Annotated in this window: 173 protein-coding genes and 7 tRNA genes (1 of these 180 cut by a window edge); 92 read left to right on the forward strand and 88 right to left on the reverse strand. The window is 72.7% G+C overall.

The features are described 5' to 3' along the window. Positions 1-1,069: 1,069 nt before the first annotated feature. The 4 genes from WMF43_RS02545 (at position 1,070) to WMF43_RS02560 (ending at position 6,715) form a co-directional block, all read left to right on the forward strand. Positions 1,070-2,593 carry an RNA polymerase sigma factor gene (locus WMF43_RS02545; protein ID WP_437677265.1) on the forward strand — a complete coding sequence of 508 codons (1,524 nt, stop codon included), beginning with the start codon at positions 1,070-1,072 and terminating at the stop codon, positions 2,591-2,593. 41 nt (positions 2,594-2,634) lie between these two features. Continuing rightward, complete coding sequence (locus tag WMF43_RS02550) at positions 2,635-3,768, forward strand: hypothetical protein (protein WP_437677267.1); 1,134 nt, start codon at positions 2,635-2,637, stop codon at positions 3,766-3,768. 211 nt (positions 3,769-3,979) lie between these two features. Continuing rightward, positions 3,980-5,074: a hypothetical protein gene (locus WMF43_RS02555; RefSeq protein WP_437677269.1), complete on the forward strand. Its 1,095-nt coding sequence runs from the start codon at positions 3,980-3,982 to the stop codon at positions 5,072-5,074. A 1,473-nt stretch (positions 5,075-6,547) separates the two neighbouring features. Continuing rightward, positions 6,548-6,715, forward strand: coding sequence for a hypothetical protein (locus WMF43_RS02560; protein ID WP_437677271.1), 168 nt, complete (start codon positions 6,548-6,550; stop codon positions 6,713-6,715). 76 nt (positions 6,716-6,791) lie between these two features. On the opposite strand, the gene WMF43_RS02565 is transcribed toward WMF43_RS02560, so the two are convergent. The 9 genes from WMF43_RS02565 to WMF43_RS02605 form a co-directional block, all read right to left on the reverse strand. Continuing rightward, entirely contained in the window at positions 6,792-8,171 is a 1,380-nt protein-coding gene (locus tag WMF43_RS02565; protein ID WP_437677273.1) for a hypothetical protein, read from the reverse strand. A 58-nt stretch (positions 8,172-8,229) separates the two neighbouring features. Further along, positions 8,230-9,621, reverse strand: coding sequence for a hypothetical protein (locus tag WMF43_RS02570; RefSeq protein WP_437677275.1), 1,392 nt, complete (start codon positions 9,619-9,621; stop codon positions 8,230-8,232). 51 nt (positions 9,622-9,672) lie between these two features. After that, a complete protein-coding gene (locus WMF43_RS02575; RefSeq protein WP_437677277.1) occupies positions 9,673-10,836 on the reverse strand; it encodes a DUF2169 domain-containing protein in 1,164 nt (387 codons plus the stop codon). Between the two features lie 5 nt (positions 10,837-10,841). Continuing rightward, complete coding sequence (locus WMF43_RS02580; protein WP_437677278.1) at positions 10,842-11,705, reverse strand: hypothetical protein; 864 nt, start codon at positions 11,703-11,705, stop codon at positions 10,842-10,844. Then, the gene (locus WMF43_RS02585; protein ID WP_437677279.1) at positions 11,702-12,691 is read right to left on the reverse strand and encodes a DUF2169 domain-containing protein; all 990 of its coding nucleotides are present in this window, start codon (positions 12,689-12,691) and stop codon (positions 11,702-11,704) included. The genes WMF43_RS02580 and WMF43_RS02585 overlap by 4 nt, the downstream gene beginning before the upstream one ends. A 16-nt stretch (positions 12,692-12,707) precedes the next feature. After that, complete coding sequence (locus WMF43_RS02590) at positions 12,708-13,229, reverse strand: hypothetical protein (RefSeq protein WP_437677281.1); 522 nt, start codon at positions 13,227-13,229, stop codon at positions 12,708-12,710. A gap of 142 nt (positions 13,230-13,371) precedes the next feature. Then, positions 13,372-14,934 (reverse strand): ATP-binding protein, encoded by a 1,563-nt coding sequence (locus WMF43_RS02595; protein ID WP_437677283.1) that lies wholly within the window; start codon positions 14,932-14,934, stop codon positions 13,372-13,374. A 130-nt stretch (positions 14,935-15,064) separates the two neighbouring features. Beyond that, complete coding sequence (locus WMF43_RS02600; protein WP_437677285.1) at positions 15,065-16,129, reverse strand: tetratricopeptide repeat protein; 1,065 nt, start codon at positions 16,127-16,129, stop codon at positions 15,065-15,067. 8 nt (positions 16,130-16,137) lie between these two features. After that, complete coding sequence (locus tag WMF43_RS02605) at positions 16,138-17,982, reverse strand: protein kinase domain-containing protein (RefSeq protein ID WP_437677287.1); 1,845 nt, start codon at positions 17,980-17,982, stop codon at positions 16,138-16,140. Between the two features lie 347 nt (positions 17,983-18,329). Between WMF43_RS02605 and WMF43_RS02610 the strand changes: the two genes are divergently transcribed. Further along, positions 18,330-21,755, forward strand: a complete 3,426-nt coding sequence (locus tag WMF43_RS02610) for a DUF2126 domain-containing protein (RefSeq protein WP_437677289.1) — start codon at positions 18,330-18,332, stop codon at positions 21,753-21,755. Between the two features lie 389 nt (positions 21,756-22,144). After that, positions 22,145-22,351, forward strand: a complete 207-nt coding sequence (locus WMF43_RS02615; protein WP_437677291.1) for a hypothetical protein — start codon at positions 22,145-22,147, stop codon at positions 22,349-22,351. Positions 22,352-22,499: 148 nt separating this feature from the next. On the opposite strand, the gene WMF43_RS02620 is transcribed toward WMF43_RS02615, so the two are convergent. After that, entirely contained in the window at positions 22,500-23,078 is a 579-nt protein-coding gene (locus tag WMF43_RS02620; RefSeq protein WP_437677293.1) for a protoglobin family protein, read from the reverse strand. A 314-nt stretch (positions 23,079-23,392) separates the two neighbouring features. Here WMF43_RS02620 and WMF43_RS02625 point away from each other — a divergent pair, with 314 nt between their 5' ends. Continuing rightward, on the forward strand, positions 23,393-24,283 hold the full coding sequence (locus WMF43_RS02625) for an SDR family oxidoreductase (protein WP_437677294.1): 891 nt from the start codon (positions 23,393-23,395) through the stop codon (positions 24,281-24,283). Between the two features lie 128 nt (positions 24,284-24,411). On the opposite strand, the gene WMF43_RS02630 is transcribed toward WMF43_RS02625, so the two are convergent. After that, a complete protein-coding gene (locus WMF43_RS02630) occupies positions 24,412-25,128 on the reverse strand; it encodes a hypothetical protein (protein WP_437677296.1) in 717 nt (238 codons plus the stop codon). A 98-nt stretch (positions 25,129-25,226) separates the two neighbouring features. On the opposite strand from WMF43_RS02630, the gene WMF43_RS02635 reads away from it, so the two are divergent. The 3 genes from WMF43_RS02635 (at position 25,227) to WMF43_RS02645 (ending at position 27,905) form a co-directional block, all read left to right on the forward strand. Further along, positions 25,227-25,868 carry an O-methyltransferase gene (locus WMF43_RS02635; RefSeq protein WP_437677298.1) on the forward strand — a complete coding sequence of 214 codons (642 nt, stop codon included), beginning with the start codon at positions 25,227-25,229 and terminating at the stop codon, positions 25,866-25,868. A 91-nt stretch (positions 25,869-25,959) separates the two neighbouring features. Further along, a complete protein-coding gene (locus tag WMF43_RS02640) occupies positions 25,960-26,880 on the forward strand; it encodes a type III pantothenate kinase (RefSeq protein WP_437677300.1) in 921 nt (306 codons plus the stop codon). Further along, entirely contained in the window at positions 26,877-27,905 is a 1,029-nt protein-coding gene (locus WMF43_RS02645; protein WP_437677302.1) for a FecCD family ABC transporter permease, read from the forward strand. The genes WMF43_RS02640 and WMF43_RS02645 overlap by 4 nt, the downstream gene beginning before the upstream one ends. A gap of 87 nt (positions 27,906-27,992) precedes the next feature. On the opposite strand, the gene WMF43_RS02650 is transcribed toward WMF43_RS02645, so the two are convergent. From WMF43_RS02650 to WMF43_RS02665, 4 genes are all read right to left on the reverse strand, one after another. Then, a complete protein-coding gene (locus tag WMF43_RS02650; RefSeq protein ID WP_437677304.1) occupies positions 27,993-28,391 on the reverse strand; it encodes a (deoxy)nucleoside triphosphate pyrophosphohydrolase in 399 nt (132 codons plus the stop codon). A 90-nt stretch (positions 28,392-28,481) separates the two neighbouring features. Then, positions 28,482-29,615 carry an FHA domain-containing protein gene (locus WMF43_RS02655; RefSeq protein ID WP_437677306.1) on the reverse strand — a complete coding sequence of 378 codons (1,134 nt, stop codon included), beginning with the start codon at positions 29,613-29,615 and terminating at the stop codon, positions 28,482-28,484. A 321-nt stretch (positions 29,616-29,936) separates the two neighbouring features. After that, positions 29,937-30,551 carry a Holliday junction branch migration protein RuvA gene (ruvA, locus tag WMF43_RS02660; protein WP_437677308.1) on the reverse strand — a complete coding sequence of 205 codons (615 nt, stop codon included), beginning with the start codon at positions 30,549-30,551 and terminating at the stop codon, positions 29,937-29,939. Further along, positions 30,548-31,048, reverse strand: coding sequence for a hypothetical protein (locus WMF43_RS02665; RefSeq protein ID WP_437677309.1), 501 nt, complete (start codon positions 31,046-31,048; stop codon positions 30,548-30,550). The genes ruvA and WMF43_RS02665 overlap by 4 nt, the downstream gene beginning before the upstream one ends. Before the next feature lie 222 nt (positions 31,049-31,270). On the opposite strand from WMF43_RS02665, the gene WMF43_RS02670 reads away from it, so the two are divergent. From WMF43_RS02670 to WMF43_RS02680, 3 genes are all read left to right on the forward strand, one after another. Continuing rightward, a complete protein-coding gene (locus tag WMF43_RS02670; RefSeq protein ID WP_437677311.1) occupies positions 31,271-31,675 on the forward strand; it encodes a hypothetical protein in 405 nt (134 codons plus the stop codon). After that, complete coding sequence (locus WMF43_RS02675; protein WP_437677313.1) at positions 31,672-33,006, forward strand: LysM peptidoglycan-binding domain-containing protein; 1,335 nt, start codon at positions 31,672-31,674, stop codon at positions 33,004-33,006. Before WMF43_RS02670 ends, WMF43_RS02675 begins: the two co-directional genes overlap by 4 nt. 333 nt (positions 33,007-33,339) lie before the next feature. After that, a complete protein-coding gene (locus WMF43_RS02680) occupies positions 33,340-35,094 on the forward strand; it encodes a tetratricopeptide repeat protein (protein WP_437677315.1) in 1,755 nt (584 codons plus the stop codon). A gap of 15 nt (positions 35,095-35,109) precedes the next feature. On the opposite strand, the gene WMF43_RS02685 is transcribed toward WMF43_RS02680, so the two are convergent. The 4 genes from WMF43_RS02685 to WMF43_RS02700 all read right to left on the reverse strand — a co-directional run bounded on the left by WMF43_RS02685 (position 35,110) and on the right by WMF43_RS02700 (position 42,157). Beyond that, entirely contained in the window at positions 35,110-35,580 is a 471-nt protein-coding gene (locus WMF43_RS02685) for a hypothetical protein (protein WP_437677316.1), read from the reverse strand. A gap of 176 nt (positions 35,581-35,756) precedes the next feature. Further along, a complete protein-coding gene (locus WMF43_RS02690) occupies positions 35,757-36,260 on the reverse strand; it encodes a hypothetical protein (RefSeq protein WP_437677318.1) in 504 nt (167 codons plus the stop codon). A gap of 234 nt (positions 36,261-36,494) precedes the next feature. Next, the gene (locus tag WMF43_RS02695; protein WP_437677319.1) at positions 36,495-41,189 is read right to left on the reverse strand and encodes a sigma 54-interacting transcriptional regulator; all 4,695 of its coding nucleotides are present in this window, start codon (positions 41,187-41,189) and stop codon (positions 36,495-36,497) included. Between the two features lie 35 nt (positions 41,190-41,224). Further along, on the reverse strand, positions 41,225-42,157 hold the full coding sequence (locus WMF43_RS02700) for a hypothetical protein (RefSeq protein ID WP_437677321.1): 933 nt from the start codon (positions 42,155-42,157) through the stop codon (positions 41,225-41,227). A gap of 341 nt (positions 42,158-42,498) precedes the next feature. Here WMF43_RS02700 and WMF43_RS02705 point away from each other — a divergent pair, with 341 nt between their 5' ends. The 3 genes from WMF43_RS02705 (at position 42,499) to WMF43_RS02715 (ending at position 45,554) form a co-directional block, all read left to right on the forward strand. Next, the gene (locus WMF43_RS02705; RefSeq protein WP_437677322.1) at positions 42,499-43,665 is read left to right on the forward strand and encodes an alpha/beta hydrolase; all 1,167 of its coding nucleotides are present in this window, start codon (positions 42,499-42,501) and stop codon (positions 43,663-43,665) included. Between the two features lie 100 nt (positions 43,666-43,765). Beyond that, a complete protein-coding gene (locus WMF43_RS02710) occupies positions 43,766-44,986 on the forward strand; it encodes a GNAT family N-acetyltransferase (protein WP_437677324.1) in 1,221 nt (406 codons plus the stop codon). A 7-nt stretch (positions 44,987-44,993) separates the two neighbouring features. Next, complete coding sequence (locus tag WMF43_RS02715) at positions 44,994-45,554, forward strand: J domain-containing protein (protein WP_437677326.1); 561 nt, start codon at positions 44,994-44,996, stop codon at positions 45,552-45,554. A gap of 54 nt (positions 45,555-45,608) precedes the next feature. Here WMF43_RS02715 and WMF43_RS02720 read toward each other — a convergent pair whose 3' ends face one another. The 6 genes from WMF43_RS02720 to WMF43_RS02745 all read right to left on the reverse strand — a co-directional run bounded on the left by WMF43_RS02720 (position 45,609) and on the right by WMF43_RS02745 (position 56,141). Further along, entirely contained in the window at positions 45,609-48,947 is a 3,339-nt protein-coding gene (locus WMF43_RS02720) for a protein kinase domain-containing protein (protein ID WP_437677328.1), read from the reverse strand. A 416-nt stretch (positions 48,948-49,363) separates the two neighbouring features. Then, the gene (locus WMF43_RS02725) at positions 49,364-50,080 is read right to left on the reverse strand and encodes a thioredoxin family protein (RefSeq protein ID WP_437677330.1); all 717 of its coding nucleotides are present in this window, start codon (positions 50,078-50,080) and stop codon (positions 49,364-49,366) included. Between the two features lie 37 nt (positions 50,081-50,117). Next, a complete protein-coding gene (locus WMF43_RS02730; RefSeq protein WP_437677332.1) occupies positions 50,118-51,017 on the reverse strand; it encodes a hypothetical protein in 900 nt (299 codons plus the stop codon). Between the two features lie 2 nt (positions 51,018-51,019). Beyond that, on the reverse strand, positions 51,020-52,102 hold the full coding sequence (locus WMF43_RS02735) for a phosphatase PAP2 family protein (RefSeq protein WP_437677334.1): 1,083 nt from the start codon (positions 52,100-52,102) through the stop codon (positions 51,020-51,022). Positions 52,103-52,195: 93 nt separating this feature from the next. Further along, positions 52,196-53,905, reverse strand: coding sequence for a DUF4139 domain-containing protein (locus tag WMF43_RS02740; protein WP_437677336.1), 1,710 nt, complete (start codon positions 53,903-53,905; stop codon positions 52,196-52,198). 19 nt (positions 53,906-53,924) lie between these two features. Continuing rightward, positions 53,925-56,141 carry a DUF4139 domain-containing protein gene (locus WMF43_RS02745; RefSeq protein WP_437677338.1) on the reverse strand — a complete coding sequence of 739 codons (2,217 nt, stop codon included), beginning with the start codon at positions 56,139-56,141 and terminating at the stop codon, positions 53,925-53,927. A 250-nt stretch (positions 56,142-56,391) separates the two neighbouring features. Between WMF43_RS02745 and acpS the strand changes: the two genes are divergently transcribed. Next, positions 56,392-57,027: a holo-ACP synthase gene (gene acpS, locus WMF43_RS02750; protein ID WP_437677340.1), complete on the forward strand. Its 636-nt coding sequence runs from the start codon at positions 56,392-56,394 to the stop codon at positions 57,025-57,027. Then, positions 57,024-58,832, forward strand: coding sequence for an NAD(P)H-hydrate dehydratase (locus WMF43_RS02755; protein WP_437677341.1), 1,809 nt, complete (start codon positions 57,024-57,026; stop codon positions 58,830-58,832). The genes acpS and WMF43_RS02755 overlap by 4 nt, the downstream gene beginning before the upstream one ends. A 69-nt stretch (positions 58,833-58,901) precedes the next feature. Here the strand turns inward: WMF43_RS02755 and WMF43_RS02760 are convergent, their stop codons facing one another. Further along, positions 58,902-59,549, reverse strand: a complete 648-nt coding sequence (locus WMF43_RS02760; protein WP_437677343.1) for an NADPH-dependent F420 reductase — start codon at positions 59,547-59,549, stop codon at positions 58,902-58,904. A gap of 576 nt (positions 59,550-60,125) precedes the next feature. Here WMF43_RS02760 and WMF43_RS02765 point away from each other — a divergent pair. From WMF43_RS02765 to WMF43_RS02805, 9 genes are all read left to right on the forward strand, one after another. After that, positions 60,126-60,611: an RNA polymerase sigma factor gene (locus WMF43_RS02765; RefSeq protein WP_437677345.1), complete on the forward strand. Its 486-nt coding sequence runs from the start codon at positions 60,126-60,128 to the stop codon at positions 60,609-60,611. 160 nt (positions 60,612-60,771) lie between these two features. Beyond that, positions 60,772-62,154, forward strand: coding sequence for an NAD(P)/FAD-dependent oxidoreductase (locus WMF43_RS02770; protein ID WP_437677347.1), 1,383 nt, complete (start codon positions 60,772-60,774; stop codon positions 62,152-62,154). Between the two features lie 59 nt (positions 62,155-62,213). Next, on the forward strand, positions 62,214-62,882 hold the full coding sequence (locus WMF43_RS02775; RefSeq protein ID WP_437677349.1) for a helix-turn-helix domain-containing protein: 669 nt from the start codon (positions 62,214-62,216) through the stop codon (positions 62,880-62,882). Positions 62,883-63,070: 188 nt separating this feature from the next. Continuing rightward, positions 63,071-63,394 (forward strand): DUF2325 domain-containing protein, encoded by a 324-nt coding sequence (locus tag WMF43_RS02780; protein WP_437677351.1) that lies wholly within the window; start codon positions 63,071-63,073, stop codon positions 63,392-63,394. A 19-nt stretch (positions 63,395-63,413) separates the two neighbouring features. Further along, the gene (locus WMF43_RS02785) at positions 63,414-64,463 is read left to right on the forward strand and encodes a sulfate ABC transporter substrate-binding protein (RefSeq protein ID WP_437677353.1); all 1,050 of its coding nucleotides are present in this window, start codon (positions 63,414-63,416) and stop codon (positions 64,461-64,463) included. 57 nt (positions 64,464-64,520) lie between these two features. Next, positions 64,521-65,396, forward strand: coding sequence for a sulfate ABC transporter permease subunit CysT (gene cysT, locus WMF43_RS02790; protein ID WP_437677354.1), 876 nt, complete (start codon positions 64,521-64,523; stop codon positions 65,394-65,396). After that, positions 65,396-66,268 (forward strand): sulfate ABC transporter permease subunit CysW, encoded by an 873-nt coding sequence (cysW, locus tag WMF43_RS02795; RefSeq protein ID WP_437677355.1) that lies wholly within the window; start codon positions 65,396-65,398, stop codon positions 66,266-66,268. The genes cysT and cysW overlap by 1 nt, the downstream gene beginning before the upstream one ends. 149 nt (positions 66,269-66,417) lie before the next feature. Further along, positions 66,418-67,143, forward strand: coding sequence for a hypothetical protein (locus WMF43_RS02800; RefSeq protein ID WP_437677357.1), 726 nt, complete (start codon positions 66,418-66,420; stop codon positions 67,141-67,143). 255 nt (positions 67,144-67,398) lie between these two features. Then, positions 67,399-67,470: transfer RNA gene (locus tag WMF43_RS02805), tRNA-Cys, on the forward strand. 189 nt (positions 67,471-67,659) lie between these two features. Here WMF43_RS02805 and WMF43_RS02810 read toward each other — a convergent pair. Then, the gene (locus WMF43_RS02810) at positions 67,660-68,421 is read right to left on the reverse strand and encodes a Uma2 family endonuclease (protein ID WP_437677359.1); all 762 of its coding nucleotides are present in this window, start codon (positions 68,419-68,421) and stop codon (positions 67,660-67,662) included. 416 nt (positions 68,422-68,837) lie between these two features. Between WMF43_RS02810 and WMF43_RS02815 the strand changes: the two genes are divergently transcribed. Further along, positions 68,838-71,477: a penicillin-binding protein 1A gene (locus tag WMF43_RS02815; protein WP_437677361.1), complete on the forward strand. Its 2,640-nt coding sequence runs from the start codon at positions 68,838-68,840 to the stop codon at positions 71,475-71,477. 21 nt (positions 71,478-71,498) lie between these two features. Here the strand turns inward: WMF43_RS02815 and WMF43_RS02820 are convergent, their stop codons facing one another. Further along, positions 71,499-73,010 carry a DUF4832 domain-containing protein gene (locus WMF43_RS02820; protein WP_437677363.1) on the reverse strand — a complete coding sequence of 504 codons (1,512 nt, stop codon included), beginning with the start codon at positions 73,008-73,010 and terminating at the stop codon, positions 71,499-71,501. 358 nt (positions 73,011-73,368) lie between these two features. On the opposite strand from WMF43_RS02820, the gene WMF43_RS02825 reads away from it, so the two are divergent. Together WMF43_RS02825 and WMF43_RS02830 are read left to right on the forward strand one after the other, a co-directional pair. After that, on the forward strand, positions 73,369-73,731 hold the full coding sequence (locus WMF43_RS02825; protein ID WP_437677365.1) for a c-type cytochrome: 363 nt from the start codon (positions 73,369-73,371) through the stop codon (positions 73,729-73,731). Next, on the forward strand, positions 73,728-74,192 hold the full coding sequence (locus WMF43_RS02830; protein WP_437677367.1) for a hypothetical protein: 465 nt from the start codon (positions 73,728-73,730) through the stop codon (positions 74,190-74,192). Before WMF43_RS02825 ends, WMF43_RS02830 begins: the two co-directional genes overlap by 4 nt. Before the next feature lie 20 nt (positions 74,193-74,212). Here WMF43_RS02830 and WMF43_RS02835 read toward each other — a convergent pair whose 3' ends face one another. The 6 genes from WMF43_RS02835 to WMF43_RS02860 form a co-directional block, all read right to left on the reverse strand. Next, on the reverse strand, positions 74,213-74,710 hold the full coding sequence (locus WMF43_RS02835; RefSeq protein ID WP_437677368.1) for an SRPBCC family protein: 498 nt from the start codon (positions 74,708-74,710) through the stop codon (positions 74,213-74,215). A 92-nt stretch (positions 74,711-74,802) separates the two neighbouring features. Next, a complete protein-coding gene (locus tag WMF43_RS02840; RefSeq protein ID WP_437677370.1) occupies positions 74,803-75,876 on the reverse strand; it encodes a metalloregulator ArsR/SmtB family transcription factor in 1,074 nt (357 codons plus the stop codon). Between the two features lie 128 nt (positions 75,877-76,004). Beyond that, a complete protein-coding gene (locus WMF43_RS02845; protein ID WP_437677372.1) occupies positions 76,005-79,628 on the reverse strand; it encodes an AAA family ATPase in 3,624 nt (1,207 codons plus the stop codon). Between the two features lie 178 nt (positions 79,629-79,806). After that, entirely contained in the window at positions 79,807-80,739 is a 933-nt protein-coding gene (locus tag WMF43_RS02850; protein WP_437677374.1) for a hypothetical protein, read from the reverse strand. 312 nt (positions 80,740-81,051) lie between these two features. Beyond that, positions 81,052-84,711, reverse strand: a complete 3,660-nt coding sequence (locus tag WMF43_RS02855) for an AAA family ATPase (protein WP_437677376.1) — start codon at positions 84,709-84,711, stop codon at positions 81,052-81,054. Positions 84,712-84,762: 51 nt separating this feature from the next. Further along, a complete protein-coding gene (locus WMF43_RS02860; protein ID WP_437677378.1) occupies positions 84,763-85,875 on the reverse strand; it encodes a cytochrome-c peroxidase in 1,113 nt (370 codons plus the stop codon). 465 nt (positions 85,876-86,340) lie between these two features. Between WMF43_RS02860 and WMF43_RS02865 the strand changes: the two genes are divergently transcribed. Together WMF43_RS02865 and rd are read left to right on the forward strand one after the other, a co-directional pair. Next, on the forward strand, positions 86,341-87,207 hold the full coding sequence (locus WMF43_RS02865; protein ID WP_437677380.1) for an SDR family NAD(P)-dependent oxidoreductase: 867 nt from the start codon (positions 86,341-86,343) through the stop codon (positions 87,205-87,207). 186 nt (positions 87,208-87,393) lie between these two features. After that, the gene (gene rd / locus WMF43_RS02870; protein WP_437677382.1) at positions 87,394-87,558 is read left to right on the forward strand and encodes a rubredoxin; all 165 of its coding nucleotides are present in this window, start codon (positions 87,394-87,396) and stop codon (positions 87,556-87,558) included. 445 nt (positions 87,559-88,003) lie between these two features. On the opposite strand, the gene WMF43_RS02875 is transcribed toward rd, so the two are convergent. Continuing rightward, a tRNA-Ala gene (locus WMF43_RS02875) sits at positions 88,004-88,076 on the reverse strand. 138 nt (positions 88,077-88,214) lie between these two features. Further along, positions 88,215-90,470, reverse strand: a complete 2,256-nt coding sequence (locus WMF43_RS02880) for a hypothetical protein (protein WP_437677384.1) — start codon at positions 90,468-90,470, stop codon at positions 88,215-88,217. A gap of 170 nt (positions 90,471-90,640) precedes the next feature. Here WMF43_RS02880 and WMF43_RS02885 point away from each other — a divergent pair, with 170 nt between their 5' ends. Continuing rightward, positions 90,641-90,892 carry a hypothetical protein gene (locus WMF43_RS02885; protein ID WP_437677386.1) on the forward strand — a complete coding sequence of 84 codons (252 nt, stop codon included), beginning with the start codon at positions 90,641-90,643 and terminating at the stop codon, positions 90,890-90,892. Here WMF43_RS02885 and WMF43_RS02890 read toward each other — a convergent pair. Then, a complete protein-coding gene (locus WMF43_RS02890) occupies positions 90,841-91,320 on the reverse strand; it encodes a hypothetical protein (RefSeq protein ID WP_437677388.1) in 480 nt (159 codons plus the stop codon). The genes WMF43_RS02885 and WMF43_RS02890 overlap by 52 nt on opposite strands. Positions 91,321-91,378: 58 nt before the next feature. Continuing rightward, entirely contained in the window at positions 91,379-92,206 is an 828-nt protein-coding gene (argB, locus tag WMF43_RS02895; RefSeq protein WP_437677390.1) for an acetylglutamate kinase, read from the reverse strand. 151 nt (positions 92,207-92,357) lie between these two features. On the opposite strand from argB, the gene WMF43_RS02900 reads away from it, so the two are divergent. Together WMF43_RS02900 and WMF43_RS02905 are read left to right on the forward strand one after the other, a co-directional pair. Further along, entirely contained in the window at positions 92,358-93,527 is a 1,170-nt protein-coding gene (locus tag WMF43_RS02900; protein ID WP_437677392.1) for a M20 family metallopeptidase, read from the forward strand. A 146-nt stretch (positions 93,528-93,673) separates the two neighbouring features. Then, positions 93,674-94,522 carry a Uma2 family endonuclease gene (locus tag WMF43_RS02905; RefSeq protein ID WP_437677394.1) on the forward strand — a complete coding sequence of 283 codons (849 nt, stop codon included), beginning with the start codon at positions 93,674-93,676 and terminating at the stop codon, positions 94,520-94,522. 58 nt (positions 94,523-94,580) lie between these two features. On the opposite strand, the gene WMF43_RS02910 is transcribed toward WMF43_RS02905, so the two are convergent. Continuing rightward, on the reverse strand, positions 94,581-95,825 hold the full coding sequence (locus WMF43_RS02910) for a class I SAM-dependent rRNA methyltransferase (protein WP_437677395.1): 1,245 nt from the start codon (positions 95,823-95,825) through the stop codon (positions 94,581-94,583). Positions 95,826-95,855: 30 nt separating this feature from the next. Between WMF43_RS02910 and WMF43_RS02915 the strand changes: the two genes are divergently transcribed. From WMF43_RS02915 to WMF43_RS02930, 4 genes are all read left to right on the forward strand, one after another. Beyond that, on the forward strand, positions 95,856-96,926 hold the full coding sequence (locus WMF43_RS02915) for a hypothetical protein (RefSeq protein WP_437677396.1): 1,071 nt from the start codon (positions 95,856-95,858) through the stop codon (positions 96,924-96,926). Positions 96,927-97,540: 614 nt separating this feature from the next. Further along, positions 97,541-98,734, forward strand: coding sequence for an FIST signal transduction protein (locus WMF43_RS02920; protein ID WP_437677397.1), 1,194 nt, complete (start codon positions 97,541-97,543; stop codon positions 98,732-98,734). A 26-nt stretch (positions 98,735-98,760) separates the two neighbouring features. Continuing rightward, the gene (locus tag WMF43_RS02925; protein WP_437677398.1) at positions 98,761-100,629 is read left to right on the forward strand and encodes a GAF domain-containing sensor histidine kinase; all 1,869 of its coding nucleotides are present in this window, start codon (positions 98,761-98,763) and stop codon (positions 100,627-100,629) included. Positions 100,630-100,750: 121 nt separating this feature from the next. Then, positions 100,751-102,700, forward strand: a complete 1,950-nt coding sequence (locus WMF43_RS02930; protein ID WP_437677399.1) for a 4-alpha-glucanotransferase — start codon at positions 100,751-100,753, stop codon at positions 102,698-102,700. 21 nt (positions 102,701-102,721) lie between these two features. On the opposite strand, the gene WMF43_RS02935 is transcribed toward WMF43_RS02930, so the two are convergent. Next, positions 102,722-104,218 carry a hypothetical protein gene (locus WMF43_RS02935; RefSeq protein WP_437677400.1) on the reverse strand — a complete coding sequence of 499 codons (1,497 nt, stop codon included), beginning with the start codon at positions 104,216-104,218 and terminating at the stop codon, positions 102,722-102,724. Positions 104,219-104,488: 270 nt separating this feature from the next. Here WMF43_RS02935 and WMF43_RS02940 point away from each other — a divergent pair, with 270 nt between their 5' ends. The 8 genes from WMF43_RS02940 (at position 104,489) to WMF43_RS02975 (ending at position 115,003) form a co-directional block, all read left to right on the forward strand. Beyond that, positions 104,489-106,219: a serine/threonine protein kinase gene (locus WMF43_RS02940; protein ID WP_437677401.1), complete on the forward strand. Its 1,731-nt coding sequence runs from the start codon at positions 104,489-104,491 to the stop codon at positions 106,217-106,219. After that, entirely contained in the window at positions 106,216-107,202 is a 987-nt protein-coding gene (locus WMF43_RS02945; protein ID WP_437677402.1) for a hypothetical protein, read from the forward strand. Before WMF43_RS02940 ends, WMF43_RS02945 begins: the two co-directional genes overlap by 4 nt. A gap of 397 nt (positions 107,203-107,599) precedes the next feature. Then, positions 107,600-108,568 carry a hypothetical protein gene (locus tag WMF43_RS02950; protein WP_437677403.1) on the forward strand — a complete coding sequence of 323 codons (969 nt, stop codon included), beginning with the start codon at positions 107,600-107,602 and terminating at the stop codon, positions 108,566-108,568. A gap of 40 nt (positions 108,569-108,608) precedes the next feature. Continuing rightward, the gene (locus tag WMF43_RS02955; RefSeq protein WP_437677404.1) at positions 108,609-109,385 is read left to right on the forward strand and encodes a thioesterase II family protein; all 777 of its coding nucleotides are present in this window, start codon (positions 108,609-108,611) and stop codon (positions 109,383-109,385) included. Between the two features lie 184 nt (positions 109,386-109,569). Then, positions 109,570-111,216: a fumarate hydratase gene (locus WMF43_RS02960; RefSeq protein ID WP_437677405.1), complete on the forward strand. Its 1,647-nt coding sequence runs from the start codon at positions 109,570-109,572 to the stop codon at positions 111,214-111,216. A gap of 216 nt (positions 111,217-111,432) precedes the next feature. After that, a complete protein-coding gene (locus WMF43_RS02965) occupies positions 111,433-111,750 on the forward strand; it encodes a hypothetical protein (RefSeq protein WP_437677406.1) in 318 nt (105 codons plus the stop codon). Continuing rightward, entirely contained in the window at positions 111,750-112,691 is a 942-nt protein-coding gene (locus WMF43_RS02970) for an alpha/beta fold hydrolase (protein WP_437677407.1), read from the forward strand. The genes WMF43_RS02965 and WMF43_RS02970 overlap by 1 nt, the downstream gene beginning before the upstream one ends. A 692-nt stretch (positions 112,692-113,383) precedes the next feature. Then, positions 113,384-115,003: a protein kinase domain-containing protein gene (locus tag WMF43_RS02975; RefSeq protein ID WP_437677408.1), complete on the forward strand. Its 1,620-nt coding sequence runs from the start codon at positions 113,384-113,386 to the stop codon at positions 115,001-115,003. 120 nt (positions 115,004-115,123) lie between these two features. On the opposite strand, the gene WMF43_RS02980 is transcribed toward WMF43_RS02975, so the two are convergent. The 4 genes from WMF43_RS02980 to treS form a co-directional block, all read right to left on the reverse strand. After that, entirely contained in the window at positions 115,124-115,753 is a 630-nt protein-coding gene (locus WMF43_RS02980; RefSeq protein ID WP_437677409.1) for a superoxide dismutase family protein, read from the reverse strand. Between the two features lie 213 nt (positions 115,754-115,966). Next, a complete protein-coding gene (locus WMF43_RS02985; RefSeq protein ID WP_437677410.1) occupies positions 115,967-116,542 on the reverse strand; it encodes a hypothetical protein in 576 nt (191 codons plus the stop codon). 165 nt (positions 116,543-116,707) lie between these two features. Next, complete coding sequence (locus tag WMF43_RS02990) at positions 116,708-117,613, reverse strand: hypothetical protein (protein ID WP_437677411.1); 906 nt, start codon at positions 117,611-117,613, stop codon at positions 116,708-116,710. A gap of 398 nt (positions 117,614-118,011) precedes the next feature. Further along, complete coding sequence (gene treS / locus WMF43_RS02995) at positions 118,012-121,398, reverse strand: maltose alpha-D-glucosyltransferase (protein WP_437677412.1); 3,387 nt, start codon at positions 121,396-121,398, stop codon at positions 118,012-118,014. Between the two features lie 428 nt (positions 121,399-121,826). Between treS and WMF43_RS03000 the strand changes: the two genes are divergently transcribed. Together WMF43_RS03000 and WMF43_RS03005 are read left to right on the forward strand one after the other, a co-directional pair. Next, the gene (locus WMF43_RS03000; protein WP_437677413.1) at positions 121,827-122,435 is read left to right on the forward strand and encodes a hypothetical protein; all 609 of its coding nucleotides are present in this window, start codon (positions 121,827-121,829) and stop codon (positions 122,433-122,435) included. Between the two features lie 169 nt (positions 122,436-122,604). Further along, positions 122,605-124,209 (forward strand): serine/threonine-protein kinase, encoded by a 1,605-nt coding sequence (locus tag WMF43_RS03005; protein ID WP_437677414.1) that lies wholly within the window; start codon positions 122,605-122,607, stop codon positions 124,207-124,209. 62 nt (positions 124,210-124,271) lie between these two features. On the opposite strand, the gene gspC is transcribed toward WMF43_RS03005, so the two are convergent. The 3 genes from gspC to WMF43_RS03020 all read right to left on the reverse strand — a co-directional run bounded on the left by gspC (position 124,272) and on the right by WMF43_RS03020 (position 127,871). Continuing rightward, positions 124,272-125,225: a type II secretion system protein GspC gene (gene gspC, locus WMF43_RS03010; RefSeq protein ID WP_437677415.1), complete on the reverse strand. Its 954-nt coding sequence runs from the start codon at positions 125,223-125,225 to the stop codon at positions 124,272-124,274. A 283-nt stretch (positions 125,226-125,508) separates the two neighbouring features. Next, on the reverse strand, positions 125,509-127,302 hold the full coding sequence (locus tag WMF43_RS03015) for a cytochrome b N-terminal domain-containing protein (protein ID WP_437677416.1): 1,794 nt from the start codon (positions 127,300-127,302) through the stop codon (positions 125,509-125,511). Then, positions 127,299-127,871, reverse strand: a complete 573-nt coding sequence (locus tag WMF43_RS03020; protein ID WP_437677417.1) for a ubiquinol-cytochrome c reductase iron-sulfur subunit — start codon at positions 127,869-127,871, stop codon at positions 127,299-127,301. The genes WMF43_RS03015 and WMF43_RS03020 overlap by 4 nt, the downstream gene beginning before the upstream one ends. A 425-nt stretch (positions 127,872-128,296) precedes the next feature. On the opposite strand from WMF43_RS03020, the gene WMF43_RS03025 reads away from it, so the two are divergent. Further along, the gene (locus WMF43_RS03025; protein ID WP_437677418.1) at positions 128,297-130,504 is read left to right on the forward strand and encodes an autotransporter assembly complex protein TamA; all 2,208 of its coding nucleotides are present in this window, start codon (positions 128,297-128,299) and stop codon (positions 130,502-130,504) included. Positions 130,505-130,607: 103 nt separating this feature from the next. Here the strand turns inward: WMF43_RS03025 and WMF43_RS03030 are convergent, their stop codons facing one another. From WMF43_RS03030 to WMF43_RS03050, 5 genes are all read right to left on the reverse strand, one after another. Further along, positions 130,608-130,913 carry a hypothetical protein gene (locus WMF43_RS03030; protein ID WP_437677419.1) on the reverse strand — a complete coding sequence of 102 codons (306 nt, stop codon included), beginning with the start codon at positions 130,911-130,913 and terminating at the stop codon, positions 130,608-130,610. A gap of 228 nt (positions 130,914-131,141) precedes the next feature. After that, positions 131,142-133,508, reverse strand: a complete 2,367-nt coding sequence (locus tag WMF43_RS03035) for a (Fe-S)-binding protein (protein WP_437683935.1) — start codon at positions 133,506-133,508, stop codon at positions 131,142-131,144. A 238-nt stretch (positions 133,509-133,746) separates the two neighbouring features. Next, a complete protein-coding gene (locus tag WMF43_RS03040; RefSeq protein WP_437677420.1) occupies positions 133,747-134,370 on the reverse strand; it encodes a MopE-related protein in 624 nt (207 codons plus the stop codon). Between the two features lie 13 nt (positions 134,371-134,383). Continuing rightward, positions 134,384-135,238, reverse strand: coding sequence for a TrmH family RNA methyltransferase (locus WMF43_RS03045; RefSeq protein WP_437677421.1), 855 nt, complete (start codon positions 135,236-135,238; stop codon positions 134,384-134,386). 50 nt (positions 135,239-135,288) lie between these two features. Beyond that, entirely contained in the window at positions 135,289-135,816 is a 528-nt protein-coding gene (locus WMF43_RS03050) for an ureidoglycolate lyase (RefSeq protein ID WP_437677422.1), read from the reverse strand. Between the two features lie 207 nt (positions 135,817-136,023). On the opposite strand from WMF43_RS03050, the gene WMF43_RS03055 reads away from it, so the two are divergent. From WMF43_RS03055 to WMF43_RS03070, 4 genes are all read left to right on the forward strand, one after another. Then, complete coding sequence (locus WMF43_RS03055) at positions 136,024-136,650, forward strand: LemA family protein (RefSeq protein ID WP_437677423.1); 627 nt, start codon at positions 136,024-136,026, stop codon at positions 136,648-136,650. Positions 136,651-136,664: 14 nt separating this feature from the next. Continuing rightward, the gene (locus WMF43_RS03060) at positions 136,665-137,474 is read left to right on the forward strand and encodes a TPM domain-containing protein (RefSeq protein ID WP_437677424.1); all 810 of its coding nucleotides are present in this window, start codon (positions 136,665-136,667) and stop codon (positions 137,472-137,474) included. 238 nt (positions 137,475-137,712) lie between these two features. Then, the gene (locus WMF43_RS03065) at positions 137,713-138,924 is read left to right on the forward strand and encodes a thiolase family protein (protein ID WP_437677425.1); all 1,212 of its coding nucleotides are present in this window, start codon (positions 137,713-137,715) and stop codon (positions 138,922-138,924) included. Between the two features lie 133 nt (positions 138,925-139,057). Then, a complete protein-coding gene (locus WMF43_RS03070) occupies positions 139,058-139,627 on the forward strand; it encodes a peptidylprolyl isomerase (protein ID WP_437677426.1) in 570 nt (189 codons plus the stop codon). 205 nt (positions 139,628-139,832) lie between these two features. Here WMF43_RS03070 and WMF43_RS03075 read toward each other — a convergent pair whose 3' ends face one another. From WMF43_RS03075 to WMF43_RS03085, 3 genes are all read right to left on the reverse strand, one after another. Next, positions 139,833-140,897 (reverse strand): hypothetical protein, encoded by a 1,065-nt coding sequence (locus WMF43_RS03075; protein ID WP_437677427.1) that lies wholly within the window; start codon positions 140,895-140,897, stop codon positions 139,833-139,835. A 154-nt stretch (positions 140,898-141,051) separates the two neighbouring features. Continuing rightward, complete coding sequence (locus tag WMF43_RS03080) at positions 141,052-142,317, reverse strand: CHAD domain-containing protein (RefSeq protein WP_437677428.1); 1,266 nt, start codon at positions 142,315-142,317, stop codon at positions 141,052-141,054. Next, complete coding sequence (locus WMF43_RS03085; protein ID WP_437677429.1) at positions 142,314-144,005, reverse strand: ribonuclease J; 1,692 nt, start codon at positions 144,003-144,005, stop codon at positions 142,314-142,316. Before WMF43_RS03085 ends, WMF43_RS03080 begins: the two co-directional genes overlap by 4 nt. Before the next feature lie 378 nt (positions 144,006-144,383). Between WMF43_RS03085 and sppA the strand changes: the two genes are divergently transcribed. The 4 genes from sppA to WMF43_RS03105 all read left to right on the forward strand — a co-directional run bounded on the left by sppA (position 144,384) and on the right by WMF43_RS03105 (position 152,053). Beyond that, a complete protein-coding gene (gene sppA, locus WMF43_RS03090) occupies positions 144,384-146,192 on the forward strand; it encodes a signal peptide peptidase SppA (RefSeq protein WP_437677430.1) in 1,809 nt (602 codons plus the stop codon). Between the two features lie 613 nt (positions 146,193-146,805). Beyond that, a complete protein-coding gene (locus WMF43_RS03095) occupies positions 146,806-150,225 on the forward strand; it encodes a vitamin B12-dependent ribonucleotide reductase (protein WP_437677431.1) in 3,420 nt (1,139 codons plus the stop codon). Positions 150,226-150,550: 325 nt separating this feature from the next. Then, positions 150,551-151,051 (forward strand): hypothetical protein, encoded by a 501-nt coding sequence (locus WMF43_RS03100; RefSeq protein ID WP_437677432.1) that lies wholly within the window; start codon positions 150,551-150,553, stop codon positions 151,049-151,051. 96 nt (positions 151,052-151,147) lie between these two features. Continuing rightward, positions 151,148-152,053: a hypothetical protein gene (locus WMF43_RS03105; RefSeq protein ID WP_437677433.1), complete on the forward strand. Its 906-nt coding sequence runs from the start codon at positions 151,148-151,150 to the stop codon at positions 152,051-152,053. Here WMF43_RS03105 and WMF43_RS03110 read toward each other — a convergent pair. The 8 genes from WMF43_RS03110 to WMF43_RS03145 all read right to left on the reverse strand — a co-directional run bounded on the left by WMF43_RS03110 (position 152,021) and on the right by WMF43_RS03145 (position 161,701). Beyond that, entirely contained in the window at positions 152,021-153,604 is a 1,584-nt protein-coding gene (locus WMF43_RS03110; RefSeq protein ID WP_437677434.1) for an AAA family ATPase, read from the reverse strand. The two genes, WMF43_RS03105 and WMF43_RS03110, sit on opposite strands and share 33 nt — an antisense overlap. 252 nt (positions 153,605-153,856) lie before the next feature. Beyond that, the gene (locus WMF43_RS03115; RefSeq protein ID WP_437677435.1) at positions 153,857-154,381 is read right to left on the reverse strand and encodes a hypothetical protein; all 525 of its coding nucleotides are present in this window, start codon (positions 154,379-154,381) and stop codon (positions 153,857-153,859) included. Positions 154,382-154,443: 62 nt separating this feature from the next. Continuing rightward, a complete protein-coding gene (thiL, locus tag WMF43_RS03120; protein WP_437677436.1) occupies positions 154,444-155,466 on the reverse strand; it encodes a thiamine-phosphate kinase in 1,023 nt (340 codons plus the stop codon). Continuing rightward, positions 155,463-156,956, reverse strand: a complete 1,494-nt coding sequence (locus tag WMF43_RS03125) for a sensor histidine kinase (protein WP_437677437.1) — start codon at positions 156,954-156,956, stop codon at positions 155,463-155,465. Before WMF43_RS03125 ends, thiL begins: the two co-directional genes overlap by 4 nt. Further along, positions 156,953-157,672 (reverse strand): GTP-binding protein, encoded by a 720-nt coding sequence (locus tag WMF43_RS03130; RefSeq protein ID WP_437677438.1) that lies wholly within the window; start codon positions 157,670-157,672, stop codon positions 156,953-156,955. Before WMF43_RS03130 ends, WMF43_RS03125 begins: the two co-directional genes overlap by 4 nt. Positions 157,673-157,796: 124 nt before the next feature. Further along, positions 157,797-159,614: a dynamin family protein gene (locus WMF43_RS03135; RefSeq protein ID WP_437677439.1), complete on the reverse strand. Its 1,818-nt coding sequence runs from the start codon at positions 159,612-159,614 to the stop codon at positions 157,797-157,799. Positions 159,615-159,662: 48 nt separating this feature from the next. After that, the gene (locus tag WMF43_RS03140; RefSeq protein WP_437677440.1) at positions 159,663-160,556 is read right to left on the reverse strand and encodes a M48 family metallopeptidase; all 894 of its coding nucleotides are present in this window, start codon (positions 160,554-160,556) and stop codon (positions 159,663-159,665) included. A 101-nt stretch (positions 160,557-160,657) separates the two neighbouring features. Then, positions 160,658-161,701 carry a homoserine kinase gene (locus WMF43_RS03145; RefSeq protein ID WP_437677441.1) on the reverse strand — a complete coding sequence of 348 codons (1,044 nt, stop codon included), beginning with the start codon at positions 161,699-161,701 and terminating at the stop codon, positions 160,658-160,660. Between the two features lie 277 nt (positions 161,702-161,978). Between WMF43_RS03145 and hflX the strand changes: the two genes are divergently transcribed. Further along, positions 161,979-163,844: a GTPase HflX gene (gene hflX, locus WMF43_RS03150; RefSeq protein WP_437677442.1), complete on the forward strand. Its 1,866-nt coding sequence runs from the start codon at positions 161,979-161,981 to the stop codon at positions 163,842-163,844. Between the two features lie 75 nt (positions 163,845-163,919). Here hflX and WMF43_RS03155 read toward each other — a convergent pair whose 3' ends face one another. The 8 genes from WMF43_RS03155 to WMF43_RS03190 all read right to left on the reverse strand — a co-directional run bounded on the left by WMF43_RS03155 (position 163,920) and on the right by WMF43_RS03190 (position 172,943). After that, positions 163,920-164,906, reverse strand: a complete 987-nt coding sequence (locus WMF43_RS03155; protein ID WP_437677443.1) for a hypothetical protein — start codon at positions 164,904-164,906, stop codon at positions 163,920-163,922. A gap of 10 nt (positions 164,907-164,916) precedes the next feature. Beyond that, positions 164,917-166,266 carry a PEGA domain-containing protein gene (locus WMF43_RS03160; RefSeq protein WP_437677444.1) on the reverse strand — a complete coding sequence of 450 codons (1,350 nt, stop codon included), beginning with the start codon at positions 166,264-166,266 and terminating at the stop codon, positions 164,917-164,919. 188 nt (positions 166,267-166,454) lie between these two features. Then, on the reverse strand, positions 166,455-167,063 hold the full coding sequence (locus tag WMF43_RS03165) for a precorrin-2 dehydrogenase/sirohydrochlorin ferrochelatase family protein (protein WP_437677445.1): 609 nt from the start codon (positions 167,061-167,063) through the stop codon (positions 166,455-166,457). Between the two features lie 97 nt (positions 167,064-167,160). Then, on the reverse strand, positions 167,161-168,063 hold the full coding sequence (locus WMF43_RS03170; protein WP_437677446.1) for a hypothetical protein: 903 nt from the start codon (positions 168,061-168,063) through the stop codon (positions 167,161-167,163). After that, positions 168,060-169,607: a BamA/TamA family outer membrane protein gene (locus WMF43_RS03175; protein WP_437677447.1), complete on the reverse strand. Its 1,548-nt coding sequence runs from the start codon at positions 169,605-169,607 to the stop codon at positions 168,060-168,062. Before WMF43_RS03175 ends, WMF43_RS03170 begins: the two co-directional genes overlap by 4 nt. 94 nt (positions 169,608-169,701) lie before the next feature. Next, complete coding sequence (locus tag WMF43_RS03180) at positions 169,702-170,598, reverse strand: hypothetical protein (RefSeq protein ID WP_437677448.1); 897 nt, start codon at positions 170,596-170,598, stop codon at positions 169,702-169,704. Positions 170,599-170,792: 194 nt separating this feature from the next. Beyond that, positions 170,793-171,482, reverse strand: a complete 690-nt coding sequence (gene hisIE / locus WMF43_RS03185) for a bifunctional phosphoribosyl-AMP cyclohydrolase/phosphoribosyl-ATP diphosphatase HisIE (RefSeq protein ID WP_437677449.1) — start codon at positions 171,480-171,482, stop codon at positions 170,793-170,795. 3 nt (positions 171,483-171,485) lie between these two features. After that, positions 171,486-172,943 carry a prolipoprotein diacylglyceryl transferase gene (locus tag WMF43_RS03190; protein WP_437677450.1) on the reverse strand — a complete coding sequence of 486 codons (1,458 nt, stop codon included), beginning with the start codon at positions 172,941-172,943 and terminating at the stop codon, positions 171,486-171,488. Between the two features lie 214 nt (positions 172,944-173,157). Between WMF43_RS03190 and WMF43_RS03195 the strand changes: the two genes are divergently transcribed. Next, complete coding sequence (locus WMF43_RS03195) at positions 173,158-173,910, forward strand: hypothetical protein (protein ID WP_437677451.1); 753 nt, start codon at positions 173,158-173,160, stop codon at positions 173,908-173,910. Positions 173,911-173,913: 3 nt separating this feature from the next. Continuing rightward, the gene (locus WMF43_RS03200) at positions 173,914-175,461 is read left to right on the forward strand and encodes an MXAN_5187 C-terminal domain-containing protein (protein WP_437677452.1); all 1,548 of its coding nucleotides are present in this window, start codon (positions 173,914-173,916) and stop codon (positions 175,459-175,461) included. A 693-nt stretch (positions 175,462-176,154) separates the two neighbouring features. On the opposite strand, the gene WMF43_RS03205 is transcribed toward WMF43_RS03200, so the two are convergent. After that, entirely contained in the window at positions 176,155-177,945 is a 1,791-nt protein-coding gene (locus WMF43_RS03205) for a protein kinase domain-containing protein (protein ID WP_437677453.1), read from the reverse strand. Positions 177,946-178,757: 812 nt separating this feature from the next. Here WMF43_RS03205 and WMF43_RS03210 point away from each other — a divergent pair. The 19 genes from WMF43_RS03210 to panB all read left to right on the forward strand — a co-directional run bounded on the left by WMF43_RS03210 (position 178,758) and on the right by panB (position 199,235). Beyond that, positions 178,758-178,830: transfer RNA gene (locus WMF43_RS03210), tRNA-Thr, on the forward strand. Between the two features lie 80 nt (positions 178,831-178,910). After that, positions 178,911-178,992 (forward strand) — tRNA-Tyr (locus tag WMF43_RS03215). A gap of 73 nt (positions 178,993-179,065) precedes the next feature. Beyond that, a tRNA-Gly gene (locus WMF43_RS03220) sits at positions 179,066-179,138 on the forward strand. A gap of 16 nt (positions 179,139-179,154) precedes the next feature. Then, positions 179,155-179,230: transfer RNA gene (locus tag WMF43_RS03225), tRNA-Thr, on the forward strand. 51 nt (positions 179,231-179,281) lie between these two features. Beyond that, positions 179,282-180,472: an elongation factor Tu gene (gene tuf / locus WMF43_RS03230; RefSeq protein ID WP_104977281.1), complete on the forward strand. Its 1,191-nt coding sequence runs from the start codon at positions 179,282-179,284 to the stop codon at positions 180,470-180,472. A 9-nt stretch (positions 180,473-180,481) separates the two neighbouring features. Then, positions 180,482-180,652, forward strand: coding sequence for a 50S ribosomal protein L33 (gene rpmG, locus WMF43_RS03235; RefSeq protein ID WP_437677454.1), 171 nt, complete (start codon positions 180,482-180,484; stop codon positions 180,650-180,652). A 28-nt stretch (positions 180,653-180,680) separates the two neighbouring features. Next, positions 180,681-180,753: transfer RNA gene (locus tag WMF43_RS03240), tRNA-Trp, on the forward strand. An 87-nt stretch (positions 180,754-180,840) separates the two neighbouring features. Then, positions 180,841-181,449, forward strand: a complete 609-nt coding sequence (gene secE, locus WMF43_RS03245; RefSeq protein WP_437677455.1) for a preprotein translocase subunit SecE — start codon at positions 180,841-180,843, stop codon at positions 181,447-181,449. 30 nt (positions 181,450-181,479) lie between these two features. Continuing rightward, positions 181,480-182,010: a transcription termination/antitermination protein NusG gene (gene nusG / locus WMF43_RS03250; RefSeq protein WP_437677456.1), complete on the forward strand. Its 531-nt coding sequence runs from the start codon at positions 181,480-181,482 to the stop codon at positions 182,008-182,010. Positions 182,011-182,126: 116 nt separating this feature from the next. Further along, entirely contained in the window at positions 182,127-182,570 is a 444-nt protein-coding gene (gene rplK / locus WMF43_RS03255) for a 50S ribosomal protein L11 (RefSeq protein WP_437677457.1), read from the forward strand. A gap of 148 nt (positions 182,571-182,718) precedes the next feature. Further along, positions 182,719-183,429, forward strand: a complete 711-nt coding sequence (gene rplA / locus WMF43_RS03260) for a 50S ribosomal protein L1 (RefSeq protein WP_437677458.1) — start codon at positions 182,719-182,721, stop codon at positions 183,427-183,429. Positions 183,430-183,432: 3 nt separating this feature from the next. Further along, positions 183,433-183,960, forward strand: a complete 528-nt coding sequence (gene rplJ, locus WMF43_RS03265; protein ID WP_437677459.1) for a 50S ribosomal protein L10 — start codon at positions 183,433-183,435, stop codon at positions 183,958-183,960. 99 nt (positions 183,961-184,059) lie between these two features. Continuing rightward, positions 184,060-184,449 (forward strand): 50S ribosomal protein L7/L12, encoded by a 390-nt coding sequence (rplL, locus tag WMF43_RS03270; RefSeq protein ID WP_437677460.1) that lies wholly within the window; start codon positions 184,060-184,062, stop codon positions 184,447-184,449. A 363-nt stretch (positions 184,450-184,812) separates the two neighbouring features. Beyond that, complete coding sequence (gene rpoB / locus WMF43_RS03275) at positions 184,813-188,949, forward strand: DNA-directed RNA polymerase subunit beta (RefSeq protein WP_437677461.1); 4,137 nt, start codon at positions 184,813-184,815, stop codon at positions 188,947-188,949. A gap of 141 nt (positions 188,950-189,090) precedes the next feature. Continuing rightward, the gene (rpoC, locus tag WMF43_RS03280; RefSeq protein ID WP_437677462.1) at positions 189,091-193,374 is read left to right on the forward strand and encodes a DNA-directed RNA polymerase subunit beta'; all 4,284 of its coding nucleotides are present in this window, start codon (positions 189,091-189,093) and stop codon (positions 193,372-193,374) included. A 276-nt stretch (positions 193,375-193,650) separates the two neighbouring features. Next, the gene (locus tag WMF43_RS03285) at positions 193,651-195,885 is read left to right on the forward strand and encodes an HD domain-containing phosphohydrolase (RefSeq protein WP_437677463.1); all 2,235 of its coding nucleotides are present in this window, start codon (positions 193,651-193,653) and stop codon (positions 195,883-195,885) included. A gap of 22 nt (positions 195,886-195,907) precedes the next feature. Beyond that, positions 195,908-196,531, forward strand: coding sequence for a GNAT family N-acetyltransferase (locus WMF43_RS03290; protein ID WP_437677464.1), 624 nt, complete (start codon positions 195,908-195,910; stop codon positions 196,529-196,531). 173 nt (positions 196,532-196,704) lie between these two features. Next, a complete protein-coding gene (locus WMF43_RS03295) occupies positions 196,705-198,111 on the forward strand; it encodes a DUF2330 domain-containing protein (protein WP_437677465.1) in 1,407 nt (468 codons plus the stop codon). 176 nt (positions 198,112-198,287) lie between these two features. Then, the gene (gene panB / locus WMF43_RS03300; RefSeq protein ID WP_437677466.1) at positions 198,288-199,235 is read left to right on the forward strand and encodes a 3-methyl-2-oxobutanoate hydroxymethyltransferase; all 948 of its coding nucleotides are present in this window, start codon (positions 198,288-198,290) and stop codon (positions 199,233-199,235) included. A 68-nt stretch (positions 199,236-199,303) separates the two neighbouring features. On the opposite strand, the gene WMF43_RS03305 is transcribed toward panB, so the two are convergent. The 5 genes from WMF43_RS03305 to WMF43_RS03325 all read right to left on the reverse strand — a co-directional run bounded on the left by WMF43_RS03305 (position 199,304) and on the right by WMF43_RS03325 (position 206,074). Beyond that, complete coding sequence (locus WMF43_RS03305; protein WP_437677467.1) at positions 199,304-201,373, reverse strand: VWA domain-containing protein; 2,070 nt, start codon at positions 201,371-201,373, stop codon at positions 199,304-199,306. Then, positions 201,370-202,317, reverse strand: coding sequence for a DUF58 domain-containing protein (locus tag WMF43_RS03310; protein WP_437677468.1), 948 nt, complete (start codon positions 202,315-202,317; stop codon positions 201,370-201,372). The genes WMF43_RS03305 and WMF43_RS03310 overlap by 4 nt, the downstream gene beginning before the upstream one ends. An 11-nt stretch (positions 202,318-202,328) precedes the next feature. Next, complete coding sequence (locus tag WMF43_RS03315) at positions 202,329-203,783, reverse strand: Ig-like domain-containing protein (RefSeq protein WP_437677469.1); 1,455 nt, start codon at positions 203,781-203,783, stop codon at positions 202,329-202,331. Positions 203,784-203,846: 63 nt separating this feature from the next. Further along, positions 203,847-205,121 (reverse strand): serine/threonine-protein kinase, encoded by a 1,275-nt coding sequence (locus WMF43_RS03320; RefSeq protein WP_437677470.1) that lies wholly within the window; start codon positions 205,119-205,121, stop codon positions 203,847-203,849. After that, entirely contained in the window at positions 205,118-206,074 is a 957-nt protein-coding gene (locus WMF43_RS03325) for a LysM peptidoglycan-binding domain-containing protein (protein ID WP_437677471.1), read from the reverse strand. Before WMF43_RS03325 ends, WMF43_RS03320 begins: the two co-directional genes overlap by 4 nt. Positions 206,075-206,283: 209 nt before the next feature. Between WMF43_RS03325 and WMF43_RS03330 the strand changes: the two genes are divergently transcribed. Next, on the forward strand, positions 206,284-207,315 hold the full coding sequence (locus WMF43_RS03330; RefSeq protein WP_437677472.1) for an OmpA family protein: 1,032 nt from the start codon (positions 206,284-206,286) through the stop codon (positions 207,313-207,315). A gap of 84 nt (positions 207,316-207,399) precedes the next feature. Here the strand turns inward: WMF43_RS03330 and WMF43_RS03335 are convergent, their stop codons facing one another. The 3 genes from WMF43_RS03335 to WMF43_RS03345 form a co-directional block, all read right to left on the reverse strand. Then, a complete protein-coding gene (locus WMF43_RS03335; protein WP_437677473.1) occupies positions 207,400-207,900 on the reverse strand; it encodes a hypothetical protein in 501 nt (166 codons plus the stop codon). A gap of 66 nt (positions 207,901-207,966) precedes the next feature. After that, positions 207,967-209,478, reverse strand: a complete 1,512-nt coding sequence (locus WMF43_RS03340; RefSeq protein WP_437677474.1) for a glycosyltransferase family 39 protein — start codon at positions 209,476-209,478, stop codon at positions 207,967-207,969. Then, entirely contained in the window at positions 209,471-211,129 is a 1,659-nt protein-coding gene (locus tag WMF43_RS03345; protein WP_104977303.1) for a helix-turn-helix domain-containing protein, read from the reverse strand. Before WMF43_RS03345 ends, WMF43_RS03340 begins: the two co-directional genes overlap by 8 nt. Positions 211,130-211,307: 178 nt before the next feature. Here WMF43_RS03345 and WMF43_RS03350 point away from each other — a divergent pair, with 178 nt between their 5' ends. Both WMF43_RS03350 and WMF43_RS03355 read left to right on the forward strand, forming a co-directional pair. After that, entirely contained in the window at positions 211,308-212,531 is a 1,224-nt protein-coding gene (locus tag WMF43_RS03350; RefSeq protein ID WP_437677475.1) for a DUF1015 domain-containing protein, read from the forward strand. A gap of 31 nt (positions 212,532-212,562) precedes the next feature. Then, on the forward strand, positions 212,563-213,000 hold the full coding sequence (locus WMF43_RS03355) for a rhodanese-like domain-containing protein (RefSeq protein ID WP_437677476.1): 438 nt from the start codon (positions 212,563-212,565) through the stop codon (positions 212,998-213,000). 45 nt (positions 213,001-213,045) lie between these two features. Here WMF43_RS03355 and WMF43_RS03360 read toward each other — a convergent pair whose 3' ends face one another. Next, complete coding sequence (locus WMF43_RS03360; protein WP_437677477.1) at positions 213,046-213,627, reverse strand: hypothetical protein; 582 nt, start codon at positions 213,625-213,627, stop codon at positions 213,046-213,048. 154 nt (positions 213,628-213,781) lie between these two features. Here WMF43_RS03360 and WMF43_RS03365 point away from each other — a divergent pair, with 154 nt between their 5' ends. From WMF43_RS03365 to WMF43_RS03375, 3 genes are all read left to right on the forward strand, one after another. Then, a complete protein-coding gene (locus tag WMF43_RS03365) occupies positions 213,782-214,501 on the forward strand; it encodes a glycosyltransferase family 2 protein (protein ID WP_437677478.1) in 720 nt (239 codons plus the stop codon). Positions 214,502-214,793: 292 nt separating this feature from the next. Next, on the forward strand, positions 214,794-216,938 hold the full coding sequence (locus WMF43_RS03370) for a HAMP domain-containing sensor histidine kinase (protein WP_437677479.1): 2,145 nt from the start codon (positions 214,794-214,796) through the stop codon (positions 216,936-216,938). Further along, on the forward strand, positions 216,928-217,296 hold the full coding sequence (locus tag WMF43_RS03375) for a response regulator (protein WP_437677480.1): 369 nt from the start codon (positions 216,928-216,930) through the stop codon (positions 217,294-217,296). Before WMF43_RS03370 ends, WMF43_RS03375 begins: the two co-directional genes overlap by 11 nt. On the opposite strand, the gene WMF43_RS03380 is transcribed toward WMF43_RS03375, so the two are convergent. Continuing rightward, positions 217,284-218,264, reverse strand: coding sequence for a squalene/phytoene synthase family protein (locus tag WMF43_RS03380; protein WP_437677481.1), 981 nt, complete (start codon positions 218,262-218,264; stop codon positions 217,284-217,286). The two genes, WMF43_RS03375 and WMF43_RS03380, sit on opposite strands and share 13 nt — an antisense overlap. 1,367 nt (positions 218,265-219,631) lie before the next feature. Between WMF43_RS03380 and WMF43_RS03385 the strand changes: the two genes are divergently transcribed. The 3 genes from WMF43_RS03385 (at position 219,632) to WMF43_RS03395 (ending at position 222,108) form a co-directional block, all read left to right on the forward strand. Next, positions 219,632-220,153, forward strand: coding sequence for a hypothetical protein (locus tag WMF43_RS03385; protein WP_437677482.1), 522 nt, complete (start codon positions 219,632-219,634; stop codon positions 220,151-220,153). A gap of 252 nt (positions 220,154-220,405) precedes the next feature. Beyond that, positions 220,406-221,551 carry a hypothetical protein gene (locus tag WMF43_RS03390; RefSeq protein WP_437677483.1) on the forward strand — a complete coding sequence of 382 codons (1,146 nt, stop codon included), beginning with the start codon at positions 220,406-220,408 and terminating at the stop codon, positions 221,549-221,551. Positions 221,552-221,634: 83 nt separating this feature from the next. Continuing rightward, positions 221,635-222,108, forward strand: coding sequence for a hypothetical protein (locus WMF43_RS03395; protein ID WP_437677484.1), 474 nt, complete (start codon positions 221,635-221,637; stop codon positions 222,106-222,108). A 35-nt stretch (positions 222,109-222,143) separates the two neighbouring features. On the opposite strand, the gene WMF43_RS03400 is transcribed toward WMF43_RS03395, so the two are convergent. The 3 genes from WMF43_RS03400 to WMF43_RS03410 are packed head-to-tail and all read right to left on the reverse strand — an operon-like array spanning position 222,144 to position 225,414. Continuing rightward, positions 222,144-223,724, reverse strand: a complete 1,581-nt coding sequence (locus WMF43_RS03400) for an AMP-binding protein (RefSeq protein WP_437677485.1) — start codon at positions 223,722-223,724, stop codon at positions 222,144-222,146. Positions 223,725-223,733: 9 nt separating this feature from the next. Then, on the reverse strand, positions 223,734-224,012 hold the full coding sequence (locus WMF43_RS03405) for an acyl carrier protein (RefSeq protein ID WP_437677486.1): 279 nt from the start codon (positions 224,010-224,012) through the stop codon (positions 223,734-223,736). A gap of 19 nt (positions 224,013-224,031) precedes the next feature. Further along, positions 224,032-225,414, reverse strand: coding sequence for a pyridoxal-phosphate dependent enzyme (locus WMF43_RS03410; protein ID WP_437677487.1), 1,383 nt, complete (start codon positions 225,412-225,414; stop codon positions 224,032-224,034). 184 nt (positions 225,415-225,598) lie between these two features. On the opposite strand from WMF43_RS03410, the gene WMF43_RS03415 reads away from it, so the two are divergent. Beyond that, positions 225,599-226,225, forward strand: coding sequence for a hypothetical protein (locus tag WMF43_RS03415; protein WP_437677488.1), 627 nt, complete (start codon positions 225,599-225,601; stop codon positions 226,223-226,225). A 120-nt stretch (positions 226,226-226,345) separates the two neighbouring features. Beyond that, positions 226,346-226,780, forward strand: a complete 435-nt coding sequence (locus WMF43_RS03420) for a VOC family protein (protein WP_437677489.1) — start codon at positions 226,346-226,348, stop codon at positions 226,778-226,780. Between the two features lie 54 nt (positions 226,781-226,834). Here the strand turns inward: WMF43_RS03420 and WMF43_RS03425 are convergent, their stop codons facing one another. The 3 genes from WMF43_RS03425 to WMF43_RS03435 form a co-directional block, all read right to left on the reverse strand. Further along, positions 226,835-227,461 (reverse strand): hypothetical protein, encoded by a 627-nt coding sequence (locus WMF43_RS03425; RefSeq protein ID WP_437677490.1) that lies wholly within the window; start codon positions 227,459-227,461, stop codon positions 226,835-226,837. After that, positions 227,458-228,930, reverse strand: a complete 1,473-nt coding sequence (locus WMF43_RS03430; protein WP_437677491.1) for an AAA family ATPase — start codon at positions 228,928-228,930, stop codon at positions 227,458-227,460. The genes WMF43_RS03425 and WMF43_RS03430 overlap by 4 nt, the downstream gene beginning before the upstream one ends. 83 nt (positions 228,931-229,013) lie before the next feature. Further along, a complete protein-coding gene (locus tag WMF43_RS03435; RefSeq protein WP_437677492.1) occupies positions 229,014-230,546 on the reverse strand; it encodes a phytoene desaturase family protein in 1,533 nt (510 codons plus the stop codon). Positions 230,547-230,645: 99 nt separating this feature from the next. Between WMF43_RS03435 and WMF43_RS03440 the strand changes: the two genes are divergently transcribed. Next, positions 230,646-230,686, forward strand: partial view of a sigma 54-interacting transcriptional regulator gene (locus WMF43_RS03440; RefSeq protein ID WP_437677493.1) — the 5' end (the start) only. 1,330 nt of this gene lie beyond the right edge of the window; only the first 41 of its 1,371 coding nucleotides appear in the window; the start codon lies at positions 230,646-230,648; the stop codon falls past the right edge of the window.

The raw sequence follows: 230,686 nt of genomic DNA on the forward strand, positions 1-230,686 counted from the left end.
TCCGCCGCTGAAAGGCGGCGGCCCCATTGAAGCGTGCGCGGGTCGCCCGTGGTCGTCATGTGCACGATCTCTCCGCCGCTGAAAGGCGGCGGCCCTATTGAAGCTCGAAGGAGATGGTCACGACGGCGCCGGACAGGTCCTCTCCGCCGCTGAAAGGCGGCGGCCCCATTGAAGCAGATCCGCGCGCAGCGCCATGCCCGCCGCCCTCCCAGCCTCTCCGCCGCTGAAGGGCGGCGGCCCCATTCAAGCGCGGTGCCGCCCGTGATATTGACGCCGGAGCTCGTGCCCTCTCCGCCGCTGAAAGGCGGCGGCCCCATTGAAGCTACGCCTGCCAGAGGACGAGGAACCGCGCGTGCACCTCGGCTCTCCGCCGCTGAAAGGCGGCGGCGCCGTTGAAGCCGGACGTACGCGCGGGCTGTCCGCACGTCCGCCCCCATCCTCTCCGCCGCTGAAGTGCGGCGGCCCCATTGAAGCCCGTCTCGCTGAAAGATGATGTCTTGCTGGCTCGCACCTTCTCCGCCGCTGAAGTGCGGCGGCCCCATTGAAGCGCCGCGCCGTGCTGGCCGATGAACACGTTGCACAAGCCGCTCTCCGCCGGTGAAACGCGGCGGTCCCAACGATGCGAGCGAACCTTGTAGGTGGACACCACGAGAGGCGGTCTATCCGCCGCTGAAATGCGGCGGCTCCGCCGACGCGCCCGGCTCCGCCTCGCCCTGCCGGCCCGACGCTAACTCTCTCCTCTTTGGAGGGCACCCGGACCGTCCGCGCGGCTTCGCGCAAGGCCCACTGGTCCCGCTTGCGCCCGTGCGGAAGCTTCCGCGGTGCTTGCCCACGGCGCCGAGCAGCGCCGCGGAGATCCCGCCCGTCTCAGCCCTTGCCCTGGCATGTGCACCTCGCGGCCGGGCGAGTAGCTCTCGCCCCGGTCGTGCTCCGCCCTGCCGAGCCGATCGCGCACTCCGCGCAACCGGCCGCCGGCTCCTCGAGCCTCCCCCCACGCCCCCCAGCCCCGCCCCGCCTCCCGCCCTACCGATTCCGTGACGACCTCAAGCCCCTCCCCGTAATTCTATACATGAGCCCTCTCTCTCCTCCCCCCGACCTCCTCCTGCGGAGCACCTGGACGTCCATGCACGCGACCGCCGTGCACGTCCTCCCCTGGATGCTCCGGTACCTCGGCGTCGACGAGAACGACCTCGACGACCTCTCCCAGGAGGTCCTGCTGGGCGCCTACACCAGCCTCCCCCGGTACGACCCCGCGTATCCGGGCAGGTCGCGCGGCGCCGCCTCGCTGCCGGCGCAGGACCTCGCGTTCGCCGTCCTCTCCGCCGCCGCGGCCGCCGAGCAGGCCGGCGACGCCTCGTCGCCCTCGCTCCCTGCCTCCACGCTGCGCAGCCCCCTGGATCCATCGCTCTCGCGCCGGCACGGCCTCGGCAAGGGCTGGCGCTCGGAGGCCAGCTGGCTCTTCGGGATCGCCTGGCGGCAGGTCCGGCGCCACCTGGAGCGCGCCTACCGGCGGCGCGAGGTGCCGGTGGGCCTCGCGGACGCGGCGTGCTTCGAGGGAGCCGACGCCTTGCCGAGCAGCGAGCAGCACATCGCCGCGAAGGAGCGGCTCGTCCTCGCGATCCGCGTCCTCTCCAAGATCGAGCCCGAGCGGCGCGCGATCCTGATCCTGGCCGACGCGTTTGGGATCCCGGTGCCCGAGATCGCGCGCACCCTCGGGCTGAACGAGAGCACCGCCGCGAGCCGGCTGCGCCTCGCGCGCGAAGACTACCGCGCCGCCGTCAAGCGGCTGCGCCCCGAGGAGCAGCGAGCGCTCCGGTCCGGCCTCGGTCTGCTCATGCTCCCGCTCTTCTCCCATGCGTCCTTGCACTCGGTCGTCGAGACGAGCGCGCCCGCATCGGCGCCCCACCCGGACGCGCCGATCGATCGCGATCCGCGGGACGCCGCAGGGTGGCCTGCGCGCCTCGCGCGCCTCGCGCACCGTGCACGCCCGCTCGCCCGCCTCGTCCGCCCGGCGCTCGCCTGGGGCGCGATCGGCGTCGTTGGGGCTGTCGTGGTCGCCGCGCTCGCCCGAGCGCCGGCGTCCTGGGCTCGCCGCCTCGGTCCGGCCGCGGCACCGCACCTCCTCTCGCTCTCGCGCCCCGTCCACCCAGGGACGCGACCGGCGGCCGCCCCCGGCGAGGCGCCGCGAGAGGCGCCGCAAGCCGATGCGACGTCGAGCCCCCGAGCCCCCGCCAGAGAGGCGGAGAACACCCGCAATCGGCGCCATCGGCGCGATCCCGCAACGAACGCCGCGCCCGCCCCGCAATCGCCGCTCCCCGGACCGAAACCTCCTCCCGCATCCTCCGCGCGGGAACAGGAGCCGCTCGCGGAGGAGCTCCAGCTGCTCGACGCGGCCCGGCAGGCGCTCCTGCAAGGCGACCGGGCCGCTGCGCTGGCGCGCATCGGCGCGCACGAGCAGCGCTTCCCGCAGGGTCGACTGAAGCTGATGCGCGAGCGGCTGCGCTCGAAAGCCGAGGCGCCGCCGCCCGTTGCGCCGGGCGGCAGTTCGCCCGCTGCGCCGGGCGGCAGCGCGGTGGGGCAGGAGCTCCCATGACCTCACGGACGCCGTGCGCGCGTCGCACGTCGCTAGGCTCGATGCGTCGGACGTCGCCGGGCTCGATAACAAACAGCAGGCGGGCACGCCGCGCCGCGCTCGCCTCGATGGCTGCGGCCGCCATCTCCGCGGCCGCGCCCGCGCCGGCCCGCGCCGACCCTGGAGCGCCGCGGACCCGCGTGCAGCTCGAGTTCGTCCGAGGACCAGGCGCCGAGCAATGTCCTGACGAGCAGTTCCTGCGCGCCGAGACCATGCGGCACCTGGGAGGCGCCGATCCCTACGACGAAGCGGCTCCGCTGACCGTGACAGCGTCCATCGAGCGCCAGCGCGGCGAGCTCGCCGCCACGATGTTCCTCCGCGACCGCGACGGCCGGGGGCTCTGGGCTGACGGCTTCAGCACCCGCAGCGACTGCACGATGCTCGTCTCGGCCATGGCCCTGTCGATCGCCGTGCTGCTCGACGACGCGGCCGAGCTTCCGGCGGGACCGCCCGCACCGAAGAAACCCACGGAGCCAGCGAAGCCAAGAGAGGCGCCCTGCGCGCCGGAGCGGCCGTGCTCGCCGCAGCCCATCCCCGCGCCGCGCCCGTCCCCGCGCGAGACGTCGCCCGGGCACGCACCCGCCCGGAGAGGTGTTCCGCCCGTGAGAATCGCTCCGCCGGAGCCAGCGGCGCGCTTCCGCTGGGTGGCCGGCCTCGGCGCCGCGGTCGGCTTCGGATTGACGCCTGGCGTTGCTGTCGGGCCGGCGCTGTCCGTCGGCGGCCGCTGGCCGGCGTGGTCGGCCACGCTGGAAGTCCGCGGGCTCTCTTCGCTCTCGGCAGAAATCGAGGAGGTGCCCATGGCGACGTCTCTTCTGACGACGAACGCTGCCCTCTGCTACCACCACCACACCCTTTTGGTCTGTGGACTCTCGGATCTGGGGCTGCTTCGTGCTGCGACCGATGTCCCTCTGGGAGCAGCCTCGCTGCGGAATCTCCGCGTGGGGCTCGGTGCACGGATCGGCGCCGCCTGGCCTGTCTCGGAGAGGCTCTCCGTCCGTGGCTACACCGACATCATCCAGAACCTGGCCGATGTCGCGATCGAGCGACGCCCCGATGCTCCCGGATCTGACCGCTCCCTCTGGAGCGCATCGTTTGCTGCTTTGGCGTTCGGGGTGGGTCTACACGCGAGCCTGTGAGTGACCGGCAACGAAAATGAACAGCACGGGGCAATGAGCGACCACGATGAGAAAATTCAAACGGAATGCGTAATGCGCTGGATGTCCATGCATCGACGGAACACCCGCTTGCGTCACGGATGGGCGATCCGTTAGGTTCGCCGCCATGCACCGCTCCTGTTGGGGTCTCTCAGGCATCCTGTTCATTCTTGGTTGCGACCAAGATCCCATCGTGATCACAGGCCCTTGTACGCCCGGAGAGATCGAGCACAACCTCTCCGGTTGCGGCGCGCTGCGCGACGCTGGGGCAGACGGCACCGGCGGCCAGGGCGGCACCGGCGGCGGTGGTACCGGCGCCACCGGCACCGGCGGCCAGGGCGGCACCGGTGGCGCGGGCGGCGCCGGCGGCGACACGCACAGCGCGCTCTGCTCCGGCCAGTGCGTCCCTCCCGCGCCGCTCGGCTGGTCCGGCCCGGCGCTGCTCTGGTTCGGCTCGCCCGAGGCGGTCCCCGACTGCCCCGCCGACGCCCCGACGGTCGGCTACGAGGGCTTCGCCGATCTCCAGCAGGTGCCCAAGGACTGCGGCACCTGCGCGTGCGACGCGCCTGCTGCCTCGTGCACGCTCCCCACCGGCTGGGCCGCGGCCTCGTCCACGTCGTGCACCGGCGACGAGCCGGGCACCGTGGCGACCTCGTTCGCCGCGCCCGACGGATGGGACGGCGCCTGCTCCGCGTCGAACCCGATCCCCGCCGGTCAGCTCTGCGACGGGGAGCCCTGCGTGCAGTCGCTGACGATCGCCGCGCCCTCGCTCACGACCGGCGCCTGCACGCCGCGCCTCGACGTGAAGCCGTCGCCCGTCGAAGAGCCCGATCCCTGGGCGACGCGCGCGAAGGCGTGCCTCGCCGGGGCGCACACGGCGTGCGGCGACGCGACGACGTGTGCGCCCGCGGCGCCGTCGGGGTTCCAGACCTGCGTCTACCACGAGGACGACGCCGACTGCCCGGAGGGCTACGCGTTCAAGCACGTCTTCTACAAGGGCACCGCCGACGCGCGCGAGTGCACCCCCTGCGGCTGCGGCGATCCGACCGGCGCCTCCTGCACGATCATGGCGTCCGTGTACCGCGACGGCGCCTGCGCGGATCTCCTCGCCTCTACCCTCGTGAGCTCGAGCGTCCCGTTCTGCGGCGTCACGCCTCCCGGCGTCGCGCTGGGCAGCAAGACCGCGGCCGTCGTGGCCGTGGAGCCGGGGGCGTGTGCGCCGTACGGGGGCGAGCCGACCGGCGAGCTCCAGCCGAGCACGCCGTCCACGTTCTGCTGCGTCGCCTGACCGCCGCGGAGGGAAACCTGCCGGCGGCCCCATTGAAGCTCGTTCGTCACGCGCACGAGCGACCCGCGGAACTCCAGCCTCTCCGCCGCTGAAAGGCGGCGGCCCCATTGAAGCGAGATGTAACCGACGTCCACGGAAGGGCGGGTCGGGTCTCTCCGCCGCTGAAAGGCGGCGGCCCCATTGAAGCTTGTAGATCGCCTCCACGGCGTTGCCGATGTGCTGGCTCTCCGCCGCTGAAAGGTGGCGGCCCCATTGCCGGCGACAAATAGATATTGCTCGAGATTACTGTGATCAATCGCGCAACCCAGGAACAGCTCAGCGGAAACCAAGTTTGTCCTGAAGCCGATCTGTCCTTTTTTCTCACACCGTGTCACCTTGATATTACTCCTCAAGAGTGGCCAAATCAAGATTATGAGTATTGCCAGCCGGTGCCGCCGGGGTGCCCGCTGTAACGGCGAGATGTGAAATGGCGATTCGTACATCTGTTATGGTCGCACTCGTTGCCGGCGTCGCCGGCGTCTTCGTCGGGCGCTCTATGCCGCGCGATACACCGAGTGCCCAAGCGCTTGAAAGCGCATCACCACCCCCGCCAGCGACGGAATCCTCGCCCACCGACGCGACGCCTATCCGCGGCAGCTGCAAGGCTGAACGTACCGAGCTTGCCTCGACAAAGGCGCAGTTGGCTATCTGCATGGCCTTCGTCGCGCCGGTCCATAGGACCGAACCATCCAGCGTTGCAGAGCCGTCTGAGCAAGATACTCCAGAACACGCGTCTGTCGACCCTCAACGCACGCCAAGCGCCGCAGAGATCCGGCGAAACCGCGAGCTTTTGGACAGCTACTCCGAGGCTGTGATCGTCCAGCACCCAGACGGCACGACTGGCGTTTATAAGCCAGGCGAATGGTCGACCGACGATGACGGAGTGATTGTCGCACGAAAGCTGCCAAGCGGGGAAATTGGGTGGTATGCCGGGCCAGATGCCGGGCCGCGCTCGGACCCTGCCGCGTTTCGGCCACTCGAACTTCCAAAAGCAGCGCCACCCATCATCGTGCGCGGATCAGACGGTACGCTCACGGTGAATGGGAAGCCTGGCGCACCTGCCCTGCAGCGCATGTTCCCCGGAAAGCCCAAACCGGCAGCGCAATAAGCTGAGATGACGGGCCGCACGGCCGCTCCGGAACCGTGGTGCCGGGACGTCGCCGAGGCGCGCTCCGGTTGGCGTGACCGGACGGTTCCGCAGCATCGATGCAAGCCCGAACCCTACGAGTTTAGCAGTCGCCCTCACAACCTTTGATGCGAAAGGCAAGAGATTCGAGGCGAGTGCAGCCAAGATCCCATCTTGATTATGGCCCTTGTACGCCCGGAGAGATCGAGCACAATCACGGACAGTCGGCTACGAGAGCTTCGCCGACCTCCGACAGGTGCCCAAGGACTTCGACACCTGCCTGCGCGGATCTCATCGCCTCGAGCCTCGTGAGCTCGAGCGTCCCGTTCTGCGTCGTCACGCCGCCCGGCGTCGCGCTGGGCAGCAAGACCGCGGCCGTCGTGGCCGTGGAGCCGGGGGCGTGTGCGCCGCACGGAGGCGAGCCGATCGGCGAGCTCCAGCCGAGCACGCCGTCCACGTTCTGCTGCGTTGCCTGACCGCGGCGGAGGGAGACCTGCCCCTCCTTGAACGCTCCTGCCTCACCGCTTCAGAGCCTCTGCCTCACACGGCTCATCACGCCGAGAGCTGCCCACCGGCCGGCGCCGCAGCCATTCCCGGGACGACCGGCCTTGCCCGGACGAACCTCGCGAGCTCTTCGAGCCGGAGCACGACCAGCGAGATCGCCTCCGCCTCCGCCTGCCCCGGGCTAAAATTCCAGCGCCTCAGCGTCCGGAGGCGCGCCTTAGCCATCAACCCGGCCGGCGTCACGGCGAGGTCGATGCCGGCGGCGTCGAACCACGCTGCGCGCGCGCGCCATTCGGGCGACTCCTGCCACTGCGCGAGGCAGCGCTCTTGGGCCGATGGATCCTCGTGCTCGGAGAGGCCGGGCAGCCACGCGGCGAGCAGGATCCAGACCTTTGGCGGGAGGCGTTTCGGTCGTGTGCCGCCCACGTCGGTCACGAGCAGCGCGCAGTAGCCGGACACAGGGAGCTCGCTCGCGCCGTAGTGCGGACCGCCCCGAAGGATATCGGCCGAGACGGGGCCGGCCCATACCGTGTCCAGCCATCGAATCACATCGGCCGGGCGCCCGGCGAAGAGCCGCTCGATGGAGGCGCGCACCTCCGCCCAGACTCGCCGGCGGGTGAGCAGGACCCGCAGCTCGACGCCCGCCGAAATGAGCACGAGCAGCGGAAAGAAGGCTCGAAACAGGAACTGCCCGATCATGTACGCGTCGAGCTGCTTGACCTGCATAAACGCAGCGACCCAGACGGCGAGCGGCACCGAGAGGATGAGGAACCCGACGAGCCAGGGCACGGCGCCCTTCCAGGCGATCGTAGGCCCCGACGCCCGTCCGGCCCACCCGCGGCGCTCGTCGCGGTAACGCGCGATCCGCGCCGCGACGACGAGGTAATCCGCCGCGTCGAGGGCTCGGGCCATCCCGCTGCGATCGGCGATCAGCGCGGTGCCGCAGCTCCGACACCGGTTGAGCGCCCGCTCCATCTGGAGGCTGTTGGGGCCTCCGCAGTTCGGACACGCCAGCGTCGCCGCCGGAACCGCGAGGGCCTCCGCGGCTTCACCACGTTTGCGACGGCCGATCACGAGCGCCGCCAGCGAGGCGACGCCGAGGACGGCCGCGATCGCGATCGGGGCCGTCGGATCGCCGGACGCGAGGCCGACCAGCGGGAGCGCCAGCGCCGCCGCCGCCAGCGCGGTCGCCCCCATGCAGCCGACCACGGCGAACGGCGCGACGGCGCTCCCGCGCGGCCGCACCTGCGCGCGCGCCGACTGCAACCGAGCGGCCATACCCTGCTGGTAGGCGCCGACCTCGTGGAGGAGCTCGGGCGGGACGGCGAGCTCCTGGCTGCATCGAGGGCAGCGGATCGTCGGCGCGAACGAGGTGACGGGGACCGCGCCCCCGCACCATCCGCAGCGCATCGCGCGGGCATCAGGCATCACGGGAGAAGATCTGCCATGGTTCGGTCGCTCCTCTGCCACCAGCTGACGCGGCTCATCACGCCGAGAGCTGCCCACCCACCGGCGCTGCAGCCGCTCCCGGGACAATCGGCCTTGCCCGGACGAACCTCGCGAGCTCTTCCAGCTGGAGTACGACCAGCGAGATCGCCTCCGCCTGATCGGGCTCCTGGCTCCAGCGCTCCAGCGTCTCGCTGCGCGCCGCCGCCGTCAGACCGGCCGCGGTCACGGCAAGGTCGAAGCCAGCGGCATCGAACCACGCGATGCGCGTCCGCCATTCGGTCGACTCCTGCCATTGCGCGAGGCAGCGCTCTTGGGCCGAGGGATCCTCGTGCTCGGAGAGGCCAGGCAGCCACGCGGCAAGCAGGATCCAGAGCTTTGGCGGGAGACGTTTCCGTCGCGTGCCGCCCACGTCGGTCACGAGCAGCGCGCTGAAGCCGGACACGGGGAGCTCACTCGCGCCATAAAAAGGTCCGCCGCGGAGGACCTCGACGCCGATGGGACCGGCCCATACCGTGTTCAGCCATCGCACCACATCCGCCGCGCGCCCGGCAAAGAGCCGCTCGACGGAGGCGCGCACCTCCGCCCAGACACGCCGGTGGGAGAAGTACTCGGCGAGCTCGCTGATCGCGGCGACGGCCGCGAGCAGCGGGATAACGGCTCGCACCAGCAACAGCAAGACCCATCCCGCATCGAACCGCACGCCCACCGCAAGCCCATACACCCAGGCGATGAGCGGGGCCGAGACGACAGTGAGCCCGAGGATCCACGACGCGACGGCCCACCAGGCGGTCGTGGGCCCCGTCGCGCGGCCGGACCATCCGCGGCGCTCGTCGCGGTAACGCGCGATCCGCGCTGCGACGACGAGGCGATCCGCCGCGTCGAGGGCTCGGGCCATCCCGCTGCGATCGGCGATCAGCGCAGCGCCGCAGCTCCGACAGCGGTTGAGCGCCTCCACCATCTGGAGCCGGTTGGGACCTCCACAGTTCGGGCAGGCGAGCGTGGCCGCGGGAACCGCAGGGGTCTCCTCGACCTCGCGACGTCTTCGGCCCTCGCGATGTCGTCGACCATAGAGCACGAGCGCGCCCATGGAAGCCGCGCCGAGGAGGGCCGCGAGCGCGAGCGGGCCCGTGGGATCGCCGGACGCCAAGCCGAGCAGCGGCAGCACGAGCGCCGCGCCTGCGATCGCGGTCGCCCCCATGCAGCCCATCACGGCGACCGGCTGGACGGCGCTCCCGCGCGGCCGCACCTGCGCGCGGGCCGACTGCAACCGAGCGTCCATGCCCTGCTGATAGGCGCCGATCTCGCGGAGCAGCTCGGGCGGGACGGCGAGCTCCTGGCTGCATCGAGGGCAGCGGATCGTCGGCGCGAGCGAGGTGACGGGCACCGCGCCCCCGCACCATCCGCAGCGCATCGCGCGGGCATCAGGCATCACGGAGGTCGGCTTATCCATCGTTCGACGGGACCAGGCCTTTCGTCCGAGTCACTCCCAATCGATACGGTACGGGCATTTCGCTCGCCACTCGGCAGGGAGGTGCTCCCTGCCAGCAGCGACGCTCGCGCGCCACAACAAGGTGACGCGCCTCTCGTCGCCCTCCACGAACACCCTGTCGAGCAGCGGGGCCACCTCCTGCTCCGCCGCGCCGAAGAGGCTCACGTGGACCCGCGGCCGGTGATCGGGGATGATCACCACGAGATCCTGCCCCTCGGGCGCGAACGACGTGACCGTGATCCTCTCGCCGCCTCGGAGTCGATTGCGGTACAGGAACGGGTGAGCCCCTTGCGCGAACCGATGGGCCCGGTCCGCGAGCGGATAACGCGCCTCATCGGCTCGGAGCAGGCCGAGCTTGACCTCCGCCTCCGGGACCCGGCCGTCGTGCGTCTCCGGGATCACCCCGAAGAACGCGATGCGTGGGAACCATTCGTGCGGGAACCAGTCGAACCCCGCCGGATAAGGTCGATCGCCCCAGCGGTCCATCGGCTGCGCCAGCCGCTCCAGATCCGTTGTCGGGAGCCGGTGCTGCAAGAGCTCGACGTTCGGCCACGCCAGCCCGATCAGCCCGTCCGGCTCCACCAGGAAGCCCTTGCCCGCGGGGTTTCGCGGATACGAGAACTCACCGAACTCCGCAAGCACCTCCGGCCCGAGCGCCTCGGCGAGCTCTGCGAGCTCCGGATCCGCATGGCGCTCCTCCGCCAGCTCGTCCGTCCCGCCATAAGCCTTGTCGTACCGAAGCGGCATCTCGGTGAAGGGGACGGGCTCGGAGAGCCTCGGCCCCGTCGTGCCTCGCTCCACCCGTCGATCGCCGGTCACCACGACCGTTTGCGCGATGTCGGTCTGGTGGCCGCGGCAGGTGAGCGCAACCTCGGTGGACCTCACGGCCCGGTCCGTGCGGACGGTGCCCTGGACCACGAGATCTGTGAAATCGCGGAACACGTAGCAGTCGGCGTCGCGCCGGAGCAGCGACGGTCGCGCCCTGCCGGAGGTCGGCAAATCCTCGAGGTGCTCGGGCTCTTCACGAAGGCGGAACTCGCCCTCCTGCAGCTCGGCGTCGCCACGCGGGCCGATCGTGTACGTGCGACCCACGAGGACGCTCAGGATCCGGCCCTGACCTCCCGGCCAGGCGCCTGTCACGATCGTTCGATCCATCGCCGTCACTTGCCGCCCTGAGGCACCGGCTCGGCCATGCTGTCCACCCAGGCGGCAAGCCCATCAGCGGCCTTGTTCATCCCCTTCCCGGCAGGGTCGGTGAGCCACTCGCCGAGGGCGCTTTGGTCGTTGAAGAACTTCTCCTTCGCAACGTCGCCCAGCTTCCCCCCGAACGTCTCGCCATAGATGATCTTGAGCGTGCTTTTGACGATCTCCTCGGCCAAGGCCCCCAGGACCTTGTCGCCGCCTGCTTTCCGGAAGAGGCGAAGCATCAGGCTCCCGAGGAGCTTCTTCGTCAGCTTCGAGCCCATCAGCGCCCCGAAGACCTTGTCCTCGATGTAGCTCTTCAGCGCCTCGAGCGCGAAGAGCAGCGCGCCGGCCGCGAGATCCCCCTTGGTGAACCCCACGTTGACGGTCCCCCAGTTGATGACGAGCGACGTCGGCATCGTGCACGGATCCGCGCATGCGCTGTTGATGCCGACGTAGCGCAGCACCGAGATTGCCACGGGGCCGTCCGTGCACTGGACCTTGCTTGCGGCGAACTGGCACTTGCTGGACGATCCGAGGACGAGCATCGTCCCGAGGACGTTGATGTGCCCCGGCGGCGGGGGCATCACGTTGATGTGCGGGAGGATGGTGTACTTCACCTCGTGACCGCGGCTCACGATCGGCATCCCGTCGGCGCGGATACGATCGCTGTTCCCCTTGCTCGAGCCGAGCCCGACCCACGGCGTCGCGAACAGCACCACGCCGACGTGCAGGCCCATGGTGACCGCCGGATCCGGGACGCCGGCCGGCGTCATGAAGATGCCGCTATGGAAATCCAGGTTGAAGCCGGGGTTCCATTTCTTGTGCGGGAAGCCGATCACGGGGACTGCCTGCCTTCCGGCCGCATCAGGAGCGCCGTCTTGCGCTGCTCGCCGCGGACCATCTCGTACTTGAACAGCTTGCGGTACGTGAAATCGACGAGCAGCGCATCGAGGTCGACGAGCACCTCCTCGAGGGTCAGCGCGAGGCGCGACTCGCTCTGCCCGAGCGCGACCGAGACCTCGAACGGGCAGGGAGGCACCGCCATGACGACACGGCCCCGCAGCGACATGCCCTCGATCGCGATCGTCTGCCCCGCGAGCAGGCGCCTCCCCGACAGCAGGGGGTGGGCCCGATCGTAGAGGCCCTCGCCCACGTGGATGCGCGGCTCCGCGGTGTCCGGATCCACCGAGACGACGCGGAGCAGCCGCAGCCCCCACGCGAGCGGATACGGCCCGAGACCCACGGGCGAGGGGCGATCGTTCCAGCGGCGGATCGGGGACGCCGGATCCTCGATGTTCGGCAACGGCCGGCCGACGGCCTCGTCTCTGGTGAGGTAAAACCCCTTGCCGGCCGGGTTGTTCGGCTCGGGGCAGTCGCCGTACTCGGTCCTCGCCACGCCGCCGAAGGCGTTCCTGTACGTGATCGGCATCTCCGTGAACGGAGCCGCCGCGCCGGGCGCGAGCTCGCCCCGATCGTCGCGCTGCCAGCTGCGCTCTCCGGTCACCAGGAGCTCCACGTGGTACGGCCCCGCGTCCACGCGGACCGTCATCTCCGCCACCGGCCTGGCCGAGACGGCTTTGCCAAGCACGATGACGTCCGTTCCCGTCCGGGGAAAGAAGAGGTCCGGCTCGAAGGTGCCATACGGCGTCTCGATGAGATCGCGGCGCAGATCGGTGAGCGCGAGCGCCGCCGGCGGCGCCACCAGCGCGCCCTCGTCGGTGAGGCGGCGCCGCACACGGGTGATCAGCGACGCGTACATCGTCGCGCCGCTCCCCGCGCTTCGGAGCAGGGCGGCGGGGCTCTGGGTGCGGTTCTCGAAGTCCACGGCCAGCGACCTCGCCTCAGCCGTCCCCTCGCGGCGGCAGGTACGGCGAGCCGACCTGCGGGCCCGGCGGGGCGTCCGGCGAGTTCAGCGCGATCCGCTCGCCGTCGATCCGGACGTCGTCGTTCGCCTTGACCACCACATCGCCGCGCTCCGCGCGCAGGCTCAGGTTGCCGCCACAGGCGATCTCGGCGTCGCCGCGGGCGGTGAGCGAGAGCCGGTCCGCCGACAGCCGCAGGTCTCCCCGGGCGGCGATGTTCAGGCTCACCCCCTCCACCTCGAGCGAAGGCCCCTCGGGCAAGAGGCGCATCGTCAACACGATACGTCCCGTGGGCGCCCGCACGTGGAGCAGGCTGACCTCGGGCGACTCGACGGCCTCGATGCCGTAGCCGCTCCGCAACATCACCTGGGTACGGGCGTCGCCGCCGGCCGCCGCACCGCCGCCCCCGGCGAGGTCGAGGTCCGCGCCGCGCGCGCTGGCTTCCCCCGCCGTCCGGTCCGCCGCCTCATTCAACACCTCGTCCGCCGTCTTGCGCGTCAACTGACCTCCCCGGCGCATGCTCGTCGAGGCGCCCCGGCGTGTCAACTTGGCGCACATTCCGGGCGCTTCTCCCCACCACCGCGCCGAGGTCGCTCAAAGCACCTCGCCGCGACACTCCTGCTCTCCTCTCTCCTCGGCGCGACTACCGAGCAGGCTCGGCCCGCCGCGGCAGCCTCGCCGTGAACGTCGTCCCTCGCTCCGCGTCGCTCTCGACCTCGATCGCCCCGCCGTGCGCCTTCGCGATCTGGTGCGCGATGAACAGCCCGAGGCCGAGGCCGCGCCCCGAGCTCGGCCGCTCCGCCGCGGGCGCCTGCCGGAACGGCTCGAACAACGTCGCGAGCAGCTCGGCCGCGATGGGCGGCCCGTGATTGTGCACCTCGATCACCATATCGTCCCCGCGCGGCCGGATGCACACCCGGACAGCGCTCCCCGCTTCGGCATAATCGATCGCGTTCTGCGCGAGGTTCGTGACCATCTGGGCGAGGCGCTCGGGGTCCCACAGCCCGGCGCCGCTCCCCTGCAGATCGAGCCGGATCGGGACCTCGGGGTGCATGGCCCTGAGCTCGTCGACGGCGCCCTTGCAGATGACATGGAGGCTCTCCGGCCTCGGCGCGATCGGGATGCTGCCGCCGGAGCGGCTCCGCGTCAGATCGATGAGGTCCTCGATGGTCCGCGCCATGCGGCGCGCGCTCGCCGCGATCCGCTCGGTGTGCCTCGCCTGGCGCGGCGTCAGGCCGCCGTGGTGGACCATCACGCTGGCGGCCAGCGTGATGGAGGTGAGCGGCGTGCGCAGGTAATGGCTGAGCGCGCCCAGGAATCGATCGCGAAAGGCGAGCTCCTCGAGCCGCGCGGCCTCCGCCCGCTTGCGATCGGAGACGTCGGTGGCCGTGCCGATCATCCGGACGCTGAGGCCATCGGCGTCGAAGAAGGTGCGGCCCTGCACGGAGACCCAGCGCTCCACCCCGTCGCGGAGGCCCACGAGGCGGTATTCGACGCTGTATTCTCCGCCGCTCGCCGGGTCCTGCGAGCGCCGTATCGCTTCTTCCACGCGCGCGCGATCCGCCTCGTGGATGGCCGAGAGGAACAGGTCGTATCGGACCTCCGACGCCGGATCCAGCCCGGCCACCTCGCGGCAGCGGTCGTCCCAGCGCAGCGCGCCGGTCACCATATCGTAATCCCACACCCCCACGCCGCCGGCCTGCGTGGCCAGCCGCAGGCGCGCCCCGCTGTCCTCGAGCGCGGCGCACGCCGCGCGCTCGATCTCGACGGCGCTCGTCCACATCCTCGCGTCCACGACCGCGTGGAGCGCCTGAGCCTCCCGCGCATCGAGGGAGATGCCTTGATCGCCGCACACCTCGAACAGCGCCGCCCGGAGGTGCCCGAGCTCCCGCAGCGCCGCCGCCCTGAGACATCGTCGCTGCGAGGCGCAGCGGTGCGCGTGGGCCCCGGGTCGGTTCACCTCCTCGGCCGCGGCGAGGTCCGCGCCGTCGCCGGCCTCGCGCTCAGCGCGCCGGCTCGCCGCGAGCGCGTCGACCATGCGGTCGAAGAGCTCCGGAACCTCGTTGACCAGCACGGGGCCCCCGCTCCGCTGCGCCTCCGCTCTCGGGTCCTCGAGCACGCGGCGCGTCCAGCGCTCGATTACGTCGTCCTTGCAGCGGCGTAGCCTGGAATCGAGGGAGCCCTCGCTCGGACCGGCGTCCAGCATCGAGATAAGCGAATGCGAGGCGGCGCGGATGTCACGTGCGGACAAGCCCTGATTGGCCCGTCGGTGGCCGTCTCATGAGATCTCGCGCCGCGACAGCCGGCCGGGTTCTGCCTCGCCCCGCCGCCGCCCGTCAGAACGTCCCCAGCACGCCCACGCCGCCGCCGCCGGGCCCGATCACCGGCACGACCTGGGCGCGCACGCCGCCCGGCGCGCTCCGCCGCGCCCCGGCGGCGCTCGCGCTCTCCGCGCGCGAGGGCCCCGACGTCAGCACCAGGACCACGCCCGCGCCGATCGCGGCGACGCCCACGCCGACGCCGATCGTCGAGAGGAGCGCCTTCGTCTCCGCGGCGTCGATCTCCTCGCGCCCTCGCGGCGTGCACTGCTTGTTCGGGCAGAGCGCCGGATCGTCCTCGGCGTCGCTCGCCTGCCCGGCGGCGAGGATCCCGAGCACGGCGCCGGCGCCGAGCGCCGCGACGCCGACGCCGCCGACCACGAAGCCCGCGGTGCGCAGCCCGCCGCCGCCGGCGCTGCCGCCGCCGGACGGCTGCGGGCCGGCCGGCTTGGCCGCCTCCACCGGCATCGGCACGAGCTTCGGCACGGCGATCGTCTTCAGGTCGGCGTTCTCGCCGACCTGCACGGTCGTCGACCAGACCGAGTAGCCCTGCGCGGTCGCCTCGATCTGGTGCGACCCCGGGTCGACCGGGATCGGCGTGCCGAGCGCCGCCGCGGGGATCTCCTGGCCGTCGTTGCGGATCGCCAGGCCGGGCGTGTTCTCCGCGTTGATCCGGATCTTCGAGAGCCTCGGCTCGAGGGCGCTGATGTGCTCCTGCGCGAACGCCTCGCGCGCCGCGTTGCCCTCCTTCTTCGAGAAGAAGAGCGCTTCCTTGAACTGCCCCCACGCCGTCGCCGTCTTGCCGAGCGCCTCGTTGCACAGCGCCAGGTTGAGCAGCGTGCCCGTGCCGGGCCGCAGGCGCTGGCTCTCCGCCAGCTTGGGGCACGCCTGCGCATAGTCCTTCGTCTCCATCAGGCGGCGCCCTTCCTCGAACAGCGCCTGGGCGAGCGTGGGATCGGACGCGGCGCCCTGCGCGACCGCGCGCGCCGGCGCGAGCAAGGCCGCGGAGGCGAGGGTGAGCGAGGCGAGGGCGAGGCGGGCGCGGCGGAGCGCGCGCGGCGGGTGCAATTTCGAGAGGGTCATGGCTGGGCTCAGTGCGGGTCGTTCAGGTCGATGCCTTGGGGCGGCCGCTGGGTGGGCGCGATCTGCGAAGGACGGGCGGGCGGCGTGGGACGGCCGGCGCCGCCTCGCGGCTGCACCGGCGCGGGCGCGCCCCTCGCCGGGGGCGCGGAGGAGGCCGCGGGGGCGGCGGAGGCCGCGGGCTCGGAGGAGGCCGCGGTCGCGGAGGAGGCAACGGGCGCAGGGATCGCCGCGGGCGCGGAGGGGTCCGCCGCACCCGCGGGCTGGATCTTCGCCTCCTCCTGGGCGAGCGACGACGGCATCTCGGGCGCCTCCGTCGCGGACGCAGCGCTCGCCGGCGCGTTCGCCGCGGCGGCCTGCGACGGATCGTCGCCGCGGTTCCGGAGGACGACCACGGTGGCGACGATCCCGAGCAGCAGCGCCGCGGAGAGCAGCGCGATCGCGAGCACCGCGACCGGGGAGCTCGGGAGGCGGCGCCCGTCCGAGGAGATCCCCATGTGGGTTGCGGAGGCGAAGGTCGCCGCGGCGCGGATGCTCATCGGCGCGTTGTACGGCCCGGGGACGATCTGCTGATTCGCCGGGGGCGCCGGCGGCGCGCCCGGCGCCCTGGTCCCAGCCGGCGCCCCGGGCGGCGCTTGGCCCAGCCAGCCGTCGGTCGGCGCGTGCTGCCCGGGCGCGCCGTTGCCCGTCGGCGACGCGTGCGGCGGCTGCGCGTGCGGCGGCTGCGCGTGTGGCGGCTGCACGTACGGGGGCGGCGTCGACGCCTGCCACGTCGCCGCGGCGCCGTCCTGCCCGGGCGCCGACGGCGACGGGGGCCTCGGCCACGAGGGCTCGCGCGGGGGCGGCGTCGAGGCCCTCGGATCCACGCCGGCGAACGAGGGGTGCGACGCGCGCTGGCCGCCGAACGTCGCGGCGACCGGCGGCAGGCCGCCCATGCGCGCGATCCGATCGATGGTCGGGTGCGTGCGCGAGGGCGCGAACGGGGCGAGCGCCACCACGAGCTCGGCCACCGAGGTGTACCGGCGCTCGCGGTCGCGCTCGTAGGCCCTCGCCAGCGCGCTCGCGAGCGCCTCGGGCGCGTCCGGGCGGAGGCTCCGGAGCGGCGTCGGCGTGCCCGTCAGCACCTCGGCGCAGAGCTGCGGCAGCGTCTCCGCGTAGAACGGCTGGCGGCCGGCGAGCAGCTCGAACAGCGAGATGCCGAGCGCATAGATGTCGGTGCGGTGGTCCACCGAGCGCGTCTGCCGCATCTGCTCCGGCGACATGTACAGGGCCGAGCCCAGCGCCGCGCTGGTGCTCGTCAGGTTCTCGATGCCGCCGCTCGCCGTCGCCATCTTGGAGATGCCGAAGTCGAGCACCTTCACGAGCGGCGAGCCGTCGGCGCGCCTCGTCAGGAACAGGTTCGCCGGCTTCAGGTCGCGGTGCACGATGCCGTGCCCGTGGGCCTCGGCGATCGCCTCGCAGCCCTGGACGACGTAATCCACGGCGTCCTCCACGGCGAGCGTGCCGTGGTGCTCGAGCAGGCGCGCGAGATCGCTCCCGGTCAGGAACTCCATGACCATGTAGGGGGCGCCGTTCCCGAGCGTGCCGAAGTCCGAGACGCGGGCGACGTGCTCGCTCTTGATCTTCACGGCGGCCTGCGCCTCACGCAGGAACCGGGCCGACCCCTCCGGGTGCCGGGTGAACTCGGGCAGCAGGAACTTCAGCGCGACCCGCTCGTCCAGCGCGACGTGCCGCGCCTCGACGACCACCCCCATGCCGCCCTGGCCGATGATCCGCTCGACGCGGTACTTGCCCGCGAGCACGGTTCCCGGCTCGACCGGGGCCAGCGAGGGGAGTCTCGTCGCAGGATCCGACACAGCGCGCGATAATCACCGCTCCGCCCTCGGACGGCAAGGGCACGGCAGGAAGCGCAGGGACGCGGCGCCGCGCCCGGCGCCGCGTCCGCCGAGAGGGCCGGCGGACCTCCTGCGGGGCCGTCGGCCACGCCTGCGGAGACGGCCGACGGCCGCCGCCCGCCGCCTCGGCGAGGCCCTCCCTGCGGCTCCGCCGCGGGACGGATGTGCAGGGAGGCGCTGGCACACGTCGGTTCCGCCGCCTCCCTCGGCCGCACCGCCGCCGCCGGACGATCGCGCGCTGCGTCGTAGAGGGCGAGACGCGCCGGGCCAGTTCTGGTTGGATAGGGCACCCCCCGGAGAGAAATACCGTGCGCCTGCTCATTCAGCACTGGACCCACTACAGCTACCCCCGTCCTGCTTCGCTGGGCCCGCACCTCATCAGGCTGCGGCCCGCGACGCACGCCAAGGCGAAGATCGAGTCGTACAGCCTGAAGATCGACCCGCCGCTCGCCGTGCGCTGGCAGCAGGATCCCTACGGAAACCACGTCGCGCGCGTGCTCCTGCAGCCGGGCGAGCACGTCCCGCACTTCGACATCCTCGTCGAGCTCGCGGTCGACGTGCGCCCCGTGAACCCGTTCGATTTCTACCTGGACGAACGCGCGGAGAAGGTCCCGTTCGAGTACCCGGCCGAGCTCAAGCAGGACCTGATCCCCTTCCTCGACAGCGCCGACCCGACGCTCTCCCGGGGGCCGCTGCTCGACGAGTTCCTGGCGGGGCTGCCCAAGGACGGCGACACCGTGTCGCTCATCGTCGCGCTCAACGCCGCGGTCAACCGACGCATCAAGTACGTGATCCGCGAGGAGGCCGGCATCTGGACGCCGGAGGAGACGCTCGCGCAGGGGCGCGGCAGCTGCCGCGACTCGGCGGTGCTGCTGATCGCGGCGCTCCGGTCGCGCGGGCTCGCCGCGCGCTTCGTCAGCGGCTACCTCGTGCAGCTCACCGACGAGGGGATGATCCCCGACCAGCCGCGCGGCGTGAGCCGCGACGTCGTCGACCTGCATGCGTGGGCCGAGGTCTACCTGCCGGGGGCCGGCTGGATCGGCCTCGACGCGACGAGCGGCCTGCTCTGCGGCGAGGGCCACATCCCGCTCGCCTGCACCGCGTCGCCCGCGCTCGCCGCGCCCGTCGAGGGCACGAGCGACGTGCGCGCGAGCGAGGTGTCCTTCGACATGAAGGTCGGGCGCCTCGGCCACGAGCCGCGGCCCACGACGCCCTACGAGGAGCCGGTGTGGCAGGAGCTGCTCGCCGTCGCCGACCGCGCCGATCAGCGGCTCGCGGCCGCGGGCCTCACCCTCACCATGGGCGGCGAGCCGACGTTCAACTCGCGCGAGTACCCGGACGCGCCGGAGTGGCGCGAGGGCGCGCTCGGCCCGACGAAGTGGGCGCAGGGGCTGCGGCTCGCGCACGAGCTCCGGCGCCGGATCACCCCCGGCGGCGTCCTGCTGCTCCGCGCCGGCAAGCACTACCCCGGCGAGAGCCTGCCCCGCTGGGCGCTCGAGATCATCGGCCGGCGCGACGGCGTCCCCCTCTGGACGGAGATGTCCGACGTGCGCCACGCGGACCCGGCGACCTCGCGGAGCAGCGCCTCGCGCGCGCGCGGCCACGCGCAGGCGCAGCGGTTCGCCGGCGCGCTCGCGGCCCGGCTCGGGCTCAGCGACTTCCTGCTGCCCGCCCACGAGGACCCCTGGCGCCACCTCCAGGACGAGGCCAGCCTGCCCGTCGACGTCGACCCGCTCGAGGCGAAGCTCGACGACCCGGAGGAGCGGCGGCGGCTCGCCAAGGTCCTCGACCGCGGCCTCGGCAGCGACGTCGGCTACGTCCTGCCCCTCACGCGGCAGTGGGGCGCGTGGGTCAGCGAGCGCTGGGCCTTCCGCCGCGGGCACCTCTTCCTGCTCCCCGGCGACAGCGCGCTCGGCCTGCGCCTGCCGCTCCGCTCGCTCATCGCCGCGGCCGCGCCGCCGCCCCTGGAGGAGCTCGTGACCCCGCCGGATCCACGGCGCGGCGATCTCGATCCCGAGGAGGACGAGAAGCAGCGCCGGATCGAGGCGGCCGGCGGTGACGGCGATGGCGGTGACGGAGGCGCCGCGGCGGGCGCCAAGGACGCGCAGCGGCAGGGCGCCGCCGGCGGCCGCGCCGCGCAGGCCCAGCGGGCCGCGCCGGCCGCGGGCCGGTCGGGCTATGGCGTGCGCACGGCGCTCTGCGTCGAGGCGCGCGACGGCATCGTCCACGTCTTCCTCCCGCCGCTGCTCGCGCCGGCCGACTTCTTCGAGCTCATCGCCGCGATCGACGCGACCCGCCTCGACACCGGGATCGACGTGCTGCTCGAGGGCTACCCGCCGCCGGCCGGCGCGGACCTGTTCCGCTTCTCGGTGACGCCGGACCCCGGCGTGCTCGAGGTGAACCTGCCCCCGACCGACGGCGTGCGCGCGTACGCGTCGCTGCTCGAGACGGTCTTCGACGCGTCGCTCCACAGCGGCCTGCACTGCGAGAAGTACCTGATCGACGGCCGCATGGCGGGCAGCGGGGGCGGCCACCACCTCACGTTCGGCGGCCCCACGCCGCTCGCGAGCCCCTTCCTGCGCCGGCCGGATCTCCTGGCGAGCCTGCTCACCTTCAACCAGCACCACCCCTCGCTCTCGTACATGTTCGCCGGCCTCTTCGTCGGCCCGACGTCGCAGGCGCCGCGCGTGGACGAGGCGCGCCACGAGAACCTCTACGAGCTGGAGATCGCGCTCTCGCGCGCGTTCGAGCGGCGCGAGAACGAGCCTGCGTGGCTCGCGGACCTCCTGTTCCGCCACCTGCTCGTGGACGTCACGGGCAACACGCACCGCGCCGAGGTGAGCATCGACAAGCTGTTCGACCCGCAGACCGCGCAGGGCCGCCAGGGCCTCGTCGAGCTGCGCGCCTTCGAGATGCCGCCGCACTTCCGGATGGCGGTCGCGCAGATGCTCCTCGTGCGCACGCTGCTCTCCGCGTTCGCCGAGCAGCCTTACTCGGGCCGGCTCGTGCGCTGGGGGCAGGTGCTGCACGACCGTTTCCTCCTGCCGTACTACCTGTGGCGCGACTTCGAGGACGTGCTCGATTACCTCAAGCAGCGCGGGCTCGCCCTGCCCGCGGACGCGTACCGCCCGTTCATCGAGCTGCGCTGTCCGGTGGTCGGCACGCTGCACGCCGGCGACGTGACGCTCGAGGTGCGCAACGCGATCGAGCCGTGGCACGTGCTCGGCGAGGAGCTCACCACCACGGGCACGTCGCGTTACGTGGACTCCTCGATGGAGCGCATCGAGGTGCGCGCGCGCGGGCTCGTCCCGGAGCGCCACCTCGTCCTCGTGAACGGCCACGTGCTGCCGCTCCGGCCGACGGGCACGGCGTCCGAGTTCGTGGGCGGGGTCCGCTTCCGCGCGTGGGCGCCGCCGCACAGCCTGCACGCGCACATCGGCATCCACCACCCGATCCACCTCGACGTCCTGGACACGTGGGGCAAACGCTCGATCGGCGCGTGCGCCTACCACGTGTGGCACCCCGAGGGCCGCGCCTTCGACGCGCCGCCGCTCACGCGCTTCGAGGCGGCGGCGCGGCGCGCGCAGCGGTTCACGATCGAGGGCCCGATGCAGTGGCCCGTCTCGGCGAAGCCGGCGCTCCCCCACGCCGACGCGCCGTACACGCTCGACCTGCGGCGCTACGCCATCGATCACCCGCCGCCCGAGCCGCGGGACGCCGGGGCCGAGGGCTGACCACCCCGGCGCGGCGGGCGCATGTAAGGCGCCCGCCGCCGGAGGGGGTTGTGGCGATTTGGTGCGCCGGTCCTGAAGAGATCGCCGCCCGCCGAGAACCACGAGAAACCCGGGCTGCCGGGGGACCAGGCCCAGCCATGGCCTGTCCCTCCTGTGGCAAGTTTGCCCTCCACCCAGGAGCGAAGTGTCCGTCTGCTCGGTTACAGGCGGGCGGGCGGCCGGAGATCGCTGAGCTTGCCGGCCCGGAATGCGGGCGCTCCGCGCCTCGCGCGGCAGCTGCAGAGTCGCGCGAGGCGGTGATTGGTACGTCTCCTGCTTAGGTGCATCGATGTCCCCTGCATCGCATGTGGACAGTACATCAAGAAGGAGGACAACCCATGATGCGCAAGATGCTGGCTATGCTTCTGGTCTCCACGATCCCCCTCGCGGCGGGCTGTTTCGTCGACGCGGACGACGACGACAGCGGCGAGGGCGGCGACGACTGCGTGACGGCCTGTACGACCGAGCGCGACGACTGCATCTCGGCGTGCGACGAAGACGGCGACTGCGTCCAGTCCTGCGAGGACGATCACGATTGCGCGTCGGTGTGCGCGTGAGCGCGCCCCGCGCGATCGTCCGATAGCGGGCTGGCCGTGCGTGTAGCGCACGTCGCGCCGCGCCTCCCCGGGTGTGCGGGGCCTGGCCAGCTGGCCGGCCCCCCGGGGAGCGTGGTCGCGGCGTGCGCTGCCGTCTTTCCGGCGAGCCTCACGCCGCCGGCAGATAATGCCTCGCGAGCAGGTCGTTCTGGAGCCAGAGCAGCTTGTTGAAGGCGCGCAGCGTGCGCACCTCGGTGTCCCGATCGAGGCCGAGGCTCAGGATCGTCTGCAGGAGGGCGTCCGACACGAACCCCATGAGCGCGTTGATCTGGACGAGAGGCACGACGACCTCGGGATTACCAGCCTTGGCGGTGTGGATCCGACCCACCATGTCGAGGTAGGAGACCATCTTCGCGTCATAAGCGTGGGTCACGAGCCGGACGAGATAGTCTCTCAGGTGCGCCTTGCGGAACCTGATCTGCTCGTGATCCAGCGTGAGCGACGAGAGATCCCGCGGGACGTTGCCCTCGTAGCCGTGCTGCTTCGGCACGAAGTGCCGCTTCGTCGCGTCGTAGAGGAACAGCTTCTCGTACACCGCGTCCACGAGCGCCTCGACCCGCGGGGCGAGGTGCAGCGCGGCCCCGTGGATCGCGGCGATATCCTCCTCCCCGAAGCCGACGAACTCGACGAGGTAGGCGAAACGATACTCGAGCTCCGATTCCAGACGTTTCTCGTCGATGTGTTTCATGGCGATCGATGCTCCTCCGCGCCTTCGACGGCGACATGCCGCGGACAACGCAGGGGGACGACACCGGAGCATCTGTCCGCTGTCAAGCCTTGACTTGGCTGACCCGCGGCCGGATCGCCCGCGCAACGGCGCAGCCGCGCCGCGCTGCGCCGCTGCGCGCAGCGCCGGGATACCCCGCTCTGCCTCAGGGGAGCTCCGATCCGAGTCCAGGCGCGCACCGATGGTCGGTCTGCCATGCCGCCGTTATTGCCAAGTACCGCCGGGAGCGCATCGGCCTCCCGCGACAGCACGACAGCAGAGGACAAGGAGGAGGCATGCAGAACACGGGAGCGACCCAGGATCCCAAGGACGCAGGCAAGAAGCCGCCCTTCCCGGGCCAGAGCCAGGATCGGCCCGGCATCGAGGCCGAGATGCGGCCCCGGCCCGATTACGGCGCGTCGTCGTACAAAGGCCTCGGTCGGCTGAAGGACCGCGTCGCGCTGATCACCGGCGGGGACAGCGGCATTGGCCGCGCCGTCGCGCTCGCGTTCGCGCGGGAGGGCGCCCACGTCGCGATCTCCTACCTGAGCGAGCACAAGGACGCCGAGGAGACGGCGCGGGCCGTCAAGGAGGCCGGGCGCGAGGTGATCACGCTCCCCGGCGACCTCGCCGACGAGAGCCATTGTCGCAAGGTCGTCGAGGAGGCAGCGCGGAAGTTCGGGAGGATCGACATCCTCGTGAACAACGCCGCCGAGCAGGGCAAGTCCGTCGAGCGCTTCGAGGAGATCGACGCCGCCCGCGTCGAGCGCACCTTCCGCGTCAACATCCTCGCCATGTTCCACCTCGTCCGGCACGCGTTGCCGCACATGCGCGAGGGCAGCTCCATCATCAACGTCGCTTCGATCCAGGCTTACCAGCCGAGCCCGAACATCCTCGATTACGCGTCGACCAAGGGCGCCATCGTCACCTTCAGCAAGGGCCTGGCGCAGGACCTGATCAAGCGCGGCATCCGGGTCAACACCGTGGCCCCCGGGCCCGTGTGGACGCCGCTCATCCAGCAATCGTTCGACGAAGAGAAGGTGTCCACCTTCGGCAAGGACTCCCCGATGCAGCGCCCCGCCCAGCCGGCCGAGCTCGCGCCGGCGTTCGTGTTCCTCGCCTCCAACGAGGCGAGCTACATCAACGGCGAGGTGCTCGGCGTGACCGGCGGCAAGCCGCTGGGGTGACGCGTTGCGTTAATCCGGCGCTCGCGTACGGGGCGTGCGGGGATCGACGCGCGGGCGTCGGGAGCCGGCGCGACGCGCGCGAGCGTCGGGAGCCGGTGCGACACGCGCGAGCGCCGGGGCAGGTCACGTCACGGGGCCTCACACTCCGCGCCGCACCGCGCGCTTCCACACGCGGCGACCGCCTGGTCGGCCTGCTCGCCGCCGCGGTAGTTGGCCGCGCACCGATCCAGGCACACCGCGTCGCTGGGGTTGCATGCCCCGACACACGCGCGCAGCCCGTGGCATGCCACGTCGGCGAAGCACGTGTTCATCTCGCCGGCGCAGCGCGCGAACAGGCAGGAATCGCAGGGCGACAGCGCCGCGCGGGACGGGCACTGGACCTTGCAGCGCTCGGCCGCGCAGCCCCCTTCGAGGAAGCTGTCGGAGACGCCCGGCGCGTGTGCGGTAAGGCACCCTTGCGCGCAGGCCGCGTCGTCCTCCTCGCACCCGAGCGAGCAGTTGGACAACGCGGCGCACTCGGGGTTCTGCTGGCAGGCGCAGAAGCTCTCCTGGCAGCGCAGGGAGAGGCAGGTGGAGCACGGATCGCCGAACGAAGGGCAAACGTGAGGGGCCTCTCCGCCTGAGCCGCCGCCCGAGGCCGAGGCGCTCGCCGCGCCGCCCGCGACGCCGGTCCCGGAGCCCCCGGCGCCGCCGGTCCCGGAGCCGCCCGCGCCGGTCCCGGAGCCGTCCGCGCCGCCGATCCCGGGGCCGCCTGCGCCGCCGGTCCCGGGGCCGGGTCCCTCGGAGCTGCACGCCGCGACGAGGAGCGCCGCCGCGGCGAGGTTCTTCCAGGAAGAAGAGGCCATACAGGACGCTAGCGCGAAGGCCGGCGGGAGCTCAAGGCGAGGCACGGAAGCTGCGTGCTACCGTGCGGCCAGCGACGCGACCCGCCGAGGAACCACGCATGGCCACCATCGTCAATCCAGACCTGGAGCGCTACGTCCACGACCACACCGCCCCTCCGCCCGCGCTCCTCGAAGAGCTGCGCGAGCACACCTATACGAACCACCCCAGCGCGAGCATGCAGGTGGGGCGCGTCGAGGGCGCCCTGCTCAGGACGCTGGTCGCGCTCATGCAGGCGCGCCGCGTGCTCGAGATCGGCACGTTCACCGGCTACTCGGCCCTCAGCATGGCCGCGGCGCTCCCGCCGGACGGCGAGCTCATCACGTGTGATCGCGACCCCGACGTGACCCGCGTCGCCCGGTCGTTCTTCGATCGCAGCGAGCACGGCAAGAAGATCCGGATCGCGCTCGGCGACGCGCTCGACACGATCCGCGCGCTGCCGGCGAGCCCGCCGTTCGACCTCGTGTTCATCGACGCCGACAAGCAGCGGTACGCGGCCTACTACGAGGAGGCGCTCCCGCGCCTGCGCCCGGGCGGGCTGCTCGTCGCCGACAACACCCTCTGGGGCGGCGAGGTCCTCGCCCCGGAGACCGAGGAGGGCCGCGCCATCGCCGCCTTCAACGACCTCGTCCACCGCGACCCGCGGGTCGAGCACGTCATGCTCGCGGTGCGCGACGGCGTGACGCTCGCGCGCAAGCGCTGACGGGCGGCGCCGGCCCGCGCCCGCGCGCCCGGCGCCGCGGGCATTTTCCGCGTGGCGACCGGCGCGCCGCAGAGGATAGATTCCCGCGGGCATGCTGCTCGCCATCGACGTCGGGAACACCAACATCAGCTTCGGGGTGCTGGAGGGCGAGGCGCTGCGGCACCACCTCCGCTGCGAGAGCGCCCGGGCGCGCACCGCGGACGAGTACGCCGTGCTCGTGCGGCAGATGCTCGACCTGCGCGGCGTCCCCCTCGCCCGCATCGACAGCGCGATCATCGCGAGCGTCGTGCCGCCGCTGACCGACACGATGGTGGGGCTCGTCGAGCGGGCGTTCGGGATCGAGCCGCTCGTCGTGGGGCCGGGCATCAAGACCGGCATGGCGATCCTCTACGAGAACCCGCGCGAGGTCGGCGCCGACCGGATCGTCAACGCGGTCGCCGCGCACGAGTGGGTGAAGCGGAAGGCGGAGCCCGCGCGGCCCCACGGCGGCGGCAGGGCCGAGGCGCCCGAGCGCGCCGTCGCGCCCGAGCGCTCCGTCGCGCCCGAGGCCGGCGGCGAGGCCGCCCCCGGCGTCATCGTCGTCGACTTCGGCACCGCCACCACGTTCGACTGCGTGACCCCGAGGGGCGAGTACCTCGGCGGCGTGATCGCGCCCGGCATCCAGATCAGCGCCGAGGCGCTCTTCTCCCGCGCCGCGCGCCTCTCCCGCGTGGAGATCGCGCTCCCGCCCCGGGTCGTCGGGCGCAACCCCGTCCACTCGATGCAGTCGGGCATCGTGTACGGCTACGCCGGGCTCGTCGACGGCCTCGTGGGGCGGCTCCGCCGCGAGCTCGGCTACCCGTGCCGGGTCGTCGCGACGGGCGGCCTCGCGCGGCTCATCGCCCCGCAGACCGAGACGATCGAGGCGGTCGACGACGACCTCACCCTCACCGGCCTGCGCCTGCTCTACGAGCGCAACACCGCGCCGGCCGCCTCCGCGCCGCCCGCGGCGCGCGCGGGTGATCTGGATTGACGGCCCCCGCGCCCGGCCCCGCGCTCCCCGCCGAACGCGCGCGCCCGCTCGCGCTCGCCGCGGCGCCCGCGGCGCTCGGGCTCGCGCTCCTCCTCGCCGTCCTGCTCGGCGCCGAGCCCGTCTCGGTCGAGCGCGCGATCGCGGGCCCGGGCCTCGACCGGACCCTCCTGCTCGACGTGCGGCTGCCGCGCGTGCTGCTCGCGGCCGTCTCCGGCGCCGGCCTCGCCGTGGTCGGCGCCGCCTTCCAGGCGCTGCTCCAGAACCCGCTCGCCGAGCCGTACGTGCTCGGCGTCTCCGGCGGCTCCGCGCTCGGCGCCGCCGTCGCGATCGCGCTCGGCGTCGGCTCGGCGACCGTGCTCGGCGCCACGCTCCTGCCGGCCGCGGCGCTCGCCGGCGGCCTGGTCGCGACGGTGCTCGTCTATGCCATCGCGCGCGGCGCGGCCGAGGGCACCTCGGGCGCCTCGATGCTGCTCGCCGGCGTCATCGTGAACTCCATCGCCTCCGGCCTGATCACCTTCCTGAAGACGGTCGTCTCCCCGTCGCGCTCGCAGCAGCTGCTCCGGTGGCTCATCGGGTTCGTCGAGCTGCCCACGACCTCGGCGCTGCTCGGCGTCGCCGCCTACGTGGCCGCGGGCTGCGCGGTGCTGCTCGCCGACGCCGCGCGCCTGAACCTGCTCGCGCTCGGCGACGAGTCGGCCGAGACGCTCGGCGTCGACGTGCGCGCCGTCGAGCGCCGCATCTTCTTCGCGTCCTCGTGCGTCGTCGGCGCGATCGTCAGCCGCACCGGGCTCATCGGCTTCGTCGGCCTCATCGTCCCGCACGCGGTCCGCCGGATCTGGGGCGCGGACCACCGGCGGCTCCTGCCGCTGTCGCTCGTCGCCGGCGCGGTGCTGCTCACCACCTGCGACCTCCTGGCGCGGCTCCTCTTCCGCTGGCTCGGCACGGAGCCGCCCGTCGGCGCGGTGACCGCCGTCCTCGGCGGCCCGCTGTTCCTCGTGCTGCTCCGCCGAACGCCGCGGATGTGATCGCTTGGTTCAACGTTAGGGGCTCCGGTTCGCCTGGCGGCGCCCTCCGCCCAAAATCGGTTCGACGCGTGGGGCTCAAGCCCCGCGTCAGACCATGCCGAGGAGCTTGTTCATCGTGGCTTCGTCCGCGGGCGTGAACGGGTACCGATCGAACTCGGCGCTCGTGACCCAGCGGAACGCGTTCACGGCCAGCGAGGCGAGCTCGCCGCTCTTGATGTGACACTCGTAGAGGTACAGGTCGACCGTGTACCGCTCGTACGGGTGGCTCACGAACGAGATCAGCTGGCCCACCTCGATCTCGACGCCGAGCCGGTGCCGGACCTCGCGCCTGAGCGCGGCGGCGTCGGTCTCGGACTCCTCGACGCGCCCGCCCGGGAACTCCCAGAGCATCGGCAGCACGGCGTTCGGGCGGCGCTGCGTGATGAGGTAGCGGCCGTCCTGTTCGATCACGGCGGCGACCACGCGGATGGTGCGGACACTTTCCATGGCGAGTGCCTCAGGGATCCCCAGCGTACGCCGGGGTGTCGAAATGTGCGAGCGGGACGGTCTCGTCCCGCCGCGATCGGTCGCGCTCCCTCACACGGTGATGCGGAACAGCTGTTGCCCCATGAGAAGGATGTCGCCGCTCCCGATCTCGGTCTCGCCGAGGACGCGGAGGAAGGTGCCGTTCGAGCTGCCGAGATCGGTGAGCAGCAGCCGGCCGCCCTGGTACGCGATCTGGCAGTGGAGCCCGGAGACGTAGCCGTCCTCGGGGAAGAGGATGTCGCCGCGCTCGCGCCCGAGGTGCAGGCCGGTGTCGGGGACCGGGAACGCGTTGCCCGTCGCGTCCCTGCCGATGATCAGCGCGAGCCGCGCGACGTAGCCCTTCGATGGGCTGCCGAGCCGCTCCACGCCGTCCGGCGTCGCGGGCGCGGGGGTGAGCGCCTCGACCCGGATGAGCTCCTGGCCGATGCGGAAGATGTCGCCGCTGTCGAGCGGCACCGGCGCGTCCCGGCGCAGCCTCCGGTAGACGCCGTTCAGCGAGCTCTCGTCCTTGACGAAGACCTTCCCGCCCTTGATCGAGAACGTCGCGTGGCGCGGGGAGAGGTAGCTGTCGCCCGCGAAGATCGACCCGGCCTCGCGGCCGATCGTCGTGGGGCTCCCCGGCAGCGTGTACGAGCCGGCCTCGGAGCCGTCGGCCCGCAGCGCCGTCAGCAAGACGCTCACGTTGCCCGCCGGGGCGGGCGCGATCGGCGCGGGCGCCTGCGAGGGCAGGTTCGCCGGCTTGACGAGCTTGAAGCCGCAGAGCGCGCAGAACTTGTTCGTCGGCGGGTTGGGCTCCTGGCACTGCGGGCAGACGACCGTCCCCGCGCCGGCCGCCGCCGCCGTCGTCGGCCCCGTCGGCGCCGCGGCCGCTCCCGCCGCGGCGGCCGCGGCCTTCTTGCTCGTGCCCGTGTCTTCCCCGCGGACCGGCACCGAGAACGCCGCCGGATCGACGAGCGCCGGAGGCGGCGGCGTCGCCACGGGAGGCCCCTTCGCGGCGCCGGTGCCGATGGCGGTCGGCTCGTCGCCGAAGCTCATGTTCGACCGCACGGCCGCCGGCACCCCGTGCGGCGGCGTGCCCGCCGCGAACTTCTTCGGCGAAACGTCGCGAGGCAGCTCGGCGCCGCAGCCGAGGCAGAACTTGTAATGGTCCTGATTGTCCTTGGAGCACTTCGGGCAGGTGATCACCAGGCCTCCTCACAACGAGAGACCGAACGGGGGTCTCAGGGCAAACGGCGGCGGGAGCATATTCGCCGGGGCCGCCTTCTGTCGACTGTCTGTCGACCGTTCGACGTCGCGGCACGTCGCGGCACGTCGCGGCACGTCGCGGCATGTCGCCGCACGCCGCGGCATCCCGCCACGTCCGCCGCGTCTGCTGCCGTGCGCCGCCGTCCGTCACCGTCGTCACCGTCGTCACCGTCGTCACCGTCGTCACCGTCGTCACCGTCGTCACCGTCGTCACCGTCCGATTGCGGGCTGCTCGCCGGAGCGGCGGGCGCCGCGGGCGGCTCACCTCGACAGCAGCGCGAGCGCGTCCCGCACGAGCTCGCCCAGCGGGGCGGTCTCGACGCGCGCCCCGAGGGCGGCGACGGCGCGCTCGGCCTCCGCGGGCCGGTAGCCCATGCGGGTGAGCGCGCTGTGCAGGAGGTCTTGCTTCGAGCCGGTGGGCGCGGGCGGCGGGGCGGCGGGGGAGAGCGGGGCCGAGGGGAGGGCGACGAGCTTGTCCTTCAGCTCGAGGACGAGCCGCTCGGCCGTCTTCTTGCCCACGCCGGGGATGGCGGTGAGGCGCGTGGTCTCCCGGCGCGCGATCACCGCGGCGAGCTCCCCGGCGGCCAGCGCGCTGAGGATGGCCACCGCGATCTTCGGGCCGATGTTGGAGATGCCGATGAGCACGCGGAAGGCCGCCCGGTCCTCGCGCGTCGCGAAGCCGTAGAGGAGGAGCGCGTCCTCGCGCACGTGCGTGTGGACGAACAGCGTGATCCCCTCCGCGTCGGCGGCGATGCCCCGCGCGCGGCCCAGGGTGCCGAGCGGGACGGTCACCTCGTACCCGACCCCGACGACGTCGAGCACGACCGTGCCCTCGTCGCCCTCCTCGACGACCCGGCCGGTGAGCCGGCCGATCAATTGAGCTCGGCCCCCTGCGCGATCCAGCGGCGGATCGTGTCCCGCTCCGCTGCGGGCAGGATGTCGCCGCCGAACGGCATCGGCGCCTCGCAGCGGTCGGGCGCGCACTCGAGGTCGGGGCAGGTCAGGGTGCGGTCGACCTTGTGCATGAGGAAGCTGTTCGCCGGATCGCCCGCCGCGATGCGCGGCATCCCCGACGGGGCCCTGGACGCGACGCCGACGTTCTGGCTGCCGATCGCGGCGATCTGCTCGTCCGTGGCCTCGGTCCCCACCCCCGGGCCGAGGTACGCGAAGCCGGCCGAGCCCGCCTCGGCGCCGTGGCAGGTCGCGCTGAACGCGCAGGCGCGCTGGAACACGGGGAGGACGTCGGCCCGGAAGCTCACCTCGGGGCTCGCGCCGTCGAAGCGGCTGTAGTCGAAGCACGCGGTCGCCTCGGGCTCCTCGCCGTCGTCGCCGCACCCGGCGCCGGTGAGCGCCGTCGCGATCAGGGAAATCAAAAGGAGTCTTCGCACGTGGAGCCCTCGCGGTCCGATGTCGGGCGGGACGCTAGCAGAACTGCGCGCGACCCGTCACGGCCGACGTCGCGCCGGGGAGCCGGCGTCCGCGCCGGGGGCTCGCGCTCAGCCTACCCGCCGCCGCGCCGGGGGCCGGCGCTCCGCCTCGCCCGGATCGCCGCGCGTTTGGCCGCCCGGCGCGGCGGCGGGTAGGCTGGGCGCCGCATGAGGATTCGCCCGGGCATCTGCTCGATGGGGTTGTCGTTCGCCGCGCTCGCCGCCGGGTGCGGCGGGGGCCGTGACGGGGTCGAGCGGCAGCTGTCCGAGCTGCGCGCGGAGCTCGTGCGGGTGCGCGCCGACAACGCGGTGCTCGCGGACCGGCTCGGCGCGCTGGAACGCGCGCGCGGCCACGCCCGCGGCGCGGCTCGCCCGCTGGCGACCGAGCCCGCCGCCGCGCCCTCGGAGGAGCCGGACCGGCCCGACCTCGAGGTGGTGCGGCTCGCCCCCGAGGGCGACGGCGCGCGGCCGCCGGTGCTCCGCGGGACCACGGGCGGCGTCGCGATCGATGAGGATCCGGGCGACCTGTCCCCCGGCCCGCCCCCCTCCACCGTCTCGAGGCGCAAGCGATGAAGATCCACGCGAAGGCAACGCTGCTCCCCCTCGTCATTCTGTTCGCCGCGGCGCCGCCCCCGGCGCTGGCCCAGGACGAGGGAGGCGAGGCGGGCGCCGCCCCGGGCCCGGGCGTCACCGTGGTGCAGGTCCCGCAGCCCGCGCCGACGGTCGAGACGCAGGTCGTGGTGCCGGGGTACCCGCAGCCGGGGTTCGATCCGAACGCGCACCTCCCCTCGAGCGCGCGGGGCACGACGGACGTGGCCCGCTCGGGGGACGGCTTCGATCTGAACCGCCGGGGCGAAGGCCCGGCGTCGGTGCGGGGCAGCGAGAGCGGGAGCTACGTGGTCGAGGGGCAGTTCGTGCCCGAGACGCACTCGGTGCGGCGCGGCGACACGCTCTGGGACATCTCGGGCAGGTACTACACGAACCCGTACGCGTGGCCGCAGGTCTGGGCGCTGAACCCGCAGCTCCAGAACCCGCACTGGATCTACCCGGGCGACACGATCCGGCTGCGCGACCCGAACGAGCCGACGACGCGCGGCAGCCTCGGGTTCGGCGCGAGCAAGGCGGGCGCGGGCGGCGCGCGGGTGCCGCCGAAGACGATCTTCCTGCGCGGCCTCGGCTGGGTCGACGACGTGGACAAGGACACGTGGGGAGAGCTCGTCGCGAGCCCGGAGGATCACATGCTCCTCGGGGAGGGCGACGACGTCTACCTGAAGCTCGAGGACGATCACGAGGTCGCGATCGGCCAGGAGCTCACGATCTTCCGCGAGATCAAGAAGGTGCGGAGCGGGGGCGTGAGCGGCGAGCTCGTGACCGTGCGCGGCACGGCGCGCGTGGACCGCTACAACCCGAAGACGCACATGGTGCGGGCGCAGATCGTCGAGTCCATCGACGTGGTCGAGCGCGGGGACCGGGTCGGCCCGGTGCTCCGCCGCTTCGACGTGGTGCCGCCGACGAGCACCGACCAGGACCTCGAGGCGCGCATCATCGCGTCCGTCTACCCCTACCAGCTGTTCGGCCAGTTCCAGGTGGTGTTCCTCAACAAGGGCGAGAAGGACGGCGTGAGGCCGGGGCAGCGCTTCTTCGCGGTCCGGCGCGGGGATCGCTGGGTGCAGCAGCTCGGGGGGGCCGGCCAGATGGCGACGGTCAGGCCGCGGGTGCAGGACGAGCGGCCGGCGCAGGTCGACAACCTGAAGTACGGCTTCGACGAGGAGCTGCTGCCCGACGAGACCTACGCCGAGCTGCGCGTGGTCCACGTGCGAGAGCGCACCGCCGCGGCGATCGTGACGCACTCCATGTACGAGGTGGAGCGCGACGCGACGCTCGTCTCCCGCAAGGGGTACTGACCCGAAGGCCGCGCGCGGGCAGCCCGAAGGCCGCGCGCGGGCAGGCGGGCAGGCGGGCAGGCAGCGCGCTGCGAGCCCCGGCGCCGCCCGGGGCGAGCCCCCAGCGCGCCGGCGCCCGCGGCGGATCGCGTGAGGGCGCGAACCGCGGCAGCGCGGGCGCACGCGCGGGGCGCGCGCTCGTGGCCGGGACGGCGCGCGGCGTGGCCGGCCCGGCCGAGACGGCCGAAATAGCCAAAACGGGCAAAACGGCCGAAACACACGCGGCGACTTCGCGGGCACGGGCGCAATGTTGCTACGAGGAGCGCGCCGCCACGGTATGATGGTAGCTCCGCCATGCGTCCTCGCGCAGACGCCCAGTTCGAGTCGAAGGGGGTGGATGGAGAGCCTCCTACCCAGCGTTCTTTCGAGGGCGTGGCGGAGTGCTACGCGCCGCCCAGCGCTCCGAAGAGCTCACCGCAGGGCGCGCCGAGGAGCTCGCCCCACGGCGCGCCGAGGAGCTCGCCCCACGGCGCGCCGAGCAGCGCGCCGAGGAGCAGCTCGCTGGGCGAGGCGCTCGGCGACGGCGCCGGGGTGCGGTCGTCTCGCTCGAGCGCCGTTCCGCCGACCCTCGAGGGCGTCCCGCCCGAGGCGCGCGGCCAGGCGCTGAGGGAGCGGGGCCACCTGCTGCTCCGACGGAACGACTACGCGAGCGCGGGGCGCGACTACGACGAGGCGCTCGCCGTGTACCGGGCCTCGGGCGACGTGATCGGCCAGGCGCAGGTGCTCATGGACCGCGGCGCGCTGCGCCTGCGGGAGGGCGCCGCGGTCCAGGCGGTGCGCGACTACGACGAGGCGTTCGCCCTCTTCCAGACCGCCGGCGACCGCGCGGGGGAGGGGGAGGCGCTGCGGGCGCGGGGCTTCGCGCGCGCGGAGGAGGGGGATCTCGGCGGCGCGGTCTGCGACTACGATCAGGCCATCCAGCTCTTCCAGCTGCTCGGCGATCGCGAGCCGCTGAAGGCCCGCGCCGCGCCGCGAAAGACCGCGGCCCCTGGCGAGAGCGACAAGGAGGGCGGGAGCGCGAGGGCGTCGGAGCCGCCGCGGGCGCGCGTCTACGGCGCCGCGCACGGGCGGGCGCTCAAGGCGCGCGGCGATCTCCGGGTCCGGCTGCGCAACCTGCCGGGCGCCGCGCGCGACTACAGCAGCGCGCTCGCGCTGTTCCAGGGCGCGGGTGATCGGGCGGGCCAGGCCAGCGTGCTCAAGGCGCGCGGCGACATGCGCCTCGGCCAGGACAACGTGTCGGGCGCCGCGCGCGATTACGACTGGGCGCTCACGCTCTACCAGGCGACCGACGACCACCTCGGGCAGGCCAGCGTGCTCAAGGCGCGCGGCGATCTGCGCTCCCGGCAGGAGGACCTCACGGGGGCCGAGCGCGACTACGATCAGGCGCTCGAGCTGTTCACCGGGATGCGCGACCTGCTCGGGCAAGCCGCCGTGCTCAAGGCGCGCGGCGACCTGCGCGCGCGCCAGGAGGATCTCGTGGACGCGGTGCGCGACTACGACCGGGCGCTCGCGCTGTTCCGGGCCGGCTTCGAGCGCCGCGGCCAGGCGGCCGTGCTCAAGGCGCGGGGTGATCTCCGGCGCAAGCAGTTCGAGCTGGTGGCGGAGCTCGTGGGCGTCGCCGCCGCCGACGCGGCCGATCTGGAGGAAGCGCTCGCGGACTACGACCAGGCGCTCACGCTCTTCAACGCGCTCGAGGACGGCGGGGGGCAGGCCGGCGTGCTCAAGGTGCGCGGCGATCTGGCGCGCATCCAGGGGGATCTCGGCGCCGCGCTCGAGCTCTACCTGGACGCGAAGCGCCTGCTGGAGGTCTCCGGCAACGCATCGGAGCTCTCCGCGGTCCTCGCCGAGATCGCCCGGACCCACGCGCTCGCGGGCCGCGCGGCCGAGGCCCGCGGGGCGGCGGAGCAAGCGCTCGCGCGCGCGGATCGCGCGACGAGCGCCGAGGTGCGCGAGCTGGCGGAGGCGGTCCTCGGCGGGCAGATCGCGGCGCGCCGAGACGAGTGCTCCACGCGGGATCCGAGATCGCCGCGCGGGTTCAGGCGCTCCTGACGAGGGCGAGCGGCGTCACCCTCTGCCGCGCGAGGGCTTGCCGCCGCCGTCGGTGCGCGGCGCGGGTTTGCCGCCGCCGCCGGCGCGGGGCGCAGGCTTGCCGCCGCCGCCGGCGCGCTGCGCGGGCTTGTTGCCGCCGCCGGCGCGGGGCGCGGGCTTGCCGCCGCCGGTGCGCGGCGAGGGCTTGCCGCCGCCGCCGGTGCGCGGCGCGGGTTTGCCGCCGCCGGCGCGTGGGGCCGGCTTGTCGCCACCCGCGCGCGGCGCGGGCTTCTCCGGCGGCGCTTCCGTCGTCCGGACCACGAGCAGCGCTCGCCCGCGGTCGAAGGTCGGCGTCACGCTCACGTAGCCGTTCTCGCGCGCGAAGCCCGCCATGTCGCCGCGGTGCTCATCCATGTACCGGCTGAACCGCGTCCAGAGATCGCGCGCTTCGTCGTCGGGGAGGGGCGCGCCGTCGATGGAGGCGGCGAGGTTCGATCGGTCGCTCACGGGATCCTTCACGCGTGGCGGGGTGGCGTGACCGGCAGGGCGCGCCCTTCCACGCGGCGGAAGCGTGCCTGGAGGCGCGCAGCCCGGCAAGACCGCAACGAGCGCGGCCGCGCGTCACGCCCTCTTGCGTGGACAGGGCGGCCCAGGGCCGCCGTCAGGGCGGCCGCGACTGTCCTTCATCGCTTGCTCCGTCCCGGCGACGCCGCGCCTGCCAGCGCCCTCGACGGATGCCCGAGCCACCCCAGCCGCGCCGCCGAGCGGGCTCGCTCCACGAGATCGGCGCCGGCCTGCAGCGCGCGCGTCGCGTCGCCCCCCAGCCAGAAGGACGTGCCCAGGGGTCGTCCGCTCGCGCGCCAGTAGACGGCGAACGTCGCCAGCGCCTCGGCGCGGACCGTCGCGCTCGACGCTTCACCGTCCAGCCGGCGGACTTGCTCCGCGACGCACACGAGCGCCACGGCGTGCTGGTACAGGAGAAGGGGCGAGGCCGGCGCGGCCTGGCGCACGGACCGCCGTCGGGGTCGAGCCCCGGCGCCCCGGCCCGCCGGGGTTGGGGTCGGGGTCGCCGGACCGTCGCCCGCGGCGAGGAGGTGGGCGAGCGCCTTCTGGTAGCTCTCCCCGGTCTCGTTCATGCGCGAGAGGACCCGCGCGCGCAGCTTCTTGTTCGCTCGTCGATTCGGCATTCGACCGCTCCCTGCGACCGCGCCGCGTCGTCCCGGCACGACGGGCGGTCGCTCTGGAGGATCGTGACGAACCGCCCGAAGGGCCTCGCCCTCTTCGCCCCTCGCACGGGCCCTGCCGGGAACGAGCCGTGAGGAGCAGGGCCCGGGAAGGGCCCTTCGCCAGAGAGGGTCGCGCGGAGGCGGGCCGGGGTCAAGGCGCCCTGGCTCGTCCAGGCCGGGCCAAGTAGCCGCGGATCACTGGATCCCGTACTCCTTCAGCCGCCGGTAGAACGTCCGGCGCGGCAGCCCCACGACCTGCGCGGCCTTCACCCGGTTCCAGTTACAGCTCGACAGCGCGACCAGGATCCGCTCCCGCTCGCTCGCCTTGTGCGCGTCGAGCGACGTCTCGATGCGCTGAGGCTCGCTCGGCGTCGGCGCCCGGCTGCTGCTCGCGGGAGCCCCGCCGCCGCTGCCCGACGCGGGCGCGCGCGACAGGGGCGCGACCTCGCCGCCCCGCAGCGAGCGCGGCGCCGCGTCGGGCAGCTCGAAGTCGTCGCTCTCCAGCTCGGGGCGATCCGAGAGCACCCACGCGTTCAGCAGGACGTTCTCGAGTTGTCGAACATTTCCAGGCCAGCTGTACGCCGAGAGCCGCTTCAGCGCGGCGCGCGAGACGCTGCGGCGATCGCGGCCGTAACGCGCGGCGAAGATCCCGAGGAAGTAGTCGATGAGCAGCGGGATGTCCTCGATCCGCTGGCGCAGCGACGGGATCCGCACCTCGACCACGTGCAGCCGGTAGTAGAGGTCCTCGCGGAACGTGCCGCGGGAGACCATGTCGGCGAGATCCCGGTGCGTCGCCGCGATCACGCGCGCGTCGACCGGCTCCTCCCGCGAGCCGCCGACCGGGCGCACGACCTTCTCCTGCAGCACCCGGAGCAGCCCCGCCTGCATCTTCTGCGGCATCTCGCCGATCTCATCGAGCAGGATGGTGCCCCCCGTCACCTCCCGGAAGAGCCCCTTGCGGTCCCGATCCGCGCCCGTGAACGCGCCGCGCACGTGCCCGAACAGCTCGCTCTCCAGGAGGTGCTCCGGGATCGCGCCGCAGTTGATGCCCACGAACGGCCGCTTCGCCCGCGGGCTCGCGTTGTGGATCGTCCGGGCAACGACCTCCTTGCCCGTCCCGCTCTCGCCCGTGATGAGGATCGGGATGTCCGTGTCCTTCACCCGGTCGATCAGCGCGTACACCCGCCGCATCGCCTCGCTCGTCCCGACCAGGCCCTCGTAGCCGAAATGGCCGCGGATCACCGCCCGCGCCGAGCGCAGGTCCCGCCGCGTCGCGGCGAGCTGCGCGGTGCGGTGGCCGAGCAGCTCCTCCAGCTTGGCCCGCGCGGCGCGCAGCTCCTCGTTGGTGCGCTCGAGCTCGCGCGCGCGACGCTCGTTCTCGCTCACGAGGCGCGCGGTCTCGATCGCGATCGCCAGCTGGTCGGCCAGCGCCGTCAGCGTGGGCAGCTCGGCCTCGAACTTCGCCGCCGCGCTCAGCCGGGTCTCCAGGTACAGCGCGCCGATGACCTGCCCGCTCCGCTGCCGGATCGGCACGCAGGCCACCGACTGCAGCATCAGCTGGTGGACCGAGACGTAATCGCTCATCCGCGCGTCGTCCCGCGCGCTCGCGGTCACCACCGGCTCGCCCGTGGAGATCACCCGCTCGGCGATCGAGCTCGAGAAGCGCGCGTGCGGGTCGTCCCCGGCCTGGTCGCGCGACGCGTGGATCGAGAGGTCGACGGCGGTCTCGCCCGGGGCGGCGGGCGGCTCGTCGCGCGGCGGCCGCTGCAGGATGATGAACCCGCGCTCGGCGCTGAGCAGCGCGATCGCGTGGTCGGTCACCTTCGCGAGCAGGCGCGCGAGATCGTGCTCGCCCGCGATCTCCCGGTTGATCTCGAGGACCCGCGCCAGCCGGTCCTCGCCGGGGGCCGGCGCGCTCTGGGTGAACGGCACGGTGCGGCCGCTCATCAGCTCGAGCATCGCCGCCGCCCGGATCTCCTTGCGGCGCGCGTCGTTCCAGAAGACCTCGCGCAGGTCGCGCGGCAGCTTCGAGGCGATCTCCTCGAGGGTGATCAGCGCCTCCTCGCGGTCGTGGCGCGCCCGGATGAGGTGGCCCCGCTCCGCCTCGAGCTGGGCCCGCGCCTCCAGCGCGCGCCAGATCCAGTCGCGCTGGCCCGCGGCGCGCGCCGCGTCGAGCGCCTCGTCGTACGCGGCCCGCGCCCGCCGCTCGTCGCGCGCGAGCGCCGCCACGCGCCCGCGCGCGAGCGCGAGCAGCGCCCGGTGCGCCCCGGTGCTGCCGAGCCGCGCCGCCGCCGCGTCGATCTCGTCGCCGAGCCCGCGCGCGTCCGCGCCGGGGCGCGCCACCGCGAAGAGCACGCGCTCGAGCCGCGCCTCGACCGCGTCGACCCGCCGGCCCATCGCCTCGTACGCCTCGGCGCACTCGAGGCAGAGCCGCTCGGCCTGCTCGAGGTCGCCGGAGCGCGCCGCGTGCTCCGCCTCGAGCGCGAGCAGCTGCGCCTGCTGCTGCGGCGCGAGGTCCGCGCGCTGGGCGGCGAGCGCGTCGATCGACACCCGCGCCCGCGCGAGCCGCCCGAGGTAGAGGTCGAGGTTCGACAGGTTGAGCAGCGCCTGCCGGATCGTCGCGACGCGGCCGGAGCGCCGGCCCATGTCGACCGCGGCCTCGAGGTGGCGGATCGCCGCGCCGAGGTCGCCCTGGAGCTTCGCGATCGCGGCGAGGTTCAGCCGGGTCGTCGCGAGCGTGCCCGCGTCGCCGGCCTGCTCCGCCGCCGTGAGCGCCTCCTCGTACGCCGCCTTCGCCTCGCCGAGCCGGTCGTCCCGCTGGAGCGCGAACGCGAGCGACACGAGCGCGACCGACAGGATCCGCGGCTCGCCCGTGAGCCGCGCGAGCCGGACCGCCTGCTCCAGCGTGCGCTTCGCCTCCTCGTGCCGCGAGGCGAAGCTCTGCGCGAGCCCCCGCATCGCCACGGCCTCGGCGAGGATCGCCTCGGGCGACGCGCCGAACTCGGCCCCGAGCCCGTGCGCCGAGTGCGGCCCCCGGGCGAGCTCCGCCTCGAGCCGGATCGGCCCCACCCGCTCCGCCGCCTCGCTCGCGCGGCGCTCCGCCTCGCCGTAGTCGCCGGAGCGGACCAGCGCCCGCGACATCTGCAGCGACCAGAACGCCGAGAGCGCCGAGTCGCCCGAGGCCTCGACCTCGTCCTGCACGCGGCGGAGCTCGGCGAGCGCGCGCGCGGCGTCGCCGCGGTTCATCGCGAGCCGCGCGCGCGCGATCACCACGACCGGCGCGCCGTCGCCCTCGTACCGGTCGAGCGCCTCCGCCGCCGCGTCGAAGTGGCCGCGATCGAGCAGCCGGTGGATCTCCGCGGGCGGCAGCGCCGCCCCCTCCGCGCCGGCGTCCGCGGCGCCGGGCGCCGCGCCCCCCGAGGCGGGCGGGCCGTCGAGCAGCCGATCGACGTCCTCGGTGGAGGCGACGGGCGCCCGCGCGATGCGCGCCACGATCTCCCGGATGCGCCCCGGCCACCGCCCCGCGCGCGCCACGACGTGCGCGGCCACCGCGTCGCTCAGCGACGGGATGGTGCGCTGCACGAGCTCGCGGGCGACCTGCTCGTCGAGCGGCTCCATCGCGAAGATCTCGAGCGCGCGCTGGGCCGACGCGCCCGCTCCGGCCGACGCGCCCGCTCCGGCCGACGCGCCCGCTCCGGCCAACGCGCCCGCTCCGGCCCGCGCCGGCTCTGCCCCGTGCACCAGCACCAGCTTGCCGCCGGCCTTGCGCACCTCGTCGAGCCGCTCGAGCTCCGCGGCGCCGAGCCGGTCGGCGTCGTCGACGAGCGCCGTCACGCGGCCGAGGTCGTGCCCCGACAGCTCGATCGCGAGCGCCTCGCGCGGGTCGGCCACGCTGCCCGCCTCGACCCACGCGACGGCGTACCCGGCGACCTCCAGCGACCACGCGATGCGCCGGAGCAGCGCGCTCCGCCCCGACCCGGGCGGCCCCGTGATCGAGAGCGCGCCGCCCTCGCCGAGGGCCATGATCTGCGCGTGCAGCCGCGCGGCCTCCGCGTCGAGCCCGACGATCGGCCACACCACCGCGCCCGGCTCCGCGCCGGGCCTCCCGCCCGCGTCGCCCGGCTGCGCGGCCTCCTCGGGCGGCGCGCACGGGAGCCGCGCGGCGCGCCGGAGCGCGTTCGCGAGCTCGTCCGCGCTCGGATAACGCGCGTTCGGATCCCGCTCCATCGCCCGGTCGACGACCGCCTGGAGCGCGGCGGCGGCCTCGGGCGCGAGCTCCCCCGCGCTGTCGCGGCTCGCCTCGGCGAGCGTCGCGCCGAGCGCGAACACCTCGGCGCGGACGGTGAGCGGATCGCCCTTGAAGAGCTCCGGCGCGGCGTAGCGCGGCGTGATCCCCACGGGCCGCGAGCCGTCGTCCCGGAACGGCGCCGACAGGCCGAGATCGACGAGCGTCGCGCGCCCGCCCTCGCCGACGACGATGTTCGCGGGCTTCACGTCCCCGTGCAGGACCAGCGCGCGGTGCAGCCGCGTGAGCTGATCGGCTGCGTCGGCGATGGCCGCGAGGTTCTTCGTGAGGTCGCCCCTGCGCGCGAGCAGATCCGCGAGGCTCATCCCCTCGACGAGCTCGCGCACCAGGAACGGCCGCCCCGACCCGGGCAGCCGGCCGAAGCGCAGCACCCGCGGCACGCCCAGCCCCTCGACGCCCGACAGCGCCGCCGCCTCGCGGACGAGCGCGAGCACCTCGGGCTCGTCCGCGTCCTCGCCGAGCGTCTTCAGCGCGACCGTCTTGCCGGTGATCCGGTCGCGCACCGCCCACACCTCGCCGCCGCCGCCCTTTCCGAGCGCCCCGATCGGCTCATAACGCGGAGGGAACAGCGGCCGCGGCGTCACGTCACCCCTCGATCCTCAGAGGCCATACCCCGACATCAGAGGCCATACCCCGCGGACAGCCCGAAGTAGAAGCCCGTGATCGAGAAGCCGGTGTCGAGCCGGGTCTGGAGCTGCTTGATCGGCTTGTACCGGAAGCTCACCTGCGGGAACGAGATCCACGGGAACACGTTCGGCTTCGAGCCCCCGTTGACCCAGCTCGGCTCGTCGTAGTCGCCGAAATGGTTGTTGGACGCGTCGCAGAAGCCGCCGCTCGGGCCGGAGCACTTGCTCCAGGCGCCCACGTCGTCGGGGCTCAGGTTCGACGGGTCGTTCGGGTAGGCCTGCGCGCGGTAGAGGTTGCCGAACACGACGCCGAGCCCGACGCCGGCGCCGAACTGCACCGAGAAGCGACCCTTCTCCTTGTCGAGCGGGATCTCGACGAAGAGGATATCGGCCGTGAGATAGAGCAGCTTGAGGTCGCTCGACACCATCTCCCAGGCGAAGTTGTCGTCCTGCTTCCCCTTGAAGAGGAACGGATCCATCGAGTAGTCGGCGTAGGAGATCGCGAGATCGATCTCGAGGCCGTCCCTGCGCGTGACGAACTCCGGGCCGGCCGTGAACACGTTCACCGTCGAGCCGCCGTCCGCGAAGAAGTTGATCATGAACTTCGGGACAATGACGTTCCGGAACCGGGCCCCGAGGAACCGGTACGTCTTGCCCTCCCTCTCGAGCGGCGCGTTGTCCGCCGCCTCCTCCGGCGCGGGCGCCACCTTCTCGTCCTTCTCGCCCGGCGTCTTGTCGCCCTGCGCCTGCTCGTCGCTCGCCTGCTTGTCGGCGGCGAGCGCGTCGTCCGGCTCCTTGTCGAACCCGTCCTCCGACTGCGCGCGGGCGCCGGTCGCGAAGCTCACCACCCCGAGCAGCGCCGCGAGCGCTGCGGCCCTGGCACGCACCCCGGACGCCAGCCGCCGACCCGTCTTGTTGTGGTCCATTGTAGGTCACCTAGCGATGCATAAGGTCAGGACCGGCTCCGGGCGCCCGCGGAGCGAGCGCGCCGAGGCCGGACTCCAGCTCTCCATGGGCGCGCCCGGGGTTCACCGGGTGCCAGTCGCAGGGCAGGGTACACGAGACGCAGCGCCGTGTGACGCCCGCGTACCGCCCACGGCGGAGCTTTTTCTGCGGCGGGCCGCGCACGTCGGCGGCGCGCCGAGCCGCCTCGGCTCGCCGCCAGGCGCGACGCGGCGCCGGCTCGGTTCGCCTGCTCTATTCGCCTGCTCTAGGCGAGCCCGGCCGAGGTTGCGCACAGCGCAATGATCCGCAATAGACGGAAAGGATGATCCTCCATCAGTGCCAGGTCGAGCAGACGGTCGACCGTGATGAGCGGGACAGGTTCATCAAGGAGCTCGTGGTGGTGCGGGTCCGGAGCTCGGCGCCCGAGGCCGCGCCGGCGAGCCGCAGGGGTGAGGGGGCGCGCTCGTCGTGGGTCGAGGACCCCGCGGTGGTGGACCGGGAGCCGGTGGTGCGCGACGTGCCGCTCGCGATGATCCGCAAGCGGAGCGCGCGGCTGCGGAGCACGGTGGCGAGCGTGCTCCTGATCCACGGGTACGGCCAGAACCGCTACATCTGGCACCTCCCGTCGCGCAGCTTCTCGAACTACCTGGCGCGGGCGGGCTTCGACGTGTTCAACCTGGACCTCCGGGGGCACGGGCGGTCGCGGCACCTCGGGGCGCGGCGGCCCGGCCACGTGACCGACTTCGTGCGCGAGGACCTGCCCGCGGCGATCGAGGAGGTCCGGCGCATCTCGGGCCCGCGGCCCGTGTACCTCATCGGCCACTCGCTCGGGGGACTCATCAGCTACGCGACGGCGCCGACGATGGGCGGCGCCGTGGGCGGGATCATCACGCTCGGGAGCCCGTACCTGTTCACGCACGGCTCGCGGCTCCTCTCGCTGCTCGGCCGCCTGATGCTGACCGTCGACCAGCGGGTCCCGCTCGGGCAGGGGGCGCTGGCGCTCTCGGCGTGGGGGGAGCCGTTCCGGTACGTGCGGGCGTTCGTCGAGAGCCCGATCTTCCCGCTGCCGATCCGGGGGTTCGTCCCGGGCTCGATGGAGACCCGGGTGCTCACGCAGCACATGTCGCTCGCGATGGACAGCGGCAGCATCACGGTGCTCCGGAACATGTTCCTCGACGCGGCGGCGGCGCGGAAGAGCGGCCACCACATGGGCAGCCTCTTCGGCTACGCAGAGCGCTTCGAGGCGATGGATCTGCCGCTGCTCGTCGTCGCCGGCACGCGCGACGACCTCGCGCCGCCCGCGTCGGTGAAGCCGGCGTACGAGTTCAGCAGATCGTCGGACAAGACCTACCGCGAGTTCCCGCGCGGCCACCTCGACATCGTCGTCGGCAGGGACGCGCCGCTCACGGTGTGGCCGCTCATCGAGGCCTGGCTGAAGACGCGCGTCAGGCGCGCGGCGGCGAAGGAGCGGGAGCGGCTGAGCGCGTGAGCCGGCGCGACCGCATAGCCGTCGCCGCGCCCCCTCCCGCGCAGGCTCCCGGCGGTGAGCCCGCCCGCGCGGAGCGGTCCTCTTTGCTATCGTGGCGCGCATGCAGATCGAGCTCCGGCAGCTGACCGCCGAGCACCAGGCCGAGTTAAGCCAGCCCATCCTCAACGCGTTCGGCGCCCCGCTGAACCCCGAGCGCCTGGAGGGCATGAAGCGCCTCCCGGAGTTCACGTGGCGCCTCGGCGCCTACGACGGCGACGTGCTCGCCGGGGCCGCCGGCGCGTTCTCGTTCACGATGACCACGCCCGGCGGGGCCGTCCCCGTCGCCGGGCTCACGATGGTCGCGGTGAACCCGACGCACCGCCGCCGCGGCATCCTCACGGCGCTCATCCGCCGGCACCTCGACGAAGCGCGGGCCCAAGGGCAGCCGATCTCCTCGCTCTGGGCCACGGAGGGCACCATCTACGGCCGCTTCGGGTACGGGCTCGCGTCCCAGGCGTGCTCGATGTCGATCGAGCGGGATCGCGCGGCGTTCCGCGGACCTCCGGGCGCCGAGGGCCGGGCGCGGCTGCTCGGAGAGGCCGAGGCGCTCGAGGCCTTCCCGCCGATCTGGGAGCGCGCCCGCCCGCTCACCCCCGGGATATTGTCGCGCTCGGCGGTGTGGTGGCAGGTCCGCCGGCTCGCCGACAACGACTTCATGCGCAAGGGGGGCGGCCCGCTGCAGCGCGTGGTGATCGAGGTCGGCGGGCGCGCCGAGGCGTATGCGCTCTACTGCCTGCACCACGCGTGGGATCCGTCCAACATCCCGGTCGGCTCGGTCCGCGTGATCGAGGCGATCGGCGCGACGCCGCTCGGGACGAGGCTCGTCTGGCGGTACCTCTTCGACATCGACCTGGCGCAGCGGATCGAGGCGAGCCTGCTGCCGATCGATCACCCGCTCTGCCTGCTCGTCGCCGAGCCGCGGCGCCTGCGCCTCACGGCGGCCGACGGGCTGTGGGTGCGCATCGTGGACGTCGAGGCCGCGCTCGCGGCGCGCGCCTATGGCAGCGGCGAGACGCTCACGCTCGAGATCACCGACCGCGATTGTCCCTGGAACGCCGGCCGGTTCCGGCTGCACGGGGGCGAGCGGCGCGCCGCGCGGACCATGGACGCGCCGGACCTCCGCCTCGACATCGCGGCGCTCGGCTCGGTGTACCTCGGCGGCGTCTCCTTCCAGCGCCTCGCCGACGTGGACCAGGTCGAGGCGCTCACCGAGGGCGCCGTGGAGCGCGCGGACAGCCTCTTCCGCGCCGCGCGCGCCCCGTGGTGCCCGGAGATCTTCTGAAGGCCCCATGACGCTCCCGCTCCGCGGCGTCTACGCGGTGACGCCGACGCGCCGCCGCCGCTTCCTGTGGGCCGCCTGGTGGACGGCCGAGCCCGCGCGCGAGCCGTTCCGCCCCCCGGACGCGAGCCAGGGCGGCGCGCGCACGGCGGAGGAGGCGCGGGCGCAGGCCGAGCGCGCCGCGGGGCGCCCGCTCGTCGAGATCGAGCCGGCCTGGGCGACGGCCTGGGCGCGCCTCCTCCGCGGCGAGCCGCCCTGGCCCAGGCCGCGCGCGCGGCGCGAGCCTGCGCCCGAGCCGCCGCCGCCCGAGCCGCCGCCCGCCGAGCGCGCCGGCGAGGGCCGCGCGCGCGGCGCCCCCGCGCGGCCCTCGTCCGCGCGCGGCGTGTCGCCGTTCGCGGTGCTCGGCCTGCCTGACGCCGCCGGCGCCGCCGAGGTCCGCCGGGCGTTCCGCCGGCTCGCGCTCGCCACCCACCCCGATCGGGGCGGCGACGCCGCCGAGTTCATGCGCGTCAAGTGGGCCCACGACGAGGCGATGTCCCGGCTAACGCGACCGCGGCGCCGGGATCGATAGGCTCGGGCCGCTCGCGACGCTCGTCAAACAGAGCCTGCCGCCGCGGAGCGCACGCTACAGGCGATCCCCGTCGGCCTCGAGCAGCGCGCGCGCCTCGTCGCGCAGCGGCGCGTAGTCGCGCGCGAGCAGCGGGTTGCCCTCGATCGCCAGCTCGATCCGGGTCCCGGCGAGGCGCGCCCGATCGAGGCGCAGCGCCGGGTCGCTCTCCGCCCTGGCCTCCACGAGGAGCAGCGCCCCCTGCTCGGCGATCGCCGCGGGCAGGCCCGGATCGATGCCGATCGCGCGGTCGATCATCGCGAGCCCCGCCGCGATCTCCGCGCGCGTGCCCTCGGGACCCTGCCCGGCCGAGGCCGCGCGCCGGCGATAGACCTCGGCCAGCGCGCCGAAGATCCGCGCGTCCCCGCCGTTCGACGCGATCGACTCGAGCGCGCGGAGCAGCGACCGCTCCGCCGCGTCGAGCGGCGCCGCCGGGCTCCTCCCGTGGGACGCCGCCCACCGCGCGGACAGGAGGTGGAGCCTCCCGAGCGCGAGGTGCGCCTCCGCGTTGCGCGGCTTCGCGGCCACGAGCGGCTCGAACGCGCCCCTCGCCGCCTCGATCGCGGAGGTCGGATCCTCGCCGCGATCGAGCGCCGCGTGCGCCGCCTCCGTGAGCGCGAGGCCCGCCCCCTGCTGCGCCTCGATGTCCTCCGGATCGAGGTGCGTGGCCGCGCCGTAGCTGTCGAGCGCCCGCGCCAGCGAGACCTCCGGGCTCGCCCCGGTGAGCCGCTCGTGCCGGGCCTCGATCAGGTACGCGAGGCCCAGGTTGCTGTACGACGGGAGGTTGTCCGGGAGCAGCCGGATCGACGCCTCGAGGCTGTCCTTGGCCAGCTCGAGCGACTCCTCGGGCGGCATCCCGTGGTCGAGCTCGTACTGGGCCCGCTGCGCGTAGAACCAGCCCTGGTTCACGCGCGGCGGGGCCTCGTCCGGGTCGATTTCGATCGCCCGCTCGAGGTGCGACGCGCTGAGCTCGAACAGCCGCAGGGGATCTGCGCCGTGGGACGCGCTGTACTCGGCCATCATCCCGTACGCGATGCCCGCGTCGTTCCACGCCCAGGAGGAGCTCGGGTCGAGCGCGATCGACCGCTGCATGTTCTCGACCGCGCGCTCGAGCGAGGGCCTCGTGTCGCGCCCCTCCGCGCCCTCGTAGGACGCGATCAGGAAGAAGCCCGCCCCGACCGCGCCGTACGCGGTCGCGTCCTTCGGGTCCCACCGGATCGCCTGCTCGCCGGCCGCGATCGCCTGGTGGAGGTCCGGCCTCGGGTCCGAGCCCCGCGACAGGTCCCGCTTCGCCCGGACCACGTAGGCCCGGGCCTTCTTCACGTGCGCGCCGCTCGCGCGCGGCTCGGCGCGGATCGCCCGGTCGCAGCTCTCGATGAGCCTCGCGAAGGTCCGGTCCAGCTCCTCGCCGAGGTGCGCCTCGATCCGCAGGATCTCGATGTAGGCGCCCGCGGTCGCCTCGTGCAGGTCGGGATCGCTCTCGGCCATCTGCGCCGCGACCTCGTACGACGCGATGGCGCTCTGGAACCCGGCGAGCGCCTCGGCGCGCTCGCCCCGGTCGCGCGCCGCCGCCCCCTTGGCGAACAGGATGTCGCCCTCGAGCTCCTTCGCCTCGTAGTCCCAGGGCGCGCGCGCGAACGCCCGCCGCGCGTCGTCGAGCGCCTCGTCGAACCGCTCCTCGTAGAGCGCGATGAGCGCCGCGGTGTAGGCCGACGGCTCCGCGACCTTGCGCGCGCTCTCCCGCAGGTACTGGATCGCCCGCTCCTTGTGCCGCTCCTGGAGCTCGGTCTGGCGCGCGGAGCGCTCCACCTTGCCGCTGCGGCGCCGCGCGCCGTCGAGCCGCTTGCGGTAGAGCATGCCGTGCGCGAGCCCCGCCGCGAACTTCGCCTCCTCGGCGGCGTACCCGCTGCCGAGCGCCGCCTCGAGCCGCGCGAGCGCCTCCTCGGGCTCGTGCAGCGCGAGGTGCCCGCGCCCGAGCGCGTAGTTGCCGGGGCCGGCCACGAGGTCGCCCGCGTCCCCGCGCATGGCCTGCATCTTCCGCTCGATCTCGGCCATGCGCGCGCGGATGACGTCCTTCTCCCGCGCCACCTCGTGGAGGGGGAGCGCGTACGCGTAGCGCATGAACAGCTCCATCTCCTTGACGTCCTGCCCGAAGCCCTGGGCCAGGGAGGCGACCTGGGCCGAGAGCTCGGCCTGGCGGGCGGCGGCGAGCCGCTCGCGGACGGCGACCGCGCCGACGAACGAGAGCACCACGAGCGCCGCGGCCCCCGCGGCGACCGCGAGCTTGTGCTTCTGCGCGAGCTTCAGGGCGAGGTACCCGAGGCTCGGCGGCCGCGCCTCGATGGGCTCGCCCTCGAGGTAACGCCCGAGGTCGAGCGCGAGCCGCTTCGCGGAGTCGTACCGCCGTTGCGGCGCCTTCTCGAGGCACTTCATCACGATGGTCTCGAGGTCGACCGGGATCTCCTTGTCGAGCTGGCGCAGCGGCGCGGGGAGCTCGTTCGCCACGCGCCAGACGAGGCTCGTCAGGCACGCATCGACGAACGGCGGGCGCCCGGCGAGCACCTCGTAGAGCGTCGAGCCCAGGCCGTAGACGTCGGTGCGGCGGTCGAGCTGCCGCGGGCCCCCGGACACCTGCTCGGGCGCCATGTAGGCCGGCGTCCCCTCCTCGGTGAGGCTCGGCCTGCCGTCGGCCGCGATCTCCCGCGCGAGGCCGAAGTCGACGAGGTAGGGGCGGAAGGCGCCGTCGGCCGTGCGCTCGACGAGGATGTTCGCCGGCTTGATGTCGCGGTGGATGAGCCCGAGCCGGTGGGCGGCGTGCAGGCCGTCCGCCACGTCGGCCATGACCTTCACCCGCTGCTCGAGCGTCATCTTCCGCGCGACGTGGTGGAGCGGCTGGCCGTCCACGTACTGCATGGCGATGAACGGCTGGCCCTGCGCCTCGCCGACCTCGTACACCTTGCAGACGTTCGGGTGCTCGACCCGGGCCTGGGCCTGGGCTTCCCAGATGAGGCGCTGGACGAGCTCCGGATCGTTGTCCCGGATCAGCTTGAGGGCGACGTACCGCTGGAGGCGCGGGTCCCTGGCCTTGTAGACCGCGCCCATTCCCCCCCTGCCGATGAGCGACAGGCACTCGTACCGGTCCCAGTCGCGGATGGGGAACCGGAGCGGCGCGGGCGAGGGCGGCGGATCGACGCAGACGAACACCGTGTCTTGGGACGCGCCCGAGTCGCCCGGGGGATCCGAGCCGCCCGGGGGAACGGAGCGAGGCCCGCTCCGCGCGGCGCTGGACGTGTGGTCCAGGTCCGCCGGCGGCGCGGCGGGCGCGCCCTCAGGGCCCGCTCTTCCCGTCCGGTCCATGATTCAGGCCCTTCTCAACATCGAAGGCGGCGCCCCTCGGGCGCAGGGGCCCTGACTCCCGCCCTGGGGCGCCTCGCGACCGCGCGGAGCTCGGCCGGCGGCCGGAGGAACGAGCGCGTCGCGGCGCGGCTTCGCATCAGCACCTGCCTGCCTTGGAAGCTCCCAGCGCGTGATCCCGAGTCGTCATCATCTCGAACTGCCTGGGCTGCTTGCCAGCCGGCAGCCTCGCCCGGGCTCCGGCCGTGTGCTCAGCGCATGAGCCACTGGCAATCTTAAAAGACTCGCGCACAACGGTAGACCGGCCGTTACGGCCGTGTCAACTCCCCCGACGCGCCGGCCGCGGGTATGGCGGCTGACATGGGCTGTTCTGCGGCGCGTGTGTCACGTTGGCCGCGTTGGCCGCGTTGGTCGCGCGCTCAGTACTTGACGGTGCAGCCGAACGCCTCGGTCTCGGGCGTCGAGACGGGCTTGCCGGCGGCGAGCTCGGCGAGCGCCGCGTCGACGTAGTTCGTGACCTTCTCGTCCGGCTCGGGCTCGCCGCCCTTGGTGCTGTCGATCGCGCCCGCGTAGACGAGCGTGCCCTTCGGATCGATGACGACCATGTGCGGCGTGCGCTGCGCGCCGTACGCGCGGCCGACGTCGCCCTTCTCGTCGAAGAGCAGCGGATAACTCATCCCGAACTCGGCCTTCGCCTTCGTGTTCTCTTCCTTGGTCGTGCCCTGCTTGCCCGGAGCGCCCGAGTTGATGGCGAGCCACACGACGCCGTTCGACGTCTGCTGCGCCGGCACATCCTTCAGGCCGCCCTTGCGGTGCGAGAGCTGCACGAAGGGGCAACCGGGGTTGAACCACTCGAGCACCACCGTCTTCCCCCGGTAATCGGAGAGCTTGACGACCTTGCCGTCGATGTCCGGCAGCGAGAAGTCCGGCGCGGGCTGCCCGATCTTCGCCTGAGCCGACGGCGCGGCCTTGGCGTCCGCCTTGGCGGCGTCCGCCTTCGCGGGCTGCTGCGCCGCGGCGCCGGGGGTGACCGCGGGCGCGGCCGGCGCGGCCGGCGCGCCGGCGTCGCCGGGCTGTGTGCACGCGGCGAGCGCCGCGGCGAGGAGGGTCAGGGAAATCAGCTTGTTGGTCATCATCAGGGCACGCTTACCACGCCCCGCGCCCGGCGCATGCTCACGGGAACTCCGGCCATCGGTCGCCGGTCGCCCACCGGTACCGCAGGCCGAGCTGGCCGAGATCCGCGCCCAGCAGGCCCAGCCGGTCCGGCGTCGCGGCCACCACCATGACCGTCCCCACCGCATCGAGGTGGTGTGTCAGCGAGATCGCCAGCATCGGGCCGATGCGCACGACGGCGCTGCCGCGGCCGGGGTTGCCGATCACCTCCGCGGCGGCGCCGAGCCGGAGCTCGCCGTACTCGTCCATCTCCCCCAGGAAGCCGATCCGGGCCCGGTAGAGGAACGGCGGCTCCATCACCGCGTGGAGCGCCTCCTCGTAGAGGTGGAAGCCCTGCGGCGTCCCCAGCACCGCGTAGCCGGTCGCGACGCCGAACAGGCTGCCTCCGAGCAGCGGAGTCGATCCCGAGATCTCGACCTCCCCGGCGACATAACGCGACTTGGGGCCCAGCATGAGCTCGGTGTCCCGGCGCGTGTACGACGCCTGCGGCTCGAGGAAGTACTGGCTCGTCGAGAACACGTAGCGCGCGCCGGCGCGGAGCTCCACGCTGGGCAGCGCCGCGCGCAGGCCCACGTACTCCGCGCCGCCGTCGGGCGTGATGCTCGCGTACCCCTCGACCCCGACCCACGACCAGTGCGGCCGGCCCACGCCGATCGCGAGGGTCGGCCGGTAATAGATGACGCCGAGCTCCAGGACCGCGGAGACGAACGGGCGCGCGCCCGCGCTCCGCGCCCAGTACGAGCGCTTCTCCAGGAGGTCGATCCCTGGCGTGCTCGGGGGCGGAGCGCTGATGGACGGCGGCAGGTCGGCCACGTCCTGGGCGCCGGCCCGGACGGCGGCCAGGGCGAGCGCGGTGAGCGCGGCGAGCGTGGCGGCGGCAGGAGGTGTGCGGCGCGCCATCGCTAGAACCTGCCCACGAGGTACCCGCCGAGCGGCGCGGGCACGAAGCGGATCGAGACGCCGTCCCCGCGCGGCGCGCCGGCGTCGACGGCGCGGGCGCCGCCGCGGTAGTGCAGGAGCCACGGGACGCCGAAGCCCGTGAGCGTGCCGAGCGCCGCGCCGGTGAGCGCGTCGGTCGCGAAGTGCTGGTCCGAGACGACCCGCAGCGTCGCGACGGCGGCCGCCGTCGCGAGCGACGCGCCGCACGCGAGCGCGTCGGCCGCGCCGCCGCCGTAGAGCGGCAGGCGCGCGTGGTGCGAGCACGTGAGGCCCGCCGCCGTGAACGCGGTCGAGCTGTGGCCGCTGTAGAAGCTCCGGTACCGCTTGCTCCCGCGGCAGTCCCTGTCCTGCAGCTCCTCCGGCCCGCCGCACTGGGCGCGGTAGGGGCGCTCGCGGCTCGCGAACCCCGCGACGACGCCGTTCACGGCCGCGTTGAGCGCGAGCGTCTCGATGTCGATCATCGCGAGCTGCCACGCGACGCTGCCGCGCCCGTGCCCCCACCAGGCCACGAGCAGGGCGTCCACGGCGAGGTGGTTCGTCGTCAGCACGAGCAGCAGGTCGCTCGCGTCCCGCGCGAACTCGCGGTTGCGATCGCTCCCGATCCGCATGACCTCGCGCGCCGAGCGGTCGAAGCCGCTGACGCCCGTCCACCGGCCCTCGACCGGCGGGATGGCGAGCGTGGCGAAGGCGGTCGCGGCCACGACGCCCGTGGCCACGTACTCGCCCACGCGGAAGCGCGGCCAGCGCGGATCCCACGCGACCTGGCGCGCGGGCGGCGGGCGCCGCGGGCCGGCCGCGGTCGGCGCGGCCGCGAGGGTCGGCGCCGCTGCCGCTGGCCGTAGCGCGCCGGCCTTCCCAGCGCCGCGCGCCGACCCCGCCTCGGCCGCCCCGCCGCGCGGCGCCGCGGGCTGCTCGGCGCCCGCCGCCGCTGCCCCGAGCAGTGTTGCCGCGGCGAGCGCGGCGGAGGCGAGGCGCCTCGCCTGGAGGCGCGTCGGCGGCGGGCGGCGCTCGCAGCGCGCCGCCCGGCGGTCGGCCGCGCTCTCCACGCCTGAATCTGATGAAAAATCCATAAGATAGAGGAGCGTCGCGCGCGCGGTCACCGGCGCTCCTCGCGCGTCGCGCCGCGGCGGCGGGCTCGCTCAGAACGGCAACACCACGCTCGCCGACGCGCGGATATCATAACTGAACGACATCGTCTTCACGGCCTTCGGCGGCAGCTCGACCTGGCCGCGGAGGAAGCCGTCCTTCTCGTCGAGCGTCCAGCCGGGGGCCTCGCCGAGCGCGATCTCCACCTCGGCCACCTCGCTCACGGGGATCCGCTCGGTGACGAGCACCCGCTTCGTGTCGCTGGACAGGTTGGAGAGGGAGAGCTTCACCTTCCGCCGGATCCTGCGGCTGCCCGTGATCGCCGAGGTGTCGTGCTCCTCGTCGACGTTGCGGCGCACGCGCACGGCGTCGTCCACGCCGAAGCCGAGCTCGAACGGCTCCCCGGCGCCCACGAAATCGAGCCGGGCGCGGCCGATCAGGCTGCCGCCGCGCGCCACCCGCACCGGGCCCGCGAGCAGCGGGTGCGGCCTGGATCCGGCGCCGCCGCCGTCGAGCGTCACGGTCGCGCGCACGTGCGCGGCGGGGTGCGCCTCGGGGTACAGCACGAGCGCGAGCTCGGCCGTGAGCGAGCGCCGCGCGATCTCGATGCGGAGCGGGCGGCCGTCGGAGGGGAGCGTCACCGGCTCGGTCGCCTCGAAGGTCAGCGGCTCGCCCCCGTCGTCCACGCCCGGCATCTCATCGACGGCCCGCGCCCCGCGTTCGAGCCCCGCCGCCGCGATCGCCTGGTCGCGCGCCTCGACCACCACGCGGCGGCGCTCGAGCTCCGTCTTGCGCCGCACCTGGAGGACGTCGTCCGCGAGGATCGGCGCCTCGGCGCTCCGCGACGGGCGCGCCGTCGAGAAGCGCGCGGTCACGTTCTCCCACACCTCGCCCGTCGCCTGCCACGCCGCCGCCCAGGTGGTGAGCTCGACCGCGCCGCGATCGCCCTGCGCGTCGGCCTGCGCGTCGGTCCCGCGCGCGCCGCCCGCCGCGAGCCGCGCCAGGTGCTCGGGGCGCCAGACCGCGCACGCGACGCGGTAGGTCAGCTCGATCTCGACCGGCTGCGGCGCGGGCGCGTGCACCTCCACCTCGATCACCGCCTCGAAGCGCGGCCGCTCGCGCGACCCCTCGCGCAGGCGCGCCGCGGCGCGCCGGGCGTCGTCCTCGGCGTGCGCCCGCGCCTCGCGCGCGTCGGCCGACGCGCCGAGCGCCTCGGCGAGCCCGGCGTCGAGCGCCTCGTATCCGGCGCGCCACGAGGCGAGCCGCTCGGGCTCGCCGGCGTCCTTCGGGACCGCGCCGAGCGCCTGCGCCCACTTCGCGAGCAGCTGGTCGAGGTGCGCCTCGCGGCGCGCCGCCCGATCCCGCGCGAGCTCGGCGGCGGCGGCCCGCTGGGACGCCTCGCGCTGCTCGCGCTCGAGCGCGTCGATCTCCTCGCGGCCGAGCGCCGCCTCCCGGTGCGCCCTCCACCGCACGCGCGCCGCCGTCACCCGGACCGCGCCCGCGCCGTCCGCCGCGCCGTCCGCCACGACGGCGCGCGCCTGGACGGTGCGCTCGTCGACGAACACCGACACGCCGCCGATCGCCACCCACTGCGCCCCGGCGCCGACCTCGACGCGCGCGACGCGCACCACCTCGGCGCGATCCTCGAACAGCGTCACGACGCGCGCCGCGCTCGGGTGGCCTGCCGGGGCGGCGCGCTCGCCGTCGCCCCCTTCGCTGGTGCTCCGCTCGGATCCGCTCGGACCGTCCGCATCCATGCCCATGGCGCGCTCGTTTCCCCTGTTATTCCCGGCGGTTACCGCCGACGATCTCGTTCTTGGAGGCGAACACCAGGCGGTAGGTGAAGGCGACGGAGGCCTTGCCGCCGGCCGCGATCGGGACGCGCCAGCGCAGCCCGCCGCGCACCGGCTCGCCGATGTCCTCCTGGGTGTACGGCTCGGCCCTCGGCTGCGATGCGAGCAGCTTGATCTCGACGTCCTTGTCGTCCGTGACCGGGACGCGGTCGATGACCTCGACCTCGACGTTCATGCCGAGCGACGAGGACAGGTCGACGGCGACCGCGTGCTCGACGGCGAGCGAGCCGCCGAGCAGGCCGGCGCTCGACTCGTCCACGCGCGCGTTCCTGGCGACCCGGATCCGCTCCTCGACGCCGAGCCCGACGCGCAGGACGCCGCCCCGGTCGACGTGCCCGATCGCCGACTGCGCGGCGAGCGCGCCGTCCACGAACACCTCGACCGGCCCCGCGAGCAGGGGGACGCCGAACGGGTTCTCGACGCGCCCCTCGCGGTAGACCTCCGCGGCCTCGCGCGGCACGGCCACGAAGCGCGGCCTCGACGGCGCGCTCGCGGCGATCAGCGCGACGCGGTGGAGGCGGCCGTTCGACGGCACGTCCGCGGCGCTCTCGCCCGCGTAGAGGTGGTCGAACTGCCCGCGCGATGCGCGCGGATCCACGGCGCGGGGAGGGCCCTCGAGCTCGTCGACGGCGGCCTGCGCGTGGTCGGCCGCGCGCCTCGCCTGCCCGGATCCCTCGCGGGCGAGGCGGCCGCGCTGCGGGCCCGATTTGGGCAGGTGCAGCGCGTCGAAGTCGAGCCACGCCTCGGTGGGCTCGAGCGGCGCCGGCGCCTCGGCGAGGCCGTCCTCGGCGTAGCCGAGCTCTTCCTCGGCCATGCCGCTCGCGGACTGGAGGCTCCGCGACAAGGCGGCTGGAGCGGCGGGTTTGGCCGCGAGCGGCGCGCCCCTCGGAGCCGCCATGGGCGCGGGCGCCGGCACGCTGCCTCCGCCGAACGACGGGAGCGGCAGCCCGATCGACTTGCGCGCCGGGGCGGGGGGCGGCATGGCGGCGACCATCGCCGATGCGCCCAGCGGCGGGGCCATGCCGGGCGCCTGCGGGGCCGGCGGCGGCGGGGCGACGGGCGGCGGCGCGCCCGTGTCCCTCAGGGCCGCCTCGGCGTGTGCGCTTCGCTCCGGGAGCCGATGCCTGTCGCTGGCGCCGCGGGCGGGCGCGAGCGCCGCCGTGCCCTGCGCGGCGGGCCCGGGCAGCGCGGCGACGAAGTGATCGAACCCGGTGAACATGGCGTCGAGCCCCTCCGGCGCGGGGCGGTAGCCGCGGCGCGCGGGCCGCTGCGCGCGGCTGAGGCGCAGCGAGGCGAGCTCCGGGAGCCGCGTGTCCTGCACGAGGTCGGCGGTGGAGAGCGCGAGGCGCACGTCCTTCCAGTCCTCGCCCGAGGCCTGCGCGACGAACGCGTCGAGCTGGAGGGCGACCTGGGTCGCGCCGCGCGAGAACCGCGCCGCGTAGGCGGGCCACCACCGCGCGGCGAGCACGGCGTACTCGATCCGGAGCGCCGGCTCGGGGGCCGCGTCGCCTCGCGCCGGCGCGAGCCGCACGACCACCTCGAGGCGCGGCGGCGCCTTCTCCTCGACCTCGGCGCTCGTGGCCTGGGCGGCGTCGAGCCGCGCGGCTTCCAGCTCCCTGCGCGCGCGCTCGAGCGCCGCGTCGAGCGCGGCGACGCGGGCGTCGAGCGCGGCGAGCTCGCCCGAGAGCAGCCCGCTCACCGCGAGCGCGTCCCGGATGCGGGTCGCCGGGTCGCCCGGCCGGAAGCGCCGCGCGAGCGCCGGATCGAGCGAGACGGCCCCGAGGTGGTCGCGCCACAGGCGGAGGTGGGTCTGCTCGGCGGAGAGCCGCTCGATGGCGAGCTCGCGCGCGCGGAGCTCGGCCGGGAGCGAGCTCTTCGAGGCGGGCGCCGGGGGTACGACGAGCCGCGCCCGCACGCCGAGCACGTCGCGCGCGGCGCCGGCCGCGTCCGGCGGGCCATCCGCGGCGGTCACGAGCGCGCGGAAGCTCCCCGGCTCGGCGAGCAGGGTGACGCCGGGCACGGAGAGCTCGACCGCCCCTCGGGGGAGCGGCGCCGCGAGCTCGACGCGGCGGGTGACGACCGCCCCGCGCGCGTAGACGACGACCCCTTCGATACGGCTAGCGCACTCGATCTTCTCCGCCGCCATCGTCCGTCCCCTCGAGCGCGAAACGCGCTGCGGAGCGCGAAGGTATCACGCCGGGCGCAGGGCGAGGGTAGAGTCGCCCCATGGCCTCCTCCCCGTGCCCTGGTCCCGTCGACCGCACCGCCGCGGGCGCTGCCGCCGCCGCGCGCGCTCCTACCGCCGCGGGCGCTCCTACCGCCGCGGGCGCTGGCCGCGAGGGCGCCCTCGGGCCGCCGTCCGCCGCCCGGCGCCGCGGATCGGCCGAGGTGGGCGCATGATCCTCGGCATCGGCATCGACGTCTGCGGCATCGTGCGCATGGAGGAGGCGCTCGCGCGCTGGGGGGACCGGTTCTGGGAGCGGGTGTTGTCCGAGCCCGAGCGCCGCTCGCTCGCGCACCGCGTGGACCGGGCGACGGCGCTGGCGGGCCGCTTCGCGGCGAAGGAGGCGGTCGTGAAGGCGCTCGCCGGGGCGCCGGGGGTGAGCTGGCATCACCTGGAGGTGCGCGGCGCCCCGCGCACGCCGCCGACGATGGCGCTCCACGGCCCGGCGCGCGCCCTGGCGGAGCGCATGGGCGTCAAGCGGGTGCACCTGTCGATCACCCATGACGCCGGCGTGGCGGCGGCCGTGGCGATCCTGGAAGGGGACGGCGAGAGCCGATCCCCGATGAAGGATGAAGAGGACGGCGAGAGCCGATCCCCGATGAAGGATGAAGAGGACGGCGAGAGCCGATCCCCGATGAAGGATGAAGAGGACGGCGAGAGCCGATCCCCGATGAAGGATGAAGAGGACGGCGAGAGCCGATCCCCGATGAAGGATGAAGGGGACGGCGAGAGCCGATCCCTGGTGATTGAAGAAGCGGGCGGCGAAGGCCGAACCACCCTGGACGACGAAGGGAAAGAGCGCTCGTGATTCCGGTCCTCTCGCGCGCGCAGATGCGCGCCTACGACAAGCACGCGATTCATCAGTGCCACGTGCCCGGCGTGGTCCTCATGGAGAACGCGGGCCGCGGCGCCGCCGACGTCATCTCGGCGATCATCGAGGCGCGCACCGCCGGGCAGCCCGGCGCGGCCGCGAGCCCCGGCCACGCCGCGCGGCCGGCGCTGCCCCCGCCTGCGCCTGGCCAGGCGCCCGCGCGCGCGCTCTGGCCCGCGACGTTGCCCTCGGGGGGAGGCCTCCGCTCCGGGAGCATCCCGTCGCCGCCGAACGGCCGCCGCAGCGCCGAGGACGCGCGGGCCGCGCGGGCCCGCTCGTTCCCGGTGCGGCACGTCCCGAGCCCGGGGCAGCCCGCGACCTACCCGCTGAACGCCCGCGTCGTCGTGGTCGCGGGCGCCGGCAACAACGGCGGCGACGGCTTCGTCGTCGCGCGCCACCTCCTCGCCCGCGGCGCCGAGGTCGAGGTGTTCCTGGCGGCCCCCTCCGAGAAGGTCACCGGCGACAGCCGCATCAACCACGACGCGTACATCGATCTCGGCGGCGCGCTCCGCGAGCTCCCGCCGGGCGCGCCGCTCGCCCCGCTCGAGGCCGCGCTCGCCGAGGCCGACCTCGTCGTCGACGCGCTCTTCGGCACGGGCCTCGACCGCCCGATCGAGGGCCACCTCGCCGACGTCATCGGCGTCCTCAACGCCTCGACCTGCCTCTGCATCGCGCTCGACGTGCCCTCGGGCCTCGACGCGGACAGCGGCGCGCCGCTCGGCGCCGCGGTGCAGGCGGACGAGACCGTCACGTTCGGCCACCTCAAGATCGGCCTGCTCACGCCCGAGGGGGCGCGGCTCGCGGGCAACGTCCACGTCGTCGACCTCGGCGTCCCGGACCGCCCGATCCTCGCCCACGTGGGCCACGTGGCCGAGGTCCTCCGGAAGGAGACGATCGGCTCGTTCCTGCGGCCGCGCGAGCCGAGCGTCTACAAGCACCAGGCGGGCAACGTGCTCGTGGTCGCCGGCTCCTCCGGCAAGCTCGGCGCCGCGCTGCTGACGGCGCGCGCCGCGATGCGCTCCGGCGCGGGCCTCGTGACCATCTGCACGTGGGCCGACGCCGCGCCCGCGATGGAGTCGCGCGTCGTGGAGCTGATGACGACCGCGATCGATCCGGCGCGCGTCGAGGCCTCGCTCGACGGCGCGCTCGCCGGCCGCCGGGCGGTCGCGATCGGCCCCGGCCTCGGCCTCGACGACAAGGCGCGCGCCGCGGTGGATCACGTCGTCCTCGGCTGGGACGGCCTGAAGGTCGTCGACGCGGACGCCCTCACGCATTTCGTCGGCCGCCCCGAGGCGCTCGCGACGGCGCGCGGGAGCCTCGTCCTGACGCCGCACTCCGGCGAGCTCGGCCGGCTCCTAGGCCGGAGCGCCCGGGCCGTCGAGGAGGACCGCTTCGGCGCCGTGCGCGAGGCCGTGGCGCTGACCCGGGCCATCGTGGTGCTGAAGGGCGCGCGCACCGTGATCGCGCTGCCGGACGGCCGCATGTTCATCTGCATGGCGGGCAACCCCGCGCTCGCCACCGCCGGCGCGGGCGACGTGCTCGCCGGGATGATCGCGGCCCTCCTCTGCTCGATGGATCCGCCCGCCGCCGCGAGCGCGGGCGTCCTGATCCACGCGCTCGCCGGGGACGTGTGGCGCGCCCACACCGGCAGCGACCGGGGGCTGCTCGCGAGCGAGCTCGCCGAGCTGGTCCCCGGCCTGATCGCCGCGCTGGCCGCGGGGACCGACCCGCTGGCGATTTAATCTGTAGATTCGAGAAGATACGCGGGTTCGGCCGGGCGCGGGGGCGCCCGGCTCGCGCCCTGTCCTGGCCTATTTCTTCAGGAGCTTGAACGCGTGTGTCCACTGGTTGTTCAAGAGCCCGGGGATGCACCAGAGGATGCAGAGCGGCTCGATCGCGCGCGCGGCCTCCACGCCCCCCATGTCCGCGGTCTCCCACCCGAAGGCGTCGAGGATGCCCTCCACTTGCTTCTTCGCGCCGGCGTCGTCGCCGCAGATGAACATCGTCGGGCGGACGCCGCCGAAGTCCGGATTGACCATCCACACGCTCCCGACCGACGAGAACGCCTTGACGAAGTGGGCGCCCGGCGCGCGCCGCGCGAGCCGCTCGAGCAGCGAGTCGTTCGGGCCCGTGAAGAACTTGAGCACCCCGTTGACCGGGGGCTCGTCCGCGATGGGGTTGGTCGCGTCGATGACCGTCTTGCCCGAGAGGGCCTGGGGGCCCGCGAGGTCGACCGCCTCCTCCGCCGCGGTCCCCTTCACGGCGAGCACGACGATCTCGCCGAACTTCGCCGCCTCCGCGAACGTCCCGACGCTCGCCTTCGGCCCGGCGCCGTCCTTCCAGCCCGCGAGCTTGGACGGGTCGCGGGTACCCCTCATCACGCTGTGCCCGTGCTTGAGGAACCCGCCCGCTAACGTCTCTCCGACAACGCCCGATCCGAGAACCGCGATGTTTGCCATGCGCGGAGCATCGCACGCCCGTTCTGCCGGGCTCCACCATGGAATCGCGAACCGCGGGACCCACGGCCCCGTGGGCTGCGCTCGTGCCATTCGGGCGAGCGGCTCACGAACGGCCGGACGGTCGACGTGGGCACCGGCAAGGCCTTCCAGGTACCGTCGCTGCGCGGTCTCGCCGCACGTGCCCCGCGCCGCTGAACGCCTGCGCCCGGGCGCCGTCCGCGCGGCGCGCCGCGGCCGAGAGGCCCGCGCGCCACTCTGACGACGCCCGGCGGCCTGCTGTCGATTTGACACGCGCCCGCGTGTCTCCGCCCGCGCCATGGCGCGTTTTTCCCGCCATGGACGCGGTCATCGCGGTGGCACCTGCCTTGCCAGCGCCCGTACGCAGGAGGTCCCGCCATGCTCGTCCCCGCCGCCCATGCCCCCGCCCGGTCATCGAATTCCGCGCTGCCCCCCGTCGATCGGCGCCGGCGTGGACCGTCGCTCGGCGCGGCCGGGACGGCGCCGGGCGGCGGCGCGAGCGCGGGCGCCGTGGCCGCCGTCGATGCGGTCAACGCACTTTGCCGGGGCCTTGTCGAAATGACACCGGAGCTCTTCGGCCGCGCGCTGCGGCTCTCCCGATCGCCCGCGACGGCGGAGGACCTCGTGCAGGACACCGTGGAGCGCGCGCTCCGGTTCGCGGCGAGCTACGAGCCCGGGACCAACCTGCGGGCGTGGGTGCACCAGATCCTCTTCAGCGTCTTCATCACCCGGTGCCGGCGCAGCCGCCGCGAGCGCAACGCCCTCGACGTGCTCGCGAGCGATCCGTGCGCGTGGACCGCGCCCGAGGGCTGCGCGGAGACACACGCGCTCTCGCCCGGCGTGTGGCGCGCGCTGGCGACGCTCCCGCCGAGCTTCCGCGACACCGTCGTGCTCGTGGACCTCGAGGAGATGTCTTACAAGGACGCCGCGGCGCGGCTCGGCGTCCCGGTCGGCACCGTGATGAGCCGCCTGCACCGCGGCAGGAAGCTGCTCGCCGAGGCGCTGCAGGGCGAATCCGTCGCCGGCGTGAAGGCCGCGGCGTGAACGCGTGAGCCACCGCCGCGCCGCTGACGGCGCGCGGCGATCGGACCCTCCTCGACACGCCCGCTCCGCCCTGCGCGAGCTCCGCCGCGCTTGTCGCGTGGATCGGTGGGCCCTACCATCTCGGCGCCACCGAGGACGTGTTCCTCGTCGAGGAGGCACCATGGCAACGACCGCGAAAGAGCCCCACGTCGTCATCGTCGGCGGAGGCTTCGGCGGCCTGAACGCGGCGAAGGCGTTCCGCAACGCGCCCGTCCGGGTCACGCTCATCGACAGGACGAACCACCACCTGTTCCAGCCGCTGCTCTACCAGGTTGCGACCGCCAGCCTCTCGCCCGCCGACATCGCGGTCCCGATCCGATCGGTCTTCTCGCGCCAGCGCAACGTGCGCGTCCTGCTCGGCGACGTGAAGCGCGTCGACCTCGCCGGAAAGCGCATCGACGTCGACGACGACACGATCGACTACGACTATTTGATCCTCGCCGTCGGGGCGACGAACAACTACTTCGGCCACGACGAGTGGGCCCGCTTCGCGCCGGCGCTCAAGAACCTCGACGAGGCGCTCACCATCCGCGAGCGCATGCTGCTCGCCTTCGAGGCCGCCGAGCGCGAGGACGACCCGGCCGCGCGCCGCAGGCTGCTCACGTTCGTCGTCATCGGCGGCGGCGCGACCGGCGTCGAGATGGCCGGCGCCTTCGCCGAGCTCGCGCGTTACATCCTCGAGCGCGACTTCCGCGCCCTCGACCCCGCGTCCTCGCGCGTGCTGCTCGTCGAGATCGGGCCGCGCATCCTCCAGGCCTTCCCCGAGAGCCTCTCGGCGAGCGCCGAGCAGCAGCTCGCCTCCCTCGGCGTGGAGGTCATCAAGGGGCGCCGCTTCCGGAGCATCGATGAGCAGGGCGTCGAGTTCGAGGACGGCGAGCGCCTCCCCGCCGCGACCGTGATCTGGGCGGCGGGGGTCCGCGGCACGCCGCTCGCGCGCACGCTCGGCGTCGAGCTCGACCGCATCGGCCGCGTGAAGGTCGCGCCCGACTGCTCCGTCCCCGGACACCCGAACGTCTTCGCGATCGGCGACATGGCCGCGCTCCGCGACCGCAACGGCGTCGACGTGCCCGGCCTCAGCCCCGCCGCCATCCAGGAGGGGCGCTTCGTCGCGCGCTGCATCCTCGGCGACCTGAAGGGCAAGCCGCGCGGGCAGTTCGCCTACCTCGACAAGGGCACGATGGCGACCATCGGCCGCTCGCGCGCCATCGCGAAGATCGGCCGCCTGAAGATGTCGGGCATGCTCGCGTGGCTCGCCTGGCTGGTCGTCCACGTGCTCTTCCTCATCGATTACAAGAACCGCCTGGCTGTAATGTTCTCGTGGATGTGGCAGTACATCACGTTCAAGCGCGGCGCCCGCCTGATCACCGGTCACACCGCGCCGAGCGCGCTTCCCCCGACCGCGGAGGCGGCCGCCTCGCTCCGGGCGCCTCGCCTGCCGGCCCGCAGCGCGGCGACCGACGCGCCCTCTGGGAGCCCCGAGCGCGCCCCGGCCTCGGTCGCCTGACGCGCGCCCTGGCCTCGCTCGCTTGACGCGCGCCCTCCACCATGGCGGATACGCCTCCAGTGAAGGCACGGAGAGCCCAGCAACCCGCGCGCGCGGCGGCCGCCGAGCCGCCGCCCCCCCCGGCGAGCGAGCCGGAAGCCGACGAGCCGGCGCTCGACGAGGCGTCGTCGGACCTGACGCCCGTCGTCGCCATGAACCTGAAGCGGTTCCGGGCCGAGCGTGGCCTGTCGCTCGAGCGCCTGGCGAAGGCGTCCGGGGTGAGCCGGGCGATGCTCGGGCAGATCGAGCTGGGCCAGAGCACGCCGACCATCAACGTCCTCTGGAAGATCGCGCGCGCCCTCGGCGTCCCGTTCTCGGCCTTGATGAGCCAGGCCGCCTCGCCGGTCACGACCGTGCTGCAGGCCGACCACGCGCGCATCCTGCGCTCGCGCAACGGCGACTTCTCGTCCCGCGCGCTCTTCCCGATGGACCGCCCGCGCAACGTGGAGTTCTACGAGCTCCGCCTCGCGCCCCGCGCCGTCGAGCACGCCGACGCGCACGCCCCCGGCACCTCGGAGAACCTGATCGTCACCGAGGGCTCCGTGGAGATCACCGTGGCCGGCGAGCGGCGCGTGCTCGAGACCGGCGACGCCATCCTGTTCGAGGCGGACAGCCCCCACAGCTACCGCAACCTGAGCGGCTCCGAGGCCGTCATGTACCTCGTCATGACCTACGGCTCCCGGGGCTAGCCCCGCGCCGCTCCGTTCCGTTTGCGTCCGCCTCCATCCGTTTCCGCCCGCGAACGCCGGCGTGTCCGTCCAGTATCTGAGACGTTTCCTCCGTTATAGTGACGAACCTCCTTGCTTCCTCCGCTTTAGCATGAGATATGTCCGTTATAGCGGCGTTCACCCGCGGGAAGCAGCAAGGAGACGGCGCGATGCGGATCACCTGGATTGGTGGGTTGGATCGCAACCAGGCCCAGCTAGAGCGGATGGCGATGCAGGCGGGCCATCATTTGGAATTCCACACCGGCAACACCGGGGGCCGCGGCGCGGCCGAGCTGCGGGCGGCCATCGAGCGGGCCGACCTGGTGATCGTGTTGACGGACGTGAACAGCCACGGCGGCGTGCTGCTCGCGAAGAAGCTCTGCCAGAAGCTCGGGCGCGCGGCCTTCATGGCCCGCCGCTGCGGCGCGGCGCGCTTCCAGCAGCTGCTCGACGCGCTCGCGCAGCGGGAAGCCCGGTTCCTGGCGACCGGATAAGGGAGTAAGGACGAGATCGATGCGACGCTTGATCACGATGGTCTGTTGTGTGCTCACGCTGGCCCTGGCCGCGTGCTCGAAGGGCGACGCGACGGGCGCCGCCCCCGGCGCAGCGACCAAGTCGGGGCCGGTGCAGATCCTGAACGTCTCGTATGACCCCACGCGCGAGCTCTACGAGGAGGTGAACGCCGCCTTCGCGAAGAGCTGGAAGGCGCAGAACGGACAGGACGTCACCATCAAGCAGTCGCACGGGGGCTCCGGCAAGCAGGCCCGCTCGGTGATCGACGGGCTCGAAGCGGACGTGGTCACGCTCGCGCTCGCCTACGACGTCGACGCGATCGCGTCCGCGGGGCTGATCAAGGAGGGCTGGCAGGCGCGCCTCAAGGACAACAGCGCTCCGTACACGTCGACCATCGTCTTCCTGGTGCGCGGCGGCAACCCGAAGGGCATCAAGGACTGGGACGACCTCGTGAAAGAGGGCGTGTCGGTCATCACGCCGAACCCGAAGACCTCGGGCGGCGCGCGGTGGAACTACCTCGCCGCGTGGGGGTACGAGCTGAAGCGCTCGGGCGGCGACGAAGGGAAAGCGAAGGATTTCGTCGGCCGCCTGTTCAAGAACGTGCCTGTCCTCGACTCCGGCGCGCGCGGTTCGACCACGACGTTCGTGGAGCGCGGGATCGGCGACGTCCTCATCGCCTGGGAGAACGAGGCGCTGCTCGCCGTGAAGCAGGCCGGCAAGGACAAGTTCGAGGTGGTCGCGCCGTCGGTCAGCATCCTCGCCGAGCCCCCGGTCGCGGTGGTGGACAAGGTGGCCGACAAGCGCGGGACGCGGGCGGTGGCGGAGGCGTACCTCAACTTCCTCTCCACGGAGGAGGGGCAGCGCATCGCGGTGAAGCACTTCTACCGCCCGCGCCACGCGGCGACCCTCGCGGCCGCGGAGGCGGAGGGCACCTTCCCGAAGCTCGCGCTGTTCACGATTGACGAGGTGTTCGGCGGATGGCAAAAGGCCCAGAAGACGCACTTCTCCGACGGCGGCGTCTTCGACCAGATTTACCAGGCCGGCAAGTAGACATTCGTGGCTCTCCTCTGGCGACGACAGAGCGTCCTGCCCGGCTTCGGGCTCGCGATGGGTATTACGGTAACGTACCTGTCGTTGCTCGTGCTCGTCCCGCTGTCGATGATCTTCCTGAAGACGGCGACGCTCCCGCCGAGCGAGTTCTGGGCGGTGGTGACGTCGCCGCGCGCGCTCGCCTCGCTGAAGATGAGCTTCAGCGCGTCGCTCATCGCCGCGAGCATCAACGCGGTGTTCGGGGTGCTCGTGGCCTGGGTGCTCGTGCGGTACAGCTTCCCGGGCAAGTCGATCGTCGACGCGCTCGTCGATCTGCCCTTCGCGCTCCCGACGGCGGTCGGCGGCATCGCGCTCACGGCCATCTACGCGCAGCAGGGGTGGGTGGGTCAGTTCCTCTACCCGCTCGGGATCCAGAGCGCGTTCAGCCGGCTCGGCGTGGTCATCGCGCTGACGTTCGTGGGGCTCCCGTTCGTGGTGCGCACGGTCCAGCCGGTGATGGAGGAGCTCGAGATTGATCAGGAGGAGGCGGCGGCTTCGCTCGGGGCGGGCCGCTTCGTGATCTTCACGCGCGTCCTCTTGCCGTCGCTCTGGCCGTCGATCCTCACCGGGTTCGCGATGTCGTTCGCGAGGGCATTCGGCGAGTACGGGTCGGTCGTGTTCATCTCCGGGAACATGCCGCTCAAGACCGAGATCACGCCGCTCGTCATCATGACCAAGCTCGAGCAGTACGACTACGCGGGCGCGACGGCGCTCGCGGTCGTGATGCTCCTCTCCTCGTTCGTCCTCCTCTTCCTGATCAACCGGCTCCAGGTGTGGAGCGGCGCGCGCGTCTCGTCGCGCAGCCCGGTCGAGGCGCCGCGCCCGGCGGCCGTCGGGGCGGGGGCCGCCGGGGCGGGGGCCGCCGGAGGCAACGCGCCCGGGGTCGCGTCGTAATGGCGGGCGCGGCGGGCAAGCTGCGGGTGAGGTCGCGCACGGCGGTGCGCGGCGCGACCTCCGAGCCGACGGTGGTGCGCTGGGTGCTCACCGTGGTAGCGCTCGCGTTCCTCGGGTTCTTCCTGTTCCTGCCGGTCGTGGCGGTGTTCATCGAGGCGCTGAAGCACGGCCTCGTGGCCTACTGGCAGGCGATCATCGAGCCGGACGCCGTTGCGGCGATCAAGCTGACGCTGACGACGGCGCTCATCGCCGTGCCGCTGAACCTCGTCTTCGGCGTGGCCGCGGCGTGGGCGATCGCGCGCTTCGAGTTCTCCGGCAAGAGCTTGCTCGTCACGCTCATCGACCTGCCGTTCGCGGTCTCGCCGGTCATCTCCGGCATGATCTTCGTCCTGCTCTTCGGCGCGCACGGGGTGATCGGCCCCTGGCTGATGGATCACGACATCCGGGTGATCTTCGATACGCCCGGGATCATCCTGGCGACGACGTTCGTGACGTTCCCCTTCGTCGCGCGCGAGCTCATCCCGTTCCTGGAGAGCCAGGGGGCGGACGAGGAGCACGCGGCGCTGTCGCTCGGCGCGAGCGGGTGGAGCATGTTCTTCCGGATCACGCTGCCGAACGCGAAGTGGGGTCTGCTCTACGGCGTGGTGCTCTGCAATGCGCGGGCGATGGGCGAGTTCGGCGCGGTCTCGGTCGTCTCGGGCCACATCCGGGGGCAGACCAACACGATGCCGCTGCACGTCGAGGTGCTCTACAACGAGTACCACTTCTCGGCGGCGTTCGCCGTCGCCTCGCTCCTCGTGCTCCTCGCGCTCCTAACGCTCGTCGTGAAGCGCCTCATCGAGCACCGCGCGCAGCGCGAGACCGCGCCGTAGCGCGCGCCGCGGCTTGCGGTCGGCCCCCGCCGCTCCAGGTTTGCGGCAGGGGGGGGTGCACCATGCGGTTCGGGGAAGCGATCGGGCGTGCGATCGGGGGAGCCTTGTCTCCCATCGTCTGGCAGCTCAGCCTTGTCCGCGGAGCGAGGGTGTTCCACCCCGACGGCGTGGTTTACCGCGCCGCGGTGAGGTCCATCGCGGTGGAGGGCGAGGTCGGCGCGCTGTCGCAGCGGCTCGCGGGGCCGGCGCTCGTGCGCCTGTCGGGCGGGATCTGGCGGTGGCGGGGCGGCAGGGGGGAGCGTCGTCCGGATTTGCTGGGCGTCTCGGTGCGCTTCCGGAGCAGCGAGCAGATCACGCCGGCGGCGAGCGCCGGAGATCAGGATCTCCTCTTCGTGAGCGCCCGGTATCTCGCGCTGATCGCGTTCGGGTTCCTCACGACGAACCGGCATGATTTTCTGCGCAACGACTACTACGCCCAGCTTCCGTTCGAGGTCGCGGGGTTCGGTCGCGCGGAGTTCCGGCTGATCCCGCTGCGCGCCGTGACCACGGAAGGCAACCGCGTCGAGCGGCTCGAGCGGGCGGCGGCGGAGGGGCTGGCGTTGCTGCGGCTCGAGGTCAGGCGGCGCGGGGCGTTCAGGCAGTGGATGGCAGTGGCCGACATCGTGCTGGAAGCGCCGGTGGCCGTGGACCAGAACGCGCTCTGCTTCGATCCGTTCCACACGGGGAGGGGGATCGTGCCGAGCGGGCTGCTCCAGGCGACACGGCTGGCGACCTATACGGCGGGTTATCTCGGGCGGAGGCTGGCGGCGCGAGGGCGGGGGGCGCGCGCGAGGGGCGCGAGCGGCGCGCGGGGGGAGCAGCGCTGGCCCTCGTGAGGCGCACGGGGGCACGGGGATCCGGAGGGCGGCGGCTGCGGGAGGCAGGGGGAATTGGCGGCCGTCCCCTGTGCGCGCCGTGCGCTCCCCCTCCTCCCTCCCACAGCGACCAGCTCGGGGGAACCGTGCTGGCTTCTTCGGGGACGCGGTTGCGGCGGGTTGAGCTGGCTCGGCCGCGGAAATGCGCACGAACGTGTCGCGGGCATTGACAGCAGGGCTCGGATGAGGCATGACCTCCCGCCGCTTCGAAGAGTCGGTGAGGTAGCCAAGTGGTTAGGCAACGGTTTGCAAAACCGTTATACGCGGGTTCGAATCCCGTCCTCACCTCCGCAAGTCCGAACCTCCGGACCTGACCGCTGGCCCGGAAGAAGCTGCCGAGCCGGGGACGGCACGAGAGCGGTAAACGAGCTCGCTTCGAGCTCCGCGCTGCGCGGGAGTGCGCATGGGTTGCGCCCCGGCCGACGAGCGGCCAATGGCGGGGCGACGGCTATTCATCTGCTCGCTGCTGCGAGGCGGCTACGACGAACCGCCGCCAGGTAGCGGTCCGAACTGCTTTTCGTAAGCCGCCAACCGCGCAGCCAGGCTCTGCGCTTCTTCGAGGGCAGCCTTCGCCCTCTCCTCGGCGGCGCGGGCCTGCTCCTCGGCGGCGCGGGCCTGCTCCTCACCGGTAGGCAGCACGCGCCCTTCCAGGTCGAGCCAGCGCAGCCAGTCGGTTGCAAGGCCGTGGTAGATGCCATGGCGTACGCCGAGGCGCAGACGAAGCCGCGCGCTCGTGAAGTCGCCGTTCGCCTCGGGCGAGACGCGCTCGTACGACTGCGTGGCTCGATCCAGCACATACGCCTCGAGCACGCCCGTGAAAGGATCGAATAGATAGTACTCCGGGACACGCAAGAGCTTCGCGTAGATCCGCATCTTTTCGCCGCGATCGACGGCCTCGGTGGTCGCGGAGAGCAGCTCGATCACGACGTCCGGCGTCCGGCCATCCTCCTGCCAGACAACCCAGGACTTGCGCTCTCGCTTCCTGGTCTCGAGCACCACGAAGACGTCGGGCCCGCGGAAATCGTTCTTCTTCGCCTGGAGCTCGCTGAAATAGATGGCCATGTTGCCGCCGACGTACACGTCGTCACGGTCTTGCCAGACGAGCTTCAACACCTCGATGAGCAGGTACATCTGCTCTCGGTGACGTTCCGACTCCATCGGCTCTCCGTCGTCGTAAGGGAGCTCGTCCTCCCCAGGGGGCGGGATCGGGATGTGCGAGGTGTCGCTCTGGAAGGGCATGCGTCGCTCCACGCCCATCCTACCCCTCGGCGCCGCCCGGCGCAGCCAGCAATCGGGCAGCCGCAGGGCGAGCCCGCTCGACTGGCGCCGCGCGTCCCGGGCAGGATCGAGCCCAGGACGACAACGTCCGCTGCACGGGCGCCGGGCGGAGGGAACGAGCACGCGACGAACGCGTCGACGCTGCAGGGGCCCCTGACAACTCAAGGCGATCCCTGGCTCGCCTGATAAGCACCTGCGGAAGATCCGGTGACCGAGGACATCCGTGGCGCCGGGGCACGTGATACCGTGGCGCGGCCGGGTCACGTCACCTGGCGCCGAGGTGGCGCCGGTGCCTCCCGCGCGCTGACCGCATGGCCTCGGATCCCCCGCGAAAGCCCGCTGCGCCGCCCGAAGGGGCGGGCGAGCGTGTCGCCCCTGTGGAGCGTACGCTCCCCTACGACCCCGGCGCGGAGGGCCCCGGGCCGCCGCCGAGCGACCGCGCGCCGACACGGCTCTGGTCGCCGCAGCGCCCCGCGGGAACGCCCCCGCCCGCGCTGCAGCCGCCTCCGCCGCCGGCAGGGGCGCCGCAGCCGGCGGCCGCGTGGGCGCCGCCCCTGCCGCCCGCAGGGGCGCCGCCCCCGCCGCCTCCGCCGCCCCCGGCCCGCCCTCGGAGCGCGGAGCCCGGCCGCGCGCGCCGCCTCGCCCGGGCCGCGCTCGCGCACCCGGCGTGGGCGCGGCTCGGCGCGGCGCTCCGGGCGCTCCTCCGGCGGACGCCGCGCGAGGCGCGCGCGAAGCTGCCGCTCCGCGCGGCGCTCCTCCGCTGGGCGAAGCGGCTCGCGATCGCCCTCGCGGCCCTCGCGGCCCTCGCGGTGATCGCCTTCTTCGTCGTCGTCCGCCACTACGAGCGCGACCTGCCGACCACCGCGGAGCTCAAGAGCTACAACCCGCCGCAGGTCACGCGGTTCCTCGCGCGCGACGGCACCGTCCTCGGAGAGCTCTTCGTCGAGCGCCGGACCCTCGTGCCCGTCACCGAGATCCCGCCGGCCATGAGCCTCGCCGCGCTCGCCGCCGAGGACGCCAGGTTCTACAAACACGACGGGCTCAACTACCTCGGCATGCTCCGCGCCCTCCTCGTCAACCTGCGCTCCGCCGAGGCGCGCCAGGGGGGCAGCACGATCACCCAGCAGGTCGTGAAGAACGTCCTGCTCACGCACGAGCGCACCCTGGACCGCAAGATGCGGGAGCTGCTCCTCGCCCGCCGCATCGAGCAGGAGCTCACGAAGGACCAGATCCTCGAGCTCTACCTCAACCACATCTACTTCGGCCACGGGCGCTACGGGGTCGAGGAGGCGGCGCGGTACTACTTCGGCAAGAGCATCCGCCAGGTGACGCTCGCCGAGGCGGCGCTGCTCGCCGGCATCGTGAAGGGGCCCTCCATCTACTCGCCCCGCGTGAACCAAGAGCGCGCCGAGAAGCGCCGCGCCTTCGTGCTCGGTCAGATGCGGGAGAAGAAATTTCTGCCTGAGGCGCAAATCGACGCCGCGCTCGCGGAGCCGATCCGCCTCGCGCCCGAGCCGGAGACGTCGGACGAGCTCGCGCCGGAGGTCGTCGCCGAGGCCGAGCGCGCGCTGCGGCAGGCCGTCGGGCCCGACGCCAGGTACGGCGGCTACACGGTCGTCACGTCGGTCGACCCGAAGCTGCAAGCGGCGGCGCGCGCGGCGGTGCGCCAGAACCTCGACGCGTACGCCGCGCGGCACGGGCTCGCCGCGCCCTTCACCCGCGCGAAGGGCGACCCGGCGCCGTTCGCGGGCGTCCCCAAGGATCCGCACCGCACCTACCTCGGCGTGGTGACGGGCGCCGACGACGGCCGCGGGACGCTGGCGGTCCGCGTGGGCACGGTGCAGGGCAACGTCGACCTGCGCAAGGAGCGCCGGTACAACCCGCGCGGGCTCCCGCCGAGCCGCTTCGCGGAGGTCGGCAAGGTGCTGCGCGTGCGCTTCGCGGGCGAGCCCGAGGCCGGGAGGCTCCGGCTCGACCTCGGCCCGCAGGGGGCGCTCGTCGCGATCGACGCGCGCACGCGCGAGATCCTCGCGCTCGCCGGCGGCTACGAGGGCGCGCGCGGCGCGCTGGACCGGGCGAGCCACGCGCACAGGCAGCCGGGGTCGACGTTCAAGGCCCTCGTCTACGGCTACGGCATCCACGCGCGGAAGCTCACCGCGGCGTCGATGCTCGAGACGGACCCGGCGGCGCTCGAGGGATACCAGCCCGGCAACTACGACGAGAGCGAGGGGCAGAGCCCGAGGCGCCTGCGCGAGGCGCTCGCCCACAGCGTGAACGTCGCCGCGGTGGCGGCGCTCCGGGAGGTCGGCCCCGAGGCCGTGATCGCCTGGGCGCGCGAGCTCGGGATCACCTCGAAGCTCGGCGCCGATCTGTCCCTCGCGCTCGGCGCCTACGAGGTGACCCCGCGCGAGATGGCGGCCGCCTACGCGGCGTTCGCGGCGGGCGGCACGTACCAGGAGCCCGCGCTCGTGACGAAGATCACGGGGCCGCGCGGCGAGGCGCTGCCGCTGCCGGCGCGGCCGCCGCCCCGCCCGGTGATGACCGCGGCGGAGGCGTACATCACGACGAGCCTGCTCAGGTCGGTGGTCGAGGTCGGCACGGCGAAGCAGGCGCGCTCGCTGCGCCGGCCCATCGCGGGCAAGACCGGCACCACGAACCACGCGAGGGACGCGTGGTTCGTCGGCTACTCGACCGACATCGCGTGCGCCGTGTGGACCGGCTTCGACGACGCCACCCCGCTCGGCGCGAGCGAGGTGGGCAGCAGCGCCGCCCTGCCGGCCTTCGTCGCGTTCATGGACAAGGCGCACGCAGGGCGCCCGGCGACCGACTTCCCGGAGCCGCTCGGGATCGTGCGCCTCCCCATCGACCCGGAGAGCGGGCTGCCGGCGCTGCCCGGCCAGGAGAACGCGGTCGAGGAGGTGTTCCTCGAAGGCACCGAGCCGACCGGCGTCGCGCTGCCGGGCGTGGACCCGTTCGCGAACCTGCCGGGGCTCGGGGACCTGTTCAAGCCGCAGTAGGCCCCGCGGCGAGGAGGAGCGCTAGTCGATCACCCGCACGGTGGCGTCGAGCAGGTTGATGCCGGTGGCGCCGTCCCACGTCGCGCCGCTCGAGAGCCGGATCGCGTAGCGCGGGTCGTCGCGCAGGCTCGCGGACTCGTCCGGGAGCCACAGCCCGAGCTGGTAGTCGCCCGGGGGGAGATCGGCCGGGAGCTGCGCCCCGAGGCAGAGCTCGCTCTCTTCACCCGGCGCCCAGCGGCGCGGATCGGCGTCGACCTGGACGACGCGCCGCGCCCCGCCCTGCTGGAGCACGAGGTACACCGGGCGCGGGTTGTAGGCCCGGGCGTACCCGTCGTTGAACAGGCGCAGCCGGAGGGAGAGCGACTGCCCGCGCGCGACCTCCCCGGGGGACTCGTGGCCCGTCACGACGAAGCGATAGCCGAGGCGGCAGGTGATGGTCTCGAAGCAGCCTTCGGACCTCCAGCCGTCGAGCACGTCAAGGTGATAGTCCGTGTTGATGAAGCTCCAGTGATGCATGGAGAGCTCGGCGAGCGCCGAGCCGCACTGGCTGCGGGGCGGGTTCGGCGCGCACGTCTCGCCTCCGACGGGCGCGAACGCCGAGTCGGCGACGGCGTACTCCTTCTCGCCGGGGAGCTGGTAGGTGCCGACGTCGTCGTCGCTCGCGAGGAAGCAGTCGTTCAGGTGGCCGACGCGCGAGAGCGGCGTCCCGGAGAACGCCGTCGCTTCGGTCAGCGGACCGCCGTACGCCTCGAGCTTGTGCGAGGGGCGGCGCGCGAGGGTCATCCGGCTCTCCGGGAGCGCCCGGAGCAGCGCGTCGAAGATCTGCTCGCGGCTGTCCGGGCTCGTGAGGTCGTTCGTGGAGGAGTGCCACTCGCCCCAGGCGCCGACGAAGCCGGGGTGCAGCACGGCGATGACATCCGCGTTCGCCTGGAGCACGGGGGTCAGCTGATCGATGTGGGATAACACGCGGCTGAGCGGCGCGTCGTCCGGGGAGACCTCCGACGCGTAGTAGAAGCGGGGGAGCACCTTCAGCCCCGCCGCGCGCGCGGCGGCGAAGCTCGCGTTGAGCTGGTCGATGAGGGCCTGGTCGATGTCCCGCGCGCGGTAGTCGTCGATGAGCACCTTGCCGTAGATCAACGTGTAGCCCTGGTCCCGGAGGCCCGAGAGCGATCCGAGGCTCCGGAGATCCGTGAACTTGAAGAGGCCGCGCTCGGGGTTGAGCACGCCTGTGCACTCGGCGTCGCCGGAGGGGTCCGCGCCCGCGGTGAACAGCTTGGGCGCGTAGGTGCGCTCCACGGTGGCGCCGCTCAACCCGCAGCTGCCGGTCGGGCCGCTCGTATCGACGCCGCCGCCAGCTCCGCCGTTGCCGCTGAGATCCGCAGCGCTCGCGTCCGAGGTCAGCGCGTCGAGCGGGCTGTCGTCCCGGGAGCCGGCGCCGCACGCCGTGACGAGCAACAGCGAGAGACAGGGGACGCCGCCGCGAAGCCAGCGGGACAGGAAGTGGCGCGATGAGCGGCTGCTCTGGTGACCCATGGATCCTTCTCCTCGACAAGTGTAGATAAGTGAACCTGGACTACCCGACTCGCCGGGCCCGTCGTCCGTTGTCCAGCGCTCGGTGCACGGTCGATGCCACCGGATCTCCCCGCGTGAACACGAGGCCCAGGGATCAGGGGCTGCGCAGCGATCGTACAGTTGCGCAGGAAGCGGGCGGCGCGTGCATCGGGCAACCCACGCCTGGACCTCGCGGGCATCCCGCCGGGCGGCGCGCTGGCTCGGGCTCCGGCGCCGCAGCCTGCGGCCCGCGCCGGCCAGGGGCGCGGCCGTCGCCGAGCCCTGCGTCACCACGCCGCATGCGCCCGGCGCCCCAGCGCGCTACGTTGCGGCCGCCCGCATGAGATGGTCGCCGATCCTCGCCGCCCTGCCCCTGCTCGCGGCCGCGTGCAAGGGGTCCGCTCCCGCCGACGACGCGATCGCGCTCTCGCCCCGGGCCGCGCAGGGCAAGGCCCTGTTCTCCACCCTCTGCGCGTCCTGCCACGCCCCCAGCGCCAAGCTGGTCGGACCGCCGCTCAGCGAGCTGGCGGGCCTCTACGCGACCGATCCCGAGGGCATCGTCCGCTGGGCCGTGAACCCGGGCCGCAAGCGCACCGACGTCCCCCCGATGCCCAGCTTCCGTGGCGTCCGCGAGTCGGATCTCGCCGACGTGGCGCAGTACATCATCGAGGCCGGTACCGCGGCCGGGAAACAGAGACCATGATCTATTCGACTGTCCTCTTCGTGCACTCGTGGCTGCGCTGGGCCGTCCTGCTGCTCGGGCTGGCGACGCTGGTGCGGTCGGTCCGGGGCTGGACCCGAGGGGGGCCGTGGACCGCGACGGATCGCAAGATCAGCGCCGCGTTCGTCGGCTCGCTCGACACCCAGTTCCTCCTCGGCCTGATCCTCTACGTCGTGCTCAGCCCGCTCACGCCCAAGTCGCTGGACGCGCTGCGGGCCGCCATGCCCATCGCCGCGCTGCGCTTCTTCGCCGTCGAGCACGCGTTCCTCATGATCGCGGCGGTCGCCGTCGCCCACGTCGCCTCGGCCCGGGCGAAGCGCGCCCCGAACCCCACGGCGCAGCACCGGCGCATGGCGATCGGCGTCCTCATCACGCTGCTGCTCATGCTCGCCGCCATCCCCTGGCCCTCCCTGCCCCACGGCCGCCCGCTCTTCCGGATCTGAGCGGCGCGTCGGCCGGAGCGCTACGCGGCCGCTCGGCCCGCCTTCCAGCCGGCCGCGAACGCCTCGATGTGCGCCTTCAGGTAGGCGCACTCGCGCCGGACGACCCGCGACACGAACACGTCCTGCATCAGCCTGTCGGCGACCTTCCCGAGGTAGCGGAGGTTGAGCGAGCCGCGCAGCTCGTCCGTGAGGAGCGTCGCGCCGTCCGGCAGCGGCTTCAGCCGGTACTGTGATGAATGGGGGAAATTGCTCTTCGGATCCTTGATCGCCGTCTCGACCCAGCCGATCCCCGCGCCCTCCTCCCAGTGGGTCACCCGCGCGACGCGCGGCTCCGGGGCGCTCCCGAAGAACGAGTGATCGATGAACACGCGCGTCCCTTTGCCCCGGCGCTGGTCGGTCTCGAAGCGCATCGCCACGTGGAAATCATTCACCCGCATCAGGCGCTCGAGATCGCTGAGCCACGCCCACGCCACCTCGATCGGCGCCTCGATCCGGGTGCTCTCCTGGATATACAGCATGGGAACCCTCGCCTCCGTCCGGGGAATCCGGCGCGATCACCGTAGCACGGCGGGCGCCGCCGCCAGCGCCGGCAGCGTCGCGGGGGACGCCATCACTCGCGGATTTTCGTGTTCCTGTTGTAGCCGCGCGGGTGGAGCGGCGACAGCTTCTCCAGCCAGATCTGCTCGAGCAAGGTGAGCTCGTCAGCCAAGGAGAAGCTTGGATCATCCTTGGTCCGCACGACCTCGAGCACCTCGAACGTGAACGCGTCAGCGCCGTGCTCCTTCCAGTCTCGCTGGAGCTCCTGGTTCGTGTGCGCGCCGATCGACAGCATGAAACGGTGCTTGTTGAGCGGCCCGTGAAGGTTCGTGCTGCTGCCGAGCAAGACCTTGCCATTCACCGTGTTCTTCACCTGGAAGACGCCCGCCTGCTTGGGGGTCTCGAGGTACTTCCGCTTCAGCTCTTTGCGCGTTTCCATCCCGCTCGCTCCCTCGATTGACGTACCCGTCTCAGGGGTATCCTTCACCGGCTCCGGGGCCTCGATCGGTGTCTCGGGCCGCGGCTCGGGCGCCTTCGCGTCTGCCTCGATCAGCCAGTAATGCTGGCTGTCGCGCGCCATGTACCCCTCGTCCACCAGCAGGCGCCGGATGGTGCAATGGTCGGGATACAGGGCCTGGATGATCTCGTTCACCTCGCGCTCTCGGTAACGCCGGCCCGCCTGGAACTTACCGACGAACTGCTCGAGCACGATCCGCCGCTTGCGCCACTGCTTCGGCAGCTGGGTCAGCGCGCCGTCGCGGAAGTAGGCGCGCGTCACCTTGCTCCGGGAGCGCTCCACGCGGCGCTTCTCGGGGCCGCCGCCGGCCGGCGGCAGCGCGATGAGCTCCCTCAACCTCAGATCGAGCAGGTCGGCGCGCAGCGCGTAGACCAGGTAATACTGGGTCTTGCGCTTCGTCACGAGGCCCGCCTCGTCGAGCTTCCGCAGGTGGAACGACACGGTGGACGGCGCGCGCCCCAGCCGCTCGGCCAGCTCCTCGGCGCAGTGAGGCCGCTCCAGCAGGGCGTTCACCACCTGAAGCCGCGAGGCGTCCGCCAGCGCCTTGAGCACGCCGACGCGCTCGTCGACGCCCAGCACGCCGCCCGGAGCGCCCGGCGCAGGCCCCGCGGGATCCGATTCGACAGCCATCGAATCAGAATAGCTGGCCGCGGCGGACGGTCAATCTGTTTCGATGGACGTCGAATCAATCTCGACGGTCGAGCGGGAGGAGCACCCCGCGGGGAGGTGAGAGAAACGAGGGACGGGCGGCGCGCCAGCTACGCGACGTCCTCGCGGCTCATCCGGAGCAGCCAGAGCGGCGCGAGCGCCTGCGAGAGGCTGCGCACCAGCGACGCCTCGGCGTAGCCCATCACGTAGTCCTCGATCTCGATCGGCGCGGGCCTGCCCGGGGGGCGCGGCGGGTCGAACCGGATCCTCCGGACGACCGGCAGGAGCGCCGCGGGGTTCGGCGGGAGCGCGCGCCCGCGCCGCGCCGCCTCGTCGAACGCCGCCTGCCGGTCGAGGTGGTCCCGCGCCGCGCTCGCCGGCGTGAGGCCCGGCCGGGCGGGCAGGACGCGCACCCGCACCACCTCGGGGCCGCGCGCGAGCGACGTCCAGACGTGCGCGCCCGTCTCGAGCTCGAAGAAGTCCAGCACGCACAGGCCGACGACGCTCAGGACGAGGAGCTCCGCCCCGCCCGAGAGCATCGCGTCGAGCCCCGCCGTCCCGCGGCCCTGCTCGATCCCACCCGCGCGCCCGGGCTCCGCGCCGTCCGGCGCGTGGCCGAAGCGCGCGCCCGCCCACCCCTCGACCTCGCCCTCCGCCTCGACGTACGCGCGCGCCAGCGCCTCGAAGAGCCCGTCCTCCGGCGCGCCGGGGCCGCCGGCCGGCCGCTCGTCGACGTGCGCCGCGCGGAGCAGCTCGATCAGGACCGCGTGCTGGCCGGGCTCGTCCACCTTGCGGAGCGCGCGGCGGAGCGCGTGGCCCTCCGCGATGCACTCCAGGACCTCTTGCTTGGCCAGGCGGCGCAGCGGGCCCGGCAGCTGGCGCCGGTGGAACAGGCGCACCCGGGAGCGGCTCCACTCGTCCTCGAGGGTCACGTAGCCGAACCGCCGCATCTCCAGCGCGAGGTGCTGCTGCTCGTCGTCGTCGCCGCCCCGCCGCCGGACCAGCTCGATGCGCTCGCGGAACGCCTGGATCGCGCCGCGCATCGCGTCGAGGTTGTAGACCGCCTCCGCGTGCTCGTGCGCCTCGGGGCCCTCCGCCGCGGTGCGGCTGTGCTCCGCGAGGTGATGGCGGATCCGCTCCGAGAGGCGCGCGAGCTCGTCGCCCCGCTCGAGCGCGCCGACGAGCTCGAGCAGCGGCGAGAGCTCCGCCGTGAGCGCGCCGAGCGGCTTCGCCACGAGCGGCGCGAGCGCCCACGCCGCGGCCGCGGGCTCGGCCTCCTCCAGCGCCTCGCGGTGCAGCAGGAAGGGCGGCGACGCGGCGCCCCCGCCGGCGCCTGCCTCCGCGCCGCGCGTGTGGAGGCGGAGCACCTGCATCGCGGCGGGGGCGCCGCCGGAGAGCGCGTCGCTGAGCAGCGCCCCGATCTCGTCCTCGATGAACCGCTTCACCGAGCGGGCGCCGTCCTCGGCCACGAATGCCTCCCGCGCGATCCGCTCGGCCACGCCGGCGCTCCGGCGCACGAAGACGCTCCGCTCCGCGAGCCCGCGCCGGCCGAGCAGCCGGTCGAGCTCCTTCTCGGCCACGCGCACCGCCACCTCGGGCGTCAGCGGCCGGAACGGCACGACGCGGTCGATCCGGTTGAACAGCTCGGGCGGGAAGAACTCGCGCACGGCCCGCGCGACCTCCTGGGCCGACTCCTCCGCCATCGCGAGCGCCCGCGCCTCCGAGACCCCACCGCCGAAGCCGAGCAGCGCCCGCGAGCGCGCGCCGAGGTTCGAGGTCATCACCACGACCGCGTGGTTGAAGTGCGCGGGCCGCGCCGCCGCGTCGGTGAGCCGGCCGTCCTCGAAGAGCTGGAGGAGCAGGCTGTGCACCGAGGGGTGCGCCTTCTCGATCTCGTCGAGCAGCACCAGCGAGAACGGCTGCTCCCGCACCCGCTGCGTCAGGAGCCCGTCGGGCGCGTAACGATCGCCGATGAGCCGCGCCGGCGCGTCGGGGCCGCTCTGCTCGCTCATGTCGAAGCGGAGCAGCCGCGACGCGCTGCCGTAGATGAGCTCCGCCATGCACTTGGCGAGCTCGGTCTTGCCGGTGCCCGTGGGCCCGGTGAAGAGAACCACCCCGTACGGCCGCCGCGGGTCCACGAGGCCCGCCTTGATGCGCGCCACGAGATCCGCCGCGGCGCGCACCGCCTCCGGCTGGCCGATGACCCGGCGGCCGAGCTCCTCCTCCAGCGCGCCGGCGTCGAGCGGCTCGTCGCCGCCGAGCAGGAGCCTCGGCACCCCGGTCTTCTGCGACAGGAGCCGGAGCACGTCGTGGGATCCGACCGGCCGCGGCCCGCGCGGCCCGCGCGGCTGGTCGTCGCGCGCCGCGGCCTGATCCTCCGCGGCGGGTGAGGCCTTCGCACTCGCGCGCACGACCTCCCGGAGCAGGTCCATGGCCTTGCCCGGCAGCGCCTGCGCCGACAGGAGCGAGCCGCCGAGGTCGAGGATCGTCCGCAGCGCGTAGGGGCTCACGCGGGCGTCGTGGCGCTGCTCGAGGGCGCGGACCTCCCGCACCATCAGGCGGAACGTCTCGGCGGGCGTGGCCTCGGGGAGGAAGAGCGGCGTGAACAGCGCCGCGAACGACGGGGACTCCTGCTCGAGCAGGCGGAACGCCTCGGGCGAGCACTCGCCGACGATCACGATCTCGCGGCGGGAGAGCGGCCCGCGGAAGAAGTCGGCGAGCGAGCGCTCGCTCTCGCGGGACCGCCCGATCCGGCCGAAGTGGTGGAGGTCGTCGATCGCGAGGATCGCGCCGCGGCTGCGCGCGTCCTCGACGAGCTCGACGCAGCGCTTCTCCCAGTCGCCGAGGTGGCTCATGCCGGCGATGAGCCGCCGGCCGCTCACGGCGACGACGTCGCGCGCCCGGTCGAGGTTCTTGTGCGCGCCGTAGCCGTCGGCCTCGAGGAGGTCGTGCACCGCCTGGTGGACGAGCGTCGTCTTGCCGCACCCGGACGGCCCGATCACGATCACCGACTGGGCCCGGCCGGCGCCGAGCAGGAGCGCGAGCTGCTCGCGCTGGGGCGATCGCGGCACGCCCGCGTCGAGGCCTCCCTGGGCCGCGCGCTGGGTGAGGCTCACGCCGAGGTTCGGCAGGACCTTGAGGCCGCGCCGCTTCTTCCAGCGGAACGCGGGGTCGGCGCCGCTGGCGTCGCCGGCGTCGTCGCCCGGCAGGTCGGCGAGCGCCGAGCGCGGCGTGCACGAGAACGACAGCGCGGTGAGGCGCTCCTTGCCCCGGCTCCAGAGCCCCTCGATCTCCTCGTCGTCGAGGCCGGCCCAGGCCGCCTGGAACAGCGCCCGGAGCTGCTCGTCGAGCGGGAGATCCTCGCGGACGGGGGCGGCCTCGCCCTGCCGGGCCGGGTGGTAGGCGAAGACGATGCGCTCGTGCTCCGAGGCCCAGCGCGGCTCGAGCACGACGGGGCAGAGCCCGCTCACCTTGCGGCGGTCGGCCGGCGTCGCCCCGGAGAGCGCGAGCTCGAGGCGCACCTTCTCGAGCCGGATCCCGCGCGGCATCTCGAAGCGCGCGAGCTGGGTCGGCCGCGCCTTCTCGAAGATCGGCCGGAGCTCCTCGATGAGCAGGCGCTGGACGCGATCCGGGTGCCGCCCCTGCCGCGAGCGCGTGCTCGGGCCGAGGCCGAGCGTGACGCACTCGACGCCGCTCGAGGACCGCCGTTCGAAGAGCGGGATGGTGAAGTGCACGGCGGCGAGTGTAACGGGCCGCGCGCGCCTGTGATCGAGGCGTTGTGGGCGGCGACGCCTTCGAGGGCAACTGCGAGCGGAGCGTGGTCGGGGTGCGGACTCGCCGGTACCCGACGCTGGGCCGCGGGTGCGATGAGCAGACGGTGGAGGCGCTCTTGCGGAAACAGGCCGTGAGGCGTCAGCGCGCCTCCGGGTTCGAGAGCCATGCCGCGAGGGTCTCGCCGTCGAGTGTCAAGACGACCTCGTCCAGGCGCTCTTCCCCGAGCCGCGCCAACCGCTCGGCCATGGTGCTGCGCTCGTCGTTGGTCATCGCCCTGCCGAGCCGCTTCTCAAACAGCCGCGCCAGCGCCAGCCGCTTGCCCTCGTCCAGGCCGAGCCGCTTGCCCTCGTCCAGGCCGAGCTGTCGCTGTTCCGCCTGGTACGTCTTGAACCACTCCTGGATCTCCATGATGACGTCATCCTCCGCGTCTTCCGGGAGCTGCCCGGGGAGCTCGTAGCCGAAGTGTACCAAAAGCGGCAGGGCGATGCTCCGCTCCCAGGCGTCCTCCGGAAGCGCCATTAGGTCCAGCAGCGCCTCGCGCAGCACCCGCCGGGCACCCATTAGCCGCAGGATGAGCGTGCTGCGCGTGCGCGGCAGCTCGGAGAGCACCACCACGCGCAGCTGCAGCGCCTGCACCGAGCCGTACACGCCCGGGCTCAGCGCCTGACAGCCGAACCCATCGAGCACCGTCTCGGGCCGCCCCGTGCTGACGACGATGAGCCAGGGGAAAGGCACCTCCTTGCGAGGCGCCGGCTCCGCCTCGACCCGATCGAGCGCGGCGCGCGCCCGCCGCTCCAGCTCGTGATGCCACGCGAGCTGCTTGCGCAGGCAATCGCGTAGCTGCCGCAAACCCGGGGTGTTGCGGAAGACCTCGAACATGCACGGCTCGGCCGCGAGCTCGCCGAGCACCCCGAGCTCGCGCCGCAACGCCTCGCGCGCCGGATCGGGCACACACCAGACGTCGATCCGCTGGGTGGCCGCAGCGACCTCGACCTCGGTGTCCGACTCCGCCGCGCGCCGGAGCGCGTCGCGCAGCAGACTCTTGACGAACTGGTCGGAGCGTTCACGCATAGGACCAACATCCCGCCTTGGCTCAGGCCGTCTCACGCCTGGCATGCGCGCAGAGAGGCCACGCGCAACTCATGTCCTGGCTCGCACGGCGCTGCACGAGAAATCGTGAGGGGACGAGCGATGTTTGACATTGAAAATATCCGGGACGACAGCGGATTTTGAAATGATGGAGTGATGATGTGCGTAAGGAGGGGTGACGCTGTGTCTCTCTCTCCGCCGGAGCCCAGCTCGTGCTCGGCGGCGCGCACATCCACCCGATGCGCCCGGTGGGCGAGCGGCGCTGACGCGCGGGCGGACACGCCCGGACCCCCGCTATCCGGGCTCCGCGCCCTCCCCGCCCACGCTGAAGTACTCGCTCCGATCGAGCCCGCTCTCGCCGTCCTCGAAGAGGAGCAGGTGCGACAGCGCGACCTCGTCGAGCCGCCGCCAGTACCAGGCCGGATCCATGGCGATCCGCGCGCGGCGCCCCGCGATCAGCACCGCGCCCTCGACCTCGTCGTGCTCGCGCGCGGCCGCCCCGCGGCGCCGCGCGGCGGCCGAGCCGGCGGGCGGCGGCGCGAGCGACGCGTGCTCCCACTGGTCCTCCGCGACGTGGGCCGCGTGCGCCACGAAGTGCACGAACACGTGCAGCCGGCCGTCGCCGGGCGCGTCGCCCGCGTCCCGCTTCTGCACGACCAGCCGGTGGAGCCCCCGCTCGAGCGAGAGGAACGCGCCGGCGTACGAGCCCGTGCAGCGGAGGAGCACGCTGCGGAACCCGCGCTTCGGCTGCCGGAGCGCCTCGAGCACGTCGCCCGGCGAGCGCGGCGGTCCCCACCGCCGGCTCGCCGGCCACGCGCCATCGCCGGGCCCCGGCCGGTCGCCGTCGATGTGCAGCGTCGCACTCCAGCCCCGCCGCGGGAGCTCCTCGAGCAGCGGCGCGAGCCACCGCTCGAACGCCCCCGCGTCGAGCTCCTCCAGGATCAGCGCGATCGCGTCGCGCCGCGGCTCCGTCGCGACGAGCGCGCGCGGCAGCGCCCTCTGGACCCCCTCCCGCGCGGCGCGCGCCTCGCCCGCGAGCTCCCGCACCTCCTCGCCCTCGAGCAGCGCCATCATCGCGAGCTCCTCGATCTCGTGCATGTCCTCCTGCGCGCGGGACAGCTGCCCCCAGATCTCGCTCAGCCGGTGGTGCTCGGCCTGCAGCGCCGCGGTGTCCTGCTCCTTGCGGCGGTCGCGCACCAGCCCCCGCGCCAGCCCCCCCACCAGCCCCCCCGCGAGGCTCAGCTGCGTCAGCAGGAAGTCGATCTGCTCCCGGAGCTGCTCGACGGGCGCGAGGCCCATCCACCGGTCCACCTCGCGCCGGAGATCGCCGAGCTGCTCGACGCCGAACGCCTGCTGCGCCGCGCGCGCCGCGCGCCGCCGCCGCGCCACGAGGCGGAGCGCCGGCGTCTCCGCGCGGGCGAGGGCGGCGCCCTCGGCGGGCGGCTCCGGCTCGCCGGCCTCGGTGACCCACACCGTGAGCTCCCGCGCCTCGCCGCCGAGCCGTGCGAGCAGCCGCGCGAGCGGCGCCGTGAGGTGCTCCTCGACGTGGCGCCGGAGCGCCCGCGCGCCGTACGCCGGCGCGTGGCCGTCCTCCGCGAGCCGCGCGAGCGCCCGCTCGGAAACCTCCAGGGCGACGCCCGCCTCGGATAACCCGCGCCGCTGGCCCAGGCGCTGCGCCGTGAGGCGGGCGACCTCGGTCAGCTCCGCGCGGGTCAGCGGCCGGAACGGGATCACGCGGTCGATGCGGTTCACGAACTCCTGCCGGAACACGCCCGCGACGACGCGCTGGTAGTGCGCCTCGTCGAGCGCGGCCCGCTCCTCCGGGGGCGCCGCGGCGTGCGCCCCTGGGGCGCCCGCGAACCCCGCCTGCGCGCGCCGCTCCGCCGCGCCGAGGTTCGAGGTCATGATCACGATCGCGTTGTGGAAATAGGCCGTCCGGCCGCGCGCGTCGGAGAGGCGGCCCTCGCCGAGCACCTGGAGCAAGAGATCGAACACCGCCCGGTGCGCCTTCTCGATCTCGTCGAGCAGGAGCACGCAGAACGGCTGCTCGCGCACGCGCTCGGTGAGCAGCCCGCCCGCGCCGTCCACCCCGCGGATCAGCCGGTCGGCCGCGCCCTCGCTCGCGAACTCGCTCATGTCGAAGCGCGACAGCCGATCGGGCGAGCCGAAGAGCAAGGCCGCGAGCGCGCGCGCGAGCTCCGTCTTGCCGACGCCCGTCGGCCCCACGAACAGGAACGCCGCGAGCGGTTTGTCCGGCGGCGAGAGCCCCGCCTTCACCACCGCGATCGTCTCGGCGAGCGCGCGCACCGCCCGCTCCTGCCCGACGACGCTCGCGCCGAGATCGCGCGCGACGCGGTCCACGCGGAGCGGGAGATCGTCGCGCAGGAGGAACGCGGGCATGCCGGTGCGCGTCGAGAAGAGCTCGTAGAGGTCGCCCCGCCCGAGCGTCACCGGCTCGCCCTGCGCGGTCCGCTCGCGCTCGTGCACGGTGCGCAGGTCCTCGTAGAGGCGGACGGCCTTGCCGGGAAAGGCGGTGTAGGGGAGGTAGCGCTCCGCGAGGTCGACGAGCGCCGTCAGCGCGTCGTCCGCGACCGCGGGGCGGTGCGGCTCGACGCGGGCGTCGTGCGCGGCGCGCTCGGCGAGCGCCCTCCGGGTGTCGCGCGCCGTGAGCGGCTCGACCCGGATGCGGCTCAGGCCGGCGAAGAAGGCCCAGTGCCGCCCCTCGAGCGCGTCGAGCCGGTCGTCCCGGAGCTCGCCGACGACGCGCACCCGCCCCTCGTCGAGGTAGGGCCGCATGGCGCCCGGCAGGTCGACGTGGCCGCCCTCGACGCGCTCGGCCAGGAGGTCGTCGAGGTTCTCGAAGTAGAGCACCGCGTCGAGCGCGGCGGCGGCCTCCATCACCTCGTGGATCCGCTCCTGCCATTGCCCGAGCCCGCTCATGCCCGCGATGAGCTGCGCGCCCGAGGTCGCGTAGACGAGCCGCGTCTGGCGCGCGACGTACGCCTGCATGAGCGCCGTCTTCCCCGCGTGCTCCGGGCCGACGAGCAGCACGCCGAGGCGCGGCGCGCCGTCGAGCAGCGCGGCGAGCCGCGCGAGCTCCGCGTCGCGGCACGCGAGCGGCGGGCGCGCGGCCGGGCTCCGCTGCGCCGCCACGTGCAGCGGCGTCGCGACCGAGACGAGCGTGTCCACGGCCTTCTTCCGCCGCGCGCGCTCCGCGAGGGACACGCCGCGCTGCACGTGCCCGCCCGCGCGCTCGGGCTCGGGCAGCGGCGCGTGCAGCACCTCCAGGCGGTGCGCGCTCCCCGGCAGGAGCCCCATGTGCTCCCACGACGACAGCGGCTCCGAAGCCAGGATCCGGCGCACCTCCTGCCGGATCGCCGGCGCGATCGGCTCGCCCGCCTCCACGTAGAACGCGTGCCCGAGCCCCGGCACGAGCACCCAGACGTCGCGCTCGCCGCCCGCGGCGCCGCGCTCGCCGCGCTCGCTGCCGCCGCCGGCCGCCAGCGCCGGCGGCGCCGACGCGGCTCCGGGCGCTGCGGACGGCGCGCGCGCGGGCCGCTCGCCGGCGGGCACGACGACGCAGGGGAAGGTCACCGGCACCTCGCTCCGCAGCTTGCGCGGCAGGTCGTCGCGCGGGACGGGGACGTCCACGGAGAGGAGCTCCGTCCCCTCCGGGAACGAGAGCCGGGAGATCGCCTCGGGCTGCGCGCGGGCGGCGTGCTCGCGCAGGAAGAGCTGCTGCTCGACGAGCACGTCCTCCTCGCGGCCGAAGCTCGCGGCGTCCGGCGCCGCGACGGGGAAGGCGAGGCACGCGCCGTCGAAGCGCTCGCGCACGAAGACGAGCGTGCGCGCGGTGCGCTCCGCGCGCGCCTCGGCGGCGCCGGGCTCGGCGGCGCCCGCCGTGTCCTCAGGAGCGGGCGCGGATCGCCCGTCGTCGCCGGCGCTCGTGCTCATCCGAGAGGGCGGAGCAGACCTGATCCGCCCTCTCGGCGCAACCGGATCGGCTCAGGTGGGGTCGGCCTTGGGCGTGGCCGGCGTGCTCGGGGGCAGCTCGGGCTTCTTGATGTACTCGGTCGGGAGGTCGCCGGTGAGCGACTTGAGGAAGGCGACGATCGCCTTCACCTCCTCGGGCTTGGCCTCCACGCCGAGCTGGTGCCACGCCATCTTGGACACGGCGTCGTCGAGCGTCGCGAGCGAGCCGTCGTGGAAGTACGGGAAGGTCTTCTCGACGTTCCTGAGGCTCGGGACGCGGAAGAAGAACTTGTCCTTGTCCTCCTTCGTGTGATCGAAGCGCCCGTTGTCCTTGAGGCCGGGGTACTCCTTCACGAGCCCGAGCTTCTGGAACGTCGAGCCGCCCACCGCGACGCCCGTGTGGCACGTCGGGCAGCCGAGCGAGATGAACTTGTGGAACCCGGCCTTCTCCTCGGCGGTCAGGGCCTTGTCGTCGCCGTCGAGGTACTTGTCGAAGCGCGACGGCGTGACGAGGCCGCGCTCGAACGCGCCGATCGCCTTCGCCATGTTGTCGTACGTGATCGGCTCCTTCTCCTCGGGGAAGGCGGCCTTGAAGAGCGCGACGTACTCGGGGATGGACTTCAGCGTCGTGATGACCCGCTTCTCGTCGGGCATGGCCATCTCGACGGGGTTCAGGATAGGCCCCTTGGCCTGGTCCTCGAGCGTGGCGGCGCGGCCGTCCCAGAACTGGGCGACGTGCGGGCCCGCGTTGTAGGCGGAGGGCGAGTTGCGGCCGCCGAGCTGCCCCTTGTGGCCGGACGAGAAGGCCTTGTTGTCGACCCCGTAGTTCGAGAGGTCATGGCAGGAGTTGCAGGCGATATCGTGGTTCTTCGAGAGCCGCGTCTCGTACCACAACATCCTCCCCAGGGTCACCTTCTCATTGGTGATGGGATTCTTGTCGTAGTCGAATTTTGCCGGGAGGACCTTGAAGGACTTGACGTCGTTCGGATCGAAGACGAGGGGCTTCACGTCGCTCGTCTTCGCCGCCGTCGCGGTGGGCTTCGCCGCCACTGCGGCCGGCGGGGACTGGTTCTCAGGCGATCGGTCGCACGCGCCCAGCCCGGCGGCGACGAGGAGGACACAGATGAGAGATGAGGGCGAACGCATGATGTCTCCTGGCTCGTGAGGACGACGTCCACGGTAAAGAGAGCTGCCCTGGCCGTCAACGCACGTTGTCGCCGAGTCCGTCGCCTGTCGGGCGCGCTGCGCGGACCGTCGTCGAAGGGCTCGCGGAGGGCACTTCATGGGGTGGTGTGTGTTACAGGCGTGTTGCAATTGTGGTCATCAAGGTAGCGCAATGGATGCTGGGGTGCTTCCTGTGCGCTGATCTCCCTCGGGGTATGCATTTCCGATCCGTCGCTCTCTCCGTGTTGTTGTCGGGCGGTGAGGGGAAGCTCGACCGCGCGGGCGCGTGTCGTGCTGGGCGGCAGAGCCCGTCTGCCGGCGAGGCTCCCGCTGCGCGCACGGGGGCGCGGCGCCTCCAGCGCGGTCGGGTGACCTGCAGGCGCCCCTTGCGCCCGCGGGGGGCGCTGCGCAACCCTTGCGCGCGTGTCGACGCCCGAGGAGCCGCCCGTGGGAGCGCCGCGCGAGGAGCCTCCGCGCGGGGGATCGCCGATCGACCGCGGGGTCGTGCTGATCACGGGCGCGTCGTCCGGCATCGGCCGCGCCCTGGCGCGCGAGGTGGCCGCGCGGGCAAGGGCGCTCGTGCTGGTCGCGCGCCGCCAGGACCGCCTGGAGGCGCTGCGCGCCGAGCTCGTCGCGGCGCGCCCCGCGTTGACCGTGCTCGTCTACGGGTGCGACGTGGCCGATCGCGCGGCGGTCGACGCGATGCTCCGCGCGGCCGCGGTTGAGGTCGGGGAGATCGACGTCCTCGTGAACAACGCTGGCTCCGGCGACCTCGGCGTGTACGACCTCTCGGCGTGGCCGCGGGCCGAGCAGATGATCGCGCTGAACGTGACGGCCCTCGCGTACCTCACGCACCGGCTCGTCGGCCCGATGGTGTCGCGCGGGCGCGGCGCGATCGCGAACGTGAGCTCCGGGTTCGGCCTGACGTTCGGGCCGGGGATGGCCGCGTACATCGGGACGAAGCACTTCGTCACGAGCTTTACCGAAGCCCTCCGCCTCGACCTCGCCGGCACCGGCGTGCGGGTCACGCAGGTGTGTCCGGGGCCGGTGCAGACCGAGTTCAACGAGGTGGCGGGCAACTTCACCGGCCTCGAGCCTCCGGCGCTCCTGTCGATATCCCCCGAGCGCTGCGCGCGCGCTCTCGTCCGCGCGATCGACCGGGGCCGCGCGCTCGTGGTGCCCGGGGTGGTGGCGTGGCTCGTCGTGCACCTCGGCGTCCTCTGCCCGCGCTGGCTCCTGCGGCTCGCCTACCGGCCGATCGCGCGCGCGCTGCGCAGGAAGCAGCTCGCGGTGCGCGGCGCGCCGGCGCCTTGAGGCGCGGCGGCGCGGCTGGCCGGTGTCTGGCGCGCTTCGAGTCGCTGCCTCGGCGCGGCGGGACGGGGCGAGTCGCCGGAGATTTCCTTGGAGCAGGGCCGGCGGCGTGGCAGGCTCGCCTGCGGCTGCATCCTCCGCCGTGGTAGCGTTTTGCGCGGCTCGCCAAGCCCCTGAGGAGAACTATCGATGAAGAAATATCGCTGCCTCATCTGCGGATACATCTACGACCCGGCGCTCGGCGATCCCGACACCGGCATCGTGCCGGGGACCGCGTTCGAGCACATCCCGGATACGTGGATCTGCCCGGATTGCGGCGCGACCAAGGCCGACTTCGAGCCGATCGACGAGTGAGGGGCGCGGCTGCGGCGGCTCTCACGCTGCGGCGGCTCTAACGAGAAGGACACGCCACGACGCCGACCCGGGGGGGGACGAGCGGCGTAGTGCCTGGCGGACGGGGGACGAGCGGCGTAGTGCCTCGTCGACCGAGTGTCGCCGAGGCCAGCAGCCGGGCTGCCACGCGCGGCCACTCAAGCTCGTTGCCGGCCAGGTCCAGCAGCGCCATGTCGCGGAGCCGGGCAAGCCCACTGCCGGACGAACGGGCAGCTCAGGGGCGTGTGGCCAGCGAAGCCTGACCCGAGGCCAGCATCAGAGTCCGCTCGGCGGATGCGCCCTCTTGCGAGGGACACGCCCGAACGGGCGCTCATGCTCGCCGCGCCATCGCGACGGGCGACGCTCTAGAACCCGAGAGAAGGACTCAACAAGACGGTTAAGAAAGAAACGTCAGCGACTTCGAGGGTGGACCTGACAGGGATCGAACCTGCGACCTCTAGAGTGCGATTCTAGCGCTCTCCCAACTGAGCTACAGGCCCTCGTTTTCGAGAGCGCGGACTCTACCCGCCGGGCCGCGGCTGTCAAGAGCGGATTTCGTTTTTCGTCCGACGGCCGCGTTTGCCCGGGGTTTGTGCGCGCCCGGCCCCGCCCGCGCTCCAGCGGGACGACACGGCGGCCTAGTTCGCCGGGGTCTCCGGCGTGACCGTGGGCGGGGCGGGGGGGGAAGGCGCTGCGCTGGAGGAGCCGGGCGCAGGGCGCGGCGGCTCGGCCTGCGCCCACGCCTGCGCCTTCGGGTTGTGGAAGGAGAAGAGCTTCTCGCGCTCCTCCCCATAACTCTCCGTCGTGCCCCACTTCGGGTTCCAGTCCTTCACCCAGTACACGTCGCCGGAGACGATCGCGTCCTCGGGGCGGCCCGTGCGCTCGGGGTACCGGTACATGTACTCCTTCATGGCGTCGCGGTACCCGCTGTTGCCCGGCAGCTTGATGCGGGCGAAGTAGTCGGACCAGATCTGGCTGTACGCGAAGCTCTTCGCGTGCAGGAGGTCGAAGTTCGGCGGCTTGCCCGTGAAGGGATCGATGTGGCGGCCGTCGACCGTGACGGCATCGACGACGAGCGTGCCGTCATCCATCACCGGGTTGGGCGAGAACATGAACCAGCCCTGGAGGAACCGGAGCTTCTGCGCCAGCACCCGGATCGGCTCGGGGTGCGGCACCTTCCAGCGGTTCTTGACGACCCAGAGCTCGATGGCCGCCTGGTTCACCGCGCCGACGAACATCACGACGGCGCCGAGCTCGCGCAGGCCGGCGAGGGCCCTCCGGCCCATCAGGCGGATCGGCGCCGGCGGGGGCGCGACGTCCGAGCGCTCCGGGATGCGCAGGCCGAGCGCCCTCCCCAGGCCGCGGCGGTGCGCCGCCGCCATCGCCGCGGTCACGGCGCCGCGCACGAGCGGCAGGCGCAGCGTCCAGGCCACGGCGGGGCCGAGCGGGATCGCCGCGACGAGGTCCGCGAGCGCCTCGGCGCCCGCGACCACCGCGCCGTCCGGGCGCCGCGCCGCGAGGCCGCTCGCGGCGGAGCCCGACGCCTCGAACGTGAGCAGCCCGAACCGATCCATCCGCTTCAGCACGCGGCAGATGAAGACGGCGCCCGGCGACCGCGGGTCGAAGAGCACCACGCGGGCCCGGCGCGCGCGCCGCATCGTGCGCGCGGCGAGCTCCCAGTCCTCGCGGCCGAAGAGCAGCGTCGACATGACGCAGAGCGCCCACGCGAAGGGGCCCAGCACGAACGTCGTGCCGAAGCCGATGTGGAGCACGTTCATCATGGCCAGCGCGGCCCTGCGCGCCCACGCGCGGAAGATCGGCATGAAGAGGCAGAACGGGATGAGGAACTCGAAGGAGATCACCATCCGCGTCATGAAGACGATCATCCAGCCGGGCGCGTAGTCGCGGATGTCCGCCACGATCGGCGTCACCATCCGGTCGACGTACAGCACGAAGTGGATCGCGGTCGCGTTCTTCATGCTCCACGCGGGGCCGGTCTTGTGCACCACGTTGAAGAAGTAGATCGCCGCGATCTGGATCAGCAGGATGGGGCCGACGATCGTCACGTGGGCGTCCGGCTTGAGCGGGTCGTCGATCGTTGCGCGATCGTTCAGATCGGCGGCGGTCCGCTCGCGGCTCCGCTTCAGCGAGGCGAGGAGCGCGTCGACCGAGAAGCGGTCGCCCATCGGCAGGAAGCACGTCCAGAGCAGGAGCAGGTTGTGGACGACGTAGCCGCCGTTCTCGATGAGCAGGACGCGCCCGTTCATGCTCGTGACGAACACGAGCGAGAGCACCTGCATGAGCTTCGTCTTCCAGCCGATGAGCAGGCAGACGTAGGTGGCGAAGATCACGGCCCAGAGGACCCAGAGCTCGCCCGGCGTGGAGAAGGCGTTGACGAGCGAGAAGTTGCCGCTGCCCTGGGGGCGCCAGAGGTTCACGTGGTTCGGCAGGACGCCGATGTCCGCGAACATGTCGGTCCACGCCCAGGTGCGGCGGAGGAGATCGCCGATGAGGAAGAAGCCGAGCAGGATGCGCGTGAAGCCGAGCGTCCGCCGGTCGAAGGTGAAGAAGCAGTCCCGGAGGATGTCCCACATCGAGGGCCCAGGCGGCCCCGCGGGACGCCCCGGCGGCTCGTCCGCGTCGTCCTCACCGGCCGGGCCGTCGTCCTCGGTCGCGCCGTCGTCCGTGGCCGAGGCGCCGGCCGTGGTGGAGGCGCCGGCCGTGGTGGAGGCGCCGGCCGTGGACGCGGGCGCGGCGCGGCCCGGGGGCTCGCCTGCGCCGGAGTCCCGCGCGGCGGCAGCGGCCTCCCCGCCCTCCGCGCGGCGCTCGCCGGTGTCCTCGTTCCGGAGCGCGCCCTCCGGCGCGCCGTCGCCGCGATCCTCTTTTGCGTTCATAGGCCGTCGAGATCGATCCTTCGCGAGCGAAGCGCCCGCCGTTCCTCGGCTCGATACCTACCGCAACCGCGTCGGCGCCGCACGGGCCGCGCAAGGAGCGCGAGACGCGGAGCGCGCGGCGCTTGATGCCCGCGGCGCAGGGGGGTAACGGGGGAGGGGAGGAGCCTGCGATGCCTGACGCGGAGGAGCGCTTGACGCTCGCGATCTGCGCCTTCGTGGCGGGGTGCATCCTGCTCGCGCCGCGCGAGTGGGTGTCGGCGGGGCTCGCGATCGCGCTCTCCCTCGCGCTGCTCGCGTGGCACGTCGTCCGGCTGCGCGCGGAGGCCGCGCCCGGGCGCCCGGCGCCGCCCGCGCACGCCGCCGCGGGCGCTCAGCGCGTCCCTGGCGACGATCCGGGGGACGAGCCGCGCGCGCCCTCCTGAAGGCGGAGCGGGGGGCGGCCGAAGCGGGCGCGCACGCGGTTGGCGAAGCCGTGCATCTTCGGCATGCCGAGGAGCCGCCGCTCCAGCCGTCGCTTGCCGGGGACGTCGAGGAGCATCACGCCGATCAGGATCACGAGGCCGCCCGGGCCCGGGACGCCGGGCACCGAGAGCATGACCCCGGCCGCCACGAGGAGGACGCCGAGCACGTTCTTGCCGACGCGCGCCGCCACGCGCATCCAGGCCGGGCGGCCCGGCAGGAACGGCCTCTCCTCCTCGCTCACCAGGTAGTCCTCGGGCAGGCGGACGAGGACGAAGGCGACGAGGGCCAGGCTCCCGACGAAGCTGATCAGCGCCACCCCCGCGCCGATCGCGATCTGCTCGCGGTGCCTGTGCAGGAACGAGAGCGCTGCTCGGAATTTCTCCTCCATCACGGTTCTCGAGAGGCTACGGCGCGCCGCCGGCCCGGGCGATCCAGGCCGGGCGCGATCAGGGCACGAGCACCGTGCCGATGGAGCCCGGCGCGCCGGCCTCGCGCGCGAGATCGCCCGGGGTCAAGCGGCCGAGGATGTGGATGCGGCGGACGCCCTCAGCGAGCGCGGCGAACGACTCCTCGAGCTTCGGGATCATCCCGCGCGTGACGGCGCCGCTCGCGATGAGCGCGCGCCCCTCCGCGACCGTGAGGCTCGGGATGCGCGAGGCGGGATCGGCGACGTCGCGCAGCACGCCCGGCACGTCGCTCACGAGGAAGAGCCCCGCGGCGCCGAGCTCGATGGCGACCCGGTTGGCGACGGTGTCGGCGTTGATGTTGTAGACCTGCCCGCCCGCGTTCGCGCCGAGGCAGGCGAGGACGGGCAGGTAGCCGCCCTGCCCGAGCAGCTCGAGCAGCGCGCGGTCCACACCCGTGATGTCGCCGACGAGGCCGAGATCCACCGGCTCGGGCCCGGCGCTTGCGTAGACCTGCGGCGGCCGCTTGACGGCGGCGAGGGCGGGGCCGCTCGCGCCGTGGAGCCCGACGGGCCTCGCGCCCGCGGCGAGGAGCGCGGCGCAGAGGTCGACGTTGAGCTTACCGGCGACGACCATCTTCATGACGTCGAGCGTGTCCGCGTCGGTGACGCGCTGGCCGGCCACCTGCCGGACGGGGATGCCGAGCCGCTCCTGGAGCCGGGTGGCCTGCGCGCCGCCGCCGTGGACGATGACCGCGCGGGCGCCGGCGCGGGTGAGCGCCGCGAGATCGCTGGCGAGGACGGGGAGGGTGGGGCTGCCCACGACCTCGCCGCCGAGCTTGATGACGAGCGGACCTGCCGGCGTGGTCACGGGCGCCTCCGCGCTGCGCTGAAAGGTTTCATGGAGGGGACACGTACCACTTCTGCAGCGGCCAGGGCAGAGGTCGCCGCGCCGCCGCGGCCGCCGGGGCGGGCGCCGGCGCGGCGCGGCGCGGCCGGCGCTTCCGTGGCATGCTCGCGCCGTGATCCAGGGTCTAAGGCAGGCGCTCGCAGATCGCACGGAGCCGATGCTCGCGCTGCTCGAGCGGCTCGTGAACCTCAACTCGTTCACGGACAACCCGCGCGGCGGCGACGCGGTGGGCGAGGTGCTCGCGAACGAGCTCTCGACCATCCCCGGCCTGTGCGTGCGCCGGATCGCGAGCGCGCGCTTCGCGGCGCACTGGGTGGTGGAGAGCGAGGCGGCGAAGGCGTCGCCGGCGGGCCACGTCGCCCTGGTGGGGCACCTCGACACGGTGTTCCCGCCGGGGGTCTTCGAGGGGTTCCGCCGCGACGGGGACCTCGCGCGCGGGCCCGGGGTGCTCGACATGAAGGGCGGGCTCGTCGTGGCGATCGAGGCGCTGCGGGCGCTCGAGAAGGTGGGCGCGCTGCAGGCGATCCCGGTGCGGTTCGCGATCGTGTCGGACGAGGAGGTCGGGTCGCCCGAGGGGCGCCCGCTGCTCCAGCGCGAGCTCGCGGGCGCGGCGTGCGCGCTCGTGTTCGAGGCGGGGCGCGAGGAGGACAGGATCATCACCGCGCGGCGGGGCACCGGGGGCGCGACGGCGAGGGCGACGGGGAAGGCGGCGCACGCCGGCAACGCGCACCAGCACGGCGCGAACGCGATCTGGGCGCTCGCCCGCTTCATCGACTGGGCGCAGCGGCTGACCGACTACACGCGGGGGGTGACGGTCAACGTGGGCAAGGTGAGCGGGGGGCACGGCAGGAACACGGTGCCCGACGCGGCGGAGGCGGGGGTCGACTTCCGCTTCGTGACGACGGCGGACGGCGAGGAGATCATGGCGGCGCTCTCCGCCGCCGCGCGCGAGGCGTCCGTCGAGGTGCCGGGCACCGTCGTGCACGTGGACTGCGAGCTCGCGCGGGCGCCGCTCGTGCGGACCGAGGCGAGCGTGGCGCTCTACCGGGAGTATGCGGCCTGCGCGCGGGCGGCGGGGCTCGGCGACGGCGAGGCGCCCCTCATCGGCGGCGGATCCGACGCGAGCTCGACGGCCGAGATCGGGATCCCGTCCATCGACGGGCTGGGGCCGCGGGGGAGCGGCTTTCACACGAAGGACGAGCGCATCGAGGTAATGACGCTCGTGCCCAAGGCGGAGGCGCTGGCGGCGTTCCTGCTGGGGCGGCGCGTCGCAGCGGGGTGAGCGTGAAGGACGGGCGGCGTCGGGGAGCCGCGGCTGCCACCGCGCCGCCGTGACGGGACGCTCGCGCCGCGGCGCGAGCGCCCGGAGATCGAGGCGCGCCTGCGGTGGAGCGTTGACGCCCCCGGAGGGCACGTCATGATCGCGGCATGTCCGGGGCGACGGCATGGAAGGAACTCGTGATCCCGGTGGTCGACCGGCCCGATATCTCCGGGCTCGTCGTGGAGGACGACACGCCGGTGGACAACCTGCCTTCGGAGAAGCAGCAGCGCCTGCTGACGGAGAGCTTGTACACGAGCTGGGACGGGCCGCCTCCCTCGGAGGGCGAGCAGCCTCGTCCCTTCCTCGCGGCGGCGAACGTCGGGCTGTTCGCTTCCGTGAAGCGGCCCCCCCTGGTTCCGGACGTCTTCCTCAGCGTGGACGTCGTACCGGCGGAGCCGCGCTGGGCGAAGGAGAACCGGACCTATCTGTTCTGGGAGTTCGGCAAGCCGCCCGAGCTCGTCGTCGAGGTCGTGTCGAACCGCGAGGGCGAGGAGCTCGGCAAGAAGCGCCGCGGCTACGCGGCCATGCGCATCCCGTACTACGTGGTCTACGACCCGGCCAGGCACCTCGGCGACGCGGCGTTGCACACGTTCGAGCTGCGCGGCGATCTGTATGTGCCGATTCCGCCATGGTTCGAGACCCTCGGGCTCGGCCTGGTCGAGTGGGACGGCGAGTTCGAGGGGATGAGCGGCCCGTGGCTGCGGTGGAGTCGTGGGGACGGCACGGTCCTGCCCACGGGGGCGGAGCGCGCCGAGAGCGAGCGCAAGCGCGCCGAGAATGAGCGCAAGCGCGCCGAGGATGAGCGCGAGCGCGCCGAGAATGAGCGCAAGCGCGCCGAGAATGAGCGCAAGCGCGCCGAGAATGAGCGCAAGCGCGCCGAGGACGCGGAGACCCGCGCGCAGCGGCTGGCTGCGCGCCTGCGAGAGCTCGGCGTGGATCCCGACAGCGAGGCCTGACCTCGCGCGTCGCACCGCCCTAGCGCACCTGGCCGAGCGCGCCTCGCGCGCTCCCCCTTCACTCCAGCACCACGAATTTCAGGTACCGCCCCTCCCACCACGCCGGCAGCGTCGGGTGATCCTCCGGCTGCCCGTGGAGCGCGCGGACCCGCAGGTCGTCCCGCTCCAGGGTCGCGTCGTCCAGCGTCCCCAGGAAGTCCTCCATGGAGATGTGGCTCGAGCACGACGCCGCGCAGAGCACGCCGCCCGGCTCGAGCACGCGCGCGACCGCCGTGTGCAGCCTCCGGTACGCGCCGAGCGCGCGCGGCTTGGCGCGCTCGCTCGGCGCGAAGCTCGGCGGATCCGAGACGATGAGGTCGTACCGGTCCCCGCGCGCGCGCGCCTTCTCGAGGAAGTCGAACGCGTCCGCCGTCACGAACTCGTGCGCCGCAGGATCGACGCCGTTCTCGCGGAAGGTGCGCTGCGCGGTCGCGTGCGCGGCCGACGCGGAGTCGACCGACGTGACCCGGCCCGCGCCGCCGAGCGCCGCGGCCACCGAGAAGCCCCCCGCGTAGCTGAACAGGTTCAGCGCGCGCCGGCGCCCGGCCGCGAGCGCGCGCACCCGGGCGCGGTTGTCGCGCTGATCGAGGAACGCGCCCGTCTTCTGCCCGCGCGCGAGGTCGACCTCCATCGCGACCCCCAGCTCCCTCACCACGACGCGCTCCGGCAGCGGCGGCCCGTGCAGGTGCGCGAGCTTCTTCCCCTCCGCGTCCCCGCCCCCAGCCGGCGCGCGCAGGCCGATCGAGCGCACCCCGCGGGCGCCCAGCGCGCGCGCGAGGTGGGGGAGCAGGCGCTCGATCCACGGCGCGAGCAGGCCGCCGTCGAGGCGGACCACCGCGACGCGATCGTACCGATCGATGACGAGCGACGGCACCCGGTCCCCCTCGCCGTTGCACATCCGGTACGCGGTCGTGTCGCGGCCGGCGAACCAGCCGTCGCGCAACGCGAAGGCGCGCTCCAGCCGCTCCGCCATGGCGCGCTCGTCGAGCGCCGGCGCCTGCGTGCGCTGGAAGACGCGGACGGCGATCGGGGAATCGGCGTCCCAGAGCCCTCGCCCTAGGAACGGCGCGCCCTCGGCCGCGAGCTCGATCACCTCGCCCGACGCGGCGGAGACGGCGGCGGCGGCGACGGCGCGATGCGCGCGCGCCCCCCGGCCGAGAGCGCTGGCCGCGCGACCGGCGGCGCCCGCGACGCCGTCGCGGTAGACCCACGGGTGGCCGCGGCGCACGGCGGCGGCGGCGGTCGCGGTGAGATGGACCCGCATCGACCCCGCCTAGCACGGTAAGCTCGCAGCGTGCTGCACCGAGTTCTCTCGATCGGCTGGGCCTGCTGCGCGGGGCCCCTGCTCGCCGCCGCGGCCGGATGCACGCAGGATCACGACCTGCTCGCCAGGGATCCGCCGACCGCGGCGAGCGCCTCGGGCAGCGGAGGCGGCCCGGACGCCGCCGGGAGCGGCGCGACGACCACGGGCGCGGGCGGCGGCGGCAACGTCGAGCCGCCGGGGCCGACGGAGCTCACCGTGGTGAACGGCGTGAGCGACTACTACGCCATCCGCCTCTGCTTCCTCGCCCACCCGGGCGGCACCGGCGCCGGCGTGGACCCGTGGCCGAGCGTCGCGGGCCTCGGGTTCGCCCGGGCCAGGGTGATCGAGCCGCTCGGCTCGACGATCCCCGAGGGGACGAGCGTGCGCGCGCACGCGATCGCGGGGGACCTCCGCGCGACGGATGGCCTCGACTGCGCCGAGATCCTCGCCCTCGCGGCGGAGCCCGGCGCCCCGGTCCTGGCCGCGGCGCTGCCCGTGCTGCCCGCGTCCGTGTTCACCGAGGAGAAGAGCCTCCTCCTCGTCGCCACCGGGTGCCTCGGCGGCGTGGCGCACACGCACGAACAGGAGAAGCAGGCCTGCGGCGACGCCTACACGATCGACACGCCGACCGCCGGCCTCGTCGCCGTCGCCATGTCGCGGCGGACGACCTTCGAGAGGATCGGGCTGCAGGTCGCGCACGCGAGCGCGGGGACGCCGGTCGTCGACGTCCAGCTCAACCTCGGCCAGAGCGGGGCGAGCGGCCTGACGCTCGCGCAGGCGCTCTCGTTCGGCGCGATCGCGCCGCTCCCGCCGTTCTCGGGGCTCGCGCGGGGCGATCTCGGCGCGCTGGAGCGGCTCGCCGTCGAGACGTACGACCCGCTCGAGGCGAAGGTGACGTCCTCGGTGCCGATGGCCGAGATCCTGGCGAACGGCGATATCACGGCGACCAGCGTCGCCGACGGCGCCGGGTTCGTGCTCGTGGCCGTCGGCGCAGCGCCGGGGACGGCGCGCGGCGGGTTCTGGAACGATCTGACGTACACGCTGCTGAGGGCGGATCCATGAGCCTGGCCGCAGGGGAACGGCGCAGCGACGGCGCGCGGCGCCCGAGGCCCCACCACGCTTCGTTCGGCTGCGCGCGGCGTCGCGCTGGTCCGAGGGAAACCCCCTAAATGCGGCAAAGTGGGAGGAACATTGGTCATTCCTCTCCGCCTTCCCGCCTTCCTGTTCCACATCTCACCGCCATTCCGCTGCGGCGAACCGCGGTGATTCCGCCTTGGGCATGAATGCTCTCTCCGGAAGGGCGCAATCGCTCGGAGTGTGCTGCGTCTCGAGGCCCGCGGCGCGTGAGCCCTCGAACCGAGCGCCTCTCGGCGATCTGCGCGGGGCGAGGCCCGGGCGTCCCTGACGAGCTTGCAGGGCACGTCCTCTTATTGAAGGATAAGGATTCTGCCCCCTCCGATCCGGGGCGGCGCCCTCTCCTCCGCAGGTCTGCTCTTCGCTGAATCGTCCGCGGCTCTGCCCGGCTTTTCGTCTGGGAGCGCGCCCGGGAAAATCGTGAGTTGCTCGCGAGGTGGGAGCGCCCTGTACGGATGATAAGATCGAGAATTGCGCGCCGTGACGATCGGGAGGATCTCCAGTATAACGCGAGTGCCTAATTTCTCAGGGGGGAAGAAGAGATGGCGACACACGTATTTGTCGGAGCGAGCTCCACGCCGGATCCAAAGAAGGCTGCGTCGGAGTCCGTCGCGGCCGCGCTGCGCGAGTCGGCGCGATCCGAGCGCGCCGCGCGCCCTGCGTTCGCGCTGGTCCTGTCGACGGATCAATACGACGCCGACGCGCTGGCAGCGGCCGTGACGAGCGAGCTGCCCGGGGTGCCCTGGGCGGGGTGCTGCACGGCGGGGGTCTTCGCGGGCAGCCGGTTGCTCCCGCAGGGGCTCGTCGTGGGGCTGGTCGTCTCCGAGTTGGTGCGCGTCGGCGTCGGCGTCGCGCAGGCGGTGAGCCAGGGCGGGCGGCGCGCCGGCGTGCTCGCCACGTCGCGCGCCCTCGAGGGGTTCCCGTCGGCGGTCCCGCCGGGGTGGAGCCGCGCGCTGCTCGTGCTGCCGGACGCGCTCACGGGCAACGCGGCCGACGTCGTGCGCGGCGCGGTCGAGGTCGGCGGGACGGGCGTCGTCTGGGCCGGCGGCGGCGCGGGCGACAACCTCCGCTTCATGCGCACCGCGCAGTTCGCCGGCGGGCGCGCGTACTCCGACAGCGTCGTCGTGGTCGCGATCGACTCGCCGGCGCGCATGGCCACGGGCATCCGCCACGGCTTCCGGCCCTACGGCCCGCCGACGATGGTCACCCGCGCCGAGGGGACGACCGTCGTGGAGCTCGAGTACGAGGGCGCGTTCTCGGTCTACCAGCGCACCGCGCGGGTGCGGGGGGAGCAGGTGAACCTCGACGGCTTCGCGGCCTTCGCGATGACCCACCCGCTCGGCATCCCGCAGGCCGACGGCGAGCACGTCATCCGCGACCCGCTGCGCGTGGTCGCGCCCGGCGGGCTCTACTGCGTCGGCGAGGTCCCGGACGGCTGTCTCATCCGCGTCATGGAGGGCGACCCCGGCGGCCTGGTCAGCGCCGCGCGCGAGGCCGCGGTCACGGCGCGCGAGGCGGTGGCCGGGCCGATCGCCGGCGCCTTCGTGTTCGACTGTATCTCGCGGTGCATGATGCTCGGCGACACCGTCCGCGACGAGCTGACCACCTTCGAGAGCGAGCTCGGCGAGCGCGTCCCGGTCATGGGTTGCTTGACGTTCGGCGAGGTGGGCGCGCTCGGCCGCGGGGTGCCGCAGTTCCACAACAAGACCGCTGTCGTGTTCGCGCTCGGCGCGTGAGCGCCGGAGCGGCTGGAGCCCTGCCCATGGCGAGCGATGAAGATCTCGAGATCCAGGAGGAACGGCTGACGCTCCTCAGCGTCCTCCAAGAGCTCACGGTCGCAGCGCTCGACCTCTTCGATCCGCGCCGCTCGATGGCGCTCTTCCTGGAGCGGCTCGCCGAGCGGATGAGCTGCGTCGCGGTGCTCGTGCTCGTCTCGCCGACCCCGTCCGCCCCGCGGCTGCTCGACGCGGCGGGGCTGTCCGCGAGCTCGCGCGCGCTGCCCATACCGCCGCTCGACCCGGCCGCGGGCGAGCCCGGCGGCGAGGGCGGGGGCCTCTGCCTGCCTTACCCCGAGCTCGCGCGGCCGGGGCTCGTGACGTGGCATTTCTCGCTGGAGGGGCAGGGCGACAGCGGCGCCTCCACCCTGATCCTCTGCTTCGAGGGCGAGCCGGCGTTCGCGCCCCAGTACCGGGGCATGATGCGCCGGCTCGCGGGCATCTTCCGCACGGCGCTCGTGCACCGCCTGCTCTACGCCCGCGTGCTCGAGAACGAGCGCGACCGGGCGCGGCACCTCGCCGCCGCGGAGGCGGGCCGCGCCGCGGCCGAGGCGGCGCAGCGCCGCGCCGCGTTCCTCTCGGAGGCGAGCCGCTTGCTCTCCAGCTCGCTCAACTACGAGGCGACGCTCGTGCGCGTCGCGCGCCTGCCGGTCCCGTTCGTGGCGGACTGGTGCATGGTCGACGTCATCGAGCGCGAGGGCATGCTCCGGCGCGCGGTCGTCGTGCACGCCGACCCCCGGAAGAGCGAGCTCGCGCGGCTCCTCGAGGGCCCGACGCCGATGGACGCGGTCATCCCGTCCGGCGTGGCGCGCGTGCTGGAGACGGGCGAGGCGGCGCTGTGCGAGGTCGCGGCCGCGTCCGTCGCCGCGCCGGGCGAGCTCGCGCCGCGCGACACCGAGCCGCCCCCGTCCGCCAGCGAGGCGCTCCTCCGGGAGCTCGGCCTGCGCCGCTACATCGCCGTGCCGCTCGTCACCCGCGGCACGATGCTCGGGGTGCTCACCATCGCCTCGGGCCGCGACGACCTTCGTTACGGCGTGGACGACCAGGCGCTCGCCGAGGACCTCGGGCGGCGGGCCGCGCTCGCGATCGACAACGCGCGGCTGTACGAGAGCGCGCAGCGGGCGATCCGCGCCCGGGAGGAGCTCGTGGCGGTGGTGTCGCACGATCTCAAGAGCCCGCTCGCGACCATCGTCATGAACACGAGCCTCCTGCGCCGCAAGCTGCCGAGCGCGGACGAGGCGCCCGACCTGCGGCGCCCGGTCGAGCGCATCCAGAAATCGGCCGATCGCATGAGCCGCCTCATCCGCGACCTGCTCGATCTAGCGAAGCTCGACGGCGGTCACATGTCGATCCAGCCGGTGCCGCACGACGTCGCCGGCCTCCTCGGCGACGCCCTCGAGCTCCTGCGCGAGGAGGCGGCGGAGAAATCGCTGCGGCTCGAGCACGGCGTCGAGCTCGGCGTCGACCGCGCGCTCTGCGATCGCGATCGGATCCTGCAGGTGATCGCCAACCTCGTCGGCAACGCGATCAAGTTCACCCCCGCGGGCGGCGAGGTCGCGATCCGCGCCCAGCCGTGGGGCCGGGACGTGCTCGTCTCGGTGAGCGACACCGGCCCGGGGATCCCGGAGGATCAGCGGGCGAGGATCTTCGAGCGCTACTGGCAGGCGAAGGAGACCGCCCACAAAGGCACGGGGCTCGGCCTCTCGATCGCGAAGGCGCTCGTCGAGGTACACGGCGGGCGGATCTGGGTCGAGAGCAAGGTGGGCGAGGGGAGCACGTTCTTCTTCACGTTGCCTGCGGCAGAGGCCGCGAGCGCGACCGCGGGAGTCGCGGCGGGCACGCGCCTCGGGGCCTGACGGCGCCAGACGGAGACGGCGCGGCGCCGCGGCGAAGCGGCCCAATCCAGCGACCGGGGCAAAACGTCTCACCTCAAAGGGTCCTTGGCGGGCCAATCTCTTCATCGCTATACCTACCGCGATGAACGACGCCGGGAACAAAGAGGGCCATGGGAAGCGGACGCAGGTTCAAGGAGGAGAGGACGAGCGGGCGCTGGTGAGGTCCGCGCTGGAGCTCCTGGGCATCCGCAACTTCGTGCTCGCGATCCACGACCCGAGCTTTCCTTCCGACGACGCGGAGGACACCGGGCGCGGGTCGCCGTATACCGAGGGCGGGCACCGATTCCTCCGCTTCGCCCGCGATCTCGGGTTCAACGGAATCCAGCTCGGGCCTCAGGGGGAGACGTCGGCCGACAACGCGTCTCCTTACGACGGCACCATCTTCTCGCGGAGCACGCTGTCGATCGCGCTCGCCCGGCTCGCGGAGGACGGCCCGTGGGGCGCGCTCCTCGGGCCCGGGTCGGTGAAGCGGATCGTCGCCGAGCGCCCCCGCGGCCGCGAGGAGCGCGCGTCGCACGGCTATGCGCACCGCGCGCAGCGGGCCGCGCTGCGGGAGGCGTTCTCGTCGTTCGTGGGCCGGCGGCAGCGGGGCGAGCTCGGGGAGCTCGCCGCGCGCTTCGAGGCGTTCAAGCTGCGGAACGCGGCGTGGCTCGAGCGGGACGCGCTCTACGGCCCGCTCTGCGAGGAGCACCGGAGCGGCTGGTTCCACGGCTGGTCCGGCGCGCCGGAGCTGGATCGCCGCCTCTTCGCGCCCGGCCCCGGCGAGGTGGTCGCGTGCGAGGAGCGCCGGCGAGAGCTGCTCGCGCGGCACCGCGACGAGGTCGAGCTCTACGCCTTCTGCCAGCTCCTCGCGCACGAGCAGCACGCGGCGCTCCGCACGGTGACGGCCGATCTCGGGCTCAAGCTCTATGGCGATCTGCAGATCGGGTATTCGCCTCAGGACGCGTGGGCTCACCAGTCGGTGTTCCTGAAGGGGTATCTCATGGGGGCGCCGCCGAGCCGGACCAACCCGGAGGGCCAGGTGTGGAACTATCCTGTGCTGGATCCGGCGCAGTACACGGACGCCTCCGCCGGCGCGCTCGCCCTGGTCCGGGCGAGGATGGACAAGATGTTCGACGAGTTCGACGGCGTGCGCATCGATCACCCGCACGGCCTCGTCTGCCCGTGGGTCTACGCCGCCGACGCGCCCGAGCCGCTCCGCGCCGTGCAGGGCGGGGCGCGGCTCTTCTCGTCGCCCGATCTGCCGGATCACCCGCTGCTCTCGCGCTACGCGATCGTCTCGCCGGCGCAGCTGAACCGCGCGGTGCCGCGGTACGCGGACGACTGGGTCGCGTCGCTGACGCCGGAGCAGGTCGGGCGCTACAGCGTGATCTTCGACACCATCGCGGCCTGCGCAGCGGCCCGCGGGCGCGCCACCACGGACATCGTGTGCGAGGTCCTGAGCACGATGCCTTTCCCGCTCAAGGCCGTGCTCGAGCGGCACGGGCTCGGGCGCTTCCGGGTCACGCAGAAGGCCGATCTCGACAACCCGAAGGACGTCTATCGCAGCGAGAACGCCGGGCCCTCCGACTGGATCATGGTGGGGACCCACGACACGCCGCCGCTCTGGAGGCTGCTCGACGCGTGGGAGCGCTCCGGCGCGCTGGAGCGGCAGGCGGCCTACCTGGCCACCCGCCTCGCGCCCTCGCCGGCCGAGGAGGGCGCCATGGCGCGGGCGCTCGCGTCCGACCCGCGGGCGCTCGCGCAGGCCAAGCTCGCCGACCTGTTCGCGAGCAAGGCGGCGAACGTGATGGTGTTCTTCTCCGACCTGCTCGGGCTGAAGGAGGTCTACAACGCCCCCGGGACGATCAGCGACGACAACTGGTCGTTGCGGGTGCCTCGCGATTACGCGCGGACGTACCCGGAGATGCGCGCGCGCGGCGCGGCCATGAACATTCCCCGCGCGCTCGCGCTCGCGCTGCGCGCTCGGGGAGGCGCGGAGTCGGAGGAGCGCCGCCAGCTCGCCGCTCGGCTGGAGGGCCGGGCGGGCTGAAGGGCCGCGGCGGCTGCCCGGTCATTTCGGGCTCCACACGGCCCACTTCCCCGACGTCGCCCAGGTGTCGCTTTCGTCCCTGAAGGCGCCCACGAACGCGGCTCCCTTGTCGAAGAAGTCGGCCGGCGGCTCCGCCGCGTTCTCCGTGAGGGGCGTGGCGGGGCCGAAGACCGGCGCCGAGGGATCGAAGCAGCTCGGGATGCCGGGGTCGGCCTCCAGGTTCTTCCGGACAGCGTCGCTCAGGAAATCGATCTCGTCGAAGCCGTCGTCGTCATCCGCGAGGATGCCTGTCCCGCCGTCCACCTCGGCGTAAGCGAGGTTGTTCACCAGGTTGCCCCAGAAGATCGAGCTCGAGACGCTCGGGGCGGTGTCCGGGTCGCGCACGTCGAGGCCCGACTCGAAGCCCATGACGACCGTGTTGACGATGTTCGCCTTCGTCGCCCGGCGGAGGAGGACGCCGTACTGCTCCTTGTCCACGTCCACGCCCTTCCCGCAGAGCGTCGCGTTGTAGATCGTGGGCTCGCTGCGGGGCTCGGGCGGCGGCGCGAGCGCGAGCGGATCGTTGTCCCCCTCGAAGCCGTTCGTCTCCTCAGCGACGCTCGGGTCCTGCTGCGCGACGAGGAACTGGAGCTTGCCGCGGTAGCCATTGTCCCAGTCGAAGGCGTCGTCGCCGCTGTACTGGCAGGCGAGGTGCTTGGCGTTCACCGTGCCTCCGAAGAACTCGAAGCAGTCGTCGGACACGTGCCGCACCTGGACGAAATCGATGATCGTCCCCCGGCCGACGCCGCCGAGGGTGAGCCCATTGATCTCGTTGTTCGGCGCGAGCTTCACGCCGGAGTACTCGATGCGAACGTACTTGAGCGTGCCGCTCGTGTCGTTGTCGTCGATCCCGCCGTACTGCCCGCCGCTCGTCAGGCCCTCGATCTGCCCCGGGACGCGCGCGCCGTCCGCGTCCACGTGGTTCGTCGGCGCGTTGCCGAGGAGGATGACTCCCCCCCAGTCCCCGGGCCCGCGGTCCTCCGGAGGTTTGCCGCTCGTGAACACGATGGGCTCGTCCCTCGTCCCCACGGCGATGAGCCTGGAGCCGGGGTGCACCACGAGCGCGGCCGGGACCTGCGGGTTCGTCTCGCCGCGGATCGTCGTGCCCTTCTCGATGGTCAGGCTCGCCCCCGCCGAGACGTGCACCAGGCCCTTGAGCAGGTAATCCTTGTCGCACCGGAGCGTGAAGTCCTCCGTGATCTCGCCGGTGATCTCCGCGATCGGCTTGTCGGGCGCGGCGCACCCTCCCGCCGCGCCGCCGCCCTCGCCGCCCCCCGGCCCGCTCGACGCCGGGACGCAGACGTTGTCCACGAGGTCGCAGGCGGCGCCGGGGAACCGCGCGCAGTCCGCGTCCGAGCTGCATTGCTCGCTCCGGCGCTCGACCACGAGCGAGCACGCGAGGGCGCCCGTGGCGAGGGCGCCCGCGGCGAGGGCGAGGGCGGCGGCAGGTGAATCGATAGGACGGCGCTTCGGGTTCATTTCAATGACCTGAGTGCAAAGAGGGCTGTTTTGTCGTCTCGAGATCTCTGCCGATCCGAGCCCCGCCGGCCGCGCGGTCTCCGCCGCGGAGGCGGGGCGTCACCCGGCGGCTCGCGCGGGCCGGCCGGCTGGAGAGCGGCTGAAACAGACCCGGAGAGAGCATCGTGGGGTATTCGCGCGAACGTAACGTGGCGGTTGCATTGAAGTAACAGACTAGGGGCATTCTACCATCTGGTATTCCCCTCGGGGGATCGATCCGGCCCAGATCGAATGAGCGCTCCCAGCGACCCCCACGGCTTGCGGAAATATCGCCCCATCGCCGAGATCGGCAGGGGCGGCATGGCCGACGTCTGCCTCGCGGTCGCGCAGGGGCCCGCGGGGTTCAACAAGCTCGTCGTGCTGAAGCGGGCGCGGGTCGAGCTCTGCGAGGACGCCGATATCCTCGCCATGTTCCTCGACGAGGCGCGCCTCGCGGCCCGGCTGAACCACCCGAACGTCGTGCAGACGTACGAGGTCGGCGACGACGGGGCGCGCTTCTTCATCGCGATGGAGTACCTCGACGGCCAGCCGCTCGGCAGCCTGCGCGCGCGGGTGGGACACGGCAACGTGCCGCTCCCGCTCCAGGTGCGCGTCCTGTGCGACGCGCTCGCCGGTCTCCATTACGCGCACGAGCTGCGCGATTTCGACGGGACGCCCATCCGCGTGGTCCACCGCGACGTGAGCCCGCAGAACATCTTCGTCACCTACGACGGCGTGATCAAGGTCGTCGATTTCGGGATCGCCAAGGCGGCCGACTCGCTGTCGGAGACGCGCACCGGAATGCTCAAAGGAAAAGTGTCGTACATGTCCCCGGAGCAGTCGCGCGGAGAGCGCGTCGACCGGCGCTCCGACGTCTTTTCCGTGGGCGTGATCCTCTGGGAGGCGATCACCGGGAAGCGCATGTGGAAGGGCCACAACGACCTCGCGATCCTCGGGCGGCTCAGCCTGGGCGAGCTCCCGAGCCTCAGGGGCGAGGTGCCCGACGTCGACCCCGAGATCGAGCGGATCTGCCTGAAGGCGCTCGCGCCCGCGCTCGAGGACCGGTATGCCACCGCGGCCGAGCTGCAGGGCGATCTCGAGCGCTGGCTCGTCGAGCGCCACAAGGTCATGAGCGCGCGGGAGCTCGGCGCGTTCGTGGCCAGCCGGTTCGCGGAGGACCGGGCGCGGATCCAGCAGGTCGTCGAGGAGCAGCTGCGCGACGTGCGCTGGGCCGGCGGCCCTTCGAGGAGCACGCTCCCCGACCTGCCGAAGCTCGGCGCTGGTCCGACGTCGATGACCCCGACCTTGACCGCGCCCACGGTCGCCCGCCCCTCGGACGCGAGCTCGGTGGTGCCTTCGGTGAGCGCCACCGGGCGGAAGGAGGGCGCTGCGCGTCCGGGCCGCGCATGGCTCGCGCTCACGGCCGCCGCCCTCGTCGCCGTGAGCGTCGCCACCATCGGCATCCTGCGCGCGCAGCCCTGGAGCCGCCCGGCCGGGGAGCGCCGCGAGGTGCCGGCCGCCGCGCCGCCTCCGGCGGACCCTTCGCCCGCGCGAGACGAGGCCATCTCCCTCGTCGTCCGCGTCTCGCCCGCCGACGCGAAGGTCTCGCTCGACGGCTCGCCGGTGGCGGTCGGCGCCTACGAGGGCCGCCTCGCCAGGGATGGCCGCGCGCACGTCGTCCGCGCCGAGGCGCCGGGCTTCGTTGCGCACGAGGAGAAGGTCACGGCGAGCAACGACCTCTTCTTGAGCCTCGCGCTGAAGAGCGAGCCGGCCGCGCTGCCGGGAAGACCCGCCCCCGTCGCCCGGAGCGCACCGGCGATCCTCGCCGCGACCCCACCTGCGGTCGCCGCGCCGGCGTCGCCTGCGTCGGCCGCGCCGGAGCCGCCAGCGTCCGCCGCGCCGCCGTCCGCCGCGCCCGCGTCGCGGCCTGCGGAGCAGAAGCCGAGGCGCGGAATCGACCTGGAGAGCCCCTACGCCCGATGACGACGCCGAGAGCCCTCGCCCTCTGCGCCGCGATCGCGCTCAGCGCGCCGCTCGGCGCGCGCGCCCAGCCGGCCGACAGGACCGCGGAGGCGGACGCGCGCTTCCGGCGGGGCGTAGAGCTCTATAACGAGGCCGATTACATCGCGGCGCTCACCGAGTTTCGCCGCGCCTACTCGCTCGCTCCCGCCTATCAGGTGCTCTACAACATCGCGGGCGCGTGTTATCAGCTCAGGGACTACGCCTGCGCGCTGCGCGCCTTCGAGGGGTACCTCGATACGGGCGGCGCGCAGATCGCGGCCGGCCGGCGGGCCGAGGTCGAGCGGGACATCGCCGTCCTGCGGAGCCGCGTCGCGACCGTGGCGCTCTCGACCTCGGCGCCCGGCGTGGAGATCTCGGTCGACGACGTACCGGCTGGCAGGACGCCGCTCGCGGAGCCGCTGCTGATGAGCGCCGGGCGCCGCCGCATCGTCGCCGAGGCGGCCGGCCGCCCGCCCGTCACGCGGGTCATCGAGGTGGCCGGCGGCGATCGGGTGGAGCTCCGGATCGAGCTCCCCCCCGCGCCAGCCCCGCAGGCCGCCGGCGACGGCGCGCGCCCCGCTGCGGCGCAGCCGGGCGCCTCGGTCGACCGCGCCCCGCGCCCGGAGCGGAGCGCGCCCGTGTTCCCCTGGATCGCGACCGGCGCGCTCGCCGCGGGGGCCGCGGTTACCGGCGTCCTCGCGCTCGGCGCCTCCAGCGACCTCGAGGCCGCGCTCGGCGAGCTCCCCGGCGACGCCCGCGCGATCGAGCGTGAGCGGACCAGGACCGCGACCCTCGCGCTCACCGCCGACGTGCTCGCGGGCGCCGCCGTGATCGCCGGCGGCATCTCGCTCTATCTCACCGTCGCCGGCGGCGGCTCGCAGCGCGGCGACGGTGAGCGCGCCTCGTCCCCGGCGACGCGGCTCGCGTTCGGTCCGGGATCGCTCCGTCTCGTGGGCACCTTCTAGGGCCGAGCGCGCGCCTCGACGCGCGCTCACCGGGGCGCCGCGGCACGAGGCGCCGCGACGCGGTGACCCTCGCGACACGGCGATCCTGAAATGTGACGGGAGCGGCGTAGGAGACGCCCTTGGCGAGAAGTGGTGCCCGCCGGCGCGCGCGGACGGCGGACGACGGCCTGGCGGCGCCTCGCCCGCCCGATCCACCCCGACGCACGGCGTCGCACGCGCACGTTCGCGGCGCGCGGTGCTGCGGTCAAAAAGCTTGCGTCCAGCCCGCTGGAGCTGCATTGATCCGAGCCATCGCTCCGGCTGATGGGCCGCGCCCGCGACGCGGCGGGCGGCGGTGCGACAAGGTGCTCGATCCCCCGCAAGGACCTCGAATCCAGCACGAGATGGGAGCCCTCAGGTGAGCACGATCAAAGCGTCTCTTGGCATCCTTGGCACCCTAGGCACGCTCTTCTTCATGCTCTCCTCGGCTGCACCCGCGCTGGCGCAGGAGGAGCGGAAGCCGCCCATTACGGACAAGACGAAGGAGCGTTGGGCGAGGACCCAGGGAGGACGGTTCGCGATCGAGATCGACGTCCTCAGCTCGTACCAGGAGCAGCTCGCGGCCGTGGATGACGACCCCGACACGGTCGAGGTCGCGGAGTCGAGCCGGCTCGGCGTCGCCATCACCGCGGTCGCGCAGTACAAGATCTTCGCGGGCCTCCACCTCGACGCGGAGATGCCGTTCGTGTACGGCAGTGTCTCGGGCCGCCAGTCCACCGATCTGTTCGGCGAGCGATTCGAGAGCCGCGGGGAGTACAGCAGGTTCTTCCTCGGCAACCCCACGATCGGCCTCCATTACGCCGGAAACCTGCTGCCCAGCCTCGCCGTCTTCGGCGGCATCAGCGGTACGATACCGCTGCACCCGCAGGCCAGCTCGGGCCTGCGCGTCTCCGCCGTCGCCAATTTCCCGGCGCGGGCCTACTTCGATACGCACCGCGTGCTGCTCGGGCACATGTCCCTCCGGGCGCGCATCGGGACCGAGATCCGCCTGGGTCAGGTGCTGTACCTCACCCACGATCTCGCGACCCAGCTCTCCGTTCCGACCCGGGACGAGGGGAACACGAAGTTCGTGCTCGAGCAGGGCAACGAGTTCGAGTTCCGCCCGTTTGGGAACTTCGGCCTCGGCATACGCCTCCAGGCGGCGTTTCCCATGTCGTCCAGCAACTCTGCCCAGCTGGCGGCGGAGCCGTTCGTCGGCTGGGAGCCGTCCGTGAAAGGCTCTTTCACCCGCGTGGGCGCGCTGGTGGCGCTCGACGACGATCTCGGCTTTGGCCTCGACCCAGGGAAGGTGGCCACCATCCGCGTCGCCCTGGGCAGCAAATGGTGAGCCGCCCGCGCCCGGCCGGGCGAGCTCCACGGAGCAAGAGATGAAGCCCACCGGATCCTCGAGCGCCGACGTGTGGGTCGGCCTTCCGCGGCCGAACCCTGATGCCCGGCTCCGCCTCTTCTGCTTCCCGTACGCCGGTGGGGGCGCGTCGAGCTACACCACCTGGTGGCGCGAGCTTCCGGCGAGCGTGGAGCTCTGCACGATCAAGCTCCCCGGCCGGGAGACGCGGATGAACGAGCGGCCCTTCGAGCGCCTCACGCCGCTCGTCGGGGCCCTCGCGGCCGCGGTCGAGCCCTGGCTGACGAAGCCGTTCGTGCTCTATGGCCACAGCCTCGGCGCGCTCGTGGCCTGCGAGCTCGCGCGCGCGCTGCGCCGCCGGGGCGCTCCGCTCCCGCGCCACCTGCTCGTATCGGGCCGGCGCGCGCCCCACCTGCCGAGCGGCGAGGCGCTCCACACCCTGTCCGACGCCGAGTTCGTGATGTGGCTCCGCCGCATGGGCGGCACCCCCGACGAGGTGCTGCGCGAGCCGGAGCTCCTGGAGCTCTTCCTGCCCGTCCTCCGCGCCGACATCGCCGTCAACGAGGCCGAGCCGTTCGTCGCCGAGGCCCCGCTGGATTGCCCGATCACGGCGTTCGGGGGCGTCGACGACGAGCGGGCGAGCCCAGCGGATCTCGACGCCTGGCGCGAGCTCACGCGAGGGCCTTTCCGGGTCGAGATGTTCCCCGGCGGCCACTTCTTCCTGCGGAGCGCCCGGGGGCCGTTCCTGCGGTCGATTTCAGCCGTCCTCGACGACGTCGCGCGCGACCTCCCCGGCTGACGGCCGGCCTCCGCTGGGGGGCGACGGCGGCGCCCACAGGCGAGCCGCGCGGCGGCGCGGGGCGCGGCGCGCGGAATCGATCGGCAATCGACCTGCAATCGATCTGTAGTAAAGGATTGAATCCGCAGCTGCCGCGCGTCCGGAGCAGCCTCCCCGCACCCGGAGCGCACCCGGAGACCGAACGATGACCGATTTCCAGTACCAGGACATGCTGCCCCTCGGCCACGACGAGACGGCCTACCGCCTCGTCAGCCGGGATCATGTCTCCACCTTCGAGGCCGCCGGCGCGACCTTCCTCAAGGTCGAGCCGGAGGGGCTCACCCTGCTCGCGCGCGAGGCCATGCGCGACATCGCCCACCTCCTCCGGCCCGGGCACCTCGCGCAGCTCGCGCGCATCCTCGCCGACCCGGAGGCCTCGTCGAACGATCGCTTCGTCGCCCTCGAGCTCCTCAAGAACGCGAGCATCGCCGCGGGCGGCGTGCTCCCGTCCTGCCAGGACACCGGCACGGCCATCGTGATGGGCAAGAAGGGCCAGCTCGTCTTCACGGGCGGCGGCGACGAGGCGGCGATCGCGCGCGGCGTCTTCGACACCTACCGCGCGCAGAACCTGCGTTATTCGCAGCTCGCCCCGCTCGACATGTACAAGGAGGTCAACACGAACGACAACCTCCCTGCGCAGATCGAGATCTTCGCGACCGACGGCGACGCCTACAAGTTCCTGTTCATGGCGAAGGGCGGCGGCTCGGCGAACAAGAGCTACCTCTACCAGGAGACCAAGGCGCTCCTGAACCCCGAGAGCCTGCTCTCCTTCCTCGAGGCCAAGATCCGCGCGCTCGGCACGGCGGCGTGCCCGCCCTACCACCTCGCCATCGTCGTCGGCGGCACCTCGGCCGAGCTCACGCTCAAGGTCGCGAAGCTCGCCTCGGCGCGTTACCTCGACACGCTGCCCGCCGAGGGCAACGCGCGCGGCCGCGGCTTCCGCGACCGCGAGCTCGAGCAGAAGGTCCTCGAGCTCGCGCAGCGCACCGGGATCGGCGCCCAGTTCGGCGGCAAGTATTTCTGCCATGACGTGCGGGTCATCCGCCTGCCGCGCCACGGCGCCTCGTGCCCTGTGGGCATCGCCGTCTCCTGCTCCGCGGACCGGCAGGCGCTCGGCAAGATCACGCGCGAGGGCATCTTCCTCGAGCAGCTCGAGACCGACCCCGCGAAGTACCTGCCCGATCCGACCGAGGCGGAGCTCGAGGGCGAGGTCGTGAAGGTCGACCTCCGCCGCCCGATGAGCGAGATCCGGGCGGAGCTCTCGAAGTACCCGATCCGGACGCGGCTCTCGCTGACCGGACCGATGATCGTCGCGCGCGACATCGCGCACGCGAAGATCAAGGAGCGCCTCGACCGCGGCGAGGGCATGCCGAGCTACATGCAGGAGTTCATGGTCTACTACGCGGGTCCGGCCAAGACCCCGGCGGGTTACGCCTCGGGCTCGTTCGGGCCCACGACCGCCGGCCGCATGGACGCGTATGTCGACCTCTTCCAGGCGAACGGCGGCAGCTACGTCATGCTCGCCAAGGGCAACCGCTCGCCCGCGGTCACCGCCGCTTGCAAGAAGCACGGCGGCTTCTACCTGGGATCCATCGGCGGCCCGGCCGCGCGCCTCGCCAAGGATTGCATCAAGAAGGTCGAGGTGCTCGAGTACCCCGAGCTCGGTATGGAGGCGGTCTGGAAGATCGAGGTCGAGGACTTCCCCGCCTTCATCGTGGTCGACGACAAAGGCAACGACTTCTTCGCCGACATCAACAAGCCGACCGGCCGCAAGCTCGAAGTCGCCGGCTGATCCCCGGCGCCTCGCGTGGGCGCAGAGGGCCAGTCTCTCCGCGCCGGACATCCCTGCTCCGTACACGTCATTCTCCAGGGGCGGCCTGAGGCGAAACGTCACACCCGGGGCGTCCTTGCCCCCGCGCTGGAGCGGCGCGGCACGGCGCGTGGTCCGCGGGTCTGCGTTCGGATGAGGCACGGTCCGTGCTTCGGGTCCGGAGCGAAAGGAGCTCACATGGCAGTTCGCCCCGAAGACACGGCGCCCCACGGCCAACCCGATGCCGAACACCACCGCTTCGAGGATCGACACGGCGGTCCGGACGGGGTCCGCCACCATCTGGAGGAGGAGCGCATGGAGAGGCTGGTGCACGCCGCGCTGGAGGCGTCCGAGCAGGCCAAGCGCGAGAAGCGGCGCGACGAAGGCCGGGACGGCCCGGCGCACGACGCCGGCGCTGCGCCGCGCCCGGCGCCGGCGAGGACGGCGAGGACGGCGAGCCTCGTTGACATCGAGCGCGCGGACAACGAGGGCATGCTCGCGACGGGGGTGGACTGATGGCAGCGCGCGCCCTCAGCCTCGACACGGTCGTCGATCGGCTCACCCCGGCCGCGCTGCGCAAGACCGAGCGCGCGCCGCTCGCCCCTGCGCTCGACGCGGAGGTCCGCCACGTCGACACGTGGAGCGCGGGGCGGCTCGCGTACTATGTGGACACGCGCGCCGCCGGGCGCCCCGTGGTCCTGCTGCACGGGGTCGACGCCGCCGCCTCCTCGAAGGAGATGGCGCCCCTCTTCGACGCCCTCCGCGGGGAGCGCCCGGTCTACGCGCTGGATCTGCCGGGCTTCGGCCTCTCGGAGCGCGCGGATCGCCCCTACGATCGCGAGATCTTCCGCGCCGCCGTGCGCCGGTTCCTCACGGACGTCGTGCGGGCGGACGGCGGCGCCGACGTGGTCGCGCTCTCCCTCTCGTCGGAGTTCGCCGCCGCGGTGGCCTGCGAGGAGATGAGCCTCGTTCACAGCCTCGTGCTCCTCTCCCCCACGGGCCTGGGTCGCGAGGCGCCCGGCGCGAGCGCGGTCCTGCGCGCCGTCTCGCGGGTGCCGCACGTCGCGGAGGCGCTCTTCCGCGTGCTGGTCACCCCGCCCAGCATCCGCTGGTTCCTGCGGAAGAGCTTCGTCGGCGACCCGGATCCCGGCCTGGTCGAGTACGCGGTCGCCACCGCGAAGGAGCCGGGCGCTCACCGCGCTCCCCTCGCGTTCATCGCCGGCGACCTGTTCACCGAGGATGCCTTCCAGCGCCTCTACGCGCGCCTGCCCGTCTCCACCCTCGTCCTTTACGATCACGACCCGCACGCGCGCTTCGACCGCCTCGACGCGCTCGTCAAGCAGAACGCGCGCGTGCAAGCCGCTCGCGTCGCGCCGACGCGAGGCCTCCCTCACTTCGACCGGCTCGACGCCACCCTCCAGGCCGTTCGCAACTTCTGGGCGCAGGACCCGTGGTAGACGCCGCGGCGTAGATGCCGCGCGCCCGGCGCGGCGTCTGCGCCGTGAGCTTCGCCCTCCTGCCGGGTTGGCGGCGAGGGAGGTGGTCATCCCATTACCGGCTCTCGCCCGGCGGTCGTCGCTCGGACAGCTGGGGCCACCCACCCAGGGCAAAATCCGTCTGACGTAGACGGGCCATCCCCTTGACTTCGCGCACGAAACAGCTTGGATGAGCGGCGGCGCAACGCGCCCGCCTGTGCGCGGCTCGCCGCGACAGGTGTTGCAGGCACCATCACGGACTTCCTTCTCTGGCAGCCAGCGCGCGCTGCATCCGCTCCGGGCCGCGGCAACGCTGCACCCGGCGCGGGGCGCCGTTCGTGGAGCGTGGCGCTGAGGCCTTCGAAGAGGGCTGTGACCGGATCAACCCAAGGCGTCGAAGCAGAGTTGTGTACGCGTCATTACAGACTTCATGGGGCGACCTCCGGCAACTGGTTAGCCCCACCACATCTGCTTCGTCGACCGGGAGCTCGTGCAAACGAGGGCCGGCCGGACCGACGCGTCACACCACGAGGAAGCGCTGCGCCAGAATGCTGCAACGCGACGATGGTGCGACGCGGCATATGATCACAGTGTCCGCGGAGTGTTTCCGAAGATAAAAGGCTTTGCAAACTCTCGGTCAACGGAGTAATTAAGCTCTTATAGCGGGGGATGTCGTGAATGCAGGCGGCCAAACCATCTCCACGACCAAGCAAGCGAGTAATAGCTTGCTTGGGCGATACCGCCTGATTGCAAAATTAGGCCGCGGTGGAATGGCGGATGTCTTCCTCGCCGTTTCCCGCGGACCTGGCTCCTTCAACAAGCTCGTCGTCGTCAAGTGCCTCCGCGTCGGCATGGCGGAGGACCCGCGTTACGTCCAGATGTTCCTGGACGAGGCGAAGCTCTCGGCCCGGCTGAATCACCCGAACGTCATCCAGACGTACGAGACGGGGGGTGAGAGCGGCGGTTACTTCATCGTGATGGAGTACCTGGAGGGCCAGCCGCTCAAGGACATCGTGAGGGCGGTGGTGAGCGGCTGTACCGGCTCCGCGCGCTTCACGCGCGCTGCGTGGGTCAGGATCATCGCCGATGCGCTGCGCGGGCTGCACTACGCGCACGAGCTCACGGACTTCGATGGCCGGTTGCTCGGCGTCGTCCACCGCGACGTCTCCCCGCACAACATCTTCGTCACGTACGACGGCGTGGTGAAGATCGTCGACTTCGGCGTGGCGAAGGCGGCCCTCAACGAGGCCCACACCGAGAGCGGGACGTTCAAGGGCAAGATGGCGTACGCCGCGCCCGAGCAGGCGATGGTGAGCCAGGACGTCGACCGGCGGGCCGACCTCTTCGCGATCGGCATCGTGCTCTGGGAGCTGCTCGCGATGCGGCGGCTCTTCGACGGCGACCATGTCGCCGTGATGCATCAGCTGCTCTCGCGGGACATCCCGCGGCTCTCGACCGTCGTGCCGGACATCGACCCGGAGCTCGAGGGGATCGTGGCGAAGGCCCTCCAGCGCGACCCGGACCGCCGGTTCGCCACCGCGCAGGAGATGGGCGACGCCCTCGAGAGCTACCTCCTCGCCTCGGGCGAGGACATGCGGACGGAGCTGCTCGGCGCCAGCGTCCTGGAGATGTTCGCGGAGAGCAGGGCGCTCGTGCGCCAGCAGGTCACCACCCAGTTCGAGTACCTCTCGGCGGCGGAGCTCGCCGGCGACGCCCCGCGCGCCTCGATGGTCGGCGAGATCCCCCGCGCCTCGATGGTCATGGGGATGACCCGCTCCATGTGGCCCTCCGCCACCGCGCTGGGGCTGCCGGTCCTCAGCGATCACAGCAGCCCCGTCAACCAGCAGCCCGAGCCCCCGGCCGTCGATCCTGACAGCCTGGGCGCGACGGTGGGGCGCGTCTCGCCCTGGCGGCAGCGCGGGTACCTCGCGTCCGCGCTCGGCGTGGTGGCGCTGCTGGCCGCGGGGACCGTCGCGATGCTCCGCGGGCGATCGGCGGAGCCCGTCTCCTTGACGGACCCTCCTCCTACCGTGTCCCCGGTCGAGCAGGCGCCCACGACGCCCGTGTTGAAGGCCAAGGTCACGATCAAGAGCGATCCCTCGGACGCGACCGTGAGCTGGAACGGAACCGTGCTCGGCAAGACGCCGCTCACCCTCGACCTGCCTCAGGGGATGCAGATCGTCGTGGTGTCCAGGGCCGGCTCCTTCGACGAGAGCCTGTTCCTGGCGCTGTCGCCGTCGGATGTGGTCGAGCGTTCCGTCACGCTCCGGCCGCAGCAGGTCTCGCCGAGGTAGCGGCCACGCTCCCTGGTGGTCCGGCGACGCGCCGCGCTGGCGGGTCGCCACGCGGGGTGACGTCGGCGGGTGCGCTGAGCCCCCCGCCGACGAGGGGAGACGGTGCGCCCCAGCGAACGATCACTGCAGGTCGATCACCCCGCAGCCGATCCGGCCGCCCGCGCTCGGGTCCGCCGCGGCGTGCACGACGATCGCGAACTGCGTCACGTCGTTGGGGCCGTCGTCCCCCACGGTCCAGACGTCCGTCCCGCGCGTGACCGTGTGCGTGCCCGTGCCGCGCGCGTCGCAGGTGAAGCTGCCGAGGCCCTCTCCGTTGGGGACCCAGTGGTCGCCCGCGTCGTTCGCGTTGTTCGCGCAGCTCTTGTTCTCGTGGATGTGAGCGGAGTGGTCGCCTTCGGGGCAACCGGTCACCGACAGGACGAGCGTCACCTCGTCGCCGACCTGCGTGAAGGTCGCGGTGCCGGTCAGCTCGCTCGAGGCCGTCGCCTCGAGCTGCGCCACGGCCCGCGCGGCCTCGCCGCCGCCGCTTCCGCCGCCGCCGTCATTGGCGGCCCCGCCGCCCCCGCCGCCGCCGCCGCCCGACGTGGAAGCGCTGCTCGTCGACGCGTCGCCGCCGGAGCCTGAGCCGCTCGCGGACGAGGAGCCCGTGGTGCCCGTCGCGTCGACGGGCGACACGTCGTCGTCTCCGCACGCCGGCAGCACCATGATTGCGCAAAGGGTGAACAACGAGAGATTCAACCACCGTGACATGGGTCTTCCTTTCCCGGCGCGGTCCGAGTGGGCAAAACGTTGTCCACTGGACGCCGCCAAGCGATCGACGGCACGAGTATGTCCCAACCCGGCGCACGTCAAAGGAACTCGGCGGAGAAAGCCAGGAAAAGAGCGCCTTGCCGCCGGCGCGCGACGGATGAGCCCGCGACGCGGGGAGCCGTGCATCTCCGCAGCGGGCGCCGCGTGCGCGGGTCAACCAGGGCTGAGCGCCGCGAGCCTCGCGGTCGCTTCGGCGGCGCGGCGATCGTACTCGCGACCAAGCCAGTCGAGGAAGCCTCGATCCCAGGGAGGGGCGCCAGGCCAGCTCGCGCGGATGCGGTCGGCGAGCTCGATATCCCACTCGCCATAGAGCGCCACGAGCGCGTCATGCGCCCTGCGGCCAGCCAGGGCCTCTGCGTCGCCCCGAGACTCGCCGCCGTGCGCGAAGGCGTCGTCGCAGACGTAGTAATTGCATGTCGCCGCGCGCCGCGAGGGCGGGATCGTGCAGCCCTCGGGGCCGTGGAAGGCGCACCGCTTCGGGAGCGCCTGGCCGCCTTCGCCCTCGGGCGCGACGCGAAGGATGAGCAGGCCGCGCCGGCCCGGGCGCAGGGTGCCGGCCGCCATCTGCTCGAGCAGCCAGCCTGCGCCGCCCAGCGACACGATCCTCCCGATGTCCGACCACTCGACGCCCGGCGGGCTGGCGCAGCAGCCGGTCGGCCCCTGCGGGCAGGCGCTGCACAACGTCGCGTGCACGCGTGTATGTGCGCCTGCGAGCTCCAGCCGGATCATCGCCCCTCCGGCGCTCCAGGATAACGGCGCGCCCCGCGGCGTCCAGCGACGCCGGCGCGCCGAGCGCGCCCGCTGGCAGCCGCGCCGGCGCGCTCCGCGGCGCGCGGGCGCCGCCGCGAGCGGGCGCGCTGGACGCGCTCCGCTCGGGCGCCGCGCCGCCCCGGCTCACCACACCTGCGTCAGCGTGACTCCGCTCGTCGACGCGGCGATCTCGGTGTGTGAGCGCGTGAAGAGCGCGAATCCGAGCGTGCCGGCGGCCAGCACGCCTCCCGCGATGAAGCTGGCCGCGCCGAGATCGCGCGCCGTATACATGGTGTCCTCGTACCGGAGGGCCTCTTTGCAGGCCGGCGCGATGAGCCGAAGGCAGTTGTTGCCTCCCACGCCGCGCGCGATCTCGTCGCGATTCACCTTCGCGTCGTGCGACACCACCATCAGCACGCCTCCGAGCGCCAGGAAGACCGTCGAGGCCGCGATGCCGCCGACGAGGAGGCCGGTCCGCAGCGACGAGCCGGGCGGCGCGTCCGAGAACGCAGGGCCCTTCGTCGCCGTCGGCCTGAGCGCCGGGGCCGTCAGGTCGAACCGCACTTCGCGGAGCTCTCCGCGGCGGACGTCCACGCCGACCCTGGCGGCGGCGCCCTTCAGCGTGGCGGCGATGAGGTGGTGTCCCGGGTCGACGGGAACGGGCTTGTCGTCGATCACGACCGGCTCGCCGTCGAGGGTGCAGGCGGCGCCCGCGGGGGCGATGATGCGGAGCTCGCCGACGAGCTGCCGAGCGCGCGCGAGGTCGAACAGCCGCGACTCATACAGCTCGCGCTCCTGCGGCGTGGTGGGCTGCCGCATGATCTCTTTGCAGAGGGACAGCCAGCGAACGGCGGCCGGCGCGTCGCCGATCCGGTAAGAGAGCGCTCCGATGTTGCAGGCGGCGACCTGAGATCGCTCCATGTTCCAGACCGCCTGCCACATCTCCCGCGACTCCGCGAAGCGGCCCTCCTCCTGCGCGGCGTTCGCCTGGGCGCGCAGGCGGGTCGCGGCGTCCTGCACCGGCTCGGCGCGGCCAGTCGATGCGCTCACCAGAAGGGCGACGGCGCCAAGCAATCCCAGGCCGACTCGCGACATCCTGCACACCGGAGAAACCCTCCTGGAGCGGTGGTCACCCGCTTCGGATACGGGCCCATCTCGACGTTTTCGGTGCTCAGCGCACAGGAGTGCGCCTCCGCGCCGAAAACGCCGATCTGGACCCGTCTCCTGTGCGGGTGACCACCGCTCTGTTTCGCGTTGTACCAGAGCTGGGAGGCAACCGCTCTAGAGGAGGCACGCCCGGTGTCGCCGGGCGGCCGCGCCGTCGGCGCCCGCGGCGCCCGGGTGTCGCCGGGCGGCCGCCCTGACGAGGCGGCGCCCGGGCGGCTCGGGTCATGGAGAGGGGGAGGAACGCGCCAGGATCGCTGGTCACGCGCGAGGCGGGAGCGCGATCACGCCCGGGGCGTGATCAGCTGCTCCAGCCCGCGCAGCGGGATGTCCAGCCAGTCAGGACGGTTGTTCAGCTCGTAGCCGAGCTCGTAGATGCACTTCTCGAGCATGTAGAAGTCGAGCAGGAGCGCCGTGTCCGCGTCGCTCGCGGGCACGAACGGCGCCGCGTCGTCGGTCCGCGGCTCGGCGGTGGCCTGGGCGCGCGCGATGGTCTCCAGGTACCCCGCGAGGTAGCTCGCCGAGACCCACGCCACCCAGGCTTCGGTCCACGGCTCGAGCACGGCGACGTCCTCCGGCCGGAGGCGCCCGTCGCGGAGCGCCGAGGCGCCGGCGTAGTCGAACGAGCGCAGCATCCCCGACACGTCCCGGAGCGGGCACCGCTTGTAGCGGCGCTCGCTGAGCGGCCTCGCCGGCTCGCCCTCGAAGTCGATCAGGATGAAGTCGTCGCCCGTGGAGAGCACCTGGCCGAGGTGGAAGTCGCCGTGCGACCGGATGCGCGTGACGTCGAACTTCCGCGACACGACCTGCTGGAGCTTCGCGTTGATCTCGGCCTCGCGCTGCACCATCGCCGCCGCGAGCTCCCGCACGGGCTCGGGGAGCACGCGCTCGCGCTTCCGGATCAGCCCGAAGGTGCGCGCGAGCATGCCGTGCGCCGACTGGAACAGCGACTGCTGGTGCAGCGTCGTGAACGGCTGCTGCCCGAACGCAGGATCCTTGCTCGGCCGCCCGAGGGTGAGGTGGAGCTGCGCCGTGCGCTCGCCGAGCAGCCGCATCCTCACGAGATCGGTGCCCATCAGCTGGTTCACCAGCGGAGGCGGCGTCGCGCGCGACGCGTCGACGAGGTTGCCGGGCGGCATCGGCGGCGCGTTCGTCTTCGCGGACTCCTCGTCGGCGAGGATCCGCTCGAAGAAGCGGTTCAGCGACTCGAGCGTGCTCGTCCACGCGTCGCTCTGGCTCCGCACGTACTCCTGGAGCATCGCCACCGTGGTCGCCTCGCGCCCGCGGCCCTGGTACTCGATCGCGCCGGCGAGCCGCGGCGTCGACGGGAACTCGTGCTCCGTCAGGAACCGGCCGATCTCGAGCTCCGGGTTGATGCCCTCCTCGACCTGCCGGAACACCTTGAGCAGCAGCTTGTCGCCGTAGATGATCGTCGTGTTGCTCTGCTCGCTCTCGGCGATGCGCGCCGGGAGCTCGCCTTCGCCGAGCGCCTCGAGGGTCGTCCCGAGCGGCAGCGCCTGGAGCTCGCCGGCGTTGCCCGTCGCGACCCCGCGGGCCCGGATCGCGGCGAGGATCAGCGCGGCGAACTCCGGCGTCGCCAGCGCGTCGTGCAGGACGCCCTCCGGCGCCGCCGCGTTCTCCGCGTCCGGCTCGCGCACCGTCACGTCCGCGATGACCGCGTGGCGCGTGCGCGTCGCGATCTCGCGCGCGCGATCCCCCGTGGCGAAGCCGACGGGCACGACGTACGTCTCCGGCGAGCCGTCCGTGTACTCGACGCGCACGAGCAGGAGGTAGTGGTCCGGCGCCTTGTCCTCGCGCTTGATCGGGACGATGTCCGCGAGCGTCGTGAGGCGCCGGTTCCGCGCCTTGCCGCGGAACCACCGCCGCGGCGCGATGTACTTCGCGAGCGCCGGCTCGAGCGCCCTGCGCCCCTCGGGCGTGAACAGCGCGCGCCACGAGCCCGCGGCCGAGATCGCGGGCGCCGTCTCGCCCTCGCCGACGGACGACACCGGCGTCGCCGGCTCCAGCGCGAACCAGAAGAAGTCGTGCGGCCCGAGCGACAGCGAGTAGCAGCGGCCCGAGATCTCCGGGAAGCGGCTCCTGCCGAACAGCTCGACGGGCACCATGCCGTTGAACCGCGTGAGGTCGAGCTCGACGTGCTGCGCGTACCGCGACAGGTTCGCCACGACGAGCACCCGCTCCTCGCCGTGCGTGCGGATGAACGCGAGCACCTTGCTGTTGTCCGGGTGCAGGAACTCGATCGCCCCGCGGCCGAGCACCTTGTACTGCTTGCGCAGCGTGATGAGCCGCTTCATCCACCAGAGGAGCGACGACGGGTTCTGCTGCTGCGCCTCGACGTTGATCGCCTCGTAGTGGTACTCGGGGTCGATGATGATCGGCAGGTAGAGCTTCTGCGGGTTCGCCCGGGAGAAGCCGGCGTTCCGGTCGGCGCTCCACTGCATCGGCGTGCGCACGCCGTCGCGATCGCCGAGGTAGATGTTGTCGCCCATCCCGATCTCGTCGCCGTAGTAGAGGACGGGCGTCCCCGGCAGCGAGAAGAGCAGCGCGTTCATCAGCTCGATCCGGCGCCGCGTCTTCATGAGCGGGGCGAGCCGGCGGCGGATGCCCAGGTTGATGCGCGCGGTGTGCTCCTGCGCGTAGACGCGGTACATGTAGTCCCGGTCCTCGTCGGTCACCATCTCGAGCGTCAGCTCGTCGTGGTTCCGGAGGAACGTCGCCCACTGGCAGGTCTCGTGGACCTGGGGCGTCTGCTTCAGGATGTTGACGATCGGGAAGCTGTCCTCGAGCTCGACCGCCATGAACATCCTCGGCATGAGCGGGAAGTGGAAGTTCATGTGGCACTCGTCGCCCTGACCGAAGTACGCCGCGGCGTCGGCCGGCCACTGGTTGGCCTCGGCGAGGAGCATGCGGTCGGCGAAGTTCGCGTCGATGTGGCGCCTGAGCTTCCGCAGGAACTCGTGCGTCTCCGGCAGGTTCTCGCAGTTCGTCCCGTCGCGCTCGTAGAGGTACGGCACCGCGTCGAGCCGGAGCCCGTCCACGCCCATCTCCAGCCAGAAATCGACGACCTTGATGACGGCCTCGTGCACATCGGGGTTGTCGAAGTTGAGATCAGGCTGGTGGGAGTAGAAGCGGTGCCAGTAGTAGGCGTTGGCCACCGGATCCCAGGCCCAATTGGAAGTCTCGAAATCCTTAAAGATGATTCGGGCGTCCCTGTACCGGTGTGGGGTGTCGCTCCACACGTAGAAGTCGCGCCACTTGGACCCCTTGGGCGACGTCCGTGCACGCTGGAACCACTCGTGCTCGTTCGAGGTGTGGTTCAGGACGAGCTCGGTGATGACGCGGATGTCGCGGCGGTGCGCCTCGCGCAGGAGGCGGGCGAACTCCCGCCGCGTCCCGTAGGACGGGTTGATGTTGGTGTAGTCCGCGATGTCGTATCCGCCGTCGCGCAGCGGCGATGGATAGAAGGGCAGGAGCCAGATCGCGGTGACGCCGAGATCTTGAAGGTAATCGAGCTTCTCAATGAGCCCCTCGAAGTCGCCGATGCCGTCGGCGTTCGAGTCGCTGAACGCGCGGACATGGAGCTCGTAGATAATGGCGTCCTTGTACCAGAGGGCGCTGCCTTCGGGAGGGGGCTTCTGATCCTGGCTCATGGCTGCTCCGACGGATGCGCGTTCTCCGCGCGACGACGCCGGGCGCTCAGGACACCGCGGTGAGGGCCTCTCGAGGCGAGAGCCGGCCGCCCGAACCAGAGACGGCCAGGAGGCGAAGCACGCTTCGGAGGTCCACCACTGGGCGCGCACCGCCGTCCCACGCTGGTGACGCGGACCACGTGTATAGTTTAACTACTTGGAATTGCAAGACCGCGCGCGGCCCGAAGTCGGATAGCACGGCGCGCGGGCGGCGCAAAGCGGCGCGCCGCGACGCCGGAGCGCGCGGGAACGCTGGCCACCGTCGAGGCTGCCAAGATCGATGCGTCGTGACCTCGGCCCACACGTCGAACCGCAGCCGGTGTAAGAAGCGCTGGCACCTCGTGCTGTGATCGGGCGAGCTCATGCCCATCGTTAAGGAGCATTCTCTCATGCTGCGTGTCTTCCACGTACTCCCGCTCTCCCTCGCCGTCCTCGGCGCGCTCGCGTGCTCGTCGACCCCGGAGCCGACGACGGTGGACCCGAACAACCCGTGCCCGCCGGGCCAGTGGTGCGCCTCCGCGGTGCCGACCACACCCGCGACCGTGACGCCCACGCCCGTCGCGACCACCCCCGCGGCGACGGGCACCGCCGCCACGCCGATCGCGCCCGTGGCGGCCGCGGCCGCCACGCCGATCCTGCAGGGGATGGGCACGTCGGAGGCCCCGGGGATGAAGGCGGACGGCGGGCCGTTCGCGGGGCAGTTCCAGGAGGGCCAGTCGCTCGAGCAGCCGGTCACGATCTCGCCGGGCAAGTGCTACACGATCGTCGGCATCGGCATCGGCATCCAGGAACTCGACATCCAGCTCGTGGCGCAGCCGGCGCCCGCGCTCCCGCCGGTCGTCCTCGCGCAGGACAGCACCACCGGACCGTCGGCGACGCTCGGCGGCAAGGCCAACGGCTGCTGGAAGAACCCGACCCCGCTCGGCGGCCAGGGCAAGGTGATCGTCAAGGCCACGAAGGGCGCGGGGCTCGCGGCCGCGCAGGTCTTCTCCAAGTAGCGCGCGACGCGCGCGTTGCCGCGGCCGGGGCCCGTGCAGCGCGGCGACACGTCGCCGCGGCCGGGGCCCGCGCAGCGCGGCGACGCGGCGACGCTATTCCCGCCGCGCGCGTCGTCCCCTACGAGCAGACGGACGCGGCGTCCGCCTTCTTCGCCGCGCGCGAGACGCCATGAGCGAGACCGTCTTCCTCGGCCCCGAGGCCAGCACGACCTGCGCGACGGCGCGCTGGTCGTGGCTGTCGGCGCGGCTCCCGCCCGACCTCGAGCAGGAGGCGGTCCGGCGCGTCGCGTGGATCTCGCTCTGCACCCTGCTCGTGGGCGCCTTCGGCTTCACGGCGGTGGAGATCGTCCCCAGCCTGCAGCTCGGGCCTCGCCCGGTCCGCTTCGCGGTCTACCTGCCGCTCATGCTCGTCTCGGCCGCGCTCTTCGTCGTCGCGCGCCGCAGGCTGCTCTCGCCGGCGCGGATCGTCGATCTCTCGTTCGCCTACAAGATCCTGGGCGCCGCGTCGCTCGCGGTCATGACCAACGCGCAGCCGTGGCCGGAAGGGCCGCTCCTGCCCGGGTGGTCGCCCGTCGCCGTCTGGGTGCTGGTGTTCCCGATCGTCGTCCCCGGCCCGAGCCTGCGCACGTTGTTCACGTCGACGGTCGCGGTCCTCACGGAGCCGGCGTGCCTCTGGATGTTCGTGCGCTCCGGCTTCCTGGAGGCGCCCTCGGACGAGGCGCTGATCCGCCGCTTCTTCCCGAGCGTGATCGCGCTCGGGCTCTCGGTGGTCGTGTCGCGCATCGTCTTCGGGCTCGGCCGCAAGCTCGACGCGGCACGCGAGCTCGGGAGCTACCGCCTCGTCGAGCGGCTCGGCGGCGGCGGCATGGGCGAGGTGTGGCGGGCGAAGCACCGGATGCTCGCGCGCCCGGCGGCCGTGAAGCTGATCCGCCCCGAGGCGTTCCAGGGCGAGGTGGCGACCTACGGCAACGCGAAGCGCCGGTTCGAGCGCGAGGCGCAGGCGACCGCGGCGCTCCGGTCGCCGCACACGATCGGCATCTTCGACTTCGGCGTCGCCCGCGACGGGGCGTTCTACTACGTCATGGAGCTGCTCGACGGGATGGACCTCGACACCCTCGTCAAGCTGGACGGCCCGCAGCCGCCCGCGCGCGTGGTCCACCTGCTCCGGCAGGCCTGCCACTCGCTCCACGAGGCGCACCGGGCCTTCCTGGTCCACCGCGACATCAAGCCGGCGAACCTCTTCCTGTGCCGCTACGGCGCCGACCTCGACTTCCTGAAGGTGCTCGATTTCGGGCTGGTGGCCGAGCGCAAGAAGGACGCGGTCCCCTCGACGCTCACGGCGGACAACGCGATCACCGGGACGCCCGCGTTCATGGCGCCCGAGGTGGTGCTCGGCGACCGGCCGGTGGACGGCCGGACCGACCTCTACGCGCTCGGGTGCGTGGCGTACTGGCTGCTCACCGGCGCGCTCGTGTTCGAGGCCGAGACGGCGATGAAGACGGTGCTGCTCCACGCGACCGAGGCGCCCGTGGCGCCGTCGAAGCGCGCCGCGCGCGCGATCCCGCCGGCGCTCGACCGCATCGTGCTCGACTGCCTCGCGAAGGACCCGGCGCGGCGGCCGCAGTCGGCGCGCGAGCTGTCCGACCGGCTGGCGGCGCTGCGCCTCGACGCCGAGTGGACCGAGCAGCACGCGGCGGCGTGGTGGGAGGCGGTCGCGCCGCCGGCGTCCCGGGCGGGCCGTCCGGCCGAGGCGCCCGTCGACGCCTTCGGCTGAGCCGGCGCGAGCGCCGCGCGCGCCGTGAACCGCGCGCGCCGTCAGCGCACGCGCGCGCGCCGTCAGCGGATGTTCACGTCGAGCGTCATCAGCTGGCCGCCGCGCTCGAGGGCGATCCTCAGGTGATCCGCGGTCCGGAGCCGCGCGTACGCCTCGAGCGCCCGCTGCGGATCGGTGAGGTCGAAGCCGTTGATCGACCGGAGCGAGTCGCCGCTCTCCAGCCCGAGCGTCTCGAGCAGCGAGCCCCGCCTGATCCTGAGCTTCAGCCCGACGACGCGGTCCCCCTGCCGATCGGGGATCACCCGGGCGGAGCGCATGAGGAGCGCCTGCTGCTCGAGGATCTGGTCGACCGCCGCCCGGTCGACGTGGACCTCCGTGGCGCTCACCCGCCGGATCCGGCTCGCGATCTCCGGCGGGATCGCGCGCTGCTCGATCTCGCCGGCCACCGGCGTCGCTTGCGGCCGGGGACGGGGCTCGGGCGCGTCGCGGCGCGTGGTCTTCCCGAGCTGCATCTGGCAGCGCGCGCCGCCCGCCGCGAGCCAGACGCGATCCCAGGCGATGCGCGCGATCGTCCCCCCCGGCGCCTCGCCGCCGAGCCGCGCGAGCTGCGTCTGCCCGTCGGGGCCCTCGATCACGGCGAAGGACCACGCGTCGTCCTCCGACGCGGCGATGAGCACCACCCGCCCGGCGTCGCAGATCGGATCGCTCCGCGGATCGCCGCTCGCCGCGGGCGCGCTCTCCCCGGGCTCGCCGCCCGGCGGCGGGCGGAGCGGCCCCGTCACCGAGTCGAACGGGTTGCGCTGCAGGATCACCTCGGCGCTCGCCGCGCGGCGGCCCTCGCGCAGCGCGCCGTTGCCGGCAGCTGCCCGCAGCGGCGCGCGCCTCGCCGCTCCGTCCGGGAGGATCGTCCTCCCCATCACGTGGGACATCCCGGCGGCCTGGAAGTAGGCGGCGAGGGCGAGCATCGCGCCCGCGATCCACCGGAATCGATGCTTGACGACCGCATCCAGGTCCACAGGCGCCGCCCTTTCTCGGGGATGCGCGGGCCGCGCTCGCGGGGAGCCCCGCGCGCACAGCGGCGTGGAGGCGACCGTGCACGATGTCGCCACCACGCCGCCCTCCGCGACTCTCGGCGGCGGTGGTGCACCGCGCGTACCGGCCCCGCGGCGCGCCGTGTCGGCAGAGCGCGCCTCGACCCCGACGGATCGGCCGGATCGCGGGCGCCGCGCCGGCGCCCGCGGAGGTCAGGAGGTGAGGTGGAGGGAGGTCCTGCGACGACGAGAGCCCGCGGGCGGCAGGCTACGGCTTCTTCTCGGGCGCCTTCGCGGCGGCCGCCTTCGTGTGCTCCCCGCGCCCGTGGCGGTACACCCAGGCGGCGAGGATCTTCCGGTCGTTCGCGGGGATCTTCTCCTCGAACGCCGGCATGTGGCCCTCCAGCTCCTTCGACATCGCCGCCGGCGGGTAGGCCTTGCCGCTGCCCGGGTTCGCGATCTGCGCCTCGATCCACGCGACCGAGGCCCAGCCGCGGAGCTCGGGGGCGGCCGACTCCTCGTCGTCGGTCTTCCCGTCGAGCCGGTGGCAGCTCGTGCACCGCTGCCGGACGAGCTTCTCGCCCGGCGTCCCCGCGCCGAGCTCGCCGCGCGCCTGCCCCTCCAGGAACGCCGCGATCGTCTCCTGGTCGGCCTCGCTCATCGGCGTGAACATCTTTGCCGCCTCGGGATCGGCGGGCGGCTTGACCACCGACGGCATCATCTCCTTGAACGCGGTCTTGCCGAAGAGGTGGTCGGCGTCGGGATCCCTCAGCACCTCGAGCGCCCACGCCTTCGTGCCGAAGCCGGTGAGGTCCGGCGCCGTCATCTTGTCCTTGGGCGGGCCGAGGTCACCCAGCCGGTGGCAGCTCGCGCACTCCTTCTTGTACAGATCCTCGCCGCGCGTCTCCGGATCGTTGCGGATCATCGCGAGCGCGCCCTCGGGCGGGACGCCCTGCTTGAACAGCGCGAGCGAGCGCGCGGTCCGCTCGGACACGGCCGCCTGGGCGCGCTGGAACCCCTCGTCCCGCGCGTCGGTGACGAGCGACTTCGCGAGCAGGCCGACGGCCCCGAGGCCGATCACGAACAGCGGCGCGAGCGCCGGCAGGCGCGCGAGCAGCGAGGCGGGCTTCCGGTCGAGGAACGGCAGCAGGAGCAGGTACAGCGCGCACACGCCCGGCATGCCGACCGTCGCGATGAGCTCCAGCGAGCCGGGGAAGAACTTGCGCAACTCGAAGAGCGGGCGGAAGTACCACGCCGGGCGGGCGGAGTAGTCGCTGATCGGGTCCGCGGGCGACTCGAGCGGCGCCCCGTGCTCGACGGCCGCGAGGTCGAACAGGACGACGAGCGCGACCACGCCGACGAGCAGGATCAGGCCGAGCTGCTTCGGGTAGAACCGGTCCACCCGCGCGGCCGCCGCGCCGTCGGGCGGCGCCACGCCGTGCTTGCGGAACAGCGCGAAGCGCGCGGCGAGCAGCGCGGCCGCGATCGCCGGCAGCACGAAGACGTGCAAGCTGTAGAGCCGCGTCAGGGTCAGGTGGCCGAGCGAGCTCCCGCCCACCATCAGCTGCTGCGTGAACTGCCCGACCACGGGGACCGTGCCCGCGATGCCGGTCTCGACGCGCGCGCCCCAGTAGCCGTCCTGGTCCCACGGCAGCGGGTTGCCGGTGAAGGCGAAGCCGAGGATCACCCCGAGCACGCCGAGCGCCAGGAACCAGCTCACCTCGTGCGGCGCCCGGTACGCGCGGCGGAGCGCCAGGTGCCCCACGTGGATCGCGACCAGGATGACGAGCGCCTGCGCGCCGAAGTAGTGGACGCCCCGGATGAGCCACCCGGCGCGCATCGTGAAGTTGATGTGCGCGACGCTCGACCAGGCGGTGGTCGTGCTCGGCGCGTACGCCGTCATGAGCAGCGCGCCGGTGATCGCCTCGACGAGCAGCAGCAGCGCGATCGCGCCCCCCCACGCGTAGGCGAGGCGCGCGCCGCCCGGGATGGGCTGGTCGAGCAGGCGGCGGAGCGGCTCGCGGTGCCCGATGCGGTCGTTCAGCCAGTCGCCCAGGCTCACCCTGCGATCTCCTCGAGCGCGGCGGTCCCCTCGCGGTAGCGCCGGAAATCGACCTCGACCCAGCCGTCCACGACGCGGGCCGCGAGCGGATCCATCGGGCGCGGGGACGGCCCCGTCTCCGGGACGCCCGTCAGGGAGAAGCGCGACGCGTGGCACGGGCAGTTGAAGCTCTTCTTGTCCTCGTTCACGTCGATCGCGCAGCCGAGGTGGGGGCACGTGGCGCTCAGCGCGCGGACCTTCTCGCCCTCACGGAGCACCCACACCGAGCCGAGCAGCTGGTGCTTCGCGACCGTGAACGCGTCGCGCTCGTCGCCGATCACCTGGAGGCGGCGCGGCTCGCCCGGCGGGATGTCGTCGAGGCGCCCGACGCGGACCCAGCGCTCTCGTCCGCCCGCCGAGCCCGCCGCGCCGGCGGGGGCCAGGAAGCTCGCCGCGGGCACGGCGAGCGCGCCGGCGTAGGCGAGGCCGCCGATCGCCACGAGCGCCTTCAGGGCGCCGCGCCGCTCCTCGGCAGGAGCGCCTGGCGTGGGGGGCGTGCCGAGCGGCGGAGCGCCGGCGCTCGCGGGCACCCCGTGAGCCCCAGGCTCATGCGGCAATCCATATCCGAGGTACCCACCGGCACCAGGTTCCTTTTGCGTCGGCTCTGCCATCTCGTAGGCTCTCCCTCGCTCGCGCCGTCCTCCAGAGCGCCCCCTCTGCCTTCGAGCGGGCCCTCGGACGGTCGAAGCGGACGCAGCATAGCGAAAACACGGGCGTAACGTTGAATCCTCGCCATCGCGCACACCGGGACGCTCGCCTCGTCACCGGCTCGACCGAAAGTTGCCTGGCCGCTGTTCCAACCCCGCGCGCGCGATCCGTCGCCGCTGCGTCTCTTGCGCTCGCCGCGCTCGCCGCGCTCGGAGCGTCCGGGTGCGCCGCGCGCCAGCCGCCGGCGTGCACGCGCCCCGACCTCAGCGGGTGCGCCATCGAGGACGTTTCCTTCGACGGCGACGAGGTGATCAGCGGCGATGAGCTCGCCGACCGGATCGCGACCGCCGAGAGCTCACGCCTGCTCGGCGGCGCGTTCGAGCACGTGCCGGTCCTGAGCATCTGGGACGCGCTCACGGTCGAGTACGAGCGCTTCGACCGGTTCGTCCTGGAGCGGGACATGGCCCGCATCGAGCGGTACTACCGGGCGCGCGGGTTCTACGGCGCGCGGGCGCGCGCGGCGCGGGTGCAGCGGGCGGGCGGCCCCGGCAAGGACGGGCGTGTGCTCGTGCGCATCGTCGTCTCCGAGGGCGAGCCGGTGAACGTCGCCTCGGTGGACCTCTCGTGGCGCGACTGGACCCTCGAGAAGGGGAAGGACATCGCCCGGCCGGTGACCGAGGCGAAGGACCAGCTCAAGGTCGGCGAGCGCCTGGACGAGGAGCGCTACGAGGAGGTGAAGCAGACGCTGCTCCGCGTGCTCACGGATCGCGGCTTCGCGTACGCGACCGTCGAGGGGCACGTCGACGTGGACCTCGTGAAGCACGAGGCGCGGGTGCGTTACACCATCGAGCTCGGCCCGGAGTGCACGTTCGGCCCGGTCAAGCTGGAGGGGCTCGGCGAGCTGCCGGAGCGGCCCCTGCGGACGGCGATCGGCATCGAGCAGGGCGAGCGCTTCTCGAGCGGGAAGCTCGCCGACGCGGAGCAGGCGCTCGCGGATTTCGGCGTGTTCGGCGCCATCGCGGTGAAGCCCGAGCTCGCGCCGGCGGGGCAGCCCAGGTCCCCGGTCGTCCCCGTGACGTTCTCCCTCCAGCCGGCCGCGCTGCGCGCCGTGCGGCTCGGCGGCGGCGCCGAGGTCGGCTCGCGCGTCGAGGCGCACCTCGTCGCCGGCTGGGAGGACCGCAACTTCCTCGGCGGGCTGCGCCGCTTCAACGTCGAGGCCCGGCCGGGGCTCGTGTTCTACCCGCTGGAGATCGGCTCGCTCGGCGACGACGAGTTCCGCCTGCTGCCGGAGATCCAGCTGCGGGCCGAGCTCCGCCAGCCGGGGGTGTTCGAGCGGCGCACGGCGGCGGTGCTCCGCGGCTCCTTCAAGCTCTACTGCCCGCAGCCCGGCGAGTACTGCAAGCCCCCCAAAGAGGAGGAGCCGCCGGAGGGAGACGCCGCGACACCTCCTCCTCCTCCGAAAGAGGAGCACGAGCACTCGATCGTCGGCTACCGCGAGTACGTGGGATCCATCGGCCTGGAGCGGCCGTTCCTGAAGTCGGACCTCAACGTCGCCCTCCTCTACAACGTCCAGCTGAACAGCCCGTTCACCTACAACCCGGCGCCGCTGCCCGTGGGCTTCGGGACCATCTTCATCCCCTACCTCCAGGCGCTCGTGTCCTACGATCGCCGCCAGAACCGGGCGGGGAAGCCCGACCGGCTCACGCCCCACCACGGCTACTACGTCGCGCTGGACGCGCAGGTGGCTGGCCAGCAGCGGTTCGATACGGCGATCGCCAAGGCCCTGGTCGGCGAGGAGAGCAAGAAGAACTTCCACGCCGCGCGCGACGTCCGCCTGCAGCCCGAGTTTCGCGCCTACCTCCCGGTCTCGCGGAAATGGACCCTCGGCTTCCGCATGAAGACCGGGTGGCTGTTCCCGAGCGAGGACTACGGCGCGTCGGACTTCGACGCGACCAAGTGCGACGTCAACGCGAGCGACGACGAGAGAGCGAAATGCGGCGCCGACCTGCAGCTGATGCAGTTCCGCGGGTTCTTCAGCGGCGGCGCGACCAGCAACCGCGGCTACGGCTACAACGAGGTCGGCCCGCACGCCCGCGTGCCGAACCAGACGGGCGAGGAGGGCGAGAGCGTGCAGGACGCGCCGCTGATCCCGATCGGCGGGCGGCTCCTCTGGGAGACGAGCCTGGAGCTCCGGATCCCGCTCGGCGAGAGCTTCGGCACCGTGGTCTTCGTCGACGCCGGCGACGTCTCGCGGGAGTACCGGCTGTTCCGCTCAGGGCCGCAGCGCCCGCACCTCTCTGCCGGCCTCGGGCTGCGTTACACGACGCCCATCGGCCCGCTCCGCCTGGACGTCGGCTACCGCATCCCCTGCATGCAGGTGATCGGCGTGTGCAGCCAGACCCTCGCACAAGCCAAGGAAAACAAGGAGACGTGGCCCACGGGCGAGGGCAGCCCGGGCCTCTTGTTCGACGTGTTGCCCATCGCCGTGAACCTGGCGATCGGCGAGGCGTTCTGAGGGGGAGCCGCCCGGCGTGTATTCGGACGGCGCGGCGGCGCGGCCCGCGATCGTCCGCGGGGCGGCGGCGTGGCCCGCGGTCGCCCGCGGGCCGGGGAGGCGCTCAGCCTTCTTCTTCTTCGGCGTTCCAGGCGGACAGCGCCGTCATCCCGATGGCGACGGCGCAGCCGCCGCACAGCGCGGGCTCCTCGAACCGGACCTCGTCGCCGCGCGACCACAGGTAAAGGCCGCGCCCGGCCGGTTCGCCCTCGATGGCCGCGTCACACACGTCACAGCGGAGCTCGGTGGCCCCCACATCGGCTTGCCGCGCGCGCAGGGCGTTGTCGGCGACGGCATCGACCGAGATACAGAACGGATGAGCCTGCATCCGCGCGAACCGGAGATCCGCCTCCGCGGCTCCTTCCGGCATGGGACGGGGATCCTGGTTTGCTGTCCCCTTCAGAGCGCCTTCAATCACATCCACCTCCGCGGCAGGGCCGAATCTAGCTCAGGCCGAGACGGGACGCACGAGAAGGCTGCGCCTGATCCAGATCAGGGTTGTTCCAGGGCGAGAAGGTGAGCAAACGCCCGCCACCGTACACCGCCTGGGGGGCGGCGCAGCGGCCCGCGGGCGCTCGCGACGGATCGGAAATGTCGTCTAGCTTGCGTCGGCGCTGGCGCTGGCGGACGCGGCCGTGGACGCCTCGTGCGCCGCTGCCGCGCGGCTGCCGGCCGACCGGTCGAGGCCGCAGCTCTCCTCGAGCAGCTCGACCACGTCGAGCTGCCGGATCGAGTCCTCCTTGGACTGATCCTTGAGGCCGTCGGTGATCATCGTCTGGCAGAACGGGCAGGCGGTCGCGATCGTCTTCGCCTCGGTCTGGAGCAGCTGCAGCGTCCGCTTCACGTTCACGCGGTCCTTGTTCTGCTCCTCCATCCACATCTGCGCGCCGCCGGCGCCGCAGCAGAGCCCCTTCTGCCGGTTCCACCCCTCGGCCTCGACGAGCTCGACGCCCGGGATGCGCTTCAGGATGTCGCGCGGCTGCTCGTAGATGTCGTTGTAGCGGCCGAGGTAACACGAGTCGTGGAACACCACCTTGCCCTCGACCCGCTGCCGGGGGACGAGCTTCTTCTCGGCGACCAGGCCGAGCAGGAAGTCGGTGTGGTGCACGACCTCGAACTTCGCGCCGAAGTCGGGGTACTCGTTGGCGAGCGTGTTGAAGCAGTGGGGGCAGGTCGTGACGATCTTCCGGATGCCGCCCTGCTCCTTGTAGCCGTTCAGGGTCGCGGCGTTCTGCTCGGCGAGCATCGCGAAGAGGTACTCGTTCCCCGCGCGGCGCGCCGGGTCGCCGGTGCAGGTCTCCTCCTGGCCGAGGATCGCGAAGTCGACGCCCGCGGCCTTCAGGAGCCGCGCGGTCGCGCGGGCGATCTTCTTCGCGCGGTCGTCGTAGCTCGCGGCGCAGCCGACCCAGTACAGGACGGGCGCCTTCGGGCTCTCGGCCATGGTCGGGATCTCGAGCCCCTCGGCCCAGTTGCCGCGGTCGATGCGCGCGAGGTTCCACGGGTTGCCGTTGACCTCCATCGCGTTGAACGGGTTCCCGAGCTCGGCCGGGAACTCGCCCTTCACGAGCACCAGGTTGCGGCGCAGGGAGACGATCTTGTCGACGTAGCTGATCATCACCGGGCACTGCTCCTCGCAGGCCCGGCACGTCGTGCAGGCCCAGAGCACGTCCGGGTGGACGACGTTCGCCACGAGGTCGATCGGCTTGTACGCCGGCTCCGCGGCCGGCGCCGGGTTCTCCGGGGACGCCGTCTCTCCGTGCCCGGCGCCGCCGTCCTGCGCGCCCTCGCCGTCCGCGGGCGCCGCGCCCTCGGCGTGCCCGTTCGCCTGGGCCGCGCCCCCGCCGTTCGCGAGGCCGCTCGCGCCGCCGGGCCGGTTCACGAACTCGGTCTCTCGCCCGTACAGGTGATCGCGCAGGTCGAGCGTGAGCTGCTTCGGGCTCAGCATCTTGCCCGTCTTGTGGGCCGGGCAGTTGTCGGAGCAGCGGCCGCACTCGGTGCACGTGTAGAAGTCGAGGATCGCCTTCCACGTGAAGTCCTCGATCCGGGCCACGCCGACGGGGGCGGCCTTCTCGGGCTCCTCGGCCGCCTTCATCACCATCTCGCCGATGGCCTCGGCGTTGCCGGCGACGAGCGGCAGCCGCCCGCGCGGATCGAGGTTGCGCGTGAAGACGTTCGGGATCGACGTGATGATGTGGAAGTGCTTCGAGTGCGGCAGCAGGTTCAGGAACACGAGCACCAGCGTGACGTGCGTCCAGAACCCCGCGTGCGCGAGCGCGACGAGCGTCCCCGGGCTGGCGCCGCTCAGCAGCGCGGCGAACAGCGAGCCCGCCGGGGCGGGGAACGGGTGCCAGCGGAGCGCGGCGGGGTCGGCGGGGACGCCCTCGAACGGGGCGGTGACGGTGGCGATGCGCTCGCAGAGCGCCGCGTCGCCGGCGCCGCACGTCATCGTGGACCACCGGTGGTGCAGCGCCATCGCGGCGCCGTCATAGAGCATGTCGCTCACCATCATCGTGAGGATGATGCCGAGGATGAGCAGCCCCTCGCCGGACAACGTCATGCGCCGCTCGCGCTTGATCGCCCGGTAATAGATGAACACGAGCGCGCCGGCGACGACCAGCGTGGCCATCACGTCCTTCACGAACTCGTAGATGCCGCCGAGCGGCACGCCGAGGACGGGCTCGTGCCCCAGGATCCACAGGCTGAACCCCGGGTCGAAGCCGCGCCCCCACAGGATCAGCGTGCGGAGCAGGAGAACCAGGAATCCGAAGAAGATGAGCTTATGGGCCAGCCCGGCGAGCGGGTAGTAGCCCATTTTCCGTTGCCGGAAGGCGTACTCCCAGGTGCCCTTGAGCCGCTCGGCGATGCGATCGAGCCGGTTTTCCCCGCGCCCGACCTTGAGGAGCTGCCAACGCCGGTTGGCGCTCCGCACAAACAAGGCGAAGAGGCCGACGAGCAATATGAGCATCAAGGTGGGATTCATTCGCGGGGCGTCTCCGGGTGCAAAATGGCCATGTCTTTTAAGGTGGGGAACTGGCAGACGTCAACCGCGCGGCGGCGGCGGCGCGGGGACCTGAGCGCCTCCAGCGCGCGTGCGCCGGAGCCCTTCCTGCAAGGGCGGACAGGCGCGGATGGTCCGGTCCGCGAGCGACGTCGGTGCGCGCGCGCGCCGAGGGCTGGCGCTGGCCGGGGCCCGCGATCGCGGCTCAGAGCGTGAAGCTGAAGCTCTTCTCCTCGGTCGCGGCCGAGGGGGACAGGTCGAGCGCCATGGCGTACGAGCGGTGGCCGACGCGCGCGCTCAGGCGGACGCGGACGGGCGCCGTCGCGCCGTTCAGCTTGTCCAGCCGGACGACGACGCGGTAGCGGCCGCGGGCCGGCTCGCCCTCGGTGAGGAAGACGTTCTCCACGTTCTGGTCCTGGCACTCGCCGCTCACGCGCGGACAGTCGCGGTCTTTCATGAGGCCGCCCGCCGTCGGCTCGCCGACGCGGGCGAGCTCTCCGGACGCGTCATAGACGTTGAGATCGACATCGGCGTCGGCCTCCTCCCAGGCGATCGTGAACTGCAGGATGCCGGTGTGGAGCCCGCACCCCTCGTCGATGACGCCGTTGCAGTTGTTGTCGAGGGCGTCGAAGCAGAGCTCGACCCCCGTCGGCGTGCAGGCGACCTCGAGCCCCACGCCCTCGGAGACCTGGATCTCCTTCGCCTCGAGGGGCGGCTTCGGCGGGGGCGGCGGCACCTCGAGGCAGCCCGCGAGGAGCAGGGCACAGCCCGCGAGCAGCAGGGCACGGCCCGCGAGGCGCGAGGCGCGCGGCGGCGCGGGGGTTCGCATGGGGTGCGGCATCCTATCCACCATCGGGCTCCTGGGGGGCGCCGGCGCTGCGGGCTCTCGGCATGGCCGGCGTGGCCAGCGCGGACGGCGCGGGCGGCCGGCGCGGCTTGGGGGGACGCGGCAGCGGGGCGGGGGGCGGCGGGCCGCCGAGCGGCGCCGGCAGGTGCATGCCCCGCGCGGCGAGGATCTCCGCGGCGTGGGGCACGGTGAGCACCAGCGCGCGGGCGTAGAGCCTGATCTGGTACGGCTCGGGCAGGTCGCCGGGCCGGCCGTTCGTCGCGTGCTCGAGCAGGATCGCCGCGGTGACGCTGACGTTGAGGCTCTCCGCGAAGCCCCGCATCGACACGCGCACGGCGCGGCCGCACGCGCGCGCGAGGTCGGGGCGGATGCCGTCGCGCTCGTTGCCGAGCACCAGCGCGAGGCGGGGGATGCTCGAGAGATCGCGCGGCGTGAGCTCGCCGTCTGGGTGCGTCGCCACGAGCTCGTGCCCTGCCGCGCGGAGCGCGTCGACCGCGGCCTCTGTGGTCGCGTGCGTGTGCACCTCGACCCACCGCTCGGAGCCGCGCGAGACGGTGTTCGAGACGAGGAACGGCTCGGCCCGCTCGATGATGTGCAGCCGCTGCAGGCCGAACGCGTCGCACGACCGGAGCACGGCGGCCCCGTTGTGCGGGTCGTGCGGCGCGTCCATCGCCACGGTGACGGCGTCGAGCCGCGCCGCGATGACCCCGCGCAGCCGGGCTCGGCGCTCGTCCGTGACGAACTCCTCGAGGATGCGGGCGACGGCGGCGAGATCGAGCGCGTCGAGCGCGGCGAGCAGCCTTCGCTGCTCCTGCGCGACGAACGAGCAGTTGGGGGTCGAGCGGCGCATGGTCGGGTCGGGCGCCTCTATAGCGCGGAGCGCGCCCGGAGGCTGCGCCGTCAGGGCGGGAGCTCGACCGCGACCCGCTCGCCCTCCGCGAGCTCGACGACGTCGCAGTCGCCGGGGGAGCCGTCCTCCCAGACCAGGCAGACGAAGTCGGTCTCGGCGTCGAGCGCGATCATGGGGTGGTGCCAGACCCCGGGCCGGTAGGTGACGCCCTGGGCGCCGCGGGCGACGAACGCGGTGAGCGTCGCGAGGTCGGGCTGGTCGCCGCCGAGGGCGACCACGACGAGGTAGCGCTGCGCGTTCATCGGCACGAACGCCTGGGTCGAGCCGGGGTGCCTCTCGAGCTGCGCGATCGGGAACGGAAAGCTCGAGGCGGGGCTGCACCGGAACACGGAGACGTTCAGCGACGCGCGACCGGGGCGGAGGTTCTCGATCCCGGCGAGGTGATCGAACCGGCGCGCGGTCCCCTGGTTGGCCGGCCTGCCAGGCTGGCCATAACTCATGGCCATGAGGACGTCCCCATAGGGCGCGTACGCTGCGGGGCTGAGCGAATGGGCGGCGATGTGTTGGCGGCGGCTCATCGGTTGGGCGGCTGTGGCAACGCGCCACGCTGTGGCTCCCCTGCAGGGGAACCTTGGGGCGCTGCGCAGGAGGGACAGGGTATCACGCCGCCGGGCCGTCGCAGCGGAGCCGGCCCGGCGGCCTGAAGACCGGCGTCGGGTCGCAGTCTTGCATGGGGTCGACGGACGCAACCCTGAGCGGCAATGCAAGCGATCGTGGAGCCAGTCATGCGGATTGTTGAACAAGCGACATTTCGGGGCCGCCTCGTGGTGGTCTCTCTGTTCCTGGCGGTGTTCACCCTCATGGTCTCTGTGACGGGCTGCCAGCGTTACGACACGCTCGTCGAGAAGGATCAGATCGCGGCCCAGAAGTGGTCGGATCTCGAGGCGAACCTCCAGCGTCGTTACGACCTCGTCCCGAACCTCGTCGCGGTCGTGAAGGGGTCGGCGAAGCACGAGGAGCAGACGTTGTCCAGCGTCGCCGAGGCCCGCGCCCGCGCCACCGGCGTGCAGCTCAAGGCCGAGGATCTGACCGATCCCGAGAAGGTGGCGGCGTTCCAGCGGGCGCAGGAGCAGCTCAGCGGCTCGCTCTCGCGGCTCCTCGTCGTGCAGGAGCAATATCCGGATCTCAAGGCCAACCAGAGCTTCCATGACCTCCAGGTCCAGCTGGAAGGCATCGAGAACCGGATCCTCCGGGCGCGCGAGGAGTACAACCAGGCCGCGCGCGAGTACAACGCGGAGCTCCTGAAGATCCGCGGCCAGGTGGTGAACAAGGCGACGGGCCAGCCGTTCAAGCCGCGCGTCTACTTCACGGCCTCTCCCGAGGTCCAGTCCGCACCGAAGGTCGCCTTCTGATGGTCGGGGCGGCGATGCGTCAGGCGGTCTTCCGCGGCGCGCGGCTCCGGGTCCTCGAAAGGGCCGTCGCCGCCGCGCTCGCGTTGATCTGCGCGCTCGTCGCCCGGCCGGCGGTCGCCGCCTTCACGCCGCCAGAGCTCACCGGGCACGTGGTCGACACCGCCGGGCGGCTCGGCGCGGAGGACATCCGCTACCTCGACGCGAAGCTCGACCGCATCCGCCGGCAGACCGGGTTCGAGATCGTCGCCTTCGTGGCGGGCTCGCTCGAGGGCGAGACGATCGAGGACGTCGCCTACAAGGCGTTCAACACCTGGCAGCTCGGCCAGCGGGGCGCCGACAACGGCGTCCTGCTCGTGATCGCGCCGTCCGAGCGGCGCGTCCGGATCGAGACGGGCAAGGGCGTCGGCGGTGCGCTCACCGATCTCCAGTCGAACGACATCATCCGGCAGACGATCAGCCCGCTGCTCCGGGAGGATCGGTTCCGCGACGCCATCGATCAGGGCACGGTCGCCATCGCCCGGGCGCTCATCGCCGGCACGCCCGAGGAGGAACGGCGGCCGGCGCCTGGCACACGGCCGGCGCCCGACCCGGTCTCGCCGATCCAGATCGGCGTCACGTTCATCGCCCTGATCGGCGCGTTCCTGCTCGCGCTCATCTCGCCCTCCTTCCGGTGGTTCCTGTGGTTCGCCCTGCAGGCCCTCCTCCTCCGAGGCGGCGGCGGTCGCGGCGGCGGCGGGTTCGGCGGCGGCGGCGGCGGTGGGTCCGGGTTCGGCGGCGGCGGCGGGGGTCGCTCCGGCGGCGGCGGCTCCAGCGACAGCTACTGAGCCGAGGGGGTTGCCCGGGCGCCCGCGCTCGCCGCGAGGCCCATCCCACGGCGCCGCACGATCTGCGGCCATGGAAGAGGCCGCAGGATAAGGTCCAAACCGAACGGATTTCCTCGCGGCGCAGCGCGAGCCGCCGGGCGGACGCGGCGTGCGCCTCGGCGCGCGTGTGTGGGATGCGCGGCGCGGAGGTCACGCGATCTCACCCTGCGCCTGGACCAGGCGACGCTACGCTCTCGCCATGCCCGCTGCCCTCCGTCCCGTCTTCGTGGTCGACGCGCTCCGGACCCCGATCGCTCGTTACGCGGGCGCGCTGGCCACGGTCCGTCCCGACGATCTCGCGGCTTGTGTCATCGAGGCGCTCGTGCGCCGCCAGCCCGCGCTCGCGCCGCGCCTCGACCACGTCGTCTTCGGCGCGACGAACCAGGCCGGGGAGGACAACCGCAACGTCGCGCGCATGGCCGCCTTGATCGCGGGCCTGCCGTACGAGGTGCCGGGGGTCACGGTGAACCGCCTGTGCGGCTCGGGGCTCGAGGCGGTGGCCGACGCCGCGCGCATGATCGCGACGGGCGAGGCCGAGTGCGCGATCGCGGGGGGCGTCGAGAGCATGACGCGCGCGCCGTTCTCGATGCCGAAGCAGGCCGAGCGCTTCGATCGCACCGCGCCGCCGGTCTACGACACGACCCTCGGCTGGCGCTACCCGAACCCGAGGATGGCGGCCCGGTTCGAGCTCCAGTCGATGGGGGAGACGGCCGAGAACGTGGCCAAGAAGCACGGCATCAGCCGCGAGGACCAGGACCGGTTCGCGCTCCTCTCCCACGAGCGCGCCGCGCGCGCGTGGGCGTCGGGGGACTTCGCGGCCGAGGTCGCCCCGGTCACCGTCCCTCAGAAGAAGGGCGCGCCCGTCCTGTTCGAGCGCGACGAGGCCGTGCGCGCCGACGCCTCGCTCGAGGCGCTGGCGAAGCTCAAGCCGGCCTTCCGCGAGGGGGGGACGGTCACGGCCGGCAACGCGTCGCCCCTCAACGACGGCGCCGCCGCCCTGCTGCTCGCGTCGGGCGACGTCGTGCAGTCCGCCGGGGCGACGCCGCTCGCGCGCGTCGTCGGGACCGCGACCGCCGGGGTGGACCCCAACCTCATGGGCGAGGGCCCGATCCCCGCCGTGAAGAAGCTCCTCCAGCGGACCGGGCTGCGCGCGCCCAACGTCGACCTCGTCGAGCTCAACGAGGCGTTCGCGGCGCAGGCGCTCGCGTGTGTGCGCGCGCTCGAGCTCGACCCGGCGCGCGTGAACGTCCGCGGCGGCTCGATCGCGCTCGGGCACCCGATCGGCTGCTCCGGCGCGCGCATCGCGTGCACCCTCGTCCACGCCATGCGCGCGCGGGGCGCCAAGGTCGGGGTCGCCTCGTTGTGCATCGGGGTGGGGCAGGGCATCGCGACCCTCTTCGAGCGCGCCTGAGGTGCATTTCGACCCTCTGGCGCGGCCTCAGATGCGATAAGACGCCTGACCAGAACGCAGCGAGGGGGGCCTTGCGGCTCTCCCCGCCTCGGCTGACGGCGCCGCCTCGGCGGCAAGAACAGGAGAAGGCCCGATGGATTTCCCCCAGATCAATGTGCCCGGCACCGGCCAGCTGCACGCCCGGCTCAAGACCTCGCTCGGCGACATCGTCATCCAGCTGGAGGAGAAGCGCGCCCCCAACACGGTCAAGAACTTCGTCGGCCTCGCGACGGGCAGCATCGACTGGAAGGATCCGAAGAGCGGCCAGAAGATGCAGGGGACGCCCTGCTACGACGGCGTCCGCTTTCACCGCGTCATCTCGGGCTTCATGATCCAGTGTGGCGACCCGCTGTCGCGTTACCCGGACATGGCCGCGCGCTGGGGCACGGGCGACGCGGGCTACAAGTTCGCCGACGAGTTCCACCCCGAGCTCCGGCACGACGGCGCCGGCGTGCTCTCCATGGCGAACGCCGGGAGGAACACCAACGGCGCGCAGTGGTTCATCACCGAGGGGCCGACGCCGCACCTCGACAACCGGCACGCGGTGTTCGGCAAGGTCGTGAGCGGCCTCGACGTCGTGCACAAGATCGCGAACGTGCCGACCACGCGCGACCGGCCGAACCAGGACGTCGTCCTCGAGCGCGTCGAGATCTTCCGGCAGTAGCAGCGCCGGGCGCCGCGCGGCGCCGCCCCGCGGGGCGCGTCGCGCGGGCGCCGGGAGCCCCGTGTTGCGGGGCGCGTCGCGCGGGCGCCGTCCCGTGACGGCTAACCTGTTGAAATAACTTGAATTTCGTTGCTTCGGCCGCCGGCGCGGCGCCGGAGCGCCGGAGCGCCGGCCGCGGAGGCGCCTCGTCGGCACCCGGGCCCGCTCAGCGGGCGCAGCAGACGGTGATCCTGTCGCCGCCCTCGACGGCCTCGCCCGTGGGGGAGCCGCCGCGCGGCCGACAGCTGCCGGTCGCGGCGACCTCGACCCGCACCGACGCGGCCGCGGGCACGTCATCGGCGCAGCTCTCGTCGTGGCGCACGGAGACGGTCGCGTCATCGCAGCTGTCGTCCGCGAAGAAGGTGGTCGTCGCGGTGCAGCGCACGTCGTCCTCGTCGCACGTGCACCGGGTGCAGCCGCGATCGTCGATCACGTCGCGCGCGAACACGTGCCGCTCGCCGAACCCCTCCGGGCAGCGCCGCTCCCCCTCGTGCCAGACGCAGGCGCCCGGCTGGAACGGGTCGTCCACGTCCCGCGGGGCGCACGTCTCCCCCGCGCCGCAGCCGCCGGTGCTCGAGCCGAGGGCGCAGACGAGCGCCTGCACGCCGAAGCGCGGCGCTGGCCCGGTCGGCTCGCCGCCCGAGGCCGGGCAGGACGCGGACCTCACGCCCGGCGGCGCGCCGCTATAACTCTCGAACGGCAAGTTGTTCCTGAGCGGGACACATACGCGCGGCGGGAGCCCGACCGTGAGCGTCGCGTCGTCGCACTCGTTGTCCAGGTACGCCGTGACGTCGGGCTCGTCGCAGCGGACCTCGGGTTCGCCGCACGCGCACGGGCTGCACGTCGCGGGCGCCTCGACGTCGCGGCCGCCCACGTCCACCCGCGTGGGGAAGCCCGCGGGGCACGCGACCTCCTCGGCCGCGGGACCGGCGTAGAGCAGGCCCGGCCCCTCCCAGTCCTCGGGCACGGCGACGCAGGAGAACCCGCTGCAGCCGTCGTCGGCGCAGTCGACCGCGCCGTCGCCGTCGTCGTCGTCGCCGTTCGTGCAGATCTCACCGCCGCCGGAGCCGGCGCTCGTGGAGGTCGTCGGCGCGCCGCCCCCGCCGCCGGAGCTGCCTGCCGGCGGGCCCTGGTACCCGGCGGAGTCGAACTGATCGAAGTCCAGGGAGCAGGCGCCGGCCACGACGAGGGCGACGAGCGCGGTGAGGCGGGAGACGGCAGAGCGGCGCAACACGACCTCCGGGATCGGCGAGCTTCGCCTCGGAATGAAGCCCCTTCCACGGTACCACGACCGCCTGTCCGGATGGCGCGCCGCCGCGCGTGGCCTCGCCCTGCGCGCCCGAGATCTCCATGCCGCAGCGCCCCACGACGCGGGGCGCACCGCGTCACGCGCTCGGGCTCTGCGGAGCCTCGTCCGGCCATAGCGCCGCGAGCGCCGCGAGCTCCTGCGCGAGCTCCTCCTTGGCCTTGCCGGCGATCCGCGCCCGCTCCGCGCGGAGCGCCTCGCCGACGGCCGCGCGCTGCTCGGGCGACAGCCCCTCCGCGTCTTTCATCTGCGCGAGCGCCTCGTCGACGTCGTGCAGCTGTCCGAGGCGGCGCTGCAGCCGCGAGGCGGACTTGGCGGTGCGCTCGGCGCGCTCGCCGAAGAGCGGCGCGAACGTCTCCGCGGAGTAGCGCAGCCGCTTGAAGCGGATCCGGAGCGCGTGCATGGCGGCGCCGTCCTCCGGATCGCTCGCCGCGAGCGCGCGCACGTCCTCCAGCGCGTCGCCGATCCCGCGCCGCGCGAGCGCCTTCGCGCCGCGGCGCTTCGCCTTGCCGCGCGCGACGCGCCGCTCGAGGCGCGCGAGGTGCGGCTCCAGCCGGAGCGGCTTGGGCTTGCCCGGCGCGCGCGCCGCCTCCGCCTCGCCCTGCTCGCCCGGCCGCCGCGCGCCCGCGTCGCCCGGCCGGTCCTTTCGCAGCAGCTCGACGATGTGGGTCCTCGCCTCGTGCTCGCGGTGCGATCGCTGCGCGACCCACACGTCGACGGCGCCTCGCGCGTCCTCGCCCAGCTCGAGGGCGGTGAGCGTCTCGCGCAGCACCTCCTCGTCGCGCAGCGTCCCCGTCGCCCGCGCGAACTCCCGGAGCCCCTCGGCGATCGGGCGCAGCCGGCGCTTGCCGTAGAGGCGCCGCGCGGGCTTGAGCAACGTCCGGAGCCGACGCAGCGCGACACGGAAGTCGTGCACCGCCTCGACGTCCGGCTCGGCGTCCTGGCCCTGCGCGCTCGTGGCGACGACGCGCCGCGCGTCGACACGGACGCGCTCGATGTGGGAGAGCAGCACCGGCCCCAGGAAATCGGCCGCGGAGAGCTTCGCGCCGCCGCTGCCGTTGTCGCCGCCGCCGTTGCCGCCGCTGCCGTTGCCGTTGCCGCCGCCGTCGCCGAGGTTGTCGATGCCGCCGGGGTTGTCGCCGCCGCTGCCGGCCCCGGGGTCGTCGATGCCGCCGGGGTTGTCGATGCCGCTGCCGGCCCCGGGGTCGTCGATGCCGCCGGGGTTGTCGATGCCGCCGTCGTCGCCAGCGCCGGGGTTGTCGCCGCCGCCAGTGCCGTCGCCGTCGACGCCGCCGTCGCCGCCACCGCTGTCCGGCGGCGGGGGGCTGCCCGCGAGCGGCGTCACAGCCGCGTGAGCGCCACCGTCACCAGCGGGCGCCTCCCGAGCTTCGCCTCGATCGTCCGGCGCGCGGCGAGCCGGGCGACCTCGATGATGTCGCTGTCGCGGCGCCGCGCGCGCGGCTCGCAGTCGTTCACTGCCTGCGCGACCGCGCGCGCCGCGGCGCGCAGCGCGCCCCCCTCGAGCTCCCCGGTCACGCCGCGGGCGAGCACCTGCGGCGGCGCCGCGAGGGCGCCGTGCACGTCGATGACCAGCGACACGAAGGCCACGCCGGCGCGGCCGAGGTTCGCCCGCTCGCGGAGGATCTCGTCCCCGAGCTCCTCGCCGTCCGCCGTCGCCACGCGGCCGACCACCGCCCTGCCGCTCCGCGCGAGCGGCCGCGCCTTGCCGATCTCGACGACGTGCCCGTTCTCGGCGACGAGCACCTCCGCCACGCCGCGCTCCCGCGCCAGCGCCGCGTGCCGCGTCAGGTGGTGCAGCGCCCCGTGCACGGGCAGGAAGCTGCGCGGCTGGGTGAGATCGATCATACGCGCCTGTTCTGTCCGGTGCGCGTGCCCGCTCGCGTGGACGCGCCGGTCCGTCGACCACGTCACGAGCTCCACCCCGAGACGCAGCAGCCCCGCCATCATATCGACGACCGGGCGGTCGTTGCCAGGGATGACGCGGCTCGAGAGCACGACCCGATCCCCCTCCTCCAGGCGCAGGTGCTGGTGCGTCCCGGAGGCGAAGCGCATCAGCGTGGAGGCCCGCTCGGCCTGCGTGCCGCTCGCGATGACGAGCAGCCGCTCGCGCGGTATCGAGGCGGCCATCTCGGGCGGCACGAGCAGGTCGCTCGGCCACGGGAGCCGGCCGACCGCCTGCGCGGCCCGCACGTGCGTCTGCACGCTGCGGCCGAGGAGGCAGATCTTGCGGCGCGCGCGCACCGCGGCCTGGCCGACGGCGAGCAGCCGCTGGACGTTGGAGGCGAAGATGCCGACCACGACGCGCGCCGGCGCGGTCTCGATGAGCTCGGCGAGCGCGTGCGCGACGTCGCGCTCGCTCCCCGCCTCGCCGGGCGAGTCCACGTTGGTGCTGTCGGAGAGGAGCAGCCGGACCCCGGCGTCGCCGAGCGCGCGGAACCGGGCCTCGTCGGTCGGCTCGCCGTCGAGGGGCGTCGGATCCAGCTTGAAGTCGCCGGTGTGGACGACGAGCCCCGCGGCCGTGTGGATCGCGAGCGCCGTGGCGTCGACGATCGAGTGCGTCACCCGGAGCGGCTCCACGACGAAGCCGCCGATCGCGATCTCGCGCCCGACCTGCGTCGGCACGAGCCGCGCCTTGTCCTCGAGCCCGTGCTCCGCGAGCCGGTAGCGCACGAGCTCCAGCGCGTGCGGCGGCCCCCACACCGGGACGTCGAGGTGGCGCAGGAGGAACGGCAGCCCCCCGATGTGATCCTCGTGGCCGTGCGTCAGCACGACGCCGCGCACCCGCTCGCGCAGCGCGAGCACGTGATCGAAGCGCGGGTGGTAGACGTCGACGCCGAGGTCGGTGCTCGGGAACGTCACGCCGCAGTCGACGAGCAAGAGCCCGTCCGCCTGCTCGAGCGCGAGGCAGTTCATCCCGACCTCGCCGAGACCTCCAAGAGGCACGAGCCGCAGGGTGGACGGGGCTGGCGGGGGGAGCTGGCTCGGGGTGGGGGCGCTCTGCTCGGGATGCACGTTCGGTAAGGTCTGCCACCCAGGGCGCCGGGGGCCCGCGGCCCGCGGCTTGCTGAGCTGGTCTGAAAGGAGAGAAGACGGCTACTTCTCCACGACGTAAATCGAGATCCGCTCGCCGTCCCTCTCGAAACTTAGCGCGACAGTGTAGCCACAGGGTGGGCCCTTGCGTCACGCTCTCTCTTGCAGCGTCGGCGCCCCCGCCGGCCTTTCGTCGGCCGCCTTGTTCTCACGCCGGCCTCACGCCGGCCTCACGCCGGCCTCACGCCGGCCTCGCGCCGGCCTCACGCCGGCCTCGCGCCGGCGGCCCGGGGTCACGCGCCTCGTCGTCGAAACAGACCCCCGGCCGCCTTCCCCTGAACGTCCTCCACGGAGCCACCGGTGATCGCTGCCCTGCTCATCAACCTGTTCCGTCTGCTGCTGCTCCCGCTGAGCGCGCTCCGCTGGGCGTTTGCTGCACCACGGGGTGGGTACGTCGTGCTCGACATCGACGGCCGCGTGGTCGACCTGCAGCCGCCCCGGGTCCGCTTCTCCCTCTGGTGGCGCCCGCGGACGAGGGCTCCGCTCTCGGTGGAGCGCGTCCGCGAGCTCGGCAAGCACCTGAGGAAGGACGCGCGGCCGGCGGGGCTGCTCCTCCGGATGCGGTCGGTGCACGCGGGCCCGGCGGTGATCGCCTCGCTCCGCGACGCGCTCCTCGAGATCCGGGCGGGCGGCAAGGACGTGGTGGCGTACCTGCCGATGGGCGCCGACAACACGATGCTCCTGCTCGCCTCCGCGGCGCGGGCGGTCGTCGTCGGGCCCGAGACGCTGGTGTCGCCGCTCGGGTTCGCGGTCGAGGGCCGCTACCTGCGCCGCGCGCTGTCGCAGGCCGGCGTCGAGCCCGAGGTGTTCGCGAAGGGCATGTACAAGAACGCCGCCGAGGTGCTGGTGCGCGACGAGATGAGCGCCCCGCAGCGCGAGCAGGTCGGCGCCCTGCTCGACGCGCGCCTCGGCGAGCTGACCGCGGCGCTCGCCCAGGGGCGCCGCGTCGATCGCGAGACGGCCGCGCGCTGGATCGACGAGGCGCCCCACGGCGCGGAGCAGGCGGTCGCGCGGGGCATCGTCGACGCGGTCGCGTACGAGGACGAGCTGGAGCACCTGCTCGCGACGGGGACGCTCCCGAGCGGGCTCCCGCCGCGCCGCGCCGGCGCGATCGCGGTCGCGCCGGCGGGCGAGGGGGCGGGGGCGGCGGCCCGGCCGTCGCGGGCTCGCCTCGTCGCCGCGCGGCGCTACCTCGCCGCGCGGCGCGCGCTCGAGCTCTCGCCGATGCTGCCGCGCCCCATCCTCGGCGTGGTCGAGGTGCACGGCGCGATCGTGAGCCGCGCCCGCTTCCGGGGGGCGTCGCTCGCGAGCGAGGAGCGGCTCGTCGCGAGCCTGCGCGCGGCCCGCCAGAACCCGCGCATCCGGGGGGTCATCCTGCACATCGACTCGCCGGGCGGCTCCGCGCTCGCGTCCGACCGGATCCACCACGAGGTCACCCGCCTCGCCGAGGTGAAGCCGGTCGTGGCGTGCCTGTCGAACGTGGCGGCGAGCGGCGGCTACTACGTGGCGGCGGCCGCGCACGCGATCGTCGCGCAGCCGCAGACGATCACGGGGAGCATCGGCGTGGTCTCGGCGCGCTTCGCGCTCGGGCCGCTGCTCGACCGGCTCGGCGTCTCGACGGACGTCGTGAAGCGCGGGGCCAGGGCGGACCTGTTCTCCCCGTCGCGCAAGCTCGACGAGGGGGAGCGCGCGGTGATGGAGCGCGAGCTCGACGCGTTCTACGCGACGTTCCTCCGGGTGGTCGCCAGCGGGCGGAGGCGGCCGGTGGAGGAGATCGAGCCGCTGGCGCAGGGGCGCGTCTACAGCGGCGCCGACGCGCAGGCGCGCGGGCTCGTCGACATGCTCGGCGGCTTCGAGCGGGCGCTGCACGAGCTGCGGCAGATGATCGGGCCCAAGGCGGCGGCGATCGAGCCGGCGATCGTGCGGGCGTCGCGGTACATCCCGCCGCCGCCGCTGCTGCCGGCGCCGGTGCCGACGCTGCTCGAGCTCGTCGGGCTGCGGGGGGTGGCGGACCAGGTGGCGCTCGCGATGCACTGCGAAGGGGAGCGGGTGCTGGCGTACTGCGCGGAGGCGTACGCCCTCGAGCGGGGTGACGGCAGCGCGAGGTGAGTGAGCGTGCGGGGCGCGCGCTCACTCACCTCGCGCTGCTTTCCAAGGGAAGGGGAGGCCAGCGTGCGCCGCGCACGCTCAGCTTGAAGGCGTGGAGGGCACACGCACCACTCGAGGAGACTTCCGGAGGGAAGGGGGGCGAGGGCGAGAACGTGAGGAACGGACCCCCTTCCGGGAAAAGGGGCGGTTTTTCCGCGGGAGAAGCTGTGTAGAATCTGTGCGCCTGGTGGGTAGCACCTGTTCAGAACTGCTCAGGGAGCCCTACGCCAGCCGTGCCGGACGAACGAGACCCTATATGTGGGCCCTGTTCGGCCCGGGATCCCAAGATGTAGCGGTTCTCCTTGACGCACGGCGGGTTCGCGGGTTTGACTAGCGCTCGGTCGTCAGCGGTGTCGGGCGCTCCCGAACGCCGGCGTATGCCTTTCAGGCAAGAGCCCTGAAACTATGCTCACTGGTCGGAAGACGGATCGTTTGAGCAGGTAGACGGGGACAAAGCGGCGAGGTCCTGTGGAGATCGAGGCGAATCGGCCTCGGCGTTCTCCCGGGAACTCTTTGTGCTTTCGGTAGGACCCGGGCCACCGACAGGTGCGGTGGCTCACAGGAGGACTTGGAAATGGCCCAGTCGGCAGTGGTGGGTGACGGCGGTAAACTTGCCGCGGGGAACGGCAAGATGACGACGCGGACGAAGGAAGAGGCGGGGGCTCGTCCGGTGAGCGGGGGGGCTGCCAGGACGCAGGCCAACGGGGCCGGGGTCAAGACCGCGAAGAAGGGGGCCTCGCGGCCGCGCGGGCTCGCGTTCGAGCGGCGGTTCACGCACCGCGGCGCGGATCCGCTCGACGAGGTCACCTGGGAGCGCCGCTCCAGCGTCATCACCAACCCCGACGGCTCGGTCGTCTTCAAGATGGAGGGCGCCGAGATCCCGGCCGGCTGGTCGCAGCTCGCCACCGACATCGTCGTCTCCAAGTACTTCCGCAAGGCGGGGCTCCACGGCAAGAAGGAGCTCGGCGAGACGAGCGTCCGCCAGGTCGTCCACCGGCTCGCGCGTACCATCCGGGAAGCGGGCGAGCACTTCGGCGGCTACTTCGCGTCGACCAAGGAGGCGGACACCTTCGAGGCGGAGCTCTCCTACCTGCTCGTCCATCAGTACGGCGCGTTCAACTCGCCCGTCTGGTTCAACTGCGGGCTCTTCCACCGCTACGGCATCGAGGGGTCGGGCGGCAACTACGCCTGGAACGAGGCCTCGGCCGACGCCGGGAACACCGCCGGCAAGCCGGGCGCCGCGGCGCGGACGGGCGCGGCGGGCGCGGTCGACGAGATCATCGAGACGCGGAACGCCTACGAGCGGCCGCAGTGCTCGGCGTGCTTCATCCAGGCCGTCGATGACGACCTGATGAGCATCTACGACCTCGTGAAGAGCGAGGCCCGGCTCTTCAAGTACGGCTCCGGGACCGGGACGAACTTCAGCGCGATCCGCGGCAAGCAGGAGAAGCTCTCGGGCGGCGGGACGAGCTCGGGGCTCATGAGCTTCCTCGAGGTGTTCGACCGCGCCGCCGGCGCGACCAAGAGCGGCGGCACGACGCGGCGCGCCGCGAAGATGGTCTGCCTCGACATGGACCACCCGGAGATCGCCGACTTCATCCAGTGGAAGGTGCGCGAGGAGAAGAAGGCGATGGCGCTCATCGCCGCGGGGTACCCCTCCGACTTCAACGGCGAGGCCTACCACACGGTCAGCGGGCAGAACTCGAACAACTCCGTGCGCGTGAGCGACGAGTTCATGCGCGCGGCGGCGACGGGCGCCGCGTGGGAGACGCGCGCCCGCACGACCGGCGAGGTCGTCGACACGCTGAGCGCCAAGGATCTCTGGCGGCAGATCGCCGAGGCGGCGTGGGGCTGCGCCGATCCGGGCGTGCAGTACGACACCACCATCAACCGCTGGCACACCTGCCCGAACACGGCGCGCATCAACGCCTCGAACCCGTGCTCGGAGTACATGTTCCTGGACGACTCGGCCTGCAACCTGGCCAGCCTGAACCTCACCAAGTTCCTCCGCGAGGACGGCTCGTTCGACATCGAGGGCTACCGCCACGCCGTGCGCGTGTTCTTCGTGGCGCAGGAGATCCTCGTCGACTTCTCGGCCTACCCGACCCGGGGCATCGCGAAGAACTCGCACGACTACCGCCCGCTCGGCCTGGGCTACGCGAACCTGGGCACCCTGCTCATGCTGCAGGGCATCCCGTACGACTCGGACCAGGGCCGCGCGGTCGCGGGCGCGCTCACCTCCATCCTCTGCGGCCACGCGTACCGGGTCTCGGCCGAGATGGCCGCGGCCAAGGGGCCGTTCGCCGGCTTCGCGAAGAACCGCGAGCCGATGCTCCGGGTGATGGGCATGCACCGCGACGCGGCGTACGCGATCGATCGCGACCGCTGCCCGGAGTCGCTCTGGCGGGCGGCGTGCGCGGACTGGGACGAGGCGGTGCGCATCGGGCAGGAGCACGGCTACCGCAACGCCCAGGCGACGGTGCTCGCGCCGACCGGCACGATCGGCCTCCTGATGGACTGCGACACGACGGGCATCGAGCCGGACTTCTCGCTGGTGAAGTTCAAGAAGCTGGCCGGCGGCGGCTACTTCAAGATCGTGAACCAGTCGGTCCCCGAGGCGCTCCGGCGGATCGGCTACGCCGAGGCCGAGGTGCAGGAGATCGTCGCCTACGTCTCCGGCACGAACACGCTGCTGGCGGCGCCGCACGTGAATCGGGCGTCGCTCAAGGCGCGGGGGCTCACGAACGACGACCTCGCGAAGGTCGAGGCCGCCATCCCGAGCGTCTTCGATCTCGACCTCGCCTTCGGCCCCTGGATCCTCGGCGAGGAGACCTACGACCGGCTCGGCGTCTCCAAGGAGTCGCGGGCGCGCTTCGGCTTCTCGCTGCTCCAGCACCTCGGCTTCTCCCCCGCGGAGATCGAGGAGGCGAACGAGACCATCATCGGCCGGATGACGGTCGAGGGGGCGCCGCACCTGCGCGAGGAGCACTACGCGGTGTTCGACTGCGCCAACCGGTGCGGCAAGAAGGGCCGGCGTTACCTCGCGCCGATGGCGCACGTCCGGATGATGGCCGCGGCGCAGCCGTTCCTGTCCGGCGCCATCTCGAAGACGGTGAACCTGCCGAACGACGCCACGGTCGAGGACGTGCAGCGGATCTACGAGGAGGGGTGGCGCCTCGGGCTGAAGGCGGTGGCGCTCTACCGCGACGGCTGCAAGGCGTCGCAGCCGCTCTCGTCGACGAGCGACAGCAAGTCCTCGGACACGAAGAGCAAGGTCGAGAAGGCCGAGAAGGCCGAGATCGCCGGGCCCGTCCTCCAGGCCGCGACCGCGCTGGCCGCCCAGGCGCGCCCGCGCTCGCCGTCGGCGGCGGCGCCCGAGCGGTTCCGCCTGCCGAGGAAGCGCAAGGGCTTCACGCAGGAGGCGCGTGTCGGCGGGCACAAGATCTACCTCCGCACGGGCGAGTACGACGACGGGACGCTCGGCGAGATCTTCATCGACCTCCACAAGGAGGGCGCCGCGTTCCGCTCGATGATGAACTGCTTCGCGATGGCGGTGTCGATCGGGCTCCAGTACGGCGTGCCGCTCGAGACCTTCGTCGAGCAGTACACGTTCACCCGCTTCGAGCCGCAGGGGGTCGTCGAGGGGCACGACTACGTGAAGTTCTCGACGTCGATCGTGGACTACCTGTTCCGCGTGCTCGGGGTCGAGTACCTGAACCGCTACGATCTCGCCCACGTCCAGCCGGTCACCTCGGCCATGGAGGACCCGGTCGAGTCGCGCGCGCAGGAGAGCGGCGCGGCGTCCTTCTCGCAGTCCTCCGCGTCGCCGTCGGCGCTGCTCGACGGCGGGGGGCGCGTCGCGAGCGCGCTCGACGCGCAGCTCGAGGACATGATGGGCGACGCGCCGGTCTGCGACGGCTGCGGGCACATCACGGTGCGCAATGGGGCCTGCTACAAGTGCCTCAACTGCGGCAACAGCATGGGATGCAGCTGAAGTAGCGACGGGCGTGGGAGGGGGGTGACGTGGGAGGGGCCGGCGGGGGGCCCCTCCCACGAACTCGCGCCTTGTGGTGGCTATTGCCGCGTGAACGGGTGGGGCGAGGCTGGGGGCGACTCGCTGCGCTGCGGGCCGGCGCTCGGGTTCGTGGGGCCCTACCCCCGCCGGCCCCTCCCACGTCACCCCCCTCCCACGCCGACTTGGGGGAGGGAAGGGGGGTGGCGAGATGGCGGCGGCGTGGGGAGGGTGCGGTCCGGCCGGACGTGGTTCTACCTGGCTGGCCGGATGGCTGTGCTGGGCGGGAATTCATAGAAACCGGAGCATGATCCGGTCACTTTCAGCCATTCCCTTGTTGGTCCTCGCGTGTGGGGTGATGTCCGGCGCCTGCACGAGAGAAGAAGAAGCAGCGGCGGAGACGGTCGCGGCCCCGACGCAGTCGGCTGCGCCGGTCGCCGCGGATCCTGTTCCCGCTGCAACGCCAGCGCCGGCGCCGGCGCCGACCCCGGAACCGGCGGCCAACCCTGAGCCTGCTGCATCGGCGGCCGCAGCGGACGATGCGGAGGCGGGGGCAGCTGAGGCCGCGAGCGGGACGGCGGGGGCTCGCGGAGGAGGCGCGTCCATCCAGGCGTGCTGCTCGGCGCTGCATGCGGTCGCCACCCAGTCGGGGAAATCGCCGGAGGCCAAGTCGAAGGCCGCCACGGCGTCGCACCTCTGCGCAGGGATCGAGAAGCTCGTGAAGAGCGGGAAGACGCCGCGCACCAAGGCGCTCACCCAGGTCAGGGCGGGCCTGGCTGGGACGACGCCGCCGCCCGAGTGCCTCTGAGCCGCGGCGCGGCGCCGGGCCAGGCGCCGAACCGCGCGGCACCCTGCGCGAGAGGACAGACCACCGCTGAATCGACCCTCACGGGAAGGAGCTGCCATGCCCTCCAGGCTGGTTCTCGATCGTCAGAAGCGCGCCAGCGCCGTCATCGCGGCCGGTGAGACACACGCCGACCCGATCGCCGCGGAGGTCGGCGCGCTGCTCTCTCCCTACCTGCGCAAGGGAGAGCAGATGCCGGACGTCTCGCTGCTCGCGCAGCTCGTCGCGCGCGCCCTCGCCGACGCGCGCGACCGCATGGTGACGGCCGACGAGGCGCATCTCGTCGAGCTCTCCGACGACACGACCCCGCGGGAGGGCCGCGACGAGGCCGCGCACGAGCTGCACGACGAGCTCTCGGATCTGCGCGACTGGCTCACCGGCATCTACGACGCGGCGGCGCTCGAGCGCCTCGGGCTCGCCCAGCCGCCCCCGCGCGATCCGGCGCAGCTCGAGCGCTTCACCCGCGAGGTCGTGCGCGCGCTCAGCGCCAAGGAGCTGCCGGAGCCGAGCCGCAAGGGGGTCCGCTGGGATCCCGACGAGACGGTGCTCCGGATCGAGCGCTTGCACGACGCGCTCCTCAGCCACTTCATGGACGTGGCGCGCGAGGCGCGCGAGGCCGAGGTCACACGCCTCGCCAGGCACGCGGCGATCTCGACCTGCGATGAGCGGTTCAGCCGCGCCGCGGCGTTCCTGGCCGGGCTCTTCCGGCTGGCAGGCCACGCCGACCTGGCGCACCGCGTGCGCCCGTCGACGCGCCGGCACGGGCAGGTCGAGGCGGACGCGCCGCCGGGAGAGCTGGGGAAGGGCGCCGACGTGGAGCCGGGGAGGACCGCCGACGTGGCGCCGGGGAAGGCCGCCGACGTGGCGCTGCGGAACACTGGGCCGGGAGAGCGTGGCGGCGCCCTGGCCGCGGACGGCGCGCCCGCGCGCTCGCTACGCGCGCAGCACCGTCACGGCGCGACCTGAAGGCGTCGTGGCCTCGTCGAAGCGCGTGCGCTCCTCCGTTGGGGGGGCGCTCGTGCGACGATCGAAGATCACGATCACGCCCGTCGAGAGGCTCAGCCGCTGGAGGTAGTCGTCGAGCTGCGCGAGCCCCTTCGGCAGCGGGTCCTTGCCGCCGTCCTTCCACACCTTGAGCTCCAGCGCCTCGCGCTGCACCGCGCGCGCGCCGCCTTCGCCCGGGTAAGGCCAGCGCACGAGCAGGTCGATGCGCCCCCGGCCGACGCCGTACTCGCGATCCACGTACCCGCCGCCGTTCACGACGCGCTGCAGGTACGCCATGAGCACGAGCTGCGGCGCCACCTCGTGGTAGGGCATCCCGGCGGCGATCACGTCGCCATGCTCCCGCCAGAAGTCGGCGAACTCGCGCAGGATGCGCGGGAGATCGAGCCGCCCGTCGGGCAGGACGAAGGTGCGGGTGGGCGACGCGGGGACCTTCGCCTCGGCGGAGGACGCGAGCACCCGGACGATGACCTCGCGGTAGATGGGGTTGGCGATCCGGATCGGGTTGTCCAGGGCGACGAGCCCGAGGTCGCGGACGTACGACAGATCGTCGTCGTAGGTGTCGCCGCCGCCCTCGTAGGTGCCGGCGACCACCGGCTCCAGCACCCGCCGCACGCGCGGCTCGGTCAGCCGGTGCACGAGCGAGTCGAGGTGCGTCGCGCGGGCCAGGATGAGCCGCTCCTTCGCCAGATCGACGTGCTCCGCCGTGATGGGCTCGGCCGGCGGAACCGCGATCTTTTCCGTGATTTCCCGGCCAAGCGCGTTGACGAGCCACGGCTGCCCTCCCGTCACCTCCAGGCTGCGGGAGAGCGCCGCCTCGGTGAAAGGCTGTCCCGTGTCTCCCGTGTGCTGGGCGTAGAGCTCGCGCACCTCCTCGGGGCTGAACGCGCCGAGACGCAGCGACTCGAGCTTGATGTTGAACGGGCTCGAGGCCCCGAGGCGGTTCGGATCACCTCCGCTCGCCGCCTTGTAGTCCCGCACGTCGCGCAGGCCGCACAGGATGACGGACCACGGGAAGCGCTCGGGCCGGTTGGCGTAGCCGGCGCGGAGCTGCCGCAGCACGCTGATCAGGCTCGCGCCGCGCAGCGCGTCGATCTCGTCGGCGAGAAGGACGAGCGGCCGCGGGCACGCCTGCGCCCACGCGGCGAGCACCGCGCCGAGCAGGTCACCGGGCGGGGCGGGCGGCGGAGGCGGAGGCCTGAGCTCCGGCGGGAGCACGGCCTCGGCGTTGCGGAGCATCTCGCTCACGATCGTCCGCTCGGCGGATGCGATGTCCTCGCCCCACGCCTCGCCCGCCTCGCAGGAGAAGAGCACGGCCGCATGGCGGTCCGAGGCGTTCAGCCGCTCGGCGAGGCCGCGCAGGGCGGTGGTTTTGCCCGTCTGCCGGGGGGCATGGACCACGAAGTAGCTGCCCTGGTCGACGAGATCCGGCGCCTCGGGGAGCCGCCGCTCGGCCGGGATCATGTAGTGCAGGTCGGGGCGGCACGGTCCCGCGACGTTGAAGCAGCGCTTCATCGCGGTGGAGCTTGCGCCCCGGCGCCCGGGCGGCGCAAGCGCTCAGGTGAGCTGCGCGACGTCCCCGGGTGCGGCTCCCGACGTCGATTTCGTGATCCGCGCGCGCCGCAAAGCTGCCGGGTGATCGAGGGCGCTCGGCGGGCCCGTGTAGCCTGCGCGGTCGCGCCGCGTTCGTCCGCGGGGGCGGCCGCCGGAGCGCAAGGCGCGGGCGCGAGCGCCGCGCGGGCGGCTCGGCGCTGGGCGGCTCGGCGCTCAGAGCGAGACGCCGAGGGCGGCCGCGATCTGCTGGCGGGAGACGACGCCGTGGTCGTCGACCGAGTAATCGTCGGCCTCGAGCCGGAACGTGCGCGTCGCCGTGACGTCCGCGCGGCCGCTGAAGCGGTACGGGATGGCCGGCGAGGCGAACGACTCCCGGAGCAGCAGGTAGCCGAGATCGACGGGGATGCTGATCGGGACGCGGACCTGCGTCGTGCGATCGGAAGGGAGCCAGACGCCTTCCCCGCCGGCGCGGAAGTCGACCGGCAGCGGATAGCGGCCCGCGAGCACGACCGTGCCGCGCACCGCGCGCACCGCGACGTCGTACGAGTTCGGGTTGTGCACGTTGACGACCACCGTCATCAGGATGCCGAGGCTCGGCGGGAAGGCGATCCGGATGCCGGTGATCTCGGCGTGATCGAGCTGCATCGTCGGCTTGCTGACGCAGGCGGGGCCGGCGAGGGCAACGAAGGCGAGCGCGAGCAAGCCGCGCACGAGGGGGTGTTTCCAGGATCTCGGCACGCGGCGGGAGCTTACCCGCGCGGGGGCGCGCCGTCACCTCGCAGCAGGAGACGACGCGGGCCTCACGCGAAGTGGTCGTACCCGCGCGCCGCGACGTCCTTCAGCTGCCCGTCCGGCCCGAGCAGCGCGACGTCGCTCGCGCCCTGCTCGCGCGGCGCGCAGCGGCCGATCGCCACGAAGCCCGGGAGCTCCCCCGCGCCCGGCCCGGCGACCGCGACCGCGTAGTCCTCGCCGCCGTGGAGCGCGAGCTCCAGCGCGTCCGCGCCGAGCAGCGCGGCGGCCTCGCGGAGCTCCGCGGTGACGAGCGCCGCCGGGTCGAGCAGCACGCGCACGCCGCTCGCGCGCGCGAGGTGCCCGAGGTCCGCGGCGAGGCCGTCGGAGATGTCGATCGCCGCCGCCGCGCCCGCGCCCGCGCCCGCGCCCGCGCCCGCCGCCGCGCCCGCGCGGAGCCCCGCGTCGATGCGCGCCAGCGGCCGGCGGAACGCCTGGATCGCCCGCTCCGCCGCCGCGCCGGCCGTCGCGCCGGCGCGCTCGAGCAACGCGAGCCCCGCCGCGGCCAGGCCGACCGGGCCCGCCAGCGCGATCGTGTCGCCGGGCCGGGCGCCGTCGCGCCGGAGCGGCGCCGCCGCGGCGCCGAGCGCCGTCGTGGTGATCGAGAGCTCCCCGCCCCGGGAGAGGTTCCCGCCGACGATCGCCGTGCCGATCGCGTCGCACGCGAGGCGCTGCCCCCTGGCCAGGGCGAGCAGATCCTCGTCGCTCACGTCCCGGGGCAGCACCAGCGCGGCGAGCAGGCCGACCGGGCGCGCCCCCATCGCCGCGAGATCGCTCGCGGCGGCCATCGTCGCCCGGTAGCCGAGATCCTCGAGGCTCATGAGATCGCGCCGGAAATGCACGCCCTCGACCGCGCTGTCGACCGTCCAGACGAGGCGCTCCGCGGCGCCGGCCCCCGCCCCGGCCGGCTGCGCCGCGAGCGCGAGGATCGCGGCGTCGTCGCCGATGCCGCAGAGCACGTGCTCGCCCTCCGCGCCGCCGAGCACGGCGCGCAGCAGGTCGATGCGGCCCCACTCGGACCGCGCGGCGCTCACTGGAAGACGGGCGGCGGGCTGACGCTGTTCGCCGGAGCGCCCGCGGCCGTGGGCAGCTTCACCACGAACACGGTGCCGCGCGGCTCGTTCGTCTCGATGCGCACCGTGCCGCCGTGCGCCTCGACCAGGCGCTTGACGATCGAGAGGCCGAGGCCGGTGCCGCCGTGCTCCCGGGTCGAGCTCTGATCGATCTGGTAGAAGGGGTCGAACACCTTCAGGCGCTCGGCCGGGGGGATGCCGATCCCCGTGTCGATGACGCGGATCTCGACCGCCTGCTGGAGCGGCGCGACGAGCACCAGGCCGGGCAGGTCGTCGGCGTCCTCGCTCACGGCGCGCGCGGCGAGCAGCACCTCGCCCCCCGCCTCCGTGAACTTCACCGCGTTCTCGACGAGGTTGATGAACACCTGCCGCAGCCGGTCGCCGTCCCCGAGCACCGGCGGGAGGTCGCCGTCGGCGTCGATCCGGAGCTCGACGCCCTTCTTCGCGGCCGCCGGCGCCATCGTCGACGCCGCCTCGAAGAGCACCGGGGCGACCATCACCTCGGTGCGGTGCACGATCAGCGTGCCGCTCTCGAGCTTCGAGAGATCGAGCAGGCTCATGATGAGGCCGAGCAGCTGCTCGCTCTTCGAGCGGATCGTCTCGATGAACTCGCGCTGCTCGCCGTTCAGCGGCCCGCCGATGCCCTCGGCGAGCATCTCGCTGTACCCCATGATCGACGTGAGCGGCGTCCGGAGCTCGTGCGACACCGTGGCCAGGAAGTTCGACTTGAGCCGGTCGAGCTCCTTCAGCCGCTCGTACGCCTGCTCCAGCTCGGCGTTCTTCTGCGAGAGCTCCCGGAAGCTCTCGCGGATCGACGCGACGTGCATCGTCGACGTGAGGAGCGACTTGTGGCCGCTGAACAGGATCAGATCGAGGACGGCGCGGAGGTGGTCCGCGATCGCGCCGAGCCGCTCCGGCCGGAGCCGCGCCAGCCGCGGCGGCGCCCCCGCCGCGCAGGCAGGATCGAGCGCCGCGGCGGGGGGCTCCTCGGCGTCCTCGGGCAGGTACGGGCCGAGGAGCGACCGCCCGATCGTGCGGCCGTCGTACTCGATCGGGAACACCTGGTGGAGCGCGTCGGCGAAGCGCGGCTCCGCGAGATCGCCGCCGGCCGGCGCGCCGGCCTCCGCGAGCGTCGCGCCGCTCGTCGACTGGATGCGGATCGGCAGCCCGAACAGCTTGTGGAACGACGCGGCCATCTCCCCGAGGGCGTCGCGATCCACGAGATCCTCGAGCGAGAGCGGGCCGATGCCGACCAGATCGACCACCGGCGCCGCCGCGGGGGGCGGCAGCGTCGAGGGCTCGGGCGCGCTCTGCGCCCCGTCGCGCTTCGAGGAGACGGGCGCGTCCACGCCGCGGGCCGACGGCATCGGCGCGGAGCTCGGCACGGCCAGGAGATCCTCCTCGTCGAGGCCGAAATCCACCGGTGTCCCCTTGTGGGCGTCGGGCCTCATCGGGAGCTCTTGTCGGGGCTGCCGCCCATGCGCCTCGCCAGGAGCTCGCCCACCGAGCTCGTCGCCCCGAGCTGGCGGGCGGCGCTGTTCAGGAGCTCCTCGCCGCTGATCGACAGCCGCTTCGAGAGCTGGTGCGTCTGGTCGAGCGTCTCCCACGTGAGGTGGAGCAGGCCCATGAACGTCTCCACCGTGCCCACGCCGCGGGTCGCGATGGCCCGGTACACCGGCTCCTTGCCGCGCGCGGCGAGCCGGGCCAGCTCCTCGTCGCTCCGGATGTCCGGGAGGTCGCGCTTGTTGAACTGGATGACGAGCGGCATCCTGGCGAGATCGAGGCCGTTCTCCCGCAGGTTCTGCCGCAGATCGAAGAACGCGTCGGCGTTGCGCTGCGTCTCGGAGACCTGCGAGTCGGCGATCAGCGCGACCCCGTCCGCGCCCTGGAGCACGAGCCGCCGCGTGGCCGCGTGCATCGGCTGCCCGGGCACGGTGAACAGCTTGATGCGGAGCGAGACGTCGCCGTCCTTCGCGCGGAAGGTGAGCGGCAGGAGATCGAAGAACAACGTGCGATCGTCCTGCGTCTCGAGCGTCATGAGCCGCCCGCGGGCGTCCGATCCGGCGAGCCCGTGCAGCGAGACGAGGTTCGTCGTCTTGCCGCTGAGCGCGGGGCCGTAATAGACGAGCTTGATCGTCACTTCACGGGCTGCGAAGTCGAGCTGCACAGCCGCATTCTTGCATGAGCGCCGGACGATTGGATAGGCCGCGCCGCCCGGTCCGGGGCGCGAGGGCCGGCGGAGCCTCCCTACCTACTCGCTCGCAGGGAGGCCGATAGGCCGGCGCGCCGCCTCAGGCCGAGCCGCCGGGGGCGTTGGGGACGCTGGAGAGGGGCGGCGGGATCACCTTGCTCTCGCCGTTCTCCGGGGTCCAGAGCGCGCTCCGGAGGCCCTCCAGGCGCGCCGTCAGCCCCTTCAGCGCCTCGGCCTGGTCGTCGCACGCCTTGAGCTGACCCTCGCTGCTGGGCTCGGCGCGCGACCGCTCCTCGCGGGCGGCCTTGAGGACCTCGATCACCTCCCGGTGCAGCTCCTCGCCGGCCGTGACCACCCACGCGTCGAGCCGGCTCGCGAACTCCTGGATCATCTCGTCGAGCTTCGGCCCGATCCGGGTCGCGGCCTCGCGCAGCGCGACCGGCGCCATCTCCTTCGCCTTCTTGCGGGTCTCGGCCTCGACCTTCTCCTTGACGTAGACGGCCAGGACCGGCGCCGCGAGCGCCAGGAGGCCGCCGAGCAGCGCGTTCGTGAACATCACGCCGAGCCCGATCGTGAAGAGCGCGAAGACGCCGACGTCGTAGCCGAACGTGTCGACCTCGACGTTGGGCGTCTTCACGTCGCCCCCGAGCGCCTCGCCGACCCGCTTGGCCACGTCGTGCGCGTCCTCCCGGACGAGCGCGATCGTCTTCTCGGCGAGCGCCTCGAGCGCCGTGGCGATCTCCTTCGTCTCGGCCTGCGCCCACTCGGCGAAGGTGCGCTCCAGGAACGCCCCCAGGTAGACCTTGATCTCGTCGGTGTGGGCCTCGTCGATGATCGCCGGCAGCTGCCGGACCACGTCGTCGACGAAGCGCGAGAGGTCGCGGCGCACCCAGGCCCGGATGGCGCTCACCTCCTCGCGGATGCCGGCGCGGCGCTCCTCGATGGTGCGCGACTGGCCGGCCAGGTCCTTCTCGATCAGCTCGATGCGCCGGCTGAGCTCCTCGCGCGACATCGCGGTCGCCCGCCGCCGCGCGTCCACGCCCTTGTGGAGCAGGCGCGCGGCCTCGATCCCCTCGCCGAGCGCGTTGTCGAGGAGGATGCGCCCGCGCTCCTCCGCGAGGAACCGGGTCAGGTGATCGAGCAGCTCCGGCATCCCGCTGCCGGCCTGATCGCCCTCCAGCGCCCGCTCGCTCGAGATCGGGAAGACCACCGGCGACTTCACGAGCTTGCCGAGCTCGCCCCGGATGTAGGAGAGCGCCTCGGTCTCCTCGTCCTGGCTCCAGATGTCGCGCTTCGTCACGACGAAGAGGATCTTGTCGCGCGACTGCCCGAGCAGCTTCTCCTGGAGGAAGACCCGCTCGCTCTCCTTGAGCGGCTGGCCGGCGTCGACGAGGAACAGGACGGCGTCCGACCGCGGAATGTAGCTGTAGGTGATGTCCGCCCGCTGGAGGGAGAGATCGTTCACCCCGGGGGTGTCGACGAGCACGACGCGCTCGCGCAGGAGCTCGGCCGGGTACCCCACCTCGAGGAACTTCACCTCGCCCGCGCTCGACGAGCGCGCGCCGCCGACGGTGAACGCCCGCACCTCCTCGAAGGGCAGGCCCGTCCGCTCCCCCGACGCGTAGACCACCTCGGCGCGCGGCTCGGCGGCGTACTCCAGGTGGTGGATCACCGCCGTCGTGGGCGTCACGCCGACCGGCAGGATCGGGGCGCCGAGCAGGGCGTTCACGAAGGTCGTCTTGCCGTGGTTGAACTCGCCGACCACGACGAGGTGGAACCGGTCGGCCTCGAGCTTCTTCACGAGATCGTTCGTGATGCGCGTCCCGACGCTCTTGGCGCCGAGGGTCTCGGCGAACTGCGCGAGATCCCTGAGCGCCCCGGTCACGTCGTCTTTACGGCTGTGGAAGGATTCGAGCATGTGCGGCTTTACCTCGGCCTTGGGTCACGAGCGCGGGGAAGGAACCCCTCAGCCCCAGATCTTGATGACTTCGTGCACCTTCTCGTCGACCTCCTCCATGGAGAGGCCGCCCGCGCCGATCCCGACGTGGCGCCGGTAGAGATCGCTCTCGGCGAAGGCCCGGAGCGCCAGGACGCGCTTCGGCAGCCACGGGTGGCTGGCGGTGAACTCGGCGAACCTGCCGATCCCGCCCTTGCCCTCCTCGTGCTGGGCGATGAACGCCTCGAGGTTCAGCTCCTCGTACAGCTTGGTCGAGCCGAGCGCGAGCTTGGTGAGCGCGCGCGTGGACACGTCGAGGCTCTTCGCGCAGAGCAGCCCGGCGCGGTCGCAGGTGACCTCGGCGCGGCGCGACCAGCCGGACAGCGCGAGCATCGCCGGGCCGACGATCCACTTCACGAAGACCGACGCCATCCGCGTGAGGTAGTGCATCGCGGTCAGGTAGACCACGTGGCTGTTGTGGATGTGGCCGCACTCGTGGCCGATGACGCTGAGCAGCTCGTCGTCGGTGAAGTGATCGACGAGCGCGGAGTGCACCATGATGAACGAGTCGTCGTTCGTCCCGTACGTGGCGGCGTTCAGGGTGGGGCTGTTGACGATGTAGATCGTCGGGGGCGCGATCCCGAGCGTCTCGGCGCAGTGCAGCGCGAGGTTGTGGACGCGGGGGAACTGCGTGGGGCCGACCTTGACGGCGTGGCCGAGGAGCTCGTTCTTCCCGACCGTCTTGAACAGCCGGACCGCGGCGGTCACGGCGAGCTCGACCGGCCTCATCTTTTCGAAGGCGAGCCGCGTGTTCTTATCGGACACATAGGCGTACGCGTTGCCGGCGCCGTCGCCGCCACCCGCGCGTTGCCCTTTCCGTCTCTCGATGAAGCCCTTGAAATCGAGCGTTCCGACCTGTGCCATTGGGCGAAGGTAACGGTCGGGCAGCGACCGCGCAACGCCACCCGGGCGCCGCGCTCCGAACTTCGCGGAAAATCACGCGGCGGCCTCCGCTCCCACGCGAATCACAGCCGCAGCAGGGCCAGGAGCCCCTCGGGGCCGAGGCGCTCGAGCGTCCGCTGGCGCGCGAGGAAGCGCCGGAAGTCCTTGTAGACACCGCTGCCCTTCGGGCGGAGCTCGAAGTCGGTGATCCGCGTGATCGAGAACCTCAGCGCCGCGGTGGCGCTCTCGTGGAAGAGCCGGCCGCGCTCCTCGGGTGAAAGCGGCCGCACAGACGTGTAGCCGGCGGCGAGCGCGGCCGCGAGCGCGGGGTCGAGGTCGTCGCCGAAGCACCAGGCCAGCATCGTGACCGCGAGATCGAACGCGGCGCTCCCGCGGGAGGCGCTCTCGAAGTCGAGCAGCGCCGAGATCTCGCCGCCATGCCAGAGCACGTTGTCGCGGAAGAGGTCGCCGTGGATCAACGTCTGCGGCCCGGGCGTCCGCGGCGCCGCGGCGCGGATCCGCTCCAGGCGGCCGGTGAGCTCGTCCACCGCGGCGGCGACCTCGGGCGTGAACGCCTCGGGGAGCGCGCCGGCGGCCGAGGTGTCGTCCGCGCGGCCCGGGTGGCGGAGCGCGCGCAGCCCGCGGAGCCGCTGATCGAGGTGGTCGAGGTCGAAGCGGCTCGCGCTCGCGCCCTCGAACGAGGCGCCGACGAGGTGGACCCGCGCGAGGGCCGCGCCCACCTGACGCGCGGCGTCCGGCGTGACGCGCGCCTGGCAGAGCGACTCGCCGGCGACCCACGGGAACAGCGCGACCGGCTTTCCCGCGTGCTCCGCGATGAACGCGGCAGCCTCGGCCGGGGACGACCCGTCCCGGCGCCGCAGCGGCTGCGGCGTGGCGACGCCCCCGGCCGCGAGGTGCTCCAGCATGCGCGCCTCGCGCTTGGCCGCGTCGAGCTGCTGCTCCTCGTACACGCGCAGGAACACCTGCCCGCGGCCGCCGGCGAGCGTCAGCGCGAAGTTGGAGTTGACGCTTCCGGCGAGGAGGCCGCGCACGTCGGCGATCTCCAGGCCGTAAAGCGCGCCGACGCGGCGGGCGTCGTCGAGTGAGAGCGGGGTCAGGATGGCCATCGCCGGCAGGGTAGCCTCGACCGGCGCGGGGACCCCACAGGAACTTGCGGCGCTCGCGCGGGGAAAGGCGCGACTCGGAGAGAAGCGCGGCGCTCGGAGAGGAGAGCGAACGGCGGCTAACGGCGGCTAACGGCGGCTAACGGCGGCTAACGGCGACGAACGGGAAGGGGCGACGAGAAAGCGGGAGCTCCCGGCGACTATCTGCAGGGGGCCAGCTCGCGGACCGGCCAGGGGTGCATTATGAATGAGGGGAAGCAACATTCCCTTCAGCCATCGAATGCCGACCCTTTACGGAAACACCACCGGACTCAGCCCCCAGGCCACCAGAACCCTAGAGCGCATCTACCGCCGCAAGGTTCCGCTCGCCACCATCGCCACGCCCGAGCTCATCAAGGCGCTGGCCGAGGCGTCCCACGAGACAGGGCGCCAGGTCGGCGCGCTGGTCCACCGCTCAGGCGAGATCGACTACGTCGTCGTCGGCGACGCGACCCGGTTGATGCTGCCGGACATCGGGCGCTTGCGCGCCGCGCAGGGGCGCTTCAGGGCGCTCCGGCTCGTCCATACGCACCTCTTCAACGAGCCGCTCACCCGGGACGACCTGGTGGACCTCGTCCGCCTCCGGCTCGACCTCGTCGCGGCCGTGCAGCTCACCCCGCAGGGGGAGCCGCGGACGATCCAGTACGCCTACAACGTGCCGGTCCGCGGGAAGGAAGCCGTCACGGTCACCGTGGACGGCGCCGCGGGCGACGGTGCCAGCCGCGAGGCGGAGCTGCCGTACCGGACCGTGGGCCCCGTCGCGATCGGCCGCGCGGACGTCGACTTCGGCGCGCTGATCCAGGCGCTCGAGGACGAGTTCGCGAAGCGCTCGCGGACCCGGTCCGTCGCGGCGAAGGACGGCCGGGCGATCCTCGTCCACGTCGCCGAGAAATCCAAGGCGGGCGCGCTCGCGCGGGCCGAGGAGAGCCTGCGCGAGCTGACCGAGCTCGCCGGCACCGCCGGCGTCGACGTCGCGGACACGGTCCTCCAGCTGCGCGATCGCCTCGATCCGAGGCTCGTGCTCGGCAAAGGCAAGCTGGACGAGGTCGTGCTGCGCGCCTCGGAGCTCGACGCGGAGACGCTGGTCTTCGACCGGGACCTGACGCCCTCGCAGGCCTCGGCGATCGCGAAGCACACCGACCTCAAGATCCTCGACCGGACGCAGCTCATCCTCGACATCTTCGCCCAGCGGGCCGAGTCGTCCGACGGCAAGCTCCAGGTCGAGCTGGCCCAGCTGAAGTACACGCTCCCTCGGCTCGGGCAGAAGGACGACTCCCTGTCGCGCCTGACCGGCGGGATCGGCGGGCGCGGCCCCGGCGAGACGAAGCTCGAGATCGGGCGCCGCCGCGCGAAAGAGCGCGTCAGCTTCCTGGAGGCCCAGCTCAAGCGGCTCTCCCGGCAGCGCGAGCAGCGGCGCCGCCGCCGCGCCAGGCTCGGCGTGCCGGTGGTCTCGATCGTGGGCTACACGAACGCGGGCAAGAGCACGCTGCTGAACACGCTCACCGGCGCCGACGTGCTCGCCGAGAACAAGCTCTTCGCGACGCTCGACACCCGCTCGCGGCGGCTGCGCTTCCCCGAGGAGCGCGAGGTGGTGATCACCGACACCGTCGGCTTCATCCGGGAGCTGCCGAAGGACCTGTTCGCCGCGTTCCGCGCGACGTTCGAGGAGGCGGCCGACGCCGATCTCCTGCTCCACGTCGTCGACGCGAGCGACCCCGCGCGGGACCAGCACATCGAGACGACCGAGGCGCTGCTCACCGAGCTCGATCTGATCGGCATTCCCCGCATCCTCGTGTTCAACAAGTCGGATCTGATCGATCCGGCGGAGGGACGGAGGCTGCTGCTCGGGCACCCCGACGCGGTGCTCCTGTCCGCGACGGACAAGGAGACGACGCGGGGGTTGCTCCTCAAGATCGCGGACCGGCTCAAGACCCGCTGGGAGGAGTCCGCGCTGGTGCCTGCGTACGAGGCGGAGGCGGACGCCGGCGCGCTGGAAGACGGCGACCTGTTCGACGGGGAGGCGGAGTCGCTGACGGTGATCGCCCCCGCGCCGCCGTCCGGCACCGAGGGCGTCAGCTCGAGTGTGAGGGGGACGCTGGAGGTGTGAGGCCCGGCCGGGCTCCGCAGGGAGCCCGGGGTGAGCCGAGAGGCCGGGCTCCGCAGGGAGCCCGGCAGGCGCCGCTCAGGGGGAGTCAGAGGCCGGGAAGTCCGAGCATTTGCGCAGGCCATTGCAGTTGCCGCTCGCGCAATCCGCGTCGGCATCGCAGTCCTGGCCGGGAGCGAGCTTGCACGCGCCCTCGGCGCTGCAGACGTTGGCCGCCTCGCAGGTGTCCGCCTCTCCCGCGGCCACGTTCGAGCACGTGCCGGCCGACCCCTCGACGTTGCACGCCTGGCACGCGTTGTTGCAGATCGTGTCGCAGCAGACGCCGTCGGTGCAGTTCCCGGTTCCGCAGTCCTCCTCGACCGCGCACTCCTGACCGTTCGCGGCCTTGCACTCGCCCGCGGCGTTGCACGCCTCGTTCTCCGCGCAACCCCGATCGACGGTGCCGGGCGCGGCCAGTTCGCACTGACCATCGTCGCCGCAGACGTGGCAGGCCGCGCAGTGCGCGTCCTCCGTGCACTCCGTGAGGCACTCGTTGGTCTCCGCGTCGCAGGCGAACGTCTCGCACGACGTCGCCTCGCCGGACGCGCACTCATCGCTCTCGCCATCGCAGGTGCTGCCGGCCGTCTGCACGCTGTCGACGCACGCCTGCTCGGCGCAGACGGTCTCGGCCTTGGTGGGGCCGCAGACGCCGTCGTCCTCGCCCGACTCCTTGAGCGCGGCGGTGCAGGAGTCGCAGCCCTTGTCGCAGGCGGTATCGCAGCAGACGCCGTCGGCGCAGGACTCGCTCTCGCAGTCCCCGGCCGCGGCGCACGCCTTGCCCTGCGCGCACGGCTCGCAGTCGCCGCCGCAGTCGACGTCGGTCTCGTTGCCGTTCTTCTCCCCGTCCGTACAGCGGCTCGTGTCGCCGCCGGCGTTACCCCCGTCGCCCCCGCCGACACCGCCGCCGCCGTTGCCGTCGTCGATGAGCCCTCGGTCGACGCTCGCGATGAGCTCGCAGCCCATCGCGGTGGTCGTCAGCGCCCCGGCGCAGAGCGCCATCGCGATAACGTACTGGTTCTTCCACATAGTCATCCCCTTAGAAGGTGAACTGCGCGGCAGCACCGCCGCCGGTCGGGCTGACGAACGGAGTGACGAACGCCTTCTTCGTGCCGGTGGAGGCAGCGGTCTTCGTCTCCGCCGGTGTGTCGTCGCCGGTGAGGAGCAGGACAGCGCCGGTGGCCCCGAACGTGATCGCCACGGCGAAGGACATGTCGCAGATGAGGGCGTTGCGGTCGACCGCGTCCGCGTTCTTGTGGGTCGGGTTCTCCTCGAAATCGCTCTGCGCGCTGAGCGCCTGGATGCCGAAGATCGTCCCGACCACGGCCCCGACGCCGGCGAGCCCGAAGGTGACGTAGGCCGGCACGCGCGAGCGCGCCTCGACCGGCGGCGCGGGCGGCGGCTGGGTCGCCGGCGGCGGCGTCGCGGGCGGCGTGGTCGCCGCGGGCGGCGGCGGCGGCGCCGCAGCGACCGCCGGCGGCTGCTGCGTCAGCTGGACGTTGACCTCGCGGGTCTCGGCGAAGGTGACCTCGAGCTCCTGGCTCGCGTCGACGAACCCCTCGGCCGAGACGGTGAGCGTGTGCTTGCCGGGCGGGACCGAGAGCTCCGGGCCCGGCTGGGCCACGCCGTCGACGGAGATCTTGGCGTTCGCGGTCGGCGGCGCGACCGCGACCTTCACCTTGGCCGGCGTCTTCTTGAGCGCCTCGATGCGGCCCTGCGCCTCGGTGATCTTGTCCTTGAACTTGTCGGCGTCCGGCTTGGAATCGAGGAACGCCTGCCACGCCGCGACCGCCTCGACCGCGAGCGCCTGCTTGTCGAGCGAGAGCGCGAGCTTGTACTTCGGCGCGGCGCCGGGCACGTACGCGTCCGCCTGGCGGTAGAGCTCGGCCGCGGTGGCGTACTCGCCCTTGTCGAACCGGGTCTCGGCTTCCTTGTAGAGCTTCTTCGCCTCGTCCTTCTTCTGCTTCTCCGTCAGCGGCTTCTTCGGCTTCGCGGCCGCCGCCGCCTTCGCGGGATCACCGGCCTTTCCTGGCGCCGCCGTCGCGGGCGTCCCGGCAGCGGGCGGCGTCGCGCCGGCTGCAGGCGTCGCGCCGGCCGCGGGCGGCGTCGCGCCGGCCGCGGGCGGCGTCGCGCCGGCTGCAGGCGGCGTCGTCCCGGCCGCGGGCGGCGCTGCCGGCGTGGGGGCCGCTTGCGCCGCGGGCGTGGCCGGCCGAGCAGGCGCCGCCGGGGTGGCCCCAGGGGTCACCTGCGCGGTGGGCTTGGCCGCCGGAGGCGCCGCCTGCTTCCCATCCGCCTGTGCAGACGCCGGACCGACGTTCGTCAGCGTCAGCAGGCCAGAGACCATTGCCGCCGAGGTCAACATCGTCAGCCGGCCGGATCGTGAACGCATACCGTAAGCCCTCCTCCGCGGATAGTGTCGCGTGGGCGCCCACTTAAGCCTTGAAGGCCGCTTTACACAAGGGTTTTCGCGTTCGCGCTCTCCCCTCCCCGAGCGCTCCCCGAGCGCTCCCCGAGCGTTCCCCGAGCGTTCCCCGCGCGCGCGTCACCCGGGGCCCGACCGCGAGCGCGGCGCTCGAATCAAGGCTCATCGCCTCGCTCGAGCCAGGCAGGGAACCGGAGCTTCGCCTCGATGCCGAAGCCGACGGTCGCCTGGCGCATGCGCGCGGCGCGCTCGGGGCCGCGCGGGAGGCTCTCGCGCAGCCGGCGCAGCGCCGCAATGTAGCGCGCGAACCGGGGATCCGCGAAGAGCGCGCTGAGGTCCTCCCGGATGCGCCGTATCGTACCCGGGCTGACACCATGGCTGCTGAAGCTCATGGTCAATCCAGAGGCGGCGACGACCGAAGGATTGACGAAATTGGACACCTCCGGGCGATCCAGCGTGCAGACGAGGCGCCCGGCGTCCGTGAGCTCGCGGTGCAGGCGCCGCGAGAGCGCGTCGTCGCCGGGCGCGAGGAACACGATCGCAGCGCCTGCGAGGTCGTCGTCCACGAACGACCGCCGGTGCAGCTCGACCAGGTCCTCCCGGCACGCGCGCTCGATCGAGGCGTCGACCGGGCCCGGCGTGACCACGGCGACGCGGGCGCCTGCCGAGAGGAGCCGCTCGACGGCGTGCGGGGCCTCGCCTTCGCCCCCGAGGACGAGGGCTCGCCGGCCGTTGAGGTCGAGGGCAATGGGGAAGAGGCGCATGGGACGAGTCGGCGCGCGCGGGAGCGCGCCGTGATTGTAGACCAGCGCGCCGCGTCGCGGGGGGGCTCGCGTGCGCACCCTCCCGCGACCGCGCGCTTCAACGACCGGGACGGCCCGGCGGCGGGCTCGGCGGCGGCGGGCTCGGCGGCGGGCTCGGCGGTGGAGCCGGCGGTGGAGCCGGCGGAAGAAACGATTGCGTGCGGAACGCCAGCTTCCTGTCGGCGTTGCCGATACGCGTCACGAACAGGCCGACGAAAGAGCCGAACAGCGAGTCGCCCGGCCCGATGGCGGTCGAGCCGGGGGGGCGGGTGACCCATCGCTTGATCCGATCGAGCATCTCGGCGCTCATGGGGTTCACCTCGACGAGCACCGCGACGAAGTAGCGGCTGCCCTCGCGCACGAGGGACCGGTCCACGAGCGGCATCCTCCGGGCCTCGGCGCAGTTGCGGAGCACGCCCTCGACGTTGACCGCGACCGTGTTCGACTGACCTCCCGCCTGGAGGAGCTGGATCCGGAACACCTCGTCCCAGAGGTCGTAGACGATCCGGCAGCTCTTCGCGGTGAGCGCGACGGGGTCGCCGCCGCTCTCGCTGAAGAGATAGCCGCGCATCGTGATGACCGTGGGGAGCCCGCTGAGCAGCTTCTTCGAGATCTCGCCGTCGACCACGTCGCGGAAGCTCACGGTGAGCTGCACGAGGGTCTTGTCGAGCGTCAGGCTCGCCGCCCGGGTGGGCAGCGCCGCCGGCGTGCCGAGGGCCCGCTGGGCGTCGGCGTCGTCGGCCTCCTGCGACGGCCCGCCCCCCGGGGCGCTGGGCCCTTGCTGCGCCGCCGACGGGCGCGCGCCGAGGCAGAGCCCGGCGAGCAGGCCGATCGCGAGCCAGCGCGCGCCCGCGCTCCGCCGTGTCGCGCGGCGGAGCGCCGCGCGCGCGCGGCTCCCTGCCCGGTCGCCCGCCGCGCGCCGCGCGCCGCGGGGCCCGCGACCTGCGCCCGAGCAGGTCATTTCCGCTCACCGTGCCGCGCCGGGATCATCCCGAGCAGGTTCGAGAAGGCGAGCGTCACGCCGCCGACCGAGGTGTCGACGCGCAGGCCGAGGTTGTACGTGACGTCCACGGGGACGCGGGCGAGGCCCTCGTACCCGGCCGGCGCGTCGGTGAGCTCGCGGCGGGTCGCGACCCCGTAGAGGCCCGCGGCGCCGAAGAGGTCGACGCCGTAGATGGAGCCGCGGCCCGCGTAGATCGGGATCCGGTACTCCGCCTCGAGCTTCGCGGCGAAGTCGCCGTACCGGACCTCGATGATGTCCGTGCCGAGGAAGTTCGGCGGCTGCCGCCGGTCGGGGGCGAGATCGAGGAGGCGGTCCGGGAGGAGGTCCGTGAAATCGCCGACGTAGAACTTCTCGAAGAAGGGGGCGTCGCCCGCGACGGCGCCCGCGAACGCCTTGAGGCGGAGCACGTGCCCGAGCGGCAGGCGGAACCAGCGCTGCGCGCCGAACTCGAACTTCTGGTAGCCGTAATCGCTGCCGAACGGCGGCACGCCCACCGTGACCGAGGCGGACGCGAAGGTCCCGCGCGTCGTCAGGAAGGGCGCGTCGCGCGTGTCGTGATCGATCGCGGCGCGCAGCGACGAGAGCACCGTCTTGCCGCCCAGGATGTCGAAATCGATCGGCTCGCGGCGATCGCCGCGCATGTGCGACGCGACCGTGGGCACGGTCGCGTCGATCTGCTCCAGGTGGTAGTCGAGCGACAGCTGCGACGAGGAGGAGACGTGGTGGCCGGTGCCGAGCGTCGCGCCGAACCGCTTGTAAGCGACGACCGCGTAGCCGGTGACCTCGCGCTGCTCGAGCAGCGGGGACTCGAACGCGACGTCCCGGTTGCCGAAGAAGTCCCGGGCATCGTTGTAAAGCACGGTGACCGCGGCCGACCAGCGGGTCCCCACGAACGCGGGATCGACGAAGCGGGTCCTCAGGGCGAGCTGGTCCGCCGCGAGGCCGACGCCGGCGCCCAGGGTGATCCCCGTCCCCGCGAGGTTGGTCTCGGCGACCTGGACGCCGGTGAACGCGGAGAGCGGCCTCGCGTTGCCCGCCGTGTCCTCGTCGGCGGCGATGCCCAGCCAGAGGTCCTGGACGATGAACGTGTTGCGCTCGACCACGTCGAGCACGAGCGTCGCGCTGCCGCGCTCCGCCCCTTTCCGGAGCGACAGGCCGACCGAGGCGAAGAACCCGGTCCCGAGGAGCCGGTAGCGCGTGAGCTCGATCTCCGGATCCTCGACGTCGAGCACGTCGCCCGCGCGGAACCCGACGTACCGGAGGATCACGCGCGCGGCCGTCCGCTGGTTGCCCCGGATCTCGACCCCGTCGAGGAGGTACCGGACGCGATGCCTCTCCTGCAGCGGCGCGCTCGCGCCCGCCGCGTGGGCTTGAGCGGCCGCGGGAGGCCGTCGATCCGGCGTCGCGGGCTCGGCGCCGCCCGCGCCCTGCGCGAGCGCGCGGCCCGGGAGCGCCCCTGCGAGCAGCGCGCTACAGAGCGCGGGGAATGCGCGGCTGAGCACGGGGGGCAGGGGGCTGGCCGGGGGGCGTGAGGGGCTCGGGCATCACGAGGAGAGCCCGCCGGGCTCCGACGGCACCGCCGGAGCTTCGGTGGCGTCAGCGGCGCAGCGTAGCACGGTCGGCCCGCTCGCCGGAGGGATCGGTCGCGTCGAGCTCGGCCAGCGCGGCGTCTTCAACGGCGCGAGGCAGCGCGGGGCGCGGCGGCGCGGCGCAGCGGATCCGCGCCGCTGGCTCGGCGTGCTCCGGCCCTCGCGGCTCGCGCGGGGTCGGGGCGGCCCGGGTGTGCTCCGCCAGGGCGAGCAGATCGAGCCGGGCCGGCGTCGGCTCGGCCAGGTGATCGGCCGCGGCGAGCAGCAGCGCCTGGACCTCGGCCAGCACGGCGGCGTCGCGCGTCCAGCGCGCCCCGACGCTCGCGGCGACGGCGCGGGCGAGCAGGAGCTCCGCGCGGCCGCGCACGTCCGCGGGGATCCAGTCCGCGACGAGCGGATCGGCGAGCATGGCCAGCGTGCCGCGCAGCGCGGCGATGCGGCGCGCGCCGAACCGCTCCGGCGCGCGCGCGGCGTGGCGCGAGAGGCGCAGCGCCCTGCGGAGCGCGCGCCTCGCCGCCCTGCCGACCACGGCGCCGCGCAGGGTGAGCCGCTCGCGCGGGGCGTCGAGCGCGCGCAGCACCGCGGCCAGCGAGAGCCCGCCGGCGATCACGAGCGCGACGGTCAAGGCGGTGGCTCCCGCGCCGCGCAGCGGGAAGCCGCCGGTCGCGGCGACGAAGGCGCAGCCGGCGACCAGGAGGAGCCCGAGCGAGCCGAGCGCGCCTGCCGCATGCGGCCGGCCGCGAAGGGGCCCGCCTCCGCCCTGGAGGATCCGGGCATACCCTTCGGGCGCGATGAGCCGCCCGCCGCTCGGGATGAGGCCCATCATGGCCCGCCGCGCCGCGCGCCCGAGGCCGACCTCCAGCGGGCCGAGCTCGACGCCGGGCGGCTCTCGGAACGGGCTCACACATCCAGGGTAGCCCATCCCTCGCCGGCGCGGAGGCCGCGCCGCGGCGCCGCGGATCACCCCGGAGGATTCCGTCCGGCGCCGCCCGGGTCTCCGCGGCAGGGCCGCCTGGCGCGCCAGCGTCGGGGCGGCCGCGGAGCAGCGCCGGAGCGTGATGCCCGCCCTTCAGCGCTGACGCGACCGGGGTCGCCGCTTCACGGCGCTTCCGTCTTGGGACCCTGCGATCGCCGCGCCTTCTCGACGAGGCCGCTCGTGCCCATGCGCGACGCGAGCGCGGAGAGGACCGCGCGCAGCGGGACGCCGCGCGAGGCGACGCCCACCAGCAGGTGGTAGATGACGTCCGCCGCCTCGGCCGCGACGCGGTCGTCTCCCTCTCCGGCGATCGCCTGGGCGAGCTCGCCGGCCTCCTCGCGCAGCTTGGCGCCGATGAGCGGCGCGCCGCCGTCGAGCAGCTTGCGGGTGTAGCTCTTCGCGGCGGTGGACGCCTTGCGCGCCTCGATCTCCCGCTCGAGCGCCTCGAGCACCGCGGCGGCGTCCTGCCCCTCGTCGGCGGCCTCTGGCTCGCCGTCGCCGCGGGCCTCGACCTGCCGGAAGAAGCAGCTCGGGCTCCCGGTGTGGCACGTGGGGCCGACGGGATCGGCGAGGACGAGGAGCGCGTCCGCGTCGCAGTCGGCGTGGACGCTCGTCACCGCGAGCGTGTTGCCGCTCGTCGCCCCCTTCTCCCAGAGCTCGCCGCGCGAGCGGCTGAAGAAGGTGGCGCGCCCCGTCTCCAGGGTGCGGGCGAGCGATTCGCGCGTCATGTACGCGAGCATCCGAACCTGCCCGGTCAACCGATCCTGCACGACGGCCGGGATCAGCTTGCCCTCTCCAAATGCGATCTTCACGGCCTATCCCTCTCCGGTGGTGTCGGGCGCCTCGGCGGCGCCGCCGCCCTCGCGGGCCGCCGCCCGCTCGTTCCCCTTCGCGCTGCCGCGCCGCTCCCGCGGCGCCTTGCCGGCGGCGGCTGCCTCGGGCCTCCGCTTCTCGCTCGGCTCGTCCTCGTCGTCCGCGTCGTCGTCCTCTTCTTCGTCGTCCTCGTCGGCCGCGGCGGCCTTGTCCGCCGGCAGGTTGAGCGCCATCGCCTGCTCCGGGTGGTCCAGCGCGGCCTTGTAGTACACCGCGAAGGCGAAGGACGCGGCGAGCCCGGTCGCCAGCGCGACCGCCTGGGAGGTCGAGTACTGGAGCGTCGCGGACGCGCCGAACGTCTCCGGCTTGAGGATCAGGTACATGACCACCGCGGGCACGAAGGCGAGCGCCTGCGTCGCCTTGCGCGCCACGTCGTTGCGGACGAGGCGGGAGAACCCGATCGTGTAGCCCACGGCGAAGAGGACGAGGCCCGCGGGGATCAGCACGTGCTCCGGGAGCGACGGCGGGATCGAGCCGCGCTCCGCGTCGTCGCGCAGGAGCTCGAGCAGGTAGCGGCAGACGCCGTACGCGAACGTGAACAGGAGGAAGATCTCTCCGCGGAACTTCTGCCTGCGGCGCGCGAGGAGCAGGAGCGCGAGCAGCCCGGCGCCGACGAGCGACTCGTAGATCTGCGTCGGGTGCACGGCGAGCGACGCGTGGGAGCTCGGATCCAGCCCGCGCTCCTTGACGTGCTGCACCCACGCCGGCGAGCCGCTGCCGTGCTCCAGCGTCCCCTCGGGCCAGTGCGGGAACGTGCCGAGCCCCTTCAGCCAGCCCGGCGCCCCCTCGCCGAGCGGCCGGCCGAAGTCGCAGCCGAAGAGGTAACACCCGATGCGCGTGATCATGAGCCCCGAGGCGAGGCTCGGGACCGCGACGTCGGCCCAGGGGAGCAGCGGGATCCGGTGGGAGCGCAGGAACAGGTAGGAGCCCACGAAGCCGCCGAGGAAGCCGCCGTACGCCACGAGCCCGCCGCGGCGGATGTCGAACATCGCGCCGAGCGAGTCGAACTCGTCGAGGTTCGTGAGGATGTAGAGCACGCGCGCTCCGAGGACCGCGGCGACGGCGGTGACGACGTAGCAGTTCGCCATCGTCTCCCTCGGGAGGCCGTCGCGCTCCGCGAGGCCGAGCGTCAGGTACCAGCCGACGACCAGCGAGAGGCCGAGCATGACCCCGTAGCTGTAGATGGGCAGCGGGCCCAGGGTGTACGTGCGCTCCTTGAACTGGAAGGCGAGCGCGGCGAGCGCGAGGCCCGCGACGCCCGCCGCGGCGGCGCCCGGCTTGTTCTTGCCGAGGAACAGCCCGACCGCGCCCGCGACCGCGATGCCCGCAGCGATCAGGAAGACCCAGAGCAGCGGCACGGCCCAGACGGGCAGCGGGACACGGAACAGGATGGGATGCATGGCGCCTCTCCTTACGCCTGGGATTCGGCACCATCAAGCGCCGTCTCTGGGGCATGACGCATCGGGCCAAAGCCCTCGCAGCCGCACGTCCGGGCGCGTCGGGTAGCGGCGATGCGCCCGGTCTGGCAGCGCCGCGCGCCCTCTGCCGCATCCTCAGGTCGTCGTCCGCGAGCGGCCCTCGAAGTCCGCGCGCGCCGCTGCTAGCATCGCTTCCGTGCTCTCTCGCCGAGCCGCCGTCAGCGTCGTCGCAGTCCCCGGGCTGCTGGTGAGCGCGTCGTGTGTCCCCGAAGGGCCGGCCACAGGCGACGCGAGCTCGCGGCCGGCCGGGACGTCCGTGGCGGCGGCGACCACCTCGCCGGCGGGCGCGGTCAAGGGCGCTCCGCTCGAGGGCGTGTTCGAGGACAATTTCGACCGCCCGGCGCTTGGCCCCGACTGGAACGCCCTCAGCCCGAAGTGGAAGATCGAGGAGGGGCGCCTGTGCGTCCGCGCTGCGCGGAACCGCGGCGTGTGGCTGAAGCGGCCGCTCCCGGAGAACGCGCGGATCGAGTTCGACGCCATCGCCGAGGCGCCGGACGGCGATCTCAAGGCGGAGCTCTGGGGCGATGGACGGAGCGGCGCGACCGCGGCGAGCTACACGAACGCGACGAGCTACCTCGTGATCCTCGGCGGGTGGAAGAACACGAAGCACGTGCTCGCCCGCCTCGACGAGCACGGCGCAGATCGGCTGGAGATCGACGTCGAGCCGGAGAGCGACGACGAGCGCGCGCGCCCCGTCGCGCCGGGGCAGCCGTACCGATTCCGGATCGAGCGGCGCGACGGCAAGACGATCTCCTGGGCCGTCAACGACGTCGACTACCTCGAGCTCCGCGATCCCGCGCCGCTCGCCGGCCCGGGGCACGAGCACCTCGGCTTCAACGAATGGGATGCGCCGGTGTGCTTCGACAACCTGCGCATCATGCCCCTCTAGCCGATGGACGCGACCGAGGTCGAAAGGGAGCTCGAGGAGCTGGAGACGCGGATCGAGCGCCTGCGCGCGCTCTACGAGCAGTACTTCATGGGGATCGAGCGGCTGGAGCCGCTCATCCCGCGCAAGGACGTCGAGCGCCGCATCTGGGTGATGCGGCGCGAGCAGATCAGGAACACCGGCCTCCGGTTCAAGTTCCAGATGCTGATCCAGCGCTACAACACGTTCCAGCAGTACTGGGGGCGCGTCGCGCGCGAGATCGAGAACGGCACGTACCGCCGCGACGTGATGCGCGCGGCGAAGCGGTTCGGGGCGCAGGAGGCGCTCACGATCGTCGGCCGGAAGCGGGCGGAGCGCTACGCGGAGCTCGCCGCGCAGCAAGCGGCGAGCTCCGCGGGCCGCGACGCGGCCAAACGCGACGAGGACCACGAAGAAGAGCTCGACGTCGACGACGAGCTCGACGTCGACGACGAGGCCGTCACGCTGGCGCCCCCGCCGTTGCCCGCCGCGATGCCCGCGCGGCAGCAGGAGCCCGCGGTGGAGGCGGCTCCTTCGAGCGACGCGTTCACGCCCTCGGTCGCGCCGGAGGCGTCGATCGCAGCGCCGGTCGCCCCGCCGCCGCGCCCTCTCGTCGCGCTCGTGCCGCCCGCCCCGCCTCAGGCGGCGGCCGCCGTGAAGCCCGCCCCGCTTGGAGGGTTGCCCCGGGGGCTCGGCCTGACCAGGCCTCAGCCGAAACCGGCGGAGGCGAAGCCAGCGGAGGCGAAGCCAGCGGAGGCGAAGCCAGCGGAGGCACCTGCCACCGGCGCCCAACCGAGGCCGGCAGGCCGCTCCTCCGGCGACCGGACCCAGCCCGCCGGGGCGGGCGGCGCGAGCCGGCAGCGGGTGGCCGAGCTCGCCGCGGAGATGCGCGCCAAGCGCATGCAGGGCGCTCAGAGCAGCGATGTCGCGAAGGGCGCGCTCGGTCCGCCTGCCGAGGTCGCGGCGGACGTTGCGGCTGCGCAGCCGCCTCCGGCGAGGCGACCGCCGCCGCCGCCCGTCAGGCCGCAGCCGGACCCTCCCGGGGTGGCGCCGGGGGGCGCCTCCGCGGCAGCCGACCCGAGGAGCCCGGCAGCGAAGCGGCAAGAGCGCGCGCACTCCGAACGGCCACCGGCGTCCCGGCGCCGTCGCTCCACGGTGCCGCCTGCGGCTGCTGCCGCAACCACGGGCGCGGGGGGCGGCGCCCGGCACCCGACGTCGCGCGCCTCCTCGCGCCCCCCGGAGCCCGCGCGCGCCGCGCTCGACAACGGGACGCGCGCACGACCTGCGCCGCCTGCGCAACGGCCTGCCGCGCGCGACGACGAGCTCCCTGAGCAGCGGCTGCGCCAGATCTACGCGAAGTACGTCGAGACCAAGCGCGCCGCGCAGGAATCGACGGCCGGCGTCACCTACGAGCGCCTGGCCGAGAGCCTCCGCGCGCAGGCCGCGAAGCTGCGCGCGACGAACCCGGCCAAGTCCGTCGACTACGATGTCGTGGTGAAGGACGGCAAGACGCTGCTGAAGCCGATCCTCAAGTAACCGGCCGGGTCTCCTCGGCTGCGTACATGGGAAGGGTCCGCCGGCAGCGTGCGCGCGCGCGGCGTCTATGGACGCGAGCTTGCCAGCACCGGAGCTCGCCGAGTGTGCTCGGTTGGCTCCCGGCGCTGGCGCGCTCGTTACTTTAAAGAGTGTGGCGTGGAGGGTGTTTCAGCCGGTCAGTGATGTGCGACGCGGCGCCACGGCTGCGGCGCGCGCTGGACTCTCGAGGGCACCCCGGCCTCGTCCTCGACGAAGAGGATCGCACATGCCGTGCGGTCGGCCTCGCGCATCCTCGCGCATAAGTCGGCCAGGTCGTCGTCTGCGTCGACGACGTCGGCCTCGGCCGGTTGCGGACCGCCCTGAACGTACCTGACGTTGTCAAGAGCAACCCAGCGGCCAGCGAACTCTTCGGATCGACATATGTCGCGCCATGTCATGCGGGGCGTGACCAAACGAATCTTACTGCCCATTTCCCGTGAGCGACCTTCTCCCCCATGTTCCAAAGTCAAGCGCCGGCCAAGCAGAGGCGCGGCGTACCATGAGCTTTCAGAACCGTCGGCGCGGGATCTAGCACCTGCCAAAATCCGGCGTCAAGGTGACGGTGGAACAGCCCGGACCCCTCGGGCGTTCCGTCCGATCGGCCTGATTGGCTGCATTTGCGTCGCGCCGCGCGATCCCGATGTGACGACTCCGTCACGGGCAGCGCGATTGCAGTTGGCTCAGCGCCTCGGTCACGCCGATCCGCGCGGCGGCGGTCGCGTGGGACTTGGCCGCGCACCCCTTCGAGGAGACCGCCCGCTTGGCGCTCGAGCCGATCGCAGACTTCGCCTCGGCCTTCCTGGGTCCGTCGCAGCCGGCGAAGCGCTTCACCGCGAGCTCGGTGTTCCCGCCGTTCGCCAGGTTGATCGCGGCCCTGCACTCCTGCTCGGCCTTCTCATTGCCGGCGGGCGTCGTCGCCTTGGGCGCGGCGGTCGACGTGGGCGTGTTCTTCGGCGTGTCGGGGGTCGCCTTGCTCGGGTCGCCCTGCTCGGGAGGGAGCGCCTCGGCAGCGGAGGGCGCGCTCGACGGCACGGGCACGGTGGGATCCGACGCGACGGTGACCGGCGACGCGCTCGCGGACAGCGCGATCGTCGGCGCGGTGCCCTCCTCGGTCGCGCCATCGCCGCCCCCTCGCGTGAGCAGCACGATGCCCGCGATGCCGAGCACCAGGGCGCCCGCGATCGCCGCGATGACGGGGGCCGCGCTGCTCTTCTTCGTGTTCGGCGGCGGCGGCGCGGGGAACACCTGGCCGCTGCCGGTGGGCACCGGCGGGTGCGCCGGCACGGCGCCCACCGGCATGGCCGCCTGGTCCATCACGGTGGCCGAGTGCTGGTTCACGACCGTCCGGCCCTGCCCCGTGGGAGGGCCGCCCGCGACGAAGAGCGGCTCGCCGATCTGCGTCTGGCCCGGGCGCGACGGCATCATCGCCGTCCCGCCGGGCGGGGCGTCGATCTGGGTTCGGGGCGCCGACGCGAGCACCGAGAGCCGGCCGCCCGCGCCGATCGTGAGATCCTCGTAGAACTCGCGCGCCGACTGCGGGCGGTCCTCGCGGTTCTTGCTGAGGGCCCTCATGACGGCCGCCTTCATCTTCGCCGGGGCCGCGGCGCCCATGGGGACGGTCTCGAACGGAAACGGCTGCGCCGTCATGTGCTGCGTCGCCCACGCCCACGGCGTCTCGGCCTCGAACGGCAGGCGCCCGGTGAGCATCTCGTAGGTCATCACGCCGAGCGAGTAGATGTCGCTCCTCGCGTCGAGCTCCTTCCCGGTGAACTGCTCGGGGCTCATGTACGGCGGCGTGCCCAGCACCGTCCCTTGCTGCGTCAGCTTCTGCTCGGCCTTGGCGCTGCGCTCGTCGCGCTTCGCGATGCCGAAGTCGAGGACCTTGACGTAGTCCTCCTCGCCGGCGCGCTTCGTCAGGAAGATGTTCGCGGGCTTCAGATCGCGGTGGACGATCCCCTTCTCGTGCGCCTCCTGGAGCGAGCCGCACACCTGCGCGAGGATGCGGTCGACCCGCTCGGGCGAGAGCGCGCCGCCCCGCTCGAGCGCCGTCTCGAGCGAGAGCCCGTTGAGGAGCTCCATCGCGATGTAGAGCTCTCCGGTGTTCGTCTGCCCGAAGTCGTAGACCTTGATCGTGTTCGGGTGCTCGAGCTCGCTGACCGTGCCGCACTCCCGCATGAAGCGCGCGACCACCTGCGGGTCCTTCGCGTGCTGCTCGAGGAGCGTCTTGATGGCGACCTTCCGCACCGACGTCCCCATCGGCTGCTCGCCGTGGTAGACGCGGCCCATCCCGCCCTCGCCGAGCACCCCGACGATCCGGAAGCGGCCGCCCACGATCGTGCCGATGAGCGGATCTGCCTCCACCGGCGCGACGGGCAGGAGCGCGCCGCACGTGGCGCAGAACCGCGCCCCATCGATGTTTGGCTGATGGCAAGCAGGACAATCCATGCGATCGAACCTCTACCCCCGGAGCGTGACGAGACGCGACCGCCGCGCCGGGCCCGCATCGCTGCGCGCTCGGGCGGACGTGCGCGGGGCAGGATCGCAGCAGCCGCGCTCCGAGCGCAAGGAGCTCTTGCTCGCCGCCGCCGCGCGCCTCTGTTGTGTGTGCCCGCGCGCGGCGCGGCGCGGACGACGCGGAGAGCGCCTGCTCCGCGTCGCCGCGCGGTCGCCGCGCGCGGAGGCGCGCCGCGCCTCGAGGCGACCGCGCCGCGCGGCGGAGCAGGCGCTCTCCGCGTCGTCCGCGTCGTCCGCGCCGTCCGCGCCGCGCGGCGCTCGCTGCCCGCGCGAGGTGCCCGGCCTCTACGTCCTGCCCGGCGCCAGGCGCTCGGCGCGCGCGATCACGCCGGCGCCGTCGCATTCTGCTCGACGCCCGCCCTGGAATCGCGCATCCATCGCGCGCGCTCGGCGACCGCCGAAGGAGGTGGTAGATCCGGCGCCGACGGCTCCACGGGCCCGGTGCCCGCGGCCGATCCCAGCCAAACGGACGAAAACGATGCACACCGCTTGACACGTCTCTTGCAGGGGGCTAAGAGCCTCCTCCCTTCGCGGGACACGTCTACCTTCGGAGCGATGTGAACGGCACCCACGTCTTCACCTCGCTGCGGTCCAGCCCGGCCGACACGCTTCGGTCGGCGCGGGTAGGCGGTTCGGCGGGGCCGGGAGTAGATTGCTCGCAGAGAAGTGATCGGTCTTGGGACATTTCGCTAGGTCAGCACGTCCGTTCCCCGCACATCGGGGGCGGGCAGCGGGTTGAGGTCGCTGGCGTAGCTCAATCGGTAGAGCACCTGCCTTGTAAGCAGGGGGTTAGGGGTTCAAGTCCCCTCGCCAGCTCCGATGCAAGGCAGCAGGTCGACGCTTCGGGAGGTCACGGCAGAGACAGGAGCCGAAAAGGCTGAAAAGATAGAAATTCTGGAGGGTTGCCCGAGCGGCCAAAGGGAGCAGACTGTAAATCTGCCGGCAATGCCTACGATGGTTCGAATCCATCACCCTCCACCGGGGCGGTTTTCGCTCCGAACGCGGTCCGACCAAGTTACAGATCCGCCAGGGTCATTCCCTGCGGAAGCCCGCGGGTGTAGCTCAGTTGGTAGAGCGTCAGCCTTCCAAGCTGAACGTCGCCGGTTCGAACCCGGTCGCCCGCTCTGTGGTCGGTCGCCTGCCCACCTAGCTCAGTTGGCAGAGCACGTCCTTGGTAAGGACGAGGTCGTCGGTTCAATCCCGATGGTGGGCTCCAAAGAGACAGCGAACCGCAGCCGCGAACTTCATATCGGCAGGAGACATCTCGATGGCCAAGGAGAAATTCACTCGTACGAAGCCGCACGTGAACGTCGGAACGATCGGCCACATCGACCACGGCAAGACCACGCTCACGGCGGCGCTCGTCAAGGTGCAGTCGAAGCGCCAGCTGGCGAAGGCGATCTCGTACGCCGACATCGCGAAGGGCGGGACGGTCCGTGACGAGACCAAGACGGTGACCATCGCGGCCGCGCACGTGGAGTACGAGTCGGAGAAGCGCCACTACGCGCACGTCGACTGCCCCGGGCACGCCGACTACATCAAGAACATGATCACCGGCGCGGCGCAGATGGACGGGGCGATCCTCGTCGTGTCGTCGCTCGACAGCGTGATGCCGCAGACGCGCGAGCACGTGCTGCTCGCCCGGCAGGTCGGCCTGAACCACATCGTCGTCTTCCTCAACAAGTGCGACGCGGTGGACGACCCGGAGATGCTCGACCTCGTCGAGATGGAGGTCCGCGAGCTCCTGTCGAAGTACAAGTTCGACGGCGACAACGCGCCGGTCGTCCGCGGCGCGTCGCTGCCGGCGCTCCAGGGTGACCCGAAGTGGGAGGCGACGATCCAGCAGCTGCTCGACGCGCTCGACAGCTACATCCCGGAGCCGGTCCGCGACATCGACAAGCCGTTCCTGATGGCGATCGAGGACGTGTTCTCGATCAAGGGCCGCGGCACCGTGGCCACGGGCCGCATCGAGCGCGGCGTGATCAAGGTCGGCGACGAGGTCCAGATCATCGGCTTCAAGGACACGAAGAAGTCGGTCGTGACCGGCGTCGAGATGTTCCGGAAGCTGCTCGATCAGGGGCAGGCGGGCGACAACGTCGGGTGTCTGCTGCGCGGGATCGAGAAGGAAGAGATCGAGCGCGGCCAGGTGCTCGCGAAGCCTGGGTCGATCACGCCGCACACGAAGTTCACCGGCGAGGTGTACGTCCTCAAGAAGGAGGAGGGCGGGCGCCACACGCCGTTCTTCACCAACTACCGGCCGCAGTTCTACATCCGCACGACGGACGTGACCGGCACGGTGAACCTCCCCGAGGGGGTGAAGATGGTGATGCCGGGCGACAACATCACGGTAACGGTCGAGCTCATCGCCCCGGTCGCGCTGGAGGAGCAGATGCGCTTCGCCATCCGCGAGGGCGGCAAGACGGTGGGCGCCGGCGTCGTGACCAAGATCCTCGCGTAGGAGGCGGTCGTGGGTGAGCAGGCCGGTGGGTGGCGTGCGGCGCGCATCGCCGTCTCACTGGCCTGCTGCGAATGCAAGTCGCGGAACTACAAGACCACGAAGGCGCCCGAGCAGGTCGTCTCCCTCAAGAAGTTCTGCAAGCAGTGCAAAAAGCACACGGTTCACAACGAGACGAAGTGAACGGGTGCTCAGGAAGGCCAGCGGTTCTAGGGGTATAGCTCAGTTGGTAGAGCAGCGGATTCCAAATCCGCAGGTCGGGAGTTCGAGCCTCTCTGCCCCTGCCGGGGAATGTGGGCGTTGCCGGGCCGCCCTCGGAGCCCCATCGAGCAGGCTCCTGCCTGCCGCGGGTCGGCGCGTTTGGTGTAGTTATGGCGAAGGGTCAAAAAGACAAGCAGACGCCGAAGGTCGCGGAGGAGGGGGAGCCGGAGGAATCTGGGCCGATCGCGCCCGCCGAGGCGCCCCTCGTGCTGCGGAGCGAGGAGCCGGGCCCTGCCGAAGCGGGTGCGCCCGAGGACGCCGAGGAGGCGGGTGATGAGGACGACGAGGTCGTCGCCACCCAGCTCGGGACCGAGCGTTATGTGATCGCCGGCTTTTTCGCCGGGGGCATGCTGCTGGCCTACGTGCTCGGCAAGCTCATCCATGGCGTCTGGGCGACGCTCGCCGACAAGGACTGGTTCAGCCGGGCACTGCCGGCGCTGACCGCGGTGGGTGACGACGAGAAGACGACCTACGGCACGGTCATCGGGGGCATCATCGCGCTCGTGGTCGTATTCCGGATGTTCCGGAACCCGGAGATCCGCACCTGGAGCGACGAGGTGGCGGCCGAGCTGGCGAAAGTGAAGTGGCCGACCAAGAAAGAGGTGACGAACTCGACGTTCGTCGTCATCGCGACGACCACCGTGGCGACCCTCTACCTGGCGCTGCTGGACCGCTTCTGGGCGTTCGTGACCAACATCGTTTACGGCGATGGAAGCTGAAGCAGGGAGATCCTGAGGGAACCAAGCGCCATGGCCAAGAAGTGGTACGTCATCCATACCTACTCGGGATACGAGGCGAAGGTGCGCGAAGCGCTCCAACAGCGCGTGAAGCAGTACGCACTGGAAGATCGGTTCGGTGAGATCCTGATCCCGAGCGAGACGGTCACGGAGAACCGTCCGGGTGGCAAGACGCGCGTTCGCCAGAAGCTGAGCCTGCCCGGCTACATCTTCGTCGAGATGGAGATGAACGAGCAGGTCTGGCACCTGGTGAAGGACACGCCCAAGGTGACCGGCTTCATCGGCAACCAGACGCCGCAGGAGGTCCCGCTGGCGCAGATCGACAACCTCCGGCGGGGGATCGTCGAGGGGTCGGTCAAGCCGAAGCCGCGGCTCACGTTCGAGGTGGGTGAAGAGGTGCGGGTCCTCGACGGGGCCTTCGCGAACTTCACCGGCACGGTCGACGACGTGAAGATGGACAAGCAGAAGCTCAAGGTGAAGGTCAGCATCTTCGGCCGGCCCACCAGCGTCGAGCTCGACTTCTCGGCCGTGGAGAAGCGCTAGCCGGGAGCGAGCGGCTGCAAGCCTGAAGGGGAAGACCACGCCTTCGCGGTCTTCACTGTTTCTCTGAAAAGTAGTCCGCCCGTCGGGCGGCGGTTCGATAGGGTGCGAGAGTCATCATGGCGAAGAAAGTCACTGGGTACGTGAAGCTGCAGCTTCCGGCGGGCAAGGCCAACCCGTCGCCCCCCGTCGGTCCGGCGCTCGGCCAGCACGGCGTCAACATCATGGCGTTCTGCAAGGACTTCAACTCGAGGACCGCGGCGCAGGGCGACCTGATCATCCCCGTGGTGATCACGGTCTACTCCGACCGCTCGTTCACGTTCATCCTCAAGACGCCGCCGGCGTCCGTCCTGCTCAAGAAGGCGGCGGGGCTCGAGACGAAGAAGAAGCCGGGCGCGGGGTCGAAGGAGCCGAACAAGGTCAAGGTCGGCAAGGTGACCCAGAAGCAGCTGCAGGAGCTCGCGCAGCTCAAGATGCAGGACATGAACACGACGAACCTCGAGTCCGCGATGCGAAGCATGGCGGGCACCGCCCGCTCGATGGGCATCGACATCGTCGACTGAGGTGGGTCGTAGCGCGCCCCTCGTTGGGGGCGCGCGCCGCTCGGATGGCGCTCCCATGGCGGGCGCCCCGGTGGAGCGGGTAGCAAGGACTTACCACGGTTGTTCCAGGCGCACCGTGGGAGGCGAGAGCCGTTAAGAAGGAGGGCATGTGCCGAAAGTCGCCAAAAAGAAACTCGCAGCGCGGGCAGTCGTCGACCGCGCTCGAAAGTACACACTGCAGGAGGCGTGCGCGCTCGTGAAGAAAGCCGCGCCCGCCAAGTTCGACGAGACGGTGGACCTCGCGGTCCGGCTCGGGGTCAACCCGCGGCACGCGGACCAGATGGTCCGCGGCGCCGTGGTGCTCCCGCACGGTACGGGGCAGTCGCTCCGGGTTCTGGTGTTCGCCAAGGGCGAGAAGGCCAGGGAGGCCGAGGCTGCCGGCGCCGACTTCGTCGGCGAGGCGGATCTCGTGAACAAGGTCCAGGAAGGCTTCATGGACTTTGATCGCGTGATCGCGACGCCGGACATGATGGGTCTGGTCGGCAAGCTCGGCCGTATCCTCGGTCCGCGCGGCCTGATGCCGAACCCGAAGGTCGGGACCGTGACGTTCGACGTGAAGACGGCCGTCTCGGAGGCCAAGGCCGGCAAGGTCGAGTACCGCGTCGAGAAGGCGGGCATCGTGCACGCTCGGATCGGCAAGGTCTCCTTCGCGGAGAACGCGCTCCACATCAACGCGGACGCGCTGATCCAGGCGCTCGTCCGCGCCAAGCCGGCGACGGCGAAGGGCATCTACCTCCGGAGCATCACGCTGTCCTCGACGATGGGGCCCGGGGTCCGTATCGACCCGGTCCAGTTCACCGGCAAGACGGAGGAGGCGTAGCCCATGGAACGATCCCAGAAGGAAGTGGTTGTCGGCTCCGTCCGGCAAAAGTTCGAGCGGATGTCTTCCGCGGTCTTCGTGGATTTCAAGGGGCTCAACGTCGAGGCGGTCACCAAGCTCCGCGACGAGTTCCGGAAGTCCGGCGTGGAGTACCGGGTCGTGAAGAACACGCTCGTCCGCCACGCCATCAAGGAGCATCCCTGGGCGGCGAACCTGGCCAAGAACCTCACCGGCATGACCGGTGTGGCCTGGAGCTACGAGGATCCGAGCGCGGCAGCCAAGGTCGTCAAGGCGTTCCGCAAGGACAACCAGAAGCTCCAGATCAAGGCAGGCCTCATCGAGGGGCAGATCCTCTCCGGCGACGCCGTCGAGTCCCAGCTCGCGTCGATGCCCGGCAAGGACGAGCTCCGCGCCACACTGCTCGCGACGCTCCAGGCGCCGCTCCAGCAATTCGTGCAACAGCTCAACGCGCCTCTCCAGAATTTCGCTTATCTCTTGAAAGCGAAGGAAGACGCGGGCACGGCGGGCTGAGCAGGAGCTTCGTAGGTTTTGGGCCTTGCGCCCGTCAGGTTTTGGTCTACATGGCCCCCCTCCTCGGGGGCGCGCAGAAGAGTTTGAAGGAGTTTTGCAATGGCTGAGATCACGCGCGAGCAGGTCGTCGACTACCTCTCCAACCTCCCTGTCATCCAGATCGCCGAGCTCATCAAGGACCTCGAGAACAAGTGGGGCGTCAAGGCTGCGCCCGCGGCCGTCGCGGTCGCGGCGGGCGGCGGCGCTGCCGCGGCTCCGGCCGAGAAGGCCCCCGAGCAGACCGAGTTCGACGTCATCCTCGCGAACGCCGGCAGCAACAAGATCGGCGTCATCAAGGCGATCCGCGAGATCACCGGTCTGGGGCTGAAGGAAGCGAAGGACCTGGTCGAGGCCGCGCCGAAGACCGTCAAGGAGCAGGTTTCCAAGGCGGACGCGGAGGAGATGAAGAAGAAGCTCGTCGAGGCAGGTGCTACCGTCGAGCTCAAGTAACGATCACCGCTCCCTGTCAGGGAAATCGGGATCCGCCGGAGGACGGCGGCAGGGGCGGTCGTCCCTGCCGCGCGTCCCGCTTTTGTCTGGAGAGGACCGCGCGTGCAGGTCCTCGGTCGATTCTGAAGAGGACCGCGGAAGCGGGTCCTCGGTCAATGCGGAAGAGGATCGCGGGTGCGGGTCCTCGACCAACGCCGGAGCTTCATGGGTCGCCACGCGGTCCGCTCTGCCCACACATCCAAGATGTTTTGGGTCCCCACGCCCTGGGGACGCTCGCTCGCCATTGGTGCGTAGCTTCGTGTTCGTTGCTCGGTTCGAGCCGTGCGTCCGCCCCGCACCGCTCGTGTGAGCCGGAGGAAATCGATGCCGTCGGTCGTCCAATCCAACTTCCGCGTCCGTAAGAACCTGGGTCGCGTTCGTCGCATCATCGACGTCCCCAACCTGATCGACATCCAGAAGTCGAGCTACGACAAGTTCCTCCAGATGAGCGTTCCGCCGAACGACCGGGAGGAGGTCGGGCTGCAGGCGGTGTTCCGCTCGGTTTTCCCGATCAAAGATTTCAACGGCACGAGCGAGCTCGTCTTCGTCTCGTACAACCTCGAGCCGCCGAAGTACGACGTCGACGAGTGTCGCCAGCGCGGGATGACCTACTCGGCGCCGATCAAGGTCACGAACCAGCTGATGATCTACGACACCCGCGACGGCGGGGAGCGGATCGTGCGCGACATCAAGGAGCAGGAGGTCTACTTCGGCGAGCTCCCGCTGATGACCGAGACGGGCACGTTCATCATCAACGGGACCGAGCGCGTCGTCGTCAGCCAGCTGCACCGGAGCCCCGGCGTCTTCTTCGACCACGACAAGGGCAAGACACACTCGAGCGGCAAGCTGCTCTACTCGGCGCGCGTCATCCCCTACCGCGGCTCGTGGCTCGATTTCGAGTTCGACCCGAAGGACATCATCTACGTCCGCATCGACCGCCGGCGGAAGATGCACGCGACGGTGCTGCTGCGCGCGCTCGGGTACTCGACGCAGGACCTGCTCAACTATTTCTATTCGACCGAGACCGTGTACCTCGAGAAGGGGGGCAAGTACGCGAAGAGCATCGAGTACGACCTCCTGGCCGGCCAGCGGACGACGCGCGACATCAAGATCGGCAACGACGTCATCGTCAAGAAGAACACCAAGTTCACCCGCGCTGCCATCCGGAAGATGAAGGAGGCGAAGCTCGAGCGGCTCAGCCTCGAGCCGGAGGAGCTCGTCGGGAAGGTCGCGGCGCACGACATCGTCGACCCGGAGACGGGCGAGGTCGTGGTCGAGGTGAACGAGGAGCTCACGGAGGCGAAGCTCGAGCGGCTGCGCGAGGCGAACATCGAGCAGTTCCGCATCCTCTTCATCGACGGCCTGAACGTGGGCTCGTACCTCCGCGACACGCTGCTCACCGACAAGGTGAAGACGATGGAGGACGCGATCCTCGAGATCTACCGCCGGCTCCGGCCGGGCGACCCGCCGACGCTCGAGACCGCGAAGACCCTGTTCCACAACCTGTTCTTCAACGCCGAGCGCTACGACCTGTCGAAGGTCGGCCGGCTGAAGCTGAACTACAAGTTCTACCGGGACGTGCCGGAGGAGGAGCGCCCCGGGCTCGACCTCACCGTGCTCACGCCGCAGGACATCCTGGAGACGGTCCGGCACCTGATCGAGCTGAAGAACGGCCGCGGCTCGGTCGACGACATCGACCACCTCGGCAACCGCCGCGTGCGCGCGGTCGGCGAGCTGATGGAGAACCAGTACCGCATCGGCCTCGTCCGCATGGAGCGCGCGATCAAGGAGCGCATGAGCATGTCGCAGGAGATCGACACGCTCATGCCGCACGACCTGATCAACGCGAAGCCGGTCAGCGCGGTCGTGAAGGAGTACTTCGGGAGCTCTCAGCTCTCGCAGTTCATGGACCAGACGAACCCGCTCTCCGAGGTCACCCACAAGCGGCGCCTCTCCGCGCTCGGCCCGGGCGGCCTCACCCGCGAGCGCGCCGGGTTCGAGGTGCGCGACGTGCACGCGACCCACTACGGCCGCATCTGCCCGATCGAGACGCCGGAAGGGCCGAACATCGGCCTGATCGCGTCGCTGTCGACGTTCGCCCGCGTGAACGAGTTCGGCTTCGTCGAGACGCCGTACCGGAAGGTCGAGAACGGCCGGGTGACCGAGGACGTGATCTGGCTCTCCGCGCTCGAAGAGGAGGGCAAGTACATCGCCCAGGCGACGGTGAACCTCGACGAGCGGGGCCGCTTCAAGGAGTCGCTCGTCTCGGCCCGTTACAACGGCGAGTTCAAGATCGTGACGCCCGAGATGGTCGAGCTGATGGACGTCGCTCCGAACCAGATGGTGTCGGTCGCCGCTGCGCTCGTGCCCTTCCTCGAGCACGACGACGCGAACCGCGCGCTCATGGGCGCCAACATGCAGCGGCAGGCCGTGCCGCTGGTGCAGTCCCACGCGCCGCTCGTCGGCACCGGCATGGAGGAGCGGCTCGCGCGCGACTCCGGCGTGTGCGTCATCGCGCGGCGCCCCGGGGTCGTCGAGAGCGTCGACGCCACGCGCATCGTCGTCCGCGCCGAGGGCGAGGGCGCCGAGGTGCCCGACATCTACCACCTCATGAAGTTCCAGCGCTCGAACCAGTCGACTTGCTACACGCAGAAGCCGGTCGTCAGGACGGGCGAGGTGGTGAAGAAGGGCGACGTGCTCGCCGACGGCCCGTCGACGGACATGGGCGAGCTCGCGCTCGGCCAGAACGTGCTCGTCGCGTTCATGCCGTGGCAGGGCTACAACTTCGAGGACTCGATCCTGGTCTCGGAGCGCATCGCCAAGGACGACGTGTTCACCTCGATCCACATCGAGGAGTTCGAGTGCGTCGCCCGCGACACGAAGCTCGGGAAGGAAGAGATCACCCGCGACATCCCGAACGTCGGCGAGGAGGCGCTCAAGGACCTCGACGACTCCGGCATCGTGCGCATCGGGGCCGAGGTGCGCCCGGGCGACATCCTGGTCGGCAAGATCACCCCGAAGGGCGAGACCCAGCTCTCCCCCGAGGAGAAGCTGCTCCGGGCGATCTTCGGCGAGAAGGCCGGCGACGTGCGCGACAGCTCGCTCAAGGTGCCGCCGGGCGTCGGCGGGATCGTCATCAACGCCCGGGTGTTCTCGCGCAAGGGGACCGAGAAGGACGACCGCGCGCGGGACATCGAGGATCAGGAGCGGGCCAGGATCGAGCGGACGCGCGACGAGGAGATCAAGATCCTCCGCGACTCGTTCTTCCGCCGCATCCGCGAGATCCTCCTCGGCAAGGAGACGACGGGCAAGCTCGTCGACGACAAGGGCAAGGTGCTCTTCCAGAAGGGCGCCATCATCGATGAGGCCTCGCTCGTCGACATCCCCCGCAAGTACTGGGGCGAGATCCCGGTCGACGACGCCGAGCGGGTCCAGCAGATCCTGCGGGACCTCGAGGAGCTCGTCCGGACGCGCGAGGAGCACTTCCGCGACAAGATCGACCGCCTCTCCAAGGGCGACGAGCTGCCGCCGGGCGTGATCAAGATGGTGAAGGTCTACATCGCCATCAAGCGCAAGCTCCAGGTCGGCGACAAGATGGCTGGCCGCCACGGCAACAAGGGCGTCATCAGCCGCATCCTGCCCGAGGAGGACATGCCGTACCTCCAGGACGGGCGGCCGGTCGACCTCGTGCTCAACCCGCTCGGCGTGCCGAGCCGCATGAACGTCGGTCAGATCCTCGAGATCCACCTCGGGTGGGGCGCCTTCGAGCTCGGCAACCAGCTGCAGCGGATGCTGGAGCAGCAGCGGTCGGCCGCCGAGATCAAGGAGCACCTGAAGGCCATCTACGCGGGCGACGAGTCGATGAACGGCTTCTTCGACGATCTCGACGAGGGCGACGTGAAGCGCTTCGTCAAGACGGTCGACGAGGGCGTCTTCATGGGATCGCCGGTGTTCGACGGCGCGCACGAGTCGGACATCAAGGGCGCTCTGGATCTCGCCGGCCTCCCGACGTCGGGGCAGGCGATCCTCTTCGACGGCCGCACGGGCGAGGCGTTCGACCAGAACGTCACGGTGGGCATCATGTACATGCTGAAGCTCCACCACCTGGTCGACGACAAGATCCACGCGCGCTCGATCGGGCCCTACTCGCTCGTCACGCAGCAGCCCCTCGGCGGCAAGGCGCAGTTCGGCGGGCAGCGGCTCGGCGAGATGGAGGTCTGGGCGATGGAGGCCTACGGCGCGGCCTACGCGCTGCAGGAGTTCCTCACGGTGAAGAGCGACGACGTGATGGGCCGCACGCGCATGTACGAGGCCATCGTGAAGGGGGATTACACCCTGGAGGCGGGGCTCCCGGAGAGCTTCAACGTGCTCATCAAGGAGCTCCAGTCTCTGTGCCTGAACGTCGAGCTGGTCGAGACGAGCGGGGGCGTGGAGGCCTCGGCCGCGGAGGAAGAGGAGTGATGCAGTTCGTCACGTCACGAATGCCGCGCGCCTGGTCGATGCGGGCGGGGGAGGCGCGGCGCGCGAGCCGCGCGCTCCCTCAGGCCTGCACAGCGAGCGCGGACGGTTTCATCGGTTTCGGTTCTGTCTCCGGAGGTCTCCATGCGTGACATCTTCAGCTTCTTCGAGAAGCCCAAAGACCCGCTGTCGTTCAGCGCCATCCGCATCTCGCTCGCGAGCCCGGAGAAGATCCGCGAGTGGTCGCACGGCGAGGTGAAGAAGCCGGAGACCATCAACTACCGGACGTTCAAGCCGGAGCGAGATGGTCTGTTCTGCGCCAAGATCTTCGGGCCGGTGAAGGACTACGAGTGCAACTGCGGCAAGTACAAGCGCATGAAGCACCGTGGCATCGTGTGCGAGAAGTGCGGCGTCGAGGTCATCCAGTCGAAGGTCCGCCGCGAGCGGCTCGGGCACATCTCGCTGGCCACGCCGGTCGCCCACATCTGGTTCCTGAAGAGCCTGCCGTCGCGCATCGGCAACATGCTCGACATCACGCTCAAGGACCTGGAGAAGGTGCTCTATTGCGAGGCCTACATCGTCATCGACCCGAAGGAGACCGGCCTCATGCGGGGCGATCTCCTGAGCGAGGAGCGATATCTCCAGCTGCTCGACGAGTACGGTGACGACAAGTTCAGCGCCGGGATGGGCGGCGAGGCGATCCTCGAGATGCTCAAGCAGGTCGACGTGCACGGCCTGGCCGAGCTGCTCAGGACGGAGATGCGCGCGGCCACCAGCGAGGCCAAGCGGAAGAAGCTCGCCAAGCGGCTCAAGGTCGTCGAGGCCTTCCGCGAGAGCGGCAACCGGCCCGAGTGGATGATGCTGACCGTGATCCCGGTCCTCCCGCCGGATCTGCGCCCGCTCGTCCCCCTCGACGGCGGCCGCTTCGCGACCAGCGATCTGAACGACCTCTACCGCCGCGTCATCAACCGCAACAACCGCCTGAAGCGGCTCCTCGAGCTGAACGCGCCGGAGATCATCATCCGGAACGAGCGGCGGATGCTGCAGGAGGCGGTCGACGCGCTGTTCGACAACGGCCGCCGCGGCAAGACGATCACCGGCCCGAACAAGCGCCCGCTCAAGTCGCTCTCCGACATGCTGAAGGGCAAGCAGGGGCGGTTCCGGCAGAACCTCCTCGGCAAGCGCGTCGACTACTCGGGCCGCTCCGTCATCGTCGTGGGCCCGACGCTGCGCCTGCACCAGTGCGGTCTGCCCAAGAAGATGGCGCTCGAGCTCTTCAAGCCGTTCATCTACAACAAGCTGGAAGAGCGCGGCTACGTCAACACCATCAAGAGCGCCAAGAAGATGGTGGAGAAGGAGCGCCCGGAGGTCTGGGACATCCTCGAGGAGGTCATCAGCGAGCACCCGGTGCTCCTGAACCGCGCCCCGACGCTCCACCGCCTCGGCATCCAGGCGTTCGAGCCGGTCCTCATCGAGGGCAAGGCGATCCAGCTGCACCCGCTCGTGTGCGCGGCGTTCAACGCCGACTTCGACGGCGACCAGATGGCGGTCCACGTGCCGCTGTCGGTCGAGGCGCAGATGGAGGCGCGCGTGCTCATGATGAGCACGAACAACATCCTCTCGCCCGCGAGCGGCAAGCCGATCATCAACCCGACGCAGGACATCGTGCTCGGGCTCTACTACGCGACCCGCGAGCGCAAGTTCGAGAAGGGCTCCTACCGCGCGGACACCCTCGCCTTCGGCGAGGACGGCGTGGCGCAGGGATACCTGCGGGGCATCTACGCCTCCCCCGAGGAGGTGCGGATGGCGTACGACAACGGAGAGGTCGCGCTGCACGCCGGCATCCGCGTCCGCGTCCCGGTCATCGACGACGACGGCAACCCGCAGCTCGACGAGTTCGGCCACGTGAAGCGCCGCATCGTCGAGACCACGGTCGGCCGCGTCCTCATCTCCGAGGTCCTGCCGAAGGGGGTCGCGTTCGAGTACGCGAACAAGACCCTCGACAAGAAGGCGCTCTCGGCGCTCATCGACGTCTGCTACCGCATCCACCGCAACAAGGAGACCGTCCTCCTCGCGGACCGGCTCCGCACGCTGGGCTTCGACCACGCGATGCGGGCGGGCATCTCCATCTGCATGGATCACATGGTGATCCCCCCGGCGAAGAAGGTCCTGCTCGCCGAGGCGCAGAAGGAGGTCGAGCGCGTCGTCGAGCAGTACCAGGAGGGGCTCATCACCGACGGCGAGCGGTACAACAAGATCGTCGACATCTGGGCGAGCATCGCCGACCAGGTCACGACGGAGATGATGGGCGGCATCGGCAAGGAGACGATCGTCGACCACGAGACGGGCAAGTCCTCGGTCGAGCCGAGCTTCAACCCCATCTACATCATGGCCGACTCCGGCGCGCGCGGCTCCACGCAGCAGATCCGGCAGCTGGCCGCCATGCGCGGTCTGATGGCCAAGCCGTCCGGCGAGATCATCGAGACGCCGATCACCGCGAACTTCCGCGAGGGTCTCAGCGTGCTCCAGTACTTCATCTCGACGCACGGCGCCCGGAAGGGCCTCGCCGACACGGCGCTCAAGACGGCGAACTCGGGCTACCTCACCCGGCGGCTCGTCGACGTGGCGCAGGACGCGGTCATCTCCGAGTTCGACTGCGGCACGCTCGACGGCATCCGCGTGGCGAAGCTCGAGGAGGCCGGCGAGGTCATCCAGCCGCTCGGCGACCGCATCCTCGGCCGCGTCGCGCTGGAGGACGTCGTCGACCCGCTCACGGGGGAGGTGCTCATCACGGCGAACACCGAGCTCGACGAGCAGGCGGTGCGGTCCATCGAGGACGCCGGCATCGAGGAGGTCGTCATCCGCTCGGTGCTCACGTGCCAGCTCCGGCGCGGGGTCTGCGCCCTGTGCTACGGGCGCGACCTCGCGCGCGGCTACCGGGTCAACATCGGCGAGGCGGTCGGCATCATCGCCGCCCAGTCGATCGGCGAGCCCGGCACGCAGCTCACGATGCGCACCTTCCACATCGGCGGCACCGCGGCGCGCGGCAAGATCGAGGCGAGCTACCTCGAGGCCCGCACCGAGGGCACCGTCCGGCTCCGCCGCGCGGTCGTCCAGAAGAAGAAGGACGGCACCATGGTGGTCATGAACCGCCACGGCGAGATCGTCGTCGTCGACGAGACGGGGCGCGAGCGCGAGCACAACCGCCTCGTCTACGGCGCCATCCTCAAGAAGGCCGACGGCGAGCGGACCAAGCCGGGCGAGCTGCTCGCCGAGTGGGACCAGTTCGCGACGCCGATCCTCACCGAGGTCTCCGGCGTGGTGAAGTTCGGCGACCTCATCGAGGGCGTCAGCGTGCAGGATCGCCTCGACGAGGTGACCGGCCTCTCGCGGAAGGTCGTCATCGAGTCGAAGGCGACCGACGTCCGCCCGCGCATCTCGCTGAAGGACCCCGAGTCGGGCAGGACGCTGAAGCTCCCGAACAGCGAGCTCGAGGCGCGGTACCTGCTCCCCGTCGGCGCGCACATCGTCGCACAGGAGGGGGATCTCATCGAGGCCGGCGAGGTCATCGCCAAGATCCCGCGCGACACGACGAAGGTGCAGGACATCACCGGCGGTCTGCCCCGCGTCGCCGAGCTGTTCGAGGCCAGAAAGCCGAAGGATCACGCGATCATCAGCGAGATCGACGGCGAGGTCACGTTCGGCAAGGACACGAAGGGCAAGCGGAAGGTCATCATCACGCCGTACTCGCCGGACGGGCACGCGCTCGGCGATCAGGCGCGCGAGTACCTGATCCCGAAGGGCAAGCACATCCAGGTGCAGCCGGGCGACCGGGTGCGCGCGGGTGACCCGCTCCAGGACGGCCCGCCGAACCCGCACGACATCCTCCGGGTGAAGGGCGAGAAGGAGCTGTCGGCCTGGCTCGTGAACGAGATCCAGCAGGTCTACCGGCTCCAGGGCGTCGGCATCAACGACAAGCACATCGAGGTCATCGTCCGGCAGATGCTCCGGCGGGTCCGCGTGCGCGAGGTCGGGGACACGAACTTCCTGGTCGACGAGCAGGTGGAGAAGCACATCTTCGAGAAGGAGAACGAGACCGTCCTCGAGCGCGGCGGCAAGCCGGCGATCGCGGAGGCGCTCCTCCTCGGCATCACCAAGGCCAGCCTGTCGACCGAGTCGTTCATCAGCGCCTCGTCGTTCCAGGAGACGACCAAGGTGCTCACCGAGGCCGCCATCAACGGCAAGACGGACGATCTCCGCGGTCTCAAGGAGAACGTCATCATGGGCCGCCTGATCCCGGCCGGGACGGGTCTGCCCGCCTACAAGCGCCTCCAGGTGGTGGTCGAGGGCGAACCGGTGGCTCAGGCGCCGTACGTCGCCCCGCGGCCGCGGCCCGAGGAGACGCTCACCGCGGTCAACGAGGAGTAACGTCCCCGCCCGCGCCCAGGGTCGGGGGCTCCCCCTGACCCTGGGCGTCGCCACGTCCGTGGGAGGCGATCTCGCACCGGCGCGTCGGTGACCGAGATCGCCGTCCCCTCCTTCACGGGGCTCGCGCGGCGCGCCGAGCTCTGCTCTCATTCACGGAGCGCACCCCATGGCTGCATACGCCGCGAGCGGCAGGCCAGCTTTCCCCGCGTGCTCCCGTTCCGCGAGGGTTCTCGGGCGCGCGCCCACCTCCAATTCTGAAGTAGAATCATGGTCTCGATGGCTTCCGTTCAAGGACTGAACCAGCGGATTGCCGATCGCCTCGTCCTCGAGGGGCGCATCACCCCGGACGATCATCGTCGCGCGGTGGAGTACGCCATGCGTCTCCGCGGCCGGATCGAGGACGCCATCATCGAGCTCGACATCGTCAACGAGGCCGAGCTCCTGAAGTTCATCGCGACCGTCCACAACACCCGCTTCGTCTCCACCGAGAAGCTCTCGAAGGCGATCATCGAGCCCCGCGTGCTCGCCAAGGTCTCGGCGATCACCGCGACGCTGCACGGCGTCTTCCCGGTGCTGCTCGACGAGCGGAACACGACGCTGTCGGTCGCGACCGCCGACCCCGACAACGACGCGGCGCTGCACGAGATCCGGCTGGCCGCGGGCGTGCGGGACGTCCGCGCCATCGTGGCCAGGCCGGCGGCGGTGCGCGCGGCCATCGCGTACCACTACCGCGGCGACACGACGGCGTTCAACTCGCTGCTCCGGCCGGTCAGCTCGTTCGACGAGATCCTCTACAACAACAGCAACAACCCGTTCGAGCGCGCCTCGATCCCGCACGCGCCGGCCGCGCACGTGCAGCCGATGCACACGCAGCCCATGCACGCGCCGGCCGCGCACCCGCAGCCGATGCACGCGCAGGCGCCGGCGGCGCACGCGCAGACGGCGTACGCGCAGACGGCGTACGCGCAGACGGCGCACGCGCAGGCGGCGCACGCGCCGCAGCCGTCGTTCGCGTCGCTGCCCGCGCCGCTCGTCTCGGCGCCGCCGCCTCCGGCCGTGATGCGGGCGCCCACCGCGCCGCCCCGGGTGACCCCGGCCAGCCCCCCGCCGACGCCCATCCCCCCGTCGCCCCCGGCGCCGCAGCAGGCAGCGCCGGCGCCGGCGCCGGTCCCGGCCCCGGCGTCCGCGCCGGTCGCGGCGCCGCCGCACCCGACCACGAGCCACGCGTACGTCGAGACGCTGAACGTCCTCGTCAGCCTGCTCGAGAACAACCGGCAGGACCTGCGCGGCCACTCGTCCACGGTCGCGCGCATCGTCCGGAAGCTCTGCGAGCGCATCGGCTTGCCGCCGACGACGGTCGCGAGCTACGTCGCCTCGGCCTACCTCCACGACCTCGGCAAGAACGGCCCGTACCACCTCACCGCGCTCAACGTCGCCGAGTACGAGGGGCACCGGCTCGCCGCGACGAAGAGCGTCGACCTCCCGGCGCACCTCATGGAGTCGGTCGGGCTGCCGCAGGAGGTCGTCTCGGCGATCAACCTGATGTACGAGCGCTACGACGGCAGCGGCTTCCCGGACGGCCTGTCCGGCAAGGAGATCCCGCTCGGCGCGCGTATCCTCGCGGTGGCGGACACCTACGCCGATCTCACGCAGAACCCGCGCAACCCCTACCGCAAGGCGCTCCGCCCGCCCGAGGCCTGCGACGTGCTCGCCCAGTACCGCGGCACCATCTTCGACCCGAACATCGTCGACCTCTTCCGCCAGGTCATGACCGGCGACGACATGCGGGCCAAGCTCCTCTCCGACCGGCACCAGGCGCTCATCGTCGACCCCGATCCCGAGGAGACCACGGTGCTCGAGCTGCGGCTCCTAGAGCAGGGCTTCGAGGTCTCGATCGCGCGCAACGTGGCGCAGGCGCGCCGCGAGCTCGAGACGAAGGACATCGAGGTGGTCGTCAGCGAGATCGACCTGGAGGAGCCCGACGCCGGCCTCACGCTCCGCGCCGACGCGCTCAAGCTCGGCTTCGGCCGCGACAAGACGTGGGTCATCCTCACGGCGAAGACCGACCGGCAGACCGCCCAGCGCGCGTTCGATCTCGGCGTCGACGACTTCGTGTCGAAGCCGGCGTCGACCGACGTCATGGCCGCGAAGCTCCGCCAGCTCATCGAGCGGCGCTCCTCGACCACGGTCGCCCGCGGCGTCTCCGGCTCGCTGGCCGAGATGGGCCTGCCGGACATGATCCAGATCCTCTGGCACGGCCGGAAGACGTGCGCGCTCAAGATCCAGGCGAACTCGATGGCCGGCGAGATCCACTTCGCCGACGGGCAGGTCGTGCACGCGCTCTGGGCCGGCTCGCAGGGCGAGGACGCGTTCTACAAGATGCTGACGCTCCGGGAGGGCGACTTCCGCCTCGACCCGAACTTCTCGCCCAGCACCCGCAGCATCACCGCCTCGCCCGAGGCGCTGCTCCTCGAGGGGATGCGCCGCCTCGACGAGGGGACCCTGTCGTAACGCGCCGCCCGCGGAGGCCGAGGTGGAGCGCCCCGTCTGCATCGAGACCACGCGGCTGCGCCTCGTCCTGCCGCCCGTCGATCTCGCCGATCGCTACCTCGCGTTCTACGAGCGCAACCGCGCGCACCTCGCGCGGTGGGACCCGGCGCGCCCCGAGGGCTTCTACACCGAGGCGTTCTGGCGCGAGCGTGTCCTCCGCGATCACGACGACTTCGCCTCGGATAGGGCGCTGCGCCTCGCGTTGGAATGGCGCGACGATCCGCGCGGCGAGGTGATCGGGGTCTGCAACTTCAACCAGTTCGTCCGCGGCGCGTTCCAGGCCGCGACCCTCGGCTACGCGCTCGACCAGCGCGCCGTCGGCGCGGGCGTGATGTTCGAGGCGCTCACCGCCGCGCTCGCGTACATGTTCGACGCCCTCGGCTTCCACCGCGTGATGGCGAACTACCTCCCCTACAACGAGCGCAGCGGGCGCCTGCTCCGGCGCCTCGGCTTCGTCGTCGAGGGATACGCCCGCGATTACCTCTTCATCGACGGGGCCTGGCGCGATCACGTCCTCACCGCGCTGACGAACCCGAACCCCGCGCCTCCCGACCCCGCGCGCGGCCCGGCGCCGATCGCATCCCGGAGCGCCAGCCGGTTGCCCTGAGTCAGGGTGCGCCGGGGTGTGCCGAGCGCCGAGCTGACGGCGCGCCGAAATCGACTTGATTTCGGGAATGTTTTGCGCGGCACGATGCGTGCATAATGCCGGGCGCTCGCTTCCCATGCTGAGGCGTGCCCGCTTACCAAGGTCTTGTTCGCGCGAAGAATCGAGGTGGTGTCATGAAGCTCGGCACGAAAGTTGTCGCGTTCGCTCTCAGTGGAGCTGCGCTTTCTCTTGCCCATGTGGAGGAGGCGGAGGCCTGCGGCGGATGTCTGGCGCCGCAATCGGAGAACACGCAGGTCACCAGCCACCGGATGATCCTGTCGATCTCGCCGGAGGCGACGACGCTCTGGGATCAGATCACCTACTCGGGCGAGCCGTCCGAGTTCGCCTGGGTGCTGCCGGTCGTCGGGCTCGCCGACGTCGAGCTCTCGTCGGACGCCCTCTTCGAGCTGCTCGACCAGACGACCGCCGTGCAGGTCTTCTCGCCGCAGCTCAACTGCCCGTCGTCCTTCTGCGGAGCGAGCACCGGCGCCGGCGGCGGCGCCTTCGGCGGCGCGGTCCCGGACGCGGCGGACGGCGGCGTCACCGTCATCGCCCAGGAGACCGTCGGGCCCTACGAGACGGTGCAGCTCAGCGCCAGCGAGCCGAACGCGCTCCGGAACTGGCTGGACCGCAACGGGTACAACATCCCCGACGACATCGATCCGGTGATCGACGCGTACGTCGAGGAGGGGTTCAGCTTCCTCGCGCTCAAGCTGGTCCCCGGCGAGGGCGTCGACAAGATGCGCCCCGTCCGCGTCTCGACGGCGGGCGCGAGCCCCGAGCTGCCGCTGCGGATGGTCGCCGCGGGGACCGGCCGGGTCACCCCGATCACCCTCTGGATCCTCGGCGAGGGCCGGTACGAGCCCACGAACTTCTCCTCGTTCGAGATCACCGCGCCGGAGCTCATCTGGAACTGGGACACCCAGTCCAGCAACTACAAGCAGCTGCGCAGCGCGGGCTTCGACGCGACCGGCGGCAGCGCGTGGCTCTTCGAGGCCGCGGAGCCGCTCTCGTCCTACTGGATCCGCGAGTCGCTGATCAACCTCGCCCAGTTCCAGCCCCTGGAGAGCGGCTACGCCGACGAGGACGGCGAGGGCGCCCTCGAGGCCGCCGAGGCCGACCTCGACGCGCTCTTCTCGACGATCCCCGAGGGCTCGACCTGGATCTCGCGGATCTACGGCGAGCTCTCGCGCACCGCGCTCGCCACCGATCTGGAGCTCGGCGCGTCGGTGAATCAACTGAGCGTCGACCGCTTCCTCCAGGCGAGCCAGACGGTCGGCACCGCGCCGACCTGCCCGCCGCCGCCGCCGGGTTGCGAGGACTTCAGCAGCGGCAGCACGGGATCCGCGGGCGGCAGCACGGGGTCCCTGGGTGGCCCGGGGGCCGTGGGCGACGGTTTGACCAGGCCGGGCGGCTCCGGCGGTGACCTCAAGCCCGGCAGCTGCGCGACCACCGGCCAGGCGGAGGGGCCGCTCACGCTGGCCGCCGCCTCGGCGCTCGCGGCGCTGGCGCTCGTGCGGCGGCGGCGCAACCGCGGCTAATCGCTCGGGATTCGACCCCGCGCCGCGCGGCGGTCCCGCGCGGCGTTCTGCTCCGGAGGCGGCGTCGCGCCCGGGCTCGTCGCGGCGGGCCCCGCGCGGCGCCTTGCCCCGGAGGAGGCGCCGCCCTAGCCTCTCCGGAGGCGTGGACCGCGAGTGCGGCCGCGACCCGGAGGAACATGTACGGTCCGCAAGGCAATGGTGGCGGCGGCGCGCGCAGGGCAGCGCCTCGCTCGTCGAAGGTCACGGTCCCCGAGATCCGCTCCCGCAAGGGGACGTCGCCGATCGCGATGGTGACCGCCTACGATTTCACGATGGCGCGGCTGCTCGACGAGGGCGGCGCCGACCTCTTGCTCGTCGGCGACTCGCTCGGGATGGTCGTGCAGGGGCACGCGACCACGCTGCCCGTGACGGTCGAGGAGATCTGCTATCACGGGCGCGCCGTCGCGCGCGGCGCGCGCCGCGCGCACGTCGTGGGCGACATGCCGTTCATGAGCTTCCAGCTCTCTCCCATGCACGCGCTCGAGAACGCCGGGCGGATGATGAAGGAGGGCAGCTTCGAGAGCATCAAGCTCGAGGGGGGCGCGGAGATCGCCGAGCACGTGCGGCGGATCGTGGCCGCGGGCATCCCGGTGATGGGCCACCTCGGGCTCACGCCGCAGTCCGTGCACGCGATGGGCGGCTTCAAGGTGCAGGGCAAGGGCGACGAGGCGGCCGAGCGCCTCATCGCCGACGCGCGTGTCCTCGACGAGGCCGGCGTCTACGCCATCGTGCTCGAGGCGATCCCGCCGGACCTCGCCGAGGAGGTGACGTCGGCGGTCTCCGTCCCGACGATCGGCATCGGCGCCGGGGCCGGCTGCGACGGGCAGGTGCTCGTCTGTTACGACCTGCTCGGGATGTTCCGCGAGCTGACGCCGAAGTTCGCGAAGCGCTTCGCCGAGGTGGGCGACCAGATCGTCGAGGCGACGCGCGCCTACGTGGACGAGGTGCAATCGCGGGTGTTCCCCGCCGCGGAGCACAGCTTCAAGCCGAATGGGCCGCGCCGCGCCGCGGTCGTGCCCGCCGCGCCCGCCAAGCCGGAGTTCGCGCCGGCAGACGAGATCCCGCCGCACTGGCAGACACACTGAAGGCAGCCGGCGCTTGGCCGTCCCTGAAGGCGGCCGGCGCCCGGCCGTCCCCAGAAGGCGGCCGGCGCTCAGCCGCCTAGACCCTCGGCCGGCGCCCGCCGGGCGCCGAGGACACGCAGCAGGAGCTCGGCCGCGAGCAGCACGAGCAACACGAGCGCCACGTAGGGCGACGCGTCGATGGACGCGGACATGCCGCCCAGCTCGGCCGCGCGGGCGCCCTGGGCGACGCGCCGGGGGCGCAGATCGATCTCGCGCTCCGGGACCGACACGACGCGCGTCGAGCGCTCGCCGTCGAGGGTGAGCTCGTACAGGCCGGCGAGCGGCGGCGACACGCGCAGCCGCCGGTCGACCTCCGCGACGGGCAGCGCCTCGCGCGGGGCGGAGCTCGCGGACCCGGGGCCGCCGTCGTACCGCACGCGCTCGACCTTCACGTCGTGGTAGCCGTCGAAGGTCCACGTGTCCCCGGCGGCGAGGCGGCGCGCCCCGCCGCGGGCGCGCGCGGCGCCGACGAACCCGTCGAGCAGCGAGAGGAACGCCGGCCGCAACGCCACGTCGCTCTCCTCCGTGCTGAACGGCAGCGTCATGAACAGCACGACGCCGCGCCCGAGCGGGCGGCGCACGAGGAACGGCGCGCCGTCCTTCCACCGGGCGAGCACCTCGGCCCCCTCGGAGGCCGCCGCGTCCAGCGTGGCCCGGCCGCGCGGCGCGACGTCGGCCAGGCCGGCCGCCGACGGGCCGAGCCAGCCCGCGGTGGCGGGATCCACGCCGCGCACCGGGGAGGCCGACCAGCGGACGACGCCGGGCACGAGCGGCTCGAACCCGGCGCCGAGCGGCGCCGCGGCCGCGCGCGGCCCCAGCGTCAGCAGCGCGACGCCGCCGCGCTCGACCCACGCGGCGAGCGATCGGCGGACCTCCGGCGTGAAGCCGGGCGCGTCGTCGACGATGAGCCCCGCGTGGGCGGCGAGCTCGCCCTCGTGCTCCGGCACCGAGGGCAGCGGCCTGACCTGCGCGTCGAGATCGAGCGCGGAGAGCGCCTGCTCGAGCGGCGGAGGGCCGCCCGTCTCGACGTGGGTGATCGCGGGGTCGACGACGGCGGCGATCGAGAGCGGGCCGCCCGCGGAGAGGAGCGGGGCGCGATCGTCCGCGGCGATGGCGTCGCCGCCGGTGAGCGCGGCGGTCAGGATCTCGGGCGTCTCGGCGGGCAGGTCGAGCGAGAGCTCCTCGGCGCGCAGCCCGGGGTCGAGCGCGACCTTGCCGAGCACCTCGTCGCCGGCGCGCACCTCGAGGGAGCGCCCCGCGGCCGCCGTGGCGCCTGCGGTGGTGCCCGCGGCGGCGCCCGCCGCGGCGGTGCAGACGACGCGGACGCGCGCCCGCTGGCCCGACCGGTCGGCGCGCACGATCCCGCAGTCCTCGCCCCCGGCCTCGATCTCCTCCAGCGGCACCCACGTGGCGATGTCCGGGCTGCCCGCGATCGGCGGCGCGCCGGGCGCGCCGTCCGCGAGATCGCTGAGGAGCACGATGCGCTTGTCGCCCTGGGGCAGCCCCCGGAGCAGGTCGCGCGCGAGGTCGAGGGCGCCGTCGAGGTCCGTGGCGCGGTCCGACGGCGCCACCGCGGCGAGCGCCTCGGAGACGGCGGCGAGGTTGGTCGTCGACGCCAGGGCGACGCGGGCCGGGGCGCCCGCGAGCACGAGCGCCGCGGCGTCGCCGGGCGCGAGCCCGCCGGCGAGCTCGCGCGCGGCCTCTAGGGCGCGGTCGAAGCGCGAACGCGCGCCGCTCTCCTGCGCGGCGCGCGCGTCGCCGCCGGCGCGGGCGGCGGGAGCGCGCATGCTCAGCGAGTCGTCGACGACGATCGCGAGCGCGACGGAGGCGCCGGCCTTGCGGCTGAGCGCGAGGTGCGAGCAGCGCAGGAGCGGCGTGGCGCCGAGCACCGCCAGCGCGAGCACCGAGAGGGCCCGGGTGGAGAAGAGGGCGCGGTCCTCGAGCAGGCTCCTTCGCCGCGCCGTGGGCGGCGTGGGCGGGACGAGGCGCGCGGGCGGGAACGGCCGCTCCTCGGCGCGGCGCCGGCGCAGGAGGTGCGCGGCGACCGGCGCGCCGACGAGCAGCGCGACGAGCAGCGCGCCGAGCGTGACGAAGCTCATCGCCGCACCTGGGCGATCGCCTGGACGAGCGCGCGGACGACGTCGGTCGGCGGGTCGGCGGTCGTCGCGCGGAGCAGGCGGCCGCCGCGCGACGCGAGCCCGCGCGACCAGACGTCGGCGAGGGCGGCGAGGCGCGCCTGGTACTGCGCGCGGACCGCGCCCGCGTCGGCCTCGACCACGGCGCCGCCCTCGAGGGCGCGGAGGCGGACGTTGCCGTCGAAGTCGAGGTCCGCCTCGGTGGGGTCGAGGACCTGGAGGGCGATCAGCGTGCGGCCGCCCGTGCTGAGCGGCGTGAACGCGGCGAGCGCGCGGTCCGGTCCGCCGGATTCGCTAGCAAGATCGAGGAGATCCGAGAGGAGGAGGACCACGGCGCCGCGGCGGGCCTTCTTCGCGATCGGCGCGAGCGCGCGCTCGATGGCGCCGGCGTCGCCGCTCCAGTCCTGGGCGGCGGAGGTGGCCTCGAGGGCGCCCACGATCCGCTCGAACGCCTCGCGCCCGGCCATGGCGGGCAGGCCGTGGGTGCCGGCGCCGCCGAGCCAGGCGAGCCCCACGGGGTCGCCGGTGGCGAGCGCGACGCGGGCCATGGCCGCGGCGACGAGCGCGGCGTAGGCGAGCTTGGCGCCGGGCGCGCGCCGGCCGCGGTAGGACATCGAGGCGGTCGCGTCGACGCAGAGCCAGAGGGCGCGGTCGGTCTCGGTCTCGAACTCGCGCACCATGAGGCGGTCGTGGCGGAGCAGGGCGCGGCGGTCGAAGAAGCGGAGGTCGTCGCCGGGCACGTAGGGCCGCTGCCCCCCGAACTCGACGCCGGCGCCCTTGCGGATGCTCCGGTGCATGCCGGCGTAGACGCCCTCGGCGACGGCGCGCGATTTGAGGCGGAGCGGGGCGAGCCCGCCCCAGTCGATGGGGAATGCGGCGCGCGGGGCGCGGTCAGAGGAGAGCGGCACGGAGGCGCTTCTTAGCGTGGATCCCGGGGCGCTGCCCGGCGGCGCCGGCGCCCGAGGGCGGCCCCGAGCGCCGCGGCCGACAGCCCGGCCGCCCAGCCCACGCCGCCCGCGCTCCCGGGCGGCGCGCCGCCGGCGGCGCGGCAGGCGCAGCCGCCGTCCTGGTCCGCGGGCTCGCCGTCGCCCCCCGGGTCGGGGGCGCCGATCCCGATGCCCCTCACGGCGATGCGCTGCACCGGGTCGCTCGGGTCGTTCGACCGGACGAGCAGGGTCGCGGCGAACTCGCCGCTCGCCGTCGGCGCGAAGCGGATCGCGGCGTCGATCGACGTCTCCGGGTCGATCTCGAGCGCCGGCTCGACGACCTCGAAGCTCTCCGGGGCGGGGTTCTCCACGGCGAGATCGACCAGCGCCTCTCCGGCGTTGGTGAGCTCGACCAGCTCCACGTTGGCCTGTCCGACCTCCACCGCGCCGAAGTCGATCTCCTGCTTGTCGAGCGCGAGGTCCGGGAGCGGCACGTGGACGCGCTCGCTCTCGAAGACCCAGTCGCGCTCGGTGCGCGGGAAGGCGAGCGGGATGTCCGCGACCGGGATCGACCACTCGCGGCCGAGCAGGCTCACATAGAACGCGGGGATGAGGTGGAGCGTGCCCTCGTACTGCACCGAGCCTTCCGGGTGGACGTCGAGGTCAACCGACGGGCCGCCGAGGTACGTTGTCGACGACTCGCCCTGCTCCGCGGTGATGTCGCCCCCGCTCACCGGCGCTCCCGCGGCCTCGATCGCGACGCGCCGGGTCGCGTAACGCGCGGTGACGTCCATGGCGACGTCGAGCTCGAACCCCCCTTCGATGCCGGGGATCGAGCCGCCGATGAGGTCGCCGACGGAGACCGACGCGAGCCGCTGCGGGTCGGTGGAGCCCGCCAGCGTGACGCCCGGCGCCCAGCCCCAGGCCTCGAACCGGTCCTGGGCGTGCACCTGGAAGTCGAACTGGGGGATGTAGGGGATATCGCCTGTCCACTCGAAGGACTGGCCGAGGACGGAGAGGCTCACGCGCCCCTCCGCGGTCACGCCGAGACCATAGTTGCAGGTGAACTCGCCCCCTTCCGGGTCGCCCGGGGCCGCGAGCGCGAGCGCGTCAGGCCACGATGCCTCGAGCGCGCCGCTCAGGGATACCTCGGTGTTCGCGAAGACCGCGGCCATGAGGTGCACCTGCAGCGGTGAGCTCGGCGGGACCCAGCCGGTATCGAAATCGAGCTCGAGCGGGATGCCGTCCTTCCGCTGGAACGCGATCGGCCCCCGGGCGCATTGCAGCGGATCCTCGGCGCACGGCGCCGCGAGCGCGTCGTAGGCCGACGCGGCCGCGGGCGCGAGCAGCGAGAGCGCGGCCGCGAGGCAGGGGAGCGCGCGCCTTCGCCGGGGCCGAGCAAGGAGGGTGGCCGCAGGAACCGTGTCGCCGGACAGCGGGGAGCGCATGAGCGCGATTATCGGTGACCCGCGCGCGCGGCGCCAGGGCGGCAATCCGGGGCCGCGGTGGGGTCAGCGCGCCCCGAACAGCGCGCCGACGGCGATTCCGGCGGCCGCGCAGAGAATGGCCACCACCACCCAGAGGAGCCGCTCGCGCGCGCGGGCGCCCGGCGCCGCCGCGTCGTCCGAGGCCCTCTGGAGGCCCGTGGCCCTCTCCGCGGGCAACAGGCTGGCGGCGGCGCCCGCCGGGGGCTGGAGAGGCTCGGTGGCGTCCATGGCGGAACTCTCGCGCTGGAGGGTCGAGGCGTGGCCTATCATGGCGAAACTCTCGCGCTGGAGGGTCGCGCCGTGGTCCATGCCGGTCTCCCCGAGCTCCAGATCGGTGATCGAGGTGTCGTCGCCGAGGCGCGCGGCGGCGTGGCCGATGACGCGCCGCTCGCGGCAGGCGAGCAGGGCCTCGGCGAAGGCCCGGGCGCTCGGGTGCCGCTCGGCCGGGCTCTTGGCGAGGGCCCTCAGGATCACGGCCTCGAGGCCGGCGGAGATGAGCCCGTCGCGCTTGCCGGAGCGCGGCGGCAGCGGCGCCTCGGCGAGGTGCGCGTTCATGATCGCGATGGGCGTGCGGTTGCTGAAGGGCACCTCGCCGAGGACCATCTCGTAGAGGATGCAGCCGAGCGCGTAGACGTCGCAGCGCGGATCGACGTCGTCGCCGCGCACCTGCTCCGGCGCCATGTACTCGGGCGTGCCGAAGATCATGTCGTGCTCGGAGAGGTCGGTCGTCATCTGATCGCCGCGCACCACCTTCGCGAGCCCGAAATCGACCACGTGGACGCGGCCCGTGAACGGCGGCAGCGCGGCGCCGGCGCGCGCGTCGGGCGGCGCGCCCGGGCGGTCGAGGAGCACGTTGGCCGGCTTGAGGTCGCGGTGCACCACGCCGGCGGCGTGCGCGGTCTCCAGCGCGGAGCAGATCTGCAGGGCGATCTCGATCGCCCAGTCGGCATCGAGCGGCGCCCGCGTCCGGAGGAGCTCCTCGAGGGAAACGCCGTCGATGTGCTCGAGGGCGATGATGAGGAGCCCGCCCTCCTCGATGAAGTCGAGCATCCGGACGACGTGCGGGCCCTCGATCCGCTTCAGGATGGCGGCTTCCCGGTGGTAGCGCCGGAAGATCTGGCGGTCGCCGGAGAGGTGCGGGTGGATGACCTTGAGCGCGACGTGCAGGCCGTCCTCGTCGCGGGTGGCGAGGTACACGACGCCGGACGAGCCCTCGCCGATGACGGACACCACGGTGTACCGCGACGCGACGCGGCGCCCGGGGGGCAGACGGTTGGGGGCGGGCTCCGGCGCGGTCACCGCGCGCTGCCCGCGTCGGCCGGGGTCGGCGGCGCGGGGTCCGGCGGGGGTGTCCTGAGGAGGTGCAGATCGACCGAGGAGGTGCAGGCGCGCACGATCTTCGGGCTCAGCTCGATGGGGTCGAGGCGCGCGGTCGGATCGGCGTCGCGCCACGCAGCGCAGGCCGTCTCGGCGAGCCCGGTGGCGTCGAGCGCGACGTACGCCTCGAGCAGCTGCCGGTGCACGGTGGCGATCTGCACCCGGGCGAGGTCGCCGTAGCCGAGCAGGCGGTTCGCGCGCGCCACGGCGTCGATGTAGCGGCCGCTCCGCACGTCGCTCGCGAGCTGCGGCAGCTCGGCGTCGACGCGGCGCTGGGCCTCGCGCGCGCGGCCGGCCCCCTCCGAGCGCACGAGCGCGCCGGCGCTCGCGGCCTCGGCCTTGCCCTGGGTCGTGAGCGGCAGGTCCGTGAGCGGCACGAGGATCACCATGCCGCGGCGCAGGGGGTCCTGCTTGAGGTGGTTGTACTTGTCGAGCATCCACGCCTTGTCGCGCTTGCCCAGGAAGCGGTAGGCGATGGTGAGCAGCGTGTCGTGCTGGCCGACGACGTACCGCAGGTTGTACGGGACGATGATCTCCTGCCCGTCGGTCGGCTCGATCCAGGGCATGGTGTCGTTCGAGAGCGCGAGGACGTCGCTCCGGTCGGCGGCGCCGAGCAGGCGCTCTGCGAGGTTGGCCCAGGTCTCGCCGGCGGTGACGCGGTGGTGGCCGAGCGCGGGGATCTCGAGGCGGAGGCCGGGCATGATCGGCACGCCGGCGCCCGCGTCGAGCGCGTTGGCGGCGACGAGGACCTGCTCCATCTGCACGCGCCCGTAGGTGCGCTCCGCGATCTGCGCGAGGGTCTCGCCCTCGCGGACGACGTGCGGGAACGCGGCCGCGCCGCTGCTCGCCAGCGCGGCCGCGGCCAGGGCGCCCACGGAAAACCAAGTTCGCCGAGAGCTCACGGCGCCGAGGGTACCAGGGTTCGCGCGCGGTGGGACGGGTCGTTGCGGGTGGCGGGGCGCTAGGGCGCCGGCCGCTGCAGGTGATCGGGCGCGCGGGAATTGGGGTGGTCGGGCGCGCCCGCGCGGGTCGTATGCCGCGATTTCGTCGCGCCCGCGGTTTCGTGCCAGAGTGCGCGCGGTTCATGAAACACACGACACGCACGACGACGACCAGCAAGATCCCGGCGTGGCTCTCGCGGCGTTCACCCGCCGCGGCGCGGCTGCTCGCGGCCTGTTCGCTCGGGCTGGCGACGCAGGGCTGCCTCGTCCGGCAGGAGCTCTACGACGAGGCGCGCGCGGAGATCCAGAGAGAGCGGGAGCAAGGAAAGAAGGCCCGGGCCGAGGCTCAGAGCGCGCGGGCCGAGGCCGCGCAGCGGTCCGCGCAGATCGCCGCGCTGGAGGAGGAGCTCGGTCGCCTCGCGGAGGACCTCCGGGCGCGCGACCTCAGGCTGTCGGACGCGACCACGGCGGAGGCCGGGCTCGTGCGGCAGCTCGACGAGCTCGCCGCGATGAACGAGGAGCTGTCGGCGCGGCTGCGGAGCGCCGGGCAGAGCGTGGGGCAGCTCGCGACCGAGCGGGGCAGCCTGTCGGCGGAGCTCGCCGACGCGCGGGCCAGGCTCGACGAGCTGCGCCGCCATCAGGCGGCGGCCGAGGCGCGCGCGGCGCGGATGCGCGACCTCATGGGCCAGCTCAAGCAGCAGATCGACACCGGCAAGGTCCACGTCGCGCTCCGCGCCGGACAGCTGGTGATCGAGGTGCCGAGCGACGCGCTGTTCGACGGCGCGAAGGCCGAGCTCAAGCCGGAGGGGCGGGCGGTGCTGGACGAGATCGCCAGGGTGCTCCGGGTGATGCCGGATCAGAAGTTCCAGGTGGCCGGGCATACGGACAACGATACAAAGCGGGTGAAGGGCTCGAGGTTTACGTCGAGCTGGGAGCTCTCGGCGGCGAGGGCGGCCGCGGTGGTGAAGCGGCTCGTCGAGCGCGGGATGTCGCCGCGGGGCCTGTCCGCTGCTGGATACGGCGAGTTCGCCCCGCTCGGGCCGAACGACACGGCGGCGTGGCGGGCGAAGAACCGGCGGATCGAGATCGGCCTGGTGGTGGAGCAGGAAGAGACGCGGGCGACGGGGGAGGTGGGGAAGGCCGCGGGCGAGAAGGGGGCTGTGACGGCGCCCTGACGGGCATGGAATCGACGGTCTGAGGCAAGACGACGGCTGTTGGCGGGAGTGAAGGGCTGTTGGCCAGCCGGTAGCCGTTCGTCCTCAGCTGGGCTGGTCGAGCACCTCTGTGAGGGCCGCCGCGGTGGCGGCCTTCTCGAGCCACCGCTCGAGGCGCTCCGGATCCTTCTGGGCGAGGATGCGCTCACGCGCCGCGTCCGGCACCGCGATGCCGCGAGCCCGGAGCACGGTCAACAGGGCGCGGGCGGCTTCCTCGACGCGCCCCTCGTCACGCCCCTGCGCGACGTATTTCTTGGCGAAGTCGCTCTGGTACTCGTAGCCCTTCATCATGGCCTCCAGCGCCCGGCGTGCCGCCTCGTTCAGGGAATTGTACAGGAGATCGTAGTAGAACCGGGCGCGTTCGTCATCGAGCCCCTGGATCGCGGGCAACACCGCGCCGGCGATCGTCGCGCCTTGCTCGGTCTCGCCGTGGGCCATCGCAGAGAGTACCCCCAGCTCGGGTCGACGGGCTGCATCGGCTGGGTCCGTCACGACCGGAATGCTGTCGCGACGGAGCACGGGTGGACGCAGCACGAAGCCGGGCACGCCGATCTCGATCGGCTGCGCGCACCGAGACCATTTCAGAACGAACGCGCGGCGCAGTCCGTAAATCTATGCATGTCCGCCTGGGCGCGCCGTTTCGCCACGACGCAATGCGCACGCCGCGAGGATGCACAGCGCTGGCGTCACGACCATGTGATAGCGGTCCTCTCCGAAGAACACGGCGTGTGTCAGGACCACCGTGGCGACCGCGAACGCGAGATAACCGACGACACCCCCGGTCGCGGGCCGGCCCGGCAGCGGCAGCGCGGCGAGCAGCGGGATCGCCACCGCAAGCGGCCAGAACGTGTGCTCGTCGCCGAGCAATCCCCAGGCGATGAGCCCGAGCACCGCCGCGATCGCCGCGGCCTGCGCGACGAGCGCCCGCCGCGGCCGGACCCGCGGCAGCGCCACCACCCCGAGCGCGGCGGCCGAGAGCAGCCCGAGGTGCGACGTCGTGAGCACACGCCGGCCCGCGGCGCGCCGCTCCTCGGGCCAGGCCGCCGGGTTCGCCTCGCCGAGATACCCGATCGGGAACGACTCGTGATCGAACGTGAAGCTCAGCTTCTTCGGAATCAGGGCCAGCCAGCGGGCTGGATCCTGCTGAATCCATCTTAACCCTGCGGCCATCCAGCAGCGGTCCTGGGCCACCTGCCCGCGCGCGATCGGACACCCGTCGCCCGCGCGCAGCGTCTCGAAGCGGCCCGTGGCCCGCGGGAAGGCGCCGATGGCGAGGTTCCAGCCGCCGTTCGTCGAGATGAGCGCGCAGCCGTCCATCACCCGGCAGTTCCGGATCGTCCACGGCGCCACGACGGCGAGCGCCGTCGCGGACGACAGCGCGACGGCCAGCGCGCCGCGCCGCCACGCGGCGCGCCATCCGCCGGCCGCCCCTCTGGTTGCCCCGCCGGCCGGTCCTCGCCAGGCCAGCAGCGCGAGCGCCGGCGCGCAGAGCAGGCTCTGCGGCCGCACCAGCGCCGTCAGGCCGAGCGCCACGCCGGCGAGGACCGCGCCGCGGACCAGGCGCCCGCGCGCGGCGTCGCGCGCGAGCAGCCACGGCGCCGTCACCAGGCCGAGCGCGGCCAGCGGCTCGGTCATGAGCAGCGCCGCGTAGACGATGAGGCCCGGCGAGAGCGCCGCGAGCAACGCCGCGACGCGGGCGCGCGCCGGCGTGGTCGCGCGCCGGGCGAGCCGGTGGACCACGACGACGAGCAGCGCGCCGGCCACCGCGTTCGCGATCGTCGCCACGTGAGGCCCCGCGCCGAACAGCTTGTAGACGAGGCCCAGAAAACCGCTGTAACCGACCGGGTAGTGGCACCACGGGTGCCAGACCGGCTGGCCTCCGACGATGAGATCGTCCGAGTAGCCGAGGCCGGCGGCGATCCGCCGCGCGCCGAAATCGTAGTAGTGGCCGTCCCAGACCGGCTCGCGCGCCCACGCGATCGCCACGTAGAGCCGCGGCGCGAGCGCGAGCACGAACGCGAGCGCCGAGAACCCGAGATCGCCGCCCGACCCGCCCGACCCGCGCGCGTCGCGCGCGTCGTGTACGCCGCGCGCGCCGCCGCCGGCCCGCGCCGCCTCAGCCATGCTGCTTCGCGCGCGTGCCGGCCGACAGCTCGCGCAGCCGCCGCATGTAGGTCTTCGCGACCTGGGCCGGATCGAGCCGCAGGTACTTGGCAATTTCCTGAATGAATCCCTGCACGTAGACCGGCGCCGGCAGGTCGCCCATCGACTCGCCCTCGATCGCCTGGAGGTGCGCCAGCGAGATCTTCGTCCGCTGCGAGATGTCGGTGAGCTCGACCCCTTGCGACTCGCGCACCTTGCGGAGCAACGCGCCGCTGAACTGCGTCTCGGCGTTGATCTCGCGCGCGAGCTCGGCCTGGAGCATCGCGAGCTCGGCCGCGGCGGCGGCGTTCTCGGGGCGCGCAGGGCCGAGCGGCATGCGCGGATCGTCCGGGTAGGTCGAGAGGTCGTACGCGCGCCGGCGCACCGGATCGAGCAGGGTGTCGTGCGCCTCCTCGATGCGCGCCTGCTCCTTCTGGAGCACGGCGGGGCTCAGCACGCTCACGACCGGCAGGCTGCCCTCCCGGTAGATGTCGCGCTGGCGCTTGTAGGCGCGCCGGATCTCGTCGTCGGCGGCCGTCCGCGCGACGCCGAGCACCTCGTACAGCGTGGCGGGCGCCGCGCCCTTCGAGGCGGCCGCGAGGGCGCGCGCGTGCGCGTCGGCGGGGCGCGAGTCGCGCGCGGCGAGCAGCGCGAGGATGCGCCGGGCAACGCGCTCCAGGTTGCGCGCGCTCTTCGAGGTCGGGCTGTCGATGAGCAGCGGCTGGCGCCGCCGCGCGGTCAGCCACACCGCGTCGTCGTGCTCGATGTGCCCGAGGTAGTCGAGGGACATGCCGAGGAAGCGCTCCGAGACCGCGCTCATCGCCGGGCCGAGCTCCAGATCCGAGCGGTGCCGCGTCTGGCTCACCACGAGGTGCGGCTTCACCCGCGGCAGCTGCGCGGCCGCGAGCGACGCGACCCCTTCGTCGAACCGCTTCACCTCCATGATGAGGTCGCGCGGCGTCGCGAGCGGCGGGAGCGACGCGCCCACCTTCTCCAGGAGGCGCACCTTGAAGCGCTCCTTCATGAGCGCCCGGCGCAGGGTGCGCTGGTAGAGCGCGCGGCAGAAGCGGTAGGAGTGCTCGACGGCGAGCGGCTCGGGCGTGGTCACGCAGATGCCCACGTCGGCGTGCAGGAACAGGTCGAGCGTCGAGGAGCCGGTCGCCGCGCCGAGGCTCACGATCACGTAGTCGACGTCGAGCTCCTGGATCATCTTCATCCAGTACGCGGCGCGGCTCGGCCGGACGGGCGTGGCCGTCGTCGGGTCGTAGGCGGTCGGGACGAGGCGGAGCCCGGGCACGGTGGTCGCGATCGGCTCGGCCTTGCCCTCCTCGATGTCCTCGCGCGTGACGAGCGGCGGCGTCTCGATGCCCAGCGCGGCGTGCAGCCCCGGGCTGTAGGCGTCGGTGTCGACGATGATCACGTCGCGCCCGAGCTGCGCGAAGTAGACGCCCAGGTTGACCGCGAGCGTCGCCTTCCCGACGCCCCCGCGGCCGCCGCCCACGGCGATCACGCGGCGCGATCGCGACGTGGTGAACGAGGGCGCCTCGCCCGGCAGGGCGAGGTCGTCGTCCGCCGAGCTGGGCGGGAGGGTCGAGTAACGGGACGGGCGGTAGGAGTCGCCTGAGCTGGACACGGGGCCTCTGTGCGCGGCGCCGGGAGAGGTGCGAGCTGCCCCCGGGCGGGCGTGTCCCTCCTAGCACGCGCCGCCCGGCGCCATCAGCGCCGCCGTGACCGGGGCGCCGCGCGCCTGCCCGCCCCGCGGCCGCCGTCGCCGTCTCGACGCCCCCGGGCCGCTGGGGTAGGCGCTCGACGTGGCCACCGTACGACCCTTCCGCGCTTACCGCCCTCCCCAGGCGCACGCCGCCCGCGTCGCCAGCCCGCCGTACGACGTCATCTCCACCGCCGAGGCGCGCGCCCTCGCCGCCGGAGGGCTGCACAGCTTCCTCCACGTCTCCCGCCCCGAGATCGACCTGCCCGAAGGGACGGACGAGCACGACGACGCGGTCTACGCGCGCGGCGCGGAGAACCTCGCGGCCCTCATCGCGAGCGGCGACCTCGCCCAGGACCCGGAGCCGCACCTCTACCTCTACGCCCAGAAGATGGGCGATCACCGGCAGATCGGCGTCGTCGGCTGCGCCTCCGTCGCGGAGTACGAGCAGGACACCATCAAGAAGCACGAGAAGACGCGGCCCGACAAGGAGGACGATCGCACCCGCCACATCGAGGAGCTCGGCGCCCACGACGAGCCCGTGTTCCTCACGTACCGCGCCGACGCGGACATCGACCGCGCCGTCGCGCAGGCCATGCAGTCGCCGCCCATCTACGACTTCACGACCGCCGACGGCGTCGAGCACAAGCTCTGGGTCCTCGGCCGCGAGGCGACCGCCGACCTCGAGGAGCGGTTCCACGCGATCCCGACGCTCTACGTCGCCGACGGCCACCACCGCAGCGCCGCGGCGGCGCGCGTCCACAGGAAGCTCCGCGGCGACGGCGGCGAGCACGACGTGTTCCTGGCCGTGGTCTTCCCGCACGACCAGATGAACATCATGCCGTACAACCGCGTCGTGCGAGACCTCGCCGGGCGCGGCGCCGAGGCGCTGCTCGGCGCCCTCGGCGAGCGGCTCGACGTCGCGCCGGCCCGGAGCGGCGCGGACGCGGCCCCGACCGGCCCGCGATCCTTCGGGCTCTACCTCGGCGGCCGCTGGTACGTCGCCCGGGTCCGCCCGGGCTCGTTCGACGCGAACGACCCGGTGGCCTCGCTCGACTGCTCCATCTGCCAGGACCAGATCCTCGGCCCGATCTTCGGCGTCCGCGACCCCCGGCGGGACAAACACGTCGACTTCGTCGGCGGCATCCGCGGCATCGCCGAGCTCGAGCAGCGCGTCGACTCGGGCGCCTTCACCATGGCAGTCCACCTCTACCCGACGCAGATCGGCGAGCTGTTCGCGGTCAGCGACGCGGGGCTGCTCATGCCGCCGAAGAGCACTTGGTTCGAGCCGAAGCTCCGCAGCGGCCTCTTCATCCATACGTTCTGACCGCGGCGCCCGCCGGGATTAGACTGCGCTCATGGCGGACATCCAGCGCATCTCCCCCGAGCAAGCGAAGAAGCTCATGGACGAAGAGGGGTACGTTTACCTCGATGTCCGGAGCGAGCCCGAGTACGCGGCCGGGCACCCGCGCGGCGCGCACAACGTGCCGCTCCTGCACGCCGCCGCCGGCGGCATGAAGCAGAACCCGGACTTCCTCGACGTGGTCCGCGCCCTCTACCCGAGGGACGCGAAGATCATCCTGGGCTGCCGCTCCGGACAGCGGTCCATGCGCGCGGCCGAGGCCATGGTGGCGGACGGCTACACCGGGGTCGTCGAGCAACGCGCGGGCTTCGAGGGGCCGCGCGACGCGTTCGGCGCGCTGACCGAGCGAGGGTGGGGGCCGGCCGGGCTGCCCGTCGAGACGAACACGCCGGGCGCGTCCTACGCCGAGCTCCGGCAGAAGGCCGGCCGGTAACTCCCCTCGTCCGCCCGCAGGCGGCAGGTCGGCGAGCGCCGCGCCTCAGCGCGCGCGATCGTAGTCGAGCGCCGCGCGCTCCACGACGTCCCAGTCGCGGGCGGCCCGCTCCGCCTCGGCGATGAGCTCCGCGGTGAACATCGAGAGGCCCCAGGTGCCGTCGTCGCGCCGGCGGAACGTGTAACGCGCCCCCCGGGTGGTCTCGACGGCAGCCTCCTCGCCGGCAGCTCCCACGCCGACGACGCTGGCGACGCCGGAGAGATCCCTCCGCAGGCGGGCGATCCAGCCCATCCGCGTCGCCATGTCGACCCAGACGTCCGCGCCGTCCGGCGCCTCGGCGTGCGCCTTGTACAGGGCGAGCAGCTTGGAGCGCTCCGGCTCCGGATAACTCGCCTGGATCCGGTCGCTCGCCTTCTGGCGGTGATCGCGGATCGCGTGGCAGGCGCGCCGCGCCTGGTCGTCGAGGTGCACGAACACGAGCCGCACGTCGCCGCGGCCGAGCGCGTTCGCGATGCGCAGATAGACCCCCTCCGGGGTCGTGTCCTTGGGAGAACGGATGACGTTGAAGCCCGTGAGCACGCAGGCTGCGGCGGTGATCCCCAGGGCGATGGCGGTGCGGCGTCGCATGGCGGAAGGGCGGCGTGGAGAGGGCCGCCCCTCTAGCACGGCGGCGCGCCGGCGCTCGCGCCGCGGGCGCCGCGCCGGCCGCGGGCGCCTCGCTGGCCGCGGGCGCCGCCGCGGCGCGCATTGCCGAGCGCCGCGCCTTCCGCTACGAACCCGCGTGCTCCACGGCGCGCGCGTCGCAGTGGTCATCCCCGCGCGGGACGAGGCGCGGTGGATCGCCGAGACGGTGAGGTCGGTCCCCACCTTCGTCGACCACATCCTCGTCGTCGACGACGGGAGCCGCGACGGCACGGCCGAGCTCGCGCGCGCGGCGCTCCCGGCCGGCGACGAGCGGCTCGAGGTGCTCCTGCACGCCGAGGCCCGCGGCGTGGGCGCCGCGATCGTCGCCGGCTACAGGCGCGCCCGCGCCCTGGGCGCCCTCGCCGTCGCCGTCATGGCCGGAGACGGGCAGATGGACCCGCGCGACCTCCCGCGCGTCGTCGGGCCCGTCGTGTCGGGCGAGGCCGACTACGTGAAAGGCGACCGCCTGCGGCACCCCGACGTGTGGCGCGTCATGCCCCTCGCGCGGCTCGCCGCGACGGCCGCCCTCGCCGCGCTCACCCGCCGCGCGGCAGGGCTCGACGCCCTCTCCGACAGCCAGTGCGGCTACACCGCGATCTCGGCGCGCGCGCTCGACGCGCTCGACCTCGGCGCGCTCTGGCCCCGCTACGGCTACCCGAACGACCTGCTTGCCGCCCTCGCCGCGCGCCGGCTCCGCGTCCGCGAGGTGAGCGTACGCCCCGTCTACCGCGGCGAGGCGAGCGGGCTGCGCGCGCGCCACCTGCTGACCATCCTGTTCCTCATCGCCCGGGGCGCCATAAGGCGGCGCCTGAGCTGATCAGGAAATACCGACCGTCTCCCAGGCCAGGACGGAACACGTGAGTGCGCCGCGCGAATCGTCATGCGTTATGGCGCAAAAGGGTCGACAACCTCGTTAACGGTTCCATAGCAAAGCCGACCAGCGACCTGACTCATCGACCTGGAGCGGCGGGCACCGCAGGCGCGGACCCCGAACCCGTGCTTCAACAGGGGGGGTGATGGACGTGGCGATCAGCCGAGCCGCGTGGTTCAGGATGTGGAGTTCCGGGAGGACACGAAGGGCAGGGACTCCGTCCTTCACGCCACGCGTCGTGGCCTATGCGTTCGGCATCGAGCTGCCCTATAGCTTGCTTGTCCCGGTCGCACACCTCCGGCTCCTCGGCGTCTCGGATTCGGCCGTCCAGGCGCGCATGCTCGGGTTGATCGGGCTCGCGTACCTCGTCAAGACGGCGGGCCTCATCGCGCTGCTCGTCTACATGCTGCGCCCGATCGAGCGCCTGCGGCGGTACGCCGTGGGCCGCGCCTTCCGCGGCGGGTCGGGCGCCGACGAGCCGTGCAGCGGCGGCGCGGCGCCCCCGGAGTCGCTCATCCTCGCCGCCGCGGACGCCGCCTACGACACGCCGCTTGCGTTCGCGACGGTGTGGGCCGTCTCCTGGGCGCTCCTTTATCTGCCCATCACCGCGGCGTTCTACGTGATCGCGCCGGGCCACGGCCCGCTCGGGGTGCAGCGCGCGATCGCGCTGGTCCTCTTCTCGATCGCGCTCTTCGCGGCGGCCTTGCCGCTCGCGTACAGCATCCTCGGCCGCCTGCTCTCGCCCGCCGCCGGCGCCATCTCGCTGATCGCCCGCGAGCGCGGCCTCGCCGTGCCCGGCAAGGGCTACTCGCTCGCCGTGCGCCTCGTCATCCTCGGCGTGTGCCTCGCCATCGCGCCGACGAGCTGGATGGCGGCGATGGTGCTCGGCGAGACGGCGGGGCCGGCGAAGCCCGGCCTGAACCTCACGCTGGCGATCTTCTCGGTGGTCGCGGTCACGTGGGCGCCGGTCTGCGCCGGCTTCCTCGCGGGCGCGCTCGCGGGCCCATTCCAGCAGGTCACGGCCGTCATCCAGAAGATCGTCCAGCGCGGCGAGGTCGACCGGCTCGAGCGGATCCCGGTCTACTTCAAGGACGAGATCGGCGCCCTCGCGGGCGGGGTCAACGCGATGGTCGAGCGGCTGGAGGAGTCGTCGCGGCGCAGGCGCAGCTACCTGGCCGAGCGCGAGCGCCTGCTCTCGGACGCGGCGCAGCGCGCGGCGCAGCTCGGCGCCGTGCTCGACAACCTCGTCGAGGGGGTGTTCGCGTGCGACCGCGAGGGCCGGCTGACGATGATCAACGCCTCGGGGCTCCGGCTGCTCGGCCTCGGGGACCGCTCGGAGCAGGCCGGCCGGATGGTCGAGGAGGTGATGGACCTCGACCGCATGCGCCGCGGCGACGGCCGCCCCTTCACGCGCGAGGAGCTGCCGATGGTGCGGGCCCTCGCCGGCGAGACCATCGCGCAGGAGGAGCAGGTGCTCGCGAACGGCCGCGCGGGCCGCGACGTCTTCCTGCGCACCAGCGCGGCGCCGATCCGCAGCGAGAGCGGGGCGATCCTCGGCGCGGTCACGGTCGCGCGCGACGTGACGGAGCTCATGGAGCTCGATCTCGTCAAGGATCAGTTCATCCGGGTCGGCGCGCACGAGCTGAAGACGCCGGTCGCCATCATGAAGGGGTACGCGCTGGCGCTCCTGCGCAACACGAGCGATCTGCCGGCGCCCCGCCGCAAGATGCTGGAGGCCATCGACCGCGGCGCCGACCGGATCAACCGCATCGTCGACGACCTCCTCGCCATCTCGCAGGTGTCGCTCGACGTGCTCAAGGTCTCCGAGGAGGACGTCGATCTGAAGGCGCTCGTGGAAGAGGCGGTCGAGCGCGCCGCGAAGTCGGCGAGCCGCCACCGCGTGCGGCTGTCGTTCGAGGCGGGGAGGCCGCCGGTCGTGCGGGCCGATCCCGAGCGGCTGCGGCAGGTGCTCGCGAGCCTGATCGACAACGCGGTGAAGTACTCGCCGGAGGGCGGCGACGTTGACGTCCACGTCGCGGTCGCCGAGCGCGCGCCGGCGTCCTCGCCGCCGCGCTGCGACGCCGCGCTCTTCTCCCAGCGCCGCGAGGCGCCGCCGCGCCGCGAGGTGGTCGTGTCGGTGCGCGATCAGGGCGTCGGCATCCCCGCCCACAAGCAGGAGCGGATCTTCGAGCGCTTCTTCCGCGCCCACACGGACACCCGACACGACTACGGCGGGATGGGGATCGGGCTGTTCCTCGCGAAGGACATGATAACCCGCCACGGCGGGCGGATCTGGTTCGAGAGCGAGGAGGACGAGGGAAGCACCTTTTATTTCACCGTTCCACTCAGCAGCGAGGCTCCCCGGGTCGACTATGACGGATAGACACGCAAAGACGGTGCTCCTCGTGGAGGACGACGCGGACCTCGTGGCGCTCGTCTCCCTCGTGCTCCAGGAGGGCGGCTACCGCGTCAAGATCGCGTGCAACGGCCGCGAGGCGCTCGCGAAGCTGGAGCACGACATCCCGGACCTCATCTTGCTCGACATGAAGATGCCGGTGATGAACGGCCCGGAGTTCGCCCGCGAGCTGGAGGTCCGGCACGGGCGGCAGGCGCCCATCGTGGTGCTCACGGCCGCGGCCGACGCGCACCGGCGGGCGGCCGAGGTCGGCGCCGACGCGTGGCTGGGCAAGCCGTTCGACCCGGACGCGCTCCTCTCGACGGTGAGGCGCTACACCGGTTGAGCGCGGAGGAGCTGCCGCCGCTCGGCGAGGTCGCGCCGCACCTCGGCCCAGTACCGCGCCGGGAACCGCCGGTAATCGAAGCCGAGCGCGCGGAATACCCGGGTGATGCGGGCGTAACGGCGCAGGCTCCATGTTTTCATCATCTGGAGCGAGGGGTGGAGATCCTGGGCCTCGATGAACGGTGCTGCCCGCGCATACAGCGCCGGCATGACCTCGTCGAGCCAGGAGCTCATGAGGGCACGGTAACCGAGCGTGTCGACGCAGCGGCCGGAGATCACCTGAGCGCGCGTGACGCCGTGGCGCGCGAGCTCCTCCTCGGGCAGGTAGCAGATGCCCCGATCGGCGTCCTCCTGCATGTCCCTCAGGTTGTTGAAGAACTGATCGAGCCGCCCGAACTCCCCCGCTGCGTCCCAGTGCTCCTTCGTCAAGAACGGAACCAGCTGGAAGATATGGCCGGACAGCCGCATCAGCATGGTGTCGTGGTCCTTCATCGTGCGAACGAGGAGGCTCGGGGCGTGGTAGTCGGCGAGCGCGTGCAGGTAGGCGTCCCAGGCGGCGAGCGCGCGCCTCGCCATCTCGTCCTGGCCGGCGCTGCGGTCCGGGCCGCTCCCGCCCTGCATCCAGAGCGCGCGGATCGCCGCGAGCTCGCCCGCGAACGGGCAGCTCGGATCGATGACCCCGCGCGCGCGGAGGCGCCGCCAGTCCTCCATGAACCGGCTGAAGCGCCGCTCGTGCGGCTCGATGCGCTCGTTCTCGGCGAGGCGATCGACGATGCGGATCCAGCGGATGCGGTCGATCCAGGCCTGCTTCACGTCGGGCGGAAGCACGAGGACCCAGGCGGCGTTGTCCTCGTCCTTCAGGGCGTCGTCGGAGAGTGCGCGGTAGTGCGATGAGCCGACGACCGCCGAGATGGGCGGGTAAGCAGCCCGCTCCGACACCGGCGCCGGAGCGGGTGAGCGAGGCAGCAAGGAGGGGTGAGGTTCTATAGGTTTCACGAGGTAGAGTGCCGCCGTTGGTTGTGCCTGCTGCCTGTGTCGCCCCGGGCTCGCGCGCGGCCATCAGCGACTATGGACGTGGCCCCCCATGATGGTTTGGATCACCTGTGACGACGCGGATCCCCGCCCCCCTGCGCGGCGAATCCTCCCGCTCCTCCACAAGGTGCAAGGAGAAGCCCGCTCGCCTTCCTTTATGAGGCTTCAACGTCTCCGAGTCGACGCGGAAATTCGTCGTCCAGGGCACGGACGCCGGAGATAATGCGTGAATTCCTTGCGTATTTGCACGCTCGTTGGGAACGCGCCGTCAATGCTCGTCGGCATATACCCAGGTGACGTACGTTGTCCAATGGATAGCTGCGAGCTCGTTTCCAGGCTCATGTGATCTCATGATCCGTCGCGATGGCTCTCCACGTGTCCAGGGCAGAGGGGATTCCGTTGTTTCCCGTCCACGGCGCGGCGGGTGTCATGTGAGCAGCCCTTCGGCTCACATCGCCCCGGGCGCCCGGACGGCGCGCGGCGCTCGAGCGCCGCGCGCTCGAGCATGGGTGTCGCGCGCTGCCCCGGGCGTGAAGCGCGGCGCGAGCCGGCCGCTCGCGCGGCCCGTCTCCCGGCGCTAGACGCCCTGCGCGCCGGATGATTCAGCGGCTCTCAGCGCGCCGCGGTGATCGCGGCAATGTACGGAGACATCACCCGAGGCGTGAGACTCCGTGCGCTGCGCCCGTGTCCGCGCGAGACGCAAGCGGGCGTCGCCGCCGCACCGGCGTCGCCGCCGCACCGGCGTCGCCGCCGCACCGGCGTCGCCGCCGCACCGGCGTCGCCGCCGCACCGGCGTCGCCGCCGCACCGGCGTCGCCGCCGCACCGCCCGGCATTGCGTGTGCCAGCCGGGCATGCCCGTCGCGTGTGCTGGCCGGGGGCCTGCAGAGGGCGACGGCGCCCGGGGCACCGAGGAACGGACGGCCCGACAGTCACGTGGACCACGCAGCCGAGCGCGCAGAGGGCCGCGCGCCCGGCGCGGGCGCCCTCGAGCCGATCCGTCGCGCGCCAGGGGAGCCCGCCCTGGCTCCCTCGTCGAGGATCCGCGCGACACCCGGATTCAGGTGGCAGACCAAGTGCGGTTTCCCCACATCGCTGCCGGGGCTCAGCACATCCACCCTCGGACTCCCATGTTGTCATTTCCTCGCTCGCTGGACTCGACATCTCGCATGTCGTTGTCCTGATTCGCCGCCGCGCGCCGGCGCCGTGCGGTCCTATCGTGCACAGCTGAGCTCGCGGTACATGGCTTGCTCCCGGGTGCCCCGCGGCCGCGCTCTTGGCCGCGCTTCGGAAGGGAGAAAAACGAATGAACCGAACAGCTCATCTCGGGGCGTTCATGACCGTGCTGTCTCTCGCCGCCTGCGGCGGCGGCGAGGAACCGGATGCCGCTCCGACGGACACCGCCATGAGCAGCAAGCAGCTCAAGGACCTGACGGCCGATGACGTCCGGTCCACCTGCGGCTCGCTCGAGGCGAGGGTGAAGCTCTCCAAAGAAGATGCCTGCGAGTACTGGGGGCTCATCGCGGCTCCTGCGCTCGAGAAGCCTTGCGCGACCCTGAAGGAAGAGTGCCTCTCCGCGCCCGACGCGTCGACCCAGGGCCAGGCCGCGGACTCGAGCTGCATGCCCCCGACCGACCAGCGCGCCGGCTGCACCGCGACGGTCACCGAGTACGAGGTCTGCCTCGTCGCGCAGACCGAGGTTGTAAGGGCGCTCACGTGCGATTCCGAGATGAGCGCGCTGGAGGCGACCGTCCCGGAGTGCGCCGAGGTGATGCGGAAGTGCCCGCAGCTCATCCCCAAGGACGAGGGCGGAGGCCAGGGACAGTAGTCCCGCGCTCCGCGATCCCGCCCCGGCTCCAGTGAGGGAGAAAAAGAGGTTCAACCGAAGCTCTCTTGTCTCACCTCTGCCCCCCTAAATTTCCCTCCATCCACTCCTCTCGGCGCTCCGCCGCGGTCTCCGGGGTCTCCTCGGCGTATGATGGATTCCGGCGCCGGCGCGTCCGAGGTTCAGCCCTCGGCGCCCGGCCTGCGCGAAGCCGCGGCTCCCCGCCGAGGGTTCGCTGGCACCGAGGAGGATTTCATGAAGATCACCAATGTTTCCGGAGTGTTCGCCCTGTTGCTGATCGCCGCCGCGGCCACGGCTTGCGGCAAGGACGAGCAGCCGCAGGCCGAGGCGAACGCGACGGCCGAGGTGACCGCCACCGCCGAGTCGGCGATCGGCGAGGGCGCCTACGTCGAGGAGCACGAGGCCGGCAAGGTCGCCTTCAACATCGCCGCCGACGGGAACGTCAAGGCGGAGGTGAGGGGGCCGGACGGCAAGCCGATCCGCGAGAACGTCGAGGGGACCCTCCTGTGGAAGGATGCGTCCGGGGACAAGACGATCCCGCTGACGCTCGACCCGAAGACCGGGCTCCTCGTCGCCGTTGGCCCGAAGCTCGAGGCCGACCTCACCCCGGTCGGCTACACGCTCAGCGTCGCCGGCAAGCCGCTGAGCGGCACGCTGCACGTCCCCCCGGGCGGCACCGCGGAGCTCTACGCGAACGCCAAGGCGTCGGCCGAGCTCGGGCTGCCCGAGGGCAAGCTCGGCCCGCACGGCGGGCGCATCGAGATCGTCGGCGACGACCGCCTGGAGCTCCTGGTCGACGAGGTGACCGGGGAGGTCCGCGTCTACGTGCTCGACGTCGATCTCAAGCCCGTCGCCATCGGCGACCGCAAGATCACGCTGGGCGTGGTCGCCGAGGCGCCGCAGGTGGTCGTCCTCGCCCCGGCGGTGGACGTGGACGTGGACGCGGACGCGGACGCGAACGCGCGCGCCTACCTGACCGGCAAGCTCGCGCTCGCCGCCGACCCGGTGAAGCTCACGATCGCGGTGCGGACCGCCGCCCGCGCCGCGGTCGTCCTCTGCGGCTACCGGCCCGGCGCGGCGTTCGCCGTCCACGCGCAAGCCCCGCGCCTGAAGGTGCGCGTGAAGACCGACTGGCACGCCCACGCCCGCGCGCACGCCGACCTGAAGGCGAAGGCCGACTTCGACCCGAAGGTCCACGTCCACGCCGGCGCGGGCGCCAGGGCCAACGCCAAGGCCAACGTCCACGTGAAGGCGCCGAGCGTCCACGTGCGGCCGCCGAGCGTGAACGTGCAGATCAAGGCGCCCCAGATCTCGATCCCCAAGCCGAGCTTCAAGGCGTCGGCGTCGGCCAACGCGAGCGCGAAGATGAAGCTGCACTGACGCGCGCGAGGGGGCGCAGAGGCGGCGCACGCGAGCGCGAAGGCGGAGGACCGCCGACGCCTCGCGATGCGACGGTCCCTCGCATGGCAAGCCCTGCCGCTCCGCCGCTTCGCGTCGCGGACCTGCCCCCCGACACGATCGAGAGGCTCAAGACCTTCCGGTACGACCGCATCATCGAGAAGCACGAGGGCCCGGACTCCTGGGAATGGCACCTCCGGGATCCGAACGAGCGGCCCTCGTGGCTCCCGGAGCCCGTGTCTCCGGACGTCGAGGACGATTACAAGCCCGACCCGGCGGAGTTCCTGCAGATCGCGGGCCATGACGTGCTCTTGCCGATCGGCCGGTCGCACCACCCCAACATCACGATCCTGCGCACCATCGTCGGAGATGACGGCAAGAGCCTGACCGTCTTTCTGAAGGACACGACTTACGTCGACGACCCGAAGCTCGAGTTCTTTTCAGCAGGCTTCCTCGCCGTGTGCGACCGCGTTCCGGGCGAGCGGTTCTATATCGCGCACGTGTACCACGAGTGGTTCATGGTGAAGCCCATCGGCTGACGCCGCGCGGATCGAACACCGCTCGTGGCCTCCGCTCATCCGAGCAGCGCGCGGTAGTTGATCTTCCCTGTCGGTGTCCGCGGCAGATCGTCCACCGCGACGACCTTCTCGGGGACCATGTAGGGCGGCAGCCGCTCCGCGAGGTACATCCTGAACGCGCGGTCGTCCGCGCCGCCGTCGTCGCGGGCGTCGCCGGAGAGCGCGACGAAGGCGCGGAGCGTCTTGCCGAGGCGCGGGTCCTCCACAGCGACGACCGCGGCCTGGCGCACGGCGGGGTGCGACGCGAGCGCCGCCTCGACCTCGCCCGGCTCGACCCGGTAGCCGCGGATCTTCACCATCCGGTCGATGCGGCCGCGGAAGTAGAAGAGCCCGTCGGCCTTGCGCTCCACCCGGTCGCGCGTCCGGTACGGGCCGCCGCCCACGGTCGTCGGCCCCGAGACCACGAGCTCGCCCGTGCCGGGCCCCTCGATGACGCGGCCGGTCCCGGCTTCCTCGTCCGGCCCGTCGAGCGCGACCAGCACGCACGTGGCGTAGGGGCACGCGGCGCCGATCGGGATCTCGCTCACCCCATCGAGCGCGGCGGGGTCGACGCGATGGAAGGTGCAGACGTTCGTCTCGGTCGGGCCGTACAGGTTGTAGAGCGCCGCGCCGGGGGCGCGCGCCGCCAGCGCCGCGAGCTCGCGCGACGGGAACACCTCGCCGGCGAAGAGGAGGGCGCGCACCGGCGGGCTGAGCGAGGCGGGGGGCTGCTGATGTTCCGCGCCGGCGGCGCCGGCCGCGGGGAGCGCCGCGACGAGCTTCATGAACATCGAGGGGACGCCGTAGATGATCGTCGGCGCGAGCGCGGCGATCGCGCCGCGGAGCGCGCGGCCCGAGGCGAGGTCGCGCCGCGCCATGGTCGCGAGCGTCGCGCCGGCGCGGAACGTCGCGAGGTGGTCGAACCAGGCGAGATCGAAGACGAGCTCGGCCACGCGCAGGACCCGGTCCCCCGGCGAGAGGCCGAGCAGATCGATGCAGAAGGCCGTGAACACGTCGAGGCCGGCCCAGGTGATCGGGATCGGCTTCGGCTCGCCCGTGCTGCCCGAGGTGTGCAGGATGCACGCGACCTCCTGCTGCTCGGCGCTCACGCCCGCGTCGCCCGCGTCGCCCGCGCCGTCCGCGTTGCCCGCGCTGCCCGTGGCGGAGGGCGCCCCCTCGCGCCGCACCCGCCCCTCGGCGTCGAGCTCCACCCGCGGCAGACCGGCGCCGAGCTCTGCGTCGAGGCCGTCCGCGAGGCCGGCGGCCGCGCCGTCGAGCACGATCGCCCGGCAGCCCCGGGCGCGTGTGATCCGGCCGAGCCGCGCCGGCGGCGCCGCCGCGTCGAGCGGGACCGCCACGGCGCCGGCCGCGAGCACCCCGGCGAGCGCCACCGGCTCATCGTGCGCGCGGCCCGTCGAGAGCAGCGCCACCCGGTCCCCCGGGAGCACGCCCGCCCCCGCGAGCGCCGCGCGCACGGCCGCCGCGCGCGCCGAAAGCTCGGCGTACGTCACCTGCGCGCGCGGGCAGGCCGACGCGAGGGCGACGGCCTCCCCGCGCGCGGCCAGATCCTCGAGGCGCAGCCGGTAGGGGGCGGCCATGCGGCGCCGCTAGCCCTGGGCCGCCGCGATGCGACCGGCGACGAAGCGCGCCATCCGGTCGACGGTCGACACCTCGTCGAGGTCCACCTCCTCGTCCGGGATCTTCACGCCGAACCGCTCCTCGACGAACACGAGCACCCGCGTCAGCGACATGGAGTCGAACCCGGACCCGCCGGCCAGGAGATCCTCGTCCAGGGCGAGCGGCGCCTTCCGGAGCAGGATCTCGGTCACGATGTGATCGTGCAGCGCGCGCCGCACCGTCTCGAGATCTGGAGTCACCGCGAACATCCCTTTCTGCTTCGCGCGATCAGCCGACCGCCGGCGTCGCCTTGCGGGCGAGGTAATCGATGAGGTCGATCTTGGAGACGACGCCGAGCACCGCCTCCCCCTCGAGGACGAGCGCGATCTTCGCGTCGCTCAGCACGCCTTTCAGGAGCTCGACCTTCGTCTCCGGGGTCACGGTCGCGTAGTCGCTCTCGACGAGCCCGCGGATGCTCGAGTCGAGGGTGCCGCTCCCCTCCACGAGGTGCCGGAGCAGGTCGATCTCGTGGACCATCCCGAGCAACTTGCCGCGCTCGGTGACCGGGAGCTGGCTTATCCCGTGCAGCTTCATCCTGTCGATGACCTCGCGGACGCGGGCGTTCACGTCGGCGGTGACCACCTCGCTGGGCTTGCCGGCGAGCAGGTCGCGCACCGTCCCGAGCCCCCGGTCCTCCTCGAGGAAGCCGTTCTCTCGCATCCAGTCGTCGTTGAAGATCTTCGAGATGTACTTGGAGGCGCCGTCGGGCAGGAGGACGAGGATGTTCTCCATCTTCCCGCTCTGGCGCGCGTACTTGATCGCGCCGGCGACGGCCGCGCCCGCGGAGCCGCCCACGAAGAGGCCCTCGAGCCGCACGAGGTCCCGCGCCATGAGGAAGCACTCCTTGTCGTCGACGCGGATGATCTCGTCGATGATCTTCAGGTTCATCGTGCTCGGGAAGAAGTCCTCGCCGATCCCCTCGACCTTGTAGGCGAAGGGCTTCGTGACCCGCTGGGTCTTCACGTAGTCGTAATAGAGCGAGCCGACCGGATCGACGCCGACCATCTTGATCTCGGGCTTCTTCTCCTTGAGGAACTTGCCCGTCCCGCTGAGGGTGCCCCCCGTGCCCATGCCGGCGACGAAGACGTCGAGCTCGTCCCCGCACTGCTCCCAGATCTCGGGCCCCGTGGACGCGGCGTGGGCGGCTGGGTTCGAGGGGTTGTGGTACTGGTTCGCGTAGAAGCAGTTCGGCGTCTCGCCGGCGATGCGCTTCGCGACCTGGTAATAGCTGCGCGGATCGTCGGGCTCGACGGCCGTCGGGCAGACGACGACGCGGGCGCCGTAGGCGCGCAGCGTCGCGATCTTCTCCTGCGACATCTTGTCCGGCATGACGAAGACGCACTTGTACCCGCGGATGGCGGCGACCATCGCGAGGGCGGCGCCGGTGTTGCCGCTGGTCGCCTCGACGATCGTCCCGCCGGGCCTGAGCCCGCTCGCCTCGGCGTCGCGGATCATGTTCAGCGCGACCCGATCTTTGTGGCTGCCGCCCGGGTTCAGGTACTCGCACTTGACGTAGATGTCGCTGGCGAGCCCGTCCGCGACCCGGTTCAGCCTCACGATCGGCGTGTGGCCGACGGCCTCCGTGATGTCGCTGCGCGCGCCTCGCATCATGCGGGTGATCGTCATAGCCGCCGCGTGCAGCAGCGACAAGAGGAGCCAGCGGGCGCGGCGGGCGGCGTCTCCTGCGCGGTCCGCGCGTCGCGCCGCGCCTCGCGCGCCGTCGGTCCACGGCTGTCGCGCCGGGGTTGTCACGCCGGCGCCTTCCCGCGCGTCTGAGCGTGGTATGCGGAAATCCATGCTCTCCCGACGCGCCTTCTTCGCCGCTGCCGGCGCGCTCTCCGCCAGCGCGTTCTCTTCAGGCCCGGCGCGCGCCGCCGGCCCCGCGCCCGTCCCGGCGGCGTTCCCGCTGTCGATCGCCGTCGCGGAGGGCGAGGCGGGCGCGCCGGTGCGCGACGACGCCTGGGTGGACGCGCAGATCGCCGAGGCGGTCCGGCTGTTCGCGCCGGCCGGCGTCGCGCTGCGCAAGGTCGGCTCGCGCGCGCTCCCCTCGCGCTTCGCGAAGCTCGAGACGCGCGCGGACCGGGATGCGCTCGCCGACGCGCTCGAGGCGCGCCGGATCAACGTGATGGTCGTCGCGTCGCTGCGGGACGTCGACGACCCCGGGCGATTCCGGATGGGCGTGCACTGGCGCCACCGGGCGACACCCGACCGCCGGTTCGTGATCCTCGCGGCGCACGCGGCGCCCAGCGTGCTCGCGCACGAGCTCGGTCACTACTTCGGGCTCGGCCACAGCGGCACCGCGGACAACGTGATGAGCTACGTGCGCACCGGCGCGCCCGTCTCGTTCAACGCCGCGCAGCTCGAGAAGATCCGGTCGTCTGCGCGCAGGTACGCGGCTGGCAAGCAGCTCGATCCTGCGTAGGACGGCGGCTCCTCCCGCGGGCGGCCTGGACGTGCGCTCGCGGCAGCGCCCAGCCCGTCGGCTCGTCCGCCGCTCGCGGCCATTCCAGCGGAGAAGAATAAAAATAAGGAGAGTTTACGAATGAACCCCAGGATGACTCATGTCGCGCTCCACGTGGGCAACATCGACGCAACGATCGCCTTTTACCGCGAGTTCTGCGCGCTCAAAGTGGTCCACGAGCGCGTCGACGCCGGCACGCGGGTCGCCTGGCTTGCCGAGGAGGGGAAGGAGCGGACGTTCGTCCTCGTGGTGATCGAGGGCGGCCGGCGCGCGCCGCAGGCGCCCGAGGACATGAGCCACTTCGGCTTCGCGCTCGAGAGCCGCGGCGCCGTGGACGAGATCGCGCGCCGCGGCGGGGCGCACCTCGCCTGGCCGCCCACCGACCTGCCCTATCCGGTCGGCTACTTCTGCGCGCTCAAGGATCCGGACGGCAACTACGTCGAGTTCTCCTACGGCCAGCCGCTGGGGCCCGGCGCCGAGGCGCGAGACACGGCGCTGCTCGGCGCTTCCAGGTGACGGCCTGCGCCGCGCGGTGGAGCGGACGGACCGGGCGGAGCGGCGCGCTCGAGCTCAAGGGCTCGCGGCCAAATCGCGCAGCGCAAGGGTGAGCTCGTCGCGGAAGGCGCAGAAGGCTGGCAGCACGCCGAGCGCCTCGAGGCGGACCCTCCCGCCGAAGAAGTGGTAGAGGTTTTCCGGCGGGATGCGAAGCCGGGCTTCCGCCAGAAGTCGGCGCAGCGTGAGCTTGGGATCGAGCTCGCGCTCAGGATCCCGTGGAAGCTGGGCGTCCGCGACGCCCAGCGCGCGGAAGACTTCCCGGTCCGCGAGCATCCAGGCCTCGATCTCCCGTACCGGGATGCACGCGGCCGCGGCGATTTTCCTGTCCTTTCGGAGCTCGCGGGCCGCGACAATCCCGGGATCCACCTGGCGCCTCCGCACCTCCGCCGGATCACCGGCGCCGTCTGCATGGATCACGAACAACGTGCACTCCTCCCACCGCTCGTGGATCGCCGCGGCGATCTTCTCGGCGCGTCCCCCCGAGGTGCCGCGCGGCGCATCGATGTCCTCGCTCTCGGCTACCATGTAATTCCCTGGAAACAGATCTGCCGCGAGGACATCCAGCAAGCGATCGAGGAGCTGGCAGAGGAAGTCATCGTCGGTGCGTCCCTCGGCGAAGACGCCTGCACGGATGTAGATCACTCGGCGGCCTCGGTGCCTGCGGCGTCGAGCAGGGCATTGATCTCGCGCAAGGACACGGTGAGCCTGCCCCGGTCGGGCCCTGGGGTGACTGCGACCCTCCGAGCTCGGCTGACGAGCTGCCCGTCACGTCGCACGGTATCGATGAACCGAATATGCTGCGGCGCGGAACGCAGCGCGGCGAGGACGACCGGCGAGTGGGAGGTGAGCAGGATCTGCGGTGGCCAGGCCCATCGCGGCTGCTCGATGGGCGCTGCATCGATCGGAGCCGAGGCGTCATGCTCCACCGGTGGGCTGTCTCGCTGCTCCAGCGCTGTTTCCCGCAGGAACGTGAGCAGCCTGCGCAGACGCCCGGGGTAGACACCGTTCTCGGGCTCCTCAATGCCGATGACAGCGGAGCTCGGCTGGCCGCGGAGGACCGTGAGGATGGCGAGGAGCCGCAGCGTCCCGTCCGATACGAGGCGCGCTGGCAGACGTTCTCCCCCAGACAGCTCGAAGTCGATAAGGAACGAGTCGCCTTCGGGCTCGACATGGAACGAGGAGACGCCGGGCACGAGCGCGACCAGCTCGGCGCGGATCTCACCAAGGATGGGGGGCGGTAGATCCGCGAGGACTGTTGCCAGGTTGGAAGCGTCCGGCGCGAGTGAACCGGCGCCGATGCGCTCGCTCGGCTCGCGCAGCCGTCCGATGTCGAGCTGGAGGAGACGGAAAGAGGACAGCTCGTCCGCGACGGCCGAGATCCTTTCTCTCCATGGGTCCGGTCCTGACAGGCGCCGATCCGCGATCGCTCTCCGATGGACCACCCCTGCGCCGCGTCGTGGCTGCTCGCCCAGGGGCTCCTCGACGCTCTCTCCCTGCGCCAGGGGTTGAAGGACATCCCCGAGCCGTTGATGAAGGGAGGCGAGGGCCGTGTGCGTGTGAACAGCTTGATACTGAACGTCTTCTGGCGCGGCGCGGACGGCGACACGTCTCCCGAAGGTGGCCTCGAAGCGCTGCGCGAAGAGGTCCTGACCACCATGCGTTGCCTGCTCGGTGTTCGCGAGCTCCGCGCCCGGATCCGGCTGGCGCTCCTCGTCGCGTTCGAGGAGGCGCAGGCGTTCGTCGCGCACGACGAGGTGTTCCGCCCCGGTCGGGCGCGCCCGGCGCTCAATGACGAGCTCGTAGCGGTAGCGGTGCGAGCGCGCGGCCGTCTCCCCGCTCTCCACCACGCCAGGGAGGAGCACCTCGACCGCGAAGCGAATCGCCCGCCCGGCCTCACCCTTCGATCGTGTGAACTGATCGATGCTGCGACCGCGTCCCTGCTTGAACGCCTCCTCGAGCGGGCGTGCCGCGAGGCGGGAGAGGAGCGCCAGCGCGTCCAGGATGTTCGACTTGCCCGCGCTGTTCGGGCCGACGAGCACCGTGAACGGCTCGAAGTCCACCGCGAATTCACGGAGAGACTTGAACCCGTCGACCTCGAGACGCGTGATCATTGATGGCGTAGTATCACCTGCCGCTCGCCGGGCCACGAGGCTTCGGCAGTCTCCCTGTCCCCTGTCGCAGGCCCGAGCGCCGCTCAGCCCCCGCCGCGCGCGAGCCCGAGCCGCCGCGCGACGCTCTCCGCCGCGCGCACGCCGCCCATCGCCGCGGCCAGCGTGCTCTGCCCGGGGAAGACCGAGTCACCCACCATCCAGAGCCCCTCCTGCACCGGGCGCGGCCACGCCGACAGGTAATGCCCGAGCCCCGCGCGCCGCGGCACGCCGCCCACCGCGCCGCCCGCGCGCCCGGTGAACCGCTCGAACGTCCGGGGCGAGGCGGTCAGCGCGTGCACCACGCTCTCGCTCCACTCGGGCGCGAGCGCCGCGAGGCCCTCGCGCATCCGCGCCTGGATCCCGGCGATGTAATCGCCCTGCTGCCCGGGCGAGAGCGCCCGGTGCTTCGCGAGCGGGACGTGCGTCGAGACGGTCAACGTGCGGTGCCCCGGCGGCGCGCGGCCCTCGTCGGCGGCGCCGCTCGCGGACACGAACAGGTGGTTGCCCTCGATGAACGGCGCGCCCGGATCCTGCACGAGCTCCAGGTGGTGCGCCGCGGGCGAGGCGCCCTCGGGCGCGCGCGCCACGAGGTAGAGCATCGCCGCGCCCCAGCCGCCCTCGACGTCCGCGGCGAGCCGGTCGAGCCGCGGCAGCGCGCCCGGGGCCGCGCCGATCAGCGCCCGCAGGTCCTGCGGGAGCAGGTTCGCCACCACGTGGCGCGCGCGGATCTCGCCCGACCGCGTCGCGGCGCGGTAGCCGCCCGGGGCCGGCGAGAGCGAGCGGACGCGGCTCGCCATCCGCACCTCGCCGCCGAGCCGCTCGACCGCCCGGACGAGCGCCCACGCGAGCGCGCCGATGCCGCCGCGCACGTGGCCCGTGCCGCGGAAGTAGTAGTCCATCGTCGCCATCGCGAAGGGCGCCTCGGCCTCGGCGACCCCGCACTGCACCGTGATCTGGCAGAGCCCGTCGAGGTACTGCCGCAGCGGCGCGAACCCCGCCACGCCGAACCGCGCGAGCACGCTCTCGAGCGGGCGGCCCAGCGCCGGCAGGAGCGCGGCGTACCGCGGCGTGCTCGCCGCGTGGCGGAGCAGCGCGACGGCGCCGAGCGGCGGGAGGAGGGCCGGGTCGTCGAACAGGGCCCAGAGCGTGTCGGCGGCGCGCTCCTGGTAGGCGAAGAAGCCGCGCAGGCCGCGCTCCGGGGCGCCCGGCAGGCCGCACAACCTGTCGACCAGCGCCCCGCGGTCGCGCCCGATCGGCAGGCGGAGCGAGGGCGTCCGGAGCTCGACGAGCGGGTCGATCCAGTCGACCGCGACGTCCAGCCCGTAACGCGCGATCCACCGGCCGAACAGCTGGTCCGGGGCGAGCCCGGAGAACAGCGTCGCCCCGGACTCGAAGCGGTAGCCGCCGCGCTCGAAGGTGCTCGCGCAGCCGCCGGGGTACCGGAGCGCCTCGCACAGCACCACCCTCGCCCCGCGCTCCGCGAGCGAGAGCGCCGCCCCGAGCCCGCCGAAGCCGGCGCCGATCACGAGCACGTCCACGTCCGCGCCGCGCGGCGCGCTCGGGCTGGCCTGGCTCATCCCCGCACCCTGTAGGGCGGCGTCGCCCCCGGGGGAAGATCGCCGGGCGCACGCGGCCGTGCGCGCCGGCGCCGTGGTACGCTCGCGACGATGGCGACGATGGGCTCCGAGCCGAAGGTTCACCCGAGCACCGAGACGGC

Source organism: Sorangium sp. So ce131 (genome assembly GCF_051519095.1).
GTDB lineage: Bacteria > Myxococcota_A > Polyangia > Polyangiales > Polyangiaceae > Sorangium.

Excerpts from the sequence above, each read along its gene's own strand:
- WMF43_RS02545 (WP_437677265.1), top strand. The coding sequence starts at position 1,070 with ATGAGCCCTCTCTCTCCTCCCCCCGACCTCCTCCTGCGGAGCACCTGG.
- WMF43_RS02550 (WP_437677267.1), top strand. The coding sequence starts at position 2,635 with ATGCGTCGGACGTCGCCGGGCTCGATAACAAACAGCAGGCGGGCACGC.
- WMF43_RS02565 (WP_437677273.1), bottom strand. The coding sequence starts at position 8,171 with ATGCCTGATGCCCGCGCGATGCGCTGCGGATGGTGCGGGGGCGCGGTC.
- WMF43_RS02570 (WP_437677275.1), bottom strand. The coding sequence starts at position 9,621 with ATGCCTGATGCCCGCGCGATGCGCTGCGGATGGTGCGGGGGCGCGGTG.
- WMF43_RS02575 (WP_437677277.1), bottom strand. The coding sequence starts at position 10,836 with ATGGATCGAACGATCGTGACAGGCGCCTGGCCGGGAGGTCAGGGCCGG.
- WMF43_RS02595 (WP_437677283.1), bottom strand. The coding sequence starts at position 14,934 with ATGCTGGACGCCGGTCCGAGCGAGGGCTCCCTCGATTCCAGGCTACGC.
- WMF43_RS02600 (WP_437677285.1), bottom strand. The coding sequence starts at position 16,129 with ATGACCCTCTCGAAATTGCACCCGCCGCGCGCGCTCCGCCGCGCCCGC.
- WMF43_RS02615 (WP_437677291.1), top strand. The coding sequence starts at position 22,145 with ATGCTGGCTATGCTTCTGGTCTCCACGATCCCCCTCGCGGCGGGCTGT.
- WMF43_RS02620 (WP_437677293.1), bottom strand. The coding sequence starts at position 23,078 with ATGAAACACATCGACGAGAAACGTCTGGAATCGGAGCTCGAGTATCGT.
- WMF43_RS02625 (WP_437677294.1), top strand. The coding sequence starts at position 23,393 with ATGCAGAACACGGGAGCGACCCAGGATCCCAAGGACGCAGGCAAGAAG.
- WMF43_RS02630 (WP_437677296.1), bottom strand. The coding sequence starts at position 25,128 with ATGGCCTCTTCTTCCTGGAAGAACCTCGCCGCGGCGGCGCTCCTCGTC.
- WMF43_RS02635 (WP_437677298.1), top strand. The coding sequence starts at position 25,227 with ATGGCCACCATCGTCAATCCAGACCTGGAGCGCTACGTCCACGACCAC.
- WMF43_RS02640 (WP_437677300.1), top strand. The coding sequence starts at position 25,960 with ATGCTGCTCGCCATCGACGTCGGGAACACCAACATCAGCTTCGGGGTG.
- WMF43_RS02650 (WP_437677304.1), bottom strand. The coding sequence starts at position 28,391 with ATGGAAAGTGTCCGCACCATCCGCGTGGTCGCCGCCGTGATCGAACAG.
- WMF43_RS02670 (WP_437677311.1), top strand. The coding sequence starts at position 31,271 with ATGAGGATTCGCCCGGGCATCTGCTCGATGGGGTTGTCGTTCGCCGCG.
- WMF43_RS02675 (WP_437677313.1), top strand. The coding sequence starts at position 31,672 with ATGAAGATCCACGCGAAGGCAACGCTGCTCCCCCTCGTCATTCTGTTC.
- WMF43_RS02680 (WP_437677315.1), top strand. The coding sequence starts at position 33,340 with ATGCGTCCTCGCGCAGACGCCCAGTTCGAGTCGAAGGGGGTGGATGGA.
- WMF43_RS02690 (WP_437677318.1), bottom strand. The coding sequence starts at position 36,260 with ATGCCGAATCGACGAGCGAACAAGAAGCTGCGCGCGCGGGTCCTCTCG.
- WMF43_RS02700 (WP_437677321.1), bottom strand. The coding sequence starts at position 42,157 with ATGGACCACAACAAGACGGGTCGGCGGCTGGCGTCCGGGGTGCGTGCC.
- WMF43_RS02705 (WP_437677322.1), top strand. The coding sequence starts at position 42,499 with ATGATCCTCCATCAGTGCCAGGTCGAGCAGACGGTCGACCGTGATGAG.
- WMF43_RS02710 (WP_437677324.1), top strand. The coding sequence starts at position 43,766 with ATGCAGATCGAGCTCCGGCAGCTGACCGCCGAGCACCAGGCCGAGTTA.
- WMF43_RS02715 (WP_437677326.1), top strand. The coding sequence starts at position 44,994 with ATGACGCTCCCGCTCCGCGGCGTCTACGCGGTGACGCCGACGCGCCGC.
- WMF43_RS02720 (WP_437677328.1), bottom strand. The coding sequence starts at position 48,947 with ATGGACCGGACGGGAAGAGCGGGCCCTGAGGGCGCGCCCGCCGCGCCG.
- WMF43_RS02725 (WP_437677330.1), bottom strand. The coding sequence starts at position 50,080 with ATGATGACCAACAAGCTGATTTCCCTGACCCTCCTCGCCGCGGCGCTC.
- WMF43_RS02730 (WP_437677332.1), bottom strand. The coding sequence starts at position 51,017 with ATGGCGCGCCGCACACCTCCTGCCGCCGCCACGCTCGCCGCGCTCACC.
- WMF43_RS02740 (WP_437677336.1), bottom strand. The coding sequence starts at position 53,905 with ATGGGCATGGATGCGGACGGTCCGAGCGGATCCGAGCGGAGCACCAGC.
- WMF43_RS02745 (WP_437677338.1), bottom strand. The coding sequence starts at position 56,141 with ATGGCGGCGGAGAAGATCGAGTGCGCTAGCCGTATCGAAGGGGTCGTC.
- acpS (WP_437677340.1), top strand. The coding sequence starts at position 56,392 with ATGATCCTCGGCATCGGCATCGACGTCTGCGGCATCGTGCGCATGGAG.
- WMF43_RS02760 (WP_437677343.1), bottom strand. The coding sequence starts at position 59,549 with ATGGCAAACATCGCGGTTCTCGGATCGGGCGTTGTCGGAGAGACGTTA.
- WMF43_RS02765 (WP_437677345.1), top strand. The coding sequence starts at position 60,126 with ATGACACCGGAGCTCTTCGGCCGCGCGCTGCGGCTCTCCCGATCGCCC.
- WMF43_RS02770 (WP_437677347.1), top strand. The coding sequence starts at position 60,772 with ATGGCAACGACCGCGAAAGAGCCCCACGTCGTCATCGTCGGCGGAGGC.
- WMF43_RS02780 (WP_437677351.1), top strand. The coding sequence starts at position 63,071 with ATGCGGATCACCTGGATTGGTGGGTTGGATCGCAACCAGGCCCAGCTA.
- WMF43_RS02785 (WP_437677353.1), top strand. The coding sequence starts at position 63,414 with ATGCGACGCTTGATCACGATGGTCTGTTGTGTGCTCACGCTGGCCCTG.
- cysT (WP_437677354.1), top strand. The coding sequence starts at position 64,521 with ATGGGTATTACGGTAACGTACCTGTCGTTGCTCGTGCTCGTCCCGCTG.
- cysW (WP_437677355.1), top strand. The coding sequence starts at position 65,396 with ATGGCGGGCGCGGCGGGCAAGCTGCGGGTGAGGTCGCGCACGGCGGTG.
- WMF43_RS02810 (WP_437677359.1), bottom strand. The coding sequence starts at position 68,421 with ATGCCCTTCCAGAGCGACACCTCGCACATCCCGATCCCGCCCCCTGGG.
- WMF43_RS02820 (WP_437677363.1), bottom strand. The coding sequence starts at position 73,010 with ATGGGTCACCAGAGCAGCCGCTCATCGCGCCACTTCCTGTCCCGCTGG.
- WMF43_RS02825 (WP_437677365.1), top strand. The coding sequence starts at position 73,369 with ATGAGATGGTCGCCGATCCTCGCCGCCCTGCCCCTGCTCGCGGCCGCG.
- WMF43_RS02830 (WP_437677367.1), top strand. The coding sequence starts at position 73,728 with ATGATCTATTCGACTGTCCTCTTCGTGCACTCGTGGCTGCGCTGGGCC.
- WMF43_RS02835 (WP_437677368.1), bottom strand. The coding sequence starts at position 74,710 with ATGCTGTATATCCAGGAGAGCACCCGGATCGAGGCGCCGATCGAGGTG.
- WMF43_RS02840 (WP_437677370.1), bottom strand. The coding sequence starts at position 75,876 with ATGGCTGTCGAATCGGATCCCGCGGGGCCTGCGCCGGGCGCTCCGGGC.
- WMF43_RS02850 (WP_437677374.1), bottom strand. The coding sequence starts at position 80,739 with ATGCGTGAACGCTCCGACCAGTTCGTCAAGAGTCTGCTGCGCGACGCG.
- WMF43_RS02855 (WP_437677376.1), bottom strand. The coding sequence starts at position 84,711 with ATGAGCACGAGCGCCGGCGACGACGGGCGATCCGCGCCCGCTCCTGAG.
- WMF43_RS02860 (WP_437677378.1), bottom strand. The coding sequence starts at position 85,875 with ATGCGTTCGCCCTCATCTCTCATCTGTGTCCTCCTCGTCGCCGCCGGG.
- rd (WP_437677382.1), top strand. The coding sequence starts at position 87,394 with ATGAAGAAATATCGCTGCCTCATCTGCGGATACATCTACGACCCGGCG.
- WMF43_RS02880 (WP_437677384.1), bottom strand. The coding sequence starts at position 90,470 with ATGAACGCAAAAGAGGATCGCGGCGACGGCGCGCCGGAGGGCGCGCTC.
- WMF43_RS02885 (WP_437677386.1), top strand. The coding sequence starts at position 90,641 with ATGCCTGACGCGGAGGAGCGCTTGACGCTCGCGATCTGCGCCTTCGTG.
- WMF43_RS02890 (WP_437677388.1), bottom strand. The coding sequence starts at position 91,320 with ATGGAGGAGAAATTCCGAGCAGCGCTCTCGTTCCTGCACAGGCACCGC.
- WMF43_RS02905 (WP_437677394.1), top strand. The coding sequence starts at position 93,674 with ATGTCCGGGGCGACGGCATGGAAGGAACTCGTGATCCCGGTGGTCGAC.
- WMF43_RS02910 (WP_437677395.1), bottom strand. The coding sequence starts at position 95,825 with ATGCGGGTCCATCTCACCGCGACCGCCGCCGCCGCCGTGCGCCGCGGC.
- WMF43_RS02920 (WP_437677397.1), top strand. The coding sequence starts at position 97,541 with ATGGCGACACACGTATTTGTCGGAGCGAGCTCCACGCCGGATCCAAAG.
- WMF43_RS02925 (WP_437677398.1), top strand. The coding sequence starts at position 98,761 with ATGGCGAGCGATGAAGATCTCGAGATCCAGGAGGAACGGCTGACGCTC.
- WMF43_RS02930 (WP_437677399.1), top strand. The coding sequence starts at position 100,751 with ATGAACGACGCCGGGAACAAAGAGGGCCATGGGAAGCGGACGCAGGTT.
- WMF43_RS02935 (WP_437677400.1), bottom strand. The coding sequence starts at position 104,218 with ATGAACCCGAAGCGCCGTCCTATCGATTCACCTGCCGCCGCCCTCGCC.
- WMF43_RS02940 (WP_437677401.1), top strand. The coding sequence starts at position 104,489 with ATGAGCGCTCCCAGCGACCCCCACGGCTTGCGGAAATATCGCCCCATC.
- WMF43_RS02945 (WP_437677402.1), top strand. The coding sequence starts at position 106,216 with ATGACGACGCCGAGAGCCCTCGCCCTCTGCGCCGCGATCGCGCTCAGC.
- WMF43_RS02955 (WP_437677404.1), top strand. The coding sequence starts at position 108,609 with ATGAAGCCCACCGGATCCTCGAGCGCCGACGTGTGGGTCGGCCTTCCG.
- WMF43_RS02960 (WP_437677405.1), top strand. The coding sequence starts at position 109,570 with ATGACCGATTTCCAGTACCAGGACATGCTGCCCCTCGGCCACGACGAG.
- WMF43_RS02965 (WP_437677406.1), top strand. The coding sequence starts at position 111,433 with ATGGCAGTTCGCCCCGAAGACACGGCGCCCCACGGCCAACCCGATGCC.
- WMF43_RS02970 (WP_437677407.1), top strand. The coding sequence starts at position 111,750 with ATGGCAGCGCGCGCCCTCAGCCTCGACACGGTCGTCGATCGGCTCACC.
- WMF43_RS02980 (WP_437677409.1), bottom strand. The coding sequence starts at position 115,753 with ATGTCACGGTGGTTGAATCTCTCGTTGTTCACCCTTTGCGCAATCATG.
- WMF43_RS02985 (WP_437677410.1), bottom strand. The coding sequence starts at position 116,542 with ATGATCCGGCTGGAGCTCGCAGGCGCACATACACGCGTGCACGCGACG.
- treS (WP_437677412.1), bottom strand. The coding sequence starts at position 121,398 with ATGAGCCAGGATCAGAAGCCCCCTCCCGAAGGCAGCGCCCTCTGGTAC.
- WMF43_RS03000 (WP_437677413.1), top strand. The coding sequence starts at position 121,827 with ATGCTGCGTGTCTTCCACGTACTCCCGCTCTCCCTCGCCGTCCTCGGC.
- WMF43_RS03005 (WP_437677414.1), top strand. The coding sequence starts at position 122,605 with ATGAGCGAGACCGTCTTCCTCGGCCCCGAGGCCAGCACGACCTGCGCG.
- WMF43_RS03030 (WP_437677419.1), bottom strand. The coding sequence starts at position 130,913 with ATGCCGGAAGGAGCCGCGGAGGCGGATCTCCGGTTCGCGCGGATGCAG.
- WMF43_RS03035 (WP_437683935.1), bottom strand. The coding sequence starts at position 133,508 with ATGCTCATATTGCTCGTCGGCCTCTTCGCCTTGTTTGTGCGGAGCGCC.
- WMF43_RS03040 (WP_437677420.1), bottom strand. The coding sequence starts at position 134,370 with ATGCGAACCCCCGCGCCGCCGCGCGCCTCGCGCCTCGCGGGCCGTGCC.
- WMF43_RS03045 (WP_437677421.1), bottom strand. The coding sequence starts at position 135,238 with ATGCGCCGCTCGACCCCCAACTGCTCGTTCGTCGCGCAGGAGCAGCGA.
- WMF43_RS03050 (WP_437677422.1), bottom strand. The coding sequence starts at position 135,816 with ATGAGCCGCCGCCAACACATCGCCGCCCATTCGCTCAGCCCCGCAGCG.
- WMF43_RS03055 (WP_437677423.1), top strand. The coding sequence starts at position 136,024 with ATGCGGATTGTTGAACAAGCGACATTTCGGGGCCGCCTCGTGGTGGTC.
- WMF43_RS03060 (WP_437677424.1), top strand. The coding sequence starts at position 136,665 with ATGCGTCAGGCGGTCTTCCGCGGCGCGCGGCTCCGGGTCCTCGAAAGG.
- WMF43_RS03065 (WP_437677425.1), top strand. The coding sequence starts at position 137,713 with ATGCCCGCTGCCCTCCGTCCCGTCTTCGTGGTCGACGCGCTCCGGACC.
- WMF43_RS03070 (WP_437677426.1), top strand. The coding sequence starts at position 139,058 with ATGGATTTCCCCCAGATCAATGTGCCCGGCACCGGCCAGCTGCACGCC.
- WMF43_RS03095 (WP_437677431.1), top strand. The coding sequence starts at position 146,806 with ATGGCCCAGTCGGCAGTGGTGGGTGACGGCGGTAAACTTGCCGCGGGG.
- WMF43_RS03100 (WP_437677432.1), top strand. The coding sequence starts at position 150,551 with ATGATCCGGTCACTTTCAGCCATTCCCTTGTTGGTCCTCGCGTGTGGG.
- WMF43_RS03105 (WP_437677433.1), top strand. The coding sequence starts at position 151,148 with ATGCCCTCCAGGCTGGTTCTCGATCGTCAGAAGCGCGCCAGCGCCGTC.
- WMF43_RS03110 (WP_437677434.1), bottom strand. The coding sequence starts at position 153,604 with ATGAAGCGCTGCTTCAACGTCGCGGGACCGTGCCGCCCCGACCTGCAC.
- WMF43_RS03125 (WP_437677437.1), bottom strand. The coding sequence starts at position 156,956 with ATGAGGCCCGACGCCCACAAGGGGACACCGGTGGATTTCGGCCTCGAC.
- WMF43_RS03135 (WP_437677439.1), bottom strand. The coding sequence starts at position 159,614 with ATGCTCGAATCCTTCCACAGCCGTAAAGACGACGTGACCGGGGCGCTC.
- WMF43_RS03140 (WP_437677440.1), bottom strand. The coding sequence starts at position 160,556 with ATGGCACAGGTCGGAACGCTCGATTTCAAGGGCTTCATCGAGAGACGG.
- WMF43_RS03145 (WP_437677441.1), bottom strand. The coding sequence starts at position 161,701 with ATGGCCATCCTGACCCCGCTCTCACTCGACGACGCCCGCCGCGTCGGC.
- hflX (WP_437677442.1), top strand. The coding sequence starts at position 161,979 with ATGCCGACCCTTTACGGAAACACCACCGGACTCAGCCCCCAGGCCACC.
- WMF43_RS03155 (WP_437677443.1), bottom strand. The coding sequence starts at position 164,906 with ATGTGGAAGAACCAGTACGTTATCGCGATGGCGCTCTGCGCCGGGGCG.
- WMF43_RS03160 (WP_437677444.1), bottom strand. The coding sequence starts at position 166,266 with ATGCGTTCACGATCCGGCCGGCTGACGATGTTGACCTCGGCGGCAATG.
- WMF43_RS03165 (WP_437677445.1), bottom strand. The coding sequence starts at position 167,063 with ATGCGCCTCTTCCCCATTGCCCTCGACCTCAACGGCCGGCGAGCCCTC.
- WMF43_RS03170 (WP_437677446.1), bottom strand. The coding sequence starts at position 168,063 with ATGACCTGCTCGGGCGCAGGTCGCGGGCCCCGCGGCGCGCGGCGCGCG.
- WMF43_RS03190 (WP_437677450.1), bottom strand. The coding sequence starts at position 172,943 with ATGCATCCCATCCTGTTCCGTGTCCCGCTGCCCGTCTGGGCCGTGCCG.
- WMF43_RS03200 (WP_437677452.1), top strand. The coding sequence starts at position 173,914 with ATGGACGCGACCGAGGTCGAAAGGGAGCTCGAGGAGCTGGAGACGCGG.
- WMF43_RS03205 (WP_437677453.1), bottom strand. The coding sequence starts at position 177,945 with ATGGATTGTCCTGCTTGCCATCAGCCAAACATCGATGGGGCGCGGTTC.
- tuf (WP_104977281.1), top strand. The coding sequence starts at position 179,282 with ATGGCCAAGGAGAAATTCACTCGTACGAAGCCGCACGTGAACGTCGGA.
- secE (WP_437677455.1), top strand. The coding sequence starts at position 180,841 with ATGGCGAAGGGTCAAAAAGACAAGCAGACGCCGAAGGTCGCGGAGGAG.
- nusG (WP_437677456.1), top strand. The coding sequence starts at position 181,480 with ATGGCCAAGAAGTGGTACGTCATCCATACCTACTCGGGATACGAGGCG.
- rplK (WP_437677457.1), top strand. The coding sequence starts at position 182,127 with ATGGCGAAGAAAGTCACTGGGTACGTGAAGCTGCAGCTTCCGGCGGGC.
- rplJ (WP_437677459.1), top strand. The coding sequence starts at position 183,433 with ATGGAACGATCCCAGAAGGAAGTGGTTGTCGGCTCCGTCCGGCAAAAG.
- rplL (WP_437677460.1), top strand. The coding sequence starts at position 184,060 with ATGGCTGAGATCACGCGCGAGCAGGTCGTCGACTACCTCTCCAACCTC.
- rpoB (WP_437677461.1), top strand. The coding sequence starts at position 184,813 with ATGCCGTCGGTCGTCCAATCCAACTTCCGCGTCCGTAAGAACCTGGGT.
- rpoC (WP_437677462.1), top strand. The coding sequence starts at position 189,091 with ATGCGTGACATCTTCAGCTTCTTCGAGAAGCCCAAAGACCCGCTGTCG.
- WMF43_RS03285 (WP_437677463.1), top strand. The coding sequence starts at position 193,651 with ATGGCTTCCGTTCAAGGACTGAACCAGCGGATTGCCGATCGCCTCGTC.
- WMF43_RS03295 (WP_437677465.1), top strand. The coding sequence starts at position 196,705 with ATGAAGCTCGGCACGAAAGTTGTCGCGTTCGCTCTCAGTGGAGCTGCG.
- panB (WP_437677466.1), top strand. The coding sequence starts at position 198,288 with ATGTACGGTCCGCAAGGCAATGGTGGCGGCGGCGCGCGCAGGGCAGCG.
- WMF43_RS03305 (WP_437677467.1), bottom strand. The coding sequence starts at position 201,373 with ATGAGCTTCGTCACGCTCGGCGCGCTGCTCGTCGCGCTGCTCGTCGGC.
- WMF43_RS03315 (WP_437677469.1), bottom strand. The coding sequence starts at position 203,783 with ATGCGCTCCCCGCTGTCCGGCGACACGGTTCCTGCGGCCACCCTCCTT.
- WMF43_RS03330 (WP_437677472.1), top strand. The coding sequence starts at position 206,284 with ATGAAACACACGACACGCACGACGACGACCAGCAAGATCCCGGCGTGG.
- WMF43_RS03340 (WP_437677474.1), bottom strand. The coding sequence starts at position 209,478 with ATGGCTGAGGCGGCGCGGGCCGGCGGCGGCGCGCGCGGCGTACACGAC.
- WMF43_RS03355 (WP_437677476.1), top strand. The coding sequence starts at position 212,563 with ATGGCGGACATCCAGCGCATCTCCCCCGAGCAAGCGAAGAAGCTCATG.
- WMF43_RS03360 (WP_437677477.1), bottom strand. The coding sequence starts at position 213,627 with ATGCGACGCCGCACCGCCATCGCCCTGGGGATCACCGCCGCAGCCTGC.
- WMF43_RS03375 (WP_437677480.1), top strand. The coding sequence starts at position 216,928 with ATGACGGATAGACACGCAAAGACGGTGCTCCTCGTGGAGGACGACGCG.
- WMF43_RS03385 (WP_437677482.1), top strand. The coding sequence starts at position 219,632 with ATGAACCGAACAGCTCATCTCGGGGCGTTCATGACCGTGCTGTCTCTC.
- WMF43_RS03390 (WP_437677483.1), top strand. The coding sequence starts at position 220,406 with ATGAAGATCACCAATGTTTCCGGAGTGTTCGCCCTGTTGCTGATCGCC.
- WMF43_RS03395 (WP_437677484.1), top strand. The coding sequence starts at position 221,635 with ATGGCAAGCCCTGCCGCTCCGCCGCTTCGCGTCGCGGACCTGCCCCCC.
- WMF43_RS03400 (WP_437677485.1), bottom strand. The coding sequence starts at position 223,724 with ATGGCCGCCCCCTACCGGCTGCGCCTCGAGGATCTGGCCGCGCGCGGG.
- WMF43_RS03405 (WP_437677486.1), bottom strand. The coding sequence starts at position 224,012 with ATGTTCGCGGTGACTCCAGATCTCGAGACGGTGCGGCGCGCGCTGCAC.
- WMF43_RS03410 (WP_437677487.1), bottom strand. The coding sequence starts at position 225,414 with ATGATGCGAGGCGCGCGCAGCGACATCACGGAGGCCGTCGGCCACACG.
- WMF43_RS03415 (WP_437677488.1), top strand. The coding sequence starts at position 225,599 with ATGCTCTCCCGACGCGCCTTCTTCGCCGCTGCCGGCGCGCTCTCCGCC.
- WMF43_RS03420 (WP_437677489.1), top strand. The coding sequence starts at position 226,346 with ATGAACCCCAGGATGACTCATGTCGCGCTCCACGTGGGCAACATCGAC.
- WMF43_RS03430 (WP_437677491.1), bottom strand. The coding sequence starts at position 228,930 with ATGATCACGCGTCTCGAGGTCGACGGGTTCAAGTCTCTCCGTGAATTC.
- WMF43_RS03435 (WP_437677492.1), bottom strand. The coding sequence starts at position 230,546 with ATGAGCCAGGCCAGCCCGAGCGCGCCGCGCGGCGCGGACGTGGACGTG.